The 222,039-nt window shown below is 62.4% G+C and carries 219 protein-coding genes, 6 tRNA genes and 6 pseudogenes (1 of these 231 only partly in view); 121 read left to right on the top strand and 110 right to left on the bottom strand.

The genetic code is table 11. The annotated features are described in order from the left end of the window. The 21 genes from B2U07_RS21625 to B2U07_RS23225 all read right to left on the bottom strand — a co-directional run. A protein-coding gene (locus B2U07_RS21625) for a hypothetical protein (protein ID WP_296277844.1) crosses the window boundary here: on the bottom strand, window positions 1-1,681 show its 5' portion. It extends 602 nt beyond the left edge of the window; only the first 1,681 of its 2,283 coding nucleotides appear in the window; it begins with the start codon at window positions 1,679-1,681; its stop codon lies beyond the left edge, outside the window. Window positions 1,682-1,692: 11 nt separating this feature from the next. Beyond that, window positions 1,693-3,309: a terminase gene (locus B2U07_RS21620; protein WP_296277841.1), complete on the bottom strand. Its 1,617-nt coding sequence runs from the start codon at window positions 3,307-3,309 to the stop codon at window positions 1,693-1,695. 3 nt (window positions 3,310-3,312) lie between these two features. Next, on the bottom strand, window positions 3,313-4,161 hold the full coding sequence (locus tag B2U07_RS21615) for a terminase small subunit (protein WP_296277840.1): 849 nt from the start codon (window positions 4,159-4,161) through the stop codon (window positions 3,313-3,315). 65 nt (window positions 4,162-4,226) lie between these two features. Next, window positions 4,227-4,907, bottom strand: a complete 681-nt coding sequence (locus tag B2U07_RS21610) for an SOS response-associated peptidase family protein (protein WP_296277839.1) — start codon at window positions 4,905-4,907, stop codon at window positions 4,227-4,229. Between the two features lie 102 nt (window positions 4,908-5,009). Next, window positions 5,010-5,288 carry a hypothetical protein gene (locus tag B2U07_RS21605; protein ID WP_296277838.1) on the bottom strand — a complete coding sequence of 93 codons (279 nt, stop codon included), beginning with the start codon at window positions 5,286-5,288 and terminating at the stop codon, window positions 5,010-5,012. A gap of 81 nt (window positions 5,289-5,369) precedes the next feature. After that, entirely contained in the window at window positions 5,370-5,537 is a 168-nt protein-coding gene (locus B2U07_RS21600) for a hypothetical protein (protein WP_296277835.1), read from the bottom strand. 46 nt (window positions 5,538-5,583) lie between these two features. Further along, entirely contained in the window at window positions 5,584-6,081 is a 498-nt protein-coding gene (locus B2U07_RS21595) for a hypothetical protein (RefSeq protein WP_296277834.1), read from the bottom strand. A gap of 87 nt (window positions 6,082-6,168) precedes the next feature. Further along, the gene (locus B2U07_RS21590) at window positions 6,169-7,014 is read right to left on the bottom strand and encodes a hypothetical protein (protein WP_296277832.1); all 846 of its coding nucleotides are present in this window, start codon (window positions 7,012-7,014) and stop codon (window positions 6,169-6,171) included. Next, the gene (locus tag B2U07_RS21585; RefSeq protein ID WP_296277830.1) at window positions 7,011-7,229 is read right to left on the bottom strand and encodes a hypothetical protein; all 219 of its coding nucleotides are present in this window, start codon (window positions 7,227-7,229) and stop codon (window positions 7,011-7,013) included. The genes B2U07_RS21590 and B2U07_RS21585 overlap by 4 nt, the downstream gene beginning before the upstream one ends. Continuing rightward, a complete protein-coding gene (locus B2U07_RS21580) occupies window positions 7,226-7,630 on the bottom strand; it encodes a hypothetical protein (RefSeq protein WP_296277829.1) in 405 nt (134 codons plus the stop codon). The genes B2U07_RS21585 and B2U07_RS21580 overlap by 4 nt, the downstream gene beginning before the upstream one ends. Window positions 7,631-7,835: 205 nt before the next feature. After that, window positions 7,836-8,474: a recombination protein NinG gene (locus tag B2U07_RS21575; RefSeq protein ID WP_296277828.1), complete on the bottom strand. Its 639-nt coding sequence runs from the start codon at window positions 8,472-8,474 to the stop codon at window positions 7,836-7,838. After that, on the bottom strand, window positions 8,471-8,740 hold the full coding sequence (locus B2U07_RS21570) for a hypothetical protein (RefSeq protein ID WP_296277826.1): 270 nt from the start codon (window positions 8,738-8,740) through the stop codon (window positions 8,471-8,473). Before B2U07_RS21570 ends, B2U07_RS21575 begins: the two co-directional genes overlap by 4 nt. Continuing rightward, complete coding sequence (locus B2U07_RS21565) at window positions 8,737-9,303, bottom strand: hypothetical protein (RefSeq protein ID WP_296277824.1); 567 nt, start codon at window positions 9,301-9,303, stop codon at window positions 8,737-8,739. Before B2U07_RS21565 ends, B2U07_RS21570 begins: the two co-directional genes overlap by 4 nt. Beyond that, entirely contained in the window at window positions 9,296-9,634 is a 339-nt protein-coding gene (locus B2U07_RS21560) for a hypothetical protein (protein WP_296277823.1), read from the bottom strand. Before B2U07_RS21560 ends, B2U07_RS21565 begins: the two co-directional genes overlap by 8 nt. Beyond that, on the bottom strand, window positions 9,631-9,972 hold the full coding sequence (locus tag B2U07_RS21555) for a hypothetical protein (RefSeq protein ID WP_296277822.1): 342 nt from the start codon (window positions 9,970-9,972) through the stop codon (window positions 9,631-9,633). The genes B2U07_RS21560 and B2U07_RS21555 overlap by 4 nt, the downstream gene beginning before the upstream one ends. Beyond that, window positions 9,969-10,142 (bottom strand): hypothetical protein, encoded by a 174-nt coding sequence (locus tag B2U07_RS21550; protein WP_296277820.1) that lies wholly within the window; start codon window positions 10,140-10,142, stop codon window positions 9,969-9,971. The genes B2U07_RS21555 and B2U07_RS21550 overlap by 4 nt, the downstream gene beginning before the upstream one ends. Continuing rightward, entirely contained in the window at window positions 10,132-10,881 is a 750-nt protein-coding gene (locus B2U07_RS21545; protein WP_296277818.1) for a replication protein P, read from the bottom strand. Before B2U07_RS21545 ends, B2U07_RS21550 begins: the two co-directional genes overlap by 11 nt. Then, window positions 10,878-11,861, bottom strand: coding sequence for a DUF1376 domain-containing protein (locus B2U07_RS21540; RefSeq protein ID WP_296277817.1), 984 nt, complete (start codon window positions 11,859-11,861; stop codon window positions 10,878-10,880). The genes B2U07_RS21545 and B2U07_RS21540 overlap by 4 nt, the downstream gene beginning before the upstream one ends. Further along, window positions 11,848-12,030: a hypothetical protein gene (locus B2U07_RS21535; RefSeq protein ID WP_296277815.1), complete on the bottom strand. Its 183-nt coding sequence runs from the start codon at window positions 12,028-12,030 to the stop codon at window positions 11,848-11,850. The genes B2U07_RS21540 and B2U07_RS21535 overlap by 14 nt, the downstream gene beginning before the upstream one ends. Window positions 12,031-12,055: 25 nt before the next feature. After that, window positions 12,056-12,229 (bottom strand): hypothetical protein, encoded by a 174-nt coding sequence (locus tag B2U07_RS21530; protein WP_158234269.1) that lies wholly within the window; start codon window positions 12,227-12,229, stop codon window positions 12,056-12,058. A 10-nt stretch (window positions 12,230-12,239) separates the two neighbouring features. After that, window positions 12,240-12,485, bottom strand: a complete 246-nt coding sequence (locus B2U07_RS23225) for a helix-turn-helix domain-containing protein (RefSeq protein WP_296277810.1) — start codon at window positions 12,483-12,485, stop codon at window positions 12,240-12,242. Window positions 12,486-12,602: 117 nt separating this feature from the next. Here B2U07_RS23225 and B2U07_RS21520 point away from each other — a divergent pair, with 117 nt between their 5' ends. The 27 genes and pseudogenes from B2U07_RS21520 to B2U07_RS21390 all read left to right on the top strand — a co-directional run bounded on the left by B2U07_RS21520 (window position 12,603) and on the right by B2U07_RS21390 (window position 28,598). Beyond that, on the top strand, window positions 12,603-13,235 hold the full coding sequence (locus B2U07_RS21520; protein ID WP_179592111.1) for a LexA family protein: 633 nt from the start codon (window positions 12,603-12,605) through the stop codon (window positions 13,233-13,235). Window positions 13,236-13,378: 143 nt separating this feature from the next. Beyond that, window positions 13,379-13,738 carry a hypothetical protein gene (locus B2U07_RS21515; protein WP_296277807.1) on the top strand — a complete coding sequence of 120 codons (360 nt, stop codon included), beginning with the start codon at window positions 13,379-13,381 and terminating at the stop codon, window positions 13,736-13,738. Continuing rightward, window positions 13,735-13,887 (top strand): hypothetical protein, encoded by a 153-nt coding sequence (locus B2U07_RS21510; RefSeq protein ID WP_296277805.1) that lies wholly within the window; start codon window positions 13,735-13,737, stop codon window positions 13,885-13,887. The genes B2U07_RS21515 and B2U07_RS21510 overlap by 4 nt, the downstream gene beginning before the upstream one ends. Beyond that, window positions 13,880-14,107, top strand: coding sequence for a hypothetical protein (locus tag B2U07_RS21505; protein WP_296277804.1), 228 nt, complete (start codon window positions 13,880-13,882; stop codon window positions 14,105-14,107). Before B2U07_RS21510 ends, B2U07_RS21505 begins: the two co-directional genes overlap by 8 nt. Next, a complete protein-coding gene (locus tag B2U07_RS21500) occupies window positions 14,100-14,492 on the top strand; it encodes a hypothetical protein (protein WP_296277802.1) in 393 nt (130 codons plus the stop codon). Before B2U07_RS21505 ends, B2U07_RS21500 begins: the two co-directional genes overlap by 8 nt. Then, window positions 14,485-14,625, top strand: coding sequence for a hypothetical protein (locus B2U07_RS21495; RefSeq protein WP_296277801.1), 141 nt, complete (start codon window positions 14,485-14,487; stop codon window positions 14,623-14,625). The genes B2U07_RS21500 and B2U07_RS21495 overlap by 8 nt, the downstream gene beginning before the upstream one ends. A 99-nt stretch (window positions 14,626-14,724) precedes the next feature. Then, window positions 14,725-14,955 (top strand): helix-turn-helix transcriptional regulator, encoded by a 231-nt coding sequence (locus tag B2U07_RS21490; protein WP_125878804.1) that lies wholly within the window; start codon window positions 14,725-14,727, stop codon window positions 14,953-14,955. 10 nt (window positions 14,956-14,965) lie between these two features. After that, window positions 14,966-15,757, top strand: coding sequence for a hypothetical protein (locus tag B2U07_RS21485; RefSeq protein WP_296277799.1), 792 nt, complete (start codon window positions 14,966-14,968; stop codon window positions 15,755-15,757). Between the two features lie 6 nt (window positions 15,758-15,763). After that, window positions 15,764-16,789, top strand: a complete 1,026-nt coding sequence (locus tag B2U07_RS21480) for a hypothetical protein (RefSeq protein ID WP_296277797.1) — start codon at window positions 15,764-15,766, stop codon at window positions 16,787-16,789. A gap of 75 nt (window positions 16,790-16,864) precedes the next feature. After that, window positions 16,865-17,434 carry a 3'-5' exonuclease gene (locus B2U07_RS21475; RefSeq protein WP_296277795.1) on the top strand — a complete coding sequence of 190 codons (570 nt, stop codon included), beginning with the start codon at window positions 16,865-16,867 and terminating at the stop codon, window positions 17,432-17,434. 10 nt (window positions 17,435-17,444) lie between these two features. Further along, window positions 17,445-17,939 carry a zinc-finger-containing protein gene (locus B2U07_RS21470; RefSeq protein ID WP_296277794.1) on the top strand — a complete coding sequence of 165 codons (495 nt, stop codon included), beginning with the start codon at window positions 17,445-17,447 and terminating at the stop codon, window positions 17,937-17,939. A gap of 15 nt (window positions 17,940-17,954) precedes the next feature. Continuing rightward, complete coding sequence (locus B2U07_RS21465) at window positions 17,955-18,368, top strand: hypothetical protein (RefSeq protein ID WP_279533557.1); 414 nt, start codon at window positions 17,955-17,957, stop codon at window positions 18,366-18,368. Window positions 18,369-18,378: 10 nt separating this feature from the next. Then, a pseudogene (gene rdgC, locus B2U07_RS21460) lies at window positions 18,379-19,296 on the top strand (recombination-associated protein RdgC); the annotation flags it as partial. A gap of 120 nt (window positions 19,297-19,416) precedes the next feature. Beyond that, window positions 19,417-19,617, top strand: a pseudogene (locus tag B2U07_RS21455) (DNA translocase FtsK); the annotation flags it as partial. Between the two features lie 85 nt (window positions 19,618-19,702). Further along, window positions 19,703-20,308 (top strand): hypothetical protein, encoded by a 606-nt coding sequence (locus B2U07_RS21450; RefSeq protein ID WP_296277789.1) that lies wholly within the window; start codon window positions 19,703-19,705, stop codon window positions 20,306-20,308. Beyond that, on the top strand, window positions 20,305-20,556 hold the full coding sequence (locus B2U07_RS21445) for a hypothetical protein (RefSeq protein WP_296277788.1): 252 nt from the start codon (window positions 20,305-20,307) through the stop codon (window positions 20,554-20,556). Before B2U07_RS21450 ends, B2U07_RS21445 begins: the two co-directional genes overlap by 4 nt. After that, window positions 20,553-22,268 carry a class I SAM-dependent methyltransferase gene (locus tag B2U07_RS21440; protein WP_296277786.1) on the top strand — a complete coding sequence of 572 codons (1,716 nt, stop codon included), beginning with the start codon at window positions 20,553-20,555 and terminating at the stop codon, window positions 22,266-22,268. Before B2U07_RS21445 ends, B2U07_RS21440 begins: the two co-directional genes overlap by 4 nt. Continuing rightward, window positions 22,265-22,519: a hypothetical protein gene (locus B2U07_RS21435; RefSeq protein WP_296277785.1), complete on the top strand. Its 255-nt coding sequence runs from the start codon at window positions 22,265-22,267 to the stop codon at window positions 22,517-22,519. Before B2U07_RS21440 ends, B2U07_RS21435 begins: the two co-directional genes overlap by 4 nt. After that, window positions 22,519-23,244 carry a hypothetical protein gene (locus tag B2U07_RS21430; RefSeq protein ID WP_296277784.1) on the top strand — a complete coding sequence of 242 codons (726 nt, stop codon included), beginning with the start codon at window positions 22,519-22,521 and terminating at the stop codon, window positions 23,242-23,244. Before B2U07_RS21435 ends, B2U07_RS21430 begins: the two co-directional genes overlap by 1 nt. A gap of 11 nt (window positions 23,245-23,255) precedes the next feature. After that, window positions 23,256-24,938: a DNA cytosine methyltransferase gene (locus tag B2U07_RS21425; RefSeq protein ID WP_296277782.1), complete on the top strand. Its 1,683-nt coding sequence runs from the start codon at window positions 23,256-23,258 to the stop codon at window positions 24,936-24,938. Continuing rightward, the gene (locus tag B2U07_RS21420; RefSeq protein ID WP_296277780.1) at window positions 24,935-25,402 is read left to right on the top strand and encodes a hypothetical protein; all 468 of its coding nucleotides are present in this window, start codon (window positions 24,935-24,937) and stop codon (window positions 25,400-25,402) included. The genes B2U07_RS21425 and B2U07_RS21420 overlap by 4 nt, the downstream gene beginning before the upstream one ends. Window positions 25,403-25,560: 158 nt before the next feature. After that, window positions 25,561-26,469, top strand: a complete 909-nt coding sequence (locus tag B2U07_RS21415; RefSeq protein ID WP_296277778.1) for a hypothetical protein — start codon at window positions 25,561-25,563, stop codon at window positions 26,467-26,469. Then, a complete protein-coding gene (locus B2U07_RS21410; protein WP_296277777.1) occupies window positions 26,466-26,690 on the top strand; it encodes a hypothetical protein in 225 nt (74 codons plus the stop codon). The genes B2U07_RS21415 and B2U07_RS21410 overlap by 4 nt, the downstream gene beginning before the upstream one ends. Then, window positions 26,687-27,493, top strand: coding sequence for a hypothetical protein (locus B2U07_RS21405; protein WP_296277775.1), 807 nt, complete (start codon window positions 26,687-26,689; stop codon window positions 27,491-27,493). The genes B2U07_RS21410 and B2U07_RS21405 overlap by 4 nt, the downstream gene beginning before the upstream one ends. Further along, window positions 27,490-27,711 (top strand): hypothetical protein, encoded by a 222-nt coding sequence (locus tag B2U07_RS21400; protein ID WP_296277773.1) that lies wholly within the window; start codon window positions 27,490-27,492, stop codon window positions 27,709-27,711. Before B2U07_RS21405 ends, B2U07_RS21400 begins: the two co-directional genes overlap by 4 nt. Beyond that, on the top strand, window positions 27,708-28,229 hold the full coding sequence (locus B2U07_RS21395) for a DUF4406 domain-containing protein (RefSeq protein WP_296277771.1): 522 nt from the start codon (window positions 27,708-27,710) through the stop codon (window positions 28,227-28,229). The genes B2U07_RS21400 and B2U07_RS21395 overlap by 4 nt, the downstream gene beginning before the upstream one ends. Window positions 28,230-28,382: 153 nt before the next feature. Next, a complete protein-coding gene (locus tag B2U07_RS21390) occupies window positions 28,383-28,598 on the top strand; it encodes a hypothetical protein (protein ID WP_125878787.1) in 216 nt (71 codons plus the stop codon). Window positions 28,599-28,807: 209 nt separating this feature from the next. Here the strand turns inward: B2U07_RS21390 and B2U07_RS21385 are convergent, their stop codons facing one another. Both B2U07_RS21385 and B2U07_RS21380 read right to left on the bottom strand, forming a co-directional pair. Then, complete coding sequence (locus B2U07_RS21385) at window positions 28,808-29,044, bottom strand: glutaredoxin family protein (RefSeq protein WP_197856692.1); 237 nt, start codon at window positions 29,042-29,044, stop codon at window positions 28,808-28,810. A gap of 48 nt (window positions 29,045-29,092) precedes the next feature. Continuing rightward, a complete protein-coding gene (locus B2U07_RS21380; RefSeq protein WP_275546186.1) occupies window positions 29,093-30,232 on the bottom strand; it encodes a DUF5610 domain-containing protein in 1,140 nt (379 codons plus the stop codon). A 318-nt stretch (window positions 30,233-30,550) separates the two neighbouring features. Here B2U07_RS21380 and B2U07_RS21375 point away from each other — a divergent pair, with 318 nt between their 5' ends. Both B2U07_RS21375 and B2U07_RS21370 read left to right on the top strand, forming a co-directional pair. Next, window positions 30,551-31,795: an OprD family porin gene (locus B2U07_RS21375; protein WP_275546187.1), complete on the top strand. Its 1,245-nt coding sequence runs from the start codon at window positions 30,551-30,553 to the stop codon at window positions 31,793-31,795. 107 nt (window positions 31,796-31,902) lie between these two features. Continuing rightward, window positions 31,903-32,175, top strand: coding sequence for a Rho-binding antiterminator (locus tag B2U07_RS21370; protein ID WP_197856695.1), 273 nt, complete (start codon window positions 31,903-31,905; stop codon window positions 32,173-32,175). Window positions 32,176-32,232: 57 nt separating this feature from the next. On the opposite strand, the gene B2U07_RS21365 is transcribed toward B2U07_RS21370, so the two are convergent. The 9 genes from B2U07_RS21365 to B2U07_RS21325 all read right to left on the bottom strand — a co-directional run bounded on the left by B2U07_RS21365 (window position 32,233) and on the right by B2U07_RS21325 (window position 44,177). Then, on the bottom strand, window positions 32,233-32,772 hold the full coding sequence (locus B2U07_RS21365; protein ID WP_275546188.1) for a DUF2058 domain-containing protein: 540 nt from the start codon (window positions 32,770-32,772) through the stop codon (window positions 32,233-32,235). A 183-nt stretch (window positions 32,773-32,955) separates the two neighbouring features. Next, a complete protein-coding gene (gene mazG, locus B2U07_RS21360; RefSeq protein ID WP_275546189.1) occupies window positions 32,956-33,774 on the bottom strand; it encodes a nucleoside triphosphate pyrophosphohydrolase in 819 nt (272 codons plus the stop codon). Window positions 33,775-33,847: 73 nt separating this feature from the next. Further along, window positions 33,848-36,091 (bottom strand): GTP diphosphokinase, encoded by a 2,244-nt coding sequence (gene relA / locus B2U07_RS21355; protein ID WP_197856698.1) that lies wholly within the window; start codon window positions 36,089-36,091, stop codon window positions 33,848-33,850. A gap of 132 nt (window positions 36,092-36,223) precedes the next feature. After that, window positions 36,224-37,582, bottom strand: coding sequence for a 23S rRNA (uracil(1939)-C(5))-methyltransferase RlmD (gene rlmD, locus B2U07_RS21350; RefSeq protein ID WP_275546190.1), 1,359 nt, complete (start codon window positions 37,580-37,582; stop codon window positions 36,224-36,226). After that, complete coding sequence (gene cysM / locus B2U07_RS21345; RefSeq protein ID WP_197856700.1) at window positions 37,582-38,487, bottom strand: cysteine synthase CysM; 906 nt, start codon at window positions 38,485-38,487, stop codon at window positions 37,582-37,584. Before cysM ends, rlmD begins: the two co-directional genes overlap by 1 nt. A gap of 159 nt (window positions 38,488-38,646) precedes the next feature. Beyond that, the gene (locus B2U07_RS21340) at window positions 38,647-39,609 is read right to left on the bottom strand and encodes a siderophore ABC transporter substrate-binding protein (RefSeq protein ID WP_275546191.1); all 963 of its coding nucleotides are present in this window, start codon (window positions 39,607-39,609) and stop codon (window positions 38,647-38,649) included. 108 nt (window positions 39,610-39,717) lie between these two features. After that, entirely contained in the window at window positions 39,718-41,802 is a 2,085-nt protein-coding gene (locus tag B2U07_RS21335; RefSeq protein WP_275546192.1) for a TonB-dependent receptor domain-containing protein, read from the bottom strand. Window positions 41,803-42,132: 330 nt separating this feature from the next. Continuing rightward, window positions 42,133-43,470, bottom strand: coding sequence for a sensor histidine kinase (locus tag B2U07_RS21330; protein WP_275546193.1), 1,338 nt, complete (start codon window positions 43,468-43,470; stop codon window positions 42,133-42,135). Further along, window positions 43,467-44,177, bottom strand: coding sequence for a response regulator transcription factor (locus tag B2U07_RS21325; RefSeq protein WP_275546194.1), 711 nt, complete (start codon window positions 44,175-44,177; stop codon window positions 43,467-43,469). Before B2U07_RS21325 ends, B2U07_RS21330 begins: the two co-directional genes overlap by 4 nt. 119 nt (window positions 44,178-44,296) lie before the next feature. Between B2U07_RS21325 and B2U07_RS21320 the strand changes: the two genes are divergently transcribed. From B2U07_RS21320 to B2U07_RS21310, 3 genes are all read left to right on the top strand, one after another. Beyond that, entirely contained in the window at window positions 44,297-47,047 is a 2,751-nt protein-coding gene (locus B2U07_RS21320; protein ID WP_296277766.1) for a response regulator, read from the top strand. Window positions 47,048-47,196: 149 nt separating this feature from the next. Next, complete coding sequence (locus tag B2U07_RS21315; RefSeq protein WP_197856706.1) at window positions 47,197-47,628, top strand: hypothetical protein; 432 nt, start codon at window positions 47,197-47,199, stop codon at window positions 47,626-47,628. 4 nt (window positions 47,629-47,632) lie between these two features. Beyond that, the gene (locus B2U07_RS21310; RefSeq protein ID WP_275546196.1) at window positions 47,633-48,031 is read left to right on the top strand and encodes an META domain-containing protein; all 399 of its coding nucleotides are present in this window, start codon (window positions 47,633-47,635) and stop codon (window positions 48,029-48,031) included. 227 nt (window positions 48,032-48,258) lie between these two features. Here the strand turns inward: B2U07_RS21310 and dinB are convergent, their stop codons facing one another. Next, on the bottom strand, window positions 48,259-49,311 hold the full coding sequence (gene dinB, locus B2U07_RS21305; RefSeq protein WP_197856708.1) for a DNA polymerase IV: 1,053 nt from the start codon (window positions 49,309-49,311) through the stop codon (window positions 48,259-48,261). Window positions 49,312-49,455: 144 nt separating this feature from the next. On the opposite strand from dinB, the gene B2U07_RS21300 reads away from it, so the two are divergent. The 7 genes from B2U07_RS21300 (at window position 49,456) to B2U07_RS21270 (ending at window position 54,250) form a co-directional block, all read left to right on the top strand. Further along, window positions 49,456-49,532 (top strand) — tRNA-Met (locus tag B2U07_RS21300). Between the two features lie 115 nt (window positions 49,533-49,647). Beyond that, window positions 49,648-49,724: transfer RNA gene (locus B2U07_RS21295), tRNA-Met, on the top strand. Window positions 49,725-49,866: 142 nt separating this feature from the next. Then, complete coding sequence (gene rimO, locus B2U07_RS21290) at window positions 49,867-51,189, top strand: 30S ribosomal protein S12 methylthiotransferase RimO (RefSeq protein ID WP_296277763.1); 1,323 nt, start codon at window positions 49,867-49,869, stop codon at window positions 51,187-51,189. A 522-nt stretch (window positions 51,190-51,711) separates the two neighbouring features. Further along, window positions 51,712-52,422, top strand: coding sequence for an rRNA pseudouridine synthase (locus B2U07_RS21285; RefSeq protein WP_296277761.1), 711 nt, complete (start codon window positions 51,712-51,714; stop codon window positions 52,420-52,422). 43 nt (window positions 52,423-52,465) lie between these two features. Continuing rightward, on the top strand, window positions 52,466-52,672 hold the full coding sequence (locus tag B2U07_RS21280) for a hypothetical protein (protein ID WP_197856711.1): 207 nt from the start codon (window positions 52,466-52,468) through the stop codon (window positions 52,670-52,672). Window positions 52,673-52,682: 10 nt separating this feature from the next. Then, window positions 52,683-53,384, top strand: a complete 702-nt coding sequence (tsaA, locus tag B2U07_RS21275) for a tRNA (N6-threonylcarbamoyladenosine(37)-N6)-methyltransferase TrmO (RefSeq protein WP_296277759.1) — start codon at window positions 52,683-52,685, stop codon at window positions 53,382-53,384. Between the two features lie 92 nt (window positions 53,385-53,476). Continuing rightward, window positions 53,477-54,250 (top strand): SDR family oxidoreductase, encoded by a 774-nt coding sequence (locus tag B2U07_RS21270; RefSeq protein WP_296277758.1) that lies wholly within the window; start codon window positions 53,477-53,479, stop codon window positions 54,248-54,250. 3 nt (window positions 54,251-54,253) lie between these two features. Here B2U07_RS21270 and B2U07_RS23220 read toward each other — a convergent pair whose 3' ends face one another. From B2U07_RS23220 to B2U07_RS21230, 9 genes and pseudogenes are all read right to left on the bottom strand, one after another. Beyond that, entirely contained in the window at window positions 54,254-55,117 is an 864-nt protein-coding gene (locus tag B2U07_RS23220) for a methyl-accepting chemotaxis protein (RefSeq protein WP_419096375.1), read from the bottom strand. Beyond that, window positions 55,112-55,297: pseudogene (locus tag B2U07_RS23215) on the bottom strand (HAMP domain-containing protein); the annotation flags it as partial. The pseudogene B2U07_RS23215 and the gene B2U07_RS23220, both read right to left, overlap by 6 nt. 1,220 nt (window positions 55,298-56,517) lie before the next feature. After that, window positions 56,518-57,978 (bottom strand): sodium-dependent transporter, encoded by a 1,461-nt coding sequence (locus tag B2U07_RS21260; RefSeq protein WP_275546205.1) that lies wholly within the window; start codon window positions 57,976-57,978, stop codon window positions 56,518-56,520. A 91-nt stretch (window positions 57,979-58,069) separates the two neighbouring features. Beyond that, a complete protein-coding gene (gene maiA, locus B2U07_RS21255) occupies window positions 58,070-58,720 on the bottom strand; it encodes a maleylacetoacetate isomerase (RefSeq protein WP_275546206.1) in 651 nt (216 codons plus the stop codon). Window positions 58,721-58,807: 87 nt separating this feature from the next. Continuing rightward, window positions 58,808-59,791, bottom strand: coding sequence for a fumarylacetoacetate hydrolase family protein (locus B2U07_RS21250; RefSeq protein WP_197856717.1), 984 nt, complete (start codon window positions 59,789-59,791; stop codon window positions 58,808-58,810). A gap of 103 nt (window positions 59,792-59,894) precedes the next feature. Continuing rightward, window positions 59,895-61,028 (bottom strand): homogentisate 1,2-dioxygenase, encoded by a 1,134-nt coding sequence (locus B2U07_RS21245; protein ID WP_275546207.1) that lies wholly within the window; start codon window positions 61,026-61,028, stop codon window positions 59,895-59,897. A gap of 4 nt (window positions 61,029-61,032) precedes the next feature. Beyond that, complete coding sequence (gene hppD, locus B2U07_RS21240) at window positions 61,033-62,115, bottom strand: 4-hydroxyphenylpyruvate dioxygenase (RefSeq protein ID WP_275546208.1); 1,083 nt, start codon at window positions 62,113-62,115, stop codon at window positions 61,033-61,035. Between the two features lie 224 nt (window positions 62,116-62,339). Beyond that, on the bottom strand, window positions 62,340-62,666 hold the full coding sequence (locus B2U07_RS21235; RefSeq protein ID WP_296277754.1) for an antibiotic biosynthesis monooxygenase family protein: 327 nt from the start codon (window positions 62,664-62,666) through the stop codon (window positions 62,340-62,342). Continuing rightward, the gene (locus tag B2U07_RS21230) at window positions 62,663-63,400 is read right to left on the bottom strand and encodes a CTP synthase C-terminal region-related (seleno)protein (protein WP_275546210.1); all 738 of its coding nucleotides are present in this window, start codon (window positions 63,398-63,400) and stop codon (window positions 62,663-62,665) included. Before B2U07_RS21230 ends, B2U07_RS21235 begins: the two co-directional genes overlap by 4 nt. Before the next feature lie 96 nt (window positions 63,401-63,496). Between B2U07_RS21230 and B2U07_RS21225 the strand changes: the two genes are divergently transcribed. After that, on the top strand, window positions 63,497-64,360 hold the full coding sequence (locus tag B2U07_RS21225) for a LysR family transcriptional regulator (RefSeq protein WP_275546211.1): 864 nt from the start codon (window positions 63,497-63,499) through the stop codon (window positions 64,358-64,360). A gap of 300 nt (window positions 64,361-64,660) precedes the next feature. Here the strand turns inward: B2U07_RS21225 and B2U07_RS21220 are convergent, their stop codons facing one another. The 5 genes from B2U07_RS21220 to B2U07_RS21200 form a co-directional block, all read right to left on the bottom strand. Then, window positions 64,661-66,442 carry an ABC transporter ATP-binding protein gene (locus B2U07_RS21220; protein WP_275546212.1) on the bottom strand — a complete coding sequence of 594 codons (1,782 nt, stop codon included), beginning with the start codon at window positions 66,440-66,442 and terminating at the stop codon, window positions 64,661-64,663. Continuing rightward, window positions 66,435-67,067 (bottom strand): DsbA family protein, encoded by a 633-nt coding sequence (locus B2U07_RS21215; protein WP_275546213.1) that lies wholly within the window; start codon window positions 67,065-67,067, stop codon window positions 66,435-66,437. Before B2U07_RS21215 ends, B2U07_RS21220 begins: the two co-directional genes overlap by 8 nt. 3 nt (window positions 67,068-67,070) lie before the next feature. Continuing rightward, entirely contained in the window at window positions 67,071-68,009 is a 939-nt protein-coding gene (locus B2U07_RS21210) for a rhodanese-related sulfurtransferase (protein ID WP_197856725.1), read from the bottom strand. A gap of 199 nt (window positions 68,010-68,208) precedes the next feature. After that, entirely contained in the window at window positions 68,209-68,502 is a 294-nt protein-coding gene (locus B2U07_RS21205) for a BolA family protein (protein WP_275546214.1), read from the bottom strand. A gap of 11 nt (window positions 68,503-68,513) precedes the next feature. Next, window positions 68,514-69,011 (bottom strand): DUF2059 domain-containing protein, encoded by a 498-nt coding sequence (locus tag B2U07_RS21200; RefSeq protein ID WP_275546215.1) that lies wholly within the window; start codon window positions 69,009-69,011, stop codon window positions 68,514-68,516. Window positions 69,012-69,286: 275 nt separating this feature from the next. Here B2U07_RS21200 and B2U07_RS21195 point away from each other — a divergent pair, with 275 nt between their 5' ends. From B2U07_RS21195 to B2U07_RS21185, 3 genes are all read left to right on the top strand, one after another. Then, window positions 69,287-70,297 carry a DUF2804 domain-containing protein gene (locus B2U07_RS21195; RefSeq protein WP_197856728.1) on the top strand — a complete coding sequence of 337 codons (1,011 nt, stop codon included), beginning with the start codon at window positions 69,287-69,289 and terminating at the stop codon, window positions 70,295-70,297. Between the two features lie 84 nt (window positions 70,298-70,381). Next, window positions 70,382-71,776, top strand: a complete 1,395-nt coding sequence (locus B2U07_RS21190) for a class II fumarate hydratase (protein WP_197856729.1) — start codon at window positions 70,382-70,384, stop codon at window positions 71,774-71,776. Then, a complete protein-coding gene (locus B2U07_RS21185; protein WP_275546216.1) occupies window positions 71,769-72,386 on the top strand; it encodes an NAD(P)H-dependent oxidoreductase in 618 nt (205 codons plus the stop codon). The genes B2U07_RS21190 and B2U07_RS21185 overlap by 8 nt, the downstream gene beginning before the upstream one ends. Before the next feature lie 6 nt (window positions 72,387-72,392). Here the strand turns inward: B2U07_RS21185 and B2U07_RS21180 are convergent, their stop codons facing one another. Then, entirely contained in the window at window positions 72,393-73,343 is a 951-nt protein-coding gene (locus B2U07_RS21180) for a DMT family transporter (protein WP_197856731.1), read from the bottom strand. A gap of 278 nt (window positions 73,344-73,621) precedes the next feature. Here B2U07_RS21180 and B2U07_RS21175 point away from each other — a divergent pair, with 278 nt between their 5' ends. Next, window positions 73,622-73,882: a DUF6316 family protein gene (locus tag B2U07_RS21175; RefSeq protein WP_275546217.1), complete on the top strand. Its 261-nt coding sequence runs from the start codon at window positions 73,622-73,624 to the stop codon at window positions 73,880-73,882. Window positions 73,883-73,893: 11 nt separating this feature from the next. On the opposite strand, the gene B2U07_RS21170 is transcribed toward B2U07_RS21175, so the two are convergent. After that, entirely contained in the window at window positions 73,894-74,883 is a 990-nt protein-coding gene (locus B2U07_RS21170) for an alpha/beta fold hydrolase (protein WP_275546218.1), read from the bottom strand. Window positions 74,884-75,081: 198 nt separating this feature from the next. Beyond that, window positions 75,082-77,370 carry a 5-methyltetrahydropteroyltriglutamate--homocysteine S-methyltransferase gene (metE, locus tag B2U07_RS21165; protein WP_275546219.1) on the bottom strand — a complete coding sequence of 763 codons (2,289 nt, stop codon included), beginning with the start codon at window positions 77,368-77,370 and terminating at the stop codon, window positions 75,082-75,084. A gap of 167 nt (window positions 77,371-77,537) precedes the next feature. On the opposite strand from metE, the gene metR reads away from it, so the two are divergent. The 7 genes from metR to B2U07_RS21135 all read left to right on the top strand — a co-directional run bounded on the left by metR (window position 77,538) and on the right by B2U07_RS21135 (window position 86,231). After that, complete coding sequence (gene metR / locus B2U07_RS21160) at window positions 77,538-78,455, top strand: transcriptional regulator MetR (RefSeq protein WP_197856742.1); 918 nt, start codon at window positions 77,538-77,540, stop codon at window positions 78,453-78,455. Between the two features lie 284 nt (window positions 78,456-78,739). Then, window positions 78,740-79,396, top strand: a complete 657-nt coding sequence (locus B2U07_RS21155) for a TetR/AcrR family transcriptional regulator (protein WP_275546220.1) — start codon at window positions 78,740-78,742, stop codon at window positions 79,394-79,396. A 9-nt stretch (window positions 79,397-79,405) separates the two neighbouring features. Further along, window positions 79,406-80,494 (top strand): efflux RND transporter periplasmic adaptor subunit, encoded by a 1,089-nt coding sequence (locus B2U07_RS21150; protein WP_275546221.1) that lies wholly within the window; start codon window positions 79,406-79,408, stop codon window positions 80,492-80,494. 1 nt (window position 80,495) lies between these two features. Continuing rightward, window positions 80,496-83,651, top strand: coding sequence for an efflux RND transporter permease subunit (locus B2U07_RS21145; protein WP_275546222.1), 3,156 nt, complete (start codon window positions 80,496-80,498; stop codon window positions 83,649-83,651). Between the two features lie 567 nt (window positions 83,652-84,218). Beyond that, the gene (gene yghU / locus B2U07_RS21140) at window positions 84,219-85,058 is read left to right on the top strand and encodes a glutathione-dependent disulfide-bond oxidoreductase (RefSeq protein WP_275546223.1); all 840 of its coding nucleotides are present in this window, start codon (window positions 84,219-84,221) and stop codon (window positions 85,056-85,058) included. A 541-nt stretch (window positions 85,059-85,599) separates the two neighbouring features. After that, a complete protein-coding gene (locus tag B2U07_RS23210) occupies window positions 85,600-86,016 on the top strand; it encodes a ribbon-helix-helix protein, CopG family (protein WP_419096372.1) in 417 nt (138 codons plus the stop codon). Then, window positions 86,013-86,231 (top strand): hypothetical protein, encoded by a 219-nt coding sequence (locus B2U07_RS21135; RefSeq protein WP_296277746.1) that lies wholly within the window; start codon window positions 86,013-86,015, stop codon window positions 86,229-86,231. The genes B2U07_RS23210 and B2U07_RS21135 overlap by 4 nt, the downstream gene beginning before the upstream one ends. Before the next feature lie 183 nt (window positions 86,232-86,414). Here B2U07_RS21135 and B2U07_RS21130 read toward each other — a convergent pair. The 4 genes from B2U07_RS21130 to dapA form a co-directional block, all read right to left on the bottom strand. Further along, window positions 86,415-86,504: transfer RNA gene (locus B2U07_RS21130), tRNA-Ser, on the bottom strand. 126 nt (window positions 86,505-86,630) lie between these two features. Beyond that, window positions 86,631-87,500, bottom strand: a complete 870-nt coding sequence (locus B2U07_RS21125; RefSeq protein WP_275546224.1) for a phosphoribosylaminoimidazolesuccinocarboxamide synthase — start codon at window positions 87,498-87,500, stop codon at window positions 86,631-86,633. 89 nt (window positions 87,501-87,589) lie between these two features. Next, the gene (gene bamC / locus B2U07_RS21120; protein ID WP_275546225.1) at window positions 87,590-88,711 is read right to left on the bottom strand and encodes an outer membrane protein assembly factor BamC; all 1,122 of its coding nucleotides are present in this window, start codon (window positions 88,709-88,711) and stop codon (window positions 87,590-87,592) included. A gap of 16 nt (window positions 88,712-88,727) precedes the next feature. Next, window positions 88,728-89,606, bottom strand: a complete 879-nt coding sequence (dapA, locus tag B2U07_RS21115; RefSeq protein ID WP_275546226.1) for a 4-hydroxy-tetrahydrodipicolinate synthase — start codon at window positions 89,604-89,606, stop codon at window positions 88,728-88,730. Between the two features lie 203 nt (window positions 89,607-89,809). On the opposite strand from dapA, the gene B2U07_RS21110 reads away from it, so the two are divergent. Both B2U07_RS21110 and B2U07_RS21105 read left to right on the top strand, forming a co-directional pair. Continuing rightward, window positions 89,810-90,367 (top strand): glycine cleavage system protein R, encoded by a 558-nt coding sequence (locus B2U07_RS21110; protein ID WP_275546227.1) that lies wholly within the window; start codon window positions 89,810-89,812, stop codon window positions 90,365-90,367. Window positions 90,368-90,538: 171 nt separating this feature from the next. Next, window positions 90,539-91,012 (top strand): peroxiredoxin, encoded by a 474-nt coding sequence (locus B2U07_RS21105; RefSeq protein WP_197857956.1) that lies wholly within the window; start codon window positions 90,539-90,541, stop codon window positions 91,010-91,012. Window positions 91,013-91,074: 62 nt separating this feature from the next. Here the strand turns inward: B2U07_RS21105 and B2U07_RS21100 are convergent, their stop codons facing one another. Together B2U07_RS21100 and B2U07_RS21095 are read right to left on the bottom strand one after the other, a co-directional pair. After that, window positions 91,075-92,139, bottom strand: coding sequence for an AI-2E family transporter (locus tag B2U07_RS21100; protein ID WP_197857955.1), 1,065 nt, complete (start codon window positions 92,137-92,139; stop codon window positions 91,075-91,077). A gap of 63 nt (window positions 92,140-92,202) precedes the next feature. Further along, window positions 92,203-92,442 carry a sulfurtransferase TusA family protein gene (locus B2U07_RS21095; RefSeq protein WP_074681423.1) on the bottom strand — a complete coding sequence of 80 codons (240 nt, stop codon included), beginning with the start codon at window positions 92,440-92,442 and terminating at the stop codon, window positions 92,203-92,205. A 106-nt stretch (window positions 92,443-92,548) separates the two neighbouring features. Between B2U07_RS21095 and B2U07_RS21090 the strand changes: the two genes are divergently transcribed. After that, window positions 92,549-93,982 carry a M48 family metalloprotease gene (locus tag B2U07_RS21090; protein WP_197857954.1) on the top strand — a complete coding sequence of 478 codons (1,434 nt, stop codon included), beginning with the start codon at window positions 92,549-92,551 and terminating at the stop codon, window positions 93,980-93,982. A 712-nt stretch (window positions 93,983-94,694) separates the two neighbouring features. On the opposite strand, the gene B2U07_RS21085 is transcribed toward B2U07_RS21090, so the two are convergent. From B2U07_RS21085 to B2U07_RS21065, 5 genes are all read right to left on the bottom strand, one after another. Further along, window positions 94,695-99,536, bottom strand: a complete 4,842-nt coding sequence (locus tag B2U07_RS21085; RefSeq protein ID WP_275546228.1) for an NAD-glutamate dehydrogenase — start codon at window positions 99,534-99,536, stop codon at window positions 94,695-94,697. Window positions 99,537-99,815: 279 nt separating this feature from the next. After that, window positions 99,816-101,120, bottom strand: a complete 1,305-nt coding sequence (locus B2U07_RS21080) for a TRAP transporter large permease (RefSeq protein ID WP_275546229.1) — start codon at window positions 101,118-101,120, stop codon at window positions 99,816-99,818. Window positions 101,121-101,178: 58 nt separating this feature from the next. Beyond that, the gene (locus B2U07_RS21075; protein ID WP_197857951.1) at window positions 101,179-101,685 is read right to left on the bottom strand and encodes a TRAP transporter small permease; all 507 of its coding nucleotides are present in this window, start codon (window positions 101,683-101,685) and stop codon (window positions 101,179-101,181) included. A gap of 66 nt (window positions 101,686-101,751) precedes the next feature. Next, window positions 101,752-102,729, bottom strand: coding sequence for a TRAP transporter substrate-binding protein (locus B2U07_RS21070; RefSeq protein WP_275546230.1), 978 nt, complete (start codon window positions 102,727-102,729; stop codon window positions 101,752-101,754). Between the two features lie 208 nt (window positions 102,730-102,937). Next, entirely contained in the window at window positions 102,938-103,882 is a 945-nt protein-coding gene (locus tag B2U07_RS21065; RefSeq protein WP_197857949.1) for a LysR family transcriptional regulator, read from the bottom strand. Between the two features lie 271 nt (window positions 103,883-104,153). Between B2U07_RS21065 and B2U07_RS21060 the strand changes: the two genes are divergently transcribed. Continuing rightward, window positions 104,154-105,377, top strand: a complete 1,224-nt coding sequence (locus tag B2U07_RS21060; RefSeq protein ID WP_275546231.1) for an OprD family porin — start codon at window positions 104,154-104,156, stop codon at window positions 105,375-105,377. A gap of 138 nt (window positions 105,378-105,515) precedes the next feature. After that, entirely contained in the window at window positions 105,516-107,399 is a 1,884-nt protein-coding gene (locus B2U07_RS21055) for a methyl-accepting chemotaxis protein (protein ID WP_275546232.1), read from the top strand. Window positions 107,400-107,453: 54 nt separating this feature from the next. On the opposite strand, the gene B2U07_RS21050 is transcribed toward B2U07_RS21055, so the two are convergent. Beyond that, the gene (locus B2U07_RS21050) at window positions 107,454-108,395 is read right to left on the bottom strand and encodes a TRAP transporter substrate-binding protein (protein WP_275546233.1); all 942 of its coding nucleotides are present in this window, start codon (window positions 108,393-108,395) and stop codon (window positions 107,454-107,456) included. A 389-nt stretch (window positions 108,396-108,784) separates the two neighbouring features. On the opposite strand from B2U07_RS21050, the gene B2U07_RS21045 reads away from it, so the two are divergent. From B2U07_RS21045 to B2U07_RS21005, 9 genes are all read left to right on the top strand, one after another. Beyond that, on the top strand, window positions 108,785-109,537 hold the full coding sequence (locus B2U07_RS21045; protein ID WP_275546234.1) for a 5-oxoprolinase subunit PxpA: 753 nt from the start codon (window positions 108,785-108,787) through the stop codon (window positions 109,535-109,537). Continuing rightward, complete coding sequence (locus B2U07_RS21040) at window positions 109,534-110,247, top strand: 5-oxoprolinase subunit B family protein (protein WP_275546235.1); 714 nt, start codon at window positions 109,534-109,536, stop codon at window positions 110,245-110,247. The genes B2U07_RS21045 and B2U07_RS21040 overlap by 4 nt, the downstream gene beginning before the upstream one ends. Continuing rightward, on the top strand, window positions 110,244-111,173 hold the full coding sequence (locus B2U07_RS21035) for a biotin-dependent carboxyltransferase family protein (RefSeq protein WP_275546236.1): 930 nt from the start codon (window positions 110,244-110,246) through the stop codon (window positions 111,171-111,173). The genes B2U07_RS21040 and B2U07_RS21035 overlap by 4 nt, the downstream gene beginning before the upstream one ends. A gap of 185 nt (window positions 111,174-111,358) precedes the next feature. Continuing rightward, complete coding sequence (locus B2U07_RS21030) at window positions 111,359-112,318, top strand: AAA family ATPase (RefSeq protein ID WP_275546237.1); 960 nt, start codon at window positions 111,359-111,361, stop codon at window positions 112,316-112,318. A gap of 98 nt (window positions 112,319-112,416) precedes the next feature. Next, window positions 112,417-113,364 (top strand): DUF58 domain-containing protein, encoded by a 948-nt coding sequence (locus B2U07_RS21025; protein WP_275546238.1) that lies wholly within the window; start codon window positions 112,417-112,419, stop codon window positions 113,362-113,364. Further along, on the top strand, window positions 113,361-113,855 hold the full coding sequence (locus B2U07_RS21020; RefSeq protein ID WP_275546239.1) for a DUF4381 domain-containing protein: 495 nt from the start codon (window positions 113,361-113,363) through the stop codon (window positions 113,853-113,855). The genes B2U07_RS21025 and B2U07_RS21020 overlap by 4 nt, the downstream gene beginning before the upstream one ends. Continuing rightward, entirely contained in the window at window positions 113,848-114,852 is a 1,005-nt protein-coding gene (locus B2U07_RS21015; RefSeq protein WP_275546240.1) for a vWA domain-containing protein, read from the top strand. Before B2U07_RS21020 ends, B2U07_RS21015 begins: the two co-directional genes overlap by 8 nt. Further along, window positions 114,849-116,609, top strand: a complete 1,761-nt coding sequence (locus B2U07_RS21010; protein WP_275546241.1) for a VWA domain-containing protein — start codon at window positions 114,849-114,851, stop codon at window positions 116,607-116,609. The genes B2U07_RS21015 and B2U07_RS21010 overlap by 4 nt, the downstream gene beginning before the upstream one ends. Next, the gene (locus tag B2U07_RS21005) at window positions 116,606-118,246 is read left to right on the top strand and encodes a BatD family protein (protein WP_296277740.1); all 1,641 of its coding nucleotides are present in this window, start codon (window positions 116,606-116,608) and stop codon (window positions 118,244-118,246) included. The genes B2U07_RS21010 and B2U07_RS21005 overlap by 4 nt, the downstream gene beginning before the upstream one ends. A 522-nt stretch (window positions 118,247-118,768) precedes the next feature. On the opposite strand, the gene B2U07_RS21000 is transcribed toward B2U07_RS21005, so the two are convergent. The 10 genes from B2U07_RS21000 to B2U07_RS20955 form a co-directional block, all read right to left on the bottom strand. After that, on the bottom strand, window positions 118,769-121,123 hold the full coding sequence (locus B2U07_RS21000; RefSeq protein WP_296277737.1) for an efflux RND transporter permease subunit: 2,355 nt from the start codon (window positions 121,121-121,123) through the stop codon (window positions 118,769-118,771). Between the two features lie 18 nt (window positions 121,124-121,141). Further along, the gene (locus B2U07_RS20995) at window positions 121,142-122,236 is read right to left on the bottom strand and encodes a WD40/YVTN/BNR-like repeat-containing protein (RefSeq protein WP_419096371.1); all 1,095 of its coding nucleotides are present in this window, start codon (window positions 122,234-122,236) and stop codon (window positions 121,142-121,144) included. Window positions 122,237-122,428: 192 nt separating this feature from the next. Further along, window positions 122,429-123,799 (bottom strand): DUF1329 domain-containing protein, encoded by a 1,371-nt coding sequence (locus B2U07_RS20990; protein WP_296277735.1) that lies wholly within the window; start codon window positions 123,797-123,799, stop codon window positions 122,429-122,431. Between the two features lie 68 nt (window positions 123,800-123,867). Continuing rightward, a complete protein-coding gene (locus tag B2U07_RS20985; RefSeq protein ID WP_296277734.1) occupies window positions 123,868-125,838 on the bottom strand; it encodes a DUF1302 domain-containing protein in 1,971 nt (656 codons plus the stop codon). Window positions 125,839-126,454: 616 nt separating this feature from the next. After that, window positions 126,455-129,112: an aminopeptidase N gene (gene pepN / locus B2U07_RS20980; RefSeq protein WP_296277732.1), complete on the bottom strand. Its 2,658-nt coding sequence runs from the start codon at window positions 129,110-129,112 to the stop codon at window positions 126,455-126,457. Window positions 129,113-129,168: 56 nt separating this feature from the next. Next, window positions 129,169-130,005: a DUF2797 domain-containing protein gene (locus B2U07_RS20975; protein ID WP_296277731.1), complete on the bottom strand. Its 837-nt coding sequence runs from the start codon at window positions 130,003-130,005 to the stop codon at window positions 129,169-129,171. Then, window positions 130,005-130,268, bottom strand: a complete 264-nt coding sequence (locus B2U07_RS20970; RefSeq protein WP_296277729.1) for a YeaC family protein — start codon at window positions 130,266-130,268, stop codon at window positions 130,005-130,007. The genes B2U07_RS20975 and B2U07_RS20970 overlap by 1 nt, the downstream gene beginning before the upstream one ends. 90 nt (window positions 130,269-130,358) lie before the next feature. After that, window positions 130,359-131,213 carry a rhomboid family intramembrane serine protease gene (locus B2U07_RS20965; protein ID WP_296277727.1) on the bottom strand — a complete coding sequence of 285 codons (855 nt, stop codon included), beginning with the start codon at window positions 131,211-131,213 and terminating at the stop codon, window positions 130,359-130,361. Then, entirely contained in the window at window positions 131,210-132,184 is a 975-nt protein-coding gene (locus B2U07_RS20960) for a metallophosphoesterase (RefSeq protein WP_296277725.1), read from the bottom strand. The genes B2U07_RS20965 and B2U07_RS20960 overlap by 4 nt, the downstream gene beginning before the upstream one ends. Further along, a complete protein-coding gene (locus B2U07_RS20955) occupies window positions 132,185-133,072 on the bottom strand; it encodes an NAD(+) kinase (RefSeq protein ID WP_090432834.1) in 888 nt (295 codons plus the stop codon). A 93-nt stretch (window positions 133,073-133,165) separates the two neighbouring features. Here B2U07_RS20955 and B2U07_RS20950 point away from each other — a divergent pair, with 93 nt between their 5' ends. Further along, entirely contained in the window at window positions 133,166-134,098 is a 933-nt protein-coding gene (locus B2U07_RS20950) for a DUF1853 family protein (protein WP_275546252.1), read from the top strand. A 79-nt stretch (window positions 134,099-134,177) separates the two neighbouring features. On the opposite strand, the gene B2U07_RS20945 is transcribed toward B2U07_RS20950, so the two are convergent. From B2U07_RS20945 to B2U07_RS20935, 3 genes are read right to left on the bottom strand one after another with little or no spacing between them, the layout of a single operon-like run. After that, the gene (locus tag B2U07_RS20945) at window positions 134,178-135,287 is read right to left on the bottom strand and encodes a cyclic nucleotide-binding domain-containing protein (RefSeq protein ID WP_296277720.1); all 1,110 of its coding nucleotides are present in this window, start codon (window positions 135,285-135,287) and stop codon (window positions 134,178-134,180) included. Between the two features lie 22 nt (window positions 135,288-135,309). Further along, window positions 135,310-136,251, bottom strand: a complete 942-nt coding sequence (locus B2U07_RS20940; protein WP_419096370.1) for a 1-aminocyclopropane-1-carboxylate deaminase/D-cysteine desulfhydrase — start codon at window positions 136,249-136,251, stop codon at window positions 135,310-135,312. A gap of 2 nt (window positions 136,252-136,253) precedes the next feature. Continuing rightward, a complete protein-coding gene (locus B2U07_RS20935) occupies window positions 136,254-137,621 on the bottom strand; it encodes a chromosome partitioning protein ParA (protein ID WP_296277719.1) in 1,368 nt (455 codons plus the stop codon). A 502-nt stretch (window positions 137,622-138,123) separates the two neighbouring features. Here B2U07_RS20935 and B2U07_RS20930 point away from each other — a divergent pair. Next, the gene (locus B2U07_RS20930; RefSeq protein WP_275546256.1) at window positions 138,124-139,080 is read left to right on the top strand and encodes a TAXI family TRAP transporter solute-binding subunit; all 957 of its coding nucleotides are present in this window, start codon (window positions 138,124-138,126) and stop codon (window positions 139,078-139,080) included. A 37-nt stretch (window positions 139,081-139,117) separates the two neighbouring features. On the opposite strand, the gene B2U07_RS20925 is transcribed toward B2U07_RS20930, so the two are convergent. Continuing rightward, on the bottom strand, window positions 139,118-139,549 hold the full coding sequence (locus B2U07_RS20925; protein ID WP_275546257.1) for a nuclear transport factor 2 family protein: 432 nt from the start codon (window positions 139,547-139,549) through the stop codon (window positions 139,118-139,120). A gap of 269 nt (window positions 139,550-139,818) precedes the next feature. Then, window positions 139,819-141,852, bottom strand: coding sequence for an NADPH-dependent 2,4-dienoyl-CoA reductase (locus tag B2U07_RS20920; RefSeq protein WP_296277718.1), 2,034 nt, complete (start codon window positions 141,850-141,852; stop codon window positions 139,819-139,821). A gap of 202 nt (window positions 141,853-142,054) precedes the next feature. On the opposite strand from B2U07_RS20920, the gene B2U07_RS20915 reads away from it, so the two are divergent. Next, entirely contained in the window at window positions 142,055-143,080 is a 1,026-nt protein-coding gene (locus B2U07_RS20915; protein WP_296278054.1) for a carbon-nitrogen hydrolase family protein, read from the top strand. Continuing rightward, complete coding sequence (locus tag B2U07_RS20910) at window positions 143,077-144,123, top strand: AraC family transcriptional regulator (protein WP_296277717.1); 1,047 nt, start codon at window positions 143,077-143,079, stop codon at window positions 144,121-144,123. The genes B2U07_RS20915 and B2U07_RS20910 overlap by 4 nt, the downstream gene beginning before the upstream one ends. Before the next feature lie 225 nt (window positions 144,124-144,348). On the opposite strand, the gene B2U07_RS20905 is transcribed toward B2U07_RS20910, so the two are convergent. From B2U07_RS20905 to B2U07_RS20890, 4 genes are all read right to left on the bottom strand, one after another. Then, window positions 144,349-144,425, bottom strand: a tRNA-Asp gene (locus B2U07_RS20905). A gap of 107 nt (window positions 144,426-144,532) precedes the next feature. Beyond that, a tRNA-Asp gene (locus B2U07_RS20900) sits at window positions 144,533-144,609 on the bottom strand. 31 nt (window positions 144,610-144,640) lie between these two features. Then, window positions 144,641-144,716 (bottom strand) — tRNA-Val (locus B2U07_RS20895). 89 nt (window positions 144,717-144,805) lie between these two features. Continuing rightward, window positions 144,806-145,279 (bottom strand): MarR family winged helix-turn-helix transcriptional regulator, encoded by a 474-nt coding sequence (locus tag B2U07_RS20890; protein ID WP_296277715.1) that lies wholly within the window; start codon window positions 145,277-145,279, stop codon window positions 144,806-144,808. 108 nt (window positions 145,280-145,387) lie between these two features. Between B2U07_RS20890 and B2U07_RS20885 the strand changes: the two genes are divergently transcribed. From B2U07_RS20885 to B2U07_RS20865, 5 genes are all read left to right on the top strand, one after another. Further along, window positions 145,388-147,157 carry an N-acetylglutaminylglutamine amidotransferase gene (locus B2U07_RS20885; protein ID WP_296277713.1) on the top strand — a complete coding sequence of 590 codons (1,770 nt, stop codon included), beginning with the start codon at window positions 145,388-145,390 and terminating at the stop codon, window positions 147,155-147,157. 131 nt (window positions 147,158-147,288) lie between these two features. After that, window positions 147,289-149,028, top strand: a complete 1,740-nt coding sequence (gene ngg / locus B2U07_RS20880) for an N-acetylglutaminylglutamine synthetase (protein WP_275546261.1) — start codon at window positions 147,289-147,291, stop codon at window positions 149,026-149,028. 63 nt (window positions 149,029-149,091) lie between these two features. After that, complete coding sequence (locus tag B2U07_RS20875) at window positions 149,092-150,291, top strand: osmoprotectant NAGGN system M42 family peptidase (protein ID WP_197857918.1); 1,200 nt, start codon at window positions 149,092-149,094, stop codon at window positions 150,289-150,291. 203 nt (window positions 150,292-150,494) lie between these two features. Further along, complete coding sequence (locus B2U07_RS20870) at window positions 150,495-153,242, top strand: hybrid sensor histidine kinase/response regulator (RefSeq protein ID WP_296277712.1); 2,748 nt, start codon at window positions 150,495-150,497, stop codon at window positions 153,240-153,242. A gap of 64 nt (window positions 153,243-153,306) precedes the next feature. Then, entirely contained in the window at window positions 153,307-153,543 is a 237-nt protein-coding gene (locus B2U07_RS20865; RefSeq protein WP_197857970.1) for a YheU family protein, read from the top strand. Between the two features lie 114 nt (window positions 153,544-153,657). On the opposite strand, the gene B2U07_RS20860 is transcribed toward B2U07_RS20865, so the two are convergent. From B2U07_RS20860 to ttcA, 3 genes are all read right to left on the bottom strand, one after another. Continuing rightward, window positions 153,658-154,329 (bottom strand): DNA-3-methyladenine glycosylase I, encoded by a 672-nt coding sequence (locus tag B2U07_RS20860; RefSeq protein WP_296277710.1) that lies wholly within the window; start codon window positions 154,327-154,329, stop codon window positions 153,658-153,660. Between the two features lie 122 nt (window positions 154,330-154,451). Beyond that, complete coding sequence (locus B2U07_RS20855) at window positions 154,452-155,516, bottom strand: 3-deoxy-7-phosphoheptulonate synthase (RefSeq protein ID WP_296277708.1); 1,065 nt, start codon at window positions 155,514-155,516, stop codon at window positions 154,452-154,454. Window positions 155,517-156,029: 513 nt separating this feature from the next. After that, window positions 156,030-156,854: a tRNA 2-thiocytidine(32) synthetase TtcA gene (ttcA, locus tag B2U07_RS20850; protein ID WP_197857914.1), complete on the bottom strand. Its 825-nt coding sequence runs from the start codon at window positions 156,852-156,854 to the stop codon at window positions 156,030-156,032. 100 nt (window positions 156,855-156,954) lie between these two features. Here ttcA and B2U07_RS20845 point away from each other — a divergent pair, with 100 nt between their 5' ends. The 4 genes from B2U07_RS20845 to B2U07_RS20830 all read left to right on the top strand — a co-directional run bounded on the left by B2U07_RS20845 (window position 156,955) and on the right by B2U07_RS20830 (window position 159,856). After that, window positions 156,955-157,548, top strand: a complete 594-nt coding sequence (locus B2U07_RS20845; protein WP_296277705.1) for a DNA-J related domain-containing protein — start codon at window positions 156,955-156,957, stop codon at window positions 157,546-157,548. A gap of 166 nt (window positions 157,549-157,714) precedes the next feature. Next, the gene (locus tag B2U07_RS20840; protein ID WP_197857912.1) at window positions 157,715-158,314 is read left to right on the top strand and encodes a Yip1 family protein; all 600 of its coding nucleotides are present in this window, start codon (window positions 157,715-157,717) and stop codon (window positions 158,312-158,314) included. 324 nt (window positions 158,315-158,638) lie between these two features. Next, window positions 158,639-159,301, top strand: coding sequence for a Yip1 family protein (locus B2U07_RS20835; protein ID WP_296277704.1), 663 nt, complete (start codon window positions 158,639-158,641; stop codon window positions 159,299-159,301). 60 nt (window positions 159,302-159,361) lie between these two features. After that, on the top strand, window positions 159,362-159,856 hold the full coding sequence (locus B2U07_RS20830) for a SprT family zinc-dependent metalloprotease (protein WP_296277702.1): 495 nt from the start codon (window positions 159,362-159,364) through the stop codon (window positions 159,854-159,856). A 27-nt stretch (window positions 159,857-159,883) separates the two neighbouring features. Here the strand turns inward: B2U07_RS20830 and B2U07_RS20825 are convergent, their stop codons facing one another. The 4 genes from B2U07_RS20825 to B2U07_RS20810 all read right to left on the bottom strand — a co-directional run bounded on the left by B2U07_RS20825 (window position 159,884) and on the right by B2U07_RS20810 (window position 164,467). Continuing rightward, window positions 159,884-160,285, bottom strand: coding sequence for a lysozyme inhibitor LprI family protein (locus tag B2U07_RS20825; RefSeq protein ID WP_296277701.1), 402 nt, complete (start codon window positions 160,283-160,285; stop codon window positions 159,884-159,886). 56 nt (window positions 160,286-160,341) lie between these two features. Beyond that, window positions 160,342-161,523 carry a CaiB/BaiF CoA transferase family protein gene (locus B2U07_RS20820; RefSeq protein WP_296277699.1) on the bottom strand — a complete coding sequence of 394 codons (1,182 nt, stop codon included), beginning with the start codon at window positions 161,521-161,523 and terminating at the stop codon, window positions 160,342-160,344. An 80-nt stretch (window positions 161,524-161,603) separates the two neighbouring features. Beyond that, window positions 161,604-163,244: an AMP-binding protein gene (locus B2U07_RS20815; RefSeq protein ID WP_296277697.1), complete on the bottom strand. Its 1,641-nt coding sequence runs from the start codon at window positions 163,242-163,244 to the stop codon at window positions 161,604-161,606. Between the two features lie 83 nt (window positions 163,245-163,327). Beyond that, the gene (locus B2U07_RS20810; protein WP_275547285.1) at window positions 163,328-164,467 is read right to left on the bottom strand and encodes an acyl-CoA dehydrogenase family protein; all 1,140 of its coding nucleotides are present in this window, start codon (window positions 164,465-164,467) and stop codon (window positions 163,328-163,330) included. Window positions 164,468-164,629: 162 nt separating this feature from the next. On the opposite strand from B2U07_RS20810, the gene B2U07_RS20805 reads away from it, so the two are divergent. Then, window positions 164,630-165,628, top strand: a complete 999-nt coding sequence (locus tag B2U07_RS20805; RefSeq protein WP_275547286.1) for an AraC family transcriptional regulator — start codon at window positions 164,630-164,632, stop codon at window positions 165,626-165,628. A 41-nt stretch (window positions 165,629-165,669) separates the two neighbouring features. Beyond that, window positions 165,670-166,086 (top strand): VOC family protein, encoded by a 417-nt coding sequence (locus B2U07_RS20800; RefSeq protein ID WP_275547287.1) that lies wholly within the window; start codon window positions 165,670-165,672, stop codon window positions 166,084-166,086. A 12-nt stretch (window positions 166,087-166,098) separates the two neighbouring features. Here the strand turns inward: B2U07_RS20800 and B2U07_RS20795 are convergent, their stop codons facing one another. From B2U07_RS20795 to B2U07_RS20780, 4 genes are all read right to left on the bottom strand, one after another. After that, a complete protein-coding gene (locus B2U07_RS20795) occupies window positions 166,099-167,481 on the bottom strand; it encodes an ATP-binding protein (RefSeq protein WP_275547288.1) in 1,383 nt (460 codons plus the stop codon). Then, a complete protein-coding gene (locus tag B2U07_RS20790; protein ID WP_197857902.1) occupies window positions 167,478-168,155 on the bottom strand; it encodes a response regulator transcription factor in 678 nt (225 codons plus the stop codon). The genes B2U07_RS20795 and B2U07_RS20790 overlap by 4 nt, the downstream gene beginning before the upstream one ends. 68 nt (window positions 168,156-168,223) lie before the next feature. Continuing rightward, a complete protein-coding gene (locus tag B2U07_RS20785) occupies window positions 168,224-168,829 on the bottom strand; it encodes an outer membrane beta-barrel protein (protein WP_161866968.1) in 606 nt (201 codons plus the stop codon). 112 nt (window positions 168,830-168,941) lie between these two features. Next, window positions 168,942-170,114, bottom strand: coding sequence for an MFS transporter (locus B2U07_RS20780; protein ID WP_275547289.1), 1,173 nt, complete (start codon window positions 170,112-170,114; stop codon window positions 168,942-168,944). Window positions 170,115-170,352: 238 nt separating this feature from the next. Between B2U07_RS20780 and napE the strand changes: the two genes are divergently transcribed. From napE to B2U07_RS20755, 5 genes are read left to right on the top strand one after another with little or no spacing between them, the layout of a single operon-like run. Then, window positions 170,353-170,520, top strand: a complete 168-nt coding sequence (napE, locus tag B2U07_RS20775; protein WP_197857899.1) for a periplasmic nitrate reductase, NapE protein — start codon at window positions 170,353-170,355, stop codon at window positions 170,518-170,520. Window positions 170,521-170,549: 29 nt separating this feature from the next. After that, window positions 170,550-170,810 (top strand): chaperone NapD, encoded by a 261-nt coding sequence (locus B2U07_RS20770; RefSeq protein ID WP_197857898.1) that lies wholly within the window; start codon window positions 170,550-170,552, stop codon window positions 170,808-170,810. Further along, a complete protein-coding gene (gene napA, locus B2U07_RS20765; RefSeq protein WP_296277692.1) occupies window positions 170,807-173,311 on the top strand; it encodes a nitrate reductase catalytic subunit NapA in 2,505 nt (834 codons plus the stop codon). Before B2U07_RS20770 ends, napA begins: the two co-directional genes overlap by 4 nt. A gap of 11 nt (window positions 173,312-173,322) precedes the next feature. Further along, on the top strand, window positions 173,323-173,808 hold the full coding sequence (locus B2U07_RS20760) for a nitrate reductase cytochrome c-type subunit (protein WP_296277691.1): 486 nt from the start codon (window positions 173,323-173,325) through the stop codon (window positions 173,806-173,808). A 9-nt stretch (window positions 173,809-173,817) separates the two neighbouring features. After that, complete coding sequence (locus B2U07_RS20755; protein ID WP_197857895.1) at window positions 173,818-174,414, top strand: cytochrome c3 family protein; 597 nt, start codon at window positions 173,818-173,820, stop codon at window positions 174,412-174,414. Window positions 174,415-174,730: 316 nt separating this feature from the next. Here the strand turns inward: B2U07_RS20755 and B2U07_RS20750 are convergent, their stop codons facing one another. Then, window positions 174,731-175,189, bottom strand: coding sequence for a TlpA disulfide reductase family protein (locus B2U07_RS20750; RefSeq protein WP_197857969.1), 459 nt, complete (start codon window positions 175,187-175,189; stop codon window positions 174,731-174,733). Window positions 175,190-175,237: 48 nt separating this feature from the next. On the opposite strand from B2U07_RS20750, the gene B2U07_RS20745 reads away from it, so the two are divergent. After that, a complete protein-coding gene (locus B2U07_RS20745) occupies window positions 175,238-176,644 on the top strand; it encodes a PilZ domain-containing protein (RefSeq protein ID WP_197857894.1) in 1,407 nt (468 codons plus the stop codon). A gap of 114 nt (window positions 176,645-176,758) precedes the next feature. Next, entirely contained in the window at window positions 176,759-177,151 is a 393-nt protein-coding gene (locus B2U07_RS20740) for a hypothetical protein (RefSeq protein ID WP_197857893.1), read from the top strand. Window positions 177,152-177,199: 48 nt separating this feature from the next. On the opposite strand, the gene B2U07_RS20735 is transcribed toward B2U07_RS20740, so the two are convergent. Together B2U07_RS20735 and B2U07_RS20730 are read right to left on the bottom strand one after the other, a co-directional pair. Further along, window positions 177,200-177,400: a hypothetical protein gene (locus B2U07_RS20735; protein ID WP_197857892.1), complete on the bottom strand. Its 201-nt coding sequence runs from the start codon at window positions 177,398-177,400 to the stop codon at window positions 177,200-177,202. A 215-nt stretch (window positions 177,401-177,615) separates the two neighbouring features. After that, a complete protein-coding gene (locus B2U07_RS20730) occupies window positions 177,616-178,833 on the bottom strand; it encodes a YihY family inner membrane protein (RefSeq protein ID WP_275547292.1) in 1,218 nt (405 codons plus the stop codon). 137 nt (window positions 178,834-178,970) lie between these two features. On the opposite strand from B2U07_RS20730, the gene arsC reads away from it, so the two are divergent. From arsC to B2U07_RS20710, 4 genes are read left to right on the top strand one after another with little or no spacing between them, the layout of a single operon-like run. Beyond that, window positions 178,971-179,324 carry an arsenate reductase (glutaredoxin) gene (gene arsC, locus B2U07_RS20725; RefSeq protein WP_275547293.1) on the top strand — a complete coding sequence of 118 codons (354 nt, stop codon included), beginning with the start codon at window positions 178,971-178,973 and terminating at the stop codon, window positions 179,322-179,324. Further along, window positions 179,321-179,917, top strand: a complete 597-nt coding sequence (wrbA, locus tag B2U07_RS20720) for an NAD(P)H:quinone oxidoreductase (protein WP_275547294.1) — start codon at window positions 179,321-179,323, stop codon at window positions 179,915-179,917. Before arsC ends, wrbA begins: the two co-directional genes overlap by 4 nt. A 2-nt stretch (window positions 179,918-179,919) precedes the next feature. Further along, window positions 179,920-180,330 carry a DUF2069 domain-containing protein gene (locus tag B2U07_RS20715; protein ID WP_013716364.1) on the top strand — a complete coding sequence of 137 codons (411 nt, stop codon included), beginning with the start codon at window positions 179,920-179,922 and terminating at the stop codon, window positions 180,328-180,330. Further along, window positions 180,330-181,007, top strand: coding sequence for an alpha/beta fold hydrolase (locus B2U07_RS20710; protein ID WP_275547295.1), 678 nt, complete (start codon window positions 180,330-180,332; stop codon window positions 181,005-181,007). Before B2U07_RS20715 ends, B2U07_RS20710 begins: the two co-directional genes overlap by 1 nt. A 78-nt stretch (window positions 181,008-181,085) precedes the next feature. Here the strand turns inward: B2U07_RS20710 and hda are convergent, their stop codons facing one another. The 4 genes from hda to B2U07_RS20690 all read right to left on the bottom strand — a co-directional run bounded on the left by hda (window position 181,086) and on the right by B2U07_RS20690 (window position 185,211). Then, window positions 181,086-181,790: a DnaA regulatory inactivator Hda gene (gene hda, locus B2U07_RS20705; protein ID WP_275547296.1), complete on the bottom strand. Its 705-nt coding sequence runs from the start codon at window positions 181,788-181,790 to the stop codon at window positions 181,086-181,088. A 183-nt stretch (window positions 181,791-181,973) separates the two neighbouring features. Next, complete coding sequence (locus B2U07_RS20700; protein WP_275547297.1) at window positions 181,974-182,915, bottom strand: hypothetical protein; 942 nt, start codon at window positions 182,913-182,915, stop codon at window positions 181,974-181,976. Between the two features lie 110 nt (window positions 182,916-183,025). Next, a complete protein-coding gene (locus tag B2U07_RS20695; RefSeq protein WP_275547298.1) occupies window positions 183,026-184,096 on the bottom strand; it encodes an AI-2E family transporter in 1,071 nt (356 codons plus the stop codon). A 71-nt stretch (window positions 184,097-184,167) separates the two neighbouring features. After that, window positions 184,168-185,211 (bottom strand): DUF2066 domain-containing protein, encoded by a 1,044-nt coding sequence (locus B2U07_RS20690; protein WP_275547299.1) that lies wholly within the window; start codon window positions 185,209-185,211, stop codon window positions 184,168-184,170. A gap of 234 nt (window positions 185,212-185,445) precedes the next feature. On the opposite strand from B2U07_RS20690, the gene purM reads away from it, so the two are divergent. The 3 genes from purM to B2U07_RS20675 are packed head-to-tail and all read left to right on the top strand — an operon-like array spanning window position 185,446 to window position 187,873. Next, window positions 185,446-186,504 (top strand): phosphoribosylformylglycinamidine cyclo-ligase, encoded by a 1,059-nt coding sequence (gene purM, locus B2U07_RS20685; RefSeq protein WP_275547300.1) that lies wholly within the window; start codon window positions 185,446-185,448, stop codon window positions 186,502-186,504. Next, window positions 186,504-187,148, top strand: a complete 645-nt coding sequence (gene purN, locus B2U07_RS20680) for a phosphoribosylglycinamide formyltransferase (protein WP_275547301.1) — start codon at window positions 186,504-186,506, stop codon at window positions 187,146-187,148. Before purM ends, purN begins: the two co-directional genes overlap by 1 nt. 8 nt (window positions 187,149-187,156) lie before the next feature. After that, window positions 187,157-187,873 carry a DUF3108 domain-containing protein gene (locus B2U07_RS20675; RefSeq protein WP_197857881.1) on the top strand — a complete coding sequence of 239 codons (717 nt, stop codon included), beginning with the start codon at window positions 187,157-187,159 and terminating at the stop codon, window positions 187,871-187,873. An 82-nt stretch (window positions 187,874-187,955) separates the two neighbouring features. Here the strand turns inward: B2U07_RS20675 and B2U07_RS20670 are convergent, their stop codons facing one another. Beyond that, window positions 187,956-189,164, bottom strand: a complete 1,209-nt coding sequence (locus tag B2U07_RS20670) for an ammonium transporter (RefSeq protein ID WP_275547302.1) — start codon at window positions 189,162-189,164, stop codon at window positions 187,956-187,958. A 370-nt stretch (window positions 189,165-189,534) separates the two neighbouring features. On the opposite strand from B2U07_RS20670, the gene B2U07_RS20665 reads away from it, so the two are divergent. From B2U07_RS20665 to B2U07_RS20635, 7 genes are all read left to right on the top strand, one after another. Then, window positions 189,535-189,852, top strand: coding sequence for a DUF883 family protein (locus B2U07_RS20665; protein WP_197857879.1), 318 nt, complete (start codon window positions 189,535-189,537; stop codon window positions 189,850-189,852). Window positions 189,853-189,860: 8 nt separating this feature from the next. After that, window positions 189,861-190,220: a phage holin family protein gene (locus B2U07_RS20660; protein ID WP_275547304.1), complete on the top strand. Its 360-nt coding sequence runs from the start codon at window positions 189,861-189,863 to the stop codon at window positions 190,218-190,220. Beyond that, entirely contained in the window at window positions 190,217-190,513 is a 297-nt protein-coding gene (locus B2U07_RS20655) for a hypothetical protein (protein ID WP_197857877.1), read from the top strand. The genes B2U07_RS20660 and B2U07_RS20655 overlap by 4 nt, the downstream gene beginning before the upstream one ends. Before the next feature lie 96 nt (window positions 190,514-190,609). Beyond that, complete coding sequence (locus B2U07_RS20650) at window positions 190,610-191,773, top strand: EAL domain-containing protein (protein WP_275547305.1); 1,164 nt, start codon at window positions 190,610-190,612, stop codon at window positions 191,771-191,773. 72 nt (window positions 191,774-191,845) lie between these two features. Then, window positions 191,846-193,177, top strand: coding sequence for a deoxyguanosinetriphosphate triphosphohydrolase (locus B2U07_RS20645; protein WP_275547306.1), 1,332 nt, complete (start codon window positions 191,846-191,848; stop codon window positions 193,175-193,177). Between the two features lie 12 nt (window positions 193,178-193,189). Further along, window positions 193,190-194,254 carry an FUSC family protein gene (locus B2U07_RS20640; RefSeq protein ID WP_296277685.1) on the top strand — a complete coding sequence of 355 codons (1,065 nt, stop codon included), beginning with the start codon at window positions 193,190-193,192 and terminating at the stop codon, window positions 194,252-194,254. A 70-nt stretch (window positions 194,255-194,324) separates the two neighbouring features. Next, on the top strand, window positions 194,325-197,276 hold the full coding sequence (locus B2U07_RS20635; RefSeq protein ID WP_275547308.1) for an HD domain-containing phosphohydrolase: 2,952 nt from the start codon (window positions 194,325-194,327) through the stop codon (window positions 197,274-197,276). An 80-nt stretch (window positions 197,277-197,356) separates the two neighbouring features. Here B2U07_RS20635 and B2U07_RS20630 read toward each other — a convergent pair whose 3' ends face one another. Beyond that, window positions 197,357-197,698, bottom strand: a complete 342-nt coding sequence (locus tag B2U07_RS20630; RefSeq protein WP_197857872.1) for a YggL family protein — start codon at window positions 197,696-197,698, stop codon at window positions 197,357-197,359. Window positions 197,699-197,944: 246 nt separating this feature from the next. Between B2U07_RS20630 and dacB the strand changes: the two genes are divergently transcribed. Next, window positions 197,945-199,381, top strand: coding sequence for a D-alanyl-D-alanine carboxypeptidase/D-alanyl-D-alanine endopeptidase (dacB, locus tag B2U07_RS20625; protein WP_275547309.1), 1,437 nt, complete (start codon window positions 197,945-197,947; stop codon window positions 199,379-199,381). 71 nt (window positions 199,382-199,452) lie between these two features. On the opposite strand, the gene rlmKL is transcribed toward dacB, so the two are convergent. Further along, window positions 199,453-201,699 (bottom strand): bifunctional 23S rRNA (guanine(2069)-N(7))-methyltransferase RlmK/23S rRNA (guanine(2445)-N(2))-methyltransferase RlmL, encoded by a 2,247-nt coding sequence (gene rlmKL / locus B2U07_RS20620; protein WP_275547310.1) that lies wholly within the window; start codon window positions 201,697-201,699, stop codon window positions 199,453-199,455. Between the two features lie 417 nt (window positions 201,700-202,116). Here rlmKL and rmf point away from each other — a divergent pair, with 417 nt between their 5' ends. Continuing rightward, complete coding sequence (gene rmf / locus B2U07_RS20615; RefSeq protein ID WP_003244273.1) at window positions 202,117-202,332, top strand: ribosome modulation factor; 216 nt, start codon at window positions 202,117-202,119, stop codon at window positions 202,330-202,332. Window positions 202,333-202,413: 81 nt separating this feature from the next. On the opposite strand, the gene B2U07_RS20610 is transcribed toward rmf, so the two are convergent. Beyond that, window positions 202,414-203,436, bottom strand: a complete 1,023-nt coding sequence (locus B2U07_RS20610) for a quinone-dependent dihydroorotate dehydrogenase (protein ID WP_275547311.1) — start codon at window positions 203,434-203,436, stop codon at window positions 202,414-202,416. A gap of 87 nt (window positions 203,437-203,523) precedes the next feature. Then, window positions 203,524-203,745 carry a DUF2835 domain-containing protein gene (locus B2U07_RS20605; RefSeq protein ID WP_197857868.1) on the bottom strand — a complete coding sequence of 74 codons (222 nt, stop codon included), beginning with the start codon at window positions 203,743-203,745 and terminating at the stop codon, window positions 203,524-203,526. 144 nt (window positions 203,746-203,889) lie between these two features. Here B2U07_RS20605 and B2U07_RS20600 point away from each other — a divergent pair, with 144 nt between their 5' ends. Further along, a complete protein-coding gene (locus B2U07_RS20600) occupies window positions 203,890-204,780 on the top strand; it encodes a DUF6685 family protein (protein WP_275547313.1) in 891 nt (296 codons plus the stop codon). Between the two features lie 4 nt (window positions 204,781-204,784). On the opposite strand, the gene recX is transcribed toward B2U07_RS20600, so the two are convergent. Next, complete coding sequence (recX, locus tag B2U07_RS20595; protein ID WP_275547314.1) at window positions 204,785-205,246, bottom strand: recombination regulator RecX; 462 nt, start codon at window positions 205,244-205,246, stop codon at window positions 204,785-204,787. 11 nt (window positions 205,247-205,257) lie between these two features. After that, window positions 205,258-205,809: pseudogene (locus B2U07_RS20590) on the bottom strand (DNA recombination/repair protein RecA); the annotation flags it as partial. Between the two features lie 266 nt (window positions 205,810-206,075). Between B2U07_RS20590 and B2U07_RS20585 the strand changes: the two are divergent. From B2U07_RS20585 to B2U07_RS23195, 7 genes and pseudogenes are all read left to right on the top strand, one after another. After that, window positions 206,076-207,704 carry a hypothetical protein gene (locus tag B2U07_RS20585; RefSeq protein ID WP_196477048.1) on the top strand — a complete coding sequence of 543 codons (1,629 nt, stop codon included), beginning with the start codon at window positions 206,076-206,078 and terminating at the stop codon, window positions 207,702-207,704. Continuing rightward, complete coding sequence (locus B2U07_RS20580; protein WP_296277681.1) at window positions 207,697-209,559, top strand: hypothetical protein; 1,863 nt, start codon at window positions 207,697-207,699, stop codon at window positions 209,557-209,559. The genes B2U07_RS20585 and B2U07_RS20580 overlap by 8 nt, the downstream gene beginning before the upstream one ends. Window position 209,560: 1 nt before the next feature. After that, a complete protein-coding gene (locus tag B2U07_RS20575; protein ID WP_153896436.1) occupies window positions 209,561-210,100 on the top strand; it encodes a hypothetical protein in 540 nt (179 codons plus the stop codon). Next, the gene (locus tag B2U07_RS20570) at window positions 210,097-211,383 is read left to right on the top strand and encodes a tyrosine-type recombinase/integrase (protein WP_196477051.1); all 1,287 of its coding nucleotides are present in this window, start codon (window positions 210,097-210,099) and stop codon (window positions 211,381-211,383) included. Before B2U07_RS20575 ends, B2U07_RS20570 begins: the two co-directional genes overlap by 4 nt. A gap of 232 nt (window positions 211,384-211,615) precedes the next feature. After that, a pseudogene (locus B2U07_RS23205) lies at window positions 211,616-212,137 on the top strand (type I restriction endonuclease); the annotation flags it as partial. A 4-nt stretch (window positions 212,138-212,141) separates the two neighbouring features. Continuing rightward, on the top strand, window positions 212,142-212,486 hold the full coding sequence (locus B2U07_RS23200) for a hypothetical protein (RefSeq protein ID WP_228757740.1): 345 nt from the start codon (window positions 212,142-212,144) through the stop codon (window positions 212,484-212,486). A 12-nt stretch (window positions 212,487-212,498) separates the two neighbouring features. Beyond that, complete coding sequence (locus tag B2U07_RS23195) at window positions 212,499-212,639, top strand: hypothetical protein (protein WP_228757739.1); 141 nt, start codon at window positions 212,499-212,501, stop codon at window positions 212,637-212,639. Window positions 212,640-212,656: 17 nt separating this feature from the next. Here the strand turns inward: B2U07_RS23195 and B2U07_RS20550 are convergent, their stop codons facing one another. Further along, window positions 212,657-212,878 (bottom strand): helix-turn-helix domain-containing protein, encoded by a 222-nt coding sequence (locus B2U07_RS20550; protein ID WP_057386994.1) that lies wholly within the window; start codon window positions 212,876-212,878, stop codon window positions 212,657-212,659. A 101-nt stretch (window positions 212,879-212,979) separates the two neighbouring features. Between B2U07_RS20550 and B2U07_RS20545 the strand changes: the two genes are divergently transcribed. The 6 genes and pseudogenes from B2U07_RS20545 to B2U07_RS20520 form a co-directional block, all read left to right on the top strand. Then, window positions 212,980-213,570, top strand: coding sequence for a hypothetical protein (locus tag B2U07_RS20545; protein WP_087920917.1), 591 nt, complete (start codon window positions 212,980-212,982; stop codon window positions 213,568-213,570). After that, a complete protein-coding gene (locus B2U07_RS20540; RefSeq protein ID WP_087920916.1) occupies window positions 213,567-214,967 on the top strand; it encodes a DEAD/DEAH box helicase in 1,401 nt (466 codons plus the stop codon). Before B2U07_RS20545 ends, B2U07_RS20540 begins: the two co-directional genes overlap by 4 nt. 90 nt (window positions 214,968-215,057) lie before the next feature. Then, on the top strand, window positions 215,058-215,360 hold the full coding sequence (locus B2U07_RS20535; protein WP_064495864.1) for a hypothetical protein: 303 nt from the start codon (window positions 215,058-215,060) through the stop codon (window positions 215,358-215,360). A gap of 120 nt (window positions 215,361-215,480) precedes the next feature. Then, the gene (locus B2U07_RS20530; RefSeq protein WP_082919345.1) at window positions 215,481-215,744 is read left to right on the top strand and encodes a BPSL0761 family protein; all 264 of its coding nucleotides are present in this window, start codon (window positions 215,481-215,483) and stop codon (window positions 215,742-215,744) included. Window positions 215,745-215,758: 14 nt separating this feature from the next. Further along, window positions 215,759-216,370, top strand: coding sequence for a DUF6088 family protein (locus B2U07_RS20525; RefSeq protein WP_087920915.1), 612 nt, complete (start codon window positions 215,759-215,761; stop codon window positions 216,368-216,370). A gap of 409 nt (window positions 216,371-216,779) precedes the next feature. Beyond that, window positions 216,780-217,289, top strand: a pseudogene (locus B2U07_RS20520) (IS3 family transposase); the annotation flags it as partial. A gap of 106 nt (window positions 217,290-217,395) precedes the next feature. Here B2U07_RS20520 and B2U07_RS20515 read toward each other — a convergent pair. Genes B2U07_RS20515 through B2U07_RS20505 form a run of 3 tightly spaced genes read right to left on the bottom strand, consistent with a single transcriptional unit; the run spans window position 217,396 to window position 219,215 of the window. Further along, window positions 217,396-218,058: a hypothetical protein gene (locus tag B2U07_RS20515; protein WP_017675694.1), complete on the bottom strand. Its 663-nt coding sequence runs from the start codon at window positions 218,056-218,058 to the stop codon at window positions 217,396-217,398. Window positions 218,059-218,070: 12 nt separating this feature from the next. Next, window positions 218,071-218,808 carry a HupE/UreJ family protein gene (locus B2U07_RS20510; protein ID WP_026088460.1) on the bottom strand — a complete coding sequence of 246 codons (738 nt, stop codon included), beginning with the start codon at window positions 218,806-218,808 and terminating at the stop codon, window positions 218,071-218,073. Window positions 218,809-218,855: 47 nt separating this feature from the next. Beyond that, window positions 218,856-219,215 (bottom strand): hypothetical protein, encoded by a 360-nt coding sequence (locus B2U07_RS20505; protein ID WP_296277668.1) that lies wholly within the window; start codon window positions 219,213-219,215, stop codon window positions 218,856-218,858. 118 nt (window positions 219,216-219,333) lie between these two features. On the opposite strand from B2U07_RS20505, the gene mreA reads away from it, so the two are divergent. From mreA to B2U07_RS20485, 4 genes are read left to right on the top strand one after another with little or no spacing between them, the layout of a single operon-like run. Further along, a complete protein-coding gene (gene mreA / locus B2U07_RS20500; RefSeq protein WP_017675697.1) occupies window positions 219,334-219,621 on the top strand; it encodes a metal-sensing transcriptional repressor MreA in 288 nt (95 codons plus the stop codon). 9 nt (window positions 219,622-219,630) lie between these two features. Beyond that, window positions 219,631-220,755 (top strand): nickel/cobalt efflux transporter, encoded by a 1,125-nt coding sequence (locus B2U07_RS20495; protein ID WP_017675698.1) that lies wholly within the window; start codon window positions 219,631-219,633, stop codon window positions 220,753-220,755. A gap of 3 nt (window positions 220,756-220,758) precedes the next feature. Continuing rightward, window positions 220,759-221,199 (top strand): YqaA family protein, encoded by a 441-nt coding sequence (locus B2U07_RS20490; protein ID WP_017675699.1) that lies wholly within the window; start codon window positions 220,759-220,761, stop codon window positions 221,197-221,199. Beyond that, a complete protein-coding gene (locus B2U07_RS20485) occupies window positions 221,187-221,912 on the top strand; it encodes a TraX family protein (RefSeq protein WP_112211765.1) in 726 nt (241 codons plus the stop codon). The genes B2U07_RS20490 and B2U07_RS20485 overlap by 13 nt, the downstream gene beginning before the upstream one ends. Window positions 221,913-222,039: the final 127 nt, after the last annotated feature.

Raw genomic sequence — 222,039 nt, 5'->3', positions numbered from 1 at the left:
GCTGCGCACGATAGCTGTTGGTGCTCGGCACGTCCTCCAAGGCAACCTTCAGGCGGGTACGCTGCAGGTCGTTGGACAGGTAGGTATATCCCAGCTCGTCCTGCTCTGGCTTGTTGATCACCACGCTTCGGTCTTCGCGCACCGCATCGCCCTCGATGATTATCGTCTGCTGCTTCGCGCCCAGATCCTTGATGATCATCGACAGCAGCAGCTCGCCAACCATAGTCCGGCCGGCGCGGAAGTTGTCCATCATCACGCCCAGCGCCTGGTTGCTCTGCTCGATCTGCATGGCCTCCTGACGGCCGCTGGTGGCGGTACCTTCCTTGCCCATAAAGCCGGTGGTCACCGCCGACACGCGCTGAATCGCTGAGCGGTTGTCCTGCAGCATCTGAAACTGCTGGGCGTTCAGCTGAAAGTCTCGCTCGACCTTGAAGACAGCGCCCTGCTTGGCCATATGCTCGGCGTTTAGCACGATATCCGCGTCTACCCTTGCGACCTGATTGCGCACCTGGGCATCGGTCATTGGGGTAGCGCCCTTGGTGCGGATGGTGCGAACCGAGGACAAGCCCCAACGCAGCTTGCTAATGCCGCTGTTCAGGCTGTCCTGCGGGTAGATCATGTCTCGCACGTAGCCAAACGGAACCCTGGTACCGTCTTCACGGAATCCCCAGAACGGCACGTAGGGGAAATGCCGGTGGGTGTACGGGCTGGGGCCATCATGCAGGCAGTGCGGGCCGAGCCAGTAGCTCCGGCGCACCCTGGCGACCACAGCGCGACTGTACGTCGACATGCCACTGGCCAGCGCCACCTGATGCGCCATATTGCTTTCGTCGTATTCGACCACGCGGCCATCGGGCGCGGTGATCACGCCAACCTCAACCCAGCGGCGGTACCAGACCTCGGCCAGGCAGATCTCTTTCGAGGTCGGGTTGTACCAGCGCTCCTCTTGGACGGTCCACGCCCGAGCTTCTGCCCAGGCATTGTGCAATCCGGTTGAATCGCCGCCGTCATTCGCAGCACTTGGCGTGTCCATCCACCATTCGGCACCATGCTTGCCGATCGCCAGGATCAGTTCCTTGTGCTCTGGGAATACGCGAGCGATACGGTCAGGCAGCAACCAGCGCTGGCGACGCAGCCAGCGCGCATCACTCAGATCTTTCTCTGTCGACGCGAAGTCCCAGTGGATTTCGTTGCGGTTCACCACACTGCAGCGGTATGGGTACTTGAATGGGTCGCTCTCGCGCTTCACTTCCACCCAGCCGAGACCAATGGCGATCTGTGACTGGAATGCATCGCTGCACGCATCGTCCGCCTTGGAGTGGCGTTCCGCCTGGTTCAGCTTGTAATTCAGTGCGTCCGCCACGTCCTGGCCGCCAATGTCTCCATCCGGCGTGACGCGCCAGTCAGTGCGGGTGGCGCTCTCGTAGCCGCGGATTGAAAGCAACGCCGGCCCGATCAGGTTCTCAACCGCCGGCGGAATACCCAATGCACGCTGGCGGGCCAGCAGCTCGCTGTCCAGTTGGTTGCCGTCGGCATAGTCCATTTCCTTGTCAGCAGTGCTGCGCCACTTCGGCTGCTCCTCGATCTCGTGCATGATCTCGGCGTACTCGTCCAGTACAAGCGCAAGCTCGTCTTTCGCCTCTTCGGTCTGGTCGGGGTGCTTGAGTGCGGTAGCGTCCATCTGATGGTTCCTCACGTGCGCCAGTCGGGCGCTGGGGCTTCGGTGTACGACTGCCGGCCCTGGTGACCGAGCATGTCCAGTTCTTTGGCCTGCGCCCACTGACGGAAGGCGTCGGCGCCCTCGCTGCAGCCGTTGGCCTTGTTGGGGGCGTTGTCGAGAAAGCGGTTTTCTGAGCGGCTGAACTTCTTGCGGTAGTTGTCCAGGCGGTTGATGCCGTCGGCACACGCCACTTCGTCGATAAAGCAGCCCTTCATGTGCTTGCGGGTCTGCTGAATACCGGTGATCAGCTCGGTGATACGCGGCACGATGACGAATGTGTGCCCGGGCAGCAGATCCTCGAGCATTTCCAGCACGCTGCGGTTGTAGTCGCCCAGGCGCTTGTGCGCGGCGTCATGCGGCAGGTAGTGGGTGCCGTACAGATAGCCACGGTCTTTCAGTTCCTGCGCGTAGTGGCGTAGATCCTTGCCGTGCTCTTCGTAGTAGTCGACGAATCGATCCTCGCCGCGCAGTTCCTGCTGAAACCACACAGCGCAGCCGTCGCTGTTGCCGATATCCCAGAAGGTATTCACCGGCACGTCGAGTACAGGCACGCGGGTAATGCCGCCGCGCTTGCGCATGGCCTGCATGTCCTCTGCGTAGTAGTTGCCCTCGGTGCTGATCTGGAAGGCTTCATCGGGCGTGCCAGGGTATTCCTGCCACATCCGTTCTTCCTTGCCGGCGAAGTCGGCCTGCTTGGTGGCCACGTACCAGGCGCGCTGGTCCGGGTCGATCTTGCAGTCCATCAGCGCTTCGAGCTTGTCGAAGTAGGCGTGCTGGCCGCGATCGACAGGCACCGTGACACTCGGCAGCCGGTAATTCGGCTCCTGCCACCAGGCGTAGAAGTGGAACCGGTAGTCTTTCGGCGTGAGCGGCTTCTTGTCTCGGTAGTTCTTCTGGGCAATCTGCACCATGTTGAAGAACTCGCCTTCGCGCCCTTCGGCCGTGCTCTCGATCACCAGCACGCCATTGGTAGGCACGGCCGGGATGGAGCCGGTGACCACTTCCTGCGCCTTGTCCGGGCACTTGGCGCAGATCTTCCCAAACTCGGAGACGTGCAGGCGGTGGATAGTGCCCGAGCGCATCGAGGTCGCCACGCGCACCGAACTGTTGTTGTGCGCGAAAAGCAGCTCGACGGCGCTATCCCTGGCCAGCGGGAAGCGCTCACGGATTTCGTCAGGCAGGTTCTCGTAGGCGAATTTCACCTTATCGCGAAAGATCGTCTCGGCCGCCTCGCGATCCTGGGCGATGATGCCGCAGCGCTGGTTGGCGTTGAACAGCGCGTGATCCAGCCACAGGATGGCGATCAGCGTCGTGAAGCCGAGTTGGCGCGCCTTCAGGATCAGGTTGCGGTGCCACAGCCGCTTCAGAAATCGCTTCTGCGCCCTGTTCGGCTTGAACGGCATCACGAACGACTCGCCTTCCTCGACGATGTTGCCGAGCTCGTCGAGCTTGTCGTCGCCCTTCACCATGATCTTGTACAGGCAGCCAGAGAACAGGCGCCATTCAGGGTCAGCCAGGCAGCGAGCCAGTTCCTCTGCGTTGGTCGGCAGAGGCTGCAGCGGCTCGTCGTGGATCACCCGCATGGCCATGGATCAGTCCTCGCCATGCTCAGGATCGTGCGCCACTGGCTTGAACCCGTTCGAGTTGCCGCTGGCGATCGAGTGCAGGAGGCTTGCCAACGGGTCGACGCGCTGCTGGTTGTCCTTCTCGTACAGGCCAAGGTGCTTGAACAGCTTCTCCATGGCTGCATCTTTCGAGTGCGTCATCACCTCGATGCCGAACTTCGTCTGCTTCACGCCGGCATACAGCGACGCAGCACCAGGCGACAGTTTGCGGGTGTCTTTCAGCACCACGCGCGGGTATCCGTGGCCACCGCATTCAGGGCAGCCAGAGAACGGCTCACGGTTCGGATCGAAGCCTATGCCGCCTTCCTCTGGGAAATCTTCCGGGTCATCGCCACCGACCACCCACTGATCGAAGGCGAAATCACGTTCTATCTGCGTGCGCTGACGCAGGTGGCCTTCGCCGTAGCAGTGCCGACAGCACACGACCACCAGCTCGGTCAGCTCGCGAGCATCGGCCGTGACCTGATTCCACGCCTCGCGCAGCACTCGGTCAGCAGTAATCTCGGTGCGCTGTTGCTGTTTCTGCCGCGCTTCAGCAATTGCCGCCTGGACATTAGGTTTTGTTAGGTTCTCGCATCCAACGACTGCAGCCGTCTTCTCGCTGTATCCAGCGCGTATTGCAGCCTGCTTGGCGTTCAGGTCGACCAGATACTCTTCGACGAATCGAACCTGCAGCGCAGTCAACGCCACTTCAGCGTTATGCACCTTCACCGTATTGCGAGCACGCGCAGTCGAGCCGGTCGCCTTCTTCTTGGCTACCGGCTTCTTCACTGGCTTCTTGGGTGCGGGCTTGGCGCCCTTCTCTTTCGTGGTCATGCCCGGAGTCTTTCCGGGTGGGGGACAGGGTGTCGAACCCTACAGGGGGTGCTGTCTGCTGCGCTCTACAGCGGTTTGATCAGATGCTCACCCTGGTTGCGGACGTTGCCGACAGCGGGGTCTACACGATACCACTCGAAATCCTCAGCTGGATCACCAGAGTGCAGGACAATCTGCTCTGCATCCTCGGATGCGGTACCAGTATCCAGCCAGGCCTTGGCCAGATCACCGGACAACGCCACAGGGCGACGATCATGCACATCGACCATACCGCCTTGCGCGTCGGCCGTGATAATCACGAATCCATCATGCTCGCCGGCATCAGCACCTGGCGTCGGAAAACTCCCGATGGCCGCACACAGGGTCGGCCTGCCATCCCGCCGGCGTATGAAGTATGGCTGCTTGCGCTTGCCGCCTTCGTCTACCCACTCAAACCAGCCGTCGATAGGGCATATCGCACGGTGCTTCCAGATTGCGCGGAAGAACGCTCCGTGGGCCACTTTCTCGACCCTGGCATTGATAGGCGCAGCCCTATCCTTCGCCCAGTGCGGTCGCCATCCCCAGCGCAAACGCTCGACGACCAGTTCATCATCCAGTACGTGCAACAGGGATACCTGGGTTGATGGCGCTACGTTGTACCGCGGCGGGACGCCCTCGGCAGCCTGCAGACGCTCACGCTCAGGCCAGCCACTCAAGGCGTCGACGAACTCGCGAATACCGCTGTACTGGGCGATTCGACCACACATGAATCGAGCTCCAGGCTAAAGGCAGAGTCTGTAATGGTAGTTCACATAGGGGCATGAGACGAGAAAGCCCGCACTCGGCGGGCTTTCTCTGCATCAGCGGGGTCAGGCGCTCGATCGCGCCCAGTGCAGTACTTGATCATTCGTGCGGTTGAACACCATGCCGGCACTGGCGATACGCATGTCACTGCGCAATGCGGGGCTTCGCTTGCTCTCCAGGCTACGCGGCTGCATCACCTCGGCCAGGTTGCGCTTGGCCTCGGCCGCAATGTGCTGGTCAGCATACGCTTTGTAAGCCAGGTGATCGGCCGGCGCCGGCGCAGCGAACACCAGGCCGCTGGACAGATACAGGATGGCGATAACGCACAGCAGGACTTTCTTCATCTTCGGACGCCTCGACAGATCGGGGTTTGGGAAGCCCGAGTGTTCTGCCTGCGTCCATGTTGTCTCAAACCCTACAGGGGGTCAGCGACGACTTCCCTTCGGAGGTAGCTTCTCTGCCGCCTCTACAGCCTCAGTCAACAGATCAAATGGCTCGCCCAGAGGGCCATCGTCGTTCCAGATACGCCACTTGAAATCTGACCCCTTGATCACGTCGTAACCATTCACCTCGTACATTTCAGGCTTCTGCATTCCACACCTCAATTAATGATCATCAACGATCAGTGTCATCGTGCGGCTACTGCAGTTCAAGCTGATTTTGGCCTGCACCAACGGCCACCTCTTTTCCCTCGGCAATTCCGTCACCTACTCGGCACAACATACGCTCCAGGCGGTTCAGGCGGGAGTTCAGCGTGCCGGACATAAGCGCGGCCTGGTGGCCGATCTCGATCGATGCCGAATGCAGCGCCACGCCCGCCTGCAGATTGGCCAGCATGCGGTCCTCCCGCGGCGTCAGCGTGAGAACCTGATCGCCGATATCGATCTTCACTGTGCCATCCGGCAGGATCGTCTTGCTGATGTGGCGCGCTGGAGGGTGCTGCTCAACCGGCACATATACGCCGCGCTGCACGCGCGCAGCCTGGCCCTCACTGACCAGATGCTTGAGGCGATCGTCGACCACGCCCTCTTTTAGGCCGGTAAGCGCTGCTATAGCCTCTCGCGTAGCGATCTGCTCCTGTGCATGCAGATCCTGCAGAGCCTCAAGCACGATATTTGTCGAAGACACACGCTTCATGTTCTTCTCCCCATGATCAACGAATCAGCCCTGCATCACGCAGGATCTTGTACTGCTCGGCCAGCCAGGCCTGGAATACTGGGTCTTTCACTGCTCGCCGCCCTTGGCCAGTTCCTTCTCGCGCTCGGCTGCCAGGATCTTCTCGACGGCATCACGCCAGCCTGGCCCGTGCTCGAAGTAGGCTTTCAAAAGCCAGTGGATCACCGCTGCCTGCTCTTCCTCTGCCTTGCGCGCGATCTCCTGCCCCATCGCCCGCATGGCGTTGGCCAGGCTGTAGCACCAGAAGTTCGGGCGACCGAGGATGTAGCGCAGATCATCGTCGAGCACTGGCATCGGGTCGTGCGCATGTGCCAACGCGATTTGCTCGCGCTCAAGCGACGACTCAGACTGCTGGTACAGGGCGTTATAGCGCTCGCGCATATCGTCATGCGTGATCATCTTGCTGTCTGGCTGGCCGTCAGCATTGATGAAGTCGAAACGGATTAGATCAGGTCGCACTTTCGGCGCCGTGGTGGCGGTGAGCGCGGCTTCAGCCTCGGTGCACAATCCCAGTACATACTCCACCCACTCCCTGCGCTGCCAGAAGCACGGTTCGTCATCGCCTTTGATCATGATGGCGTGGCGAGGCGTGCAGTTGATGGATCGAACTGCTCTGATCAGGCCAGACAGCAATCCCCGCACCGCCTCAAGATCTGCAACTACCGCCTTTACACGTGATGGAATGTCGGCATGGGAGTACCGAGTTAGAGCAGGTTCAGGACCGCGCACAGCGATTGCCGTCTGGCTGAGAAGGTCAGACTGGCGATTGCGCAGGGTGTCCAACTCTTCTATTTCTGCGCGCAGCGCCTCGATCCTTTGCTGCATGTAAACCGGGCATGTGTCGGCGTGGCGGTCGGGGTTCCAGGCGCAGTTGCATTCAACTTGATCAGTCATTTCAGTTCTCCATGGGTGATGCGCTCTGCGCTGTTTGCCCACTCGCTGCCGAAGACCTCCATAGGGCCGAAGCACGGCGGTTCGGTTTTGCTCTTGAAGCCGGCCAGCCAGTAGTAACCACTGTGCTGGGTGGCGCCGCAGTGGTCGCACTGCATCCAGGCGCCGAAACCGGTGGCGCTCTGGCGCCGGTAGTTGTGAAGCCTTTGCCCGGTCACTGCGACTCTCCTGCCGGACTTGGAAGCGTCACGCTGGTTGCGTCGCCGCCAGGTGTCGGGAAAGTGGATCCGGTACACCATTTCCAGCCATGAACAGTCTTCAACCAGTGTCCACCCATGACGGCGTGGGCTTTGGTTCCGATCGGGTACTCGCTCCAGGGGCGGTCTATGTTTTGCCGTACTTCGCGCTTCATAAATTCGGCCATGTCGCCCATCTGCTGGACGATGGCGCTCTCTTCGGCCTCATGCGTGGCCATGATCGTGTCCTTCCACTTGAGGCAGCGCTTGCAGTCGACGCGGCTCCAGTCGCTGGACAGGTCGCTTGCATCGCCAATCCAAACTCCGCACGGCGCCTGCTCTGGGCCGTCGTCATCCGGGTACCGGGAAAAGTGCGTGCTCACGGCCGACACCCCGCGCTGTATGCGAACTCTGCGCACGTTTCCGAAAGCGGCTGCAGGCAGCCTCTGCAGCGGAAGATGCTGTATCCGCTTTCCCCGGGATACACGGCCTGCTTTCCATCCTTGCGATAGTTGGGATCTGCATCGGCTCCAGTGCGCACTTCAACGGCCTTGCCGCATGAGCACGCTGTTTGAATTACGGCCATGCCTATGCCTCCTGTTGCTTCTTCAGGTCGCGCAGCAGCGCCCGGTACTTCGCCTTGATCTGCTGCAGGTCTTCGATGGTGTACTTCTTGGGTTCGTGGGGGCCTTCCAGCCAGGCCACTGCGTCGGCGCCGATCTTCTTGACCAGCCGAATGCGGTACTCGACGATGTTTCCGGAGCGCTCCAAGTTGCAGTTCTTGTTGCACTGTCGGTGCACGTTCAGAGGCTCGAAGCGCAGCTCAGGGCAAGCGCCGACGGTGCGGTAATGCCCGGCGCAGTACTGAACATCGGCCGTGGTTCCACACGATATGCAGGGCTGACCAGCATCACGCTGGCGTATCCAGGCATTGAAGGCGTCCTGGGCTTCCTGCATGTATTCCGAGCGGCGCTTTACCTTCTGCTTCCGCACCTTGATCTCGCGCCGCTCCCGCTGATCAATGGCCATGCGCGCCTTCTTCTGGTTGGCAGGCTGATCAGCGATCGCCAGGCCGCACTGCCAGCAGCAGACCTTCTGGCCGATCTTGGGCGTGAACTTCACGTCGCAGGCTGGGTTGGCGCACTTGCGCTGGCGGTGCTTGCGCTCGGCAATGCCGCTGGCCTTGGCCTTCAGCGGCGTCTTGCGCTTCAGTTCGGTGCGCTTCACGCTGGCACCTCGCTGGACTTCTCGCGCTCAGGGGCGAAGTTGCCGCGCAAGGGCATCAGATGCCGCTCTTCCTTGATGCCAGTGGTGGTACCGTTGCGAACGTGCCAGCCGCCACCTGGCGATGCCGGATCGAGTCCGTATGTGACGCCACGAACCACGGCATAGACCTGACCAGGCTGAACCCACTTGATAATCTCCACCTCGCAGCCAAGTAGGACCTTGCCGCCAACGACCAGAGCCATATCGCCCGATTTAAACTGGCTCACTGCTCACGCTCCCCAGGCATCAGCCCGACCATCTGCTCGATCGCTTCTTCGGTGAGGCCTGGCCAGTAGTTGGCGATCAGGTGCTGGCAGATACCCCGCCAAAATTCCTTGAAGCGCTCTTCGGTCATGTAGTCGAAGGCGATCGACTCCGGTACCAGGCGCGTTACCCGGCCCAGGTCGGGAATGTCGAACGCCTCATAGGTGCAGCACACGCCGGCATCGAGCTGCAGCTTCTTTATGGTGGTGTGGGCGTCGAGGCCCTGGAACTTGTCGATCTGCTCGGCCACCACCCGGCCGAGGGCGTGCACCAGCCTATGAAATTTCACATTCCTGGCTTGCTTGATCTCGCAGCGCACCTGATCGTTGATGCGATACTCACGCTCTTTGCACAGGAAGCGGTCGATGCTGCTGTCGGCCACCAAGGCCTTGATCACCTCACCGGTTTCCTGATCGACCACTGCGCGCCAGCGCATGTAGATCGGGCGCTGGGCACGCTGGCGGCGCTTATTCTTGGCCTCTGGTGTCTCGGCCTTCGGTGTTGTCGCTGTCGCTGCCTTAGCCATTGGCGCCACCCTCGGCCATTGCCGTGTCGATGGAGCGGTCCACGTCCGACTGTCGGAAGCGCACGCCAGTCATCCAGATCGGAGTGCTCAGGTAGAACGGATGTGCGTTTTCGCTCTTGTCGCGCAGCCACAGATACCGCGCTGAGTTCGCACGCAGCCGGCCATTCTCTTCCAGCAGCGACAGGATCTCCTGCGGCTCAGTCAGGCGCCGGTACTCTTCGATCTGCGCCGGCAACAATGCGGCCTGTTCGGCAGTGAAATCCTCGCCGTGCGCATCGCGGAGCATGATCAACGCCAGTTCGCGCAGGCGCTGTTGCTTGTCTGCGTTCACTGGGCCACCTCCTGCACCAAGGCGATGATGCTGGCCACGCCTTGAGCGAAGCTTGCCGGTTTGCTTTGCATGCACTGGCGAAGCCGGTCGGCCAGTTGCGACCGACCACCCTGCAGCTCGAGCAGCAGGCGACCATCACGGACGATATCAAGCGCGTGCTTGCGGCCTTCCAACCAGCCGACGCGGTCGAAGTGACCCGCCAAGGCGGCCGGTACCGGCGCAGGTGCTGCAGGTGCTGCAGGTGCTGCAGGTGCGACAGGCAGCACTTCGGCGGTAGGCACCCGCTTCGCACCGCCGGCCATGGCCCGGGCAAGGGCCTGCTGGGCAATCAGGTTCAACGCACACCTCCCCGGCCGATCACGGCCAAACGCCCGTCGACCACCAGCACCCGGCGCTGGCCACGGATCAGAATCAGTTGGTCACCCTCACGCGCCACGCAGTAGTTGCGGGAGAGCAGGAAATCGACGGACTCCCGCAGATCGCTCTGCAGGCGGCGCTCAAGCTTCATGGCTGTCACCTCGGCGGATGCGGAGCTTGGCCAGCAGCTGCTGGCGGGCCTGTTCTCCGGGGAGTTTGTCCAGGCCCTGCACGCGCATGACGCGCTGCACGAACCGCTCGCCGCGGCGCTCGGCCTGTTCCGGCGTCAGCTCGCGGCCTTCGCTCTGGTCTTCGATGCCCTGGCGCGGTTGCTCCAGCGGCAGGCCGAGCGAGGCGCGGCGGCGCAGCTGGTAGTACGCATGGTCAAAACGCTTGCGCAGGGTTTCTTCAGGGATGCTGCTGCAGCGCAGGTTGAACCAGCCGACAGCGCTGCCGGCCAGGCGCACAGCCTCATGGCTCCAGTTGTGCCGGCCAGGGTTCGAGCAGTGGCGCACCACCTCGCGCCAGGCGATATCGTCGGCGGGGAAGCCCAGATCCTCAGCGGTCGGGGTGCACAGCTTCACGAACTTGCCCACGCTGGGCGCGAAGTCGGTTTCGAGCTGGCGGCACGCCTCGATGCCGTACCGCAGTTGTTCGATGGTGCTGATTCCCGAGCGCATAAACCCTTTCACCCAGGAACGCTTAGCGCGGTTTTCTGCGGCATCGTTCGGCCAGGCCTGGCGCCACGCGGGGAAAATGCTTTTCAGCTCGTCGAACAGCTTGTTGACGATCTGGGCAGTCTCCGCAGTCGGCTTACGTGCGCGAATGTCCTGCACCTGCTCAGCAGGCAGGTTGGGCAACGTTTTCAGCACTTCGGTCGCGGGTTTCATACACCGTCGTCCTCGTCGATCCAGCGTGTATCGTTCGTGTCACTCTTCGCCGCGCCACCGCCCTGGCCGCGCCGCTCCAAATCGTCTTGCGCCCTGCGCATCCAGTTGCGCCAGGTCGACGGCCAGTCGGCCATCGCCTTTCCGGTACCGGTCCAGTAGTCACAGAACCGTTCCGTCTCACGGTCAAGGTTCACAGCCGGGGCCTTCTCCTTCGCCCAAGCCAACATCTCGGGCGTCATCAGGAACGGCATCTGCAGCGGCTTCCTCGGCTTGGCGCGCACGCCTTTCGATTCAGCCTTCGCTGCTGGCTTCCTCGCCGGCTGTCCCTGTGACAGGTCACCAAGGGGGGCTAAAGGGGGTTCTATTCCCTGTCCCTCTCCCTCTCTATTCCCTGTCCCTCTCTTAGCCGTGTCCTGTGCGTGACCTGTCACCGTGACAGGTGCGTGACCGGTCACGCCGTTACCGCCCTGTTCAAGCGCCGCGAATGCCTCGCGCAGCGCCTTGGTCGTCGTGTTGTACGGCAGCACCTGACCGGCTTCGCGCAGCGCTTCGAACATCCGCGCCCGGTCTTGCCGCTCCTTTTCCTTGCGCTTGTTCTCGTTCTCCTTCGCCGCCCTGTGCTCGACTCGCTGCGCCCAGGCGTCGATCGCTTTCTCAGCGACAACCGGGTGATACAGGCGCCCGTCTGCGCACTTCACGAACCCTCGCAGCGCGCCATCGCGCACCTTTTTCCAACTCTTCAGGTCACGGCCGAACCCCGCATACGCAGCCAGGGCCTGCTCGGCATCCGGCAGAGAGCCGGCCGGTACCTGATTCCAACTCGCGCACCACAGCAGCACCGCGGCGCGGAACTCGTCACCGCTCGCCTCGATCGCCAGGTCGCTGTCACGCAGCCTGTTCACATCCAGCGGCATGAACGGCAACCCGCGCAGATCAACATCAGCTGGCACCAGCGGCGCCGGCAGATCACTGGCTGTCATCAGTACCCTCGGCAGCCAGGTAGTCGGTGACGATCTGCACTGTCGCCTGCTCGGGCGTCATGCCCTTGCTGCGCGCGTAGTGCTCAAGCCGTGTCCGCTGCGTCGCCGACATTTCGGCGATATAGCGGCTGATCTCGTCATCGACCTGTTCAGGTGTTGGTGTTGTCATGCCCATAAGGGCCTCCCGAGGGCCTTCAGGCCGCTGCACTGGTTGCTTTACGCTCTTCCTCGTCGAGCCAACGCTCGACGATCTCCCGCACCAGCACCGCACGGCGTTTCCGCTGCTTGCGGCACTGGTCCTCGATGCGATCGAGGGTTTCATCGTCGAAACGCGCCTTGATTTCGTTGTGCTTCACCGGGGGAAACATGCAGAACTCCTTACGCCACCTCTCTATCTGGCGGCTGATCCATGAACCGTTCGGGGTACAAGATCTGGAGCTCTGTCAGTTCACCGCCGAAGACCAGGCACAACTTCTCGGCCAGCCCCGGCGAAGCGGTTTGTTTGCCGCGCTCAATGCGGGAGAGATTCCCGGTATCGAGGCTGCAGTTGATTTCGTGCAAACGGTCGACGACGTGCTGCAGACGCCATCCACGCTGCTTGCGTGCTTTCCGCAAAGGGGACATGCAACACCTCCTAAGGTGGTCTCCTGAAAATATTCTGCTCTATAAGCAGATTGCACGGCAAGCAGAATCTGCGCAATGCGCTTTGTCGCAACACCGAATGCCTAGGAAAATTGGCGCATGACTATTGGCGCGACTATCAGAGCTGCACGCAAAGCGAAGAAATGGACGCTGGAGAGGCTTGCCCATGAGGCAGGCACCGACACTGGCAACCTTTCCCGCTTAGAACGGGATCTCCAAGGGGCTAACAAAGACCTGCTGGAGAGAATCCTTCACGTCCTCGGAATCTCCCTGACTGGCAGTGCGCTTCCCGATTCCAATGCCGGAGAAGCCCTTCACATAAAAGGACAGGTGCCGTTGATATCCTGGGTCCAGGCGGGATATTGGAGCGAGGTGACCGATATCTACGCGGCTGGGAACGCCGAGCGATGGCTGCCCTGCCCCGCGGCCCACGGGCCTCGCACCTTCGCCCTACAAGTTCCAGGGTCCTCGATGCACAACCCTTCGGAGCGGCACTCTTTCCACGATGGCGATATCATTTTCGTGGACCCTGGCCGTGAGGCCACCCACAATTCTCTGATCGTAGCCAAGCTGCCAGGATCACCGGAAGCCACCTTCAAGCGACTGCTGATCGAGGGTAGCCAGCGATTCCTCATGGCGTTGAACCCGTCCTGGCCAGAGCGAATTTTCGCTATCGACGGGACTGCCGAGATCTGCGGCGTCGCTATTGCTAAGTACGAAGCACTGATCTAACCACCCGCCCCGCTCCAAACAAGCCCGCCATTGAGCGGGCTTTTTTTTGCGACCTTTCGATTTTCTGCTCTTGACACAGATTTGAGTCTGCTCATAATGCAAACCATAAATCTGCTCCTTAAGCAGAATTTGCGAGGTCGAAAATGTATCTGCATCCCGAAAAGATTAACAGCGCCAACCCGCTGCCGTATCCGGGCCTTCCGGAGCGTGAAGAAATGCGCAAGCGCGGCCTCGAAGTCATGCAGCGCCAGGTTCTGAACGAACTGCAGCAGGGTGAACCGCAGCTGTGCCACGCCTTCGCGCAGTTCTGCGCTGATCGCTTCGACGAAGCCACCAGCTATGCCCTGTGCGTCTCCCGCATCGTTGGCGAGAAGGCCGAGCAAAAGCAGGCCGACAAGCTGATCACCGAGCACGTCGAGAAGTGCCGCCCGCTGTTCGTGGTCGAGGAAGTCGAGCGCCGCATCATCGGCTCGAAGTACGAAGCGCTGGGGCTGCCGCAATGATCCGCGCCAACAACTGGCGCCGGAACCTCGATCCGCGCGATCCCGACTACCTCGACCCGCTCACCGATGAAGAGCAGGCCGAGCAAGAGGATGACGAAGCCTGGCTGGCCGAGTGCCGCGAGCAGGATGCGGAGGTGGCGTATGTCTAAGGCAGCCAACTACCGCGCCCCCGCTACTGGTCAGTTCATTTCTGAAAAGACCGCGAAGCACCTCGACCTGATGTTCATGGCCGAGGACTTCAAGCGCTGGGCTCTCCAAGCATCCGCAGCCGGCCGTAAGGACGAAGCGCGCGATATGGCTCTTCGTCACAACGAACTGAAGCGTGAAGCTCAGGCGGCACTTCGTGATGCAGAGGTGGCTTATGTCTGACTGGCAGAAGACCAAGGCTCAGCTCCTGATATCGCAGGCCATCGGCAAGCTGGTGCTGGCCGCCAACCAGCCAATCCTGATTCAGGCCATGACCAAGGAATACGCCGACGGCATGAACCAGATGGCCTATGCCACCGGCCTGATCACCGATGCCGAGTTCGATGACTACCAGGCGCACATCGTCGCCATCGGCAAGCGTAACGGCCTGCTGCCAACGGCGCCGAGCAGTTCGGATAGCGCCCAAGCAAAAGCACCGGTCGACACCTCAGCCTGGACGCCCTGCAACCCGTCCTGCGACCCAGAGTTGGGCGGGTTCAAGAGTCGCCACTGCATCTGTGAGCCGGCGAAAGCTGCCCTCACCGCTCAGGAGTTGACCCATGGCTAGCCCATTCACAGGCCGCTGCTTTGCCGAGGCATTCGCCCGCGCCACTGCGGCCGGCGTGACCGATATCCGCCAGATCAAGCGAACCATCCGCCGCCGCGGCACTTGGTTCATCACCTGCGAGGTACCGGCATGAGCCGTTTCACGAAAGCAACCCTGCGCGCCGCCGCTGTGTGGCTCGCCATCTGGGCGCAGCCCTGGCAGCGGCCCTGATCAAGTACGGAGTACCGCCCGCATGACAACAACAGCCACAGCACAGGACAGCCTGATCCGCCTGCCCGAAGTGCTGAAGAGAACCGGCCTATCGCGCAGCTCGGTTTACCGACTGCTCGACGCCGGCGACTTCCCTGCCAAGCGGAAGCTGATGGGCACCGGCCGCAGCTCTCCCGTCTGTTTCTCGGCAAACGAGGTGCAGGCCTGGATCGATCAACGCAAGAACCCCGCCAACGACGGCGAAGAACAGTAGGAGGCAGACCATGGCAACCAACCAGAACATGGCCCTGTGGGATTCGGTTCAGGCCACCGACAAGGCCTACACCAAGACCGCCGAGCTCGATGGCCGCCTGGTCACCAGCATCAACGGCACCTATGTCGCACGCCGCCTGACCGAGACCTTCGGCCCCATCGGCAAAGGCTGGGGCTACGACATTCTCGAAGATCGCTTCGATAACGGCGCTCCCATCTGGGCCGGTACTGGCGATGACCGCCGCGTGATCGCCCATGAAGTGATGCACACCACCAAGCTCAAGGCCTGGTACCTGCGCGGCGGCAAGAAACATTACATCACCCACTACGGGCACACCCCGTTCGTGCGCAGCAGCAAATACGGCGCCTACACCGACTTCGACGCCCCGAAAAAGAGTGTCACCGACGCGATCAAGAAAGCGTTCTCCCTGGCCGGCGTCTGCGCCGACGTGCACCTCGGCATGTTCGATGACCCGAACTACCTCTACGCGCTTGAGCTGAAACAGCGCTTTGAAGTGGCTGGCGAGGACAACGCTACCGAGGTCATCAAGGAAGTTCGTGGCGAATTCCGCGAATGGCTCGACCGCCAAATCACTGCAATCGTCCGCTCCCCCAACGAACGCGCCCTGGACCTGCTCGCAAAGAACCTTCTCGAGCAGGCCCGGGAGAAAGCCAAGGTCGTGAAGTACGACCCCGCCGAAGTCGAGCGCCACATCAACGAAGCCGTCGAGCAACGCAAACAGTGGCTGATCGACAACCCCGCCCAACCTGCCCGACCCATCAAGTTAGCCAACGAAGAGTAAGCAGCCATGACCAGCATGAACAATGTGAACCTCGATAAAGGCACCGTCGACGTTGCCGAGTACAGCCAGACCGAAGCCGCCTTGGCGGCGCTGCGTGAGAAGTACAGCACCCTGCCGGATATCAACACCCCGGACGGCTACGAGTTCCACAAAACCGGCATCAAGGAACTCACCACCCTGCGCACCAGCCTCGAGGCTGCGCGCAAACGTGAGAAAGAGCCGCACCTGCTGGCTGGCCGCATCATCGACGACGAAGCCAAGCGCATCACCGCCGAACTGGTGAAACTCGAAGACCCGATGAAAGCCGCCAAGAAAGAATACGACGACCGAGTCGAGCGCGAGCGCCAGGAGCGTATCGCCCGCCTGCAGGTGAAAGTCGACGCCATCAAGGCCATGCCCGGCCAGGTACGTGGCCAGTCCAGCCAGGCCATCGCCGAAATGATCGACCGTGTCGGCGAGATCGACGCCGCGCACGATTTCTACGACCTGACGAAAGAAGCGATGGCCGCCCGTCAGAGTGCACTGGATGAACTGGCACAGATGCTCATTGACCGCCAGGCCTTCGAAGCGGCCGAGGAAGATCGCAAAAAGGCAGAGGCAGAGAAAGCACGCCTGGAGCAGGAACTGGCCCAGCAACGCGCCGAAATGCAGCGCCAGCAGGACGAAATGCGCCGCCAGCAGGAAGATCTGCAGCGCCAACGCGAGGAACTGGAGCGCGCCCAGGCAGCCCTGCAGCCGGCTGCGCCCGCACCCGAATCGGCCAAGGCCGAAGCTACTGCCGAAGTAGTCGCCGCTAAACCAGCAGCCGCACCGGCCCAGGCCGCCAGCAAATCCAAAATCGACAACCGCCAGTGGCACGCAGTTGTTACCGACAAGTCCGCGCTGATCGCCGCCATCGCCGCCGGCTACGGCACCGAGGATCTGCTGATCGTAGATCAGGCCGCTCTCGACAGCCTGGCCAACGACAAGCGCAACGACTTGGAACTGCCAGGCGTTGTCGCCCAGCCGGTACCAACCACCAACGCCGCCTAACCCTAAACCCTGAATAACCGACCGCGCCGGCCCATCCGGCGTGGGTTGGGGTTCCTACACCCTGGAGTCACCTAAATGACCATTTTGACCAACGTCTTCGACTTCGAAACCACTGGCATTCCGGACTGGAAACAGCCCAGCGAAGCCGGCCACCAGCCCCATATTGTCGAAGTCGCCGCCCTACTCTGCGACGCCACCGGCAGCATCATCGACCGCTACCAGGCGATCGTTCGCCCCAACGGCTGGGAAATCTCGCCAGAAATGACCGCCATCCATGGCATCAGCCAAGAGCAGGCCATGGACGAGGGCATTCCGGAGATCGAAGCGCTCGAAGGCTTCCTGGCCATTCATGCCCGCGCAAGCATCCGCGCCGCCCACAACGCCACCTTCGACGACCGCATCGCCCGCTACCACGGTAAAGACCTGGCCGACTCCTTCAAGGAATCCACCACCAAGTTCTGCACCTGCTACGAATCCCGCGGCAAGGTCGACGGCATCGGCAACAAGCTCCCCACCCTGGCCGAGGCCTACAAGCACTTCACTGGCGAGGATCTGGTGGAAGCCCACCGCGCCATGCCCGATGCCCTTGCCTGCGCCCGCGTGTACTTCGCCCTGCAGGGCGTGGTCATGCCTGCTGCTGTTTGAGGCCGACGCCATGATCGATCCTCGCGCCAACAGTCCAGAACGCATTGTGCCGCCGGCTCCGCTGCCAGTTGTGAGCCGTCGCCGACTGCTCAAGATCAAGGATGCCTTTCCCATCCCCACCACCTGCAACTGCTGCAGCGGCGACCGCGTGCGCCTGGTGGAGAACTCCGAGATCTACAACGGCAAGTCGTTCGGTGATTGGCCCTACGCCTATCTGTGCATGGATTGCTTCGCCTACGTCGGCCTGCATCCCGGTACCGATCTGCCGCTGGGCACGCTGGCCAACAAGCCGCTGCGCAACGCCCGCAACAGCAGCAAGGGCGTTTTCAACCGCATCTGGCGCGAGGGCCACATGACCCGCGACGGCGCCTATGCCTGGCTAACCCGCCAGCTCGGCATCCAGGCATCCGAATGCCACTTCGGCCTGTTCGATATCGAGCGCTGCCACCGCGCCAGAACCGTTTGCGAACAGTTCATGGCCACCGCCGGCCGCCGCAAGGCCTGAACCCAGGAGATCGCCATGCACCACGAAACAACACTCAACCTGCCGACCCTGTCATCCAAGGATGCAGCTCGTCAGTGGCTCGCTGACAAGCTGGCTGAGTACCAGGCCGGGGCCGAGCAGGTAACCGAGTCGCCGATCGAGAAGCGCCCACTGGTCAGCGGCCAGTGGCGCTCTCCCGACATGACGATCATCACAGAGTCCCGCCGCCATGAGCAGGCCGCCAAGGCCCATCGCAAGGCAGGCGGTCGCCCCATCGGAACCGTCGTCGAGGACAGCCCCGCGCTGATCCGGCGCGCCCGTGCACTGGCAGGCCTTGGCATCGCCAAGTCCACCGCAGCCAAACGCCTGCAGATCGGCGTCACGCGCCTTGAGCGCATGGCCGAGAAGCACGGTTTCGAGTTCGCCACCAAATCCCCTAAAGCCGACTGAGGACACAGCCATGTGGTTCCGTAGCCTACTGATTTACCGCCTCACACAAGCCATCGACTTGGCCGCCGAAGCGCTGGAAGTCGCGCTGGGCAGCAAGCCCGCCCGCCCCTGCGAGAGCCAGGAACTGTCGACCTACGGCTTTGCCGCACCGCTCGGCAAAGGCCCCAATGCGCCCCTGGTACACGCCGTCGAAGGCATGCTGTTGATCCGCGCACGCAAGGAAGAGCGCATGTTGCCCGGCTCCGTAGTGCGCGACGCACTCAAGGAGAAGGTCGACGAGATCGAAGAGACCCAGATGCGCAAGGTCTTCAAGAAGGAGCGCGACCAGCTGAAGGACGAGATCGTGCAGGCCTTCCTGCCTCGCGCCTTCACCCGTAACGCCAGCACCTACGCAGCGATCGACCCGGTCGCCGGCCTGATCTATGTCGATGCCACGTCGCCGAAGCGCGCCGAGGATCTGCTGTCGACCCTGCGCGAATGCATCGGCTCCCTGCCGATTCGCCCGGTGTCCGTGAAGATCGCCCCCAGCGCCACCCTGACCGACTGGCTCAAGCAGCAGAGCGCGGCCGAAGGCTTCTTCGTGCTCGACGAGTGCGACCTGCGCGACACCCACGAAGACGGCGGCAGCATCGCCGCCAAGCATCAGGACCTGACCAGCGAAGAGATCCAGTTGCACCTGTCCACCGGCAAGCAGGCCACCAAGCTCTCTCTGGCCTGGCAGGACAAGCTGTCGTTTGTCCTCGACGACAAGCTGCAGATCAAGCGCCTGCGCTTCGAAGACCTGCTGACCGACCAGGCCGAGCAGGACGGCGGCGATGACGCCCTCTCCCAGCAGTCCGCCAGCTTCTTCCTGATGATGCGCACCTTCCGCGAGTTCGTGCCCGAACTGCTCACCGCCCTGGGCGGCGAAGAAACCCCGCAAGGCCTGGGCGAAGACCAAGACCCTGGCTTCGAATCTCGCCTTGAGGCACGCGCCACTTCGAACAACCAGGCTCGCCAGGTGGATATCGAAGAAGCGATCGCCCAAAGCCAGGCGAACGATCAAATCGACGGCAGTGAAGACGATCCCCTGTACAGCGATGCAGTGGCATTCGTTCGCGAAAGCCAGCGAGCCAGCATTTCCGCCGTGCAGCGCAAGCTGAAGATCGGCTACAACCGCGCCACCCGCCTTATCGAAGCCATGGAAGTGGCCGGCATCGTCAGCGCCATGAACAGCAACGGTTCGCGCGAGGTTATCCGCCATGGGTAACTACCTCGCTCGCGTGAACCCGCTGTACTTCGCTGCCCTGCATCGCACTGCAGGCGATGGTGACGTTCGCTATTGGCTCAACTCCGTGCACATCGAGCGCCACCAGAGCGAAGGCGTGATTCTGGTTGCCACCAACGGTCACGTAATGGCGGCCATGCATGATCCTGAAGGCTGGCTGCATCCTGACCGCGCCACCCTGACAGTTCAGCGAACCAACAAGCGCGTCCTGTCGGCAATATCCAAGCGGCCAAGCAAGGGCGGACTCAGCCCCAAAAGCCTATGGATTGGTGAAAGCTGCCTGGTGCTGAGCGCCAATGAGGACGCCAGCGAAGAGCCGGAGCCTTTTGGCCCTCTGAGCCTGGTAGCCGAACGAAGCGCATTGTTCGTTGACCATGACCCTTTGAACTGGCGGCGCCCGATCCCGAAAGGCGAAGACACCGCCGCACCCTGGCTGAACCCGCAGTATCTCGCGCTTTTCAGCGATATCGCACAGGTGCTGTTCCCTTCCAAGTACTGCCCTGGCGGCGGTATGCGCCTGATCGCCAGCGGCGAGAAGGGCGCTGTGCTCATTCGCCTGGCCGCTCCAGATCTTGTGGAAAGGTTCCTCGGCGTGATCATGCCCATGCGAAACGACCCAGTGAAATCGCCGCACCCCGAGTTCATGAAACTGGACGAAGGGGTGTCGCCATGAGCCTGACCAGCGAAGCCAAGACCTTTCACGTCTGCGTTGCCGTCAGCTACGTGATCGCCCGGGCGCGCCGACCGCGCGCCCTGGATGACCTGCTGAGCGAGCGCGGTACCGGTCGCCCGATCCCTGGTGAAGAGGCACTGGCCATCGCCCGTGATTGCGCAGAACGCGGCTTCACCATGATCCCGAGCTGCGACCACCACGGCGAGCATGGCCAGTGCCTTGGCCATCCTGTGGAGGCCTCGGTATGACTGCTCAAGCAAACATTACCGACGGCGAGCTCGTCGATACCAGCGCTTTCTTCGCCCCCATGTCCGCCGACCTTGTCGACAGCCTGATCGGCGAGTACGGCCAGATGCGCCAACGGATTGAACGCCTGGCCGGTGCAGTGCGGGCCGAGAATGCCGGCACGGTCTTGCACTACTTCATCGAGGGCAATGTGCAGGATCAGCGCTACAGCATGCCTACCACGGTCGATGCATTGTTCCGTGTTGAGGGCGCCATCGCCCAACTCAACGCCGACTTCTGGAACCGCGCCCTACGCCTGACTGACGTGATGGACTACATGCCCCAAGCACGTCGCGACGAGTGGCACGACCAGATCCGCAACCCAGAGGGTCGCAAGGCGAGCCGTCACACTGGCGAGAAGGACATGCCAGCTCTTCCCGAGTTCGAGGAAGCCACAGTGCGCTCGACCCTCGCTGGCCTGCTGCACAATCGTTCTCAGTTCCTGGCCGAGCGTGTCGACGGCATCTTCCGCGCACTGAGCCGTGCCCATGTGACGAACCAGCCCCAAGGCTTTGGTAAGCGCATGATCATCGCCAACGTGCACGGTTACCAGACTGCCGGTCACATCAACGACCTGCGCTGTGTGATCGCCAAGTTCATGGGCCGCGACGAGCCGAAGCATGGCGCGACCGACCCGGTGATCAAGGCAGGTGGCCGCCAGAATGGTGAGTGGATGCCCGTCGACGGCGGTGCGCTGCGCATCCGCGTCTATGGCGGCGTCGGTACCGCGCACCTTGAGGTGCACCCAGACATGGCCTGGCGCCTGAACGCCATTCTTGCCAGCCTGTACCCGCTCGCCATTCCTGCCGAGTTCCGCACCAAACCGAAGCGCCAGAAGAAGATCAAGGACTTCGACCTGTTCGATAGGCCGTTGCCGTTCGCAGTAGTGCAGTTGCTGGCGGAAATGCGCGAGGTACGCGAGCGTATCGAGCCGGCATGGCCGGAGCGCTACCGCGCCGTTCCGAACGCACGCGAGTTCGGCTATGGCGAGAAGGATAAAGCAGCCTTGGCCGAGGCCGAGAAGGTGCTGATGGCCATCGGCGCCGTGAAGGACGGAAGGCATTGGCAGTTCGACTACGACCCGACCGAGGTGCTGGATCTGGTGGTTTGCTCTGGCTGTATCCCCGACCAGAAGTCGCACCAGTTCTACCCCACCCCGCAAGCAGTAGCCGAGTTCGCCGTCAGCGTCGCCGAGATCGACGACCACCATGGAGTGCTGGAGCCGAGCGCCGGGATCGGCGGCCTGGCCGACTACCTGCCCAAACTGCAGACCACTTGCGTGGAAATCAGCCCGCTGCACTGCCAGGTGCTGGAGGCCAAGGGCTTCAAGGTCGTAGAGGCGGATTTCCTCAAGTGGGCGCCGGGCCAGCCTGCGGCAGACCGCATCGTCATGAACCCACCGTACAGCGAGGGGCGCTGGCAGGCACACCTGCAGGTCGCCGCCGACATGCTCAAGCCGGACGGCCGCCTGGTCGCCATCCTCCCCGCCAGCGCCAAGGGCAAAGACCTGCTGCCGGGCTGGAGCATGGAGTGGGCGCGCACCTTCGACAACGAGTTCGCCGGTACCAGCGTTTCCGTAGTGGTGCTGATCGCCCAACGCGCCAGCGCAAAGGACCAACTCGACATATTCAATGACGCCCTGCTCGATGCCGAGCAGCAGGAAGGTGCGGAATGACGGGGATGAACATCTACCGCCACGCCTTCGTTGCTGAGTGCCCATCCGATAGCGATCAGATCGTTTACAGCCTGGAGATTCGCTCGCAGTCGATGATCCGCGTGGAGCACATCCGCACTGCAACAGCGCTGATCAAGCGCGGCTACCACGAAGCGATTGCCGATCAGTTGTATGAACGGTTCGGCGGCGAACAGCGCATCACCGCCACGCACCAGGGCGTCGAGATCGAGACTCTGAGGGGGCCAGTGTGATGATCCATTATCACGGCACCCCGTGTAGCGGCCCGCGGGCAGAGGCCTATGCGTTCCTGGCCGCGCGCCACGCTCTTGTGTCCTTCGAGACCCCTGATGAGATAGCAAACGTAGCCGACGTTTGTCAGTCGTTCATCCTCGACAACGGCGCGTTCAGCCGCTGGAAGGACGGCCAACCCCTTGATGTTGACGGTTATATCCATTGGGTCGCCGAGTGGTTCAGGCACCCAGGATTCGACTGGGCTCTCATCCCGGACGTAATCGATGGCGACGAGGAAGCAAACGACCTGATGCTTGAGTGCTGGCCCGAGCATCTGCCTGGCGTGCCGGTTTGGCACATGCACGAGTCGCTCGATCGCCTGCAGCGCCTAGCAAAAAACTGGCGTGTGGTCGCGCTCGGCAGTTCAGGGCAGTGGGCAACGCCGGGCACGACGCCCTGGTGGCGACGAATCAGCGACGCCCTGGACGCAATCTGTGACGAGAAGGGACGCCCAATCTGCAAGCTCCACGGGCTACGCATGCTTGATCCGCGGATCTTCTGCGACCTGCCATTGGCAAGCGCTGACTCCACTAATGCCGCAGTGAACGCCGGTTCCGTTGGCCGTTTCGGCATGTATCCAGCACCAACTGCCGCGGCTCGCGCCGCTGTAATCGCAGACCGCATCGAATACCACAACTCAGCGCCAGTCTGGCAGCGCAGCGGCCAGGCCGAGCTCGCCCTTTAAGGAATCGTCGAATGATCCAGCAAACCCTGCACCACTTTCATTTCTGCTGCGGCCTGGGCGGCGGCGCCAAGGGCTTCAACCGCGCCCGCCCGGTAGTCGGCAACGTACAGGCGCGCTGGGAGTGCCTGGGCGGCATCGACGTTGACCCGGCAGGCCTGCGCGACTTCGAGAAGCTGGCCGGCGTGCCTGGCACGCTGATGGATCTGTTCACCCGCGACCAGTACACCCGCTTTCATGGTGCTGAGCCACCTGCAGGTTGGCGCGAGGCCTCGGCCGACGACGTACGCCGCGCTGCGCAGAACAAGCGCCCCGACGCGGTGTTCATCAGCAGCCCGTGCAAGGGCGCCAGCGGCCTGCTCTCCGAGAAAATGAGCCAGACCCCAAAGTACCAGGCGCTGAACGAACTGACCCTGCGCTGCATCTGGCTGATGGGCGAGGCCTGGAAGAATGACCCGGTGCCGCTCATCGTCTTCGAGAACGTGCCGCGCCTGGCCACCCGCGGCCGGCACCTGCTGGACCAGATCAACAGCCTGCTGAGCCACTTCGGCTACGCGGTCGCCGAAACCACCCACGACTGTGGCGAGCTCGGCGGCCTGGCCCAATCGCGTAAGCGCTTCCTGCTGGTAGCGCGCCACGTCGAGAAGGTTCCACCCTTCCTGTACGAGCCGGAGAAGAAGAGCCTGCGCGCCGTCGGCGATATCCTCGGCCGCATGCCGTTGCCAGGTGATATCGAGGCAGCGGGCCCGATGCACCGCGTACCGTCGCTGCAGTGGCAGACCTGGGTACGCCTTGCCCTGGTGCGCGCCGGCAGCGACTGGCGCAGCCTCAATGAACTGGCGATCGAGGATGGTCGCCTTCGTGATCTGATCATCGTGCCGGAATACCGCAGCGGGTACCTGGGTGTGCACGGCTGGGACGATACCAGCGGCACCATCGCCGGTCGCAGCAGCCCCACCAATGGCGCCTTCTCGGTCGCCGATCCCAGGTACCGCCAGGCGGCCAACTGGAATCACGGCCAGCAGTTCGGCGTCATCCGCTGGGACGAGTCGTCGCCGACCATCCCCGGGCAGACCATGCCAGGCCAGGGCACCTTCAGCGTTGCCGATCCGCGCCCTAACTGGAACCGTCACAGCGGCAACTACCGAGTAGTTCCGTTCGACCAGCCGGCCGGCACCATCATCGCCGGCGGCAAGGGCGTGCAAGGCGGCCAGCAGTCCGTGGCCGATCCCCGCATCCTGCACCGCGGTAAGGGCGACAACTACCTCACCGGCGGGCATTACGGCGTTATCCCATTCGACCAGAGCTGCGGCGCGATCGCCGCCAGCTCGCGCTACGACAGCGGCCGCTTCAGCGTCGCAGATCCGCGCATCCCGGCAGCCAATGACCGCCTGACCTGCATCATCCGCAGCATCGACGGCACCTGGCACCGCCCGTTCACCACGCTGGAGAAGGCAGCGCTGCAGAGCCTGGTCGACCCGGAAGAGCAACTGATTCTGGACGGCCTGAGCGACAAGGACTGGAGCGAGCGCATCGGCAACGCCGTGCCGCCGGCAGCAGCCGAGGCCATCGCCAACGTCATGGGCACCACCCTGTTGCTGGCCGCCCAAGGCGAGACCTTCATGCTCAGCAACATGCCTGTATGGGTGCGCCCGGTAGCGGTCGGGCTGAGCGTCGCCGAGGTGCCGCAAGCATGAAACGCCGCAAGCCCAACAACCCGCGCGCCCGGCTCGAGCGATCCTGCCGCGCCATCTTGAGCAGCAACCACGTTGCAGTGGTATGCATCAGCCCGAGCGGCTGGCAGGGCATGGTCAACTGGAAGTTGGCCAAGCGCATACCGCCCGGGCGCCAGGTGGCCAACGCTCTCTGCGATATCCCGCATCGCTGGACGATCTACGTCGCCGGCCTTTGCGTGGATTGGTCTGGCAATCGGTACATGAAGAGCATCGAGGCCATGCCCGATGGCAACTATCTGGCCGCACACCTGACTGACGTGATCGAAACGTGCGTGCTTGACCAGCGCGCCACCTGCAATCCGCGCCACCTGATCGGGTCGGGATGGATCGCCATCCCCGCCCAGGTATCACTCACCGAAGAACAGGCCTACCGGATATTCGATCTGGTCGGCGCCTGGAATCAGGTTCAGCAGGTGAGCGCATGAACGCCCCTATCTACTGCCGCACCACCGGCCTTCGGGTCGTTGTGTGCACCTGCTTGCGCTGCAGCAACCCAAAACCTGAAACCAGCCCGGCCGGACTTCCCTGCCCGATGCCGCCGGCCAGGCCAGACAACGATTATTCCACACCCGCGAGGTGAACCATGAACAAGCAATGCGTTAACTGCCCTGGTGCGACTGATCACACCACTGCTGAATGCCCGGTAATGGTCGAAGCGATGGAGCCCATCGACCCGATCCATTCCGCAATGATGCTCGGCATGACGCCCGAGCCATGCGAGCCGATCATCGAGATCACGCGCCAGGCGCTGACCAAGCTGCTCGACGTGGTCGAGTTCGGCGACCAACTGGAGCGCGTCGAGAAAGATCGCCTGGTCGCCTTCGTGAAAGAGATACTGGCCGAGGCTCAGCCGGAACTGTGGGCCATGCACAGCGTAGGCCCCAACGAAGTGCACCCGATGATTTCCAAGGAAGAAGCCGAGAAGCAAGCGGCCAGCCTGATCGCACTCTGCAAAGAGCGCTTCCCCGAAATCCCCATCACCGTCAACGTCATCCCCTCGCCCTACTCTCCGTTCGAGCATTTCGAAATTCTGGCGGAAGAACTGACCGAGCAAGTTGCCAGCCTGCGCGAGGCGCTGGACAAGAAGAACGCCGAAGCCGCAGCACCTGCAGTTGTAAACCAGCAGGTTACTACTGCCGCCACCTGCGATCATGAATGGACTGACGACGGCCAGCACCTGCTGGTCTGCACCGCTTGCGGCGCCCAGGAAGATCACGACCCACGCTGGCGAGACATGGCCACCGCGCCGCGTGACGGCACGCTGGTTCGCCTACTCGTCGAGTTCACCGAGCACGCAACCGAGGACGCCGACCAGGCGCCAACCATCGGCGCCAACAACTTCGAAAACGACGGTGAGGATCGCTGGCAGTTCGCCGGATGGTGCTGGTCGCATGACCACTTCACCCAAGGCAAGGGCGAGCCTATCGGTTGGCTTCCAATGCTCGACGAGCCGCGCCGCATTGCGCCGGCACAGCAGGAGCAGCAGCCATGAGTTGCCGCACCTTCCTGATCTTCCTGCTGACCATCGCCACCATGGTGACCCTGACCTCTGCAGGCGCGGTTGTGTACACGGACACCATCGCACCGGGGCACCACCAGTTCGTCGGCATCCTGATCCTCCTGGGGATGCTCAGCTCTATCTGGCTCGGCTCGCTCGCCATGGGCTACAGCACGGCCATCCATGTTTTCAGCAAGAAGGAGCAACAGCCATGAGCAAGCGCACCTTTTCCGGCACCGAGGCCGATCTTTGCGCGGCATTCATCGAGCAGTTCAACGCCTTGCCCGGCTGGACATGCTACCCGGAAACAGCAGGGTTTGATGTACTGGTTGTGCACGATGACGGCCGGCAGATCGGTGTCGAGGCGAAGTTGAAACTGAACGCCAAGGTCGCCGACCAGATTCTGCCGGACGCATGGGCGATTCGCTGTGGTGCCCCTGGCCCTGATCACCGCATGGTGATCGTCGGCGATATCACCGAAGCCAGCCTTGGCATCGTGAAGATGCTCGAAGCGCTCGGCGTTGCCGTGCTCAAGCCCTACATGAATCAGCGACTCACGAAACGTGACTTCCCACGCGACTATGAGTACTTCCCTGATTTTCAGCTTGATGGCTGGATGCGCCGTGGTTTCGCCTGGCAGCCACAACTGGACGACTGGAACCCGGTCGAGCGTTGCAAGGTGCCTATTGTCGTGCCTGACGTTCCGGCCGGCGTGCCTGCCCCGCTGCGTTTCACGCCTTGGAAAGAGGCGGCGTTGAAGGTTCTGATCCAACTCCGTCGCCAAGGATTCATCACCGCCAAACAGATCACCGAACACGGTATCAGTTCAACCATCTGGACGCAGGGGCCAACCGCCTGGCTGCAGAAGGGATCAGTACCAGGGCAGTGGGTCGCAAGCGATCGACTGCCGGCGTTCGATAAGCAGCATCCAGAAGCCTACGAAAAGCTGCTGCAACTCGAACAGGAAAGTCCAGCAGTTCAGCAAGGTCTGGAACTGACTGCGGTGGGTGGCAAATGAGCACCGTGCACATCCACGCCCCTCAAGGCTTCTACATCGCCCAGGTTCGCCGCCGCTTCGAGCGCAAGTGGACGCAGGTCGGCGGCGAGTTCAAGCAGAAGCACCGCGCCCAGAGCACGGCTGCCGGCAACATGGTCGGCGACTTCGTTCGCGCCCGCGTGCTGTTCTGCGCTGAGTGGTACGACCCGGTTGTCGTTATGGAGGCCAGCAGATCATGAACCACCAACCCAAAGCCGGCCGCTGCCGCGCCTGCACCAAGCTCTGGGAGGACTGCAGCGCGCTACCCTTCGAGAAGATGCCGATCCATAGCCAGGACGGCACCGACGTGATCGTGATCTGCACCGAGTACGTCAAGGGCGCCAATGTGGTGCCCTCGAAGTCACCCGCAACTGCACCAATGCAGCGCCTGTACCTCAGCGGGCCAATGACTGGGCTCCCGGCATTCAACTATCCCGCGTTTCACGCCGAAGCCGCCCGCCTGCGCGCCCTCGGCTACCACGTCGAGAACCCTGCAGAGAACCCGCCCCAGGATAGCTGGGAGGCGTACATGGCCGTGTGCATCCCGCAGATGGCCACCTGCGACACGATTGCCCAGCTACCGGGCTGGTCGGAGTCGCGCGGCGCCCTGCGCGAACGGCAGGAGGCGGTAAACCTCAGCATGGTCATCACGCCAGCGGCGAAGATCGTCGCGCGCTGCCTGGATACGGTTGATTCCGACGATAGTCCGCAGACATAGCTGCCCGCAATGCCCAATCTAGATAGGGGTTGCATATTTGAAGATGGCTATAGGCTGGTATCTCAACGCGGGAACTGAGCATTTTTTCTGCCGGCCGTTAAAAACGGCGTTCAGCGCGTTATACCAATAGAGAGATAAGCCTAGGGAACAGTTATGGAATCGCGCGAAGGACTTCTAATCAGCATCATCGACACCGCGACCGTTGCCACCGTCGCGTTTGACCAGATCGATATGCTGGTAGCAGATCTGCTCGCTGGCGGGGACATGCGCCAGATCTGCAGCAAAATCCTCTACGCCACGGGCGATGCCCGGGGAGCTGTGCAACACGAACGCCGGCTGGCGGAAGATCAACAGCGCGAGGTTGGCTGAGCCTCTGGCTTTCCTACCGTTCGTCAGAAAAGGAGACAGGGAAAAACAAATTGGTATGCCTATTGGTATGCCGCAAAAATAGAACAACCGAAAAACGCTTATACAACAGCAGGTTGGAAGCGACGTTAGAATCCTGTCTCTCGACCAAATCAAAAACCCGCCTTAACCGGCGGGTTTTTTATTGCCTGCGATTTGTCGGCATCGGCCTTTCAGCTCAGAAAGACCACCACCTGCTCGGCATCGAATGGCCAGTTCAGCTCGCTGCCGGTATCGCAACGGCGCAGTACCGGAATACGCAAACCGTACTGCTCGACCATCCCTTCGTGCTCGGCAATGTCGATCAACTCGACCAGCAGGCCATTCTCGACGAAGGGCATCAACAACGCCTCGGCCACCTCGCAGAGGTGACATCCCAGGGTTCCGAAAAGTTGGCATTCCGGTGTCATAAGCGCACCTCACTGTCAGCAAGGTGCGCAGTTTAGCACCGGCCTGGATCAGCTCGCGTCGACATCCTTGCCGGCCTGATCGGCGAGCAGCGATTGCAAGCCGTCCAGCAGGCTGCGGTTGAGGCTGTCGGCCTTGTCCAGACGCGCCTGGTCGAAGCGATCATCGAGCGAGAAGCCGCCCTTGAGCAGATCCTTGAGCAGGCCACCGGCATCCTTGCTCAGGCCGTCGGCACTGCGCAGCGCATCGAGCAGCCCCTGGGCATATTCCTGCAGCCCACCATTGACCGCGCTGGCGCCCTGCCCGGCCACCGCACCGTAGGCATCGGTGGCCTGACGCACGCTGGTCTGGGTCAGACGCAGGGACATCGACGCCAATTGCTCGCTGTCGATATCCAGCGCCATGGCGCGGTCGAAGGCGCCAGCCAGATCACCCGCATAGAACTTGTCGGAGAGGTCCTGCACCTGACTGAAGAGTTTCTCCAGCGCCTTGACCTCGTCATCATCCAGCTCGCCCTCGACTTCCACTTGCCAGCCGCCGATGCGCATGCTTCCGGACTGGCTGCTACCGGAGACCGTCGTGGAATTGCCATCGCTGGCGGCAGCGAAGCTGCTCTGCGACCAATTGGCCGAAGCCTGCGCCACGGAAATGCGCAGACGATCGCCATCGCGTGTGGTGACGGACAGGTCGAACGTCTCGGCCACTGCGCTGAAGCGCTCGCTGTAACCCGCCAGGGCAACCTTGTCGGAAGCGGAAGAAGCCGCACTGCCGAAGCGCTTGTCGAGATCGCCAAGGCCGTCCTGAATGCGCTTGTAGGTATCGTCGATATCGCTGGCCACCTGGCCCTTGAGCGCGCCCATGCCATCGATGATCTTGCGCGCCTCGGCGAAGCCCTTCTCCACACCGTCGCGCGCCTGGGACAGCAGCTTGTCCAGCTTGGCCGGATCAGCGCCAGCGGCCGCCTCGCTCTGCAGGCGCTGCTCGATGAAGTCGATGATCCGCCCGGCTACTTTCTCCGGGGTGTAGTCATCACGTGATCCGGAGAGCGAACCCGGCGGCACGCCCAGCTTCTCGGCAAGGCGGTTGGCCAGGGTGGCCTGGGCGTCGGCAGCATTGTTGCGCGCCGCCATGGACTGGCCGGATTGCGCAGCGCGGGACGCGGCGGAATTGAGTGAGCTCAGAAGATTCATGGCTAGGTACCCGAATAGGTTATCTGCCGAACTTAACGGCCGAAAGAAGACTAGCTTTAACCTTTATCGACCAACGGCTGCCGTTTTTTCTCAGTCTCATTGGCCGCGAGCGCTTATTTTTCCGATCGATGGCCACCAGCCGATAACCCCCAAAGCCACGTCCTAGAGCGTAGGTCTGCCAGGCCACGGCTTCGCTTGCAAACGCGCCAGACTAAAGTCTTACAGTCGACTCGCAATCCAGATGCTTTATTTCATCGCGCCGTAACTGGCCGGTCACATTGTGGCCAGCCTGCTAATAACAACGAGGAGACAACAATAATGAGCAAGACTCCCCTCGCCCGCGCCGTGGCCCTCGCCACGCTGGGCGCCAGCCTGACCCTGCCAACCCTGGCACAGGCTGATTTCATTGGCGACAGCAAAGCCACTCTGGAACTGCGCAACTTCTATATGAATCGCGATCTGCGCGACCCGGGCGTCGCCCAGTCCAAGCGCGAGGAATGGGCGCAGGGCTTCATTTTCAAGGCCGAGTCCGGCTTTACCGAAGGCACCGTGGGTTTTGGTCTGGATGCCTATGCCGGCCTGGGGTTGAAACTCGACTCCTCGGACGAGCGCGCCGGTACCAACCTGCTGCCCAATGGTTTCGGCAACGAAGGGCCTGACGAGTACTCCGAAGCCACCGGCGCGGTCAAGGTGCGCCTGTCCAAGACCGTGGGCAAAGTCGGCGGCTTGATGCCCAAGCTGCCGGTCGTCTCCTCAGGCGACTCGCGCCTGCTGCCGCAAGTATTCAACGGCGGCATGATCACCTCGCAGGAAATCGACGGCTTGACGCTCAACGGCGGCCAACTGCGCGAAGTGAATTTCCGCAATTCCACCAATAGCCAGGACATCACCGCCACCAACGTCGGCGGCGAGAGCGATCGCTACAATTTCGCCGGCGGCGACTACAAGTTCAACGGCGGCAACACCACCGTCGGCCTGTGGTACGGCGAGCTGGAAGACATCTACGATCAGAAACTGTACAACCTGATCCATGTACAGCCGATCGGCGACTGGAAACTGGGCGCCAACCTGGCTTATTTCGACTCCCAGGACAACGGTCGCAAACTCGGCGGCAATCTCGATAACGATCTCACCTCGGTCAACCTCTGGGCCGGCATTGGCGCGCACACCTTCCGCGTGGGCTATCAGAAGGTCGGTGGCGACAATGCCTTCCCCTTCCTGGCCGAAACCGACCCCTACATCGTCAACTACCTGCAGATTCTCGACTTCACCCGCAAGGACGAGAAATCCTGGCAGGCACGTTATGACGTCAACTTCGCCAGCTATGGCATCCCAGGCCTGACGGCTTTCGTACGCTACGTCACCGGCGACGGCTTCGATGGCGTAGGTGGCGCCAGCGGCAAGGAATGGGAACGCGACGTCGATATCAGCTACATCATCCAGGAAGGCCCACTGAAGAACCTGGGTGTGCGCTGGCGTAACGCAATGGTGCGCTCAAATGCGAGCATCGGCGACCTGGACGAAAACCGTCTGATCGTCAGCTACACCATCCCGCTGATGTAAGCTCCACGCCGAAAATAAAGCGCCGCAACACCGGTACCGGGTTGCGGCGTTTTTTGTCTATCCGAAAAACAGTCGGCTAGGCTCTAACGATCTCGGAGGATAACTCGATGGACGACTACCAACCCCTGGCCTGCGACCTCTACGACTATCTCGAGATCGCCTGCATGCACCGCTATCAACTGGATATCGAACTGGTCGACGGTTCCCACCTGCAGGGCCAGGCCCTGTCCACGGAAACCACGGCGAGCAAGGAGGAGTTTCTTTTGGTGCACACGAGCGATGGCCAACAGCGCCTGCGCATGGATCGCCTGCTGGCGATCACCCCACAGGACGCCGGCGCCAGCTTCGGCCGGGTGCTATTGGGCGGCAAGCGCTGCTGAGCGCGACGCACCACGATCAGTTGCGGTGCATGCAGCGCAGCGCTCAGTAACGCAGCGTCACCACATCAGGTCGTCAGGGATCTGATAGGCCGCGTAAGGATCGTCGGCATCCGGCTCTTCGACATGGGTATTGAGCAGGACGATGCGCGAGGCATCGCGTTCCTGGATCTTCAACGCCGCCTCGCGCGGAATAATTTCATAACCGCCACCATGGCGAACGATGGCCAGCCAGCCGTTGGACAGCTTGTTGCGCACCATGGTGTTGACCGGCAGGCGCTTGACCTTCTTGTCGTCGACGAAGTTGTAGTAGTCCTCGCCATCGAGCTTGGGCAGGCGCGAACGCTCGATCAGTTGCTTGATCTGCGCCATACGGGCTTTCTGCTCGGCCTTTTCCTGCTGCTGGCGGTTCAGTTCCTGGTCGCGTGCAGCCTTCTCGGCCTGGGCCTGCAGCGCCGCCTGGCGCGCGCTGTCGTCCAGTTCGGCCTGCCCCTTGTGCGCCAGACGCTTCTGCTTCTGCTGCTGTTTGCCAACCTGCTTGGCCTGTTTTTCGTTGACCAGGCCGGCTTTGAGCAGCTGGTCGCGCAGGGAAAGACCCATGACTAAAGATCCCGAACATGATGTTGTTGCGGCAGCCACGCAGATTCGCGCTGCCAGTCCAAGGCGCCCAGCATAAGGGCTAAGGCGCAGCGGCTCCAGCCCGAATCGGGGCACGATGCGGCCCTCGTAGCCCGGATGAAATTCGGGAGCGACTAGCCAGCCATTTCCCGGATTTCATCCGGGCTACATCTTCTCCTGCTTCTTCGCCTCGCCCCAGAGGGCGTCAAGCTCCTCCAGCGAGCAGCTGTCCAGGCTGCGCCCGGCCTCACGCACGCCTTGCTCGATGAAGCGAAAACGTCGTTCGAACTTGCCATTGGCTGCGCGCAGCGCGGCTTCCGGGTCGACTTTCAGGTGCCGCGCCAGGTTGGTCACCACGAACAGCAGATCGCCAATTTCCTCGGCCACCGCCTCGGCATCGTTCTCGCTCATGGCTTCGAGCACTTCGTCCAACTCTTCGCGCACCTTGTCCACCACCGGCAGCGCCTCAGGCCAGTCGAAGCCGACCTGGGCTGCGCGCTTTTGCAACTTGGCGGCGCGCGAAAGCGCCGGCAGTGCGCTGGGTACATCGTCTAGCAGGGACAGCTGCTCAGGGACCGCGGCCTTGTCGGCGCGCTCCTGCGCCTTGAGTTCTTCCCAGCGCTGCTTGACCGCGGCCTCCTCCAGCTTTGCCGCATCCGGTGCGCCGTACAGATCACCGTCGGGAAATACGTGCGGGTGGCGGCGGATCAGCTTGGCGGTGATGCCGTCGACCACCTTGGCGAAGTCGAAGCGCCCCTCCTCGCGGGCCAGTTGGCTGTAATAGACCACTTGGAACAGCAGGTCCCCCAGCTCGCCGGGCAGGTGATCGAAATCGCCGCGTTCGATGGCATCGGCGACTTCGTAAGCCTCCTCCAGGGTGTAGGGCACGATGCTCGCGTAGCTCTGCTTGAGGTCCCACGGGCAGCCGTGTTGCGGATCGCGCAGGCGTGCCATCAGGTGCAGCAGGTCATCGAGTTGGTACATGGAACTCCTTGGAGAGGTAGGGAATGCCTCGTCACACGCCCCGGATTGCATCCGGGCTACGATTGCTTGCCGTTCAACTGACGCGGTGGCGACGCGCCTCGATGATATTGGGCAACTGGCCGATACGCGCCAGCAGACGGCCGAGCGCATCGAGGCCGGGAATCTCCACGGTGATCGACATGGAGGCGGTGTTGTCCTCCTTGTCAGAACGCGTATTGACCGCCAGCACGTTGAGCTTCTCATTGAGCAGCACCTGGGTGACGTCACGCAGCAGGCCGGAACGGTCGTAGGCCTTGATGACGATCTCCACCGGGTAGGTCTGCACCGGCACCGGCCCCCAGCTCACCTGGATCATCCGCTCCGGCTCGCGCGCGGTCTGCTGCAGTGCCGTGGGGCAATCCTGACGGTGAATGGTGACGCCCCGACCAAGGGTGATGTAACCGACGATAGGGTCGCCCGGCAGCGGCTGGCAGCAGCCGGCCATCTGCGTCAGCAGGTTGCCGACGCCCTGGATCTGGATATCGCCACGTTTGCCCGGCTTGAAGCCCTGCGCCTTGCGCGGGATCAACTCGAGCTGCTCGTTGCCGCGCTCCGGCTCGACCAGTTGCTGCGCCAGGTTGACCGCATGGGCCAGGCGCACGTCGCCAGCGCCCAGGGCCGCGAACAGGTCTTCGGCAGTCTTCAGGTTGGCCTTCTCGGCCAGCTTGTCGAAGTCAGCACCCACCAGAGCCATGCGCGCCAGCTCGCGCTCGAGCAGCTGTTTGCCGGCGGCGACGTTCTGGTCGCGATCCTGCAGCTTGAACCAGTGGACGATCTTGGCCCGCGCGCGGCTGGTGGTGACGTAGCCCAGGTTGGGGTTGAGCCAGTCGCGGCTTGGCGAGCCCTGCTTGCTGGTGATGATCTCCACCTGCTCGCCGGTCTGCAGGCTGTAGGTCAGCGGTACGATACGCCCGTTGATCTTGGCGCCACGGCAGTTGTGGCCGATCTCGGTGTGCACGCGGTAGGCGAAATCCAGCGGCGTCGCGCCTTTGGGCAAGTCGATGGCGTGGCCGTCGGGGGTGAAGACGTAGACCCGGTCGGGCTCGATATCGACGCGCAGCTGCTCGGCCAGGCCGCCGATATCGCCCAGTTCCTCGTGCCACTCGATGACCTGGCGCAGCCAGGAAATCTTTTCTTCGTAGTGGTTGGAGCCGGATTTGACGTCGGTGCCCTTGTAGCGCCAGTGCGCACAGACGCCCAGCTCGGCCTCTTCGTGCATGGCGTGGGTGCGGATCTGCACTTCCAGCACCTTGCCTTCCGGGCCGAGCACGGCGGTGTGCAGCGAGCGGTAGCCGTTCTCCTTGGGGTTGGCGATGTAGTCGTCGAACTCCTTGGGAATGTGCCGCCACAGGGTGTGCACGATACCCAGGGTGGTGTAGCAGTCGCGCACCTCCGGCACCAGCACACGCACCGCGCGTACGTCGTAGATCTGGCTGAACTGCAGGCCCTTGCGCTGCATCTTGCGCCAGATCGAATAGATGTGTTTCGCCCGGCCGCTGATGTCGGCCTTGATGCCGGTGGCTTCCAGCTCCTGGCGCAAATGGTCCATGGCGTCGTTGATGTACTGCTCGCGGTCCAGGCGACGCTCGTGCAGCAGCTTGGCGATCTGCTTGTACTGCTCCGGCTCCAGGTAGCGGAAGGACAGGTCCTCCAGCTCCCACTTGATATGGCCGATGCCAAGGCGGTGGGCCAGCGGCGCATAAATGTCGAACACCTCGCGCGCGACGCGCTGGCGCTTCTCTTCGTCGGCTTCCTTGACCGCGCGGATGGCACAGGTGCGCTCGGCCAGCTTGATCAGTGCCACACGCACGTCGTCGACCATGGCCACGAGCATCTTGCGCAGGTTCTCCACCTGCGTCTGCGAGCCGACCACTACCGACTCGCGCGGGTTGATACTGGCGCTGATCGCCGCCATGCGCAGCACGCCTTCGATCAGCTTGGCCACCACCGGGCCGAAACGCTGGTGCACCGCGGCCAGGGTGATCTTGCCCTCGCGTACGCCGCGATAAATGATCGCCGCAACCAGCGAATCCTGATCGAGCTTGAGATCGGCGAGAATTTCCGCGATGTCGAGGCCGGCGCGGAATGTCGACGCGCCCTCGCTCCAGTGATGCTCGGTGGTGTTGGCCTGCTGCTCCAGATCGCGGGCGAATTCACAGGCCTCGTGCAGGGCCTGACGATCCAACGCCGGATCGACGCGGGTGACATGATCCAACCAGGCCTCGAGGTTGATGCTGCCGTCATCGTTGATCGGCTGATGCGCTCTCACCTGAACCATCGTCTTACCTTCCCTACGGTGCGTATAGATCACACCGAGCAGTCGCCGGCCTTCTCTGAGCCGGTCGGATTAACTGAAAGGATGCGCATCCTGCACACCCCTGCGGTACCGAACGTACCGCTTTGCCCAGACCTAAGCCTCGGGTTTCTCGAACAGTGCCATCGCCTCGACATGCGCCGTTTGCGCGAACATGTCGAGAATCCCGGCACGGCGCAGGCGATAGCCCTGCTGCGCCAACTCGGCGGCGTCGCGCGCCAGCGTGGTCGGGTTGCAGGATACATAGACCAGACGCCGCGCGCCCAGCTCACCCATCCCACGTACCACCTCCAGCGCCCCGTCGCGCGGCGGGTCGAGCAGCACCGCAGCGAAACCACCACGCGCCCAGGCCTCATTGGCCAGCGGGTTGGACAGGTCGGCACGATAAAAGTGCGCATTGCCCAAACCATTGTTTCGCGCGTTGGCTGCCGCGCGCTGAACCATCGCCTCGACGCCTTCCACGGCCACCACTTCAGCCGCCTGACGGGCCAACGGCAGGGCGAAGTTGCCCAGGCCGCAGAACAGATCCAGCACCCGCTCGCCAGGCTGCACTGCCAACCAGTCTAGCGCCTGAGCGACCATGGCCTCGTTGACCAGACCATTGACCTGTACGAAATCACCCGGACGGTAGGCCAGTTGCAGTTGCCAGCGCTGCAACTCGAAGCCCAACTCGGCGGACGGATCGTCCGGCTCGGGCTGGCCTTCGCCCTGCAGCCACAGCTGCGCGCGGTGCTCAAGGCAGAACATGCGCAGGCGGTTCAGATCAGCCTCTATCAGCGCGATGGTGTGGCGCAGCAGCAACGCTTCGGCCGTGCCGCTGAATAGCTCGACGTGGCCAACTGCCTGTGGTTTTTCCAGGCTGCGCAGCAACGCCGGCAAGGCGTTAAAAATAGGCTGCAAGGGCTGTACCAGCACAGGGCACTCATCGATGGCGACGATGTCCTGGCTGGCTTCAGCACGGAAGCCAACCTGCAGCTGGCGCGCCTTGGCATCCCAGCGCACGGCGACGCGCGCACGGCGGCGGTAACCCAGCTCTGGGCCCGTCAACGGCGCTGCCCACTCGTCTGGTTGGATACCGCCCAGACGGGACAGCTGCTCGGCCAGCGTGCGCTGTTTCAGGGCAAGCTGCTCGGCATGCGGCATGTGCTGGAGGTTGCAACCGCCGCAGCGGTCGGCATGAATGCAAGGCGCCTCTCGGCGCTCGCTACTGGCGGTAATGATGCGTTCGGCGCGCGCTTCGATGGTTTGGCTGCGGGCGCTGAGCACCCGCGCCTCGACCTGCTCACCGGCCAGGGCGCCGCTGACGAACCAGGTGCGCCCGCCTTCGAAGGCGATACCGCGGCCGTCGCCGGCCAGACGCTCAATGGCGAGCTTCTGCTTCTTGCCGACCGGAACCTGCGCCGCGCGACTGCCGCCGCTGGGCTGAAAGCGCAGGTTGGAGCTGCGTCTGGCCATCAGTGCGCCGGTTCTTGGTAAATGCCGGTGGACAGGTAGCGGTCGCCGCGGTCGCAGATGATCGCCACCAGCACCGCGTTTTCCACCTGCTGCGACAGGCGCAGCATGCCGGCCACCGAGCCGCCGGAGGACACGCCGCAGAAGATGCCCTCTTCCCGTGCCAGACGACGCATGACGTGCTCGGCCTCAGCCTGGCCCATGTCCATCACCTGGTCGACCCGTTCGGCCTGATAGATCTTCGGCAGATATTCCTCGGGCCAGCGGCGGATGCCGGGAATGGCCGAGCCTTCCTGCGGCTGCAGGCCGACGATCTGGATCGCCGGGTTCTGCTCCTTGAGATAGCGCGAGGTGCCCATGATGGTACCGGTGGTGCCCATGGAACTAATGAAATGGGTGATGGTGCCGCCGGTCTGGCGCCAGATCTCCGGGCCGGTACCGCTGTAGTGCGCCTCGGGGTTGTCGCCGTTGGCGAACTGGTCGAGCACCTTGCCGCGGCCTTCGGCCTGCAGTTTTTCGGCCAGATCGCGCGCACCTTCCATGCCCTCCTCCTTGCTGACCAGGATCAGCTCGGCGCCATAGGCGGTCATCGCCCACTTGCGCTCGGCGGTGGAGTTGTCCGGCATGATCAGGATCATCTTGTAACCCTTGATCGCCGCGGCCATGGCCAGGGCGATGCCGGTGTTGCCGCTGGTCGCCTCGATCAGGGTATCGCCGGGCACGATGGCACCACGCAGTTCGGCGCGATCGATCATCGACAACGCCGGGCGGTCCTTGACCGAACCGGCCGGGTTGTTGCCTTCCAGCTTGACCAGCAGGGTGTTGCTGGTGTCGCCGCCCAGGCGTTGCAGGCGTACCAGGGGGGTATTGCCAATGCAGTCGGCAATGGTAGGAAATTGCAGGGTCATGGGTCGCTCGAATCCAGACTGACGCGAAGGGGCGTCATGATACGCCGAACCCAGGGCTTCATCACGCCATGATCGGTTTCAGGGCGTGATCGGACCTTAGCCCGGCTGCAGTTGGCAGTGACCGAGCACTGCCAACCGCAGTCGAGTAAAGCCACGTCCTTATTGCACGGCGGCAAAATCCTTCAGGGTGTTCATCAGCCCCTGGTAGCCACCAGTGGCGATGTACCAGGTAGCCGGCTCGAGATAGAACACCTTGTCCTGCTGCCAGGCCGTGCTGGCCGCGACACCTGCATGTTTGCCCAGGGTTTCGGCGCCCTTGCCTTCACCACCGGTGGCCGCACCACGGTCGAGCACCACCAGCCGCTGCGGCTGCTCTTTCAACGCTGCATCCAGACGCACCTTCTGCCGCTCACGCAATTGCCTGGCCTCGGGCGAATCCGGCGCTGGGCGCCCCTGCGCGACGCTCGCCGGGTCGACCGCCTCGACCACCGGACGAGTACCCAGCACTTCGTTGAGCATGCCGAATCGCTCGCCCGGCGCGTGCAGCATCAGCGCATCGTTGATGGTGAACAGGGTCAGAGAGCTCTGGCCGGCAGTCTTGGCATGAACCGCAGCCAGTTCCTTGCCCAGTTGCGCCTCGAGCTGCGCAGCCTGCTCCTGCTTGTCGAATATCTCGCCCAGCACCTTTATATTGCTCCGCACACCCGCCAGGAACTGGTCCGGCGCGATGCTCAGGTCGATGGTCGGCGCCAGCGCCGAGAGCGTCTCGAACTGATTGCTGGAGCGGCCGCCAATGATGATCAGGTCAGGTTTGAGCGCTTCCAGCGCGGCCTGGTTCGGCTCGAACAGGGTGCCGATGTTGACGGTCTCGCGCCCGGCGTATTGCGCTTTCAGGTAAGCCGGCCCGGCCATCTGCGGCACGCCGGCGGCAGCGATGCCCAGGGCGTCGAGCGTGTCGAGCACGCCCAGATCGAATACGGCGACGCGCTTGGGCGCCTCGTCCAGCGTCAGGCTGCCCTGGCCATGTTCAATGGCCAGCGGGTAGGCGGCGTGGGCCGATACGGCGCACATCAGCGCGCCAAGGTGCAGCAGGTTCGTCAGGGTACGCTTGAATAGCGTCATATCGCTTTCCTCGTTTTTCTCGATGGGGGTCATGTCCGACGCCGTGCCAGCGCCGGAAACGAGTTGCAAAAGGCCGCCAGCATCGGCGACCTGGCCAATGCGCAGGGGTCAGAAGCTCTGGGTCACACCGAACACGTAGCGCCTGCCGTCGAGGTTGTAGGCGTAGTCATCGTCGGTGGTGACTTCCTTGTTGGTGACGTTGTAAACGCCGAACTTCAGGCTGAGATCCCGGGTTGGCCGGTACACCAGGCCGACGTCGGCGAAGGTGTAGGACGGGTAGGTCACGCCGTTGCTGGAGGCACCGCTGGTGCCGGTCTGCCAGCGCCCGGACGTCTCGCCCCGGTAGTTGACCTGGGTCCAGAGGTTCAGCTTCTCCGTCGCCTGCCAGTCCAGCGACACGTTGAACATGTGCTTGGCCATGTCGTTGAGCGGCTCGCCCTTGTACTGGCCGGACTTCTGCTCCGTGCTGGTGTAGGTGTAGCTGTGGCGGTACATCAGGTTGTCGAGAAGCTGGTAATCCAGGGTGAACTCGACGCCCCGGAGCTCGGCCTTGTCCACGTTCTCGTAGGCGGTGTAGCCGAACTGGTGTGCCGGGTAGTTGGTGCCGTTGTAGACGCAGGGCACGTTCGGCTCGCAGATTCGGCCAGTGCGGTTGATCTTGTCCTTGTAGTCGGTCTGGTAGACGGTCAACGTGGTGTTGAGGCCCAGATCGAAGTTCTCGTAACCGATGCCGAGCTCGCGGTTGAGGCTGGTTTCCGGCGTGAGATCGGGGTTGCCGATGATCACGCCGCCGCGGGAGGTGGAGCCGAAATCGGTTGCGGCCTGACGCAGGCTCGGCGCCTTGTAGCCGGACGTCACGCCACCCTTGAGGGTGAAGTTGTCGTTGATTCGGTAGACCGCATACGCCTTGGGGCTGAACTCGCTGCCGTAGGCCTGGTTGTCGTCGAAGCGGCCGCTGAGAGTCAGGGTCAGGTCGTCGGTCAGGCTCCAGTTGTCCTCCAGAAACAGGGAGTTCTGGTAGCGGTCCATCTCCACAACGGCGTTGGCATCGGCCACCACGGGCTCGCGCAAACCACTGCTGGCGCCGTCCTCCAGTTTCTCGTACTTGTGGGTCAGGCCGCCGGTCAGAGCGTGCGAGCCAATGAAGTAGGTCGCCTGGGTGTTGGCGGTCAGCACGCCGTATTCGATGCCGTTGCCGGTGGTCGCGTTGAGGCGACTGAGGTTTTCCGAGTGGTCGTAGTTGATGTAGCTGTCGGTGAGCAGGTTGTCGTAGCGGCCTTCATGGGTGAGCGCATAGGTCCGCTGGATGGAGTCGGCGAAGCTCGGCTCATCGGCCTGCGGCAGGCTCCTGCCGGGATTGGCCCAGCGCCGCTGGCGCCCCTCGTTGTAGTACAGGGTGACGAGGTTCTGCTCATTGATGTTCCAGCCCAGCTTGCCGCCGGCGTTGCTTCTTCTGTAGCGCGGGTCGGTGGCGCCGCTGTCGTCCAGGCCGGCAAGGTGGCTTTCGTCCTGATTCAGAAAGGAGCCGTTGAGCTGCAGGGAGAGCACGTCACGGATCAGCGGCGCATTGAGGTACGCGCTGGTCTGGTAGCCGTCCTCGTTGACCTTGTTGGCGCTGTCGGCCAGCGAATATTCGCCGGTGATACTGCCGCTGAACTCGTTGCGGACCTTCTTGGTGATGATGTTGACCACCCCGCCCATGGCGTCGGAGCCATACAGCGAGGACGCCGGGCCGCGGATGACTTCGATGCGCTCGATGGCCTCGATGGGCGGCAGGAAGTTGATCGGCGTACCGTTCTGGGTACCGTTCAGGCCGAAGGCATCGTTGCCCTGCATCGGCCTTCCGTCGATCAGAAACAGCGTGTAGCCGGACGTCATGCCGCGGATCTGGATCGAGCGCTCCACCCCGCCACCGGCAATCTGCACCCCGGCCACATTCTTCAGTGCATCGGTCACATCGGTGTAGGAGCGCTTCTTCAACTCCTCGGCAGAGATGACGGTGATGGCGGCAGGCGCATCCTTGACGCTTTGCTCGAAGCCCGTGGCGGTGACGACTACCGCTCCGAGTTCCAGTTGCTCGGCCTTTTCCTCGGCTACCGCCGAACAGGCCAACGAGGCCAGCGTGACGGCCAGCAAAGTTTTCTCGAATCGAGGTCGAGACGAGGCAACGAGACGTCGCGTGTTGAGTGACATGTAGTGGCTCCCAGTGATCGAGGTGAGTCGAGTTGTCGGCTGGGTCGCCAGCAGCCTTCCGAACAGGAACTCGAATCCCTGCACGCCCCCGGACACAGGCTGGGCTGGCAGACCCGTGCGAACCAGCAACGCAGGCGTCACCACGACAAGCGGCAACAGCCAGCGGCGATGACCGCAACCAAACGAAAGGGGCCTGACAAAGCCACGGACGGCCAGATGCACCATCGGGAGCGAGCGCACCTGAAAAAGGGAACGCCACTATTTGCCGGCCCTTTCGGGTCAGGCGCAAATAGTAAGAATTTACATTTGAGAGTAAATCTAATTTACGAACTATACACTTTGCAGGCAGAGCTTGAGCCGCAGACCGGGCCGGGCATTCTCTGCCCACAGGCGCCCGCCCTGGGTGGCGATCATGCTGCGTGCGATGGCCAACCCAAGGCCGAAGCCATCCCCACCCGGACGGGCAGCACTGAGGCGGGTAAAGGGTCGGAAGATGGTCTCCAGCTCGCCTTCGGCGACACCCGCCCCCTGGTCCTCGATCCATAGCAACCACTGGTCATCTTCGCGCCGCCCAGCCAGGCGCACCACCCCGCCTTCCGGCGAGTGGCGAATGGCATTACGCAGGATGTTTTCCAGCGCCTGCGCCAGGCCATTGAGATTGCCCAGCACCCGGCAATCGGCCGGCAGCTCGCAGGGCATGCGCTCGATCGGCCAGCCCGTCTCGAAGCCGGCGTTCTCCCGCAGCACGTCCCAGAGCCTGACGATGTCCACTTCCTCGAGCGGCAAGCTGGGCCGCTCGGTATCCAGCCAGACCAGCTCCAGCGCATCACCGACCAGCTTTTCCATTTCCGCCACCTCACGCGCCAGGCGTTGGCGTAGGGCCTCGATGTCCTGCTCACTCTCCCCGGCCACGCGCAGGCGGGCCAGCGGCGTGCGCAGTTCGTGGGACAGGTCGCGCAGCAGCTGACGCTGGAACGCCACGGTGCGATCCAGCCGCTCGGCCATATGATCGAAGGTGCGCGCCAGTTCACCCAGCTCATCCTTGCGTCGCGTCACTTGCGGCCCGAGCCGGGCGGACAGGTCGCCTGCGCTGAGTGCAGTAGCCTGACGCCTGAGGATCGCCAGCGGCGCAATCAGCAGGCGGTACAGCAGCAGCGCCACGACCACCGCCAGGATCGCCGGCAGTACGCGCTGCAGTAGCAACTCCCATAGCTCGTTGTACCTTCGCGGGTTCAGGCGCTGCGGCAACTCCATTACCAGGCGGGCATCGCTGTCGGCGAAGGGGATATAGAAGGTCGGCGTACCACCCGGTCGCCCCACGGGAAACTCCAGCCTGCGGACGAAATCCAGGCGCTGCGCCTGCTCGCCGGTCAAGGGCTGCGAGGACAGCGAATCCTTGTGCGCGTCGACCACCACGGCCCAGATCTGTTCGCGCGCCTGCAGCTTCTGGAGAAACTCATCGACGCCAGGCGCACCCTGCTCACGCCAGCTGGTTTCCGCCTCCTGGGCATAGCCCTTGAGCGTCTTGCGGGTCGACTCGGACAGGTAGGACGTCGCATCGATCAGCTCGCGCCCGACATCCACATGCAGGCTGACCAGCAGCAGGCAGAACAGTGCCAGCGCACCAGCCAGGCGCCACAGCAGCGAGTGCTTCCCTGGCAGACTCATGCGCCGGCCTGCGCCAGGATGTATCCCTTGCCCCACACGGTATCGACGCGCGTGGCCTCGTGACCGACAGCCTGCAGCTTGCGGCGGATATGACTGACGTGCATGTCCAGGCTGCGATCGTGCTGGGCGTAGGCGCGGCGTAGCGCCTGCTGATAAAGGAAGGGTTTGCTCAGGGCCTCGTCCTTGTGCCGCCAAAGCAGCTCCAGTACGCGGTATTCGCTGGGCGTCAGGCCAACCCAGTTGCCACGGAAGGCGACGTCGCTACGCCCTTCGTCGAACTGCAAGCCACTGCCCTCGGTGCTCGGCTGCGGCTCGCGACGCTCATAGGCGACACGCCGCAGAATGGCCTCCACCCGCACGCTAAGTTCGCCCAGACTGAAGGGTTTGGGTAGATAGTCGTCGGCGCCCTGACTGAAACCGGCGATGCGATTCTGCTCATCGCCCAGCGCCGACATCAGCAACACCGGCACGCTGCGCTGCCGACGCAGGCGCTGCAACACTTCGAGACCGTTGGTGCCGGGTAGCAGAATATCCATCAGGATCAGGTCGAAATCCTCGTTTTCGGCCAACTGCAGGCCTTCGCTGCCGTCATGGCTGAGCGTCACATCGAAGCCGCAGCCCATGAGGTGGGACTGCAGATGGCTGGCAAGCAGGGGATCGTCCTCGACCGCAAGGATTCGAGCCGAGGCAGGAGTGGAGGTCATCATGGCGAAAAACCGAACAGGCAGAATGAGAACAATTCTACCTACTAAACGACAATCGCTCACCTACAGATTCCGGCGTGCCGAATCGCTACACTGCCCAGATGTTCTGAAGGAGGAAGATCGTGTTCAAGGATCTCAGCATCAAGGGGCGCGTATTGCTGCTCACCCTGCTGCCCACCAGCCTGCTGGCGCTGGTGCTGGGCGGCTATTTCACCTGGGTGCAGTTGTCGGGTCTGCAGACGCAGCTGTTGCAGCGTGGCGAGATGCTGGTCGAACACCTGGCGCCGTTGGCTGCCCCGGCGCTGGAACAGAACGACGTGAAAAAACTCGAACGCATCGCCCGGCAGGCGCTGGAGCATCCGGACGTTCGCGCGGTCGGTTTTCTCGCCCCCGAGCGTGCGTTACTGGCGCATGCCGGGCCGAGCATGCTCAACCCGTCGCCCACCGGCCAACCGGGCGTCAGCCTGCTCAGTGGACAGGACGCCACGCGCTTTCTGCTGCCGGTCTACGACCAGCACCTGGTGCTCAGCGACAGCCTGGATGATGAGCGCACGCTGGAGCTGCTCGGCTGGGTCGAGCTGGAGCTCTCGCACCAGGGCACGCTGCTCAGCGGTTATCGCAGTCTGTTCGCCAGCCTGCTGCTGATCGTCGGCGGCCTTGCCGTCACTGCCCTGCTCGCCTTGCGCATGAGCCGCAGCATCAACGGCCCGCTGCGCGAGATCAAAGCCGGCGTCGCCCTGCTCAAGGACGGCCGCCTTGAAACCCGTCTGCCGCCGCTGGGCAGTCATGAAATGGACGAGTTGGCCGGCGGCATCAACCGCATGGCCGAAGCCCTGCAGAACGCCCACGAAGAACTGCAGCACAGCATCGAACAGGCCACCGAGGACGTGCGCCAGAACCTTGAGACCATCGAGATCCAGAACATCGAGCTGGACTTCGCGCGCAAGGAGGCACTGGAGGCCAGCCGCATCAAGTCCGAATTCCTGGCCAACATGAGCCATGAGATTCGCACCCCGCTCAACGGCATCCTCGGCTTCACCAACCTGCTGCAAAAAAGCGAGCTCAGCCCGCGCCAGCACGATTACCTGTCGACCATCGAAAAATCCGCCGACAGCCTGCTCGGCATCATCAACGAGGTGCTCGACTTCTCCAAGATCGAGGCCGGCAAGCTGGTGCTCGAGTCCATCCCCTTCAACCTGCGCGACCTGTTGCAGGACACCCTGACCATCCTCGCCCCTGCCGCCCATGAAAAGCAGCTGGAGCTGGTCAGCCTGATCTACCGCGACACCCCGCTGGCCCTGCGCGGCGACCCGCAGCGCCTGAAGCAGGTGCTGACCAACCTGGTGAGCAACGCGATCAAGTTCACTCGCGAAGGCACCATCGTCATGCGTGCCATGGTCGAGGATGAAAGTGCCGACACCGCGCAGCTGCGCATCAGCGTGATGGACACCGGCATCGGCCTGTCGGATGAAGACCTGCGCGCGCTGTTCCAGGCCTTCAGCCAGGCCGACAACTCGCTAAGCCGCCAGGCCGGCGGCACCGGCCTTGGTCTGGTGATTTCCAAGCGCCTGATCGAGCAGATGGGCGGCGAGATCGGCGTCGACAGCACCCCGGGCGAAGGGTCCGAATTCTGGATCACCCTGACCCTGCCCAAGGCCCGCGACGACGCCGAAGACCTGCCGCGCACTGCCCTGCAGGGCCGTCGCGTGGCCGTATTGGAAAGCCACGAGCTGGCGCGTCAGGCACTGGCCCACCAGCTCGAGGACTGCGGCCTGGAAGTGCAAAGCTTCGCCGACCCTGGCCAGCTCTTCGAGGCCGTGCACGCCCAGCAGCATGGCCAACCGCCGCTGAGCCTGGCGGTGCTGGGCATCACCGCCAGCCAGATGCCGCCCGATGTCCTCGGCCAGCGTATCCATGAGCTCGACCACCTCGGCTGCAAGGCCCTGGTGCTGTGCCCGACCACCGAGCTGGGGCTGTTCCACGAGTCGCTGCCCGACGCCTACACCCAACTGCAGGCCAAGCCTCCCTGCACGCGCAAACTACACAAGGCGCTGGTGGAAATGGTCAGCCCGCAACGCTCGGCCAGCGAGCCGGTCGCCATCGGCGACACGCGCCGACCGCAGATCCTCTGCGTCGATGACAACCCCGCCAACCTGCTGCTGGTGCAAACCCTGCTCGATGATCTGGGCGCCCAGGTCAAGGCTGTGGATAGCGGGTACGCCGCAATAGAAGCCGTCCAGCAAGGCAGCTTCGACCTGGTATTCATGGACGTGCAGATGCCCGGCATGGATGGCCGTGAAGCCACCGAAGCGATTCGTCTGTGGGAAAGCGAAGAAGCCCGCAGCGCCACGCCGATCATCGCCCTGACCGCCCACGCCCTGGCCAATGAGAAGCGCGCCCTGCTGCAAAGCGGTATGGACGATTATCTGACCAAGCCGATCAATGAGCGCCAACTGGCCCAGGTGGTGCTCAAGTGGACCGGCCTAAACCTGCGCAACCAGCCGAGCCACAAGGTCGCGCCACCTGCGCCGCCCCAGCTGCAACCCAAGGTGCTAGACGCCGAGGAAGGCTTGCGCCTGGCCGCGGGCAAAGCCGACCTTGCGGCGGACATGCTGAGCATGTTGCTGGCCGGCCTGCCGGGCGACCGCCAGGCCATCCGCCAGGCACGTGACGCCGGCGAGCGCACCGCATTGATCGAGCGGGTTCATCGGCTGCACGGCGCCACCCGCTATTGTGGTGTGCCACAGCTGCGCGCCGCCTGCCAGCGCAGCGAGACGCTGCTCAAGCAGGATGACCCCGAGGCTCAACGCGCGCTGGACGAATTGGACGACGCGATTGCACGCCTGACCGACGCAGCCGCCCAGAGCGCATAGGGCCAGAGCTGTGGCCCGGATGCAGTCCAGGGTAACCGGGTTACGCAGCTTTTATAGGCGCGAATTTATTCGCGATTGCAGCGCGACACCTAGCAGACGCCATAGCGCGCAGCCCCGCGTGATAGCATGCCGGCTGAACCGGAGGACCCATGGCCGAACACGATTTCCGTTATTCCCTGCTCAACCCGCAGCACACCCTTACCGAATGCCGCGCTCTTGCACCGGGCCGCTACCAGGTCACCGGCAACGGCGGCTCGATCCAGCCCAGCGACACGCTGCTGGTCACTCTCAAAGGTAGCCGCGACCTGCACATGCGCCTGGACGTGGAAAAGGTTCGCCACCTGATCAACCCGCCCGGCCAGTGGCTGGCGGTGTGCAAAGGGCCGCAGTTCAAGGAGCTGGCCATCCATAACTGGCAGGTGAACTGCGACGGCTGCGGCAAGCAACTGGATTTCGAATTCGCCGTCGATGCCGCCCTCGGCAAAGCCGCGCAAGCACCGGCTGCCGAGGCCCGCATCGCCGAACTGGGCTGGCGCAACGACGCCGGTCGTCATCTGTGCCGTACCTGCCAGGAGGCCTGACCCCATGCACCGCGCCCTGCCCCTAGCCCTGCTCGCCGCCACACTGGCCGGCTGCGCCAGCGACACGCCGCAACTGGAAACCGAACGCAGCTATCGCGTGGAGTGGATCGGCGAGCGCCCGTTGATCGATCGCAGCCACCTGACCATCACCTTCGCCGCCGACGGCCGGGCGCACGGGCATGCCGGCTGCAATCACTGGTTCGCCGGTTATTCGCTCAAGGATGACGCGATCCGTTTCGAGGCACCGGGCAGCACCCGCAAGATGTGCGCACCGGCGCTGATGGAACAGGAGCAGCGCTTCCTCGCAGCGCTCGGCGAGGTGCAGCGCTGGGACTTCAACGGCATCGGCCAGCTGCAGCTGTGGCCGGCTAGCGGCAAGCCGATCCGCCTATGGGCGGAATGAGAAGGTAGTCCGGATGCAATCCGGGGTTACCCAATTGGCGCCCCGCTCTGGCAAAGAAATCGCGGATAAATCCGCTCCTACAAGGGCGTACTGCAGTCAGGCAGGGCTGTTGTAGGAGCGGATTTATCCGCGAAATGAGGCGACTGAAGCGGTGCATCGCCCCTTCTCCTACCAGTTAGATCGGCACATCAACAGATAACGCAGAACGCTTGCGGGTTGCATCCGCGTTACGCAAACAGCTCCAACTGCTCCTGCCGCCCTCGCAGGTCATGCAGCCTGACCCCCACACCGAGCAGGCGCACCGGCTTGTCGCCGCGGGCGAAGGCGTTGCTGAGCAATACTCGATAGCTTTCCAGATCCCGGCTGGCCCCCGCCTGCTCCAGCGTGGTCTGGGTGAAGTCGTGGAACTTGACCTTGACGAAGGGCTTGTCCGGCCGATAGCTGGCGTCCAGGCGCTGCAGACGGCCGTTCATCTCTTCCAGCAGCGCTGGCAATTTTTCCAGGCAGGCGTCCAGATCGGGCAGATCCTGATCATAGGTGTGCTCCACGCTCAGTGACTGGCGGCGGCTGTCCACCTTCACTTCGCGTTCGTCGATGCCCTGGGCCAGGCGCCACAGGCGCTCACCGAAACTGCCGAACTCGCGCACCAGCGCCAGCTTGTTCCAGTCGCGCAGATCCAGGCAGGTGCGAATGCCCATGCGCGTCAGCTTGTCGGCCGTGACCTTGCCGACCCCGTGCAGCTTGTTCACCGGCAACTCGGCAACGAAAGCATCGACCTGATCCGGGGTGATGACGAACAACCCATTGGGTTTGCGCCAGTCGCTGGCGATCTTGGCCAGGAACTTGTTCGGCGCCACGCCGGCCGAAACGGTGATGTGCAGCTCCTGCGCCACGCGGCGGCGAATCTCCTGGGCGATGCGCGTGGCGCTGCCGGAAAAATGCGGCGAGTCGCTGACATCGAGATAGGCCTCATCCAGCGACAGCGGCTCGATCAGATCAGTGAACTGGCGGAAGATGCCGTGGATCTCACGCGAGACGCTGCGGTAGACCTCGAAGCGTGGCTTGACGATCAGCAAGTCCGGACACAGCTTCAGCGCATGCCGGGACGACATCGCCGAACGCACCCCATAGGCACGCGCCTCGTAATTACAGGTGGCGATCACCCCGCGACGCTCCGCCGAACCGCCTACGGCCAGCGGACGATTGGCCAGGCTCGGATCGTCACGCATCTCGATGGCGGCGTAAAAGCAGTCGCAATCCACATGAATTATCTTGCGCACAACATCCTCGGAAGCCTTGCCCGGCCTGGCCTGGAGCACTGCAGTCTAACAGTTGTTTGATGCTAAGCATCTGAGTTGAAAACACTTTTCTCGCAAAAAGCGGTTGACACCGAAGCATCTGACTGTAGAATGCCGCCCCACAGACGCGGGATGGAGCAGTCTGGTAGCTCGTCGGGCTCATAACCCGAAGGTCGTAGGTTCAAATCCTGCTCCCGCAACCAGCTTTACGAAAAGGCCACTCAAATGAGTGGCCTTTTTGCTTGTTCGAAAATTAATATTTTCGATCAAAAGCAATAAATCGATTGACAACGCTTTAATCAGGCGTAGAATGGCCGCCGCGGGATGGAGCAGTCTGGTAGCTCGTCGGGCTCATAACCCGAAGGTCGTAGGTTCAAATCCTGCTCCCGCAACCACCTTCAGAAAAAGGCCACTCAAACGAGTGGCCTTTTTCGTTTGCGCCCGTTGACCAGCACTGGTCAAGCGTATGATCCATCGCTAGAATTGCGCACTTTTTGATCAGAGGCGCCACCCAGGCGCCCTTAGAGGTTAGCCCGCATGTCCACCGCCACCCCGAAAGTCGGATTCGTCAGCCTTGGTTGCCCGAAAGCAACTGTCGACTCCGAACGCATCCTGACCCAGCTGCGCATGGAAGGTTACGAGATCGTACCGACCTACCAGGATGCCGACGTAGTGGTGGTCAATACCTGCGGCTTTATCGACAGCGCCAAGGCCGAGTCGCTGGACGCCATTGGTGAGGCGCTGGCCGAGAACGGCAAGGTGATCGTCACCGGCTGCATGGGCGTGGCCGAGGACAGCATCCGCGGCGTGCACCCGAACGTGCTGGCCGTCACCGGCCCGCAGCAGTACGAGCAAGTGGTCAGCGCTGTGCACGAGGTGATTCCACCGAAGACCGAGCACAACCCGCTGATCGATCTGGTGCCGCCGCAGGGCATCAAGCTCACGCCGCGTCACTACGCCTACCTGAAGATCTCCGAAGGCTGCAACCATACCTGCAGCTTCTGCATCATCCCGTCGATGCGCGGCAAGCTGGTCAGCCGCCCAGTGGGCGACGTGCTCAGCGAAGCCGAGCGCCTGGTCAAGGCCGGCGTGAAAGAGCTGCTGGTGATCAGCCAGGACACCAGCGCCTACGGCGTCGACATGAAATACAAACTGGACTTCTGGAACGGCCAGCCGGTGAAGACGCGCATGCTCGAGCTGTGCGAGGCCTTGTCGTCGATGGGCGTCTGGGTACGTCTGCACTACGTCTACCCCTACCCCAACGTCGACGACGTGATCCCGCTGATGGCCGCCGGCAAGCTGCTGCCGTACCTGGATATCCCCTTCCAGCACGCCAGCCCGAAAGTGCTCAAGTCGATGAAGCGCCCGGCCTTCGAAGACAAGACCCTGGCACGCATCAAGAAGTGGCGCGAGATCTGCCCGGAGCTGACCATCCGCTCCACCTTCATCGTCGGTTTCCCCGGCGAGACCGAAGAAGACTTCCAGTACCTGCTGGACTGGCTGACCGAAGCCCAGCTCGACCGCGTCGGCTGCTTCCAGTACTCGCCTGTAGAAGGCGCGCCGGCCAACGACCTGGGCCTGGAACCAGTGCCGGATGAGGTCAAGCAGGAGCGCTGGGAGCGCTTTATGGCGCACCAGCAGGCGATCAGCTCGGCGCGCCTGCAGGCCAAGATCGGCCTGGAAATGGACGTATTGGTCGACGAAGTAGACGGCGAAGGCACCGTGGCCCGCTCCTGGGCCGATGCCCCGGAAATCGACGGCAGCGTGTTCATCGACTCCACCAGCGTCAAGCCGGGCGACAAGGTGCGCGTGCGCATCGTCGATGCCGACGAGTACGACATGTGGGGCGAGCTGGTCTGATCGACCACGCCTTGCAGGAGCCCCGCTCAGTGCGGTAATGCTGTTCACTTAAGGTTGCACACGCTTCGCTCCCCTCTCCCATTTATAGGAAAGGGTTGGGGAGAAGGCCGAAAACACCGCGAGACTGCCATTTTCCCCTCGCCGAACGCGGCCCGCCCTAACCCTCTCCCCAGAGGGGCGAGGGGACTGATTGCGTCAACCCCTTTTAAGTGAACAGCATTACCGTCAGTACGGGGCTTTTTTGTCCAGCGCAGCATCCTGATAACCGCTGAACCGACTGGCTACGGCACCTGTGGGAGACGCTTCAGCGGCGAGCTTTTTTCAGCGGTAACACCACTGATCGCGTCTAAAGTCCCTCCCACAAAAACCGATGCACCGCACTGGCTTCAGCCGCGAAATTCATGGTGCGCCTGTTCGTGGCTGAAGCCACTCTTCCGGATGTCACACTCCGGACGCAGCTTTCTCACCCCCAGCCTGCACCATCACCGGTACAATGGCCTCCTTTTCCTGCCGAGCCAGCCCATGAGCGAACCCACCCGCCTGTCCAAACGCGTCATCGAACTGTTCGGCTGCTCTCGGCGCGAGGCTGATCTGTACATCACCGGCGGCTGGGTCACGGTGGATGGCCAAGTGGTCGAGGCGCCGCAGTTCAAGGTCGAGGATCAGCGTGTCGAACTGCTGCCCGGCGCCAGCCTCGAGCCGGTAGACCCGGTCACGCTGCTGGTGCATTGCCCGGCCGGCGCCAGCGCCGCGCAACTGCAGCACCTGCTCGTGCGCGAGCGGCACTGGGAGGAAGATCCGCACGCCCAGCGCATTCTGCATGGTCACTTCCTGCGTCAGGAACAAAGCCTGCCATTGCAGAACGGCGCCAGCGGCCTGGTGGTGCTTAGCCAGGACTGGCGCGCCCAGCGCAAGCTGCGTGAAGATGGCGCCAAGTTGGAGCAGGAATACCTGATCGATGTCACCGGCGAACTGCCAGCCAGCACCTTCGAGCGCCTGAAGAAGGGCCTGATCCACAAGGGCACGCAGTTTCCACCGTGCAAGGCCAGTTGGCAGAGCGAACAGCGCCTGCGCTTCGCCCTGAAGAACCCGGCACCCGACCTGCTGCGGCAGATCTGCACGGCACTGGGCCTGAAAGTGCTGGGCATGAAGCGCATCCGTATCGGCGGCGTGCCGATGGCCAAGCTACCGTCCGGGCAATGGCGCTATCTGGGTGAGAAGGAACGATTCTAAGGCCGTGTTAGGCTGTGCCCGTCACGCTCTCGAGACCACCATCATGCGTACCCTGCTCCTTACCGCCCTCCTCGCCATGAGCCTGCCGAGCCTCGCCGCGCCAGCGCCCTTCTTTCTCTGGCAGAGCAAGGTCGACGGCCACCTGACCTGTGCCCAGACCAGCCCTGGCGAAGGCTGGATTCGTTTCACCGGCCCGTTCCGCGACGCCGGTTGCCGGGTGGCACACGACGCGCCCGTCAACCGCCGCTAAGCAGGACGCCATGCAGCATCTGGTCTCCCCGGTCGGTGTCGTCCGTTCCTGTTTCAAGGAAAAGTTCGCCATTCCCCGCCAGCCGCATCTCGCCCCCGCCGCGCGTGGCGTGCTGGAACTGCTGCCGCCCTTCGATCAGGGCGAAGCCGTTCAGGGGCTTGAGCAGGTCAGCCATATCTGGCTGCTGTTTTTGTTCCACCAGGCGCTGGAAGACAAGCCGCGTCTGAAGGTGCGTCCGCCGCGCCTGGGTGGCAATCAGTCGGTCGGCGTGTTCAGCACTCGTGCAACCCATAGGCCCAACGGCATCGGCCAGTCGGTGGTGCGCCTGGAGCGCGTGGAGCCGGGCCGCCTGCACCTGTCCGGTATCGATCTGCTCGACGGCACGCCGGTGCTGGATATCAAGCCCTATGTGCCCTATGCCGATGCCGTGGCCGATGCACGCAATGACATGGCCGAGGCGCCGCCGCCGCTGATTGCGGTGGACTGGCAGGAAGATGCGCTAGCGTTGGCGCGTCAGCATGCGCTGCGTCTGGCCGAGCCCCTGGTGGAGCTGATAGAGCAATGCCTGGCACAGGACCCGCGCCCGGCCTATCAGCAACCGCAACCCGAACGACGCTACGGCGCGCGCTTCTGGGATCTGGACGTGCACTGGCATTACCCGGAGCCAGGGCACATCCGCGTACTGGATATGCAATTGGCCACAGCCAACTGAGCGCATGAAGCGTCATTTCGGCCGGCAATGATGCCTGCTTTCCTCGGAGCCAGGCCCTAGGGTGAAGACCTCACATTCATCGAGGCCTTCTCATGCATCCGTATTTCTCCCTTGTCGGCCGCACCGCCCTGGTCACTGGCGGCACCCGCGGTATCGGCCTGATGATCGCCAAGGCCTTCGTCGAGGCAGGCGCTCATGTCTATGTCTGCGCCCGCGATGGCGAAGCCTGCGCGCAAACCGCCAGCGAGCTGTCGGCGCTGGGCCAATGCACCGGCATAGCAGCCAACCTGGCCAGCGAGGAAGGTGTGCAGGCGCTGGCTGCCGAACTGACCGGGCGCATCGATCAGCTGGATATTCTGGTCAACAACGCCGGCACCACCTGGGGCGCGCCGCTGGAAAGCTATCCGGCCAAGGGCTGGGAAAAGGTCATGCAGCTCAACGTCACCTCGGTGTTCGGCTGCATCCAGCAGTTGCTACCACTGCTGCGCAAGGCAGGCTCTACGCAATGCCCGGCGCGTGTAATCAATATCGGCTCGGTAGCCGGCATTAGCGCCATGGGCGAACAGGCCTACGCATACGGCCCCAGCAAGGCCGCGCTGCATCAGCTGTCGCGCATGCTGGCCAAGGAGCTGGTGAGCGAACACATCAACGTCAATGTGATCGCACCGGGGCGCTTCCCGAGCAAGATGACCCGCTTCATCGCCGAGGACGAAGCCGCGCTGGCCGCCGACACCGCGGTGATTCCGATGAGGCGTTGGGGCCGTGAAGAGGAAATGGCCGCCCTGGCGCTGAGCCTGGCCGGCAGCGCCGGCGCCTACATGACCGGCGCCATCATCCCCATCGACGGCGGTTTTCACCTGGGCTGAGGGTCAGGTGCGGAACTGTCGCACCAACCCCTGCAACTCCACACCCAGGCGCGCCAGCTCGGCGCTGGAAGCGGCAGTCTGCTCGCTGGCGGTAGCGCTCTGTTCGCCGATGTCACGCACACGGGTCACGCTTTCGTTGATCGCCTCGGCTACTGCGCTTTGCTCTTCGGCGGCAGCGGCAATCTGCTGATTCATCTGTTCGATGGTGCTGACCGCCTGGGTGATACGGCCGAGCGCATCGCCTGCCTCACCGGCAAGCTCGACAGTGCGGCGGGTCAGATCGCGGCTGCTGTCCATCTGCTGCACCGCGCCCTTGGCCATGCGCTGCAGGCCGGCAATCAGGCTTTCGATCTCCTCGGTGCTGTCCTGAGCGCGCTTGGCCAGTGCCCGTACCTCATCGGCGACCACGGCAAAACCGCGACCCTGCTCGCCCGCCCGCGCCGCTTCGATGGCCGCATTGAGCGCCAGCAGGTTGGTCTGCTCGGCAACGTTGCGAATCACCTCCAGCACGGTACCGATACACGCGCTCTCCTGATTCAGGTCGGCAATGGCCTTGGCCGACTGCTCCACTTCGCTGGCCAGGCTGTCGATCTGATCCACGGCCTGTTGCACCACGCGGTTGCCCTGCTGTGCCTCGAGGTCGGCATCACGCGCCGCCAGCGAGGCCTGCTCGGCGTTCTGCGCCACTTCCTGCACGGTGGCCGCCATCTGGTGCATGGCCGTGGCGGTTTGTTCGGTCTCCAGTTTCTGCGTCTGCACACCGGCACTGGTCTGCGCGGTGATCGCTGACAACTGCTCGGCAGCCGCGGCGATCTGCCCGACGCCGCCACCAATGCGACTGACCAGATTGCGCAGGCTGACGGTCATGTCCTGCATGGCGGCGAGCAGTTGCCCGACTTCGTCGCGGCGATCCAGCGGTATGTCCTGGCTGAGATCGCCGGCGGCGATACGCTGGGCAAAGGTCACGGTCTGGCGCAGCGGTGCGACGATCAGGCGGGTGATCAACAATGCGGCGCACAAGCCCAGCACCACTGCCGCAGCGCCCATGATGCCGAGCATTACCAGCGCACGCCGCGTGTCGACGAGCATGTGTTCGTCGGCGCTGGCTTCAGCCGACTCGGCCAGGTCGACCACCGAGCGCGCGCGCTCGATCATGGCTTTTTCGGTTGCCTGGTTCTGCTCACGAAGCTGCTGGTAGTAGAGGAAGGAGCGCTGATACAGGGTCAGCGCCTGCAAGGCGGTGTCGATGGCGGCTTTCTGATCATCGTCGAGCCAGACCTTCAGGCTGCCGGCAACGGTTTGCAGGTCTTCGCTGACGTATTCCCACTCTTCCAGCGCTTCAGCGGAGCCGTCGATGATGTACAGGCTCTCGTGGCCTCGCAGGTCGAGCATGCGCTTGCTCAGGCCGGAGGCGGTTTCCGCCAGAGTCAGCGGGTCGCTGCCGCGCAGGTTGTCACCCTGCAGGCGCAGCTCACGCACGGCGTCGTACATGTCCAGCTCGATCACCTCGAACTGGTCACGGGTTTCTGCTGCGGCGGTGCGCATGTCCTGACGGGCTTCGCGCGCCTTGTCCTGCTGCTCGACATAATTGTCGAACTGTTTCAGGTACTCGGCCGTGGCCTGCTGCATGGTCTTTACGCGCGTACCTTCGGCCGCATTCTGACTCAGGCGCTCCAGCATGCCTTGCACCTTGAGCAGGCTTTCGCGCACTTGCGCCGCGCTCTCCTGAGTCTGCTCGATGGCGAAACTGCGCTCGAGGCGACGTGCCTGGAGAATTTCCTGGTTTACCTGGGCCAGTTGTCCGACCTGCTCGTGCCCCTTCAACACCGCCTGCACGGCCAGATAGCCAATGACCGTCATGGCAGCGGTAAGCAACAGGACCAAACCGAAACCGATGAAAAGCTTCTTGCCCACGGCAAGGTTGGCGAAAAAGCGTGTGGCAGACGTGAACATAAGGGGATAGCTCCGAGTTCTTCTTATTGCAGCCGCGCCTCGTGGGCTCGACTTTATTCGACTGACTAGGCAACAGCTGTGCCATTGCGCATACAGCCTATCGGCAGGAAGTGGGAGCCGCTTGAGTGCTGGCAATTCGCCAATAAATTACTGGCCGCATAGCCAATGTCTTACATGGAAAAAGGAATATTCGGCAATTATCCGCTTATCGATGCCCAATTGCTGGCGATTAACCGCCGATGGCTGAGGCAATCCTTAATCCAGAAAAAAGCGCAGCTTCTGACGAAACTGCGCCTTTATCGACTCGCTGTGCATCAACGTCCGGCGAGCACTGGCACCACCCGCGGTCGCAGCATTTCCCCGGCCACAGTCAGCAGGCCGATGGCACCCGCGATCCAGTACCACTGCGCGACCGGGTCGAACAGCAGCCAGCCCAGCGCATGCAGGAACACCACCATGATCAGCACCGGGCTGACGTAGCGCGCCATGAACAGCCACAGGGCGTAGCCAGCCGGCGGCAGGTCCAGTTCCTCGCGCATGATTTCGCTGCGCAGCGCGTAGCCGGCCAGCAGCACGATGAGGATGCCACCCAGCGGCATCATCCAGCGCGAGGTGAGGTAGTCCAGCCAGTCGAAGAGGTTCTTGCCCAAAGGCGTCCAGCCCGACAGCAGGTTGAACGACAGCATCGCCAGCAGGCTGATCACCAGCAGCACAGCGCCGGAAGCCAGGGCGGCACGCAGACGGCTGATGCCGTGTTTCTCATTCAGATAGGCGACCGTGGCTTCGATCATCGAGATGGCCGAGGTCAGCGCGGCGATCGACACCATGGCGAAGAACAGCACGCCGAACGCGGTACCCAATGGCATCTGCTGGAAGGCAAGCGGCAGGCTCATGAAGATCAAACCTGGTCCTGCCCCGGGGCTCATGCCGTTGGCGAAGATGATCGGGAAAATCGCCAGGCCGGCGAGCAAGGCCACGCAGGTGTCGCAGATCGCCACCAGGAAAGTCGTGCGAGCGATGGACTGGCCATCGGGAATGTACGAGCCGTATGTAAGGATGGCACCCGACGCCAGACTCAGGGTGAAGAAGGCATGCCCCAATGCGGCCAGCAGCGCCTCGCCGGTGATCTTCGAGGCATCGAAATGGAACAGGAAATCGAAACCGGCCTTGAAACTGCCGCTGGTGAAGGCGTAGCCGACCAGTACGATGAGCATCAGGGCCAGGCCCGGCATCATCCAGCGCACCGCGTTCTCGATGCCCTTCTGTACACCCTTGGCCACGATCCACAGGGTCAGCAACGCCACCAGCACGCTCCAGCCACCGAGTTGCCAGGGGTTGGCATTGTGCGCCTCGAACACCCCACCGAGGGCCTCGACGCTGGTGGCAGCCAGTGAGCCGTCGAGCATCTTCCAGGTGTAGGCGAATGCCCAGCCGGCGACGACCACGTAGAAGCACAGGATCATGAAGCCGGCGAGCATGGCCATGCCGCCGACGGCCTTCCACAACGGGTTGCCACCGTTCTCGCGGACCACGCGGCCAATGGCGTCGATCGGGCTGCCACGGCCACGACGGCCAATGGCGATCTCGGTCATCATCACCGGAATACCGATGGCCAGGATGCACGCCAGGTACATCAGCACGAAGGCGCCGCCGCCGTACTCACCGGTGATGTAGGGGAATTTCCAGATATTGCCCAGGCCAACGGCCGAGCCGGTTGCTGCGAGAATGAAGCCCCAGCGCGAGAGCCAGAGGTTCTTCGGTTTTTCACGAGTCATGCGTCACCTGCTTGTTTTTATCTGTGACGGAATCGGACCCGCCGCGCTCGTGGCGCAGCGGAATGCAAGGCTTGGGTTGAAGCCGGAGATGTCACTGGGCGTCGGCTTGCACCTCCGGCGCGGCCAGTTGGAAGGCCTCCAGGAGTTCGCAGCGCGCCGCCATGGCGACAATGCGTGGATACGCGGCAAGGTCACAGTTAAAACGCCGCGCATTATACAGCTGCGGAACCAGACAGGCTTCCAGATATCCGGGGCGCTCGCCGAGCGACAGGCGGCCGTCGAATACGGCCAGGCCCTCCTCCACCGCTGTAAGACCGAGCGCGACCCAGTGCTGATACCAGGCGCTCTTCGCCTCGTCGGAGGCGCCCAGTTCACTGGACAAGTACTGCAGCACGCGCAGGTTGTTCAGCGGGTGCACGTCGCAGGCCAGATGCAGCGCCAGCGCCCGTACCTGCGCACGCTCGGCCGGATCGGCCGGCAACAGCGCCGGCACCGGGAAGATTTCCTCAAGGTACTCGATGATCGCCAGGGACTGGGCGATGCGTACGCCACCGTTTTTCTCGTCCAGCAAAAGCGGTAGCAGGCCCTGCGGGTTCAGCGTGCGGTAGTCGGCGCCATGCTGCTGGCCGCCATCCTTTACCAGATGCACCGGCACTTGTTCGAAGGCCAGGCCCTTGAGGTTCAGGGCGATGCGCACACGGTAGGCGGCGCTGGAGCGCCAGTAGCCGTAGAGTTTCAACATGAGGCTGCGCCTCCAGCGGCAAGCTGCAAGCGACAAGCCTCAAGCAAAAGCCTGCGCGCACACCGCTTGCAGCTTGTGGCTTGCAGCTTATGGCTCATAACGTTCCACCACCTGGTCGATGGCGCCGAAAATGCTCTGGCCAGCTGCGTCGAACATCTCGATGCGCACCCGGTCGCCGAACTTGAGGAACGGCGTTTTCGCCTCGCCCTGCTCGACGATTTCCAGCATGCGTTTCTCCGCCAGGCAGCTGGAGCCGGCGCTACGGTCATAGTTGGACACGGTGCCCGAACCGATGATGGTGCCGGCGCCCAGCGGGCGGGTCTTGGCGGCGTGCGCCACGAGGGTCGGGAAGTTGAAGGTCATGTCCACGCCAGCATCCGGCTGGCCGAACAGCGCGCCGTTGATATGCGAGACCAGCGGCCGGTGCACCTTGCCGTCCTTCCAGCTCTCACCCAGCTCGTCCGGGGTGATGGCGACCGGGGAGAAGCTCGACGACGGCTTGCTCTGGTAGAACCCAAAGCCCTTGGCCAGCTCGCCAGGGATCAGGTTGCGCAGCGAAACGTCGTTGACCAGCATCAGCAGACGGATGTGTCCGCCCGCCTCGGCTGGCGTGGCGCCCATCGGCACGTCATCGGTGATCACCGCCAGCTCTGCCTCCAGGTCGATGCCCCAGGCTTCGTCAGCCAGGCAGATCGGGCTATGCGGCGGGATGAAGGCATCGGCGCCGCCCTGATACATCAGCGGGTCGTGCCAGAAGGATTCGGGCATCTCGGCGCCACGGGCCTTGCGCACCAGCTCGACGTGATTGACGTAGGCGCTGCCGTCGGCCCAATGGTAGGCGCGTGGCAGGGGGCTGTGGCAGGCCGCCTGATCGAAAGCGAACGCGCCCTCCTCCAGGCCATCGTTGAGGCGCTGATAGACCGCCTCCAGCCTGGGCCGAGCGACAGCCCAGTCGTCCAGCGCGGCCTGCAGGGTGATGGCGATCTGCGGCGCAAGCACGGCGCGGGTCAGATCGCGGGAAACCACGATCAGCACGCCATCGCGGCCTTGGTTCAGTGATGCGAGTTTCATCGGTAATCCTTCGAATTCTGAGGTAGGAGCGAGCTCTGCTCGCGAACCCGGACCGAATAAAAAGCTTCGCGAGCAGAGCTCGCTACTACAGGTTTGTTTAACCCTACAGCCCCGGCGCGCGCCAGGAATTGACGTACTCGGCGACATCCACCGCACCGGCGGCATCGGCCACCTCCAGGGCGCGGCGGGTGTCGATCATCACCGCCACCTCGTCGATGAAGGTGGCCGGGTCCTCCTGACTCTTCTTCAACGCCTTGGGATGCGGACCGTGTGGGAAGCCACAGGGGTGCAGGGTAACCATGCCCTGCTCGATGTTGTCGCGGCTGAAGAAGTTGCCACGGTGGTAGAACAGCACTTCGTCGTAGTCGTCGTTGTTGTGAAAGAACGGCACCTTGAGCGCGCCGGGGTCGGATTCCACCGGCCGCGGGGTGAAGGTGCAGATCACGAAGCCATTGGCGACGAAGGTGGTGTGCACCGAGGGCGGCAGGTGGTAGCGATGGCTGATCAGCGGACGAATGTCGCGCCAGTTCAGGCGCACCACGGTGTTGTCGCCGTGCCAGCCGACCACGTCCAGTGGATTGTAGGGATAGGTCACGGTACTGATCTGGCCGCGCCGCTTGATGCGAATCTGCCAGGTGTTTTCGTCCTGCTGCGCCTTGAAGGCGTCATCGATATGCGGATGCTCCAGCACCGCCAGGTCGAAGATTGCCTGCGGGCCGAGCAGACCCTTGTCCGGCAACTGGTAGGCGCCGTCGGTGTTCTCGATCAGCAGGAAGTAACTCGGCGTGCTGGCTTCGATACGCCAGGCGGTGCCGCGGGGGATCAGCAGGTAGTCGCCGTCGCGATACTCCAGGTGGCCGAAGTCGCAATAGAAATGCCCACTGCCTTCATGGACGAACAGCAGCTCGTCGCCGTCGGCATTGCGCACCAGATGGCGCATGGCGCCGTGGGTGCGCCAGACGCGCAGCTTGACGTCGGCGTTGTGCAGCGTCAGCGGCGCCGCCAGCGGGCAATCGCGCTCGCTGGGGATGTCGTTGAAGTTGAACGCGTGCGGGCGCAGCGGGCCTTGCCAGTCGATCCAGCCGGTGGGCGGATGCTTGTGGTGCAGGTGCGCGGTGGGGCCGAAGAAGCCCTCGCGGCCCATTTCGCGCTCGTAGGTGCCCTGCGGCAGATCGCAGTGCGCCTGGCGTGAGCACTCGCCTTCACGCAGGGGAAAGCGGATCCATTGACGGCTCATGGCATCACTCCTCGGAGATCACACCGCGACGCAGCTGGTCTTCCTCGATCGACTCGAACAGCGCCTTGAAGTTGCCCTCGCCGAAGCCCTGGTTGCCCTTGCGCTGGATGATCTCGAAGAAGATCGGGCCGATCACCGTGTTGGTGAAGATTTGCAGCAGGATGCCGTCATCGCCAGGCGCGCCATCTATCAGGATGTTCAGCTCGCGCAATACGTCGGTCGGCTCGCCATGCCCGGCGACGCGGGTATCAACCTTCTCGTAGTAAGTGTCCGGGGTGGTCATGAAGTCGACGCCATTGGCACGCAGCTGGCGAACGGTGGCGTAGATGTCGTCGGTGGACAGCGCTATATGCTGGATGCCTTCACCGTGGTATTCACGGATGAATTCCTCGATCTGCGATTTGTCGTCGGCCGACTCGTTGATCGGGATGCGGATCTTGCCGCACGGCGCGGTCATGGCGCGGGAGAACAGGCCGGTGAGCTTGCCTTCGATGTCGAAGTAGCGGATCTCGCGGAAGTTGGCGATACGCTCGTAGAAACCGGACCAGACATCCATCTGCCCACGGCGCACGTTGTGGGTCAGGTGGTCGATGCACTGCAGGCCGACGGCGTTGTCGTTGGGGCTGCGGCCTTCGACGTACTCGAAGTCGACGTCGTAGATGGTCTTGTCGCCATAGCGATCGACGAGATACAGCAGCGAGCCGCCGATGCCTTCGACGCAGGGAATGTTCAGCTCGCCGAAGTTGGCGTGGCTGCCCACCAGTTTGGCGCCCTGCTGCTCGACGTAAGCAGCGGCCTGCGCGGCGTTCTTGACCCGGAAGGCCATGGCGCAGGCGCTGGGGCCGTGCTTCTCGCCAAAGGCACGCACATGCCCGGTGGGGCTGCCATTAAGCACGATGTTGATGTCGTTCTGCTGGAACAGCCACACCTCTTTGGAGCGGTGCTTGGCAGTTTCGGTAAAGCCCATGGCGGTGAACAACCCGCGCAGTTGCTCGATGCCTTCGGCAGTCGGTGCGGTGAATTCAACGAACTCGAAGCCGTCGGTGCCGATGGGATTGTGCTGCTCGATCTTGTTCACGGCGTTCATCTTGCCTCCTGATTGTCATTGTTATGGCGAACGCACGAATGCGCTGCGGACAACCTCATGACAACCGAGCGCAGACCCGCTCTCAAGATGGCTTGCGACACTTCGACACAGTAGCCAAGCGCAGCACCGGCAAATTTTCGTTACGCCAGGCCATTCATGCAGACATCGCCCCGCTTGGCGTAAAGGAAACCTTACACACCGGTCTGCCGGCTTGCCGCTGGCACTCAGCCAGAACGTGAGAAGGTGTAGGCGCGTTCGACCTTGGCCACGCGTGTGGCGAAAGCGGCGTACCAATCGGCTCGCCCCTGTTCACGCACAATGCTGTGCTCGGCATGCTCACGCCAGGCGCGGATTGCCTCCTCGCTCTGCCAATAGGACAGGTTGATACCCAGGCCATCGCTGCGCGCCGACTCCACGCCGAGAAAACCGGGTTGTTGCGCGGCCAGTTCCAGCATGCGTTGCGCGGCCTCGGCGTAGCCGGTGTCCATCTCCGTGCGCTGGGAGGTGAAGATCACCACGTAATAGGATGGCTCCGGCGTAGCGGCGATCACGAGGCCACGGCCAGATGGGCTTCGTGCACCGACTGCACCGCACAGGCGCCGACCAAACCGGCCACAACCGGCGGCAGACGGCCTTCCAACGCCGCACGCTCGGGCTGGAACAGGGTCGCGATGAAGAAAGGATGATCCTCAAGCTCGATGGCGCGTACTGCGCCCGCTTCGTCATGCCCGGAGGCCTTCAGCGCCTGCGCCATCAGCGGCTCGACGAAAGCGTCACTCAAGCCGTAGCGGCACAGATACTGCTCACTGATCTCGCGCACGCCGTACAACTCGGCGATGCGAGAACCAGAAACCAGGTGCACATGCTCGCTGACGTCCAGCAGTGCACAAGTCAGCGGCGCGATCAGCTGAGTCTGCGCCTGCGGCGACAGTTCGGCGTGCTCGGCATCGACCCAACCCAGGCGGTTACGCGCGTATTCGAGCAGCGCGTGCTGGAAGCCGCCACAGGTGCCGAGGAATGGCACCCCCTGCTCGCGGGCAAAATTAATGGCGCGTAGCGCGCCCTCGGTCGCGACATAGGGGCTGCCAGGCACGCACCAGATGCCGTCATAGGCCATCAGGGCGGCATCCTCGAGAATGCCGTCAGTGGCCAGCCAATCATGCTCGACCGCCACTCCCAGGGCTTCACTGGCCAGGCGCAACGCCTCGGGGATGGCCCGGTGCGCGGTGATCGCCGGATCGTAATCACCGACCAGCGCAACCCTGACTCGACACTTGCTGTACATACGCTTTCCCTCCAACTTGCATGGCAGCCTCCTTGCCACTATAAGATGGCGCTCGCGCAATAATAATTGGCGAATAGACAAGCAGAGATTGCAGCCATGCAATATCAAATTGACCACACCGACCTCTCGCTGGTACTCGCTCTGGTGCGCGGCCGCTCCCTGGCGCGGGCCGCAGAACTGCTGCAGGTGGACGTCTCCACCGTATTTCGCGCCGTACGCCGGCTGGAAGCCGCATTGGGTGTGGCGCTGTTTGAAAAGAGTCGGCGCGGCTACGAACCCAGCGAAACCGCACGCGCCCTGGCGGAACAGGCCGAACGCGCCGAACAGGCGCTGGATGCCGCGCGAGTGGCGCTGGAGCTGGGCAAGCAGGTGGTCAGTGGCACGGTGCGCCTGACCTGCACCGACGCCGTACTGAGCAGCCTGCTGCTACCGGCCATGGCGCGTTTCATGCCCAATTACCCGGCCCTGGCGCTGGAGTTGGTAACGTCTAATGACTTCGCCAACCTCAGCCGGCGCGACGCCGACCTTGCCCTACGCCTGACCAACGAGCCACCGGAGCACCTGGTGGGCCGGCGTCTGGCCAAGGTGTCCTATCTGGTTTGTGCGCGCGATGATGGTCAGGATCGCAGCGACCTGGCCCGTCAGATCTGGATCGCCCCGGACGAGGCGATGCCGGATCACGCCACGGTACTGTGGCGCCTGCGCGAATTGCCAGGCGTCACGCCCAATTACCGCTGCAGCAGCATGTACGCCGTAGCACAACTGGCGCGCGCCGGCTTGGGCGTTGCTGCCCTGCCCGACTTCGTGCTGCGTGCCCATCCGGAGCTCAAGGCACTCGGCCCGCCCCTGGCCGGCTGCGACACCGAACTTTGGCTGCTGACCCGCCCCGACTGCCGGGCGTTGCGCTCGGTGCAGACGCTGTTCGAGGAGTTGAGCGAAGCGTTGATGAGCGATAGCTGAGGCGGAACGTCGCCGCTAAAGCGCCTCCCACAGAGCAGGAGAGGCAGTCGTTGTAGCGGTGGAATCTTGTGGGAGGGGCTTTAGCCGCGACTGTCCAGGAAGCTGCGTAGCCCGGATGCAATCCGGGGACATTGGTTGCGCAAAAGAGCATCGCGGCTGAAGCCGCCCCTACCTATCCCGTAGAAGGCCCGTAGGGCGGGTGCAACCCGCCAGGCCGCTGATGGCGGGTTGCACCCGCCCTACAACTGTCATTCCTTGGAACGGCCGAGCGTCATTCCGATTCAACCGCGAAGTAGCAACTCACCCCTGCTGCAAATGCCCATACAGCTTGGCGTACAGCCCGCCTTCGGCGATCAGTTGCTGATGGTCGCCATCCTCGGCAACGCTGCCGCCATCGAACACCAATACCCGATCGGCCTGCTTCACCGCACTCAGGCGGTGGGCGATGATCAGCGTGGTGCGGCCTTCGAGAAATTGCGCCAGCGCTTCGTGCAGGGCGTACTCGGTCGCCGCATCCAGCGCCGAAGTGGCTTCGTCGAGGATCACCACCTTGGGTTCTGCGAGCACCATGCGGGCGATGGCCAGGCGCTGGCGCTGGCCGCCGGACAAGCGCACGCCACTGCGTCCGACAACGCTGTCCAGCCCCTGCGGCAGTTGCGCAATGGTGTCGTGCAACTGGGCGATGCGCAGCGCCTGCCAGCAGGCCTCGTCGCTGCGCTCGCGGCCCATGGTGAGGTTGGCGCGCACCGTGTCGTTGAACAGCGCCGGGTGCTGCAGCACCACCGCAACGTTGTCACGCACACCGTCCAGGCCGATCTCCTCCAGCCTGCTGCCGCCGAAGCGGATGCTGCCGGCCTGCGGCGTATACAGCCCCAACAGCAGTTGCACCAACGTGCTCTTGCCGCCGCCCGATGCGCCAACGATGGCGACCTTCTCGCCTGGGCCAATGGACAGGTCGAGACGATCCAGCACCGGCTCGTCGCCATAGCCGAAGGTCAGCCCGCGCACCTCGATGCCCACCGTGTCACGGCCCTTGAAGGGATCGACGCGCCCTTCGTACTGCGGCTCATCCTTGCGCGCCAGCAGCTCGTTGATCCGCGTCAGCGCACCACCGGCTGCATAGAAGGCGTACTGCAGGCTGAGCAGTTGCTCCACCGGGCCGATCATGAACCACAGGTAGCTGAACACCGCGAGCATCTGGCCGATGGACAGGTCAGAGAACAGCACGGTGAGCATCGCCGCGGCGCGGAACACATCGATGCCGAACTGGAACAGCAGGCCGCTGGCACGGTTCGACGCGTCGCTCTTCCATTGCGAGGCTACGGCGTAATCGCGCACCTCACGCGCCCGACCGCCAAGGCGACCGAGGAAATAGCCCTGGCGGTTGCCGGCACGCACTTCCTGGATCGCTTCTAGGGTCTCAGTCAGCGCCTGGGTGAAGCGCGAGGTGCTGTCATTCTCCAGCTTCTTCAGGTGCTTGACCTTCTTGCCCAGCAGCACGGTGGCGTAGATCACCAGCGGGTTGAACAGCAGGATCAGCAGGGCCAGTTGCCAGTGCATCCAGATCAGGATGGCCGAGGTGCCGACCAGGGTCAGGATCGCCACCAGAAAGCGGCTCAGGGTCTCGCCGACGAACTTGTCGAGGGTATCCAGATCGGTAACCAAGTGAGTGGTCACCGTGCCGCCGCCCAAACTCTCGTATTCGCCGAGGGAGATGCGCTTGAGCCGTTCGATCAGGCGCATGCGGATGCGGTAGACAATGTCCTTTGACAGCCTGGCGAACAGGCGTGCCTGCAGCACGTTGAAGATCAGCGCCGAGCCGCGCAGCAGCAGGGTCAGCAACAGCATCAGACCGATATAGCCGGCGGCCGTTTCCCAGTCGGCGGGCAGGAAGTTGTCCATCACCTTGAGCGCCGCATCGCCGTCGTGCAGCAGCACTTCGTCCACCAGCAACGGCAACAGCAACGGGATCGGCACGCTGCACAAGGTCGCCAGCACGGCGACCAGGTTGGCCAGAATCAGCGCTTTCTTGTGACGCAGGGCCAGGCGACGGATTTCTGCCCAGCTCAACCGATCAGGCATTGGCGGCGCGCTCCAGCCAGCGGCCCAGCAGCGGAGACAAGGCATCGAGTGGCTGGTAGCCATTGGTCAGCAGCGCCAGCTGACCGTCGCGCTCGGCCAGCAAGGTAGGGAAACCGGCGATGCCCAGATCCTGCACCCAGCTGAAGTCCGCGGCCGTGGCCTCATGCATGGCCTGGCTGTCGAAGGCCTCGGCGAACTCGATGCGCGGAATCCCGGCCTGCTCGGCCAGCTGTACCAGCACGCTGGCCTGGGTGACGTCGGCGCCCTCGGTGTAAAAGGCACGCTGGATCAGCTTGAGCAGGGTCCAGGCGCTGGGCGTATCGAGGTTGCGTGCAGTGACCAGCGCGCGGCAGGCCGGCTCGGTGTCATACACCAGCCCCTCGGGCAGGCCTCGGTCGAAATCGAACAGCTGCCCGGTGCTGGCATTCACCGCCTGCCAATAACCCAGGTAACGCACGCGCGCGGCGGCATCGATCGCCACCTGATCGCGGCGCAGGCCGCCCACCACGATCTGCAACGGCACGCCGGCTGCCGCCGCCTGCTCCGCCAGTTCCTCGACCACAGGTGCGAAGCCCCAGCACCAGGAGCACATCGGGTCCATTACGTAGAGCAGGCGGCTCGCCATGGGTCAGGCCTCGTTCAGTTGGCGGGGATCACGGCCGATGGGATGCGGCTGGTTTCGCTGGCGCGCCAGTTCGATCTGCTTCTGCCGCTCGCGGGCGCTCTCGCGGGTCTTTTCCGGCAGCGAATCCCAGCAGTGCGGGCAACTGACGCCGGGGCTGTAGAACTCGGACTGGCGGTCCTCAACGGAGATCGGGGTGCGACAGGCATGACACTGATCGTAGTCGCCTTCGGACAGGTCGTGGCGCACGGTCACACGGTTGTCGAAGACGAAGCAGTCGCCTTGCCACTTGGTCTGATCCTGCGGCACTTCCTCGAGGTACTTGAGGATGCCGCCCTTGAGGTGATAGACCTCCTCGAAGCCTTCGCCGAGCATGTAGCTGGAGGCTTTCTCGCAGCGGATACCGCCGGTGCAGAACATCGCCACCTTCTTGTGTTTGCTCGGGTCGAAGTGGGCCTTGATGTACTCGGGGAACTCGCGGAACGACTTGGTCCTGGGGTCGATGGCACCCTCGAAGGTACCGATGGCTACCTCGTAGTCGTTACGCGTATCGATCAGCAATACTTCCGGGTCGCTGATCAGAGCGTTCCAGTCCTGTGGTTCGACGTAGGTGCCGACGCGCTGGTTGGGGTCAACGCCCGGCACGCCGAGGGTGACGATTTCCTTCTTCAGCTTGACCTTGGTGCGATAGAACGGCTGTTCATCGCAATAGGATTCCTTGTGGTCGATATCGGCCAGGCGAGCATCCAGGTGGAACCAGGCGAGCAGCGCATCGATGCCGGCGCGGCTGCCGGACACGGTGCCGTTGATGCCTTCTTCGGCGAGCAACAGCGTGCCCTTGATGCCATTGTCGATGAGGGTTTGCAGCAAAGGCTCGCGCAGCGCCTGGTAATCCGGCAGGGAGACGAATTTATACAGCGCCGCGACGACGATCTTGTCGGTCATGAATATTCTCTCAGTAGTCGCCCACGTAAAGGGCGGACTGGCGTGACATGAAAAACGCCGGCATGGCCGGCGCGGAGGGATTGTAACAAAGCAGAGAATCGCCGGGGCGGGTTGGCGACAAGGCGCGACAGCCTGTCACGTAGCCCGGATGCGATCCGGGAACTGCCGATGGGTTTCCCCGGATTTCATCCGGGCTACCTCAATGACCACCACGGCAGGTCGGCGAGGCCGGTGCCACGCCTTGCGCTGCCCACTCCTGCGGCGTGTAGGTGTGCAGCGCCAGCGCGTGGATCTGCTCCATAAGCTCGCCGACGGTGGCATAGACCTTCTGATGTCGCTTGACCGCATTGAGCCCGGCAAACGCCGGGCTGACGATCACCGCCTTGTAGTGGGTTTCCAGGCCGCGGCTGTGCATATGGCTCTCGTCCAGCACCTCGAGATGCTCGGGCTCCAGCGCAGCGAGGGCAGCGGTGATCAGGTCTTGCTTGGACATCTTGAGCTCCATCAGGGTTGTTTCGGCAGTCCGAGCTCGCCGCTCATGTCGGCCAGCAGCTTGTTCACCTCAGGCACCGCGGCTTCCAGCTTGCTCTGGGTGATCTGCGCGGATTGCGCGGTCAAAGTCGGCATCTTCTGCAGCACCTTCTGCCCCAGCGGCGACTCGTAAAAGGCAATCAGATCCTTGAGCTCCTGCTCGTTGAAGTTGCTGGTGTAGAGCTTGACCATGTCCGGCTTCAGCTTGTCCCAGCCTACCGCCTTGTCCAGCGCGGCATTGGCCTTGGCCTGATAGCTCTCCAGCACCGCCTTCTTGCCGTCCGGCGCCTCGGCGAAACGCTGGGCGAACATCTGCTGCACCTGGCCGTACACGGGCACGGTCAGCTTGTCGGCATGGGCCAGCTTGAGAAAACGCTCGGCATCGGCGGCGTGGCTGGCGGCATCGGCCATGGCCAGGGATGCGCTCGCGCTGAGCAGTATGGCGGTGCAGAGTGTGGAGAAACGGAGCATGGGAGGCGTCCAGGGTTATGAATGAGTCTGGGTAGACTGCGGTGGCGGCATTTTGTGCCCTGCGCCCAAAACCCTCAAGCGATGCGAGTTGTGCACTGGCTCACAGCAGCCATGCAGACCGGCGCACCCGCTGGTCAGTTGCCAAAATGCCAGTACTTGCTCATGCTTGGGCGAGCTCGGCATCCTGCGTGATATTCACCATTCTTATCAAGGTGTGCGCACTCCCCGGACTCGGCAATTGATAGCCAGCCTGCGCACAAACATGGACGTGCCCGATGACCAGTCTCACCTCACATGAGCCGCTTCCGCGCCAGCCACTCTGCGACAGCAAGGGCCGCTTGCTGGACGAGGCCATCGGCTGGTCCAGCCGCCCGCAAGTGGACTGCGCCCTACGCGGCCATCTGGGACGGCGCAAACGCTGGAACCACTGGTGCATCACCACTCCGCAATGGATGCTCGCGCTGACCCTGGCCGACCTTGACTACCTTGGTTACGGCGCCGCCTATTTTCTCGATCTGGAGTCCGGCCAGTCGGTCGCCCACGCTCGGTTCCGCCTTTTCGCCCTGGGCTGCCAACTGCCCGACCTGCCGCAGGAGAGTCACGCCTTCAACCACTCTCGTCTGCAGCTGCGTGCCGACGAACATCCCGGGCGTTTGCGTCTTACCGCATCAGCGCCCGATATCGGCGGCCAACCGCTGCAGATCGCCCTGGACATTCAGCGACCTGCGCACCTGCAATCGGTCAATCTGGTGGCGCCACTGAAAAATGGTGGTTTCCATGCCACCAGTCGCCACCTTGGGCTGCCCACCGCCGGCAGCCTGCAACTGGGAAACAAGCATTACAGCTGCGTGCCTGGCCAGAGCTTCGCCGCGCTGGATTTCGGTCGTGGCGTCTGGCCGCTGCACAGTCACTGGCAGCGAGCCGCTTTCGCCGCCGCGGGCGGTATCGCCGGCAATTTCGGTACGGGCTGGCTGGATCACAGCGGCCTGTCGGAAAACGCCCTGTGGTTCGGCGGTGAAGTACAGCTGCTCGACAGCCCGCTGCATATCGTCCGCAGCTCGCAGGCGCCGCTGGCCCCCTGGCGCCTGGACAGCGAAGACGACCGCGTGTCCCTGCGCTTCACCCCTCGCCAGTTACATAGAGCCTGTCCCAAGTTTGGCCCCTTCCGCGCCAACACCGCACAGCGCTTCGGCCACTATGATGGTGTGCTGCGCGGCCCGAAGGGCGAGCGTGTTCCGGTAGATGGCGCGCTGGGCTGGCTGGGCGAAACCCACGCCCGCTGGTAATCGGCGCGATAGATAAGTTGCGGAACCAGTCTCCGGCGGCGCGACCTAAACTGCCAGCAACCTCGAACATGCCCGGAGAACGCCATGAGCCGCACCGAAACTGACAGCATCGGCCCCATCGAAGTCCCCAACGACGCCTATTGGGGCGCACAGACCCAACGTTCGCTGATCAACTTCGCCATCGGCCAGGAGCGCATGCCGCTGGCTGTGCTGCACGCGCTGGCGCTGATCAAGAAAGCCGCTGCACGGGTCAACAGCCGCAGCGGAGAGCTGCCGGCCGATATCGCCCGGCTTATCGAGCAGGCCGCCGACGAAGTGCTCGAAGGCCAGCACGACTCGCAGTTCCCCCTGGTGGTCTGGCAGACCGGCAGCGGCACGCAGAGCAACATGAACGTCAACGAGGTGATCGCCGGCCGCGCCAACGAATTGGCTGGTGGCCAGCGCGGCGGCAAGACTCCGGTCCACCCCAACGACCACGTCAACCGCGCGCAGAGCTCCAACGACTGCTTCCCCACGGCCATGCATATTGCCGCCGTCCAGGGCGTTCGCCATTGCCTGCTGCCGGCGCTGGCCGAGCTGCGTGACGGTCTGCAGGAGCAGGCGCAGCGCCACGCCAACCTGGTCAAGACCGGGCGCACCCATATGATGGACGCCACGCCAATCACCTTCGGTCAGGAGCTGTCTGCCTTCGTCGCCCAGCTCGGGCATGCCGAAGCGGCAATTCGCGCCGCCCTGCCCGCCGTCTGTGAACTGGCCCAGGGTGGCACCGCCGTCGGCACGGGTTTGAATGCGCCGGCCGGTTTTGCCGAGGCCATCGCCGCCGAATTGGCGGCCCTCTCCGGCCTGCCGCTGACCAGCGCACCGAACAAGTTCGCCGCACTGTCCGGGCATGAGCCGCTGGTGCAGCTCTCCGGCGCACTGAAAACCCTCGCCGTGGCCTTGATGAAACTGGCCAACGACCTGCGCCTGCTCGGCTCGGGCCCGCGCGCCGGCTTCGCCGAGGTACGCCTGCCGGCCAACGAGCCGGGCAGTTCGATCATGCCCGGCAAGGTCAACCCGACCCAGTGCGAAGCGCTGTCGATGCTCGCCTGCCAGGTGCTGGGCAACGACGCCACCATCAGCTTCGCCGCCAGCCAGGGGCACTTGCAGCTCAACGTGTTCAAGCCAGTGATCATCCATAACCTGCTGCAGTCGATCCGCCTGCTTGCCGACGGCTGCCGTAACTTCCAGCAGCACTGTGTGGCCGACCTGCAGCCGGATGCTGCACAGATGGCCGCGCATCTGGAAAACGGCCTGATGCTGGTGACAGCGCTCAATCCCCACATCGGCTACGACAAAGCCGCTGAGATCGCCAAGAAAGCCTATGCCGAAGGCAGCACGTTGCGCCAGGCAGCACTGCAACTCGGTTATCTGAATGAAGAGGAATTCGACCAATGGGTCAGGCCGCAAGACATGCTCGGAGCCGGGCGGCATGAGTGAGGGCAAGAGCGGCGCCACACCGCTGGAAGGCGATGGCAAACGAATCCTGCTGATTCTCGGCACGCCGAAAAAGAACAGCCTCTGCCATGCCCTGGCTGAGGCCTATACCCACGGCGCACGCAGCAAGGGCCATGTAGTCCGCCAGTTGAGGCTGGGTGAAATGCAGTTCGACCCGATACTGCGCGACGGTTACGAACAGAGCCAGAACCTGGAGCCGGACCTGCTCGAAGCACAGCGCCTGATCCACTGGGCCGAACATCTGGTATTCGTCTACCCGGTGTGGTGGGGCGGCATACCGGCCTTGCTCAAGGGCTTCTTCGACCGGGTATTCCTGCCCGGTTTCGCCTTCAAGTACCGCAACCGCTCGCAGCTCTGGGACAAGCTGCTCAGCGGCCGCAGCGCCGACCTGCTGGTGACCATGGACACGCCACGCTGGTACTTCCGCTGGATCTACGGTGCCCCGGCGCATCGGCAGATGGTGCGCACCATCCTCGGTTTCTGCGGTATCAAGACCCGCCGCCTGAACGAGTTCGCCCCGGTGCGCCCGTCCGGCGAAGAGCAGCGTCAGAGCTGGCTGCGCAAGGCTGAAACGCTGGGAAGCAGCGTTTAAACGTCGTCAGGACCTGGCCTTGCGCGCCCGCAGAGCCGCCATCAGCGACGGGCCAAGCGCGGTGAGTGCCGAGCCGAGCACGACCACCACCGCACCGGCATAGGCGATCCAGTTGACCTGTTCGGGCAGCACATGGTCCGGCCACCAGGTCGAAGCCAGGGCTACGGAAACGAAAGTCACCAGCGGGGTCAGCGCCAGGGTCGCGCTGACTCTTGAAGCCTCCCAGTGCGCCAATGCTTCGGCGAAGGCGCCATAAGCCACCAGAGTATTCAGGCAGCAGGCCAGCAGCAGCCACCCCTGCAGCGGGCTCAGCTCCAGCACTTGCAAGGGATGCGCCCAGGGCGTCAGCAGCAGCGCGCAGGCCAGGTAGATGACCATCATCACCTGCACGGAGCTCCACGAGGTGAGCAGTTGCTTCTGTGCCAGGCCATAGAAGGTCCAGACGAAGGCCGCAGCCAGCACGGTCAGCACGCCGGTGGTGTAGGTCGTGAGCGAGGTCAGCAGCTCACCCAGGCGCTGATTGAAGAACAGACCGAAGCCCAGCAGCATCACCATCAGGCCCAGCGCCTGGCCCAGACTGAAACGCTCGCGAAAGACGAACAGACTGCTGATCAGCAACAGGATCGGCGCCACCTGAATCACCAGCTGCGTGGTTCCTGGACTCAGCAGATTGAGCCCGACCAGATACAGCACGTAGTTGCACGTCAGCCCACCGACGGCCAGCGCCAGCAGCCAGCCGCCCTTGCGCCCGAGCGGGCGAAAACGCGGTAAGCGCCGAGTCGCAGCCAGATAGGCGAACAACAAGGAGCCCGCCACGGCCAGGCGATACCAGGTGACGGTTACCGGGTCCATCACCTGGAGAACTTCTTTGAGCTTGATTGGCAGGATGCCCCAGAGCACGGAAGTGATCAGGGCGAGCAGCAGGCCGTACATCCAACGGCCGGAGGAAATGTGCATGGTGACCTCAGGCAAGCGGTCGACAGAGCACGTCGTCCGCAGCCGACCATTCTAGGAGAGGTGAGGTTATCGACACAGCAACAGTTCGGCCTGGCAGACGAGCCCAACTGTACTGCCCAAGATTCAGACCTGCCGGCAGGTTGGCGCCAAATATCCAAAAAAATCGCTTAAATCTGCAAAAAAATGCGGCCAAAATCGACCATTTGTCGTTTTGCCAAGCGCGCCGTTTCGCTTGTATTAGGCTTGAATCATCCAGCCCCTCAGATGGAGCTTTCATCATGTTCGGCCAACGTATCGCTGACTCGCAACCCGGCACGCATTACCGCAGTTCTCGCGTCAGCGCCGTCAATGGCCAGTATTTCTTTGCCACCCGCGAAGGCACGCTGGAAGGTCCATTTCTCTCCCGACACGATGCAGAGCAGAGCATCACGCGCTATATCGAGCGCATGGCCATGTCCGACAAGCTGCTGCGCCACAGCAGCGAACACATCGACAACCTGCAGCGCCGCGAAGCGATCAAGCACAATCAGGAGCTCTGAACGCTCGATCGCTACAAACGTGCCAGCCCCAGATCTTCCCGATGCGCCGCAAGATGCGGCAGCACCGCGGCCAGCAGTGGCTCCTTGAAGGCATCCTGAAAGCGATGCGCCAAACCCGGAATCAGCTTGAGTTCGGCGCCCTTGATATGCGCCGCCACATGCACGCCATGCATCACCGGCAACAGCGGGTCGGCCGTACCATGCACCACCAGCGTCGGCACTTTCAGACGATTTAGCAACTCGACCCGGCTCGACTCGGCGAGAATCGCCAGCAACTGACGTTGCACGCCTTCGGGATTGAACGACCGGTCATAGGCCACTTCGGCCTGGTGCAGCAGCAAGGCGCGATCATCATGTACCGAAGGACTGCCGAGCGCCGCGAGCAGATCGGCCTGCTGCTGCAGAGCGGCCTCACGACTGCCCGCCTCACGCCGCGCCAGCAGGGCCACCAGGGCATCGCTGGGCGCCGGCAAGCCTTGCGCGCCCGAACTGGTCATCACCAACGTCAGGCTGAGGACGCGCTGCGGCGACAGATCGGCCAGGTGCTGGGCGATCATTCCGCCCATGCTCGCGCCCAGGACGTGAAAGGCATCGACACCGAGACTATCCATCAACGCCAGGGCATCGCCCGCCATGTCACGCAGGTGATAAGGCGCGCCGAGCGACAGCCCCAGACGGTAACGCAGCACTTCGTAAGGCAGGTTGATGCTCGGTGCTGGCTTGCGCCAGCTGCTCAGCCCCACATCGCGGTTGTCGAAACGCACGACGCGAAAGCCCTGCTGACACAGGCGCTCGACCACTTCGTCAGGCCAGTGGATCAGCTGTCCGCCCAGGCCCATGACCAGCAGCAGCGTCGGGTCGCGCTCGCTACCGACACTCTGGTAGGCCAGGCGCACGTCGCCGACGTCGGCATACCGGGTTGGCCCGGAAATATCACAACGGTTGGCCGCAAAAGACGGCAGGCCGCACAGCATCGCGACCAAAAAAATGAATGCACGCATGAAAACACCAGAAACGCAGAACCCCACTGGAACGCGATTCTGGTGAAAGTTGTTCGACTGCGCTGCCACACAAGCATGACAGTTTGATGAAGGAGGACGAACGGTCGGCGGCCAGGTGACGACAGCGGCCGGCCATAGCGTCGCGCCATGAAGCCCCTCGCTACGCGGGAGGAGCTTCAGCCACGGCAACCTGGAACATCAGGCCAGCTCGGCACGCAATTGCCTGGCCGCCGCGACCATATTCACCAGTGCTGCCTCGGTCTCCGGCCAGGCGCGGGTTTTCAGGCCGCAATCGGGGTTGACCCACAACCGCTCCAGTGGAATGCGCTGCGCCGCCTTGCGCAGCAGGCCGAGCATCTCAGTGCTGTCTGGCACACGTGGCGAGTGAATGTCATAGACGCCCGGGCCGATCTCGTTGGGATAATCGAAGCGCTCGAAGGCCTCCAGCAACTCCATGTCCGAACGTGACGTCTCGATGGTGATCACGTCGGCATCCATCGCCGCGATGGACTCGATCACGTCGTTGAACTCGCTGTAGCACATGTGAGTGTGGATCTGGGTTTCGTCACGCACGCCACTGGCGGTCAAGCGAAAGGCTTCGGTGGCCCAGTCCAGGTAATGCTGCCAGGCGGCCTTGCGCAGCGGCAGGCCTTCGCGGAACGCAGCTTCGTCGATCTGGATGATCCTGATGCCCGCGGCCTCCAGATCCACCACCTCGTCGCGAATCGCCAGCGCCAGTTGCCTGGCCTGCACTTCGCGGGATACGTCCTCGCGCGGGAAGGACCACATCAGCATGGTCACCGGGCCGGTCAACATGGCCTTCACCACCTTGTCGGTCAGGCTCTGGGCATAGCGAATCCATTCCACGGTCATCGCCTGCGGACGACTCAGGTCGCCGACGATGACCGCCGGCTTGACGCAACGCGAGCCATAGCTCTGCACCCAGCCGAAGCGGGTGAAGGCGTAGCCGTCGAGCTGCTCGGCGAAGTACTCGACCATGTCATTGCGCTCGGCCTCGCCGTGCACCAGAACATCCAGGCCAAGGCGTTCCTGCACACTCACGGCTTCACGTATTTCGCCGTGCATGGCGTCAAGGTAATCGGCGGCGCCGAGTTTGCCCTGCCTGAACGCCTGGCGTGCCAGGCGGATGGCCGAAGTCTGCGGGAAGGAGCCGATGCTGGTAGTCGGCAGCACCGGCAACTGCAGGCGCTCGCGCTGTTTGCCGATACGCTCGGCGAATGGCGACTGACGCTGGGCATGACGCGGGCGAGTCGCCGCCAAACGCGCCTGAACCTCGGGCTTGTGAATGCGCGTCGATGCAGCGCGAGCAGCCTGTACCGCACGGCTGGCCTCCAGTGCAGCCTGTACAGAGGCATCATCCGGCGCCTCCAGTGCCCTGCCGAGCACGGCAACCTCCGCGCATTTCTGTACGGCGAAGGCGAGCCAGCCCTTCAGTTCGGCGTCGAGTTGATCCTCGCGCGCCAGGTCCACCGGGCTGTGCAGCAGCGAGCAGGACGGCGCCACCCACAACCGCCCGCCCAGACGTTCGTGAGCGTGACGCAACACCTCCAGGGCCTTGTCCAGATCGCAGCGCCAGACATTGCGGCCGTTGACTACGCCCAGCGACAGCACCTTGTAGGCCGGCAGGCGATCGAGAATGGTCGGGTACTGCTCCGGCGCCCGCACCAGGTCGATATGCAGGCCATCCACCGGGAGGTTGGCTGCCAGGCCGAGGTTGTCTTCCAGGCCGCCGAAATAGGTGGCGATCAGCTTCTTGCAGGGTTCGCGCTGGATCAGGTTGTAGGCGCGCTCGAAGGCGTTCTTCCAGTCCTGCGGCAAATCCAGCACCAGAATCGGTTCGTCGATCTGCACCCACTCCACGCCTTGCGCAGCCAGGCGCTGGAGAATCTCGCCATACACCGGCAGCAGACGCTCGAGCAGCTCCAGCTTGTCAAAATCAGCGCCTTTGGCCTTGCCCAGCCATAAATAGGTCAGCGGGCCGATGAGTATCGGTTTGACCCGATGGCCAAGGGCATGCGCCTCCTCCACCTCTTCGAACAACTGCTCCCAGCTCAAGGCGAACTGCTGGTCAGCGCTGAATTCCGGTACCAGGTAGTGGTAGTTGGTGTCGAACCACTTGGTCAGCTCCTGCGCATGAGCGCCGCCGCAGCAGCTGTTTGTGACGCCGCGGGCCATGGCGAACAGCGTCTCCAGTGTCGGCTTGCCGTCCGCCGGACGGAAGCGCTCGGGAATCACGCCGAAAGCCAGCGAATGACCGAGCACCTGGTCGTACCAGGCAAAGTCGCCCACCGGCAACAGGTCGATGCCGGCGTCCTTTTGCAACTGCCAGTGCTCGGCGCGCAGGCGCTGACCGACCGCACGCAGCCCGGCTTCATCCAGCTCGCCTTGCCAGTGCGCTTCGAGAGCTTTTTTCAGTTCACGGTCACGACCGATGCGCGGGAAACCGAGGGAATGAGACAGGGCCATGACTTGACGCTCCACAATGAATCGAGATGGCGCCATTTTCGGCATCGGCCATGAGTGAGACAAACTCAAGATTTTCGCCTTGATCTATAGATTTACTCATGTAGGCTGTATGAAGCATATTCATCCAGTTCCGAAGCTGGATGAGTGAAACCTTCACAGAGACCGCCATGCTCGAGCTACGCCACCTGAAGACCCTGCACGCCCTGCGCGAAACCGACAGCCTGGTAGAGGCAGCCGAGCGCTTGCATCTGACCCAGTCGGCACTGTCACACCAGTTCAAGGAGCTGGAGGAGCGCCTTGGCCTGCAGTTGTTCGTGCGCAAGACCAAGCCGGTGCGCTTCACCAGTGCCGGCCTGCGCCTGCTGCAGCTGGCCGACGCTACCCTGCCCCTGCTGCGCGGCGCCGAACGCGACCTGGCGCGTCTGGCCGGCGGCACTGCCGGCCGCCTGCATATGGCCATCGAATGCCACAGCTGCTTCCAGTGGCTGATGCCGACCATCGATCAGTTTCGCGATGCCTGGCCGGAAGTGGAGCTGGACCTGGCCTCGGGTTTCTCCTTCGCCCCGCTACCGGCATTGGCCCGTGGCGACCTGGATCTGGTGGTGACCTCAGATCCGATCGAGCTGGCCGGCATCACATACGTGCCGCTGTTCACCTACGAAGCCCAGCTGGCGGTCGCCAATCAGCATCGCCTGGCCTCCAGGGCCTTTATCCAGCCCGAGGACCTGGCCAGTGAAACCCTGATCACCTACCCCATCGAGCGCGACCGCCTGGACATCTTCACCCGCTTTCTCGAACCAGCCGACGTCGAGCCGGCGCAGGTTCGTACCTCCGAGCTGACGGTGATGATGATGCAACTGGTGGCCAGCGGCCGTGGCGTCTGCGGCCTACCCAACTGGGCGCTGCACGAATACAGCTCGCGGGGCTACGTCAGCGCCAAGCGTCTGGGCGAAAAAGGCCTGTACTGCACGCTGTACGCGGCGATCCGCAGCGACATGCTCGACGCGCCCTTCATGCGCGACTTCCTGCTGACCGCCAAGGACACCTCCTTCGCCAGCCTTGAGGGTGTCAGCGTGGCGCGCTGAGCCAGCTAGGCAGAACGCTGGTTCACGCCGATGAAAAGCTGCATCCGCCCCTTGGCGGGACTGCCACACAAGAACAGCGCAGGCGCCACTGACGTGTGGAACCGGCGCCCCGCTGCGAAGCGTTCGGCAATACCCCGCAAAACCACAACTTCGCCCCGAGGCGGGTTCCTACACGAAAGCGTTTGATTCGCTAGCCGCAATTTCCTTGTTACAACTCCCACCTTGCCGCATCGTGACCAACAGTCATAGCATGACCACCGGTCACAATCTTTGGTGGAAAGCCCATGCGCTACCAGGATCAACTCTTCCAGCAACGCGAAAGCGCTCTGCTCGAAGCCGCCCGCCAGCTGTTCCAGAATCACTCCTGGGATCGCGTCACTATTGCCGAGGTGGCGCGCCATGCCGGCATCGGCAAGGGCACCGTTTACAAGCACTTCTCCAGCAAGGAAGCGCTCTATGCGCGCCTGGTGCTGGATTGTTCGCGCCAGCATCTGGCCGAGCTGCAGGACATCGCCCGCAACGCGCCCACAGAAACTGCCATGCGCCGGGTCATTCGCCGCGCCTTCGAATTGCTGCAGGCAGACCCGCTGCAGGCGCAGCTTTGCCTGCTGTGTGACCGCCCGGCCTTTCAGGAGCGCCTGGAAGCGCCCTACCGCGCCCAGTTCGTCGAGTTGGAAGGCCTTTACATGAAGCTGTTCAGCGGCCTTCTGCAAGACAGCTTCAGCGACCTGCAGCTCTCCCCCGCGCACTGCCAACACCTTTTGTGGGGCGTGGAGGCCTGCGTTAACGGCGTCATGACGCGCATCGCCTCCGGCGGTTTCGCGCACTGGGCCGAATACATCGAACTGGGCGCGTACTTCGACCGCGTTACCGACTTCATCATCGCCGGCCTGCAGGGCCAGGCTGCCGCGCTGCTGGCAGCGCCCGCCACCAACGAGTAAGCCATCGCCATGTTCGCGCAACTCAGCAAACGTCCCTGGATCATCGCCGTCATTATCGCCATCGTGCTGCTGCTCTGGCTGCTCAGCGGCGACCGCTTCGTCGCGCGCGACGAGGTACAGGCCGACCCCGATAAACCGGCCACGAGCGCCGAACCGGCCCGTGTAGAAGTGACGTGGCTGGCAGCTCAGCCCATGCAGCGCCAGCATGTGGTGCAGGGACAGATCGAGGCTTGGCGCCGCGTGGAACTGCGCGCCCAGGTCAGCGGCAGCGTGCAGAATCTGGATCAGGACAAGGGCAACCGCGTCGCCGCCGACCAGGTGCTGCTCAGCCTCTCGCCTGATGACCGTCCGGCCCAGGTCGCGCGCAGCGAGGCCGATGTTCGTCAGCGGCAAAGCGACGTCACCGCGGCCAAACGCCTGCGTGAGCGCAGCCTGGTTTCGGCCAACGAACTGATGCGCCTGGAGAGCGAGCTGGCCAAGGCCCGCGCCGAACTCGACAGCGCCCGCTTGCAGCAACGCAACACCAAGATCAGGGCACCGTTCGCCGGCATCTACGACCAGCGCATGGTCGAGCTGGGCGACTTCGTTCAACCCGGCCAGAGCCTGCTGACCCTGGTGGACATCGACCGCCTCAAGGTCAGCGCGCAGATCGCCCAGCAGCAGGTGACCCAGCTCGAATTGGGCCAGCCGGTGAAAGTGGAGCTGCTTGATGGCCGCACGCTGCAGGGCGAACTGCACTTCATCGCTGCCGCCGCCGACCCGGGCTCGCGCAGCTTCCGCATCGAGGTCAAGGTGGACAACCCGGACGGCCTGCGGCTGGCCGGGGCCAGCGCCACCCTGCATATCCAGACCGGCGAAGCCATGGCTCATCGTCTTTCCCCCGCCCTGCTCAGCCTGGACGAAAACGGCCGCCACGGCGTCAAGTGGGTCAACGATGCACAGCGCGTGGAGTTCACCCCGGTCGAGCTGATCAGCGTCGACAACCAGGGCGCCTGGGTCAGCGGCCTGCCGTCCAAGGTGGCGTTGATCACCCTTGGCCAGGGCTTCGTCCAGCCCGGCCAGCAGGTGAATGCGCAACTCGCGGCAGAGGGCAGTTGAAATGCACGCACTGATCGCCGCCGCGCTCGACCGCAGCCGCACCACCATCCTGATCCTATTGTTCCTGCTCTGCGGCGGGCTGGTGGCCTACGTCGCCATGCCCAAGGAATCCAATCCCGACGTCACCATCCCGATGATCTACGTCTCGGTGACCCTCGAAGGCATCAGCCCGGAAGATGGCGAGCGCCTGCTGGTGCGCCCGCTGGAGCAGGAGCTGCGCAGCCTGGAAGGGGTCAAGGAAATGCGCTCGATGTCCAGCGAGGGTCACGCCTCGGTGATCCTGGAGTTCGATGCCGGCTTCGACGCCAAGGTGGCGCTGGCCGACGTGCGCGAGAAGGTCGACACCGCGCGCAGCAAGCTGCCCGAGGAGGCCGACGAGCCGACCGTCACCGAGGTCAACGTGGCGCTGTTCCCGGTGCTGTCGGTGGGCTTGTCCGGGCCGATTGCCGAAACCGAACTGGTGTACATCGCCCGGCGCCTGAAGGAGAACATCGAGGGCATCGCCGAGGTGCTGTCGGTGGAAATCGGTGGCGACCGCGAAGACCTGCTGGAAATCGTCGTCGACCCGCAGGTGCTGGACAGCTACGGCATCGACTACAACGAGCTGTTCAATCTGGTCAGCCGCAACAACCGTCTGGTCGCCGCCGGCAGCCTGGATACCGGCGCCGGGCGCATGAGCATGAAGGTACCCGGCGTCATCGAAGACCTCGAAGACGTGATGCGCATGCCCATCAAGGTGGTCGGCACCAGCGTGGTCACCTTTGCCGACGTCGCCACCATCCGCCGCACCTTCAAGGACCCCACCGGCTTCGCCCGCATCAACGGCCAGCCGGCCATCGTGCTGGAAGTGGCCAAGCGCAGCGGCGCCAACATCATCGAGACCATCGACCAGGTCAAGGCGCTGATGGAACAGGCCAAACCCCTGCTGCCGCCGGGCGTGGAAGTCAGCTACATCATGGACCAGTCGCAGGAGGTGCAGAGCATGCTCGGCGACCTCCTCAACAACGTGCTGACCGCCATCGTTCTGGTGCTGATTCTGGTCGTGGCGAGCATGGGTATGCGCTCGGCGCTGCTGGTCGGCCTGACCATTCCCGGCGCCTTCCTCAGCGGCATCCTGCTGATCTGGATGCTCGGCTTCACCCTAAATATCGTCGTGCTGTTCAGCCTGATTCTGGTGGCGGGCATGCTGGTGGATGGCGCCATCGTCGTTTCCGAGCTGGCCGACCGCTATCTGCAACAGGGCCAGACACCGCGCCAGGCCTGGGCCAACGCGGCCACTCGGATGGCCTGGCCGGTAATCGCTTCCACCGCCACCACCCTGGTGGTGTTCCTGCCGCTGCTGTTCTGGCCCGGCGTGGTCGGCCAGTTCATGAAGTACCTGCCGGCGACGGTAATTCTTTGCCTGCTGGCATCGCTGGCCATGGCGCTGGTGTTCCTGCCGGTGCTCGGTGCCGTCACTGGCGGCCAGGCGCGTCCACAAGCCCCCGCCGCCAACCGCGCCGGTAACGCCTACCGTAACCTGCTTGCGACGCTGCTCAAGCGCCCAGGCCTGACCCTACTCGGCATGCTGGCGCTGATCGCCCTGATCTATGTCGGCTACGGGCGTTTCAACCATGGCGTGGAGTTCTTCCCCGACGTCGAGCCGGAAAGCGCGCAGATCTGGCTGCGCGCCCGCGGTGATCTGTCGGTGCAGGAGAAGGACGCCCTGCTCCAGCAGGTGGAAAAACAGGTAATCGGCATGCGTGAGGTCAAGGCGCTGTATGCACGCTCTCTGGCCCAGCCGGAAGGCCAGCAGGGCCAGCTCGGCGCCGACGTGATCGGCACCCTGCAGTTCCAGTTCGTCGACTGGCACCAGCGCCGGCCAGCCAAGGAGATTCTCGCCGAAATGAGCCAGCGCACCGCAGGTATTCCTGGCGTCATTCTGGAATTTCGCAAGCAGGAACAGGGGCCCACGGAGGGCAAGCCGGTGAAGCTGCAGATCAGCTCGCTGGACCCGGCGCTGGGCGAGCAATGGGTCGAACGCATCCGCGGCGAAATGCAGCGTCTCGGCGGTTTCGTCGATATCGAGGACGACCGCGCCCTGCCCGGCATCGAGTGGCGCATCAAGGTCGATCGCGAGGCCGCCGCGCGCTTCGGCGCCGATGTGCTCAGCGTCGGCAACGCGGTGCAGATGATCACCAACGGCCTGAAGCTGGCCACCTACCGGCCTGAAGATGCCACCGATGAGGTCGACATCCGCGTGCGCCTGCCCGGCAACTGGCGTTCGCTCGACCAACTCGGCCGCCTGACGCTCAACACGCCTTCCGGCCAGGTGCCGCTGAGCAACTTCGTCGACCTGCAGCCGGCACCCAAGGTCGGCACTCTGCGCCGCGTCGATGGCGATCGCACCATCACCCTGCAGGCCGATCTGGCTGAAGGCGCCCGCCTCGACGAACGTCTCAGGGCGCTGCGCGAAGCACTTGGCGATGTACCGGCCGAGGTCAAGGTGCAATTTGCCGGCGAAGATGCCGACCAGCGTGAGGCCGCCACCTTCCTGATGACCGCCTTCGTCGTCGCCATCTTCCTCATGGCGATCATCCTGGTGACCCAGTTCAACAGTCTCTACCAGGCGGCGCTGGTACTGTCGGCCATCGTCCTGTCCACCGCCGGCGTGCTGATGGGGCTGCTGGTCAACGGCCAGTCGTTCGGCATCGTCATGGTCGGCATGGGCCTGATCGCCCTGGCCGGCATCGTGGTGAACAACAACATCATCCTGATCGACACTTACAACCAGCTACGCCTTCAGGGCCTGCAGCCGCGCGAAGCGGCGCTGGAAACCGGCTGCCTGCGCCTGCGCCCGGTGCTGCTCACCGCGGTGACCACCATCCTCGGCCTGATGCCGATGGTGCTCAGCATCAACGTCGACCTGGTAACCCCAAGCCTTGGCTTTGGTGCCCCCTCGACTCAGTGGTGGACGCAACTGTCGAGCGCCATCGCCGGCGGCCTGGCCTTCGCCACGGTGCTGACCCTGCTGCTGACACCCTGCCTCTTGGTACTGGGTGCCCGCTTCGAACGCCGCCCGCCACCGCTGGAGAGCTACGACACCGACCTGCTCGACCTGCCCGAACATCTCATTGCCCGTGGCGAGGGAAAGTCGCACCTGCAACGCACCGATTGATGCCGCCATACGATAGACGGCAAAACGCCAGATATCGCCTAAGCTAATCAGCAATGACGGTTAAGGGCGGGAATGGAAAAGCAGCAGGGATGCTTTATCAACACGATGCGCATCGCAGAAACGACAAAGCCCTCTCTCGGAGGGCTTTGTTTTTCCGCTCGCCTCACATCGGCCAGCGCAAGCAATGAACACCGAGCTAACGAAGTGTGTGGGGTCGGCGTCCTGCCTGTAGGCCACTTCGTTAGCCCGGTTGACCAGAGATTAGTCCAGACGGCGGCATTGTGCCAATGTCTTTGGGGCGAAGCCTGTCGAGAGAAGCTTGAAACTGCTCTGCGCAACACAAAACTCCTGCAGCAGCTGCGCATACAGGATCCGAAGCCGATCAGGTCGAACGCGCGGCCATTTTCCTGCCTAGCCGCGATTGCCAACGCCTGCTGATATCTATGCCGACATGCGCTATCACCAAGCCGATGATTCAAATGCACCGACAGCATTCAAATGTCGGGCGCAATCCAGATAGTCTTGGCTGCGGCAGCACCCCTCACACGTCGACAAAGCGAGGCAGCGATGACCCAATCCACCTACGTACCGCCGAAGGTCTGGCAACATCTGGAAGCGTCCGGCGGCCAGTTCTCCAAGATCAACCGCCCTGTCGCAGGCGCCACCCACGAGAAGGAACTGCCGGTCGGCAAGCACTCGCTGCAGCTCTACTCCCTGGCCACCCCTAACGGCGTGAAGGTGACCATCCTGCTGGAAGAGCTGCTCGCGCAGGGACACAGCGGTGCCGAATACGATGCCTGGCTCATCCGCATTGGCGAGGGCGACCAGTTCTCCAGCGGCTTCGTCGGAGTCAATCCAAACTCGAAGATCCCCGCCCTGCTCGACCGCAGCACAGCTACACCGATCCGCGTGTTCGAATCCGGCTCGATCCTGCTCTACCTAGCGGAGAAATTCGGCGCCTTTCTGCCAACAGATCCGGCAGGCCGCACCGAAGCCCTCAACTGGCTGTTCTGGCAAATGGGCTCGGCGCCCTACCTGGGCGGCGGCTTCGGGCACTTTTACGTCTATGCCCCGGAGAAGTTCGAATACGCCATCAACCGCTTCACCATGGAAGCCAAGCGTCAGCTCGACGTGCTTAACCAGCGCCTCGCCAATAACCGCTACCTGGCCGGCGACACCTATACCATCGCCGATATCGCCGTATGGCCCTGGTACGGCGAAGTGGTCAGGAACAATGTCTACTCGGCAGCGGAGTTCCTCGCTGTTCATGAATACCCGCACGTACTGCGCTGGGCCGAAGAGATCGCCAAACGCGAAGCCGTACAACGCGGCCGCCGCGTCAATCGCACATGGGGCGACCAATCAGAGCAAGTGCCCGAACGGCATCAGCCTGCTGATTTGGATTAACAACTGATACGGGAAAGCACCGGAACAAAGGCTGCTGATTCCCAGACACGAAAAAGCCCCGAACCGTATTACGGTTCGGGGCTTTTGATGTGGCGGGAAGATAGGGATTTGAACCCGTTTTTACGGGTGACCATTGCTGCCCATCGTCGCCCAGAACCAGCAAAATCGGGGCTCTCGCCTAATCCCTTCTGCCCACTGTCCGCCTTTTTCGCCTGCTGATTTCGACACCTTTTCGACAGTTGCTGCTAGCTGACCTGCTTCAGTCATGGATTCATCAAGTAGCGAAGTAGCACCTTGTCGCGCGCGCTGGTGCAGTTGCGTGCGAGGTACGAGCACGCGTGTGCGCCAGCGCGCACGCCACAGCTGAACAGGCAAAACAGTGAATTCGTTCTGACGTCCCTGTAGCACGTCAGATAAAAGGATTTACAAGTGGCCATTACAGCCCATTCCCGCCCAATAGCGCAGCAGAAATTATGCAAATGTTGCACATAAAATATGTCGATGTTATATAACTTTTAAATCGAAATTATGAGTACATCACATGCGTATAACAGCTGACCAAAAGCGTCAAATCGTGGCGGCATATCAGCAGCAGGGGCTAGGCAAAGAGCTTGGCAAAATGATCGTTCAAACCTCCCCGCCTGAGGTACTCAACTACGTGCTTTTGCAGATTCGGGAGGGAAGGCGCCTGCCTATTCCAGATCCACATGGCCCGGGTCGTCTCCTGGGTGTTGACCAATTCAACGCGGCGAAGGAATCCAGTAGCTTGGCGCCTCGCCAAGAAAGCTCCCCTGACGTACCCAGGAAGGAAGCAAAGAGCGTTTTGTTTAGCTTCAAGGTTGGTAGCGATGACTTGGATGCTTTAAGGGCGCTGAGCGATCGCGATGGCGAGTCTGTAGCGGTGCTACTTCGGCAGGCAATTCGGGCATATCTGATAAATCGAGGGGTGAAAAGATGAGTGACCCAAAAATGTCGCGGGAAAGCCCGCTGGATGAGCTTGACTTGATTCTGCGAGCCTACCAGTCGCTTGGGGCGTTGTCTGACTCTCCGTCGTATGATGGAGAGGTCGTCGGCTCGTTGATTCGGGAGCTGAATAAACGCTTTGCTGACGAGCTATCGAGGATCGAGACCAGCAATCAAGCTATGTCGTTTCCGCCCCTCAGGGGCGTGTGAGGCGCGTTTTGCTTGTACTGACGGGCTGCCTTTCGGCGGTGGGCTAGCGAAGTCTGCCCACCGCCGAAAGGCAGCGAGCAAGCAAAGCGCGCAAGGTTATCGACACTTTTTCGACGCCTAGCATGCCGCAGATAGCAAAAGCCCCCGAAACTCTATGAATTTCAGGGGCTTAGGCTTGAGATATGGCGGGAAGATAGGGATTTGAACCCTAGGTGCCATTGCTGACACAACGGATTTCGAATCCGTCCCGTTCGACCACTCCGGCATCTTCCCAAGCGGCGCGCATGATAACAGCTGATTACGCTTTGGCGAAGCTTATTTTTAAAATTTTTCTTGTTCTATCAGGCGCTTGTGAAAAAACCGAGCAGTGCTCGGCCTTTTCAGTTGATGGCTTCAGCCTCAGGCCGTCAGGCGAGTCAGCGCTTCGCGGTACTTGTCAGCGGTTTTCTGCGCCACGTCTGCCGGTACGGCCGGGGCCGGGGCCTGCTTGTTCCAGCCGGTGGACTCCAGCCAGTCGCGCACGAACTGCTTGTCGAAGCTCGGCGGGTTGCTGCCTTCGGCATAGCTGTCAGCCGGCCAGAAGCGGCTGGAATCCGGGGTCAGCACTTCGTCCATCAGGGTCAGGGTGCCGTCTTCGTCCAGGCCGAATTCGAACTTGGTATCGGCGATGATGATGCCGCGGGTAGCGGCGTATTCCACTGCCGTGGTGTACAGCTTGATCGCCGTGTCACGCACCTTGGCGGCCAGTTCGGCGCCGATGATGGCTTCGCACTGTTCGAAGCTGATGTTCTCGTCATGGTCGCCCACGGCGGCCTTGGTCGAGGGGGTGAAGATCGGTTGCGGCAGCTTGGCCGCTTCCTTCAGGCCAGCCGGCAGCACGATGCCGCAGACGGTGCCGCTCTTCTGGTATTCCTTCCAACCGGAACCGACGATGTAGCCACGCACGATGGCCTCCACGGCGACGGGTTTAAGGCGCTTGGCGACGACCGCGCGGCCTTCGACCAGTGGCAGCTCGGCAGCTGATACGACGTCTTCGACCTTGTCACCGGTGAAGTGGTTGGGCACCACGTCAGCCAGCTTGTCGAACCAGAAGTTGGAAATCGCGGTGAGGATCTTGCCCTTCTCCGGGATCGGCTGTTCGAGGATGACGTCGAATGCCGACAGACGATCGGTGGCCACCATCAGCATGCGCTTGTCGTCGATTTCGTAGAGGTCGCGGACCTTGCCCGAGTAGATCTTCTTCAGGCTCAGGGTGGTGGGTGTGCTCATGTCGGCATTTCCGTTTCTGGCAAACAAAACAGGCGAAACCTTGTAGGGTTTCGCCCATCGATTAACGGCTGGAGGCGCGTTGCACCCGATCAGCCAAGATTATCCTGAATCAGGCTCAGCACGCGGCGCGATACATCGGCCGGGGCAATGGTGTTGAGATCTTTTTCCACAGTGACCTGGACGCCATCACCTACCGGAGTCAGGCGCACCTGATAGCGCTCGGCGCGGGCTTCGATCTCTTCCTTGCTCGGCGCGCTGCCGAACAGGCGACCGAAGAAGCCGGGCTTCTCCTCGTTGACCTGGGCGCCTTCGGCCATGTTGATGTAGTACAGGCCGAGGCTGCGGTTGAGGTCGTCGACGCGTACGTCGCCAAGCTCCAGCGAGCGACCGACACCGGACCAGGCGCGATCGAAATCGGCGCCCAGGTTGAGAACCGGGTTGCCGTTACCGTCTTCGCTCAGACTGACGCGGCTGGGTGCATCGAAGTCGCGCGCGGCGAGCAGCGATACGGAACCGCCCTGCTCCACGCCACGGGCCATGCTCACCAGCATTTCGTCGAGCAGTGCCGCTTCGAGGCTGGCATTGCCGCTACGCGATGCGAAATCGACATCGGCCGTGCTGCCAGCAGGACGCTCGGCGCTGGTGACGAAGACTTCGCTGGTATTGCGTTGCACGCCCGGCTCGATGCGTACCCGCACGCGGGTTTCCGCATCCGGCGCAACACCGGAAACGCGGCTGCTCAGGCGGCTGGCCATGCCAGTGGCGAGTTCGTCGAAACGCTGCCAGGAGGTGGTGAACTCACCGACCTGCGGGCGCTCGTTGGCGATGCGGAAGCCGTTGTCTTCGAAGAACTGACGCGCCAGCGGCCAGACTTCGGCCGGCACACGCTGGGCCACCACCCAACGCGAGTCGCCGCTGCGCTGCAGGCTGAACTCGCGCTCGTCGGCACGTACCTGCAGGCCTTGCGGGCGTGGTACGTCGAACTTGCCGGAGGTTTCGGTGCTGCTGGCAACCTGGGCAGGCACTGGCAGCAGCGGATCGAGGCGCTTGGCCTGGACGTCGGCCGGCAATTGCATCGGTGCAGTCTGGCGCGCTTCCAGGTAGTCGCTGCCGCGATCACGGAAGTAGCCATTTTCACCCCAGAGCCAGCCGCAACCGCTGGTGCTGGAGACGATCAGAGCAAGGGCGGAGAATCCGGCCAGTCGCTTCATGCGTAGAATCCTTGAGTTAAGCCAATACACCGCACTGGCGCATGGCCTGGCGCAGCGGTTCGTGACAGCGCGGGCTGAGCCAGGTCAGCGGCAGGCGAATACCGTCGCCCATCAAGCCCATTTCGTGCAGCGCCCATTTCACCGGAATCGGGTTGGATTCGAGGAATAGCGCCTTGTGCAGCGGCATCAGACGGTCATTGATGGCGCGGGCGATGGCCGCCTCGCCACGCATGGCAGCCGCGCACAGGTCGCTCATGGCGCGCGGCGCAACGTTGGCGGTAACCGAGATGTTGCCCTTGCCGCCCAGCAGCATCAGCTCGACAGCGGTGGCGTCGTCACCGGAGTAGACGAGGAAATCCTTGCTGACGCGATCCAGTACATCCTGGGCGCGTTGCAGATCGCCGGTGGCTTCCTTGATGCCGATGATGTTGTCGATCTTCGACAGGCGCTCGACGGTCTCCGGCAGCATGTCGCACACGGTGCGACCCGGCACGTTGTAGAGGATCTGCGGGATGGATACGGCTTCGGCGATATGGCGGAAGTGCAGGTACAGGCCTTCCTGAGTCGGCTTGTTGTAGTACGGGGTGACCAGCAGGGCCGCGTCGGCGCCGACTTCCTGGGCGGCACGGGTCAGCTCGACCGACTCGCGGGTGGAATTGCCGCCGGTACCGGCGATCACCGGGACACGACCGGCGACCTGCTTGACCACGCGCTTGATCACGTCGATGTGTTCACCCACGTCCAGCGTGGCGGACTCACCAGTGGTGCCGACCGCGACGATGGCATTGGTGCCCTCCTGAAGGTGGAAATCCACCAATTTGCTCAGGGCCTCCCAATCCAGACCACCCTGCGCATCCATGGGCGTGACCAGTGCCACCATACTGCCCGCAATCATGCAACCGCTCCTGCCGGAAAAATTGAGCCGTAATGGTACTGGGGCCACCAGTCCGGCACAAGCAACGGACAGGCCTTATAGATGCTGGCCGTCGTCCGATGGACATGGCGGTGCCATTCCCCTTGGCGACGCTTTTCGCTAACCTGCTGCCTTTGATCTGCGGCTACTCGTGCGCGGATCGTTCATCGCTTTAGGAAGGCTGCATGTCCACCCCCCCCGTTCGCGAACAATTCCTCGTCATCAGTGCTCTCGGCCGCGATGCCATGGCCCTGACCAATCTGCTCAGCCGCACCAGCCACGAGAACCGTTGCGCGGTGATCGGCACCCGTCTGAGCCGTCACGGTGAATTCAGCGCCCTGGTGCTGCAGGTGTCGGGCAGCTGGGATGCACTGGCGCGCCTGGAGTCGAGCCTGCCGCTACTGGCCAAGAAGCATGACTTCACCGTGGACCTGGTTCGCAGCGCCGCCGCTGAAGTGCGCCCGCAGGCGCTGCCTTATGTGGCCTACGTCAGCGCCGTGTACCGCCCGGACATTCTCAACGAGTTGTGCCAGTTCTTCATCGATCACCGCGTCGAGCTGGAAAGCCTGACCTGCGACACTTACCAGGCGCCACAGACCGGCGGCACCATGCTCAACGCCACCCTGACCGTGACGCTGCCGGCCGGCACGCAGATCAGTTGGCTGCGAGATCAGTTCCTCGACTTCGCCGACGCGCTGAACCTGGATGCACTGATCGAACCCTGGCGCCCGCAGAATCCCTGACGCCCTGCTGCGCGCCGGCCCTGCTGCGTTAGCAACAGGCTCGGCGTGCTCATTACAACTCGCAGAGTCGAGCGTGACGCCGAGTGGCCCTCACCGGCTTCGGGGCCGCCGTCGATATTGCATGGCTCTGGCTCGCGAGATCGCCGTTGACGTATGAATGAAGGAGCTTCCATGTCCGTTGAACTCGACAAACCCGTTGCCGACTTCCAGGCCGAGGCCACCAGCGGCCAGCAGGTCAAGCTGTCCGACCTCAAGGGCCAACAGGTCGTGCTGTATTTCTACCCGAAGGACGCCACCCCAGGCTGCACCACCGAAGGGATGGACTTCAGTGCCCGCTTCGAGCAGTTCAAGGCAGCCAACACGCTGATCTTCGGCGTGTCGATGGATAGCCTGAAGAAGCACGAGAGCTTCAAGTGTAAGCAGGCCTTCCCCTTCGAGCTGATCAGCGACGAGGAGCACCAGCTGTGCGACCTGTTTGGCGTGTATCAGTTGAAGAAGAACTACGGCAAGGAATACATGGGCATCGTGCGCAGCACCTTCCTCATCGACAAGGACGGCGTGCTGCGTCAGGAGTGGCGCAACCTCAAGGTCGCCGGCCATGTCGACAAGGTGCTGGCAGCGGCCGAGGCCCTGAACAAGGCCTGACCCTCGCCGCTATCGAAAAAAGGCCGCTATTGCGGCCTTCTTTCTATCTGCGTATTGCCCCTTTACTCGACAGCCACCAGCTCGGTACGCGGCCAGGCGTTGATCACGGCCTTGAACAGGGTCGCCAGCGGAATGGCGAAGAATACGCCCCAGAAGCCCCACAGCCCGCCGAACAGCAGCACCGCGCAGATGATCGCCACCGGATGCAGGTTGACGGCCTCGGAGAACAGCAGCGGCACCAGTACGTTGCCGTCGAGCGCCTGGATGATGCCGTAGACCACCATCAGGTAGAGAAACTGGTCGCTCCAGCCCCATTGGAACAGGCCGATCAGCGCCACCGGCACCGTCACCACCACAGCGCCGATATAAGGCACCACCACCGACAGCCCGACCAGCAAGGCCAACAGCGCCGCATAGTTGAGCCCCAGGTAGGCGAAAGCGATGTAGGTGACCACGCCACAGATGATGATCTCGATGAACTTGCCGCGGATGTAGTTGGCGATCTGCTGGTTCATCTCCTGCGCCACCTGAGTGATCAGCGCACGCTCGCGCGGCAGGTAGCCGCGGAACCACTGGCCGATCTGCTCGCGGTCCTTGAGGAAGAAGAACACCAGAATCGGCACCAGCACCAGATAGATCATCACGCTGACCAGCACCGGCAGGCTGGACAGGGAGAACGACAGCGCCCACTGGCCAAACTTGCCGGCTTCACCACGCGTGCTGTCGATCAGTTGCACAACTTGCGCATCAGTGATCAGGTTCGGGTAACGCTCCGGCAGCAGCAGGAATACCGCCTGCCATTCGGCGGCCATGCGCGGCAGTTCATTGAACAGCGTGCTCAATTGCTGCCACAGCAGCGGCATCAGCACCAGCAAGAACACCGCCAGACCGCCCATGAACAGGGTGAACACCAGCCAGACCGCCAGCACCTGCGGCACCTTGAGACGTTCCAGGCCGTTGACCAGACCCTGCATGAGGAAAGCCAGCACCAGGCCGGTCAGCACTGGCGCGAGCATGCCGCCCAGCGTCAGCACCACCGCAAAGCCCAACACCAGTAGCACCGCCAGCACCACGGCCTGCTCATCGGAGAAGTAGCGGTACAACCAGTCGCGAATAACCTTGACCATCAACAATCCTTAAATCTGCAAAAGAGCGCTCGCTATCTTCTAGCCTGCTGCACCGAGCGCGGGTCAGGCCTTACGCAACCAGTAACGATAAATACCCGCCTCGACCTCTTCATGCAGCAGCGCATGCCCGGCGAGACTGGCGAAGGCGCGAAAATCACGCTGCGAGCCGGCATCGGTGGCGCTGACCTTGAGTACGGCGCCGCTGGCCAGGCGATTGAGCTCGAGCTTGGCTTTGAGCAAAGGCAGCGGGCAGTTCAGCCCGCAGGCATCGAGTTCGGCATCGAAGGCCGGTACGTCTGTCATCATCTACTCCTGATCGGCCGGCTAGGATAACCAAGGCGCCGCAACCCTGGCCAGCGCGGTAGCTGGCCGGCTACAGTAACGACTTTGTCTCGAGAGCCCTGAGTGCATGACTTTTCTGCGCCCCACCCTGCTGACGCTGGCCTGCCTGTTCGCCGCCCATACGGGCGCCAGTGATCTGCCGTCGCTTGGCGACGCCAGCTCCTCGATCGTCTCGCCGCAGCAAGAACACCAGCTAGGCCGCGCCTGGCTCGGCCTGCTGCGTGGTCAGGTTTCGCAACTGGACGACCCACAACTCAAGGACTTCGTCGAGTCCAGCGTCTATCGCCTGTCGGAAACCAGCCAGTTGCAGGACCGCCGCCTGGAGTTCGTGCTGCTCAACAGCCCCCAGTTGAACGCCTTTGCCGCACCCGGCGGGATCGTCGGGGTCAACGGCGGCCTGTTCCTTTATGCGCAGACCGAAGCCGAGTACGCCTCGGTGATGGCGCACGAACTGGCGCACTTGTCGCAACGCCACTTCGCCCGTGGCGTCGAGGCCCAGCAACGCATGCAGTTGCCGCTGATGGCCGCGATGCTCGCGGGCATCGTCGCCGCGGCGGCAGGTGCGGGTGACGCCGGTATCGCCACCATCATGTCGACCCAGGCCGCGGCCATCCAGGAGCAACGGCGCTTCTCCCGACAGAACGAGCAGGAGGCCGACCGCATCGGCCTGGTCAACCTGGAAAAAGCCGGTTACGACCCGCGTGCCATGCCGATGATGTTCGAACGGCTGATGCGTCAATACCGCTACGACGCCAAGCCGCCGGAATTTCTGCTGACTCACCCGGTGTCGGAGTCGCGCATCGCCGATACCCGCAACCGTGCCGAACAGTACCCGGCCCAGGGGCGTGAAGACAGCCTGCGCTACCAGCTGATGCGCGCCCGCGTACAACTGACCTACGAGGAAACCCCGGGCGTCGCCGCCAAGCGCTTTCGCGCCATGCTCGACGAGAACCCCGGCCTCGATGCCGCTCGCTACGGTCTGGTACTGGCGCAGATGAAAACCGGCCAGCTCGCCGAGGCCGGCGAAACCCTGGCACCGCTGCTGAGCAAGGCCCCGGACGACATCACCTACAACCTGGCGCAGATCGAGCTGGACATGGCGGCCAATCGCCTGGATGCCGCCGAGCGCCGGCAAAAACGCCTGCTCGCCCTCTACCCGAGCAACTACCCGCTGCAGCAGACGCAAATCGACCTGCTGCTCAAGCAACGGCGCATCGCCGACGCCGAACGCGCCCTGGACGATCTGCTCAAGAGCCGCACCAAGGACCCGGACATCTGGTATCAGGTCGCCGAGGTACGCGGCCTGAGCGGCAACACCATCGGCCTGCACCAGGCACGCGCGGAGTTCTTCGCCCTGGTCGGCGATTACAACCAGGCCATCGAGCAACTCGACTTCGCCAAGCGCCGCGCCAGCAACAACTTCCAGCTGGCCTCGCGCATCGATGCGCGGCAACGCGAACTCGCCGAGGAGAAACGCCTGGTCGAGCAGATGCTGCGTTGAGCTTGGGTGCGTAGCCCGGATGAAATCCGGGGGCGGTCTTGAGCCTGACCCCGGATGGATCCGGCTACGAAACTGTGGGAGCGGCCTTGGCCGCGATGTTTTCTTCACCCCCGTTCGCGGACAAGTCCGCTCCCACAGAGCCCGTCCTCGCAACCTGTTCCACAAGGCTGCAGCTACAAACCCGCCCTCACATTCAGCGCACGACAGGCTCATCCCAAAACTGAAAGAAGCGGGTAGCACGGATGCAATCCGGGGCAATGGTCGGAAATCCCCGGATGGATCCGGCTACGAAACTGTGGGAGCGGCCTTGGCCGCGATGTTTCTTCTGCACCCCGTTCGCGGACAAGTCCGCTCCCACAGAGCCCGTCCTCGCAACCTGTTCCACAGGCTGCAGCTACAAACCCGCCCTCACATTCAGCGCACGACAAGCTCATCCCCAAACTGAAGGAAGCGGATAGCACGGATGCAATCCGGGGCAACGGTCGGAAATCCCCGGATTAATCCGGCTACGAAACTGTGGGAGCGGCCTCGGCCGCGATATTTCTTCTGCACCCTGTTCGCGGACAAGTCCGCTCCCACAGAGCCCGCCCTCGCCGCCTGTTCCCACAAGGCTGCGGCTACAAACCCGCCCTTAGCGTCAGCGGACCACAGCTTTCTCCCCCACAAAAAGAAGCCCCGCACTTGGCGGGGCTCTTTCATTTCAGCGGACGCCTCAGGCGCTTTGCGCCAGGTCCATCAACTCACGGTTGGCAACCGCATACATGGCGTAGTCGGTGCCGGTTGCCGAGCGCAGCTCGGCCAGCATCGCCTTCCAGCGGTCGACCAGGCGTTGATGCTGATCGAGCCACAGGGCAACGCGCGCCTCGATCTCCTGCGGCCCCTCGGCCATCTGCAGCACCGACACGGTGATCGCTCGCTGCTGCCAGTCCAGATCGTCACGGAAGGCTTCGCGAGCCAGGGCCTGCCAGTTGTTCTCCACCGGCAGATTGGTGATCTGCTGCAGGTACCAGGACAGCTCCAGCGCACCGCCAACGGCGAAGTACGCCGTCGCCACTTCACTGGTGTCCTTGCCGGTGACATCCGCCGCTTCAATGATCGGCAGCAGCGTATACAGGTGGCTGGTGCCGGCGACCAAGCGCGCCAGCTCATCCGGCGTGCCGGCCTCGACGAAGCTCTGGTAGCGCGCCAGCCACTGCTCACGGGCCGGGCCTTCGAGCAGTTCGTCCAGACGACCGACCAGCGCTTCGATACGCGGTGCGAAGTGCGCCACATCGCGGGCCGCGTCCAGCTCGTTACGGCGGCTGCGCAGGAACCAGCGCGTCGCGCGGCGGCCTAGGCGCATCAGCTCGTCCATCAGTTGCAGCTGCAGCTCGGCCGGCACCTTGTAGTCCAGCGCCTCGATCTGTGCCCACCAGTGCGGCAGGCGGAACAGGTCACGCACGATGACGTAGGCGCCAGCGACGTTGGCCGCGCTCATGCCGGTGGACTCCTTCAGGCGCTGCACGAAGGTGATGCCCATGTGGTTGACCAGATCGTTGGCGATCTGCGTGCTGACGATCTCGCGCTTGAGGCGATGACGGCGCATGGCGTCGCCGAATTTCTCGGTGAGGATTTCCGGGAAGGCGGTCTCCATCTCGCGCGCCAGGTAGTCGTCGTCCGGCACCAGGGACTTGAGCAAGGATTCCTTGAGGTCGATCTTGCTGTAGGAGATCAGCACCGATAGCTCCGGACGGGTCAGGCCCTGGCCATTGGTGGCGCGCTCGTTCAGCTCCTCGTCCGAGGGCAGGAACTCCAGGGCGCGGTCGAGCTTGCCGGCGCTTTCCAGCGCATTCATCAGGCGCTTGTACTCGCCGACGCGCTCGCGGGCGCGACGCTCGGCCAGTGACAGCGCCTGGGTCTGCTTGTAGTTGTTGCCCAGCACCAGCTCGGACACATCATCGGTCATCTCGGCCAGCAGCTTGTTGCGCTGCTTCTCGGTCATGTCGCCGCCCGAAACGATCTCACCCAGCAGGATCTTGATGTTCACTTCATGGTCGGAGCAGTCCACGCCGCCGGCATTGTCGATGAAGTCGGTGTTGCTGGCGCCGCCATGCAGGCCGAACTCGACGCGGCCGAGCTGGGTCATGCCCAGATTGCCGCCCTCGCCCACCACCTTGGCACGCAGTTCGCGACCGTCCACGCGCAGCGCATCGTTGGCCTTGTCGCCGACGTCGGCGTGGCTTTCCTTGCTGGATTTGACGTAGGTGCCGATACCGCCGTTCCACAGCAGGTCGACCGGTGCCTTGAGCAGCGCGTTGAGCAGCTCGGTGGGCGCCAGCTTGTCGGCCGTGATGTCGAAGCGCGCCTTCATCTGCGGGGTGATGGCGATGCTCTTGGCGCTGCGCAGGAAGATGCCGCCGCCTTCGGAGATCAGCTTGCTGTCGTAGTCGGCCCAGCTCGAACGCGGCAGCTCGAACAGGCGCTTGCGCTCGGCGAAGCTTTTAGCTGCGTCCGGGTTCGGGTCGATGAAGATGTGCAGGTGGTTGAACGCCGCCACCAGCTGGAGGCTTTGCGACAGCAACAGGCCGTTACCGAACACGTCGCCGGCCATGTCGCCGATGCCGATCACGGTGACGTTGTCCTTCTGCACGTCGATGCCGCGCTCGCGGAAGTGACGCTGCACCGAAACCCAACCGCCCTTGGCGGTGATGCCCATGCCCTTGTGGTCGTAACCGGCCGAGCCGCCTGAGGCAAACGCGTCGCCCAGCCAGAAGCCGTACTCGGCAGCGATGCCGTTGGCAATGTCGGAGAAGGTCGCGGTGCCCTTGTCCGCCGCCACCACCAGGTAGGGGTCGTCAGCGTCGTGACGCACCACATTCTGCGGCGGCACCACTTCGCCTTCCTTGAGATTGTCGGTGATGTCCAGCAGGCCGCTGATGAAGATGCGGTAGCAGGCGATGCCCTCGGCCATCACCTCGTCACGCGAACCGCCGACCGGCATACGGCGCGGCACGAAGCCGCCCTTGGCGCCCATGGGTACGATCACCGCGTTCTTCACCTGCTGCGCCTTGACCAGGCCGAGTACTTCGGTACGGAAGTCCTCTTCGCGGTCCGACCAGCGCAGGCCGCCGCGAGCAACGTCGCCGAAACGCAGGTGCACACCCTCGACGCGCGGGCTGTAGACGAAAATCTCGAACTTCGGCACCGGCCGCGGGATTTCCGGAATCAGGCGCGGGCTGAGCTTGAAGCTGAAATAGGACTTGGCCGCGCCACTGGCATCGGCCTGGAAGAAGTTGGTGCGCAGGGTCGCCTTGATCAGGTCCAGGTAGCGACGCAGGATGCGGTCTTCGTTGAGCACGGCGACGTTGTCCAGCGCAGCCAGGATGGCCTGCTCGAGCTTCTGCTGTTTGTCTTCCAGGTCCTCGGCGGTGAGCTTGCGCGCGAGGTAGAAACGGGTGCGGAACAGACGCACCAGCTCCTTGGCGATATCGGCGTGGTTGATCAGGGTCGAGGCGATGTAGCTCAGATCGAAGCCCAGGCGAATCTGCTTGAGATAGCGGGCATAGGCGCGCAGCAGCGCCACCTCGCGCCAGGGCATGGCGGCGGTGAGCACCAGGCGGTTGAACGCATCGTTCTCGGCATCGCCGCCGACGATATGGATGAAGGCGTCCTGCAGGGTGTCGTTGAGCTGCTGGATGTCGACGTCGAGGCCTTCGGCGTAGGTGAAGGCGAAGTCATGAATCCAGAACTCGCGTCCATCGGCGCGGCGCAGCTTGTAGGGGAACTCGCCGAGCACACGCAGGCCGAGGTTCTCCAGAATCGGCAGCACGTCGGAGAGCGGCAGCGGCGTGTCGGCGTGATACAGCTTGCAGTGCAGTTGCTGGTCGCCCTGCGCCAGCGGCTGGTAAAAGCTCATCACCAGCGGCTTGTCGTTGCTCAGGCTGAGCAGGTGCTGCATGTCCACCACGGCCGAATGCGGGGCGAAACGCTCGCGATAGCCGGCCGGGAAGCCGCCGGGGAAATCGGCCAATACACTGGTGCCCTGGGCTTCGCCGAGGCTTTCCACCATCAGGCCGGCGTAGTCGTCTTTCCACGAACGGCAGGCCTGAACGACTTCCTTCTCCAGACGCACCGGGTCGATCTGGGTCTTGTTCTTCGGGTCGACGCGCAGGATGAACTGCACCCGCGCCAGCACCGACTCGGAGAAGAAGGTCCAGAACTCGCAATCGGTGGCCTGCAGGCGCTCCATCAGCACCTGCTGGATCTTCATCCGCGTTTCGGTGGAGTACACGTCACGCGGCACGTAGGCCAGGCAGTAGCAGAAACGGCCGTACGGGTCGCGGCGCAGGAACACGCGGATCTTGTTGCGCTCCTGGATCTGCACGATGGCCAGGGCGGTGTTGAACAGGTCGTCCACTGGCGTCTGGAACAGATCGTCGCGCGGCAGCACTTCCAGCACCTGGGCCAGTTCCTTGCCGAGGTGGGCACTGCTGTCGAAGCCCGAGCGCTGCTTGATCACGTCCACCTTACGGCGGATGTAGGGGATGTTCCACACGCTCTCGGCGTAGACCGCCGAGGTGTACAAGCCCATGAAGCGGCATTCCTTGACCACGTTGCCCTTGGCATCGAGTTCGCGAATGGAGACGAAATCCGGGTAGGCCGGGCGATGCACGCGGCTGGGCACCGCAGCCTTGGCGAACGACAGCAGCTGCGGTTCACGCAGGTAGGCCACCGCTTCCGGTTCGATATGCAGTTCCTCGGCGGACAATCCGGTGCGCAGGCGCTTGGACAGGCCGAGCAGGGATTTCTCGTCATAGACCATGGTGCCGCCATCGGCGGTCGGCGCGACGGTGAACTCTTCGTAACCGAGGAAGGTGAAGTGGTTGTCCAGCAGCCAGTTGAGGTAGACCTTGATTTCATCCAGCTCGGTTTTGTCCACATTGAGCTTGGCGCGATCCAGCCAGGCCAGCAGCTCGCGTGCCTTGGCCTTCATCGGCTGGAAGTCGGCGACGCTCATGCGCACGTCGCCGAAGACCTCATGGATGGCTTTCTCCAGGGTTTTCAGCTCGGCAGCGCTGGAGCAGCGGTCGATCTCCAGGAACATCAGCGCTTCCTGCAGCACGCCCTCGCCCTGGGTGCCGCGCGGCAGAATTTCCAGCAACTGACCGTTCTGGTCACGTCGCACGCTGAATACGCTGTTCTGCAGCGTGTGAATGCTGTAGCCGTGGCGGTTGAGCTCCATGCGCACCGAGTCGACCAGGAACGGAATGTCGCCATGCAGGATTTCCACCGCAGTATGGGTGGACTGCCAGCCGTGCTTCTCGTAATCGGGGTTGAAGGCGCGCACCTGCGGCTTGGCGTGATCGAACTGTTCCAGCATGCGCCAGGCCGACAAGGTGGAACCGACCAGATCGGACAGCCGCCGCTGGGTCAGCTCCTCGAGGGCGACGATGCCGAAGAACTGTTCGGCGAAAAGGACGACTTGAGGTAACGCCTGCTCACTCACGTGCTGTGCCAGGGCCGCTTGCAGTTGGTGCTGGAAGTCGGCTTTGCTGGCCGCCGTAAAGAACGCCATGGTTTTGCTCCATTGGGCTGGTGGTTCGACAGGACGTCTGGATCGCTGCCGCTGGGTGTTAGTTCAACGTTAGTCCATGAAGCGACAATGACACTTGCGAGTCGCATGCGGACCGGCGAAGGGAGCGACCGACTGGTCACATATAGCCGACGAGCTTAACGAGGGACACCGGAAGGCCGCTTGCGGCGCTGCGACATTTTCTTTCAAGGCTGCACCGATACGGTGCAAAAAGAAAAGCCATGGCCCGCCACCGGAGAGCGAACGAGCCATGGCGAGCGGTCAGGCGCCGCGCATGGCTTCGGGCAGCGCCAGCACGATCTGCGGGAACAGGGTGATGAGGATTGCCGCCAGCACCAGCAGCAGGAAGAACGGAAAACTGGCGCGCGCAACGGCGCCCAGGTTGCGCCCGGTCAGGTTCTGGATGACGAACAGGTTGAACCCCACTGGCGGGGTGATCTGCGCCATTTCCACCACCAGGATGACGAAGATGCCGAACCACAGCAGGTCGATCCCCGCGGCCTGCACCGCCGGCAGAATCACTGCAGTGGTGAGCAGGATGATGGAGATGCCGTCAAGGAAGCAGCCCAGGGCGATGAAGAACAGCGTCAGCGCCAGCAGCAACAGGTAAGGCGAAAGCTGCTTGGCGATGATCCAGTCAGCCAGCGCCGCCGGCAGGCCGGTGAAACTCATGGCCGAGGTCAGGTACGCCGCACCGAGCAGGATGAAGAAGATCATGCACGACGTGGACACCGCCCCCATCAGGCTGGCCATGAAGGTTTCACGAGTCAGCGCACCTGAGCAAAGCGCGATCAGCAGCGCGCCAACCACGCCGACTGCAGCCGCCTCGGTGGCCGTGGCGATGCCACCGTAGATCGATCCGATCACCGCGACGATCAGGCCCAATACCGGAATCAGCAGTTTGGCCCGACGCAGTTTGTCCATGAACGGCAGGCGTTCGTCCTCTTCCGGCAGCTTGCTGCGATTGCAGGCGGCCCAGAGCATCAGGTAGCCGCTGAAGATGGCCAGCAGCAACAGCCCCGGCAGGATGCCCGCGACGAACAGGCGCGAGATCGAGACCTGCGCCGCCACACCGTAGACGATCATCATGATCGAAGGCGGGATCAGCAGGCCGAGCGTGCCGGCACCGGCCAGCGAGCCCATGGCGATGGACTCGGGGTAGCCGCGCGACTTCAGCTCCGGCAGGGAGATACGGCCGATGGTGGCCGCCGTCGCTGCGGAAGAGCCGCTGACCGCCGCGAACATGCCGCAGCCGAACACGTTGACGTGCAGCAACCGCCCCGGTAGCCCACGCATCCAGGGCGCCAGACCGTTAAACATGTCTTCGGAAAGTCGGGTGCGATAGAGAATCTCGCCCATCCAGATGAACAGCGGCAGTGCCGTCAATGTCCAGCTGGCGCTGGAAGCCCAACTGGTGGAAGCGAGAATCGAGCCGGCCGGCGCACCACCGAACAGCTCCATGCCGATGATGCCGACGCCAAGCAACGACAGGGCAACCCAGACGCCACCGCCAAGCAGCACGAACAGCGCCAGCAGCAGGGTGATTGTAATGATTGTGTAGTCCACGGGTTCACTCACGAATGCAGTGCGGCGATGGCCGCAATTAAAGGTCGAGCGCGCAGGCTCACTCGCTCATCGCCGTGCCGGCTTCGGCAGCTTCGAAGCGCTTGCCCTGGCAGGTCAGCACCAGGCGCTCGGCCATCGCCACCACCAGAATCAGCGTGCCAAGCAACATCGGCAGCTGCGGTAACCACATGGGAATCGGCAACAGACCGGAAGACACCTCCTTGAACTCGTAGGACTCCAGAACGAACAACGCGCAGTACCAGGCCATATAGCCGGCGATACCCAGACCAACCAACGTGGCCAGCACATCGATCACGCGCCGGCCGCCAGCAGGCAACAGCCGCAACATCAGTTCCACACGGATGTGCGCGCCGCGCTGTAGCGCGTAGGGCAAAGCGAGAAAGCCCGACGCAGCCATCGCGTAGGCGGCGAACTCATCGGCAGCGGGCACCATGGTGCCCAGCTGGCGGGCGACGATCTGCGCCACGACGAGCAGGCAGATCAGGACGAGAAACACGCCGGACAACCATCCGGACAGGGTGTAGAGCTTGTGCAGTGGGGTCATGAACTACGGGCTCCCTGGGCAAGCCACAAGAAAAGCCCGCCGCAATCAGCGCAGCGGGCGGCAGGATCAACGCTGGTAGCTATCGAGAATCGCCTTGCCATCGGCTCCGGCGCGCTTGAGCCACTCTTCGGTCATGGTCTGGCCGATCTGCTCGAAGCCGCTCTCCACCGCCGCGGGCGCCTGCTCGGCCACCTGCATGCCATTGTCGGCCAGGGTCTTGACCAGCTCACCGGTCTTCTCCTGGGCAATCGCCCAGCCACGTTCCTCGGCACGCTTGGCCGCCTCCAGCACCGCTGTCTGGGTCGCTTCAGGCAGGCGGGCGAAGGCACGGGCGTTGACGATGACGAAGTTCTTCGGAATGAAGGCCTTGACGTCATAGTAGTAGGAGGAGAAATCCCAGGCCTGGGAGTCCACGCCAGTGGTCGGCGACGTGAGCATGCCGTTGATCATGCCGGTGCTGAAGGCCTGCGGGATTTCGCCGGTCTGGATGACCGTCGGCACGGCTCCCATCAGCTCGGTCATGCGCGAGGTGGCCGGGTTGTAGGCACGGAATTTCATACCCTTGAAGTCATCCATGCTGGTCACCGGTGTTTTGGTGAAGATGCTCTGCGGCGACCAGGGCATGGCGTACAACAGCTTGATGCCCTGCTTGTTCAAGCGCTCTTCCACCGCCGGGCGGCTCGCCGCCCACAGGGCCTGGGCCTGCTCGTAGTTGCGCACCAGGAACGGCACGCTGTCGATCTCGAAGATCGGATCTTCGTTGCCCAGCACCGACATCAGCACGTCACCCACCTGCACCTGGCCGGTCTGCACGGCGCGCTTGACCTCCGGACGCTTGAACAGCACCGAGTTGCCGTGCACACGAATCTGCAGCTCGCCATTGCTGGCCTTCTCCACATCCTGGGCGAACTCCTTGGCCACGGTGGTGATGAAATTGCCGTCGGGGTTCTCGGCGGTCATGTTCCAGCGTTCGGCGGCCTGGGCGCCGAAGCCCAGTGCGCAAGCCAGGGCGGTCATGGCGAAACGCGATGCGATGCTTTTCATGGTGCTCTCCTGTTCATTGTTTTTTGTGCGCCGCATGGCGCGGCTGGAAGACGATTTCGAGTCTCAGCGCATCGCCCTACCCTGTCCAACTAGAAAAACCGGAGGCGCATGATCGGAAATCGTTATGGGATGAAAGGGGGCATTTCTGCTGCGAATGCACCAGCAGCGGGCAACCGTTTCCGGGCCCGCAGCAGTTCGATGAAGGTGTTCAGGCGCTCTGCTGCTCAGGCGCTGGCGCGACTCGCGCCATGCAGGCCTCGCCCATTTCCTCGGCGTAGACATCGAGTGCTTCGCAAGCCAGGGCGATGATGTCTTCACTGAGCTCCAGGCCCACGCCCGTGCGCCAGGTGGCGACTACCGGCAAGGGCGGCGGCTCGGGTACCTCATCGAGAATGGTCAGCAGCCCCTGCTTGAGTTCGTCATGCACCAGCGCCGGCGGCAGCGCGCCGATGCCGAAACCATCACGGATAAGACGGGTCATCGCGGCGATGGAATTGACGCAGTTGATGCGTGGCGCACTGACGCTGCCGGCATGCAGCAGGTTGAGAATGTCCTGATGCGGTCGCGAATTCTTCGAGAAGGTGATGATGCGCTCGCGGGCCAGTTCCTCCATCGAGGCATAGCTGCGGTGGTACAGCGAGCCGGTCGGCACGATCCAGCGCACCGGAAAGGCAGCCAGCTCCAGATTGCGCACGCTGTCGCCGTTGACCATGTCGGTCTGGAACACGATATCCAGATAGCCCTTGAGCAATTGCTCGTTGAGGTTGCGCGCGGTGTCGGCCGTCAGTTCGATCTCCACCGCGGGGTAGCGCTCCATCACCCGTGTTACGAACGGACTCAACCAGGTGTGAATGACGGTATCCATCGCGCCGACACGTATGCGCCCCTGGATGTTGCCGGTGTCGCTGATCGACTGCTTCAGAGCCTGCATGGTGTCGATCATGCGCTCGGCATATTCGAGCACCTTCTGCCCTTCCGGAGTCAGCGATACGCCCTTTGAGTCGCGCAGGAAAAGGCGGGTACCGAGTTCATCCTCGAGCGCAGCGATACGGCTGGAAATGGACGCCTGGGTGCTGAACAGCTTCTCGGCTGTCAGGCGGAAACTCTTGAGCCGTGCCACCCAAACGAAGGTTTCGAGAAATCTCAGGTTCATGCCGCAACGCCTCTTCGCAATGTTCTTCTCAGGGGCTGATTGGCAGCGCCCACGCTGCCTCAGGCGTAGCAGGTTGTATGCCAGAGGTTTTTCGCCCAGCCGATGAATTTTCCTATCGCTGGCCCCCTGTTTTTTCTCGTTGGACGCCGCCGAACAACGCTTTGAAGAATGGCGCCGCGCTCTGCGCAGACCACAACAACATCATTCAAAACGCGCTCTGCCAAGCAGCCGCTCACGTCGGCTGCGCGCTCCCAACAGGAGACACTGCACCATGAAACCCCATTACCCATTGGCATCCGCACTGCTGCTCGGCGGCGGCCTGCCAACCCTCGCGCATGCCGATTTCATCGCTGACAGCAAAGCCAGCGTCGAGCTGCGCAACTTCTATTTCAATCGTGATTTCCGCCAGAGCGGCGCCCGTGACAAGGCCGAGGAATGGGCGCAGGGCTTTCTGCTGCGCATGGAGTCGGGCTACACCGAAGGCACCGTCGGTTTCGGTATCGATGCATTGGGGATGCTCGGCCTGAAACTCGATTCCGGCGACGGCACCGCTGGCAGCGGCCTGCTCCCGGCCGACCGTTCCGGCGGTTCGCAGGACGAGTATTCCAAGCTCGGCCTGACCGCTAAAGTGAAGGTCTCCAACAGCACGCTGAAAGCTGGCGCCCTGCACTTTCGCAGCCCGATCGTCTCGGCCAACGACTCGCGCCTGCTGCCGCAGACTTTCCAGGGCGCGCTGCTCAACGTTCAGGAGATCGACAACCTGACCCTGCAGGGCGGCAAGATCAACCGCATCAAGGCCAACAGCTCCACCGACTACACCGAGATGACCGGCAACCGCATCGGCGGCAGCAGCGACTCCTTCGTGTTCGGCGGCGGCGAGTACAAGATCACTCCGCAGCTTACCGCCGGCCTGCATTACGGCACCCTGGAGGACATCTACCAGCAGTACTACGGCACTCTGGTGCATGTATTGCCGCTGGGCGATGGCCAGTCGTTCAAGAGCGACCTGCGCTATTCGCAAAGCCGCGAGGACGGCAACTTCCGCGACCTCGACAACAAGGCCTTCGGTGCCATGTTCACCTACAGCCTGGGCGGTCATGCCTTCGGCGCGGGTTACCAGCGCATGAGCGGTGACGACCCGTTCCCGTACATCGCCAGCAGCGACCCGTTCCTGGTCAACTTCGTGCAGATCAACGACTTCGCCAACGTCGAGGAACGCTCCTGGCAGGTCCGCTACGACTACAACTTCGCCAGCATCGGCATACCCGGTCTGACCTTCATGACCCGCTATATCTACGGTGACAACGTCGAAGTCGCCGGCCGCAGCAGTGAAGGCAAGGAATGGGAACGCAATACCGATATCGCCTATGTGGTGCAGAACGGCCCGCTGAAGAATCTGGGGCTGAAATGGCGTAACGCCACCGTTCGCTCCAATTTCGCCAACGATCTCGACGAGAATCGCCTGATTCTCAGCTATACCCTGCCGCTTTGGTAAGCACTCAACCGATGACGGGGCCCTCGCGGCCCCGTTCGCATTTCTCGGAAAGCAAGAAGGCCATAGACTTTTAATAAAGTTGTATGACAACTTGCCGATTCCTGAGAATCATCCTGAAGAAGATGGCGAGGCGTTATCGTGAGCTTTTTACTGTCCTGGCAACAAAAATTCCGCGCCCTTATCGCGCTCACCCTGATCAGCCTGATGCTCATGGCCATTGCCTCCCTGTGGGCCAGCCATAGCGTCAGCAGTGCATTACAGGCAAGGGAACAGGCAGCCGCCTACGCCAGCGCCAGTACCGAGCTGATGAACCGCTGGTGGCGGCAGAACGCGTTGCGCCAGCAGATCACCCCAGAGCGGCAGCAAGCCTTCGATGAGGGCCTCGGTGAACTGCAGGAACTCGTCGGACAACTGTTGACACAGGCGCAAGCGCTGGAAGACGACGCCAACTTGCAGCATGCCCAGCAGATTCAGTCCGTGCTGCTGGAAGAGCTGGCCCAGCAGCGCCAATGGCTGAGCCTCAACCAGGCGCTGGGGCTGACGCCTTTTGAAGGCCAGCGCAAAGTGCTGAGCGAGAAAGGCAAGGCTCTGGAGGCAATCAGTTTCGACCTGATCAAACCCTTCATTACCGGCGCCCTGAGCGGCCAGCGCGACTATCTGTCGACCTTCGACCCGGCGTTCGCGCAGATCGCCCTGACGGCCATCGGCAAGCTGCAGGAGCAGATCGCTGACCTGGAATGGCAGGACACGCCGATCGGCAAGAACGTGCAGGGCTACGCGCAGGCCTTCGCCGATGCCAACGGCAGCATCGAGCGCATCAATGCGACCAATCAGCACCTGCGCCAGCTCGGCGAGCAACTGCAGGCGCGTATCGATGAGCAGGCGCAGGCGCTGCAAAGCGGCCTGTTGCTGCGCCGTACGCAGGAGGCCGAACAGGCGCGCCTGTCGGCACTTTGGATGATGGGGCTGAGCTTCCTCGCCGTCGCCGCCCTGCTCTGCTTCACCCTGCTTCAGGCCTCACGCACCCTGGTCTCTCGGCTGCGTAACGTCATTCAGTTGCTCAGCCAGGTCGCCTCCGGCGATCTCACTGGCAAATTGCCGGTGGGCAGCAACCCGCGCGACGAATTCAACCAGTTGGCCGACGCTGCCAATCGCATGATTCAAGGCATCGGCGGCATCGTTGCCGAAGTGGTGCGAGCCAATGGCGAACTGAGCCGCCTGCATAACCACCTGGGCGACGCCATGCGCCAGTTGGGCGACAACAGCACCCAGGTGGAAATGCAGACCGAGCAGGCTGCCTCGGCCTCGCACCAGATCAGCGCCACTCTCAACGACATGGCGCAACGTACGGCCGAAGTCGGTAGCGCCACCACCAGCGCCTACGATGCCGCGCGCAACGGCGGCGAGGTGATCGCCGCCAGCGTCGACAGCATGAGTCGCCTGGCGCAGCTGATTCAGGACACCCATAGCCAGGTCGACGCCCTCGGCCAGAGCAGCGCACGGGTCAATGGCATCGTCGACGTGATCAACAGCCTCGCCGATCAGACCAACCTGCTCGCGCTCAACGCGGCCATCGAGGCTGCCCGTGCCGGCGAGGCCGGTCGAGGCTTCTCGGTGGTCGCCGATGAGGTGCGCTCCCTGGCGCAGAAGACCGTCGCGGCGACCACCGATATCAGCGCCATCGTCGGTGAGTTCCAGCAGCAGACCCGGCACATGCACCAGTTGATGAGCAACGGGCTGAACCTGGCCGCCGACAGCGAACGACATGCCGCTCAGGTGGCCGATGCGATCACCTCCATCACCTCGGCGATGGAGCGACTGACAGGCGAAATGAACCAGGTCGTGGTGGCCATCGAGGAGGTCTCGACCACCACCGAGGACATCGCCGACAAGATGGAAACCATCCACGTGCATACCGGGCAAAGCAAGGATCTTCGCCATACCCTGGGTGATCACACCGAGGGGCTGTCATCGCAGGTCGATGCTTTGGGGCGCAGCGCCAGTCAGTTCCGCCTGGCCTGAGTGAGACGAGCGCCCGGCCGGTATACCGCCGGCCGGGCATTCATGTTTACATGACTAGCGTGGCTGCTCATCGAGATACGCCGCGATGATCTGCGCGTGTTCCTCGCCGGCACGCGCCAACCATTCCTCGGTGATCTGCTGCCCAACCTCAGTCAACTCCCGACGCAGTTGCGGGTCGATGTCCTGCACCACGGTCATGCCGCGCCTGGCGAGCATCCGCGTCTGATAGCCGGTCAATGCCCAGGACAATTCCCACCCTGCCCGCTCGGCACGCTCACCGGCATGCAGCAATGCGCGACGCTGTGCCTCGGGTAGACGCTGGAAGGCACGCTCGTTGACGATGACGATGTTCTTCGGGATGAAGGCGCGCACGTCGTAGAAGTGCGAGACGAAGTCCCAGGCGCGCAGGTCCATGCCCGTGGCGCTGGAGGTCAGCATGATATCCACCAGGCCATCGCGAAACGCCTGCGGCACATCCTCGGTGTTGATGGTCGTCGGCTGGGCATGGAGCAAATGGGCCAGGCGCGAGATGGTCGGGTTGTAGCTGCGAAAGCGCAGGTCGCGAACATCCTCGACGGCCTGCAGCGGGCGATTGCTGAACAGGCTCTGTGCCGGCCACGGCACGGCGTAAACCAGGCGCACGCCATCGGCCAGCAGGCGCCGCTCCACCGCCTCACGGCTTACCGCCCAGAGCTTGCGGGCCTGCTCGTAGTCGCTGGCGAGAAACGGCAGGCTGTCCAGCTCGAAAATCGGATCCTCATTGCCCAGCGCAGACATGAACACGTCGCCAAGCTGAATATCACCACGGGTCACCGCTGCCTTCACCTCAGGGCGGCGGTACAGCGTGGAGTTGGGGTGAACGCGAATGTTCAGCTGGCCGTTGGTCGCCTGGCGAACATTCCTGGCAAACTCCACCGCCACGCGACTGATGAAATTGCCGGCTGGCTGCTCCACCGACATCGACCAGCGTTCGCTGCCGTAAACGGGTAAAGCCATGGGTAAAGCGACAAGCAACGCGCAGAACGCGGACAGACAGGGTGCGGTCTTCACTGGGATTCCCCCGTAGACTGGTGGCCAGGTACTGAGTCGACTCGAAAGGAACGCAAAAGCCCCCGGGTGCGGGACACACCGGGGGTGCGCCAGAACGGCGCCAGGGAGCGTTCACCCAATTCACTGTCGAGCGCGACGGCCGCCACTGTCCAACGGGAAAAACCGGCGCCTGGCGATCGGAAAATCCGATGCCCGACACCATCAGCTTTTCCTATCTCCGGCGGATGTTTTTATTAGTTGGACGCCCCCAGGCGGCGTCGGAAAAATGAAGCCACTGCCAGAACAGCTCAAAGCTGTCGGACCCTATCCATGCACCTCATGATTAGGATGCTCACTTGAACAGCCTGCTTTTGAATTGCGACATCGGTGAAAGCTTCGGCGCCTGGACCATGGGCCTGGACGCCGAGGTCATGCCCTATATCGACTGCGCCAACATCGCCTGCGGCTTCCACGCCTCCGACCCCAGCGTGATGCGCAAGACCGTGGCCCTGGCCGTGGCTCACGACGTACGCATCGGTGCGCACACGGCCTATCAGGACCTGGTCGGTTTCGGCCGCCGTTCGATGGACTGCACACCGCAGGAAGTCGAAGACCTGATGCTCTACCAGATCGGCGCGCTGGAAGGCCTCTGCCGCAGCCAGGGCACCGTTGTCAGCTACGTCAAGCCACACGGCGCGCTGTACCAGGACATGATGCGCAAGCCCGCCACCCTGCGCGCGGTGATGAGTGCAGTCGCGAAATACAACCGCCAGCTGCCGCTGATGCTGATGTGCACCCGCGATAACAGCGCGGCGCAGGCGCTGGGCGACGAATTCGGCCTGACCCTGTGGTTCGAAGCCTTCGCCGACCGCGCTTACGATGCCGCAGGTTTTCTGGTCAGCCGCAGCCTGCCGGGGGCCGTGCATCACGACAGCGAAGTGATCGTCAGCCAGGCGGTCACCCTGGCACGTGGCGAGGCTCTGCAGGCCAGCGACGGCAGCGCACTGCACCTGAACGCGCAGACCTTGTGCGTGCATGGCGACAACGCCAGCTCGGTCGCCGCCGTGCAACGTATCCGGCAGGCCTTCGACGGCCTGGCACAGGCATGAGGTCGCCCAACGCACGGCTGGAGGTCGCCGGCATCGACAGCCTGATCCTGCGCCTGTTCGACCATATCGATGAAGCCAACATGCCGTGGATGCTGGCCGCGCGTGCACGCCTGCAGGAGGCGTTCGGCAACGCGCTGATCGACCTGGTGCCCTCCTACACCACGCTGCTGCTGCAGTACGACCTGTGCCAGCTAGACAGCGAGCAGGCGCGAGCGAAGATCGCCGGGGCGCTATATGACTTGCAGCCTGCCGATCTGCACGGCGGTCGCGAGCACCAGTTGCCCACCTGGTACGACCGCAGCGTCGGCCCGGAGCTGCAACTGCTGGCGCGCCGCAGCGGGCTGAGCGAAGCCGAAGTGATCGCCCGACACAGCGGCCATGCCTATCAGGTATTCGCCCTGGGCTTCGCCCCCGGCTTCGCCTTCATGGGCCTGGTCGAGGACATCCTCGCCGCGCCACGCCTGAGCACGCCGCGCAAGCGCATCGCCGCCGGCAGCGTCGGCATCGCCGAACGGCAGACGGCCGCGTACCCGGTGGTATCGCCCGGCGGCTGGAACCTGATCGGCCGCACGCCCTGCCGCCTGTTCGGCAGCGATATCGAAGGCTACAGCCTGCTGCAACCGGGTGACCGGGTGCGCTTCGTGCCCATCGACCGCGCCGAATTCATCCGCCTCGGCGGCGACGATAGCCCGCTGGAGGCCAGCCAATGAGTGCTATCGATGCCGGCCTGCGCGTATTGCGCAGCAGCCCTTTCATTCAACTGCAGGATGGTGGCCGCTTCGGTGTGCGTCATCTTGGTGTGACCCAGTGCGGCGCCCTGGACTGGATCGCCCATCGCTGGGCCAACTGGCTGCTGGGTAACCCGCTGACTGCCGCTGTGGTGGAGATCACCCTGGGCAATGCCGAGTTCGAATGCAGCCGTGACGCGACCCTGGCGCTGACCGGCGCCGACCTTGGCGCACGGCTGGACGATCAGCCGCTATCTCCCTGGCGCAGCTTCGAGGTGCGCAAGGGCCAGCGCCTGAGCTTCGCCCAGCCGCGCCAGGGCGCGCGTGCCTACCTGGCTGCGCCGGGTGGATTCCAGGCGCCAGTGGTGCTTGGCAGTTGCGCGAGCATGCTGCGTGAAGGCCTGGGGGGTCTGCACGGCGATGGCCGCGCCATTGCTGTCGGCGATGCTCTGGGCTGGGGTGGCAATGCCGATGCAACGCGGCAGATGCCCGCCGAGTTCATTCCCGAGTACCAGACCACGCCCCGCCTGCAGCTGGTGCTGGGCGCACAGATCGGCGATTTTCGCGGGCAGAGCCTGTTCGATGCCTTCAACAGCGAGTGGCTGATCGACCAGCGAGCCGACCGCATGGGTATCCGTCTCAACGGTCCGCAGCTGCAGTGCCAGCGTGGCTCGATGATTTCCGAGGGCATCCCTTTGGGCGCAGTGCAGGTGCCGCCGGATGGCCAGCCCATCATCCTGCTCAACGACCGCCAGACCATTGGCGGCTACCCGCGCCTGGGCGCACTGACGCCGCAGGCCGTGGCGCGGCTGGCTCAATGCCTACCGGGCCAGACGCTGCACCTGACGCCCACCACGCAGGACAATGCACAGCTTGCCCAGCGCCGGTTACTGGCGCAGTGGCAATAAGGTCGGGCCTGCCCCGCCATGGACGACGGCGGGGCATTTCAGCGCTGGCGACCTGCCTCGCATTTCTGTTGCCAGAGCGTTCATGACCCGCGCGGCAGATAGCGGCTGAAGCGGCAAATGCATTAAAGTCGGCGGTCTGCACGCGCGGCTTCGAAAGCCCGCTCATCCGCCAGAAGAGCCCGACGATGGAACACCGTGAAGCGCTGGTCGCGTTACGCCAATTTCTCTCTACCCAGATTCTCGGCCAGGACAAGCTCATCGAGCGCCTGCTGATCGCCCTGCTCGCCGACGGCCACCTGCTGGTCGAAGGCGCCCCCGGCCTGGCCAAGACCAAGGCGATCAAGGAGCTGGCCGAAGGCATCGAAGGCGAGTTCCATCGCATCCAGTTCACCCCGGACCTGCTGCCTGCGGACATCACCGGCACCGAGATCTACCGTCCGGAAACCGGGAGCTTCGTGTTCCAGCAGGGTCCGATCTTCCACAACCTGGTGCTGGCCGACGAGATCAACCGTGCCCCGGCCAAGGTGCAGTCGGCGCTGCTCGAAGCCATGGCCGAGCGCCAGGTTTCGGTCGGCCGCTCGACCTACGACCTGTCGCCGCTGTTTCTGGTCATGGCCACGCAGAACCCCATCGAGCAGGAAGGCACCTACCCGCTGCCCGAGGCCCAGCTCGACCGCTTCCTGATGCACGTGAAGATCGGTTTTCCCGATGCGGCCGTGGAGCGCAAGATTCTCGCCCAGGCCCGTGGCGATGCGCTCAATGGCGAGGCCAAACCCGAGCACCGGGTCAGCCAGCAGGCGGTGTTCGCCGCACGTAAGGAAATTCTCGGCCTGTACATGGCCGATGCGGTGGAGGAGTACCTGGTGCAACTGGTGATGGCCAGCCGCACCCCGGCCAAGTTCGACGCCGAGCTGGCCGACTGGATCGCCTATGGCGCCAGCCCGCGCGGTTCCATCGCCCTCGACCGCTGCGCACGCGCCCATGCCTGGCTGGCCGGACGCGACTTCGTCAGCCCCGAGGACATCCAGGCGGTGCTGTTCGACGTGCTGCGCCACCGCGTCATCCTGTCCTTCGAAGCCGAAGCCTCGGGCGTCGACCAGGATCGCGTGATCCAGCGCATCCTCGACGTGGTGGCGGTGGCTTGATGCAGCCGCGCGCTCCGCGCTTGTCTTGCGTAGCCCGGATGCAATCCGGGACCGCTCGCGTGTCTTCCCCGGTTTGCATCCGGGCTACGGACTGAAGCATGTCCAGCTCAACCCCGACACCCGGCATCCATATCGTCCTCGGCGAGCTCATCGACATGCGCCACAAGGTGCATGAAGTGCCGCTGTTCTCCACTCCGGCGCGGCGCAGCCCGCTGACCGGCCTGCATCACTCCAAGCTGCGTGGGCGCGGCGTGGACTTCGACCAAGTGCGCGTCTACCAACCGGGCGACGACGTGCGCACCATCGACTGGCGCGTCACCGCGCGCACCCAGGAGCCGCACACCAAGCTGTTCCATGAGGAGCGCGAGCGCCCCATCTTCATCATCAGCGAGCAGAGCCAACGCCTGTTCTTCGGCTCCGGCCTGTGCTTCAAGTCGGTGCTGGCCGCACGCGCCGCGGCGCTGATCGGCTGGGCCGCACTGGGCCACAACGACCGCATCGGCGGTCTGGTATTCGCCGACAACGAGCATCACGAGGTCAAACCGCGGCGCAGCAAGCAGAGCCTGCTGCAACTGCTCAACCTGCTGGCCCGCGCCAACCAGGCGCTGGGGCCAGAGAGCCAGGCAAGTACGAGCCGCGACAACTTCGGCCTGGCCCTGCGTCGCGCCCGCGAAGTGCTGCGCCCGGGCAGCCTGGTGATCGTACTGTGCGATGAGCGTGCCTTGAGCGACAACGCCGAACAGCAGCTGACGCTGCTCGCCCGCCACACCGATCTGTTGCTGCTGCCGTTGTCCGACCCGCTCGATCATGCTCTGCCAGCCGCAGGTTTACTGCGCTTCACCCAAAATGGCGCGCAGCTGGAACTCGACAGTCATAACGGCGACCTGCGCCAGGCTTATCGGGCTCAGTCCCAAGCTCGCGAGGCGCGCTGGCAGCGCTTGTCGCAGAAGCTCGGCGTGCCGCTGCTACCGCTGAGCACACAGTTCGAATTGGTCGAGCAGTTGCAGGAACAGCTCAGCAGCCTGCATCCGAGAAGATCCCTATGAACCCCATCGACCAGTTGCAACCGCTGATCGACCCGCCGCCAGTGCCCTGGTGGCCGCCTGCGCCGGGCTGGTGGTTGCTTGCCGTGCTGCTGCCGCTGCTGGTCTGGGGACTCTGGCGCGCGCTGCGCAACTGGCGACGTCGTCCGCCCAAGATGACGACACAGCAGGCGCTAGAGCCACTGCGCCAGGCGGCACTCGACGAGCTGGCCAGCTTGCGCAAACCCTACGACGGAGCACCTGCCGGCCCCTGGCTGCAGCAGCTCAATGCCCTGCTCAAGCGCCTGTGCCGCGAACGCTACCCGGACAGCGCCAGCCACACCCTGAGCAGCCGCGCCTGGCTGGCGTTTCTCGACAACCGCTGCCCGGCTGCCGGCCTCACCCGCTGGATGATCCTCGTCGACGGCAGCTACAGGCCGCAATGCACGCTGAGCGACAAAGCCATCGTAGAACTCGATCAGGCCGTCGCCACCTGGATTCGCAAGCATGTTTGAGTTCGCCTGGCCCTGGGTCTTTCTGCTCGCGCCACTGCCCTGGCTGCTGCGTCTGCTGCTGCCCGCAGCCGACAGTGGTGATGCGGCGCTGCGGGTCGGTTTTTTGGACGAACTGCAGGCACTCAGCGGTCGCCGCGCCCGTGCGGCCTTGCCCAGTTGGCGCCAGCAAGCGCCGCTGGTGCTGCTCTGGTGCCTGCTGTTGTGCGCCGCGGCGCGGCCGCAATGGGTCGGCGAGCCGCTGCCGCTGCCAGCCAGCGGCCGTGATTTGCTGCTCGCGGTCGATGTCTCCGGCTCCATGGATTACGCCGACATGCAGTGGGACGACGAGCCGATCAGCCGCCTGGATCTGGTCAAACGCTTGCTCGGCGACTTTATCGAAGGTCGCCGTGGGGACCGCGTCGGCCTGATCCTGTTTGGCAGCCAGGCCTATCTGCAAGCACCGCTGACCTTCGACCGTCATACGGTGCGCACCTGGCTGGACGAGGCCCTGATCGGCATCGCCGGCAAGAACACCGCCATCGGCGACGCCATCGGCCTGGCAGTCAAGCGCCTGCGCCAACGTCCGGCGCAAAGCCGGGTGCTGGTGCTGATCACCGACGGCGCGAACAACGGCGGCGAAATCGATCCGCTGGTCGCCGCGCAACTCGCCGCCGATGAAGGTGTGCGCATCTACACCATCGGCATCGGCGCCGATCCACAACAAAGCGGCGCGTACGGCAGCTTCGGCTTCAGCGCGCTGGACCTGGATGAGACCAGCCTGCGTGCGATCAGCGACACCACCGGCGGCGAGTATTTCCGCGCACGCAATCAGGCCGAGCTGCAGCAGATCGAGCTGACCCTCGACCGCCTCGAGCCGGTCGCCCAGCAACCCACCCTCGCCCGCCCTGCCCAGGCGCTTTACGCCTGGCCACTGACGCTGGCGCTGCTGGGCTCGCTGCTGCTGGTCGGCCAGGTGCTCTGGCCTGACTTGCTGCTGCGGCTAAGGAGACGGACATGAGCATGCTCTGGCCGGAATGGCTGCGCCCATTGTGGCTGCTGGCCGTACCCGTGCTGGCCTGGTTGCTCTGGCGCCTGTGGCATCGCGAGCGCCAGAGCGGGCGCTGGCAACTGTTGTTGCCGGCGGCGTTCCATCAGGCGCTGCTCAAGGGCGGCAGTGGTCGCTCCAGCAAATTGCCCTGGCTGGCACTCGGCCTGGCCTGGCTGCTGGCGGTGCTGGCGCTGCTCGGCCCCAGCTGGCAGCGCGTCGAGCAAAGCAACCAGAAGCCCGCCGATCCGTTGGTGATTCTGCTCGAACTGACCCCGCAAATGCTCGCCACCGACGGCCGCCCCAATCGCCTGGAACAGACCCGGCGCAAGCTGCTCGATCTGCTCGAGGCGCGCCGCGATGCGCAGACGGCGATCATCGTCTATGCCGGCAGTGCGCACAGCCTGGTGCCGTTGTCCGATGACCTGGCCACCAGCCGCAACCTGCTCGAGGCGCTGAAACCCTCGCTGATGCCCGAGCCGGGCCGTCGCGCCGACCTTGCAGTGGTGCGCGCACTGCAACTGCTCGACCAGGCACAACTGGGTCAGGGTCGCCTGCTGCTGATCACCAGCGCCCTGGATGACGAGGAACGCAGCAGCATTCAGCAAACGCTGGCAAAGCGCTCGGTACCGCTGCTGGTGCTCGGCGTGGGCAGCCGTGAAGGCGCTCCGGTGATGCAGGAGGACGGCAGCTTTCTCAAGGACTCGCGCGGCGCCATCCTGATCCCGCGCCTCGATGCACGTGGCCTGCGGGAAGCCGCCGAGGCTCATGGTGGCCGCTATGCGCCGATCCGCCTGGACGACGAAGACCTACGCCGCCTGGGCCTACTCGACGGCCCGCAGGCCATGCGCGCCGCCGGGGAGCCGACACGGCTCGACAGCCGTATCGACCAGGGCTACTGGCTATTGCTGCCGCTGCTGTTGCTGGCCGCCTGCGCCGGGCGCCGCGGCTGGCTGTTCTGCCTGCCGCTGTTGCTGATGCTGCCACCGCAAAGCAGCCAGGCTTTCGAGTCCGACGACCTCTGGCTGCGTCCCGATCAACAGGGCCAGCGCCTGCTGCAGGCTCAACGTCCGGCCGAGGCCGCGCAACGCTTCGTCGATCCACAGTGGCAAGGCAAGGCGCTCTACGAGGCTGCAGATTACTCAGCCGCTGCAGAGCGTTTCGCCAAGGGCGACAGCGCTGCCGACCATTACAACCGCGGAAACGCCCTGGCCAAGGCCGGCGAGCTGGAGGCAGCGCTGGATGCCTACGAGCAGGCGCTGGAGCGCCAGCCGGAGCTGGCCGCCGCGCAGTACAATAAGGCACTGGTGGAAGAAGCCCTGCGCCAACGCGACAATCAGCAGCAGAGCGGCAATGGCGATGCGGACGAGCAACAGGAGCCTGCCGACGAGCAGCTGCAGGCGAATGAATCTTCGGCCGGCCAGCCCGCCGAGGGCGCTACCGCGCAGCCGGCCCAAGCGGGCAGCATCGGCGAGAACAGTGAAAGCAGCGAAACGCCGGGCAGCGCTAACGGTGCCGGCGAAGACGACGCCCAGCCAGGCAACGACAATGAAACCCTGGACGCCGCCGAGCCCGTTGCGCAACCCCGGGCGGAAATCGACCTGGGCACCGCGGCCGAACGTCGACAAGCGCTGGAACAATGGCTGCGGCAAATCCCGGACGACCCGGCCGAGCTGCTGCGGCGCAAATTCTGGTATGAACAGCAACAGCGTCAGGACTCCAACCGATGAAGCATCTGCTCTCCCTGCTTCTTCTACTGCTCGCCGGGCAGGCTTGTGCCGAAGGCTTTTTCGCCAGCGTCGATCGCGCCCGCCTGAGCGAAGGCGAGACCGTGGTGCTGACGCTGGAGTCCACCGACCCGACCCGCTTCGGTCGCCCCGACCTGAGCCCGCTGGACAAGGATTTCGAGGTACTCGGCAGCCGCCAGGTCAACCGCCTGAGCAGCATTGGCGATACGCCACGTGCCAGCACCCGCTGGATCCTCACCCTGCAACCGCGCCACAGCGGCGAGGTGATCATCCCGGCGATTCGCCTGGAGGATGCCGAAACCCTGCCCATCACGCTGAATGTCGAGGAGGCCGTCAGCGCTGGCGATGGCGACAAGCTGGCGCCGGTGTTCATCGATGCCAGCCTCGATCAGCCAAACGTCTACGTACAGGCTCAGGCGGTGCTGACCCTGCGCATCTATCACTCGGTTTCGATGTATGACGACAGCAACCTGACGCCTCTGCGCATCGAGGACGCACGCGCCGAACAACTGGGCGAGCCGCGCACCTACGAGAAGAGCATCGGTGGCGTGCTGCACGGCGTGATCGAACTGCAGTACGCCATCTATCCACAACGCAGTGGCCAACTGCTGATCCCCGGGCAGACCTTCAGCGCCACGCTGGTCGACCGCTCGCGCAATAATGACTTCCTGCCCTTCGGGCCGCGCTCCGGCAAGGTCACGCGGGTCAAATCGCCGGACATCCCCCTGCAGGTCAAACCCAAGCCCGCCGACTATCCCGCCGACGCGCCCTGGCTACCGGCGCGGGCCCTGGGCCTGGCGGAAACCTGGAACCCGCAGCCAGAGCAGAGCCAGGTCGGCGACTCGCTGACCCGCCGCCTGATCCTCAAGGTCGACGGCCTGTCCAGCGCCCAGCTGCCGCCGCTGCCAGCGACGCAGGTCGACGGCCTGCGGCGTTATCCGGATCAGCCGCAGATGGACGATCAGAAAAGCGAGAACGGCATCATCGGCACCCGCGAAGAACGCGAAGCGCTGGTGCCCAGCCGTGCCGGCAGTTTCGACCTGCCACCGCTGGAAGTGTTGTGGTGGAACACCCAGACCGACACGCTGGAACGCACCACACTTTCTGCCCGTACCCTGCAGGTTGCGGAGAACCCGCAGTTGCAGAACGACGAGCAACCCAACACGCCGATGGTGACGACGCAGGTGATCGAGGGGCCGGAACTCTGGCCCTGGCAACTGGCCTGCGCCCTGCTGGGCCTGACCACCCTGCTCGGCTTCGGCCTGTGGTGGCACGCGCGCCGGCAACCGGCGATCCAGCGCGCAGCGCAGGCCGGCCCGAGCCCGCGCACGCTGCTCGACGACCTCAAGCGTGCCTGTCAGGCTGGCGACGCCCAGGCGACCCGCCATGCCCTCGATGCCTGGGCGCGACAGCAACCGGAGACGCTCGCCGACATGGCGGCGCGCTACGTGCCGCTGTCGGACGCACTGGACGGCCTCAATGGCGCGCTGTACAGCGAAACGGGCCAGCAGTGGCAAGGCGAGGAGCTGTGGAAAGCGATTCGCAACCTGCCTGCCACGCAGGAACCAAGCGCTGCGCCGCAGGACAACAGTGCACTGCCGCCGCTGTACCCGCGCTAGCGGGTAAGCGCGTGCAGTCTTGTCGATTGTTTCAAGCGCTTGCCGGTGCGAGTGACTCGTATGGGCTGGCAAGGATCGCGGATAAATCCGCTCCTACAGGTACGTAGTAGGCCGCATGGATCTATGGAGATAGTAACCACGCTCTGCGTGGGCACCTGTTTTTGGCACGCTGCGCGTCGTGCTTGGCAGCACGGGATGTCATACAGACCGTAGCGGACGCGAAGCGTCCTGGGCTGCACCTCCACGCAGAGCGTGGGAACGATCGATCACGGTGCTGTGCCCCTCAGGGAGGCGCCCTGGCCGGCAATCGAGCATTCGCCTGGTCGATAGCCGTGAACTCACTCACGCAGCCTGACCCTGGCCTTGTCGGCATAATTGCCGGCGAAGGCCCGGGTTTCATCCGGGCTACCAGTTGGCTCGGGCAGGCTATGCAGCCTTTGAGCGAGACCGTCTTGTCACTGCAAAGCCTTAAAACAAAAACCGCGGCCCGAGGGCCGCGGTTTTCGTTCTACGCCACAGGCATCACTCCTTGGCGCGCAGCTTCTCTGGGTTGATCAGGAAGCGGGCCAGTGCCGGCAGCAGCCAGATCGCACCGATCATGTTCCACAGGAACATGAAGGTCAGCATCAGGCCCATATCGGCCTGGAACTTGATCGCCGAGAAGATCCAGGTCGCCACGCCGATCGCCAGGCAAACGCCGGTGAACAGCACCGCCTTGCCGGTGGACTTGAGCGTCTCGTAGTAGGCGTCCTGCAGCGACAGCCCCTGACGCAGATAGGTCTCCAGACGGCTGTAGATGTAGATGCCGTAGTCGACACCGATACCCACACCCAGGGCGATCACCGGCAAGGTGGCGACCTTCACACCAATGCCCATGAAGGCCATCAGCGCGTTACCCAGCACCGAGGTCAGCACCAGCGGCAGGATCACGCACAGGGTCGCAGCCAGCGAACGGAAGGTCAGCAGGCACATGATGCTCACCGCCGCGTAGACCGCGATGAGCATGGTGGTCTCGGAGGCCGCGATCACCTCGTTGGTGGCCGCTTCGATACCGGCGTTACCCGCTGCCAGCACCACCTGCAGCTCGTCGGTGTTGTGCTGCGCGGCGAACTCTTCGGCGGCAGCCACGGCACGCGACAGAGTCTCTGCCTTGTGGTCCTCGAGGAAGATCAATACCGGAGCCACCGAACAGTCTGCGTTGTACAGGCCTTCAGCACGGGCGATGGAGTTGTTCAACACATCCTGGTTACGCGACAAGGTCTCCCATTTCAGGTTGCCCTCGTTCATGCCCTTGATCACCTGCTTGGACACCGTGACCATGGAGATGGCCGACTGCACGCCTTCGGTGTTCTCCATCTTCCACATCAGCTCGTCCATAGCCGACAGCGCTTCGTAGGTGGAGCAGCCTTCGGTGGGGGTTTTGATCATCACTACCAGCACGTCGGAGCTGGTCGAGTAGTTGCGGATGACGAAATCGTTATCCAGGTTATAACGGGAATCCGGGTGCAATTCCGGCGCGCCTTGGTCGAGGTCGCCGATCTTCAGGTTCTGCCCGTACCAAACGCCGCCAGCCAGCGCCACAACGGCGATGACCACAGAAATCGGCGCCACCATCGGATGGGCGAAGTTGGAAATGGCACGCCAGACCGGGTGATCCTTGGTGGCCTCCTCGCGACTCTTCTGCACCGCACGTTTACCAATGCCGATATAGGAAATCAGAACCGGCAGCAGGATCAGGTTGGTCAGGATGATCACCGCCACGCCCATCGAGGCGCCGATGGCCAGTTCGCGGATCACCCCGATATCGATCAGCAGCAGCGTGACGAAACCGACGGCATCGGACAGCAGCGCCACCAACCCCGGAATGAACAGCTGGCGGAAGGCCATGCGCGCGGCGGACAGAGCATCAGTCGCCTCGCCCGAGGCCATGGCGATACCGTTGATCTTCTGCACCCCGTGAGAGATACCGATGGCGAACACCAGGAACGGCACCAGCATCGAGTAGGGATCGAGACCGAAGCCCAGAGTGTGCAGCAGGCCAAGCTGCCAGATCACGGCGATCAGGGTGGTGATCACCACGGCCAGGGTGCTCTTGAAGCAGTGGGTGAACCACAGCAGCAGCACGAAGGTGATGCCGATGGCGACGGCAAAGAACAGCGCCACGCCCACCAGGCCATCGATCAGGTCGCCGACCTTCTTGGCGAAGCCGATGATATGCACCTTGATGTTGGGATTCTGCGCTTCGTACTTCTCGCGAATCTTCTCTTCCAGCTCGTGAGAGAACTGTTGGTAGTCCAGCTTGATCAGCTTGCTCTGATCGTTCGGGTCCGGGTAGGACTCGAGCAGCGGAATATCGACGATGCTGGATTTGAAGTTGTTCGCCACCAGGCGCCCGATCTGACCCGACTTGAGGATGTTGCTGCGCAGCTCCTCGAGGCTGTCGGCTGAACCGTCGTAGGTCTGCGGAATCACCTCACCCCCCGCGAAGCCCTCTTCGGTCACTTCGGTCCAGCGCACGCTCGGACTCCACAGCGACTTGAGTCCGGAACGGTCTACACCAGGAATGTAGAACGCCTCGTCATGGATCTGCCGCAGGGTTTCCATGTATTCCTTGCTGAAGATGTCACCGTCGGTGGCTTCCACCGAGATGCGCACCGTGTTGCCCAGGTTGGCCAGGTCGTTACGGTGTTCGAGCATCTTCTGGATGTACGGATGGCCCAGCGGGATCATCTTCTCGAAGCTGGTCTGCGGGCGTACCTGCGCAGCCTGATAGAACAGGAAGATGCTGATCAGCAGGCAGATCAGGATCACCGCCGGGCGATTGTTGAAAATCAGCCGCTCGAGGAAGGACGCGGGCTGTTGTTGATGCTTGGTCATGCAAAGGCTCCCGGCTTGTTATTGTTGGCCCAGATCGGCGCCGGTCGAAGCGGCGAGGTGAACGCCGCCCTGCCCCACCAGGATCAGGTTGCCGTTATCCAGTGCAGTTACCCCGGCCAGCGAAAGGCGGTCGGGACGATTGATCAGGCTGAACGTCTGGCCGTGATCCGTGCTGCGCAGCACCGTACCGCCATGCCCCACCACCGCGACGCTACCATCGCCGAGCAGCGTGCCATCGGCGAGACCGAATTCCAGCGGACCATTGTTCGGTGTGTTGAGGGAGATCTGCTGCCAGCTGTCACCGAAATCGGTGGAGCGGAACAGGTGGCCGCGCAGGCCGTAAACCAGCAGCGTGCCGGCTTCGTCGGTGCCCAGCGCGCCGAACAGCGAGCCCTCGTAGGGTTTGTCTTCGACGGTCTCCCAGGTTTCGCCCCAGTCGCGCGAACGGAACATGCCACCCAGCTCGCCGACAACGAACAGCCCGGCGCCCTTCACCGCGGTGATGGCATTGAGGTGATAGGCGTCTTCGTTGTCGAGACGATCGCTGATGTCTTCCCAGTTCTGACCACCATCGGTGGTTTCCAGCAGTGCACCGTAGGCGCCCACCGCGTAACCGGTCTGAAGATCCTTGAACCAGATATCCAGCAGCGGCGCTTCACGCTCCAGATCTTCGAACTGCTTGGTCCAGGTCAGGCCGCCGTCGGTGGTGGCGAGAATCTGCGCATCGTGACCGACCACCCAGCCATGCTGGGCATCGACGAAAAACAGGGAGGTCAGCATCTGCCGGGTCGGCACCTTGGCCTGCTCCCAGCTTTGCCCCTGATCGTTGGAATAGAGAATGTGGCCGCGGTCGCCCACGGCGACCAGACGCTCGCCAGTGTTGACCACATCAAGCAGCAGGCTGTGTACGGCCTTGGGTGACTCGATGGCATAGACAGCATCGGCTCCAGCCGTAGTCTCAGCCTGCAAGGGTGCGGCAGCGAAAGCCAGAATGGAAAGCACACTGCACAGCGAGAGCGCTTTAGCCAGCGGCGAATGGACACGGAGCGCCGATTTGCGCGCCTGCTTGGGCGCCAGACCGGACTGGGTGCGCCGCATGACGGGCTCACTCATATACCTTCCCCCTTTCTTGTTATAGGCGGTACTACTGATTCCGCCCATCCTAGCGAGCTTCGGAAAGCCCTGACAATTGGCGCGACGTTATGTTTTGTTAAGGCAAAACCCGCGTTATAGAAGCCTATTCGCCAAGCTGATACGAAAAGGCCGCTACTACTGTAGCGGCCTTCGCCTGAGGCTACACGACTATTATCGAGTGCCGCGGCGGCGCAGGGCAGCCGGTTTGAAATAACCGTCGTCCGGAACCGCCTGGGTGAAGTCGATGGTGTTGCTTTCTTCGTTATCCAGGTTCTGCACGTGGTAACGACGCGCCTGCAGATCGTGGAACACGTCGAGCGCGGACCAGGTGGTCGGCAGATCGTAGTAGTTCTTCAGATAGGCGATGGACACGCGCCACAGCTCACCACGACCGTCGTACTGATCCACTACCGCAGCCTGCCAGCTGTCCTCATCGAGGAACAGAGTACGCTTGGAGTAGATATGGCGGGCGCCGGATTTCAGCGTGCCCTCGACCACCCACACACGGTGCAGCTCGTTACGGGTCAGCGCCGGGTTGAGGTGACCGACCTGCAGCAGATCCTTGTACTTAACCTCGGGGCTGGTGACCTTGTAGTTGTTGTACGGGATGTAGATTTCCTTCTTGCCCACCAGCTTCCAGTCATAGCGATCCGGAGCACCGTTGAACATGTCGGTGTCGTCGGCGGTACGCAGACCGTCAGCCGCGGCGATCGGGATATCGTAGGCCAGGTTCGGCGCACGACGCACGCGGCGCTGGCCAGCGTTGTAACCCCAGGCCTGACGCGGCTCTTTCACCTGATCGAGGGTTTCATGAACCAGGGTCGCGCCACCGGCCAGACGCGCCGGGCTGGTAGTGAACGACAGGTAATAGAACATGATGTTGTTCAAATCGGCGAACGAGCCGTTCTGCAGGTAGTACTTGAACAGCGCTTCCTGCTGCGAGGTCACCAGCGAATAGGCGCCGTTGCGCTGCACGGCCACTTCCGAGGCACGGCGCACGATGTAGGTGCCACGGTAGCGGGCGATGTGGTTCCACAGCGCCTCGACACCATTTTGCGGAATCGGGAACGGAATACCGCCATAAGCGTCGGTGAAGCCGTTACCACCATCGGCCAGCTTGGCGCTGGTGGCGTTCTTGATGGTGTTGTCATAGACCCACTGCGGCGCGGAGCCGGAGCGGCGGGTCTGGTACACCGGCATCTGATAGGTTTCCGGGTAAGCCTTGAACATGGCGATCTGACCCGGCGTCAGATTGGCCTCGTACTGGCTCAGGTTGGCCGCTGTGATGGTGAACAGCGGCTTGTCGTCCGGGAACGGATTGACGTGGTGCTGGCCCGAGCGGGTGTAACCCGCCGGCGGCTGGGTGATGCCACCGGTCCAGGCCGGGATAGTGCCGGCAGCGTTGCCGGCCTTCTCGGCGCCGAAAGGGGTCAGGGTATCGCCAAGTTTTGCGGCTTCCTGCGGGGAAACGGCAGCCAGCGCGGAGCCGGCAGAAAATGCCAGCGCAACGGCTACGGCCATCAGCCTGTGCTTGTTCAGCATGGGTAATTCTCCATGAAGAGTCGTGACGGGCGCCCGCAAGCGCCCGGCGTTCTTTCCGATTTTGGTTATTAGAAGGAGTACTTGACGTTGACGCCGATATTGTCGCGATCACGCGCACCGTTGTTCTGGCCTGCGCCATAGAACTCGGTGTACTGGATCTCGGCTTCCAGGCTGTTCAGATAGCTGGCGCGCATACCGACGGTGTAAGCCTTGCGACCTTCGATAAAGTTACCGGTCTGGTGCGAGTTGCCTTCGAAGTCGTGCTTGAACACGGCGAACGGCGACAGGTTTACGCCGGCGTAGACGTCGTTCCAGGTGCCGGAGAGCACCAGGGTATAGCCGTAGGAGTTCTTGTTGATCTGGTCGTCGCGGTCATAGCCGGAGATATAGGAACCGTTCGCACGTCCGGAGTAGTAGCGCACGTTACCCTGGAAGTCTGTGTACTTCAGATCGCTGCCACGAATATGTTCAGAACCGAGCTCAGCAACACCAAAAAGGGAGTCGAAGCCCAGTGACGGGCCAAAGTTGTAGATACTGCCAATGGACGTGTTAAAAGCCTCAACACGTTCATAGTTGCTCAAGCGACGATTACCCAGACTTACAGTCTGCCCCCCCACTTGCACCTGCTGCCCCAAAGCGATCTGTGGCGCTTGCTGGAGAACTTGCCCCAACAGGTCGTTAGTTGTGGCTATACCAATCGGCAGGTTGGGACGATAGGAAAACTCACCGAATACCGACGCATTGCCCACAGTGGTATTGAAGCTCAGCCCCATCATCCTGATGTCTTCGGCATATTGGCGGCTTGCTTGAATTTGATTGGCCACGTCAACCGAGACCAAACCGCCAGCAATCTGCTGCGCAAGTGCAGGATCACCGCCAGCCGCCCCCTGCACCGGAGCACTGGCGACCAAAGCACCAAACTGCGCAGGAGTTAGCCCAGCATAAGCCCCATCAAGCTGAGCGTAGATCGCAGGCTCTTTGGCATGGTAGTTGACAAAATAAAAACCAAATTCCGTCGAATTCAGCTCTTCCGCTATATAACGAAACGCCACACCAAACTGCCCGTCATTCTTAGCATTCAGATCCTTCTTGATAGAAGCTACTTTAAATGCATTTGCATCGGCAAATGAGCTACCGCTCAAACCGTAAGCGGGGTTCATAACAGAGGCTTGATACAAGGACATACCACCAAAAGCGGCATTAGGCGCCAACGCGGTAGCTAAGTCACCACTCTCGTTGTATGCAGCACTACCGCCATCAGCGAACAGATCCGTCTCCGAAAAATAAGTCCCGACCGGATCGATAGCAGACTCTTTCCAGTTGAACTGGTAGAACGCTTCCATCGACAAGTTATCGGTCAAACCGATGTTGAAGCTCAAAGCCTCGACCGGCACCAATACTTCTTTCACTTCGGACCCTGGAAGGCGGAACTTGGCAGCATCGACCGGGTTGGTGGTGTTCACCCCACCGCGGTAGTACAAACCTTCACCCCAGTTGAATACCTGCTTACCGAAACGACCGGAGACCGGCATGTTGGCCACGTCCCAGTTGCCATAGACGTAGGCGTCAAGAATCTGCGCGTCACGACCAGCCTTGTGGCGGGTTTCACGTGTGAAGGTGTTATCGCGCGGATAGCTTTGGCTCGGCTGAGCCGGAGTGTTGGCGTCATAGTAATCGTTGCGCTTGTCCATGATCTGGGTGTCATAGAACGCAGTACCACGGATAAAGACACCGTAATTCTGATAGGACGCTTCCAGGTCACTGGTGATCTTGAACACTTCGGAAACCAGGCCGGTATCGAAGTTGCGGTTGCCATCGTTGGTGTTGATGTCGTTGTTGGTCTTGTCCTGGCCTTGTACGCGCCATAGTTGACCGTAGGAGATGGTGGTATCGAGGGAGCCGGTGATTTCGTTATCGGCGAAGCTGAACTCCACCGCATGAGCCTGGGCGGCGACCAGCAACGGCAGAACACCAGCGAACGCAAAGCCGGCCTTGGCCGGGGCAAAACGTAGAACGGGCTTGCGGGACTTAATTTCCATCGAGACTCACTCCGTGGACAGATCATTCTTTTGAGCGATCCCGAATCCGGGTCGCGATATGCCGTACTGGCGACGGCTTGTGTTTTTATTTTGTAGCGACGTGTTCCAACGACCAGCGAGAGCTTGCACGCGGTCAAGTCCTGCTCGGCACTGCAACCATAGTGCCAATTCAAACACTTGTATCAGCGCAAAAGCGCCTTGCAGAGCGATTGCCGGATTTCTTTTCGTGACTGATCAGCCACTGACCAAAAGACCAGAAAAAGTGGCGCACTTTGTCCTACGATCCGACGCTTTATGCCAATCACCACGCGCCTCGCAGCGCAGTTGGGTGATGAATATCACCTCGCTGTCAAGCGACGAAGCCCGAACTTAAGCGTGCAAAGGCATAACGGACTGCATGCATATTTCATTGGGTAACAAAAAAGTGTTACCAACCAGAGGTCGGTAACACTTTTTTTGTGGAGCAAAACCCGTTTCAGGCTTAAAGCCAACCAGTCAAGCGTCGACGTACCGAGTGTGTAGGAGCGGCGCCTCGCCGCGAACCTGAAAAGCTTCGCCCCGGGGCGGGGCTCCTACGAAACACAGCTTCCGCAGCCTTACCTAAGCGGCATCAGCCTTAGGCCAGGCTCTTGCTCACCACTTCATAGACATCGCTGGACAGCTCACCGGAGGCGAGGATGCGCTCCAGCTCGGCCTTCATCAGTGCCTGACGCGCCGCACCGTATTTGCGCCAGCGGGTCAGCGGCGCCAGCAGGCGCGAAGCGATCTGCGGGTTAAGCGCATTGAGGGTGATCACCTGGTCGGCAAGAAAGCGGTAGCCCGCCCCGTCGGCGCGGTGAAAGTTGATCAGGTTCTGGTTGGCGAAAGCGCCGATCAGCGCACGCACCTTGTTCGGATTCTTCAGGGTGAAGGTTTCGTGCTGCATCAGTGCATGCACACGCTCTAGGCCTCCCGGCAGCGGGCAACCGGCCTGCACGCTGAACCACTGATCCATCACTAGCGGATTGTCCTTGAAGAAGTCGGCGAACATCGCCAGGGCCTTGCTCTGCTCCTCCTGGAACGGCGAATTGACCAGCACGGCCAGCGCGGCAAGGCGCTCGGTCATGTTGTCGGCGTTCTCGAACTGGTCGACGCAGGCCGCCAGCACCTCCGTTTTCTCGCTGAGCATCAGGTAGGACAACGCGATGTTCTGCAGGCTGCGCCGCGCAAAGTGCGCCGCCTCGGCCACGTACGGCGTGGTTTTGGATGCTTCGCGATTGGTCTGGTAACGCGCCCACAGCGGCGCGAACAGTGCGTCGGCCAACGCCTTGCGGACGAACTCGCGCGCGGCGTGGATGGCCTCGACATCCGCCACTTCACTGATCTCGGTGAGATACGCCTCACCCGGCAGCGATAGCATTTCCGCGACCATGGCCTGATCCAGCGAATCGTCCTCGAGCAGAGTGCGCAGCGCGGCGACCAGGCGCTGATCCAGCACCAGGGCCTCTCCGCGCTGGTGTTGGCCAATCAATTCCTGCAGTACCTGCACCGACAACTGCTGCCCGGCTTCCCAGCGGTTGAAACCGTCGGAATCGTGCTGCATGAGGAACATCAGCTGGTCGCGGTCATAGGGGAAGCTGAGCTTGATCGGCGCGCTGAAGCCGCGCAGCAGAGACGGCAGTGGTTTTTCGGCAATGCCTTCGAAGGTGAAGGTCTGCTCGGCCTCGGTCACCGACAGTACGCGACTGGTGCCCTGCGCGCCGCTCTCGCCCTGCAGGCGTAGCGGCAGTTCATTGCCCTGCGCATCGAGCAGGCCAAGCGCAACCGGAATCACGAACGGCAGCTTCTCGCTCTGCCCCGGTGTGGCCGGGCAGCTCTGACGGAAGGTCAGGCTGTAGGTCTGCGCGGCGGCGTCATAGGCTTCGCTGACGTCGAGGCGCGGCGTGCCGGCCTGGGTGTACCAGCGCTTGAACTGGGTCAGATCGATACCGCTGGCATCTTCCATGGCCTTGACGAAGTCGTCGCAGGTCACGGCCTGGCCGTCATGGCGCTCGAAGTACAGATCAGAACCTTTGCGGAACAGCTCCGGCCCGAGCAGGGTGTGGATCATGCGCAGCACTTCTGAACCCTTCTCGTAGATGGTCAGGGTGTAGAAGTTGGAAATTTCCATGTACGCGTCCGGACGCACCGGGTGGGCCATGGGGCCGGCGTCCTCGGCGAACTGATGAGTGCGCAGGTAGGCCACGTCCTCGATGCGTTTGACCGTGCGCGAGTGGGTATCGGCAGAGAACTCGCTGTCGCGGAACACGGTGAAGCCTTCCTTGAGCGACAGCTGGAACCAGTCGCGGCAGGTCACGCGGTTGCCCGACCAGTTGTGGAAGTACTCGTGCGCCACCACCGCTTCGACGCGCTGGTGCGCAGCATCGGTTGCGGTCTCGGCCTTGGCCAGCACGCAGCTGGAGTTGAAGATGTTGAGGCCCTTGTTCTCCATGGCGCCCATGTTGAAGTCGTTGACCGCGACGATCATGAAGATATCCAGGTCGTACTCGCGGCCGTAGACCTCCTCGTCCCACTTCATCGAGCGCTTGAGGCTGTCCATGGCGTGCTGCACCTTGTCGATGTTCTCCGGCTCGACGTAGATGCGCAGCGCCACTTCACGGTTGCTCATGGTGGTGAAGCTATCTTCCACGCACCAGAGATCACCGGCGACCAGCGCGAACAGGTAGGCCGGTTTCTTGAACGGATCTTCCCAAGTGGCCCAATGGCGACCGCCCTCTTCCGAGCCGCTGGCAATCGGATTGCCGTTGGACAGCAGCACCGGGTAGGCATGCTGCTCGGCGCTGAGCGTGGTGGTGAACTTGCTCATCACATCCGGGCGGTCGAGGTAGAAGGTGATCTTGCGAAAGCCCTCGGCCTCGCACTGGGTGCAGAACATCTTGCCGGACTTGTACAGGCCTTCCAGCGCGGTGTTGCTCTCGGGGTGGATGCGCACGCTGCTGTCGACCACGAAGCGTTCCTGAGTCGGTTGCAGAGTCAGGTGGCTGTCGGTCAGCGTGTAATCGGCCGCGCCCAGCTCACGGTCGTCGAGATTGAGCTCCAGCAGTTCCAGTTGCTGGCCATCGAGCACAAGCTTGGGCAGGCCGGCGCCGGCTTCCGGGTTGCGACGCATGACCAGCTGCGCATGCACCAGGCTGTGATCCTCGAACAGTTCGAAGGTCAGGTGGGTCTCGTCGATCAGGTAATCGGGAACCTGATAGTCCTTCAGATAGATGGTCTTGGATTGTTCGGTGCGCATGGCGAAGGCCTCTTCGAGGCAGCTTCAAGCGGCAAGCTTCAAGCTGCAAGTTAGGGTCAGGCGGCGATCTCGTGGACGGCCAGCTGATAGGCGGTGTACTTGCGGATATTGATCACGCCGGTGTCGAACATCAGGTACTGGCCCTTGATACCGAGCAGAGTACCCTCGGCCAGGGGCAGCTTGTCCAGATTGAAACTGCTGATCTTGGCCGGATAGGCCTCGATGGGGTAACGAATCGCCTGCACCTCGGCCGCGCTCAGCGGCTGGATGGCCTGCAGGCCGAAACGCTGCTGCAATTCGGCGATACCCGCGCCACAGCTGTCGAACAGCTGCTCGCGGATCGCGATCAGGTCGACCGGCGCCGCATCGCCCTTGAGCAAGGCACGCCAGTTGGTCTTGTCAGCCACCTGGCTACGCAGCAGATCCTCGACGAAGCCGGATTGCTGCCGGGTGGCCACGCGCAGGATGGGCAGCGCCTGGGTCGCGCCCTGATCGATCCATCGCGTCGGAATTTGACTGGCGCGAGTGATGCCGACCTTCACGCCACTGGAGTTGGCCAGGTAGACGATGTGATCGGTCATGCAGAACTGCTCGCCCCAGCTCGGCTCGCGGCAAGTGCCCTGGTCGAAGTGACACCTCTCCGGGCTCATGATGCAGATATCGCATTGCGCCAGTTTCTGCATGCAGGGGTAGCAATAGCCCTGGCTGAAGCTGGTTTTGGTCTTGCGCCCGCAGTGCGAGCAGTGAATGGCGCCGAGATACTCCAGGCGCAGGCTCTTGCCCACCAACGGGTTGACCGGCACCTCTTCTTCGCCGAGGCGAAACGCATATTGCACCGGCGCGTCCAGGCGCGCCTTCATCTTGCTCAGCGAGCCACGTCCCAACTCGCTCATCAGTGCAGGGTATCCGTGGACTTGAACAGCAGGTTCGGTACCGGCTCGGACTTGGATTGGCACTCCTGCGGGCCCATGTAGCCGGTGCGCTGATCTTCCGGCAGGTTCTGCATTTCCCAGGCAATCATTGCCTGCAGGCTCAGTTCCTTCTGCTCCTGGGTCAGCTTGCGGCCATCAGGCCACTTGCCGATTTCCACGGCCAGCTTGAGGCTCTCGTAGATTTCCGGGGTGATGTTTTCAATCGCATCGAGAAAGGACGACATAAGGGTCTCCAGGTCAATCGTAGGGCGGGTAAAACCCGCAAAAACACTGCTGCGGCGGACTACCCGCCTACAGCGAAACAGGCGTTCATATCAGCGTCTGGCCAGCATACCGCCAAGCAGCCCGGTCAGGCAGCCGGTGAGAAGACCGCCGACATGCGCGGCATTGGCGATGGCGCCGAATTGCAGCAGTTCGAAGATGCCGGTCATGCAGATCGCCAGCCAGGCCAGCATCATCACCAGCACGCCGGGTGGCAGGCGATAGGCCGGATTCGGCGCCAGGCGCTGGTAGATCCAGCAATGCCCGAGCAGGCCGTAGAGCACGCCCGACAAGCCACCGAACAAGGACGGCCCGGCCCACCAGTACTGGGCGAAATTCGAGGCGAGGCCGAACAGCAGGGTCAGGCCAAGCAGGCCGATCGCGCCCTGGCGAAATTCGATGCGCCGGCCCAGCTCCCAGTACCACAGGCTGTTCATCGCCAGGTGCAGCCAGCCGAAGTGGATCAGCATCGGTGAGATCAATCGCCACCACTGGCCGCTGTCGAGCGTGGCGTCCAGATAGGTGAGATAGATGTGCTCGCCGTCGATACGAAAGTCGACGAAGCTCAGCCAGCGAATGGTGGAAATATTCTCGCCCGCCAGCGTCACGGCGAACACGATAAAGGTGCTCAGCAGCACCAGGGCCGTCACCGGGCTACGCCGCAACTGGGCAACGAACCCCTCGCGCGCCGGTAGCGGGCTGGGCGGCAATTGCGCCCCCGCATCGCCCTGCGGGTGACGTGCGTAAAGTTCGCGCACCTGTTCGGCGAGCTCCTGCCCCGGCACCCAGAGCACCTGCTGTCCGCCCTCTTCCGCCACCCGGTGCGGCACGCGCAGGCGCTGCAGCAACGCGACGAAACCGCTTAAATCAGCGTCCAGCGGCAAACGCAGTACGACCACGGCCGTCATCGCGGCGCCTCTTGCGGGTCGACATCGACCCAGACGAATTTACCCGCATCCAGACGCGTTTCCTGATCCAGGCGGTAAGCCACCAGACGACCTCCGACCACTGCGCTGTAGTCCAGGCAGGCCAGGTTCGCTCGAATCGGTGCCGGCTTGCCACGTCGCCAGTAATGGCCGACGAACAGCAGCGGCTCGTGCGCGCCATACCTGAGCAGCGCATCCTTCTGCAGTTCGGTCAGGGGTGTTTGCGCCGCCAGTTCCGGCAAGGCATCGGGCTGGAAGACGATATCGCCGTAGGTCTGTGGGTCTTCTTCCCAGAACTTGGTGCGGAAATAGGAGCGGGTGAAACCATCACCGCTGGTCAGCGTCAGGCCATGCGGCAGGCGCATGTCGGTGCCACGCAGCAGGCGATCGAGCGCCATGTTGGCGAAACTGCCGGGCACGGCCGAGGCCTGCAGGAAGTGCTCGTCGATACAGCCATCGGGGAACTGCGCCTGGAACGGCGCGATCAGCTCGGCGTCCCAGCAGGCATGCACGACGCGAAAATGCCCGGCATCAAGGAACAGCGGCATCTCGTAGAACCACTGGAGAAATTCGCGCCATTCCTGCGGATGATCCTCGAACTGGGCCAATGTCTCGCGCATCAGGCGCTGGTGGCGCGGGCTGTGTTCACGCACGTACTGGCGGCCACTGCCCGGTGGCGCCGGCGTGCTCCAGCCCAGGGCATTGAACTCGTGATTGCCCATGATGCACAGCGCCTGGCCGGCACGCACCATGTCGTGCACCAGGTGCAGGGCTTGGCGAATACCAGGGCCGCGGTCGACCAGATCACCGAGGAAGATCGCCATGCGCGTTGGGTGGCGCCACACGCCACTCTGCCGGCTGTAACCCAGGCGTTCGAGTAGGCGTTCGAGTGTGCGCGCACAACCGTGGATATCACCGATCAGGTCATAACCACGATGGGGGTCGAGGGACATTCAGTCCTGTCCTCCCAGGCGGCTGCCCCAACCGAGCTTGGTGCGGCAGACCTCGTAGTAGTTGTGATCCAGCGGATGGATCAGGCGCAGCTTCTGCGCCTTCTTGGCCACATGCAGGGTGTCGCCCGGCGCGCAGGTGAAATGGTTCTGGCCGTCGCAGGACACCTGCGGATAGATGGTCATGTCCGGGGACACCACTACCTTCAGCTCGCTGTTGCCGTCGACCACGATGGGCCGGCTGGACAGGGTGTGCGGGTACATCGGCACCACCACGATGGCATCGAGCTTGGGATGCATGATCGGCCCGCCAGCGGACAACGCATAAGCGGTCGAGCCGGTGGGGGTGGCGACGATCAGGCCGTCGGCCTTCTGGCTGCAGACGAACTGGCCATCGATATACAGCTCGAACTCGATCATCCGCGTCGATTTGCCGGGATGCAGCACCACATCGTTGAGCGCATCGCCCTGGCCGATGGCTTCGCCCTGGCGGCGCACCTCGGCTTCGAGCAGGAAGCGGTTCTCGGTCAGGTACTGGCCTTCGAGCACCTGGGCTACCTTCAATTCCAGCTCGTCGGGGCGGATGTCGGTGAGAAAGCCCAGGCTGCCGCGGTTGATCCCCAGCACCGGGACCTTGTGCCGCGCCAAGGCACGCGCCGCACCGAGCATGCTGCCGTCGCCACCGACGACGATCACCAGGTCGCAAACCTCGCCGAGCATCTTGCGCGAAGACGTCTGCAGGCCATGCCCCGGCAGCAAATCGGCGATGGTGTCCTCGAGAATCACATGCAGGTGGCGGTCGATCAGAAAGCGCTTGAGGCGGCGCACGGTTTCCAGAACCCGCGTGCTCCCCAGGCGCCCGATGATGCCGACATTGCGAAATTGCTCCATGGGACTCCCGCCAGACAGATAAACGATGGGTGATTATCGGCCAAAGGCCCGCACCGCAGCAAACCAGCCCTGCGACTGCGCTATGCTCGGGCCATGAATGTTTCCGTCACGCTGCATGACCTGCTGCCCGGCCTGCGCACCCCAGCGGTACGCGACCTGGCCTGGGCACTGCTCTCACCGCCTCTGCTGGGTGAGACCACGAAAGTCCAGCGTCATCCCCTGCAAGCCAGTGTCTGGAGTCGGCAGCCGCAGCGCCTGGCAGACTGGCTTGTGCAACAGGACCGCGATGCCGGCGCCCTGCACGCCTGGCTGGCGGTAAAACCGCTACGGCGTTTGGGCCTTTATTACGAGCGCCTATGGCAGTTCACCCTGCATGCCGCAACGGACGTCGAAGTGATTGCCGCCAATGTGCCGATCCGCCACGGCGGTCGCACCCTCGGCGAGCTGGATCTGCTGTTGCGCGACGAGGAAGGCGAACATCATCTGGAGCTGGCGGTGAAGTTCTATCTGGGTACCGCCAGCAGTGATGCCGCCGATTGGCTCGGGCCTGGCAGCCATGATCGACTCGACCTGAAACTGAGCCATCTGGCGCATCACCAATTGCCCCTGTCGTCGCGGCGCGAAGCCAGGGGACCGCTGAACGAGCTGCAAGTGAGCGAGGCCCGCCCGGCCTTCTGGCTTGGCGGCTATCTGTTCTATCCCTGGCCCGGCAGTTGCCCAGCGCCTCGCGGCGCGATGCCTGGACATTGTCGGGGCGGCTGGCTGCATCGGCGCGACTGGGACGCCTTCGCCGCGGCGAGGCCGGATGCCCGCTGGCAACCGCTGCCAAGGCTGACCTGGCTGGCCCCGGCGCTGCTGAAGACTGACGAGGTCTGGTCCGTAGCAATGTTCCAGCAATGGCTGAGCCTGTTACGGCACGAGGCCCAGGCGCAATTATTGGTACGCCTGGAAGAGGATCGGGCGGGAGACTGGCGAGAAGTCGAGCGGATCTTTCTGGTCAGCGATCAATGGCCGACGCCCTCGTAGCCCGGATGCGATCCGGGACGCATGCGCCTGCAATCCCCGGCTTTCATCCGGGCTACGCTTGCCCCAGAGCCAGCGCTGCTCAACGACTGCGCTCGGTACGCCCACCGGACCGCGCCAGATACCCGGCACCGCTTTCGCATAGCAGCGCATCGCGCTGCACCGCCGGCAGGCCATTCAGCCCTTCACGCAAGGCGTAGACGCTGTAACCCAGCTGCGAGAGGAGAAACACCGCACTGCTGCTGCGCTTGCCGCTGTCGCAATAGCAAAGATAGGTGCGTGATCGATCCAGCAGACGCGCCTTCAGGCGCAGCAGCTGCAACGGCATGTGCAGGGCCTGGGGCGCATGCGCCTTCTCGTATTCTTCCAACAGGCGCACGTCGAGCCACTGCGCGCCCTGCGCCAGCAACCTGGCCGCCTCACCCAGCGATACCTCGGCCACCACGGGCGCCTTGAGCAGGGCGAAGAAATCCTGGCGATCCAGACGCAGCACACTGCCGGCCTCGACCATGGTCACCGTGGCATTGCGTGGCCGGTCGGCCAGCAGCGCCTCTTCACCGAAACAGGCGCCCACTTCCAGTTCAGCCAGCACCTGATGATCGCTGCCGGCACTGCGAATCACCTCGGCGCGACCGCTTTCCAGGAAATAACAGCAATCACCGCTGGCGCCCTCTTCAAGAACCTGGCTGCCGGCCGCAAGCTCGATTCTTTGCAGGCGAGCCAGCATGTTCTGCACGTTGGTCGGCGGCACCTTGGCGAACAGCGGGTTTTCCAACAGCCGCTCCAGCCATTCGATGTCGGCGCCGCTCTGCTGCAGCGCCAGCAGCAGGTCCTGATGCGCCAGACGCCAGGTCAACAGGCGATCCAGAGTAGCGCTGTCGATCATCAGCACGCTGAGGTCGGTGAGGGCGCGCGCCTCATGCAAACGCGGCAAGCCCGGCGACAATGGATGACAGCTGATCTCGCTGCCGGCCTGAACCGTCTGCGTACGCCCCTCGGCGTCCTGCAACTGCAGCTCGCCGGCCAGCAGATAGCAGGTCAGGCGCGCCTGGTCCCCCTGGCGAAACAGCAACTGCCCGGCCAGCAGGGGTTGCGGCACCAACTGGCTACGCAACTCGCGCCATTGCTGCTCGGAGAGCACATTGAGCGGCGTCAGGCTGCGCAGCTGTTCGGGGGTAAGGGGTTCGCTCATGTGGGTTTCCAGGCTCCGCTGGTCAGACCTGAGTGTAGTCGGCGTCTGCGCCCATCAGCGCTCGACGCCCCTGCAAGCCGCCAGTATGAATGAAGATCAGCCGACTGCCGCGCGCAAGTTGACCACGCTCGCAAAAATCGCGCAGCGCCATCAGCGCCTTGCCGGTATACACCGGCTCCAGCGGCAGATCACCGGCACCTTCGGTGTGCAGGATGAACTGGCGCAGCGGCTCGTCGAGCCGGGCAAAACCGCCGCGCGCGGCATCGACCAACTGGTAGCGCCGCTGCGCCTCACCGGCCGCCTCCAGCAGCGTGGCGACCTGGGCAGCGACGCCATGGTCCCCCGGCACGGCCAGTGCACCGAACGCGGTGCGTCGCCTCTCCCCCAGCACCACTCCGGCCAGCGTGGTGCCGGTCCCGGCGGCCAGCCACCAGGCATCGAAATCGTCCCAGCCGATTGTGCTCAGCTGTATTTCGGCCATCTCCACCAGCGTGCTGCAACCTCGGGCACCGGGCAAACCCAGGCCACCTTCGCCTATCGTCTGAAAACCGCTGTAGCGTTCCAGCCAGGGCGCCCAGAAATCCGGCTGATGGCGCGCGCGATAACCGCCATAACCCAGCCAGTACAGCTCCATACCCATGCGTTGCAGGTCATCGACGGTCGGCGTCCGCTGCGCTTCACCACGCAGCAAACCAACGGTGGCGAAACTAAAACGCTGCCCCGCAGCGGCCAGCGCATGCAGATGATTGGAGTGTGCACCACCGAGGCTGATCACCCCCTGCGCGCCTGCGCCCGCCGCTTGCTCGAGATAAGGCGCGAGTTTGAACCATTTGTTGCCTGACACCAGCGGGTCGACCAGATCGAGGCGCAGGCAGGCCAACTCGACGCCGGCCGCCTCGAGCCAGGGCAGCTTCACGGGGTGCAACGGCGCCTCTGGGCGCCAGTGGGGAATGTGTATCGGCAAAATCAGCTGACGGTACGCAGACGGCTGCTCGCCTTGTGCCGCGTACAGCAGTTCGAATCACCCAAGGTGAAACGACTGGGCGTGTCGATGCGGTCGATGGGGATGGCGCAGCGCTCACCACTGGGCAAGGTCGCATCGCAGCTGGGCTGCTGATAATGCGCCAACCAGTGACGATACTGTTCTTCGGAGACGAAGCATTTGCCGGCGGCGTACGCCATGGGATTGTCCTGATAGCGGGCGACGTCCTGCAGCGCAATGGTCAGGTGCCCGGCACCGGGATGGTACACCACGAACACCACGCCGAGTTTGGCCAAGCGCTCCAGCACCTGATCACCGCCCTGGCTGGCGAAGGCATCGCGCTCACGCTTGAGGCGCTCGATCTCTGCCTGCAGTTGCGCATCCAGCTCGTTGCGATAGGCCAGCTCAACATCGCGCACGGCGATCTGCTCCTTGTATTCGGCCACCGCCGCGGCGACCTTGGCGCGCACCTCGCCGTCGAACTGCGCGCGCAGAATATCGCCCTCGGTACGCCCGTGGCGCTCCAGGGCACGCAGCTGCTGCGTCATTTCCTCACGGCTGCTCTGGTAGCTTTCAGCCTGAGCCGCCAGTTGCGCCTTGAGATTGGCGTTGAGCGCCTCCTGCTGGCGCAGCGCCTGGTGCAGGCCATGCAGCTGTGCCTGCAGTTGCTTGCTCTGCTCCTCGCTGGCCAACTTGAGTTTGGCCAGCTCTTCCTCATGCTGCTGGGTCAGGCTGGTGATGCGCAGACGTTGCTGCTGAATCAGCTGCGCGGTCTTGGCACGGTGCTCCTGATCCATCTTTTGCGCCAACTGGTCAGCGACTTCCTTGGCCGGATCTGGCGCATACCATTTGTCTTCGGAGGCCACTTGCAGACGTTCGGCAACCACCGCCTGGGTACTGTCGTCCTCGACCAGAAGCCCGAGCTGATTGCGCTTGACCGCATCACGCAGCAACACCAGATCGTTCTGTCCCGGCGCCAGGCTGGGGTCCCAGAGGTGCATCTGGTGCCAGGACACCGGGCACTGGCTGCGACAGGCCAGGCGAATCGGCCCGGCACCGAGATCCGGGCCACGGCCGGCGCGCTCGGCCAGATGCTGCAGAGGAATGTTCCAGCCCTTGTCGGGGCGGCCGTCCTCGTCGAAATCCAGCAGGAAGAATACCGCCGACCGCACCAGCAGACGCGGGTTGATCGCCACGAACACCGCGCGCATCTCTTCGTCGGCGAACTCGGGCATGTTCACCACGCCGTCGAGCAAGGCTTCGAATTCAGGGAACATCATCTGTTTGCAGATACCGCGTTCACTGAAGAACATCACGGCTTCCACCATCTGCGGCTTGTTCTGCATGCTCATCGAAGACCCTCTGAACCCACGGGGAATATACCGTCCTGATCGGTCAGGCAAGTCTAGGGGAAAACCTACCCGGAGCAATGTGACTGGGTTGGCACTCACTCTGCGAGCCAGGCGGGATAGCCGCCACTGACACCAAAATGTGACAGGAGCGCACAGCCGAAAGCGGCTAGACCACACCGGCCGACCAGCGGATTATTGCCAACCAAGCCTATCCAACGAGCAAATATCCGCCTATCGAGACGTGCACCAGCGGCCTCACCCGCCCTGCAACAGCGTTGCGGCAACCTGGCACGTGATCTGCTCGGCACCCTCCGAGCCCGCGCCCCTGACGCGCGGCCGGACTGATAAAAAAGACAAGAGGTCAGCCATGTTCCGCCATCCTTTCCCTGCCACTCCTTGCTCCTCGCCCCGCTGGGTGATGGCCCTTCCCGCCGTGGCACACGCCCCACGGCACTGACGCGCCCCTTGCTCAGAAAACAACAATAACTAACGGAGATTTCCCATGCGCTTAACCAAGCGTGTTGGCCTGTTCGTCGCTGCCGCGATCCTGGCCAACAGCCCCAACGCTCACGCCAATCCAGCCTCGATCAACATCCTCACCGGCGGCACCAGCGGCGTGTATTACCCGCTGGGCATGAGCCTGTCCGAGCTGTACAGCGAGAACATAGAAGGCTCGACCACCAGTGTGCGCGCCACCAAAGCCTCGGTGGAGAACCTCAACCTGTTGCAGATCGCCCGTGGCCAGTTGGCCTTCGCCCTTGGCGACTCGGTAGCCGATGCGTGGAAAGGCGACGAGGAAGCCGGCTTCAGGGCGCCGCGTGACCGCCTACGCGCCATCGCCGGGGTCTACCCGAACTACATCCAGATCGTCGCCAGCCAGGCATCGGGCATTACCAGCCTGGAAGATCTGCGCGGCAAGCGTATTTCCGTCGGGGCGCCACGTTCGGGCACAGAGCTCAACGCCCGGGCGATCTTCAAGGCCGCCGGCCTGAGCTACGCGGACATGGGGCAGGTGCAGTTCAAGCCCTACGCCGAGTCGGTCGAGCTGATCGAAAAAGGCCAGCTGGATGCCACCCTGCAGTCGGCCGGCCTGGGCATGGCGGCGATTCACGAATTGGCCGAGCGCGTGCCGATCACCTTCGTCGCCATTCCGGAACAGGTGGTGTCGCGCATCGGCAGCGGCGCCTATCAGTCAGGCATCATTCCCGCCGGCACCTATCAGGGCCAGGCCAACGACGTGACGACGGCGACCATCACCAACGTTCTGGTGAGCCAGACCAGCGTTTCCGATGACATGGCCTATCAGATGACCCGGCTACTGTTCGAAAACCTCGACCGCCTGGCCGACGCCCACCCGGCCGCCAAGGCCATCAGGCTTGAGCGGGCGATCAATGGCCTGCCGATTCCGCTGCATCCCGGCGCGGAGCGCTACTATCGCGAAGTCGGCGTACTCAAATAGCGAGAACGCGCCCGCCCCTGCGGCGGGCTGCGTGATCTCAGCCCTTGGCGGCAGCGAGAAACGGCGCCAGACGCTGCGCCATTTCCGCGCCGAGCGCCTGCAGCCCGCTCATCGGACGCACCATGACTTCGAATTCGACGATCCGTCCCGACTCGTCGAAACGGATCATGTCGATGCCTTTCAACTCGCGCTCGCCTACCCGAGCGGAAAATTCCAGCACCACATTGAGGCCGTCGGCCGTCGCCAGCTCACGGTGATAGGCAAAGTCCTCGAACACCGTGAGCACCGTATTGAGGATCAGATTCACCGCCTGCGCACCTGGATAAGGGGTATGCGCCATGGGCGAGCGGAACACCGCCTGTGGGTGCAGCAGTTCGGGCAAGGCGCTGAGGTCCTTGGCGGCAATGAACTGATGCCAGCGTGCGAGGCCGGCTGCGACGGCAGGTTGTAGCTGGGCATTGAGAGACATCGGCTTCTCCTTGTTGTTGTCGGCCAGATAGCCAGCGCCCCGCACTGGGCGTAATGCTTTCACTTAGGGCTGCACGCGTTTGGCTCCCGTCTCCCATTTATTCGGGGCACGCCTAGTGGAGAGGGGCCGGGGGAGAGGGCTGAAAACACCGCAAAACTGCCAGTTTCCCCTTTCCCTAGCCCTCTCCCCCAAAGGGGCGAGGGGACTGATCGCGCTCGACCGTTTATTAAGTGAACAGTATTACCCGCACTAAGGGGGCGCTGCGTCGATCAGAGTTCGACCGCCAGGCGCGAACCCTGGTTGATCGCCCGCTTGGCATCGAGCTCGGCAGCGACATCAGCCCCGCCGACCAGATGTACGCTCTGACCGGCGCTCTGCAACCCTTCCTGCAGCTCACGCAGCGGGTCCTGGCCGGCGCAGACGATCACGGTGTCGACCGGCAGCACCTGCTCATCGCCACCAGCGATGCGGATATGCAGGCCGGCGTCATCGACCTTGAGGTACTCGACCGAGTTGAGCATTTGCACGTTCTTGTTCTTCAGGCCGGTGCGGTGAATCCAGCCGGTGGTCTTGCCCAGGCCATCGCCGACCTTGGTCTTCTTGCGCTGCAGCAGGAACACCTCACGCGCCGCCGGGTGCGGATGCGCCTGAATGCCTGCCACGCCACCACGTGCTTCGAGCGCGGTATCGATACCCCATTCCCTCCAGAACTCGTTACGGTCGAGGCTGGTGGCCTTGCCCTGGTGAGTGATGAACTCGGACACGTCGAAGCCGATACCGCCAGCGCCGATCACCGCGACCTTCTGGCCGACCGGCTTGCGCTCGAGAATTGCGTCCAGGTATCCAATCACCTTGGCATGCTCGATCCCCGGAATCTCCGGGGTGCGCGGGGCGATACCGGTGGCCAGGATGATCTCGTCGAAGCCGCCCTTGACCAGATCCTCCACCGACACGCGGGTGTTCAGGCGCACATCGACGCCGGTGGTCTCCAGCTTGCGCTTGAAGTAGCGCAGGGTCTCGAAGAACTCCTCCTTGCCTGGCACGCGCTTGGCCACGTTGAACTGGCCGCCGATTTCGCTGGCCGAATCGAACAGGGTCACGTCGTGACCGCGCTCGGCTGCCACGGTGGAAGCAGCGAGGCCGGCCGGGCCGGCGCCGACCACGGCGATCCTCTTCACCGCGGCAGTGGGAATGTAGTTCAACTCGGTCTCATGGCAGGCGCGCGGGTTGACCAGGCAGCTGGTCAGTTTGCCGCCGAAGGTGTGATCCAGGCAGGCCTGGTTGCAACCGATGCAGGTATTGATCTCGTCCGCGCGGCCTTCGGCAGCCTTGTTGACGAAGTCCGGGTCGGCGAGGAACGGCCGGGCCATCGACACCATGTCGGCGTCGCCCTCGGCCAGCACCTGCTCGGCCACTTCCGGGGTGTTGATGCGGTTGGTGGTGATCAGCGGGATGCCGACTTCGCCCCTGAGCTTGGCAGTGACCTTGGTGAAGGCCGCGCGCGGCACCTTGGTGGCGATGGTCGGGATACGCGCCTCGTGCCAGCCGATACCGGTGTTGATGAGGGTGGCGCCAGCCTGCTCGATGGCCTTGGCCAGCAGCACGATCTCATCCCAAGTGCTGCCGCCCTCGACCAGGTCGAGCATCGACAGGCGATAGATGATGATGAAGTTCGGCCCGACCGCCTCACGCACGCGGCGGACGATCTCCACCGGCAGGCGCATGCGGTTCTCGTAGCTGCCGCCCCAGCGGTCGCTGCGATGGTTGGTATGAGCCACCAGGAACTGGTTGATGAAGTAGCCTTCCGAGCCCATCACCTCGACACCGTCGTAGCCGGCCTGCTGGGCCAGCGCAGCGCAATTGACGAAGTCGGCGATCTGCTTCTCGATGCCCTCCTCGTCCAGCTCATGCGGCTTGAACGGGTTGATCGGCGCCTGGATGGCGCTCGGCGCCACGGATTTCGGGCTGTAGGCATAACGCCCGGCATGCAGGATCTGCATGCAGATCTTGCCGCCGGCCTCGTGCACGGCCTGGGTGACGATCTTGTGCTTCTCCGCCTCCTCGACCGTGCTCAGCTTGGCCGCGCCGGCGTACACGCCGCCCTCCTCGTTCGGACCGATGCCGCCAGTGACCATCAGGCCGACACCGCCACGGGCGCGCTCGGCGAAATAGGCCGCCATACGCTCGAAGCCACCCGGCTTCTCTTCCAGGCCAGTGTGCATGGAGCCCATCAGCGTGCGGTTCTTCAATGTGGTGAAGCCGAGGTCGAGCGGGGCCAGCAGGTGCGGGTAACGAGCAGTCATGGATATCTCCACATCGCGGTGCAGTTCACGGATTGCCGCGGTCTCATGGGCACGCGGTCGGTTATGCAGCCAGACGATAAAGAGGCTGCCAGCCAGGCTCAATGATCGAAACTGACAAGATAATGATCAAAAATAGCAATCCTGCTTGGCAACGTGGCTCGACCGACCTAACCTGCACCGCAACGAAGCCGAACACCTCGAAATGCGCCTACTGATCACCCTATTGCTCTCGCTCGCCCTGCTGGCCGGTCTCGGCAGCTATGCCCACTGGATCGAGCAACGCCCCAGCGGCCATTACCTGTCCGACCTGCGCAGCCAGGCCGTGCTCGATATCGGCCAACCCGGCCCGCGCGGCAACCTGTTGGGCATCCAGCCGGAACTGTTCGCCGCCGACTACCAGAGCCTCGCCCACCTGCGCCTGAAACTGGCTGCCTACCTGGACCACGCCCGCGATCAGGGCCTGCTCAACCAGCGCACCGTCGTCGTGCTGCCCGAACATATCGGTACCTGGCTGCTCGCCGTCGGCGAGAAGCAAGAGCTCCATCGCGCCGCCGAACGCCGTGAGGCCATGCACTGGCTGGCAGCGACCAATCCGCTGGATTACCTCGGTGCGCTACTGGATGCCGGAAGGGACGCGCGCGTCGAAGACGCCCTGCTGCGGACCAAGGCGAAATCGATGGCGCACGACTACCAGCAGTTGTTCGGCGACCTGGCCCGCGACTACCAGATCACCTTGGTGGCCGGCTCCATCGTCCTGCCCGAACCCCGAGTGGAACTGGGTCGCCTCGAAGTCGGGCGCGGGCCGCTCTACAACGTCAGCCTGGTATTCGACCGGGCCGGCAACCCGCTGGGCCAGCCACAACGGCACACCTTCGATGCCGGCGCGCTCCGCACCGGCAAGGCAGATTCCCTGCAAGTGCTGGATACACCCGCCGGGCGTCTCGGCGTGCTACTTGGCGGCGATATCAGCCAGCTTCCGCAGGCGATGACCGCGGACGGCGACGCCATCGAGTTGCTGGCCATGCCCAGCGACCTGAACGGCCAGACGGACGAATCCAAGCTCGGCGAGCGACTGCAGGCCCACGGCATTCGCGCAGGGATGCAAGTCCATCTGCGCGGCAGACTCTGGGAGCGCAGCGGCCAGTCCCAGGCGCTGGCTTTGCGTGACGGCAGCAGCGAGCGGAGTAGCCAAGAACGTGGCGCCCAACTGATCAACCTGTGGTTATGAAGGCCTCACGCGTTCGTCTCGGCGACCTCTCCGTCGGTTTCACCCTGGCGCTGGCCGATGCGCTGCGCGCCCAGGGCCAGGACCCCGAGCCGTTGCTGGCACAGTTCGGCCTGGATGCCGCACGCCTGAGCGAGCCTCGCGCGCGCCTGTCGATCCCGCGCTTCATGCGTCTCGGCCATAGCGCCATCGCCCTGTGTGGCAACCCGGCACTGGGTCTGGACATGGGCCGCCATAGCCGCATGAGCCAGGTCGGCCTGGCTGGCGTCTGCGCCGCACAGGCACCTGATCTGCGTGAAGCGGCGCGCACGCTGACGCGCTTCGAACCGCTGTATGCCGCCAACTACCGCGGCCGCTCGGACTTTCGCGAGGACGCCCGTGGCGCCTGGCTGCAGTTCTATTCCATCAGTCCGTACAACGCCTACAACCGCTTCGTGGTGGATTCGGTGCTGGCCGGTTGGCAAACCAACCTGGGCCAGGTGGTGGGTCGCCCCGTCATCCCGGAAAAGGTCGAAATCGAATTTCCAGCGCCGGACTATGGCGAGCGTTACGAGGCGCTGTTCGGCTGCCCGGTGGAGTTCAGCGCCGGCGCCAACCGCCTGCGCCTGGGCAATGAAGTCCTGGCGCAGCGCAATCCGCAGCACTGCCCGGGCACCTGGCGGCATTTGGTGGAATTATGTGAACGTGAACTGGATCAGCTGACCCGCACACGCAGCCTGCGCGAACGGGTGATCCAGCTGCTGGGGCCATTGCTGCACGGCCACGAACCGGACCTGGATGAAGTCGCACGCAGTCTGCACCTGCCGAGCTGGACGCTGCGGCGCAAGCTGGCCGAGGAAGGCACACAATTTCGCACCATCCTCAACGACACGCGACGTGACCTGGCCACCGCCTATATCCGTGACACCGAGCTGGCTTTCGGCGAGATCGCCTACCTGCTCGGCTTCGCCTCGGCCGAGGCGTTCCAGCGCGCCTTCAAACGCTGGCTTGGGCAAACACCGGGCGACTATCGCCGCGCACAACGCCGCGCCAGTGGCGACGCCTAGAGTTCGGTGGCGTCGTCTACGTCCGTCACGTCCTGATCGAAGGCATCGCGCTCGAGCAACTCTTCCTGATAATCGTCCATCTGTCGTTCTCCCGACTCGTGTCATCTGTCCGATAGCAAGCTACGTTGCCCGCATGAAGACAAGATGACGAAAAGCCGCAGGGCCATCGCACGAATGACAGGCAATAAAAAACCCGTCGATCTTGCGATCGACGGGTTTCGTATATGGCGCAGCGGACGGGACTCGAACCCGCGACCCCCGGCGTGACAGGCCGGTATTCTAACCGACTGAACTACCGCTGCGTGTCGGTTGGACTTGCGTCCAAAGAACTCTTGAAACTCTGTAGCATCCGATGGCGCCCTTGGCGGGCTTTCCATCTCAAACCGACAAATGTCGATCTGGCAAATAATGGCGCAGCGGACGGGACTCGAACCCGCGACCCCCGGCGTGACAGGCCGGTATTCTAACCGACTGAACTACCGCTGCGCGTCGGCCGGACTTACGTCCGAATTCGCTATGGTGGGTGGTGACGGGATCGAACCGCCGACCCTCTGCTTGTAAGGCAGATGCTCTCCCGGCTGAGCTAACCACCCATGTGCCTTAGCGAGGCGCGCACTTTATGCAGGTGGCGAAGCTAAGTCAACACCCTGCTTGAATTTTTTCTGAAAAAAGCGCGTCGGACTCAGTCCATTTCGCCGCACAGCTCGGCGGCCCTCAACAACGCCGCCGTCAGACTGTGGCGCTCCCAGTCGGAGAGCACGGCGAAACGCTGATTGAACTCCGGCGGCATCAGCGTCGGCGCCTGCTGGATCAGCTCGCGGCCAGCGTCACTGATCAGCAGCCATTGCCGTCGACGATCCTGATCGTCGCGCTGGCGCTGCAACAAACCGTGCTCTTCGAGGCGATCGAGCAGACCGGAAAGCGTCGCGGCCGTCAGGCTGACGCGACTGCTGAGCACGCTGGCGGTCATGCGCGTCTCGCTGGCCAGTACCTGCAGGATCATCAACTGCATGGGCGTCAGCCCACCAAAACGGGCCAGACGCTTGGCATGCACTTCCCCTGCCTGTTGCAGGCGCCGCAGCGCTTGGAACAGTGGCATTTCAAAGGCCATGACAGATGACAGATCTATTTCAGCAGGAACTTTTTTAACACTCATAAACACCAATCCTTAACCACCAACACTTTGACATGAAAGCATTTTCTTGTTTTGGTGTAAAAGGCTCGGCCACGAGCCACTCCCCAACGGCAACACCGGTAAGGAATTATGTGCGGAATAGCTGGAGAACTACGTTTTGATCGACGCCCCGCGGACCTGGCGGCAGTCGAGCGCATCACCCACCACCTCGCCCCTCGCGGCCCTGACGCCCACGGCTTTCATAGCCAGGGCCCCATCGCCCTAGGTCACCGCCGCCTGAAGATCATGGATCTGGCCGAAGCCTCGGGCCAGCCGATGATCGACAGCGATCTCGGCCTGTCGATGGTGTTCAACGGCGCCATCTACAACTACCCCGAGCTGCGCAGCGAACTGGAAGCGCTGGGTTATCGTTTCTTCTCCGGCGGTGACACCGAGGTACTGCTCAAGGGCTATCACGCCTGGGGCGAAGCCTTGCTACCCAAGCTCAACGGCATGTTCGCCTTCGCCGTCTGGGAGCGCGACAAGCAGAGCCTGTTCATCGCCCGCGACCGTCTCGGCGTCAAACCGCTGTACCTGTCGCGCACTGGTGAGCGCCTGCGTTTCGCCTCGTCGCTGCCGGCCCTGCTGCAGGGTGGCGACATCGCTAGAACGCTCGATCCGATCGCGCTCAACCACTATCTGAATTTCCATGCCGTGGTGCCCGCACCGCGCACCATCCTCGCGGGCGTGGAGAAGCTGCCGCCGGCCACCTGGATGCGTATCGATGCCGATAACAAGATCGAGCAGAAGACCTGGTGGACGCTGCAGTTCGGCCCGCAAGGCGATGAAGCGGCGTACGGCCTGGAAGAATGGCGCGACCTGACCCTGCAAACCATGCGCGAAGCCGTGGCCATTCGTCAGCGTGCCGCCGTGGACGTCGGCGTGCTGCTCTCCGGTGGCGTCGACTCGAGCATGCTGGTCGGCCTGCTGCGCGAAGCCGGCGTGGAGAATCTGCTGACCTTCTCCATCGGTTTTCAGGATGCCGGCGGCGAGCGTGGCGACGAGTTCCAGTATTCGGACCTGATCGCCCAGCGCTTCGCCACTCGTCACCATCAGTTGCGCATCGGCGAGCACGAGATTCTCGATCAACTGCCGCAGGCCTTCCGCGCCATGAGCGAGCCGATGGTCAGCCACGACTGCATCGCCTTCTACCTGCTCTCGCGTGAAGTCGCCAAGCACTGCAAGGTGGTCCAGAGCGGCCAGGGCGCCGACGAGCTGTTCGCCGGTTACCACTGGTACCCGCAGGTCGATGGCGCCAAGGATGCCTTCGCCGCCTACCGCGCAGCCTTCTTCGACCGCGAGCACGACGAGTATGCGGCCTGCGTGCAACCAGCCTGGCTGACCGGCGACATGGCCGGCGAGTTCGTGCGCGAGCACTTCGCCATGCCGGGCGCCGAGGCCGCAGTGGACAAGGCGCTGCGCCTGGACAGCACGGTGATGCTGGTCGACGACCCGGTCAAGCGCGTGGACAACATGACCATGGCCTGGGGCCTGGAGGCGCGCACGCCGTTCCTCGATTACCGCGTGGCCGAGCTGTCGGCGCGCATTCCGGCGCAATTCAAGCTGCCTGAAGGCGGCAAGTACGTGCTCAAGGAAGCGGCGCGCAAGGTCATCCCCAGCGAGGTGATCGACCGGCCCAAGGGTTACTTTCCGGTACCGGGTCTCAAGCACCTGGAAGGCGCCACCCTCGGCTGGGTGCGTGACCTGCTGCTCGACCCCAGCCAGGATCGCGGCCTGTTCAACCCGAACATGCTCGACCAGTTGTTGACTAACCCAGAGAGCCAGCTCACCCCCCTGCGCGGCTCCAAGCTGTGGCAGTTGGCGGCGCTCAACCTGTGGCTGAGCGAGCAGGGTCTGTAACTGAGACGGAGCGGCCTTTTTGGCCGCTCTTGCAGGATCAATGGTCGTAGCCCGGTAAAGCCGGGATTTGTCGCGACTCAATGACGATCCGGCTCAGACCGGACGTAGTGAACACGGACAGGGACTATTCCATGCGCTCCACTGCCTTCAACCAACGCCTGCTGCGCGGCCAGACGCCCTCCTACGAACGTCTGCAAGCGCGCCTGGCCGAAGATCACGCCAGCCAGCCAAGCCAGCCGCAGGCCATCCATTGCGGCTGGGGTCGCCTGCTGATCGGCCACACTTACCCGGACCCCACCGTGCTGGCCGAGGCGCTGCTCGCCGAGCAACCCGGCGAGCGCGATATCGCCCTGTATGTCGCCGCACCGCACCAGGTGCTGGCCCATGCGCCGCAGCAACTGTTTCTCGACCCTTCCGACACGCTGCGCCTGTGGTTCACCGACTACCGTCCGGCGCGCCGCAGCTTCCGCGGCTTTCGCATTCGCCGGGCGCAGAACGAAGCGGACTGGCAGGCGATCAACTGCCTGTACCAGACCCGCGGCATGCTGCCGATCGATCCGGCCAAACTCACGCCCTACAACGACGGTGGCCCGACCTACTGGCTGGCGGAGGACGAAGACAGCGGCGCGGTGATCGGCAGCGTCATGGGCCTCAACCATCAGCGCGCCTTCCATGACCCGGAAAACGGCAGTAGCCTCTGGTGCCTGGCGGTCGATCCGCAGTGCAGCCGCCCGGGCGTCGGCGAAGTGCTGGTGCGCCACCTGATCGAACACGGCATGAGCCGTGGCCTGAGCTACCTTGACCTGTCGGTGCTGCACGACAACAAGCAGGCCAAGAAGCTCTACGCCAAGCTGGGCTTTCGCGAGCTGCAGACCTTCAGCCTCAAGCGCAAGAACGGCATCAACCAGCCGCTGTTTCTCGGCCCCGGCCCGCAAGCCGAACTCAACCCCTACGCACGCATCATCGTCGACGAAGCGCTGCGTCGCGGTATCGAGGTGCAGGTGGACGACGCCGAAGCCGGGCTGTTCACCCTCAGCCATGGTGGCCGACGCATCCGTTGCCGGGAGTCGCTGTGCGACCTCACCAGCGCCGTGAGCATGACGCTGTGCCAGGACAAGCGCCTGACCCACCGCGCCCTGTCGCGTGCCGGCCTCAGCGTTCCGGCGCAACGCCTGGCCGCAAACGCCGAGGACAACGCCACCTTCCTCGCCGAACATGGCTCGGTGGTGGTCAAACCGGTGGACGGCGAACAGGGCCAGGGCGTGGCAGTCGACCTGCGCACGCCGGCTGAAGTGCAGGAAGCCATCGAACGCGCCCGCGTGTTCGATCAGCGCGTGCTGCTGGAAAGCTATCACCAGGGCCACGATCTGCGCATCCTGGTGATCGGCTACGAGGTGGTGGCTGCCGCTATTCGCCGTCCGGCGGAGATTATCGGCGATAGCCGCCACAGCATCGGCGAGCTGATCGATGCCCAGAGCCGCCGCCGCCAGGCCGCCACCGGCGGCGAAAGCCGCATTCCCAAGGACGCCGAAACCCTGCGTACCCTGCACGGTGCCGGCCTCGACTACGACAGCGTGCTGCCGGCCGGCCAGCGCCTGGCGGTGCGCAAGACCGCCAACCTGCATACCGGCGGCACCCTGGAAGACGTCACCGCGATTCTTCATCCGGCACTGCGCGACGCGGCGATCAAGGCTGCCCGCGCCCTGGAAATCCCTGTGGTCGGCCTCGACCTGCTGGTGCCTGCGGCCGATCAGCCCGACTACGTGTTCATCGAGGCCAACGAACGGGCCGGCCTGGCCAACCACGAACCGCAGCCGACGGCCGAGCGCTTCGTCGACCTGCTGTTCCCGCTCAGCCAGGCAACGAGCTGAACACTCTCCCCCCGGCCCTCTCCCGCACACGGGAGAGGGGCAATCCGAACGCGAGGAGCTTGCATGCAACAACTACCCGAACCCGACCTGGACTACCTGCAGAAGGTGCTGCTGGAAATGCTCGCCATTCCCAGCCCCACCGGTTTCACCGACACCATCGTGCGCTACGTCGCTGAACACCTCGAAGAGCTGGAGATCCCCTTCGAGCTGACCCGCCGCGGCACCATCCGTGCCACCCTGCGCGGGCGCCAGAGCGAGTACGAACGCTTCGACCGCGCGGTCTCCGCGCACCTCGACACCATTGGCGCCATCGTCCGCGAGATCAAGGACAACGGCCGTCTCGGCCTGGCCCCGGTGGGCTGCTGGTCGAGCCGCTTCGCCGAGGGCAGTCGCGTCAGCCTGTTCACCGACAACGGCGTGATCCGCGGCAGCGTACTACCGCTGATGGCCTCCGGGCACGCCTTCAACACCGCCGTCGACACCATGCCGATAAGCTGGGATCACATCGAGCTGCGTCTGGATGCCTACTGCGCCACCCGCGCCGATTGCGACTCACTGGGCATCTCGGTGGGCGATTTCGTCGCCTTCGACCCGCTACCGGAGTTTTCCGAAAGCGGCCATATCAGCGCCCGCCACCTGGACGACAAGGCCGGCGTCGCCGCGCTGCTGACGTCGCTCAAGGCGATTCGCGACCACGGCCTGCAACCGATGATCGATTGCCATCCGCTGTTCACCATCACCGAGGAAGTCGGCTCCGGCGCCGCTGCCGCGCTGCCCTGGGACGTCAGCGAATTCGTCGGTATCGACATCGCTCCGGTCGCGCCGGGCCAGCAATCCAGCGAGCACGCGGTCAGCGTGGCCATGCAGGATTCCGGCGGCCCCTACGACTATCACCTGTCGCGCCAACTGCTGCGCCTGGCCGCCGAACAGGATGTGCCGGTACGTCGCGATCTGTTCCGCTACTACCACAGCGATGCGCAGTCGGCCGTCGCCGCCGGTCATGACATTCGCACCGCTCTGCTGGCCTTCGGCTGCGACGCCACCCACGGCTACGAGCGCACCCATATCGACAGCCTCAAGGCCCTCAGCCGCCTGCTCACCGCCTATATGATGAGCCCGCCGGTATTTGCCAGCGACGCCCAGCCGGCGCAAGGTTCGCTGGAACGTTTCAGCCATCAGCTGGAGCACGATGCGCAGATGGAAAGCGATACCCGTGTTCCTCCCGTGGACACCCTGGTTGGACAACATGATCGCGACGCTTGAAGCCTTACGCGCATAAAGGCAAAGTGACATAAAAGGACGACAGGGGAGCATCAGCTCCCCTTTTTATCGCCAGCTTATCGGTCAGCTACCCTTACAAACGTCGTCACGTGACGTTTAAAAATGACTCCCGGCCATGCTGCATGGCCTATTGAGAAGGCGTTTGGCAAGCAGCGCGATTTGCAAACACCTTCAGAGGTTCACGGATGCCTCGCCTTTACCTGGCTTTGCTGCTGTTGTGGCTTGCCTGCCCAGCCTGGGCCCTCACGCCTGCGCCGCTGGATAGCGACCTGCGCCTGTCTCTGGGCCCTTACAGCGGTTATTACGAAGACGTGGATGGCACGCTCGACGTCGAGCAGGTGCTGGCCCTGGATGATGACGACTTTCGTAAAGTCAGCGGCGAACATGCCAATCTCGGCAAGAATGCCTCGGTCTGGTGGTTCAAGATTCGCCTGGTCAATGCCTTGCAACATGACGTGGGCGGCTACCTGGAAGTCAATTATCCGCTGCTCGATCACCTGCAGGTTCACCTGGTCACCCCGGACGGCAAACAGCAACAACAGGAAAGCGGCGACACCTTCGCCTTCTCCCAGCGGCCGGTGCAGGTCCGTAACTTCTGGTTCCCGCTGCAGCTCGAACCTGGCGTCAACACGCTGCTGGTTCGCGTGGAAACCACCAGCACGGTGTTCGTGCCACTGTTCTTCGCCACCTACGGTGCCAGCGCCGCGGCGCAGGAAAATCTGATGGGCTTCAACGGCGCGTTCTACGGCGTGCTGTTCGCCATGTTCTGCTACAACCTGTTCCTCTATCTTTCGCTGCGCGAATCGGCCTATCTCTGGTATCTGGCGTACAACCTCAACGTCGGCCTGCTCGCCGCCTGCTTCGACGGCATGCTGTTCAAGCTGCTGCCCGAGCACGTGGCCTTGCAGTCGGTGAGCATCTATATCCTGATGTACGTGCATTGCCTCACGGCGGTGCAGTTCAGCCGCCATTTCCTTCACGCCCGGCAGTACTTCCCCCGCCTGGACACCTGCCTGCGCCTGCTGATGCTGATCTGCGCCGGCTGCCTGCTGTCGGTGCCGCTGATTGGCTTCGCGGCGTGGAACATCCTGGCCAGCGTCACCGTTTCCCTGGTCTCGCTGATCCTCCTGCTGACCGGCATCTACGTCTGGCGCCGCGGCGTGCGCTACGGCTCATACTACACACTGGCCTGGGCCATCCTGCTGTTCGCCTTCATCCAGGCCACCACCGGCTCGCTGGGGCTGGAAGTACTCGGCGTGTTCGGCGCCACGGTGGTGAAGATCGGCGTAACCATCGAGCTGATTACCCTGTCGATCGGCCTGGCCGACCGCATCAACCTGCTCAAGGAAGAAGGCTTCCAATCTCGCCGTGCGGCCGAGCAGGCAGCCTTCGAAAGCCAGGCCAAGAGCCGCTTCCTGGCCAAGATGAGCCACGAGATCCGCACTCCGCTCAATGGCGTGCTGGGCATGCTGCAGCTGCTGCGCGAAACACCGATGGATCGCAGCCAGCGTTTTTATGTCGACACCATTTCCAGCTCCGGCAGTTCGCTGATGGCGGTGATCAACGACATTCTCGACTACGCCCGCATCGAATCGGGCAAGCTCAGCCTGGAGCAGATCGAGTTCGACCTGGAAGATATGATTTCCGAGACGCTCAGCCTGTTCACAGGCCAGGCGTTGGACAAGCGCCTGCGCCTCTATGTCAGCCTGGAGAATGGCGTACCGCGGCGCATCCAGGGTGACCCGACGCGACTCAAGCAGGTGCTGATGAATCTGCTCAGCAACGCCCTGAAGTTCACCGCAGAAGGACATGTGGCAGTCAGCGTCAGCCGCCGCAGCGACAGCCATGGCAACCCGCATCTGGTATTCGCCGTCAGCGACAGTGGCATCGGCATCAGCGAGCAGGCCCTGGCGCAGTTGTTCGAGTCCTTCGCCCAGGGCGACTCCAGCACCACGCGCCGCTATGGCGGCAGCGGCCTGGGGCTGGCCATCAGCAAGGAACTGGTGGAGATGATGGGCGGGCGCATCGAGGTGCAGAGCACGCTCGGCCAGGGCACCCGCTTTGCTTTCGACATCCCCTTGCTGAGTGAGCAGGACGCCCCCGACGAGCTCAACCGCCTGCTGGCGGGCCGTACCGCCCTGCTCGCCTCGCTCGATGGCCTGGGCCTGGATGCCATGAGCCGCCTGCTCGGCCGCTGGGGTATGCGCACCGAGCGTTGTCAGACGCCGGAACGGCTGCAGGACTACCTGGAGGATTTCACCGCGCCGCCGCTGCTGGTGCTGATGGCGCCCTGGCCGGGCGGCATCAATCACTGGCTCGATTCGATCAGGCCAAAACTGCAGGCGCAGCAGCGCGTGATGCTGATCTGCCCACCGGAGGCCTGTCCGCAGTTGCCGGCGAGCCAGGGTCTGCGTCTGCAACACCTGGCCCAGCCGGTGGCGATCAACGCGCTGCGTCAAGCCCTCACCGGGCTGTATGAAGAACCCAAAGCACAGGTACATCAGTTGGTCAGAGACATACGTAGCGACAGCAGTAACGCCCCCTGCATCCTGGTGGCAGAAGACAACCCGGTGAACCAGTTGGTGGTTCAGGGCTTCCTGAAGAAACGCGGCTACAGCGTGCGCCTGGTCACCAACGGTCAGGCTGCAGTCGATGAATACGAGCGTGACCCGGCTGCCGTGCACTTGATCCTGATGGACTGCGAGATGCCGGTCATGGACGGCTTCGAAGCCACCCGGCAGATCCGTCGTCTGGAGCGCAGCCGGCAGCTCGCTGCGGTGCCGGTCATCGCCCTGACTGCACACATCCTCGAAGAACACCGTCAGCACGGCCTGGATGCCGGTATGGACGATTTCCTCGGTAAGCCGCTGGATAGCGGGCTGCTCTACAGTACGCTGGAGCGCTTTCTGCAACGCCCCGGCAACCGCGCCTGAACCTACTCGCAGCGCGGCGCCCTCTGGCTCTATCATGGGCGCCAACAACTGGAGTCGATTCGCTGTGCTGATCCCCGCTCACCTGCTGCAAGCCGATACCCTTACCGCCCTGATCGAAGATTTCGTCACCCGCGACGGCACCGACAACGGCGACGAAACACCGCTGGAGACCCGCGTACAGCGCGTACGCCGCGCCCTGGACAAGGGCGAGGCGGTGATCGTGTTCGACCCGGACAGCCAGCAGTGCCAGTTGGCGATGAAGCGGGACGTGCCCAGGGAATGGCTGGATGCCGAGCCCTGAACCACTGCGTAGGAGCCAATTTATTCGCGATCAGCAATCTCTATTGAACGCGATAAAACGGAGCACCACCCGCTCGCGCCTGCAGACTGCTCCGAGCTCTGCCTGGCCTGGACATCAGTGATTGACGGTGTGCGCCAGCATCACCGATAGCTGGCACAGCGGTCGGCCACTCTCGGCCTGCCACTGGTTGAAGGCGGCCTGTACCGCAGCCAAGTCCTTCTGGCTGGTGGGCGCCTTGTCGATCACGCCCTGAGCCTTGAGCGCGGCCACCATGTCATCGGTGGGCACGAAGGTGTCCTTGCCTGCCATGCGCAGCAAACGCGGCGCCGACAGTCCACCGAGCTGATTACCCTGCTTGGCGAGGTACTTCCACAGACCGACGATATTGCTCACCGGCCAGTCGGCGATCAGGGCGCCGAAGCTACCTTTCTCGCGGCGTACATCGAGGATGAACTGGGCGTTGCGCGGCACGCTCTTGAGCTTGCCCAGGTGGCGGATCAGCCGCGCATCCTGCATCAGGTTCTCCAGGCGCTCGGCGCCCATCAGCACCACCTTCTCCGGGTCGAAGCTGAAGAACACTTCCTCGAACGCCGGCCACTTGGCATCCACCAGGCTGTGCTTGAGCCCGGCGCGGAAGATGCGCAGGCTGATCAGCGACAGGTAGCGGTCGTCGGCGAGCGCACGCAGCTCGGCATCGCTGCGCGGCTGCGGCAGCATGGCCTCCAGCACACTCGCGGAGCCGAAGCGGTTGAGGCAGAACTCGTGCAGCCACTTGTAATCACGCATGAATCGAATCCTTCATGAAACGGATGACGAAGCCTGCATGCACAACACCGAGCACCGCAAGTCCTGTAAAAACCCAGGCCGAGTGAAACCCGCCAATCCCGGACTGGCGGGTTGCAACCGTCCTACCCGCGCAAACGCGCGGCGGCTTGGCGCAATGCGGCTTCGGTGCCGCTCCAGCCCAGGCAGCCATCGGTGATCGATACGCCATAGCGCAGCTCGCCGGAAAGCGCCTGACAACCATCGAACAGATGACTCTCCAGCATTACCCCGCGCAGGCTGGCATCGCCGGCCAGGCGCTGGTCGATCACGCTGTCCAGCACCGCCGGCTGGCGCAACGGGTCCTTGCCACTGTTGGCGTGGCTGCAGTCGACCATGATCCGCGGCGCGATGCCCTGGCGCTGCAGGGCATCGCGCGCAGCGGCGACGCTGGCAGCATCATGATTCGGCGCGCCGTGGCCACCGCGCAGCACCAGATGGGTGTCCGGGTTGCCCGCGGTGTGCAGCAGCGCCGGATGGCCGAGGTCGTCGATACCGAAGTGCTGGTGCGGGTGCGCCGCCGAGCGCATGGCGTCGCAGGCGATGCCGACGCTGCCATCGGTGCCATTCTTGAAGCCAACCGGCAGATCCAGGCCACTGACCATCTCGCGGTGCACCTGCGACTCGCTGGTACGTGCACCGATGGCCGCCCAACCGAGCAAATCATCGAAGTAACCGGCAGCCATCGGCTGCAGCAGCTCGCTGGCCAGCGGCAGGCCGCGCTCGAGGATGTCCAGCATCAACTGTCGTGACTGGCGCAGGCCTTCAGCCATGTCACCGCTGCCATCCAGGTGCGGGTCGTACAGCAGTCCCTTCCAACCTACGGTGGTGCGCGGTTTTTCCACGTAGGCGCGCATCACCAGCAGCAGTTGGTCATCGACCTGCGGCGCCAGTGCGGCCAGGCGTTCGGCGTATTCGAGCGCCGAGGCGCGGTCATGCAGGGAACAGGGGCCGACGACTACCAACAGGCGTGCATCGGTGCCATCGAGCACGGCGCGGATGGCATCGCGGTCATTGGCAATACGTTCGGCAAGTGCGGCGGATAGCGGCAGGCGCTGGCGCATTACGGCGGGGCTGGGCAGCGGCTGGGCGCTGCGGCGGGCGATGGTGGTGACGGGGCAAGCGAGTTGAGCGGAGACGGATGCGTTCATGATCTGGCGGTTCCTTGGCCGGCGCGGCCTGCGCCGCGCGGCGCTAACTGAGTGTTCGTGGTAAAGGTGTCAGGGCGGTGGTGACGCTGCTAAATCGCCAGTCGTAGCGGTAGTTGCGGTAATAACGGTTCATCTGTGAATCCTCGATCTGTGGCCGTTTTCGGCCGAAAAAAACAAAACCCCCGGTCGGGTTGCCGACCGGGGGTTTTCTGGAAAACGTCTCTGGTGGCGACCCTGGTGTCTCAGGCCGCCTGTGGGGTATCAGGCGCGCCTGTGGCTAAACCAATACCCAAAGAAGTAATACGCCGCAGCCGCGACCGACTGCACACGCGCCAACGCGACGCACGAGGCACCGGCTTGCAGCATGGACAGGGAGTTGAGGCTGGCGGACATGAAATTCTCCAAAGCGATGGCCGAACCATACTCCAGGCCTTTGCGGCCTGGCAAGCGTCGCGGCTAAAGCCCCTCCCACAGGTTCGAGTCACTTGTAGGAGCGGCTTCAGCCGCGATGGCTTACAGGCTCATCACATCGAGGAAGCGCGGCGTGGCGCTGTCGTCGATCTTCAGGCTCTTGAAGTCGAACAGGTCGCGGTCGGCCAGCTGCGAGGGGTGCACGTTCTGCAAGGCGCGGAACATGATCTCGACGCGGCCCGGGCTCTTGCGCTCCCACTCCTGCAACATCTCCTTGACCACCTGGCGCTGCAGGTTCTCCTGCGAGCCGCAGAGGTTGCACGGAATGATGGGGAATTCCTTTAGCTGGCTGTAGGCCTCGATATCGGCCTCGGCGCAGTAGGCCAGCGGGCGAATCACCACGTTGCGGCCGTCGTCGGACAGCAGTTTGGGTGGCATGGCCTTGAGCGTGCCGCCGTAGAACATGTTGAGGAAGAAGGTTTCCAGGATGTCGTCGCGATGGTGCCCCAGCGCCATCTTGGTCGCGCCGATCTCGTCGGCATAGGTGTACAGGGTGCCACGGCGCAGGCGCGAGCACAGCGAGCAGGTGGTCTTGCCCTCGGGAATCTTTTCCTTGACCACCGAGTAGGTGTCCTTCTCGATGATGTGGTACGCGACGCCGACGGACTCCAGATAGGCCGGCAGGACGTGCTCGGGGAAGCCGGGCTGCTTCTGGTCCATGTTCACCGCGACGATCTCGAACTTGATCGGCGCCACCTTCTGCAGGTAAAGCAGCACGTCGAGCATGGTGTAGCTGTCCTTGCCGCCGGACAGGCAGACCATCACCTTGTCGCCATCCTCGATCATGTTGAAGTCGGTGATGGCTTCGCCGGCCAGGCGGCGAATGCGCTTCTGCAGTTTGTTCTGGTTGACCGAGAGGGTGCCCATGGTGCGTCGAAATCCGAGGGGTGGGAACGAAAGCGCGACATTTTACGCACAAAGGCGCCGCGCCCCTACCCCGTTGACGGTTAAATGCTAGGCTCGGCCGATGAAAGACGACCTCGACCCCAACCAGGACCTAGCAGAGCAGGTGCTGCAATTGCTCCAGGCAGCCCCCGACGGGCTGGCCGAATATGCCCTTATCCAGCAACTCAAGGCCCGCCACAGCGGCCATCTGCCCAACCTGCCGCTGACGGACAAGCTGGTGCTCTTCCGCACCCATTTTCTGCTGTTCAACGCCCTCTACCGCCTGCGTGATCAGCTCTGGCACGAACAGACGCACCTGCTCGAGATCAGCCCGCTGTGCATCCGCCTGCTGCCCTATCAGCCCGGCACTGCGGGGCTCAGCGAACGCGATGAACTGCGCGACTACTACCTGGACATGAACCATCTGCGCGATACCGACGAACGCGACGTCGAACGCCTGCTGACCAGTTTCTGGACGCGCATGCAGGGCGGCGACGAGAAACAGGCAGCCCTCGAATTGTTCGAGCTCAGCAACGAACGCACGCTCGATCTGCCACGAATCAAGCAGCGCTACCGACAAATGGTCAGCATCCATCATCCGGACCGAGGCGGCAGTACAGAGCGGTTGCAGTCAATCAACCTGGCCATGGAAATACTTGAGCGCTATTACCACTGATCGCTAGAGAGCAATTTGCTCTAAAGCCAGACACCACGCCGGCTCCAGGCCCTGTCTATACTGCAACATAAGGTCGCATAATTTCGGTCTGACACCCGGCGGCGCTGTACACGCGCCCCGGGCGTTCGCTGGGGGGCGACCGTCATAAGAAAAGGAGGTGTCTGGCATGATCCACCACGTTTGGGGGCTCTTCACCCATCCCGATCAAGAATGGCAAGAAATTCGTGGCGAGGAGGAATCCATCAGCCACATGTACCTGACCCACGTGCTGATTCTCGCGGCGATTCCCGCCATTTCAGCTTATATCGGCACCACCCAGGTTGGCTGGGCCATCGGCGACCGAACACCGGTGATGCTGACCGAAGGCAGTGCGATGGTGATGACCATCATGTCCTACCTGGCAATGCTTGCAGGTGTGGCCGTGATGGGCGCCTTCATCCACTGGATGGCACGCACCTATGATGCCAATCCGAGCCTGACCCAGTGCGTGGTCTTCGCCGCCTATACCGCAACCCCGCTGTTCATCGCAGGCCTTGCAGCGCTCTACCCACATCTATGGCTGGGCATGGTCGTGGGCACGGTCGCAATCTGCTACACGGTGTATCTGCTCTACGTCGGTATACCGACCTTTATGAACATTCCCGATGACGAGGGTTTCATGTTCTCCAGCTCCGTATTGGCGGTGGGTCTGGTGGTGTTGGTGGCGATGATCGCCAGCTCGGTCATTCTCTGGGGCATGGGCGTTGGCCCGATCTATATCAGCTGATGGCATTCACGCAAAATCGACAGGCCGCCTTCGGGCGTAATGCTGTTCACTTAAGGTTGTACACGTTTGGCTCCCCTCTCCCATTTATGGGAGAGGGGCTGGGGGAGAGGGTTGAAAACACCGCAAAACTGCCAGTTTTCCCCTCTCCCTAACCCTCTCCCCAAAGGGGCGAGGGGACTGATCGTGTCCGACCATTTCTTATGTAAACAGCGTTACGCCTTCGGGCGGCCTTTTTTGTCCACAAGGTTATTGGGGGAATTTGAATTGAACCCTGCGCCGCAATAGCTGCCCCAGATATAAAGGCAGCCAGCGGATGGACATACCATGTACGCAAATCTCTATACCCTTCTCACCCGTCCGGACCGCGCTTGGACGGCGATTCGTCAGGACGAAGAACACAACAGTGCCAATTACCTGCCCTACCTGTTGCTGTTCGCCCTGTTGCCGGCGGTTTGTCTATTCATCGGCACTCATTGGGTAGGCTGGAGCCTGGTCGAAGATGAGCGCATCCGCCTGGAGGCGATAAGCGCAGTGCAGTTGAGCGTGCTGCTCTATGTCACGACGCTTATCGGCATCTTCATCATGGGCTACTTCCTGCGTTACATGTCGCGTACTTTCGAAGCCCGGCCCACTTTCAACCAGTGCATTGGTTTCATCGCCTACGCCTGCACCCCGTTCTTCCTCGCCGGCATCGCCGCGCTCTACCCCACCCGCTGGTTGGCGATACTGGCTCTGCTGGCGGCCTGCGCGCATACCTCCTACCTGATCTATGTCGGCCTGCCGCGCTTCATGCGCATCGATAACCATCAGGGTTTTCTCTATGCCAGTTCGATGATTGGCGTCGGCCTGCTGGTGGTGGTCACCATCCTCGTCAGCATGATTCTGTTCTGGTCCTACACCCTTGAGCCGGAGTACCAGCGGACGGTGGATCAGGATCAGAGCCGCGGCACGCAGCAGGAGCGCATGCAGCCGCCAGGAGACGAGTGATACCTGCGCCGGCGGGCTGCTTGCGGCATAATCCGCCCTCAGCCCGTACCTGCGCCCGCCATGCCCGAACAGATTCACGCTCGCGTCGAAGCCTGCTACCAGCAAGCCGAAGCCTTCTTCAAGCAGCCCTTCGCACGCCCCGAAATCAGCTTCAAATTGCGCGGGCAGAAGGCCGGTGTCGCTCATTTGACGGAAAACAAGCTGCGCTTCAACCTGCAGCTGTACCGCGACAACCACGAAGACTTCCTGCGCCAGACGGTGCCCCACGAAGTGGCCCACATGATCGCCCACCAACTGTTCGGCCCGCGCATTCAACCCCACGGCGAGGAATGGCAATTGATCATGCGCGGCGTTTACGAACTGCCGCCGCATCGCTGCCACAGCTACGAAGTCGAACGGCGCAAGGTGGCCCGCTTCATCTACCGCTGCAGCTGCGTCGATGGCGAATTTCCCTTCTCCGCTCAGCGTCACGCGCTGGTGGCCAAGGGGCGGCGCTATTACTGCAGGCGCTGCAAGGCGACGCTAAATTTCACCGGCGAACAGCGCAAGGAGTGATCGGGCGCCAGCGCAGCGATAGCGATTCTAACCTTCGAAGGATTTCAGCCACTCGGTGCGCGCCCGCGCCTGCTCAGCGTGGCATTCCGACTCCCAGAAGCCGGTCCAGGGCGAGCCTTGCACCCGGTTGCGGGCGTACAGGCTGCAATCCTGTTCGCGGAGCTTGATCCACAGGCGCTGGGCATCGCGCAGCTCCGTGGCGAGGGCCGGCTCATACTGTTTGAGCGAGGCCATCACGCGATCGTAAGTGCCCTGCAGCTCCTGCTCGGCCGCCTTCCACACCGGCCCCTGGCACATGAACGCGGCCATGGCGCTACCTTGCTGGCAGGGATCGTCTGGGTCTTCAGCGGCCTGTGCTGGCGCGATTGCCACGCCCAACGCAAAAATCCAGCTCACGGCGCTCGACGCCACCCCTGTGATTCCTTTCATGCCTGACGCCCCGGTGCGGTAAAGGCGCCCATCCTAAGCGGGCCCCACGGCTCGCTTCAACCGAACACGCGCGACTCGCGCAGCGCGGCAATCCGCTCGGCGTCATAACCCAGTTCCGCCAGTACCTCTTCGGTATGCGCGCCGAGCGCTGCCCCTACATGCTGCGGCGGCGGCAAGCCGTCGGAAAACTTCAGCGGACAGGCCAGTTGCGCCTGCGCCGGCAGGCCTTCGCGCGGCACCTCGACGACCAGTTGGCGCGCCCTGATCTGCGAGTGCTGCACCGCCTCGGACAGCGGCAGCATGGGCTCGACGCAGGCGTCCAGCTCGGCAAACACACGGCCCCATTCGGCGAAATCGCGCTTCTCGAACTCGATTTCGATCTCACGCTTGAGCGCGCGCTGGTCCTCGGGTTTCTGCGACAAGCCACGCGCCGCCAGCTCGGGCCGGCCGATGGCGGCGCAGAACTGCTGCATGAACTGCGGCTCCAGGCTGCCGACGGAGAACCAGCGGCCGTCGCGCGTGCGGTAATAGTCGTAGAAGCTGCCACCATTGAGCGCCTGGTTCTCCATGCCGGGCTCGACCCCCGCACCAAGATAACCGGCGCCGGCCATGCCATGCAGGCTGAAGGCGCAGTCGGTCATGCTCACGTCGACCTGCTGCCCCACACCGCTGACCTGGCGCTGCACCACGGCTGCGAGCAGGCCGATCACCCCATGCAGCGAGCCGCCTGCCAGATCCGCCAGTTGCACGCCAAGCGGCAACGGGCCGCTGTCCTGGCGCCCGGTGTAGCTGGCGATACCGGCCAGCGCCAGATAGTTGATGTCATGCCCGGCGCGGTCGCGATAAGGGCCGTTCTGGCCATAACCGGTGATCGACACGTAGATCAGTCGCGGGTTGATCGCCTTGAGCGCCTCGTAGCCAACGCCCAGCTTGTCCATCACGCCGGGGCGGAACTGCTCGAGGACGATGTCGTACTCGCTCACCAGTTGCTTGACCACCTCCACGGCCTCCGGCCGCTTGAGGTCCAGGGCGATGCTGCGCTTGTTGCGGTTGAGATAGGCGTGGCTGGTGGACGTTCCGCCATCATGAGGCGGCAGCACGCGTACCAGGTCCATGCGCGTGGGCGACTCCACCCGCAGCACCTCGGCGCCCATGTCGGCCAACAGCAGCGACGCGAACGGCCCCGGCAGCAGCGTGGAAAAGTCGAGAATCTTCAGCGAAGACAAGGGACCGGACATGGTGACTCCAGATTGGCTTGTTCGAAGTAATCCGGATGCAATCCGGGTTGGCGCTTAACGGCTTGCATGCCGGTGAAGGGTCAAGATTCCCAGATGATCACAGCATCACCGGGCATGGCGGCGATGACCTCGGCATAACGCACCTCCAGTACATTGCGGCGAATCTTCATGGTGGGCGTCATGCTGCCGTTATCCACTGTCCAGGGCTCGCTGACCAGATAGAAATGACTGATGCGCTCGTGCGGCTCCAGCCCCCCATTCACTGCATGCAAATGTTCGGTCAGCGACTGCTCGAGCGCCTCGCGTGATTGTTGGCGAGCGCCGGGCGACAGTTCGATCAGCGCCAGGGGTTGATCGAGATTGCTGCCCATCAGGCACACTTGCTCGACCCAATGACTCTTGGCGATCTCGCCTTCGATGGGTGCCGGCGCCACGTACTTGCCCTTGCTGGTTTTAAAGATGTCCTTCACCCGCCCGGTAATGCGCAGGTAGCCGGCCTCATCCAACTGGCCGCGATCACCCGTGTGCAGCCAGCCGTCCTTGAGCGTCTCGCGGGTTTTCTCCGGCTCGCGGTAATAACCCTGCATCAGCGTCTCGCTGCGCAGCAGGATCTCGCCGCTGTCGTCGATGCGCACCTCGAGATGCGGCATTGGCCTGCCAACGGTGCCGAAGCGCACCTGACCGGGGCGATTGAAACAGCCGTAGGCGAAGTGCTCGGTCATGCCGTAGCCCTCGCAAATGGTCATGCCCAACCGCCGATACCATTCCAGCAAACCGGTGGAAATCGCCGCCGCGCCCGATACCAGAATCCGCGCGCGATCCAGCCCCAAGCCAGCGCGCACCTTGTGCGCCACCAGCCGCCCGAGCAGCGGAATGCGCAGCAGGCGCTCGAGCTTGTGCGCCGGCAGTTTCTCCAGCACACCCTGCTGAAAGCGCGTCCACAATCGCGGCACCGAGAAAAACACCGTGGGCCGTACCTGGCCCAGGTCGCTGGCGAAGGTCTCCAGCGATTCGACGAAGGCCACCGGTGCACCGCAATAAAGGCTGTTGAACTCCACCAGAAAACGCTCGGCAGCGTGCGACAGCGGCAGGTAGGAGAAAAACTGATCCTGCGGCGTCATGTTCATCTCCGCCGTGGCGTTGGCCGACGAGAACGCCATGGCGTGGGCAGTGAGCATCACGCCCTTGGGCTGCCCCGTCGTCCCCGAGGTATAGAGGATCGACAGCAGATCATCACCCCGTTGAACACGTGTGCCCAATAGCGGCTCATGCGCGGCCAGCAAGGCCTCCCATCGATGCTCGGCGGGCATGGTCGGATAGGGCATGGCGATGCGGGTGATATGCGGTGCGATACCGCTGGTCAGCTTGTCTGGCTCATCCAGTTTGCCGACCAAGATCACCTTGCAGCCGGCATGCTCCAGCACGTAGGCGATCTGCTCCGGAGCCTGCAGCGGATACAAGGGCACGCTGATCAACCCGGCATGCTGGATGGCCAGGTCGCTGATGAACCATTCGGCGCAATTCTTCGCCAACAGGGCGACGCGCTCGCCCGGCACGCAGCCCAGCGCCAGCAACGCACTGGCCAGGCGCCGCGCCTGTGTGTCGACCTGGCGCCAGCTGTAGTCGTGCCACACGCCGTTGACCGGCTGACGCAACCAGATGGCGTCAGGCTGGCGGTCCAGCCAGTGGTTGAAGCGTTCGAGAGGCAGTTGCAGGGTCATGAGTGATCGCCTTCTTGTTGTTATGGCTCATCACGGTGAGCGCGCTTTGACGATAGACCTCCATGGGCCGTCATGGCGCGGAACTACAGCTTCATCCCACGACTGATGATTTCCTTCATGATTTCCGAGGTACCCGCAAAGATGCGCTGAATGCGCGCGTTCGCGTACATCTTGCAGATCGGGTATTCCCACATGTAGCCCCAGCCGCCATGCAGCTGCACGCCCTCGTCGACCACCTTGCCGAGCAGTTCGGTGGTGAACAGCTTGGCCTCGGCGGCCACCTCGGGGCTGAGCTTCTTCTGGTTGTGATCCATCACGCAGCGGTCGGTGAAGACCTGCGCCACGTCGATCTGCGTGCGCATTTCCGCCAGCTTGAAGCGGGTATTCTGAAAGTGCGCCACCGGGCGGCCGAAGGCCTGGCGCTCCCTGACGTAATCGATGGTGGTCTGCAATGCTGCCTCGGCCCCGGCTACCGCGCCGCAGGCGTTGGTCAAGCGCTCCTGGGCAAGCATGTTCATCAGGTAGAAGAAACCGCCCTTGGCATCGCCGAGCAGGTTCTCCTTCGGCACCTTGACGTCGTTGAAGAACAGTTCGGCGGTGTCCTGGCTGTGCATGCCGAGTTTCTTCAACTTCTTGCCGCGCTCGAAACCCGGCATGCCGCGTTCCACTAGGAACAGGCCCATGGCGTGCTTGTTGGCCGGATCGGTCTTGGCCGCAACGATCACCACATCGGCCAGGTAGCCATTGGAGATGAACACCTTGGAGCCGTTGAGCAGCCAGTGGTCGCCCTTGTCCACCGCCGTGGTGCGCATGCCGGCCAGATCGGAGCCAGCCGAGGGTTCGGTCATCGCCACCGCGAGAATCATCTCGCCGCTGATGATGCCCGGCAGCAAACGCGCCTTTTGTTCGGCATTGCCATACTCGGCGATGTAAGGACCGCACAGCGCCGAGTGCAGCGGCAGCATGAAGCCGGGCTCGTTGATGCGCGCCAGCTCCTCGCACATGATCTGCTCGTAACGAAAATCCTTGAGCCCCGCGCCGCCGTATTCCTCGTCCGCCCAGGGCAGCAGAAAACCCATCTCGCCGGCCTTGCGCCAGACACTGCGATCAACCACGCCGGCCTCTTCCCAGGCCTCCTGATGGGGCACCACTTCCTTGTCGAGAAAGGCCCCGAAGGCATCGCGGAACAGGTTGTGCTCGGTGTCGAAATGGCTGCGCTGCATGGGCGGATCCTCCGCTGTTGTTATGCCCTTGAGGTTAAGGGCCGCCTCGCGCACCCTCAATGACCCATGCGCTCAGCCTCGGTTGACCCAATCGCTCGGCTGGCTTGCCCAAGCCGAGCGCAACTGCCTACCATCGACCATCCTCGCTATCGAGACTCGAGCATGCGCGAACGTACCATCGCCAGCCATTTCGTCCGCGCCGCCCTGCGCGGTGCCGACCGCCGCAGCCTGGCCTGCGAGGCGATTCTGCGCCAGGCCGGCATTCAGCCTGCGGTGCTGGTCGAGCCGCGCGCACGCATCGCCCCCGAGCAGTTTGCCCGGCTGATGCAACTGCTGTGGGAGGCGCTGGACGACGAGTACCTGGGCTTCGGTCGCCAGCCGAGCAAGCGCGGCACGTTCGCCATGATGGGCCACGCCATCATCCACTGCCGCAGCCTGGAAAAGGCCCTGAGCCGGGGCGCGATGTTCTACGGATTGTTTCCCGACGCGCCGAGCATCCACCTGCAACGCGAGGGCGACTGGGCTCGGCTGAGCGTCGACGACAGTACGTTGTGGGACCCTGATCATTTCCTGGTGGAAAGCCTGCTGGTGATCTGGCATCGCCTCGGCAGCTGGCTGATCGGCCAGCGCATTCGTCTGGAAGAGACCACCTTCGCCTACCCCGAACCTGGGCACGCCGCCGAGTACGAACTGCTATTCCCCTGCAACCGGCGCTTCGCTGCCGCGCAAACCAGCCTGTTGTTCCATGCCCGCTACCTGACGATGCCCTTGCTGCAGGACGAGCGCACCCTCAAACAGTTTCTCCAGCATTCCCCGGCCGACCTGCTGGCCCGCCCCGACGGCGGCGACAGCCTGATCAGCCAGATTCGTCGCCTGCTCGGCCGCGACTGCCGTACCTGGCCGGACCTTGAACAGGTCGCCCAGCAGCTGCATAGCAGCCCGCAAACCCTACGCCGCCACCTGCGCGAAGAAGGCACCAGCTTCCAGGAACTCAAGGACCACCTGCGCCGCGATCTCGCCATTTATCACCTGGGCCGCGACGAACTAGCGATTCAGGACATCGCCGAACAGCTCGGTTTCTCCGAGCCCTCGGCCTTTCACAGGGCGTTCAAGAAATGGACCGGGCTGACGCCCGGGGCCTATCGGGCGCAGGGAGGTTAAGCCACGCGAACCCAGACCGAATCAGTAGCAGGAGAGATCGAATGAAAGCTCGTGTAAGCGTTATCACCCTGGGGGTAGAGGATCTTGAGGCGTCACTGCGTTTCTATCGTGATGGTTTGGGCTTCGCGACAGAGGGCATCGTCGGCCAGCAATTCGAACATGGCGCAGTGGTATTCATCGACATGCAGGCGGGCCTGCGTCTGGCGCTGTGGCCGCGCGCCAGCATTGCGCATGACACTGGCCTGGCCGTGCATCCCAGCAGCCCTACCGAAATGACGCTTGGTCACAACGTGGCCAGCGCGGAAGAAGTCGATACGCTCATGACACAGGCCAGGGCCGCGGGCGCGGCGATCATCAAGCCGGCCCACGCAACGTTTTGGGGTGGTTACGCCGGCTACTTTCAGGACCCGGACGGCCACGTCTGGGAAGTGGTGTGGAACCCGCAATGGGCCGCCTGAGTCGTTCACGACTCAGTCGTACAAACGCACCCGGAAACAGGCGCCGCCCAGCTCGGAGTCTTCCAGGCTCAACTCGCCGTCGTAGCTCTCGATGATGTCTTCCACCACCGCCAGGCCGATGCCCTGCCCGGGGTTCTGCGCGTCCAGCCGCTCGCCACGCTGCAGTACCCGCTCACGCTGATGCTGCGGCACGCCAGGGCCGTCATCTTCGATGGTGAGCAGGCAGCCCCCGGCCAGTGGCTGCAACCTGACTCGAACGCGATGCAGGCACAGCCGGTAGGCGTTCTCCAGCAGGTTGCCTAGCAGTTCCATCAGCGCGCCACGCTCCATGGTGATCTGGCTGTGCTCAGGCACTTCCAGCGTCGCCTCCACGCGTTTGTCGCGGTAGACCTTGTCCAGCGAACGGCACAAACTATCGAGCAGTGGCCAGACCTGTTCGCGATGGCGCACCAGGCCGCTGCGACGCAGACTGGCTCGCTGCAACTGGTAGCCGACCTGCTGGCTCATGCGCTCGATCTGCGCCTGCATCAGTTGCGCCTGCTCACGATTCTCAGGCTGAACGGCAAGGGTCTCACCGATGCCTTGGAGCACGCTGAGCGGTGTTTTCAGGCTATGCGCCAGGTCTTCCAGCGAATCGCGGTAACGCTCGCGCTGGCGTCGCTCGCTGTCGAGCAGGCGGTTGAGGGAGTTGGTCAGGCGCAGCAGTTCACGTGGATGTTCGTCACTCAGGCGCTGACGGGTGCCGCCCTCCACGCCATCGAGTTCATCGCTCAAGCCGCGCAGGCTGCGAAAACCCCAGGTCAGGCCGAACCAGAGCAGGCCCAGCAACACCAGCAGCGCGATGCCCAGCCACAGCCGCAACTGCCAGGCAAAGCCGTTGAACAGCCCCTGGTATTCGCGCGTCGGCTGCATGGTGACGATACTCAGGGCGGTCTGGTCGCCACCGAGCAGATCCACTTCGATGTCATATACGAAGTATTCCTGGCCGCTGTCGTCGCGAATCCGCACAAACTCGTGGCCGAGACCGTCGTAGCGCGGCAGGTAACGCACCAGTTCGTCGATGGAGGAGCGTGAGCGCCAGATCAACTGGCCGTCGCGGTCGAAGATGAAGCCCAGCAGGTGTGAGTCGAGGTTGTCGAACTCCTCGTCCGGCATCTTCTCCGGCATATGCAGTTGGCCGTTATGAATGCGTGCGGCGGAGATCAGCGCTGCAGCATCGGAGGCCAGGCGTTTCTCCACGGTCTGCTCAAGGGCCATGAGAAACACGCCTTGCAGCACGGGCATCAGCAGCAGCATGAACACCATCGCCAGCGCCGCGCTGGCCAGCATCAGGCGCAGTCGCAACGAGCCGAAGCGAATGCGCAGCTTGCGTACAAAGCGGCGCGCTCGCCTCACTTGCAGCGCTCGTTGAACATGTAGCCCTGGCCGCGCACGGTTTCTATCAATTTGCCACCCAGCACGGCCTCAAGCTTGCGCCGCAGACGGCCGACCAGAACTTCTATGACATTCGGGTCGCGGTCGTCATCGCCCGGGTAGAGCTGCTCCATCAGGCGCTCCTTGGCCACCACCTGCTGGTGGTGCAGCATGAGGTACTCGAGGATACGGTACTCGTAGGCAGTCAGCTGCAGGGATTGCTCATCCACCGAGGCCTGTTTGCGATTGAGGTCCAGCACCAGGGAACCGGCCTCGATGGTCGATTTGGTGAACCCGGAAGAGCGCCGCAGCAGGGCATTGAGGCGCGCCTCCAGTTCTTCGAACTGGAAGGGTTTGACCAGGTAATCGTCAGCGCCGCAGGAAAGCCCCTCGACCTTGTCCTGCCAGTTGCCACGCGCGGTGAGTATCAGGATCGGAAAGCTCTTATCCTGGCTGCGCAACTGGCGGATCAGATCAATGCCGCTCATGCCCGGCAAACCGAGGTCGACCAGGGCCAGGTCATGATTGAAGGACTCAGCTCGATAAAGCGCCTCTTCGGCAGTGCGCACGGCATCCACCACATGCCCGTTTTCACTGAGGCGAGTGAACAGATGGTGGCGCAGCAGCGCCTCATCCTCCACCACCAGCAATTTCATGGGACGTCCCCCTTTTTCAGTTATACGAAGGCCGGGCAGATGCCCGGCCTGGTAACGCTAAGCCATCGTCAGAAGGCAAAGTTGGCGCCGAGGTACAGCAGCGAACTGCTATGCAGGTCCAGCGAACCGGCCTTGCCTGCCCCGTGCGGGGCCATTTCAGTGCTGGCATTGGTACGCAGATAACGATAGCCGGCTTCGATCGAGGTATTGCTGTTCAGTTCCTGAAGGATACCGGCCTGCAGGCCCGCAGCAAATCCAATATCGCTGTCGCGGGAGAAGCCACGGCTCTCCTGCTCGAGCTTGACCAGGCCACCGGTCACACCGCCGAACAGCTTGGTGTTGTTGTCACCCAGCGGAACGAACATGTCATAGCTGCCGAGCAGATTCTGCTGGCGCAGTTTGTAGCCATTGTGACTGTCGGAGACATTTTCGTAAGTCGCGTAGTAGCGGCTATCAGCAGTCTTCTGACCGGCGCGGATGCCCCAGGTCCCCTCGCCATTGATCACTTTGTCCAGCTTGGGATTGCCCAGGTTGGCATTCAGCGCATTGGACTTCTGAATATTGTTGTCGGTCTGGCCCCAGGTCAGGCCGACGAAATTGTCGTTGGCCTGGGCAGCGGTTGCGCCCAGGGCCAGGCAGGTAGCCAGTGCGATACGGTTCAGGGTGATTTTCATCGAATCGTTCCTCTCGTTGCGGTTTTGATCAACTCGACAACAAGTCTGCGGGAAGACTACTGAATCACCGCTGAACTCTCCTTGAACCTGCACTGAACGAGCGACGAACAGGCTAGATACGCCGCACCAGAGCAGCTGCAGTGATGAACAACGAAGCCAGAACGCCAAGCAATGCCAGCCATCCAGCATGCTCCCAGACGTAACCGCCGACGTACCCCACCAGGCTGGAACCCAGGTAATAAGCACACAGATAGAGTGCCGATGCCTGCGCCTTGGCGCCCTGCGCATGCGCGCCGACCTGCCCACTGGCCACCGCATGAGCGGCGAAGAAGCCCAGGGTGAACAATGCCAGCCCAACCACCGCAGCGCTCAACCAAGGCGTCGCGCAGAGGGCCACCCCCAGCAGCATGAGGCCGATGCCGCCGTGCAGCACCTGGCGTGCGCCGAAACGCGGCACCAGTCGCCCGGCCCAGCCGGCGCTGAAGATCCCCAACAGGTAGACGGTGAACAGCAGGCCAATCACCGTGGCGGACAGATTGAACGGCTCGCCGGCCAGTCGGAAACCCACGTAGTTGAACAACGCGACGAAGCCGCCCATCAACAGGAAGGCCAGGGCGAACAGAACGCGCAGGCGCGGATTGCTCAGGTGCAGGGCGAAGTTGCGCAGCAACCCGCGCAGAGACAACGGCTGGGCCGTGAAATGACGTGAAGGCGGCAGCAGCCAGAGAAACAGCCCCATCGCCAGCAGGCCCAGCCCGGCTATCCCACCCAGCGCCCAGGGCCAGCCACCGATATCGCTGAGCAGGCCGGCCAACAAGCGACCGAGCAAGCCGCCCAGTGCCGTGCCGCCGATATACAGGCCCATGGCGGCGGGTAGCGCCTCGGGGTCGAACTCTTCGCCGACATAGGCCATGGCCAGCGCCGGCAAACCGCTCAGCGCCAGCCCCAGCAGTGCACGCAGAATCAACAGGCTGCCCCACTCCTCCACCAGCGCACTGGCAATTCCCAGCATCGCCGCCAGGCCCAGCGCTGCCGCCATCACCGGCTTGCGGCCCCAGCTTTCCGCCAGCGCACCGGATACCAGCAGGCACAGCGCCAGGCTCAAGGTCGTCAGCGACAGCGCCAGGCTGCTGCTGGCGGCCGAGACACGAAAGTGTGCGGCCAGCAGAGGCAGCAACGGCTGCACGCAATAGAGCATGGCGAAGGTGGCGAAACCGGCACAGAACAGCGCCAGCGTGGCGCGCCGATAACCAGCACTGCCACGGCTGAGATGAGAAGCGGACATAGACTGGATGACTCACGGAGCATGTTGCGGACAAGCGACGCTTCGACAAGCGAATTCGATCGGAGCGATCGCGCGCCTGCGAACGAACGAAGAGCAAATATTAGCACGCTATCGATAATTTCGAACGCGTCCCCCTTATCTCGATCGTTCTGCCTCTACCTTGATCCAGCTCAACTGACTTTGCCCTTACCAATGCTAGGGTCTAGCCTGAGATACGGAACGCAATGGAGCCGAGCGAATGGACACCACGCCCGAACGCAGCGCCACGAAAGGCAAGGAAACCCGCCTGTTCGTCTTTCTTGTCGTCTGCCTATTCCCCCTCCTGTCCGTGGCGCTGGTCGGCGGCTACGGATTCATCATCTGGTTCACGCAGATGCTATTCGGGCCACCAGGCCCACCGACCTGATCCCCTTTTACCCGACGGAGCCACGGAACATGGCCGCCCCCCTGCACATATCCAGCCTGCTGGTCCACGTTAGGCCCGAGCTGCTCGCCGCGGTGAAAGCCAATCTGCGCCAGCTCGATGGTCTCGAACTGCACCAGGAAAGCCCCGAGGGCAAGCTGGTGGTGGTACTGGAGACCGAGCATGAGCGCCACATTCTCGCGCGTATCGAACAGATCAACGCATTGCCGGGCGTGCTCAATGCAGCTCTGGTCTACCACGAACTCCTCGAGCCAGAAGGAGACTCAAAATGAAGCTTTCCCGCCGTGAATTCGCCAAAGCCAACGCCGCTGCCATCGCAGCAGCGGCGGCCGGCCTGCCCATCGTGAGTACCGCCAGCAACCTGATCACCGAGGCGGACATGACCCGCCTGGACTGGAACAAGGCGCCCTGCCGCTTCTGCGGCACCGGCTGTAGCGTGATGGTCGCCACCCGCGACAACCGCGTGGTGGCCACCCACGGCGACGTCAAAGCCGAGGTCAACCGCGGCCTGAACTGCGTCAAGGGCTACTTTCTGTCGAAGATCATGTACGGCGTCGACCGTCTGAATCAGCCGCTGCTACGCATGAAGAATGGCGTGTACGACAAGCAGGGCGAGTTCCAGCCGGTGAGCTGGGAGCAGGCCTTCGACATCATGGAAGAGAAGACCAAGCAAGCGCTGCGCGAGCATGGTCCGGAGGCCGTCGGCATGTTCGGCTCCGGCCAATGGACGGTGTGGGAAGGCTACGCCGCCAATAAGCTGATGAAAGCCGGCTTTCGCAGCAATAATATCGACCCCAACGCGCGCCATTGCATGGCCTCGGCGGTGATGGGCTTCATGCGCACCTTCGGCATGGACGAGCCGATGGGTTGCTACGACGACATCGAGGCCGCCGACGCCTTCGTGCTGTGGGGCTCGAACATGGCCGAGATGCACCCGATCCTCTGGAGCCGGGTCACCGATCGCCGCCTCAGCCACCCGAATACCAAAGTCGCCGTGCTTTCCACCTTCGAGCACCGCAGCTTCGATCTGGCCGACATCCCGCTGGTGTTCAAACCGCAGACCGATCTGTTGATCCTCAACTACATCGCCAACCACATCATCGAAAGCGGCGCGGTGAACGAGGACTTCATCGGCAAGCACACCAAGTTCGTGCGTGGCGCCGACGATATCGGCTACGGCCTGCGCGCCGACAATCCGCTGGAAATGCAGGCGAAGAATGCAGCCAAGGCCAACACCTGGGAGGACATGTCCTTCGAGCAGTTCGCCGCCTTCGTCAAACCCTACACGCTGGAGCGCACCGCCAGGGAAAGCGGCGTGGCGGCCGAACGCCTCAAAGCCCTGGCCGAGCTGTACGCCGATCCCAAGCGCAAGGTCATGTCGTTCTGGACCATGGGTTTCAACCAGCACACTCGTGGCGTCTGGGCCAACAACCTGATCTACAACATCCATCTGCTCACCGGCAAGATCAGCGAACCGGGCAACAGCCCCTTCTCGCTGACCGGCCAGCCCTCGGCCTGCGGCACGGCGCGCGAAGTGGGGACCTTCTCCCACCGCCTGCCCGCCGACATGCTGGTGGCCAATCCCAAGCACCGCGAAACCGCCGAAAAGATCTGGAAGCTGCCGGCCGGCACCATCCAGGAAAAGCCCGGCTTCCATGCCGTGGAGCAGAGCCGCAAGCTCAAGGATGGCGTGCTCAAGGTCTACTGGACCCAGGTCAGCAATAACATGCAGGCCGGCCCCAACGTGATGCAGGAGATCCTACCCGGCTGGCGCAACCCGCAGGCCTTCGTCATCGTCTCCGACGTCTACCCCACCGTCTCGGCTCAGGCCGCCGACCTGATCCTGCCCAGCGCCATGTGGGTGGAGAAGGAAGGCGCCTACGGCAATGCCGAGCGTCGCACGCAGTTCTGGCACCAGTTGGTGAAGGCGCCGGGCGAGGCGAAGTCCGACCTCTGGCAACTGGTGGAGTTTTCCAAGCGTTTCACCACCGATGAGGTCTGGCCCGCCGAGCTGCTGGCCAAGGCCCCGGAGTACAAGGGTAAGACGCTCTATCAGGTGCTGTTCGCCAATGGCCAGGTCGACCAGTTCCCCAGCGAGCAGATCGAGGCCGGCTACGCCAATGACGAGGCCGAGGCCTTTGGCTTTTATCTACAGAAGGGTCTGTTCGAGGAATACGCCCAGTTCGGCCGCGGCCATGCCCATGACCTGGCGCCGTTCGACAGCTATCACACCGCACGCGGCCTGCGCTGGCCGGTGGTCGACGGCCAGGAAACGCGCTGGCGCTATCGCGAGGGCCTCGACCCCTACGTGGAGGAAGGCAGCGGCGTGCAGTTCTACGGTTACCCGGACAAACGCGCGCTGATCTTCGCCCTGCCCTACGAGCCGCCAGCCGAGGCACCGGATGACGAGTTCCCGTTCTGGCTCAGCACAGGCCGCGTGCTGGAGCACTGGCATACCGGCAGCATGACCCAGCGTGTCGAGGAGCTACACGGCGCCGTGCCCGATGCCCTGGTCTACATGCATCCGGACGACGCCAAGGCGCTCAAGGCGCGGCGCGGCAGCGAGGTCAAGGTGATCAGCCGGCGCGGCGAGATCCGCGCCCGCATCGAAACCCGCGGGCGCAACAAGCCACCGCGCGGCCTGGTCTTCGTGCCCTTCTTCGATGCCAACAAACTGATCAACAAGGTCACCCTGGACGCCACCGATCCGATCTCCAAGCAGACCGACTACAAGAAGTGTGCGGTGAAGATCGAACTGGTCAGCCTGGCCTGAGGAGAGCCGTCATGAGCCTGCGTTTTCTGCCTCTGTTACTGCTTGCCGCTTTTGGCCTGGCCATTGCCGGCGAGCTCGATTACCCCCTCGACGCCCCGGCGCCGGACGGCCGCCGCCCTGGCGGCACCCTCACTCAGAGCCTGCCAGCGCCAGTGCTGGGCAACGAGGAGAACAAGGACGTGCGCCGCGAGCGCAACTACCCGGAACAGCCACCCACCATCCCGCACAGCATTCGCGGCTATCAGGTGGACGCCAACGGCAACAAGTGCGTGACCTGCCACAGCCGAGCCGGCAGCGCCCGCAGCCAGGCACCGATGATCAGCATCACCCATTACATGGACCGCGACGGCCAGCCGCTCGCCGCCGTGTCGCCGCGACGCTACTTCTGCACCCAGTGCCATGTCACCCAGCAGGAGGTGAAACCTCTGGTCGGCAATAGCTTCCGCAACATCGACCATCTGCTCGAAGACGAAGCAGCCGGCGCGGCGAAACCCTGAGGAGGCCCCATGAAGTCATTACTGGCCCTGCTCAAGGAGTACTGGGGCATCCTGCGTCGCCCGAGCGTGCACTACAGCCTGGGCTTTCTCAGCCTCGGCGGGTTCATCGCCGGGATCATCTTCTGGGGCGGCTTCAACACCGCTCTGGAGGCGACCAACACCGAGCAATTCTGCATTTCCTGCCACGAAATGCGCGACAACGTGTACGTCGAGTTGCAGGACACCATTCACTACAGCAACCGCTCTGGCGTGCGCGCCACCTGCCCCGACTGCCACGTGCCGCACCAGTGGACGGACAAGATCGCACGCAAGATGCAAGCCTCCAAGGAGGTCTGGGGCAAGATCTTCGGCACCATCAACACCCGCGACAAGTTCCTCGCCCACCGCCGCGAGCTGGCCGAGCACGAATGGGCGCGGCTCAAGGCCAACGACTCACTGGAATGCCGCAACTGCCACAACTTCGATTACATGGACTTCACCAAACAGAGCCCGCGCGCCCGGCAGATGCACTCCAGCGCGCTGGCCAACGGTGAAGCTACCTGTATCGACTGCCACAAGGGCATCGCCCACCAATTGCCGGACATGAGCGGGGTGCCGGGCTGGTAAGCGCTGTGCTATCAGGTTCGCGGGCAACACGGATGGTGCGCCCTGAGCCCAGGGTAGTGCAGTGCGCGTTATGCGCCGCGCGTCACTGACTACCGCATTCGCTCGAGACGGGCCTGAATCCTAGCCCGGATGCAATCCGGGGAAGCGCGGCGCTCATTCCGGCTTGCATCCGGCTAATAGGCTGCCAAGGCAGTGCCCACCACCTGCCCGATATTTGATGGCGAGTTTGGTCAGCGCCGTGGGTGCCTGTCGGGTGCGCTGTGCACACTGCAGGCAGCGCAATGTCCGACATGGGCACGGCGCATCCCAGGCGTTTTCAATCACCGCGCAGTTGTTGCAAATGCGCCAGCAGGCCGGCTGCCGTCTGCTCGCCCACCAGGCGCTCACGCAGCTTGCCATCGGCATCGACGATGTAGGTCACCGGCAGTACATCATTGCGTGGCAGTTCGAAACGTGCGGCCGGGTCCTGCGCCAGCACGGTGAAACGGATGTCGAAGCTGTCCGCCGCACGCTTGAGGTCATCGCCCTGCAACGCATCGAAATTGACGCCGATCACCCGTGCCGACCGGTTTTTCAGCTCATCTTCCAGCGCATTGAGCTCAGGGATTTCCGTGCGGCATGGCGCGCACCATTCGGCCCAATAATTGATAACCAGCCACTGGCCATCAAGGCTGTCAGCCGTTACCTTTCGTCCATGCTGATCAGGGCCGAAATCCTCGGCGCAAGCCGCCAGCAGCAGACCGGCGCAGATTCCCAAAACAGCCTTGCCGACCATCCGGAGCCGTAAGCCCATGTACTCGATCCTCGTCCACTCGGGGTTGATATGACGCTCAATGCACTGCGCCTGGAAGTACCGGATATCCGCGAGGACAACGACGTATCGCCAGCGGAGGTAGTCCAGCGACTCGCGGCGGCCCGTCACCTGGAGCCGGAACATGGCCTGCAACAGGTGCTGGGGCTACTGTTCACGCTCAATCGCAGCGCTCTGACCTTACTGGAAAGGCAGCGTACGCTGCAAAATTTCAGTGACGAATATCGCCATTACGTTGGCCTCGCCAATCGCCAGCAGCCACCCAGCACGCTGTTCGTACGCCTGTGTGGCGAGTTGGCGATCGGTTTCAAGCGCCTGCTGCTACAGATTCTGCAAGGTCGTCAGCCGTCGCTGCCGCACCTGGCCTGGTGCCTGTACATGGCCCAGCATTTCCTCGCCCAGCAGTTGCTGCGCCACTACCAGCTCTATCAGGAGCCACCGGCGGCACTCTGGCGCGACAGCCACCTGCTGTACTGGATCGGCGAGCACCAGCAGTGCCTGGACGAGCCGGTAGCCGCCGCCTTCGAGCCGAAGCCGGCCAGCGACCTGCGCGGGCTGTACCAACAGATGCTGCTACTGGCCCTGAGCAACCCCTTTCACCTCGACGAAGGCGAATGCCTGACCCTGTTCAACGCACTCGCACCGTTGGCGTCGGTGGCCAGGCTGCAAAGCTGGGACGAGGAAGATGATGCCGAGGGTCCGCTCGTCGACCTCAGCCAGTCCAAGGCTTGCCTGGGCTTCGAACAGCCGGTGGAGGGCGAGGCGGCCAACCTGCGCCGTTTCGAACTGGGCGCACTGCTGATCGCGCTGCACGAACCGGCGCCTCTGCAAAGCGCTCAGGAGCGCCAGCTTCTCGAACGGGTACGCCAGCACTGGCTGGGTCGCCAACAACGGCGTCACCAGCGCGCCGAGCTCGAAGGCCAATGCAGCCTGGTGGTCGGCCTGGCGGCTATTCACGCGCAACTGCTGGACAAGCTGCCGCAGCGCACCGAGGCAAATTTGCTCGATGCCAGCCCCGGTGGCGCGCGCCTGCTGTGCAACGCCAATGAAGGTACACCGCTGCAGGTCGGCCAGTTGCTTCTGCTACTTACCGGCGGTACGCCGACCCTGGCATTGGTGCGCTGGCGCCATCAGGGCAGCGAGGGTCTGCACCTCGGCCTGCGCTATCTGAAGGGGTTGCCGCGGCCGGTGTGGCTGCGGCGCGCGCCCAATGCCCAAACCCATCCCGGCGTCCTGCAGAGCACCCCGGCGCCGGGTAACGGCTGGTACCACGGCCTGTGGCTGCCCAATGGCCAGTTCAGCGTCGACGAACATCTGTGGTTGCAACTGGCCAACGTTCACAACCAGGCGATCGTGCAGCTTCCCGAGAGCAACCTGCAGACATCGGCTGTCACCCGCCACCCGCTGCGTCTGGCCTGATACGCGAAACTGCGACCCCAGTCACGCGGCGCGCCTGCCGAGTGCACAGTTTCGCCAACAGGTGGCTGCTTATAATCCCGGGCACCCAAGTCTCACCCAGTCTGGAATGTCGCCATGTCCCACGTGCAAGACAAGCTGATTGGCTCCGTGCCCTCGCGCATCGTTGACGTCGCTCACCTGCTGGTCACGCCCTATGAGGGTCGCGTGGCCGAATACAACATTGCCACCTGGCTGCAATTGCCCGGGCTGGCCAACCTGCCGGTAACGCTGCTGGTGAGCTATCGCGACGGCGACAAACGCCGCGAAGTCAATGTCGACCACGGCAAGGTCAACGCCCACGGCAAGATCCTGCTCTCAGGCATCGCCCGCATGCCGGTGCGGCAGAAGATCGAAGAGATGCAGGTACGCTTGCGTTCGGCAGTACCGGCGCAAAGCCTGGTCGTCGAGGAATTTTTCGTTCAGGCGGTCGAGCTGGCCAGCAGCGCGAGTCGCCAGGCCATGGCCTGAGACAGCACGAAAAAGCAAAACCCCGCGCATCGTCGCGGGGTTTTGCTTTCAGGCGGAGGAAGCCTCCGGGCTGCGCGAGGGCAATGCTTTCGAATCGGCGGCCTCAGGCTGCGGGTCTTCACTGACCGCGTGTTCGAGCAGCGATTCCGGCCAGCGGGCGAAACGCAGCCCGGTAATGCGGTTGAGCCGCGTCAGCGCCTCTTGCGGATCGCGTCGATGAAGGTGAATCACCCTGTCTTTGCCTGTCATTACTGCATGCGTCCTTAGCGCCCCTGCCCTGCTGGCAGTTCGATGGCCATTGCTGTTGCGATTGCCAGAAGCGTGCCAGCCCCCGGCACTGCATTCATTGACGTCCAGTCTGGTGCCAGGGCCACAGCACAGCGGGGCAAGGCCGTTTACTGACGTTTTTTGTCACGTGGTATCGCGACCTCGTCGCCCCGTTCGACATTTCTTAAGAGACTCCGTCAGCCCTTTCCCGGCAGCCACTCAGCGAGACTAGTGCCAAACTGCTGCTCGCGCTGCGCCTGCACGCGCTCTAATCCTTCACGCAATGCCGGATACCAGGGCTCATCGAGCTGCGCCGGGAGTTGCGACAGGCTCGGCAACGGCCAGGGGCTGCACTCAAGCAGCTTGTAGACGGGGAATGTGTGCAAATCCCGGCACAAGACCCAGCCACCGCCACTGGCTCTGCACGCCAGGTGCTCGCGTTCGAGAAAATCCATCACCTGGCTCCACTCGTCCTCCGGCAGGCGCCAGCCGGCACGTTGCATGTCGCCGTAATGCAGGGCCTCGCCCTTCTGTTGGCGTTTCAGCAAAAGACGCAGCACCACCAGCAGGGTCAAACCTCTTGGAATGGGCTCTCGACGCCAGTCCCTGGGCTGAGACAGGCCGTACACCAACTCGGCGCCCAGCAGCACGATCAGCCAGGACAGATAGATCCACACCAGAAACAGCGGCACCGTGGCGAACGCCCCATAGATCAGGTGGTAACCGGGAAACAATCGTACGTAGAGGCCGAATAGTGCCTTGGCGACTTCGAACAGAATGGCTGTGAACAGGCCACCAAGCAGCGCGTGACGCAGCGGCACGCGGGTATTGGGGACTGCCGCGTAAAGCAAGGTGAAGGCGGCGATACTCGAAAACAACGGAGCGAACGCCAACAGCGTCTTGGCGCCAACCACGGCGTCCGGCCCGGAAATCAGCGACAGAGAGGCGATATAGGTGCTGACCGCGAACCCGGCGCCGAGCAGCAAAGGCCCGAGGCTGAGAATTGCCCAGTAAAGCAGGAAGCTGGACATGCCGCGGCGCGGCTGACGCACCCGCCAGATTACGTTGAAGGTCTTCTCGATGGTCACCAGCATGAGAAAAGCGGTAACCGCCAGCAAGCCCACGCCGAACCAGGTCAGTTGCCGCGCCTGCGTGGTGAACTCGCGCAGATATTCCTGCACCGTCTCACCGGTAGACGGTACGAAATTGTGGAAGATGAAGCCCTGGATATCCTCGCCGACGCCCTGGAACGCTGGAATCGCCGAGAGCATGGCGAAGGTCACGGTCATCATCGGCACCACGGCGAACAGCGTGGTATAGGTCAACGCCGCTGCGTTGCCCGCGCCGCGGTTTTCCACGAAGCGCTTGTAAAGACACAGCCAGAATCCCAGCCAGTCCTTGAGACGAACCTGCATGACCTCTCCTTAGCCCTCAAACCTAAAAAGACAGTGCGCCGCGTAAAAAGGTCGCAGCAAAGCGGCTCGCTGGTTTTCGTGCATCCACGCACCAGGCGGTTAGAATAGCCGCCACTTCAAGCCGGATGCGAGCCACCATGACCGACCTGACCCTTTATCACAACCCGCGCTGCTCCAAATCCCGCGGAGCGCTGGAACTGCTCGAAGCCCGCGGCCTGCAACCTGAGGTGGTGCGCTACTTGGAAACCCCACCCAGCGCCAGCGAGCTCAAGAGCCTGCTGGGCAAGCTGGGCATCACCGCCCGTGACCTGCTACGCAGCGGCGAGGACGAGTACAAGGCGCTGGGCCTGAGCGATACCAGCCTGAGCGAAGCGCAACTGATCGAAGCCATGGTCGCGCATCCCAAACTGATCGAACGCCCGATCCTGATCGCCGGCGACAAGGCCGTGATCGGTCGCCCACCGGAGAAGGTGCTGGAGCTGCTGGCATGAGTACGCCTTACATTCTGGTGCTCTACTACAGCCGCCATGGCGCCACTGCGCAGATGGCCAAGCAGGTTGCCCGCGGCGTCGAGATGGCCGGCCTGGAAGCACGTCTGCGCACGGTGCCAGCGGTTTCCAGCGAATGCGAGGCCGTCGCCCCGAGCGTGCCTGAGGACGGCGCCATGTACGCCACCCTGGACGACCTGAAGAGCTGCTCGGGCCTGGCCTTGGGCAGCCCGACCCGTTTCGGCAACATGGCCGCACCGCTCAAGTATTTCCTCGACGGCACCAGCAACCTGTGGCTCACCGGCGAGCTGGTCGGCAAGCCGGCTGGCGTGTTCACCTCTACCGCCAGCCTGCATGGCGGCCAGGAAACCACCCTGCTGTCGATGATGCTGCCACTGCTGCACCACGGCATGTTGCTCTGCGGCCTGCCCTACAGCGAATCGGCTCTACTCGAAACCCGCGGTGGCGGCACGCCCTACGGCCCCAGCCACCATGCCGGTGGCGACGGCAAACGCGCGCTCGACGAACATGAAGTCGCCCTGTGCCGCGCGCTGGGCCAACGCCTGGCGCAGATCGCCGGCAAACTGGAGCACTGATCGTGGCCCGAGCCAAAAAGCCTTTGCCCAGCCTCGAATGGCTGGAGCCACGGGTCAAACTCAGCCGAGCGCTGAGCCTGTTCAGCTTCATCGCGCTGCTGACCCTGCTGCTGGTATGGAACCTGGCCTTCGCCGACCTGCATGGTGCCCGCGTCGGCGTGGTACTGGCCATCCAGCTGCTGCCATTGGCCCTGCTGGCACCTGGCATCGCCATGGGTAATGCACGCGCTCACGCCTGGGCCTGCTTCGTGGTCAATATCTACTTCATTCAGGGTGTACTCGCCGCCATCGACCCGGCGCGCGCGCTGTTCGGCGCTCTGGAGGCGGTAATCAGCTTCGGCCTGTTCTGCTGCGCCCTGCTCTACACCCGCTGGCGCTTTCAGTACGACCGCAAGAAGGCCGGGGAAGCCTGATGCGCCTGGTGCTGCTGCCTGGCCTCAATGGCAGCAGCGCCCTTTTCTCGCCTCTGCTCGCCGAGCTTGGGGATTTCGACTGCCACACCCTCGAACTGCCCGCTCATGGACCGCAGGACTATGACAGCCTGGCGCAGCCTATAACCGAGCGACTGGGCAGCGCGCCCTTCGTGCTGCTGGGCGAATCCTTTTCCGGCCCCCTCGCGTTCAGGCTTGCCTTGCGCAATCCCTCTGGACTGCGCGGCGTGATCTTCGCCGCCTCTTTTCCGACCCGCCCCAACGCTGCCCTGGCGCTGCTCAAGCACCTGCCCATGCCCTTGCGACTCGCGACGCAGCCTTGGCTGCTACGCGCGATGTGCCTTGGCCAGGACGCGAGCGATCAGACCCGGCACCTGATACAGAAAGAAATCCTTGGCTTGGACAAGACGCTGATACGCGCTCGCCTTCACACGCTGGCGACGCTGCAAGCACCGCAACAGCAGCTCGATCTGCCCGCCCTGCATCTATGGCCGCAGCAGGATCGCCTGGTTGCACACAAGGTGGCCAGGCAGCTGGCCCATGCCTGCAGCGACATCCGCCAGATTCGCCTGGATGGTCCGCACTTCATCCTGCAGACACAGCCTAAGGTCTGCGCGAGGGCAATCGCCGAATTCATGCAGGGACTGTGCGCGAGTTGACCCGTAGCCCGAAATCCGGGAATAACGGGATTCCCGGATCGCATCCGGACTACGCGATTTGAGGCTTGCCGCTCTTGCCTACCAGCCCAGCGTTTCCTTGAGGAAGGGAATGGTCAGCTTGCGCTGCGCCTGCAGCGAGGCCTGGTCGAGACGTTCCAGCAGTTGGAACAGCGCACTCATGCTGCGCTCGCCGCGGGTGAGAATGAAACGGCCGACCTCATCGCTCATCTGCAAGCCCCGACGCGAGGCCCGCAGTTGCAGAGCGCGCAGTTTGTCCTCGTCGGACAGCTCGTGCAGCTGGAAAATCAGCGCCAGGGTCAGGCGCGATTTAAGGTCAGGCAACTGGATCGGCAACTCGCGCGGCGACATGGTGCCAGCCAGCAGCAGACGCCGGCCGCTATCGCGCAGACGATTGAACAGGTGGAACAGTCCCTCCTCCCAGTCGCTACGACCCGCCACTGCATCGAGGTCGTCGAGACAGACCAGCTCGCACAACTCCAGATTGTCGAGTAGCTCCGGGCCGTGCTGCACCACCTCACCGAGCGGCAGATAGACTACCGCCTCGCCACGCTGCTCGAAACGCAGGCAGGCCGCCTGCAGCAGATGGCTGCGTCCGACACCTTCGGCGCCCCACAGGTAGATCAGGCTCTCCGTCCAGCCGGCATCGGCCTCGCACAGACGCTCGACATAGCCCAGGGCCGCGGCGTTGGCGCCGGGGTAGTAGTTGGCGAAGGTGGCGTCATCACGCAGACGCACCCCCAGAGGCAGCTGGATAGGTTTCATGCAGGGCTCGGCGGCTCATCGGAACCGCTGTTGGACTCTCCGTAAAGGCGGGGCAGTTTATATCCTTCACCGCAGGGTGTCACTGACGCACTATTCTCGTTAATTCAATGCGTTAGCTCGTCTTGCCGGACAACGGAGCGGGCCTACGTTGCCTGCTCCCACCAATCCGTGGCCTGTCAGCGTTCAGCGGATGGCCGAGTCGACCGCAAAAACCTCTGGCGAACGGTAACGGCGTATCATCTCAGGCAGGGTCTCCCCGTCGCCGGTCTTGCGGATCAGCCAATAGTTGATCGCCGCCATGTCGGTGAGGAACTCCTTGCAACGCTTTCGTGCCTCGGCGATAGCGTCGTAGGAGAACCACAGAACCTGTGCCTCCATGCGCTCGGGGCTGCGGTAGAAGCTGCCGATCACATTGACATGAACACTCTTGAGCAGTTCTTCATGGCCGGCGAAACCACCCTGCTCGATACAGGCCCAATACAGGTCCTCTGAGCCATCGGGGATGAAGGTGTCCACCCAGAGGCGATAATCCGCATCGATGATGATCGACCTCACCATCGAGTGCAGCTGGTCCTGATCCACACTCTCGAGCGGGTTGGACTTGCAGAAAGTGGCGAGTGCGCGAACCTCCCGCAACAATGACTCGGAGCCGCCACCGATGCGGTTGTAGCCCTCCATCAGCTCATTCAGGCTGCTGCGAAACTCGGCAATCTGCGCGCTGCCGCCCTCGATGCTGTCCAGCAAGGGGTAGATCTGATAGTTGTAGGCACAGATAGAGTTGATGAAATCGCCCATGGCGCGCTTGGTGCTCGACATGGACTCGAGCAGTTCGGCGGAATGTTCAGGGTTGATCCTGAGGCTCTTCTCCAGTCGCTCCAGTCCCGCGCCGACCGAATGCTGCAAAGGGGCAGCGCGCTCGACGATCTCCTTCACGTAAATGCCCGACAACTCGCCCAGCGCAGATTGAAACTCATCGACAGTCACCGCACGAACGGATTCGTCCAGTTGACGGCGCTTGGTCTCGCGGGCTTTCAGGCGCTGGTTCACCATAAAGGTGATCGCCGAAGCCAAAATCGCCAGGCTCGTGGCCACATCCACTCCCAGCTGGACAGTCGAAAACTCCATTTTTCCTCCCTGGCAATCCGTTTATTTACATACTCAGCTTGGGTCACATCGATTCAAAGCTGGTACAGCGGTAATTCCGCGAAGCGCTTACACCCAGTGCCGTCAATCACTCAATTGACGGGTGGCGAACCACCGTACAACCCCGAGAGCCGGTACAGATCATGCGCATGGCGCAGCAACACCATGATCACCGCGGCCACCGGCAAAGCCAGCAGCACGCCGGTAAAGCCAAACAGCTGGCCGCCAGCGAGAATGGCGAAGATAACCGCGACCGGGTGCAGACCGATGCGGTCACCCACCAGCATGGGTGTCAGCACCATGCCTTCGAGCAATTGACCGATCATGAACACCACGCCGATGCCGAGCAGCGGATAGGGATCGAGGCCGAACTGGAACAGCGCCGCGCTCAATGCCGCACCGATACCGACGATGAACCCCATATAGGGCACGATACTGGCCAGGCCGGCGAGCACGCCGATCAACAGCCCAAGCTCCAACCCCACCAGCATCAGGCCAACGGAATAAATCACGCTCAGCGCCAGCATCACCAGCAACTGGCCGCGCAGGAAGGCGCCGAGCACCTCATGGCATTCGCCGGCCAGCTTGACTACCAATCCCTCGCGTTGACGCGGCAGTAAACCTCGCACGCGTTCGACCAGCACATCCCAGTCACGCATCAGGTAGAAGCTCACCACCGGGATCAACAGCAGATTGCCCAGCCAGGCCAGCAGCGCCAGCCCCGAAGACGTGGCCTGGGCCAGCACCACCTTGAGCACGTCGGTGGTCTTGCCGATGTTGTCAGCGAATACCTGCTTGAGTTGCTCGAGCTGCAACAGGTCATCCTGCAATCCGAGGTGCGATTGCGACCAGGGCAAGGCGGTGCCCTGCAGCCAGTCGAGCATCTCCGGCGCCAGCTGATACAGGCGCACCAACTGCCGCCCGAGCATGGGCACCAGCACTAGCAGAAGAATCAGCAACAGCAGCGCGAACAGGGTGAACACCACGATCACGCCGCCGGTGCGCGACAGGCGATGCCGCTCGAGACGGTCGACCAGCGGATCACCCAGGTAGGCCAGCAGGATGCCCACCAGAAACGGGGAAAGAATCGGGTGCAGCAGATACAGGAGCCAGCCGAGCAGAAACAGCCCAGCCATCCATAGCCAGCGGGTGGAATCGGTCATGCTCGCGTCCTCGATGCGAAACGGCGCCCGAAAGGCGCCGTGAAACAGGGCTGTGACTAGCGGTGGAAATTCTACCAGCGAAAGCGCAGCTGATCGGTGCGCGGTTTCACCTGAGGGGCCTCTTCTGCGGGGCTCTGCTGCGGCCCCTGGACCGGCTCAGCGGCATCGAGCGGTTCGCTGACTTCCTGCAGTTGCCCCAGTGCCAGCTGCGCGCGCAACTGCTCCGGACTGGCGCTGACCTGATAAACCAGGCGCTGCCCATCGATTTCCTGTAGACGCGCGGCGAACGGCTCGAGGAGGCGCTCCAGCGCAGCAAAACGGCCCAGATCAGCGCCTTCGATCACCAGCGTCAGGCTTTGCGCCGCGCCAGGCTTGACGACAAAACGCGGGGCCAGACGCTCGGCCACCGCCAGCATCACCGCATCGGCCAGCGCGGCCTGATCGGCGGCCTCGGCCTTGCCCTGCTCACGTTCGTCTCCCAGCCACAGGCGCCAGGTCGCCTGCCAGTTGCCGCCGCTTTCGGCCGCCTGTACCGCCAGCAAAGCGTCGGCGCCATAGCGCTCGGACGCTTCGCGCAGCGCCTGCGGATCATTGGCCAGCAAGGCATCGGCACTGCCCAGCGCCTGCTCGCTCAGATCCGCCAGCGGCAAACGCAGTGGCAGGCCACGATGTTGCGCGGCATCGCGCAGCAGTGCTGATGCACCCTGGCTCTCGCCGACCAGTTGACTGCCTTCCGGCGACTCGTTGAGCCACCAGGCGAGAATGGCCGGACGGTTGGCCCCCCACAGGGCCAGCCCCGCCTGGCGTAATTGCCGGTCAGTGCTGGCTGGATCGAACTCAACCAGCAGTGCGTCGCCTTCGTAACCGTACTGGCTGACGATTTGCTGGGGGTCCTTGCGCAGCCCTTCCAGCGCCGAGTTCTGCAGCGCCTTGGCATCGCCGGTCAGGCGCAGCACCAGGGTCTGCAGGGCTTTCTGCATCGCCGCGTCACGGCTTTCCGGTTGCTGGTCCGCTACGGGTTCACGCACCTGATACAGGCCGGCAACCGGCGCGGCCAATGCCGGCAGGCTCAGGAGCGACACAAGGAAGAACATCAGGCGGACAGACAAACGCATGGGGCGGCTCTCGCGAAGGGATAATGGCGTGCGCAAAGGCCTATACCTTAAACAGCCGCCTCTGCCCCGGCAACCAGAGCCATTGCCTGCGACGAAGCGCATCCACGCGAGTGGCCGCTACCGGGCAAGCCTGATAAAATCGCGCGCCTTCGCCAGCCGGTACGCGCACCGGGCTCCTGAGAGCCTGCGCCACGTCGGCGCCTACACGAACTCCCCATCCAAAGGCCCGGATCTATGAGCAAGCAACCCTCCATCAGCTACAAGGACGCAGGCGTCGACATCGATGCCGGTGAAGCCCTGGTCGAGCGCATCAAAGGCGTCGCCAAGCGCACTGCCCGTCCGGAAGTCATGGGTGGCCTGGGCGGCTTCGGCGCCCTGTGCGAGATCCCGGCTGGCTACAAGCAGCCGGTGCTGGTGTCCGGCACCGATGGCGTCGGCACCAAACTGCGCCTGGCGCTGAACCTGAACAAGCACGACAGCATCGGCCAGGACCTGGTCGCCATGTGCGTCAACGACCTGGTGGTCTGCGGCGCCGAGCCGCTGTTCTTCCTTGACTACTACGCCACCGGCAAACTCAACGTCGACGTGGCTGCCACCGTGGTCACCGGCATCGGCGCCGGTTGCGAGCTGGCCGGCTGCTCCCTGGTCGGTGGTGAAACCGCCGAAATGCCGGGCATGTACGAAGGCGAAGACTACGACCTGGCCGGCTTCTGCGTCGGCGTGGTGGAAAAGAGCGAAATCATCGACGGCTCCAAGGTCGTCACCGGCGACGCGCTGATCGCCCTGCCCTCCTCCGGCCCGCACTCCAATGGCTACTCGCTGATTCGCAAGATCATCGAAGTCTCCGGTGCCGACATCGAGCAGGTGCAACTGGGCGGCAAGGCGCTGACCGACCTGCTGATGGCGCCGACCCGCATCTACGTCAAGCCGCTGCTCAAGCTGATCAAGGACACCGGCGCGGTCAAGGCCATGGCCCACATCACCGGCGGCGGCCTGCTGGACAACATCCCGCGCGTACTGCCGCAAGGCGCCCAGGCGGTGATCGACGTAGCCAGCTGGAATCGCCCGGCCGTGTTCGACTGGCTGCAGGAACAAGGCAACGTCGACGAGCACGAAATGCACCGCGTGCTGAACTGCGGCGTCGGCATGGTCATCTGCGTCGCCCAGGATCAGGTCGAGGCAGCCCTGGCCAGCCTGCGCGCCAGCGGCGAGCAGCCCTGGGTCATCGGTCAGATCACCGAAGCGGCCGAAGGCGCGGCTCAGGTTCAGTTGAACAACCTGAAAGCCCACTGATGCCCTGCAATGTCGTCGTCCTGATCTCCGGGTCAGGCAGCAACCTGCAAGCGCTGATCGACAGCCTCGGCCACGACGGCAATCCGGCTCGCATCGCCGCGGTCATCTCCAACCGCGCCGATGCCTATGGTCTGCAACGGGCGCAACGGGCCGGCATCGCTACCGAACTGCTTGACCACAAGCAGTTCGACGGCCGCGAAGCCTTCGATGCGGCCCTGATCCTGGCCATCGATGCCCATCAGCCCGATCTGGTGGTGCTGGCCGGCTTCATGCGCATTCTTACGCCGGGCTTCGTTCAGCACTATGCTGGGCGCCTGCTGAACATCCACCCCTCGCTGCTGCCCAGGCACAAGGGGCTGCATACGCACCAGCGAGCGCTGGAGGCTGGCGACAGCGAGCACGGCTGCAGCGTGCACTTCGTCACCGAGGAACTCGATGGTGGCCCTCTGGTCGTACAAGCTGTGCTGCCAGTGACGGCAGACGACACGGCCGAAAGCCTGGCCAGTCGCGTGCATCAGCAGGAACACCAGATCTATCCCCTGGCCGTACGCTGGTTTGCCGAAGGCCGCTTGCGTCTCGGCGTCCGAGGCGCAATGCTGGATGGCCAGCCGCTACCCGCCAGCGGCCACCTGATTCGAACCTAGGAGACTCTATGCGTCGTGCCCTGCTGTTCGCCATGACACTGTTCGCCCTGCCAGCCCTCGCCGAGGACCTGCAGCCTTTCTCCGCCAGCTATACCGCCGACTGGAAGCAGCTGCCGGTAAGCGGCAGCGCCGAGCGCAGCCTCAAGCACGAGGACGACGGTCGCTGGACACTCAATTTCGAGGCCTCGATGCTGGTCGCCGGCCTGACCGAAGAAAGCACCTTCCGCGTCGACAACGGAGCCCTGCTACCGCTGACCTATCGCCTCAACCGCAGCGGCCTGGGCAAGGGCAAGAAGGTCGAGCAGGACTTCGACTGGGAGCAGAAGCAGGTTATCGGCAACGACCGTGGCGATGCCGTAACCTTTCCCCTCAACCGCGGCCTGCTGGACAAATCGACCTACCAGATCGCCCTGCAGCAGGACGTTGCAGCCGGCAAGAAGAGCGTGAGCTACCAGGTGGTCGATGGTGATGAAATCGAAACCTACGACTTCCGTGTGCTGGGCGAGGAAGTGGTACGCACCAAGGCCGGCCTGATCGATTCGATCAAGGTCGAGCGTGTGCGTGACCCCACGCAGAGCACCCGCAAGACCGTACTGTGGTTCGCCAAGGATTGGGGCCACCTGCTGGTGCGCCTGCATCAGGTGGAAACCGACGGCAAGGAATACCAGATCATGCTCAAGGAAGGCACAGTCGCCGGTAAGGCAGTGGAAGGCCGCCGCGACTGATTGGCGCACGAACAAAAAACCGGGCAAATGCCCGGTTTTTTATTGGCCATCAAGGCGCTGATCGGGCAGCGCCCGATAAGTATCAGTCCTGACTCATCGCACCAATCCTGTGAATCGACAGGTCGGCGCCGTTGTACTCCTCTTCCTGACTCAGGCGAATGCCCAGGGAAGTCTTGAGCAGGCCATACACCGCAAAGCCGCCGACCAACGCGATCACCACACCCAGCGCCGTGCCGATCATCTGGCTGGCCAGGCTCACGCCACCCAGGCCGCCAAAGGCTTCGAGCCCGAAAATGCCGCAGGCGATACCGCCCCAGACGCCGCATAGGCCATGCAATGGCCACACGCCGAGCACGTCGTCGATCTTCCACTTCACCTGAGTCGCGGTAAAGGCCCAGACGAACAGCGCACCGGCGATAGCGCCCGTGGCCAGTGCGCCGATCGGGTGCATCAGATCCGAACCGGCGCAGATCGCCACCAGGCCGGCGAGCGGGCCGTTGTGCAGGAAGCCAGGGTCGTTACGACCGACCGCCAGCGCCGCGACGGTACCGCCGACCATGGCCATCAGCGAGTTGACGGCCACCAGGCCGCTGACGCCTTCGAGCGTCTGCGCGCTCATCACGTTGAAGCCGAACCATCCGATGATCAGGATCCATGATCCCAGCGCCAGAAATGGAATGTTCGACGGTGCCATGGCCACCAGCTTGCCGTCGCGGTAACGACCATTGCGGCGACCGAGCAGCAGCACCGCACCGAACGCCAGCCAGCCGCCCATGGCATGCACCACCACCGACCCGGCGAAGTCATGGAAGCCTGCACCGAAGCGCGTTCCGAGCCAGGCCTGCACACCGTAGTTGGCGTTCCAGATCATGCCCTCGAAGAAGGGATAGACGAAGGCCACGATCAACACCGTGGCGCATAGCTGCGGGCCGAACTTGGCGCGCTCGGCAATGCCACCGGAGATGATCGCCGGAATCGCGGCGGCGAAGGTCAGCAGAAAGAAAAACTTCACCAGGCCATAGCCATGGTGTTCGGTCAGCACAGCGGCCGGCTCAAGGAAGTGGATGCCATAGGCGACCCAGTAACCGATGAAGAAGTACGCCAGCGTGGAAATGGCGAAGTCCGAAAGAATCTTCGACAGCGCATTGACCTGGTTCTTCTGCCGTACCGTACCTACTTCGAGGAAGGCGAAACCGGCATGCATGGCCAGGACCATGATCGCACCCAGCAGGATGAACAGAGTATTGGAGCCGTGAATCAGCGTGGCCACGGCACTATTGATGTTTTCCATCGAAGAATGAAAACTCCGGAGGCAGAGGAAAAGGCACCAAACCAAGGCATCTCTCGAAAATTCGCACCACAATGCAGCCAGACTGCAGGGTACGCCCCCGAAGAGTGCCGACAGGCGGCCCTGAAATGGCGCCACCGAAATCGACTGATCGATGCTTATTTCTTTTTAATCAAGTGGTTATGCGCGAAACAGACCATCCTGAGCCAAACCCGAAAGGCCCCATTGCAGGGCATCGCTGGCTTTCGCGCACCAGCAAAATGCAATCGCCATACCAAACGCCAAACCGGTCACTCTGCGACTATTCTTGTGGAACCCTGGCGCCGCCGAGCACTCGTAAACCATACATACCCAATGCAGAGGACTGCTCGCCATGCCAAACAAAGCCGCTATTTCAAGCACCAAGGACGCCCTGCTGGATGAATTCCAGGCTCTGGTCAGCGACACCGAGAAGCTCCTGCAACATTCCGCCAGCCTCGCCGGTGAACAGGCCGAAGCCCTGCGCGACGATATTCGCAGCAGCCTGGGCCGCGCCCGGGAAACCCTGCATGATGCCGAGGCCAGCCTGCGTCAGCAGGGCAAGGTCGCCGTCGACGCCACCGAAGAGTACGTCCACAAGCATCCGTGGCAGGCCGTCGGCGTAGCAGCCGCTGTCGGCCTGGTGCTCGGCCTTATGATGAGCCGTCGTTGACAGCGCCCATGTCCAAGGACTCTTCAGCCCGTCGTCTAGGGGCAGCGCTGCTCGGCCTGTTGCAAGGCCACATCGCGCTGATCGCCCATGAACTGGAGGACCAGCGCAACCAGGCACTGCGTGCGCTGCTGCTCGGGGGCCTGTGCTTCAGTTTTGCTCTGCTTCTGTTGTTCGGTTTGTCCGTTCTGTTGTTGGTCATCTTCTGGGACAGCCACCGCCTGGCAGTGGCCATCGGGTTGTGTGTGTTCCATGGAGCGGGCCTGCTAGCCTGCGGTACCTGGCTGGTGCAGAGCTTGCGGAACGCTGAAGCGCCTTTCAGCGCGACGCTGGAAGAATTGCAACGAGATAAGGAGCAACTGTTGCCATGACCACTCCAACCATGCCCCCAGGCGCGTCACCGCGCGAGATGCGCAAGGCCGTGCTGCGTATGCGCCTGGAAATGCGCCGCCAGGAGGTTCGCCATGAAGCGTTGCAGCTCACCAGCCCGCTACGCCAGGCTCGTGACTACGGACAACGCTTGCGCCAGGGTACTGCACCATTCTGGCTCGCAGGTGGAGCAGCGACGCTGACCGCGTTGCTGGTTCGCAAGCGGGGCATGCGTAGCTTGTTGCGCCTGGCGCTGCTGGTCATTCCGTTGCTTCGGCACCGTCCCATGAGGTAGCAAATACGGCCACCCTTGCGAGGAGTGGCCGTAATCTTGCTTGGTCGAGCAGTCTGCCGCTTCATGCGGCCAACTGCTCGCAGCTAAGGACATTCAGTGCTCGACGGACAGCCATTCGCCGTCTTCCAACCCTTCATCGACACGGCCACTGGCCGCATAGCTGGCGTTGAAGCGCTGGCCCGGCTGCGCGATGGCAGTGGTCAGGAGCGTTCAGCTGGCCACCTCTTCGCTGATCCGAAAACGCCCACCGCAGCCCTGCGGCGCCTGGACCGCCAAGTCCGTGAAGATGCGCTGCGGCGCTTTGGCGAAGCCCCCAGCGACTGGTTTCTCAGCCTGAACATTTCGCCGCGCTGGATCAGCCTGTTGCGCCCCGCCCAACCCCTTCCCAGTCTGATTCAACTCCAGCGCAGCTGTATCGACCCCGCGCGCATCGTCTTCGAAATAACCGAACTGGGTGGCGCCCGACAGCGGCTGCCCGACGTGGTCGCGCGCTACCGTGAAGCCGGCGCGCGTATCGCCATCGACGACTTCGGTGCCGGCTACTCGCAGCTCGACCGCGTGCTGGCCTTGCAGCCGGACATCCTCAAGCTGGACATGCGCCTGTTTCAGGAAGCGGCGCGTGGCGGCCCCAGCGGCGAGGTGGTCAAGGCCCTGGCGCAGATGGCGGAGAAAACCGGCTGCTGGATCATCGCCGAAGGGGTGGAGACCGAAGCCGAACTGAACTTCGCCCTGGAGTGCGGCGCACGCTATGTGCAGGGTTTTCTCTTCGCCAAGCCCGAGCGGGAGCTGTTCGCCAGCGATGCCTTCGTCGGCCGTTTCGCACGTTTGCGCGACAGCTACGTGCAGCAGAAACTTGCCGAGCGTGCGCGTCTGCTCAACCTGCGCCAGCAGTTGACCGAACTGATGGCCGAGCTGCGGGCCTGGGCCGAAAGCGGTGCTGCGGCGAGCAGCCTGCGCGCACCGAATAACTATCCCTGGCTGCTGCGCACCTATCAGTGCGACCGCCATGGCACCCAGCTGACGCCGAACCTGGAATGGCGCCAGCACGCCTGGCAGGCAGATGACCGCTACCTCGGCCACAACTGGTCGTGGCGCCCCTACTTCTATCAACTGCTGGCCGAAGGCTGGGAGGAACGGCGCCTGACCCTGTCCACCACCTACCGCGACGCCACCACCAACCAGTACTGCCTGACGGCTGGCCAGTTCATCGACAACGGTCGTCGCCTGCTGTTGGTGGACATCGACGCCGCCGGCCTGTAGCCAACCCGGGGTTGCAGGCAGCGGCACGAACAACCAAGCTAGGGGCCCGGATCAACCTGGCGAGGATCGGCCTTGGATTGGCACACCCTGCTCACCCGCGAACGTCTCGGCAAACCCGCGCCCGGCTCGGCAGAGCTCGGACGCAGCCCCTTTCACAAGGATCATGACCGCATCATCTTCTCCGGTGCCTTCCGCCGCCTGGGGCGCAAGACGCAGGTGCATCCGGTTTCCAGCAACGACCATATCCATACCCGCCTGACCCACTCGCTGGAAGTCAGCTGTGTCGGCCGCTCCCTGGCCATGCGCGTCGGCGAGATGCTGCGTGACGAACTGCCCCAGTGGTGCACGCCCAGCGATCTGGGCATGGTCGTGCAGTCGGCCTGTCTGGCTCACGACATCGGCAACCCACCGTTCGGCCATTCCGGCGAAGACGCCATCCGCCACTGGTTTCAGCAGGCCGCCGGGCGTGGCTGGCTGGATGCGATGAGCGATGCCGAGCGCTGCGACTTTCTCAATTTCGAAGGCAACGCCCAGGGCTTTCGCGTGCTCACCCAGCTCGAATACCACCAGTTCGACGGCGGCACACGGCTGACCTACGCGACCCTCGGCACCTACCTCAAGTACCCCTGGACGGCGCGCCATGCCGACGCCCAGGGCTACAAGAAACACAAGTTCGGCTGCTACCAGAGCGAGTTGCCGCTGCTCGAACAGATCGCCGCCAAGCTCGAATTGCCGCAGCTCGAGGCCCAACGCTGGGCGCGCCACCCACTGGTCTATCTGATGGAGGCGGCGGACGACATCTGCTACGGCCTGATCGACCTGGAAGACGGCGTGGAGATGGAGCTGCTCGATTACACCGAAGTCGAGGCGCTGCTGCTGGACCTGGTCGGCGATGATCTGCCGGAAACCTATCGCCAGCTCGGCCCCCGGGACTCGCGCCGGCGCAAACTGGCGATCCTGCGCGGCAAGGCCATCGAGCACCTGACCAACGCCGCCGCCAGCGCCTTCGTCGAGCAGCAGCAGGCAATGCTCAACGGCAGCCTGCAGGGCGATCTGGTCGAACACATGCACGGCGCGGCCAAGCGCTGCGTGCAGAGCGCGAAGTCACTGGCCCGGGAGAAGATTTTCCACGACAAGCGCAAGACGCTGCACGAGATCGGCGCCTACACCACGCTGGAAATCCTCCTCAATGCCTTCTGCGGCGCGGCGCTGGAACAGCACAGCGGACGCGCGCTGTCATTCAAGCATCGGCGCATCCTCGACCTGCTCAGCTATTACGCGCCTGAACCGGGCTGGCCGCTGTATCGCTCGTTCATGCGGGTGATCGACTTCATCGCCGGCATGACAGACAGCTACGCTACGGAAATGGCCAGGGAGATGACCGGCCGTTCGAGCCCGGTCTGACGAAAAGCGCACATGAAGAACCTGATTCGCAACAGCTTCACCTGGCATGCCGGCCCACCGGCCTGGGGCCCGGCCGTGGTGGCCGGGCTGGGCTGTGCACTGCCGCTACTGCTCGGTCTGTTCACTGCTCATAGCGGGTTTCTCTGGGCCTCGGCCGGCGCCTTCCAGGCCGCGCAGGCCAATCCGCTGCACCGCTTCGGCATGTTGCGCATGCTGCTGCTCACCGGGCTTGGTGCCTGCAGCGCGGGCCTGGGTTTCTGGGCCGGTAGTCACCCGCTGGTCAGCGTGGGCATTTTCGCCGCCTTCGGCCTGCTGCTGGCCTGGCTGCAGCGCTTCGGCAGCGAGGCCGGCAAGCTGGGTATCGGCCTGTGCATCTGTGTCTGCCTCGGCCAAGGGCAGTTCGGCATCGGCAATCTGCATAATCCCTACGCGGTGGCCATGCTGTTCACCCTCGGCGGGTTGTGGGTGATGTTGCTGGCCTTCGGCCTGCGCGGCCTCCATGGCCTGCGCATGTGGCCGTACATGCCGCGTTTTCTCGCCGTTCTCAAGGTACTCAAGCGCCACGCGCAGCGCCTGCCACGCCAGCAATGGCGCCTGCATGCGCTGGCCTGCATGCTGGCTTTCGCCGCCTCCGGGCTGATCGTCAACCTGGCCGGCCTGTCGCGTGGTTACTGGCTGACGCTGACCGTCATCAGCACGCTGCAGCTGGAGTTCCAGGGCAGCCTGGTACGCGCGCTGCAGGCCAGCCTGGCCAGTCTCGCCGCCGCCGGCCTGCTGATCCTCTTCGGTCACAGTCTGCAAAGCCCGCCAATGATGGTGATGACGCTGCTGGTACTGGTCATCCTCAGCCGCGCGTTGCAGGCCAATCACTACGGTTTGTTCGTGCTGCAGACCAGCCTGTGCTTCGTGCTCCTGGCGGAAAGCCTGTCGCAGGACTGGCACCTGGCCGAGGTGCGCCTGCTCAACGCGCTGATCGGTGTCGCCCTGACTCTGACCGTGGCCCTTCTGGTGCATGGCCTGCGCCTGCAACTGAACAAAACGGGCAAGAGCGAGGACGCCTCACAACAGCCCTTATAACGTTTAGGCAGATTCGTTCACTCTTCACTATGCTGTGGAAGCCTGCAGCGCCCGCAAGGAGTGAAGTGCGATGCTCAATACCGCCGTTGCGCGGGAACGCCGTTTCCCTCTGCACGTTCATATCAGTGTTCTGTTCACGCTTCTGCTGCTGTTCACCGGTGTCGTGCTGGGGTTGTTCAATTACCAGCAGACCAGCCGGCTGATTTTCTCCAGCAGCTCGACACTCTTCGAGCGCATCCAGCACGACGTGCAGCGCGATCTGGACAACACCTATCGCCCCATCCGCCACCTGCTCAGCCTGCTGGCGCTGCACCCGGCCGCCCAGGCGGAAACACTCGATGAACGTTTGGAAATGCTGCCGCTGTTCGTCCAGGCACTACGCGACAATCCCAAGCTGGCCTCGATCTATCTCGGCTACGAGGACGGCGACTTCTTCATGGTCAGGCCACTGCGCAGCGAGGCGCTCAAGCAGCTCTTCGACGCACCGGAAAACGCCGCCTATCAGGTCTGGACCATCGACCGCAGCAGCGCCGGAACCGAGAGCGACTATCTGTTCTACGACGGCTCGCTGAACCCGCTCAGCCGCCGCCAGAAGCTCAGCGAACCCTACGATCCGCGACAGCGCGATTGGTTCAAGCGCGCCCGCGGCGACGGCGGGCAGATCACCACCGCGCCCTACCTGTTCTTTTCCAGCCAGGAAATCGGCACCACCCTGGCCAGGCGCAGCGGGCTGACCACCGTACTCGGTGCCGACCTCACGCTCGACGATCTCTCCGCCACGCTGGCCACTCACCGTGTCACGCCCAACAGCCAAGTGGTGCTCGCCGACGCCGACGGCAACGCGGTGGCCTACCCGGAGAGCAACCGCCTGCTCAAGGAGGTCGAGGGCAAGGTATCGCTGGTCAAGGTCAGCGAACTCGACCCGGCGCTAGGTGAATTGCTGTCCGGCCACCTCAACGAACAGGACGAGGGCATTGTCGAACTGGCCAGACAACGCTGGGCAATGGCCCACCGGCACATTCAGGAAGGCGGCCCGCAGGGTCTGCATCTGGCGCTGCTGGTGCCCGAGCAGGAACTGTTGGCCGAGGCCTATCGCATCCGCTGGCAGGGCGCGTTGATCACTTTGACCACGCTGCTGCTGTGCCTGCCGCTGGGCTGGCTGACCTCGCGTCTGGTGGCCAAACCCCTGCGCAGCCTGGTGCAGGAAGCGCAGGCCATCCGCCGCTTCGACTTCAGCCACCCGGCCAGTGGCCGCTCGCCGATTCTCGAAGTCGACCAACTGGCAGTGTCGATGGGCAGCATGAAAGACACCCTGTCGAGCTTCCTCGACATCGCCGCCAGCCTTTCCGCGGAAACCCATTTCGACATGCTGATCAAACGGGTGATGGACGCCACCGTTTCCATCAGCGATGCGCAGGGCGGGCTGCTCTATCTGCTCGACAATGACAACGATAGACTGGAGCCCCAGGGACTGGTGATCGACGGTCAGAGCCGCAGCCTCGCCGAGCTGGGCATCCATGCACTGGCCCACGCAGATCCGACGCTACCCGCCTGGCTGCAACGCCCGGCCAGCGGCGGCGAAAGCGTTGCCACCTCCATCGGCTTCGATCAGGCGGGCGAATTTCAAGGACTGCTCTCGGCCATGGACAGCCCGCGCCTGCACTTGATCGCCGCCGGCCTGCACAACCGCCAGGGTGACACGGTCGGCGTACTGGTGCTGTTGCAACGCGATAGCGGCGAGAACAGCGAAAGCATGCTCAGCCGGGACCGGGTGGCCTTCGTCGACGCAGTCTCCGGCAGCGCCGCCCTGTGCATCGAGAGCCAGCGTCTGCTGGCCCGGCAGAAGCAACTGCTCGATGCCTTCATCCAGCTGATCGCCGGCGCCATCGATGCCAAGAGTCCCTACACCGGCGGCCACTGCCAGCGCGTGCCGGAAATCACCCTGATGCTGGCGCGCGCCGCAGCCGCGAGCGACGCACCCGAATTTCGTGACTACAACCCCAGCGACGAGGAATGGGAAGCACTGCATATCGCCGCCTGGCTGCATGACTGCGGCAAGGTCACCACCCCCGAATACGTGGTCGACAAGGCAACCAAGCTGGAAACCCTGTACGACCGTATTCACGAGGTGCGCATGCGCTTCGAGGTGCTCAAGCGCGATGCCTGGGTCGCCTACTGGCGTGGCCGCGCCGAAGGCGGAGACGACACCGCGCTGGCGGCCCTGCGCGACCAGCTGCTGAGCGATCTGGACGACGAATTCGCCTTCATCGCGCGCATCAACCTGGGTGGCGAGGCCATGGCCGATGCCGACCAGGCACGTCTCGGGCAGATCGCCGAAAGACGCTGGCTGCGCACTTTGGACAACCGCCTGGGCGTTTCCTGGGAAGAGGCCAAACGCCTGGAGCGCACGGCGACCGACGAACTGCCGGTGGAAGAGGCGCTACTGGCCGACCGCCTCGATCATCTGATCGAGCGGCCGGCTCAGGAGCTGATCGCGTCGGACAACCGCTGGGGCTTCAAGCTGGAGGTACCGCCCTACAAGTTCAACCGTGGCGAGTTGCACAACCTGAGCATCGCCCGCGGCACGCTGACGGCCGAGGAACGCTACATCATCAACCATCACATCGTGCAGACCATTCTGATGCTCGACCGCCTGCCTTTTCCCAGGCACCTGCAGAGCGTCACCGAGATCGCCGGCGGGCATCACGAAAAGATGGACGGCAGCGGCTATCCCAAGCGCCTGACGCGCGAGCAGATGAGCCTGCCGGCGAGGATGATGGCGATCGCCGATATCTTCGAAGCGCTAACCGCGGTGGATCGCCCGTACAAGAAGGGCAAGACGCTGTCGGAAGCGCTGAACATCATGGTAGGCATGTGCAAGGGGGCGCACATCGACCCGCAGCTGTTCGCTCTGTTCGTCCGTAGCGGCATCCATCGACGCTACGCCGAACGCTTCATGCGGCCCGAGCAGATCGATGAGGTAGACGAGCAGGCACTGCTGGAAAAGGCAGGCATTGTGTAGGAGCGGTTTTATTCGCGAATAAAGCGGAACGCCGCCCGTCCGCTCCTACAAGACCATGACCTGGATTGGCCGAACGCCGATCAAGCCTGGTTGATCGGGTTCTCCGGATACCAGACGTCCAACAGCGGACTGATTTCGTAGTTCTCCAGCTCGTCGCGGCCCTTGAGCCAGGCCTCGACGGCAGCGCGCTGCTCCTCGTTGACCGAGCCACGCTTGGCCAGGCAGACCAGACCGTAGTCTTCGCCACCGACGTAGTCCAGACCATTGCCGGCGATGGCCTGATCGAGGAACTGATCGACGAAGTCGTCGAGAGTCTGGTCGCTCAGGTCGGCCTTGAAGTTCAGGGTCAGCTCGAAGCCCAGCTCCTGGAATTCATCGACACAGAGCTTCTTGCGCAGACGGCGGGAACGGTTGGTCGCCATGAAACAATCCTCAAAGGTGATAACGCGCGGCACTCTAGCATTTTCGCCGGCCAAGCGCCCGTCTTGTGTTGCCTGGCACACCCGGGCACAGGTTGAACACCAGCTGTTTGCCGCGACGGTTTTAAACGGCTGGGGCCAACTACAGATCGGCTCTTGCGGCATAATGCCGGCAACTTTTCCCCGAGCCGGACGGTCGTTTGTCTGTCTCCCTCGTTGCTCCCGCCTGATTGCGGAAGGTTCCTGTCGATGATTCAGCGGTTTCGCCAACTGGCGCTGAGCGCCGTAATTCTCCCCCTCGCCCTCTCCTGCCATGCCGCCAGCGCCGCACTGCCTGCCAAGGTGGAACAGGCGCTGAAGGCCAACAAGATTTCCAACAACTCGCTGTCGGTGATGACCGTGCCGCTCGGCGGACAGACCGGCGGCCTGCAATTCAACGCCGATGTCTCGGTCAACCCGGCATCGACCATGAAGCTGGTGACCACCTATGCGGCACTTGAACTGCTGGGCCCAAATCATCAGTGGAAGACCGAGTTCTATGCTGACGGCCCACTGAAGGAGGGCGTACTGCATGGCAACCTCTACCTCAAAGGTGGCGGCGACCCAAAACTGAACATGGAAAAACTCTGGCTGCTGCTGCGTGACCTGCGCATCAACGGCGTGCGCCAGGTCCAGGGCGATCTGGTGCTGGATCGCGGTTTCTTCGTCGCACCGCAGTTGCCCGCCTTCAACGACGACGGTGGCGACGCCAACAAACCCTTCCTGGTCAAACCCGACTCGCTGCTGGTCAACCTCAAGGCGCAACGTTTCATCACCCGTGCCGAAGACGGCAAGGTGAGCATCGCCATGGACCCGCCCATCGCCTCGGTGCGTATCGACAATCAGGTCCGCCTGCTCAAGGCAGCCAAGTGCCCATCCTGGCCGGACATTCGTTACAACGCAGTGGAAGAGTTCGACGGCACCACCCTGATCGTCAGCGGCCAGCTCGCCGAAGGCTGCAGCGCGCAGACCTACCTGTCGCTGCTCGATCACCCCAGCTACGCAGCGGGTGCGGTACGCGGCATCTGGCAGGAGCTGGGCGGCAAGATTCTCGGCAAGGACCGCCAGGGCTCCGTTCCGGAAGACGCCCGCATGCTGGTTCGCGCCTTCTCGCCCGATGTGGTGGAGATCGTCCGCGACATCAACAAGTACAGTAACAACACCATGGCCCGGCAGCTGTTTCTCAGCATCGGGGCGCAGTTCCGCACCGAAGCCGACCAGGATGACTCCATGGCCGCGCAGCGGGTGATTCGCAGCTGGCTGGCACGCAAGGGCATCACCGCACCGCATCTAGTGATGGAGAATGGCTCCGGCCTGTCGCGCGCCGAGCGCATCAGCGCACGGGAGATGGCTCTGATTCTCCAGGCTGCCTGGCGCAGCCCGTACGCCGCCGAGTTCCGCAGCTCGATGCCGCTGGTGGCGATGGACGGCACCATGCGCAGGCGTCTGCAACGCACACCGCTGGTGGGCGAGGCGCATATCAAGACCGGTACGCTGAACAACGTGCGCGCCATCGCCGGCTACAGTCGCGACAGCAATGGCCAGGACTGGGCCGTGGTCGCCATCCTCAATGACCCGAAACCCTGGGGCGCCACCTCGATTCTCGATCAGGTGTTGCTGGAAACCTACAAACAGCCCAAGCGCTGACGCTTTTGTAGCCCGGATGCAATCCGGGGCTCTTTTGAACCTGAGCCCCGGATTGCATCCGGGCTACGCAGTCAGCGTGCGGTGAAACGCCAGGCGCGGTGGATCTTCGGGTTACGGGCGAAGTCCGGATCCAGGGTCTGCGCGCTGATCTCCTCGACCTGATAACGCGCCACCAGACTCTCGTCGAGCTGGAACTTGCGGAAGTTATTGGAGAAGTACAGCACGCCGCCACGGGCCAGACGCGCCATGGCCAGGTCGAGTAACTCGACGTGGTCGCGCTGCACATCGAACACGCCTTCCATGCGCTTGGAGTTGGAGAAAGTCGGCGGGTCGATGAAGATCAGATCGTACTCGCCGCGATCCTCGCCCAACCAGGCCATCACATCGCCCTGCTCCAGGCGGTGCTTGTCGGAAAAACCGTTGAGCGACAGATTACGCCGCGCCCAGTCCAGGTAGGTTTTCGACAGATCGACGCTGGTCGTGCTGCGCGCCCCGCCCTTGGCCGCATGTACGGTGGCCGTGGCGGTGTAGCAGAACAGATTGAGGAAACGCTTGCCGGCCGCCTCGCGCTGAATGCGCAGGCGCAACGGACGGTGATCGAGGAACAGCCCGGTGTCCAGATAGTCGGTGAGGTTGACCAGCAGCTTGACGCCGCCTTCGCTCACCTCCATGAACTGTCCCTGGGCAGCCTGGCGCTGATACTGCTTGGTGCCGGCCTGGCGCTCGCGACGTTTGATTGCCACCCGGTTCTGCGCCACACCCAGCGCCTGCGGGATCGCCGCCAGGGCATCGAGCAGGCGCGCCTGCGCCTTGTCCGGATCGACCGAGCGCGGCGCAGCGTATTCCTGCACATGCACCCAGTCAGCATAGAGGTCGACCGCCAGGGCATATTCCGGCATGTCGGCATCGTACAGCCGGTAGCATTCGACGCCTTCGCGGCGCGCCCACTTGCCCAGTTGCTTGAGGTTCTTCTGCAGGCGGTTGGCGAACATCTGCCCGCCCTCGCTCAGGCGTGCCTGCTCGACCGGCGCAGGTGCCGGCTTGATCGGATTGCCGTTGCGATTGAGTTTGGGCGCCTCGGCCTGCAACTCATTCTGCTCACGTTCACGCTCGCGTTGCTCCGCTGTGCGCCGCTCACCGGTGACGAACTGTTCGGTCTGCACCTTGATCAAAAGCAGCTTGCAGGCCAATGCACCGTTCCAGAAGGCATACTGCTTGTGGCTGCGCAGGCCCATGCGCTTGCCCAGTTCCGGCGCCCCGGTGAATACCGCCGCCTCCCAGCCCAGGCAGGCCTGACGCAGGCGCTCGCCGAGGTTCTGATAGAGGTACAGCAGGCTGGCTTCATCGCCCAGACGCTCACCATAGGGCGGGTTGCTGATCACCAGGCCTTTCTGATTCTGGTCCGGACGAGGCTCGAAACTGCCCAGTTCGCCCTGATAGATCTTCACCCAGTCGGAGAGGCCTGCGCGCTCGACGTTGTTGCGCCCAGGCTGGATCAGGCGCGGGTCTGCTTCATAACCGCGAATCCACAGTGGCGGCTTGGCCAAGCCCGCCGCCGCGCGCTGCTCGGCCTCGGCATGCAATTTCTTCCAGATGGCCGGCACGTGGCCGAGCCAGTTGGAGAAGCCCCAGCGTTCGCGTTTGAGGTTGGGCGCGATGTCGGCGGCCATCAATGCGGCCTCCACCAAGAAGGTGCCCACGCCGCACATCGGGTCGGCCAGTGCGCCACCTTCGGCTGCAATGCGCGGCCAGCCGGCGCGGATCAGCACCGCAGCGGCCAGGTTCTCCTTCAGCGGCGCGGCACCCTGCTGCAGGCGATAACCGCGCTGGTGCAGGCTATGCCCGGACAGATCCAGAGAAAGCACCGCCTCACCACGATCCAGGCGCAGATGTACGCGCAAATCAGGGTTGAGCTTGTCGACGCTGGGACGCTCGCCCCCGGCCGTGCGCAGCCGGTCGACGATCGCATCCTTGACCTTGAGTGCACCGAAGTGGGTGTTGTCGATGCCCGAGCCATTGCCGCTGAACTCCACTGCCAGGCTGCCGGCGGGCTCAAGATGGTCGCGCCAGTCCACTGCCTTGACGCCTTCGTACAACTCGTCGGCGTTGTTCATGGCAAAGCGCGACAGCACCAGCAACACACGGTTGGCCAGTCGCGACCAGAGGCACAAGCGGTAGGCGACTTCGATCTCGGCATGACCGCGGACTGCAGCGGTCTGCTCGCGAGCCTCCTCCAGCCCGAGCGCTTTGGCTTCTTCCAACAACAGGCCTTCGAGCCCCTTGGGGCAAGTCAGCACGATTTCGTAACGATCAGACATGGATGTTCCGCTGCCTATGGCAATCAGGGAGGTGCTTCGGCGCACCTCGACTCAAAATAAGTGACAAAAGGTCACAGTGCGACCCTTCGTCGGAATAAGTAAGCACTCTCATTTGCACTAGCAAATTGAGGGCATCGGTGCGCACAGCCAGCTATGGCGCCGCCTGGCCGAGCGACGCCTGACCTATCTCAAGCGTCCTTATGGCCACACCCTCACTTAGGTTACGCCCTTATGACAAATCGATCATTCACAGCCCCCGGTGCATTCGTTAGAACACTACCTAAGGCTTTCGCTGCAATGGCGAAGGCGCAGAAAGTTCGCCACGCCGGCAGCGGACTTTCGTAGGCAGAAAAATTTCTGCCTGGCCTTGCCACAAGGCCAACGGGACATAACAGTCAACAGTGAGGGCAACACCCTATGAGAAGACTTAAGCGTGATCCGTTAGAAAGAGCTTTTTTGCGCGGCTATCAATACGGCATCAATGGTAAATCCCGCGAACTCTGCCCCTTTACCCTACCTTCGGTTCGTCAGGCCTGGCTCAATGGCTGGCGTGAGGGCCGTGGCGACAACTGGGATGGGCTGACCGGCACAGCCGGTATTCATCGACTCAACGAACTTCACGCTGTCGGCTAATACAGGATCACTCCCGACTTCACCATGCCGACCCCCTCCGGGCGGCGGGCGCAAGCCCAAGGGCTCCTTCGGGAGCCCTATTTATTTACGCAGCGCAGCAATCGCATCCACGGCCTCGCGGATCAGCGCCGGCCCCTTGTAGATGAATCCCGAATAGATCTGTACCAGGCTCGCCCCCGCAGCGATCTTCTCCGCTGCGTGCCTGCCCTCGGTGATACCGCCTACCGCGATGATCGGTAAACGGCCGGACAACTCGCCAGCCAGCACCTTGACGATGTGCGTGCTCTTGTCACGCACCGGCGCGCCCGACAGGCCGCCGGCCTCGTCGCCATGAGCCAGCCCTTCGACGCCTTCACGGCTGAGCGTGGTGTTGGTGGCGATCACCGCATCCATGTCGGCGCCCAGCAGGGCCGATGCCACCAGCGCGGTTTCTTCGTCGCTCATGTCCGGGGCAATCTTGATCGCCAGTGGTACGCGCTTGCCGTGCTCCTGTGCCAGATCCTCCTGGCGACGACGCAGCGCCTCGAGCAGCTCCTTGAGCGAGTCACCGAACTGCAGGCTGCGCAGCCCCGGAGTATTCGGCGAGCTGACGTTGACGGTGACATAGCTGGCGTGGGCGTAGACCTTGTCCAGACAGGCCAGGTAATCGTCCACCGCGCGTTCGACCGGGGTGTCGAAATTCTTGCCGATGTTGATACCCAGCACCCCCTTGAACTTGGCTGCCCGGACCCGAGCGAGCAGATGATCGACGCCGTGGTTGTTGAACCCCATGCGATTGATCACCGCCTCGGCCTCCGGCAGACGGAACAGCCGCGGTTTGGGGTTACCCGGCTGCGGACGCGGCGTCACGGTGCCGATCTCGACGAAGCCGAAGCCGAGCTGAGCGAAGCCATCAATGGCATCGCCGTTCTTGTCCAACCCCGCCGCCAGACCGACCGGATTGGCGAACTGCAAGCCCATCACGTTCACCGGCAGACTGGCCGGCGCCTTGGTCAGCAGGCCATTGAGCCCCAGCCGGCCACCGGCACCGATCAGATCGATGGACAGCTCGTGAGAGGTTTCCGGGGACAGTTTGAACAACAGCTCGCGGGCCAGGGAGTACATGGGCAGGCTCAGCTCGACAGGTAGAGGGTTGGCAGGCCGGCGATTATAGCTGCGCAGGCATCGCCTGCGCGAGGCAAGCGCGCCAGATCAGTCCAAAGGGCGTAAGCTCAGCAACTCACCGGTATCGTTGAACTCCAGCACGAAGGAACCATGAATGCCGGTATGAGTCAGATACGGCCGCAGATGGTGGGCCGGCAAACTGACCCGGCGCCCGTCACGGCTTTGCGCCATAATGCGGTTGGCATGGCCACGGTAGATGGCCTGCAATCGTTCGGCCGATAACGCAATATCCAGCACCAAGCTGGGCATGGAGGCACCCTCGCAAATGAATGCGGCTATTTTGCCACAGACCTGCACAGCAGCTGGCGCTCTTACGCCGCGCTACGCTTTATGGGCAACAGTCGTCCGCGTCTGCCACACTGCAGTAGACGCTTCAGGAGCGATCTGCCGGCCATGAGCCTGTCCGAATCTTCAACCCTCAGCAGCCGCCTGGCCGCTCTTGCTCAACGCATGGGCTTGCTCGGCCGTGGCTCACGGCAGATTTTTGCCAGAGCTAGTGCCCTGCGCTTGCCGTTCAAACCGCTACCCGCGATGGTCGAAAGCATCTGCTGGCACCAGGGCCCGCAATTGCAGCTTCTGCTCAATCTGCCGCGCGGTGCGCTCTCCGGCCCGGTACAGGAAGACAAGGCCCAGGCCCACGCAGCCCTGACTCAGGTGGTGGAGGCGCAAACTCAGCACCTGCCAGCCTATGACCTGCGCATGATCGATGGTTTCGCCTGCGCCACTCCCGCACCAGGCTATGCATGCTTCGAAGACTATGCTGCGAGCGAACACTGCAAGCAGGTGCGCATCATCAGCTACAAGGATTTCGTCAGAACCATCAGCCTGGCGTTGCCGCGCTTCCTCGCTGGAGAGCCGATCGAACTGCGCCAGGCCAACTGGCGAGGCTCACGCACCTTCTGGTCAGGTGAAACGCAAGGCGAGTCGTTCGCCGGAGCGATCGCCTACGCACGCCGACGCGGGCTGGACGTGCAACTGCCAGCCAATCTGGTGCGTTATCGATTGAACGAAACAGGCCTGAATGACCTGCAGAGTCGTTATCACGTACTGGCCATGCCCGAGGCCGCCTGGAGCGATCCAAGCTTCATGGGGCTGCTACTGGACAATGCCATCCCCTACGCGCGACTGTCGTTGCTGAAGAAAGTCGGCACACCGGAATTCCTCATGCTGCCCAAGGAGCACCAGGACGCCACTGCTTTGGGCGAAGGTTTGCGCCTGGCCGGCGCTCCCGACGTACCGGAGCATCTACACAAGCTGAGCGTTCAACCTGAAGACGCGGAGTGACGAACTACTCATCACAACCGCGCAGCAAACGCCCGATCATATCCAGCGAATAACCACGGTAAGCTAGAAATCGGCCCTGCTGGGCACGTTCGCGAGCATCGCCGGGAAGCCGACCGGAGAACTTGCGCTGCCAGGTTGCACGCAGTTGCTCGAACCAGTCGATGCCACTTTCGCGCAGCGCCTGATCGATATCGCTGCGCGCCAGCCCACGCTGGCCGAGCTCTTCGCGGATACGCTGCGGACCATAACCGGCACGCGCCCGATAGGCGACGAAGCTCTCCAGATAGCGGGCTTCCGACAGCAGCCCTTCTTCCGACAAGCGCTGCAGGGCAGTCTCGATCATCTCTTCGGGAGCGCCGCGCTTGCGCAACTTGCGCGTCAGCTCGACGCGGCCATGCTCACGTCGCGCCAGCAGATCCATGGCCGCTCGCCTGACGGCGAGCGGGTTATCCAGTACGACGGTCATGCGTTGAGGGCTTAGAAGTCGACTTCTGCGTCAGCCAGATCGTCGGCGGAGGCTTTCGCCGGAGCGCTGCTGACCAGCAACTTCTGGCGAATCTGACCTTCGATCTCGCGGGCCACGGCCTGATTTTCTTCCAGGTACTTGGCGGCATTGGCCTTGCCCTGACCGATCTTGTTGCCCTGATAGCTGTACCAGGCGCCCGATTTCTCGACCAGGCCCTGCTGCACGCCCAGATCGATGATCTCGCCGTTACGGTAGATGCCCTTGCCATACAGGATCTGGAACTCGGCCTGACGGAACGGCGGTGCGACCTTGTTCTTGACGATCTTCACGCGGGTTTCGCTGCCCACTACTTCTTCGCCTTCCTTCACCGCACCCGTGCGGCGGATGTCCAGACGGACCGAGGAGTAGAACTTCAGCGCGTTACCACCGGTGGTGGTTTCCGGGCTGCCGAACATCACGCCGATCTTCATACGGATCTGGTTGATGAAGATCACCAGGCAGTTGGCGTTCTTGATGTTGCCGGTGATCTTGCGCAGCGCCTGGCTCATCAGTCGGGCCTGCAAGGGAAGCAGTACGGGCAGGGGTTCACATAGGCTGGTGCCTGAGAAACCAACGCGCTGCAAAGCCATACTGTTCATACCTTTCACCCTTACGGAAGCACTATCCCTGTCTACACTGTCTATCTGAACCAATTTCAGGTAGGAAAGCGATGAGCAGGATGCGGGAAAATTTTGTCGATAGTATCAGGACCTGCTGCCCTGAGGACATCCTAACCTGGGTAGAGAAGCATCCTCCCAAGCGCAGGGCCCCCCTCATCCGCGTTTTTTTCATGATCGCTCACGAGCTTAATCCAGAGTGGTATCGGAAGCCTGTGGCAATCACCAATGCCTGCCGTCAATTTCTCTCTCATCGACGCAGTGCAATATCCAAAATTACAGGCAAGCCAGTCAAAGAAGTCACCGTCATCTCTGACTACACCGTCGTTCGTTATTACTTGAACAGGCTTCAAAAAGCCAAAAAGCTGCCTAGCAATGCGCTGATCCTACCAGTCCCGAATTCGACAGACGTATTCTCAGAAAAAGAATGCAACATTCTTGGCTATCTGACCTTGGAACATGCCGTTCAAGCGACTTCAATGGAAGACGCTCTAAACGAGATTGCTCAACAAATCAAAAAACATAGGGCTGTCATTCTCTCCAAATGCAAACGCATTGTGGCAGAGGGTTATGCCAGGTTTTTGAAAGCTCCAGACATGATTCACAGAAGCGATGTGGCTGCCATCCGACTCACGAAGGATAACCTAGATCCTAACCTGAGAGGATTTGGCTCTGGCCAGCATATAAGTTTTTTCTCTCCATCACACCCAAATGGCTTCGGTAACTCTGTTGCTTACTTAGCCACAGAACAAGACGGTCTATTTACACGCAAATCTTTCCCTGGCGCGCACCACATTTATTCCTGGTCTACCACGAAAGTAAAATCCTACCTGGGAATTACCGAAGAATTTGCTGTGGCGGCCATGTGCATCATTATTGACGAACTCGGAATAAATGTTTTCGACTTAGCAAATGCCCAAGTCAAGAAAACAAAAGATGGTCAATTTGTCACCATCCGAGAGGATGGCGGCATCACTATCACCACCCTTAAACCTAGGGCTAACAAATTAATTGAGCGCCACGCACCAAAAGCTACGGACGAGATTAAAATCGATGCAGAAAGTATAGACGCCCATACTGCGCTATGGATGCTATTGCAAATGAGAGCCCAGCACTCCAAAGCCTTGAACTCCAACTATCTTTTCGTCATGGATGGTTCTAGCCCCACTCGCCAAGGGGATGAACACCTCTACCGTATCTTAGACACGAAACGTAAAAACACTTTCAAAGCAATCATTGATTCGCTGCCCTCATGGGTAGCTGAAGCTGAACCAACCATGCCTAAAATTAGGGTTTCACGGGGACTGCTGAAATGGATTGAGAGTGGTGGAGACACCTTGGAAACGACCATTTACCTAGGAAATTCCCTGTTAACAGCCCTGAGAAACTACATCCCACCTTCAATTCAAGAATTTGTTTACCGAAAGAGAATACGTGACCATCAAAAAATTCAATTACTAATAGCGGAAGATATCTCAGCCCCCTCCCCCCGCATTAAGAATAATAATTACGAGTGTGCCAAGATGCAGTTGATCGAGGCTGTGAAATTTTTAAGAACCAACAGCCGCCACACGACAACCCACAACCCAGGTCAAGTATTCTGTTTCCTTTGCTCACCAGAAGCAATTGAGTTGATAGTCTCTTACGCGACATATGGGACAGAACAAGAGCTCATCTCGACTTGCAAGAAAATCATCACAAAAATCCAAGACGAAGGCAGTCGAAAGATGATCAAGCTACTGGCGGACGCTACTCCGAAACCAATGAACTTTGAGCTTCTTGAGGTACACGCAAATGAATAATGAAAAGATCAAGAATAGCTCTCCATCTACAGCAACTTCCCAAGCGATCCTTCCTAGTTGGATCCACCCCAACTCCTCAAATATGAAGTGGTATCTTCCTCGCACCGGCACCAAGGTTACAGCTTCGGAAGATCCGAACAGCAGTCGCTATGTAAAGCTTAGCTTTGACTACCAGCTATTTGATGGGTCATCCACATCAGATCTGATATGGAATTTATTTGTCAGAGATTTACAATCATCAGCGATAGCCCTCATCGAAAGCTCAAAGTCAAAACGACCGCGCGCATTAGTCGACTTTGTTAGAACGGCCTTTGAAATTGCCGACCATGTGTATGAAGCCAAACACCGCTTAAATCAGCCCCCTAAAATCGTCACCCTAGCCGATATCACCCTGGAAGACATAAAGACCTTCCTAGAAGCTCACGACCTCACGTTCATGGGCATAAATGTCCTCAATCTCGACACGCAGTTAGGGCCTACTCCAAGAGGCCGCGAAAACATTGCATCCTACATTTCAGGAATGCACATACCACCCATAACACAAAAGATTTTAATCCAAAAACTTAAAAACAACAGGTCTGACATCTGTCGGGAATTCACCTGTACGCATTCAGCAAATGAAGAGAATGAAGAGGACACACTCAGTATCTCCACAATCCAAAACAAATGCACTAACTTAACCTACCTACACTCCACTAAAGAATATCAATTTCACCCCTTTAAGGTTGGAGTGCACGACATCTCGGATGTACTTAACAGTATGACCGGCAGATTTGTCGAGAAAAACCAAACCCCACTGATGCCTACAAATATTGCATTCCACCACATCAGCAATGCGATTGTTTTTCATCGCAATTATGCGCCACATATCCGAGCCTATATAAAGCAACTGGACAACTATTACAACAGAGAAATTATAGAGAAATATGCCGCAAGCACAATCAGATCAAATGTGCACATTTTCAAGAAGCAAACCTTTGAGGCTGTACCAATCCCCAAGACACTACAACACCTAAACATTAAAACATATGGTAAATGCGGCAGCAACAGAGGTGGCATTTATTGCAACTCGATTATGCGCGATCACATCTCCACTGACGAACTAATTGATTTTTACGCTATCACAACACGCATCCTTATTCATACTTTTTCAGCTTGCCGAGTATTGAGTACCGCCTTGCTCGACGCTGACTGCCTTACAGTTTCGAAACTGGATGGCCTGTGGGATCTGAAGCTTAAAATCCCGAAAGCCAGTAACAGCCATGAGCTTGAGATTATAAAGCGCCCAATACCTAAAGTCATTTGGGACTTCATTAACGAGTACATAGCGTTTATGGAGGATCGCCACCCAGGCATGACCTCCATCTGGCCCTCCGGCTCATTCAAAGGAAAAGATCGCAGTGAAATGACTCTACTAAAAAAACTGGATCAATACTCCGATTGGATTCAAGTACCTAAGATAGGCGAAACCAGATGGTATGCACGACCTCATCAGTTCAGGCGTTTCTTCGCCGCCTTTTTCTTCTACCTAAGCGGCGGTACAGAAATTGAACCATTGCGCTGGATGATGGGGCATATTGAACCTAGCGTGACGCTTTACTACGCCAACATCGCGAACCAGCCCGGCTGGGAGCGAGAAACCTTAGAATTCTTAATAGACTACTTGGAGGGGCATGTAGGCAAAAACGTATTAGTCGACGAAGATCTGCAGGAAAATTTTGCCGAGTGTGAGCTTGAAATCAAACTTGGCGACCACGCCTTATTATCTGAACACCTTCAGGAACTGGCAAACCATCGCGAAATAAGACTCCAAATAATCAACAACAAAAAAATCTTTGTGTACGCGAGTAAATAATATGAGCCGTTATTCAAAGGGTGAAACTTCAGCAGCCAAGCTTCAGGAGAAGCAAGCCAAAACACAAAGCCTGATCACCAAAATATTGCTGATTAGAAAAGCAATCGAAGACCGTCAAAGACTTCCTTCCCTGGACGCACTTAAGAGCAAAAGAGGCATACCTTTCAAGTCCGCCCTTAATTGGTCAGACGCCGACCTTGGAGTTATTTCGTGCTCTTATAATACATCGCGAGAACCCTACAACACTGAATACTCAGATCAACTAGCAGCCGCCTTAGAAACATACAACAACCTCACACCCGCCACACAAACCCTTCCACCTCAAAAGCGAATAACCCAGCGCTCACAGCAAGAAGAAATCTCCACTCTAAAAAATCAAGTCGACTACCTCACAAATACATTAGGTGAAGTCTACAGGGCGTATATGCAACTGGTTGCTAGAGTGGACGAACACACTCGCCAGGACCTCAGATATCAGCAAGTCTTGAAAAGCCACACCCTGGCACTTGATAGAGCTCATCTCACCTTGGTGAAACCATGATACATGTAGCAAAAGCTCCGCGTCTTGACTTCCTTTTTAATCACGGCCACACCACACCTCCGCCTCTTCCAATACTTTTTGACTCCCGTGGAAATTTTTGCTGGGAGCTCAATAGCTACCTTACGAGTATCGGCGGTGGTGCCAACAGCTATGGGGTCCGGCCAGCAATTAAAACAGTGTTCAGCCATGCTGATACTCTAAACGTCTTCCAGGAATACATAGAACGCAACAAGTTAACCATTCTTGATGTCACTGACGAAACCCTATACGACTTCGTCAAGCACAAAAAACATTCTAGAACGGCAAACTCGACCACGATCAAGAAAATTGTACGACGCATATTAGCTCTGTTAGAGCACACGCAAAAAGAAAATAAATTCCACAATCTACTTACCACTGACCCTAGCGCACATGACTTTCAAATTAATGCTACAGAGAATTTCTACAGACTTAACAGACGGACGCCACTGCGTTTTTTAACCCACCCCTGCATAGACGAGTTAAGGGATACTCCGACCGAGCCGACAAGCTTCATCCGCAATAATGAACTGAACGCATGGCATGAAGCAATTCATGACTACACACCCAACCAGTATCTAATTGATAGATGGTACGTCCTTGCCACACTACTTGAACACACAGGCAGCCGAATAGAAGAAACTATTAATATCCCAGCAAGCTCCATTATTAATGCCTATAAAAATAACGGCCCTGTAATAAACATCCCCGTTTTAAAAGGCAAATACAAGGGTTGCTTACGCCAGGTACTAATACCGAGGACCGAGCTTCAAGAAATCTACAAATTCGTTCTGCTCACTCGCTCCAACCATCCTCACAGCGAGCTTCATGACAGGATATTCGTTAGCGAAAATACTGGATATCCTCTGGCACGAAGCACCTTTAACTCCTATTACAACGTAGTCATCAAGGCTTCAAGACACGCAGAACTCCTCAAAGGTATCTCCTATCATAATTTCCGCCACCGGTACTTCACCATATTAGTCGCCAAGAACATCAGTACGCTTTCAAAAATATCGAAAGCCAATATTCTAGATGTAGCGATGGCCATCGCTCGCAAGGACTCATACCATGCATCCAAGAGCACACTCTCTACTTATATTCACCTCACACAAGATGCTGAAATACAAGACTTCCTAAAAGCAGAACCAAATGCGTCCACGACCCTCCAAACGATCCAAAGCATTGTCGATGCAACTGACGACAGGTCCTCTGATGAGAAGCTCGCGGCAATAACGGCATTGATAAAAGCCAAGTTTCCTTGAGATGCTATTCTTGCTATTCTCCTGATCAGTCCCCAGATACCTAGCGACCCTAGTTACACTCTTGCAAGTTAAGGCTCAGCTCGACCGCCTACTGCATGCCACAGCGCTATTCGGTCACCTGTGAAGCGGTGGCGTTTTGAGTAGCTGTTCGATAGGTTGTCGTATAGCCCAGCCGACAAGCCTTGTTTTCAATAGCACAGGCCAGCTAGGTCTTACCTACTCCAGTAGCACCAAGGCCAACCCCAACAACCCGGACGCCATGCTGGTGCAGAAACTGGTGCGCGAGCTGAAGCAGGACGGTACCCTGGATGTACTGCGCCATGGCTTCAAGCTGCCGAGGGTGAAGATCGAGGCGTGCAGTTTCAAGCCCGACCACAGTATGAACTCGCCCCCCTCAAGCGCTACCAGTGCAACCGCCTGCGCGTTGTGCAGGAGGTGTCTTACTCGCCGTATTACCGTGAGGGGGAGTTACAACCCGCGCCTCGATCTGGTGCTGTTCGTCAACGGCATCACCGCCGCCACACTGGCGCTGAAAAGCTAGTTCAAGCAAAGCGTAGAAAACGCCAAGCGCCAGTACCGCTACGACCGCCCGGTTAAAGACCCGCTGACGCGCAAGTCGGAGCCGCTACTGACCTTCAAACGTGGCGCGCTGGTGCACTTTGCCGTGAGCCAGGATGAAGTAGCAATGACCATCAAGCTGGCCGGCAAGGAGACCTTCTTCCTTCCGTTCAACCTCGGCAGCCTCGACGGCGGTGTGCGTGTATGCAAAACACCTGTACCCCCTGCTGCGCGTGGATCACCTCGATCAGGAAGACGTGGACGTGGGCGAACTGCAACTAACCCACTACCGCCTGACCAAGCGCGCCGAACATCAGCTGCGCATGCACGAAGAGGGCGGCGAATATGGCCTCAACCCGGCCAGCGCGCTGAGCAGCGGCAAGGCCCATGACCCGGAGAAGAAGCGGCTATCGGAAATCATCGAGGCGCTGAACGATATCTTCGGTACCGAAGTGAGCGATGAGGATCAGCTGCAGTTCTTCACCGGCATCGCCAATCGCATCAGCCGCCAGGAAGATGTCATGGCTCCGGTCAGCAACCACTAGGTCGAGCAAGTGATGCATGGCCTGTTCCCCAAGCGTGTGCTCGACACCGTGCTGGATAACGAGACCAAGAGCCGGGCGTTTGCGTTGGTGATTCTGAAGATGCTGACGGCAGCAGGCGGGCTGGGGCAAGGTAATAGCGGTGCGGCTGTCTGAACGTATACGTGCTCGGGTTAGATTTCAGACGGCTGTGGCAGAAGGCTTGAAGGGTCACAGGCGAGTTCGCCTGCGATACGGTAGAGCTTCTCAACGGTGATGTTGACCTCGCCACGCTCGATGCGACCTACATAACTGCGGTCGAGACTGCACGCCAGCGCCAATGCGTCCTGGGAAATCCGGCAGGTCTTCCTCTGCATTCGGATGCGTTCCCCTAACGCTTTCGCCAACTTATCCATGACCGTCTCAATTCAACTTGAGGCGGCACTATCGTGCGTTTGCGGACGCACGGGCCACGGATTATAATCCGCATTTTCGCGCTAACTCTTCTGGTGTCTCAATGAAATCGGCCTCGTTTATCTTCGACAGGCGTCTGTATGAGCTGCTTCAGGAGCCAGGGCGTACAACGTTTACGACCCGTGAACTGCGCGATGCTTATGCCGCTCGCTTGAGCGGCACACATTTCCGTATCGCCGATGTGCGCCGTTATGTGTATGAGCAGATTCGTCGACTAGTGCGCGCGGGCTGGGTTCTGCCGGACGAGGATCGTCGTGTTCGAGGGCAGGTCTACCACCTGCAGCCGATTCCGGTACATCTGCAACTGGAACTGATCGACAACAGTTTTGAGAACAGCCTTATGGCTGCCGGTGTGCCCGAACCAGACACGGCAGAACGCGACGTGGAAGCTTTGCCGCTTAAGTCGTCAGCCAATACGGATTTGCAGTTGGAGGCGCTCCACAAGGAAATCCGCTTGGACTTTCTCACTTCAATGGGCGAGGCAGAGCGATTCAAACTGCTTCTGGACGAGATGCCGCATTTGCGGGACAAGGTTGAAGGCGATTACCTGGAGGCCAGGGATCGCAGCTCTCGCCTCTTGGGGCATCTGCGCGCCATCGAAAAAACTCTCAAAACACTCGCTGCACCACGATGAGCAGCTCGCTACGGAACTGGCAGAACAGCTGCATCACCAGGGCGTTGGAGCACTTTACCGTCACGTCGCACTTCTTCTGCCAGGCAACGCCGGGAGCCGGAAAGACGCGCATGGCTGCAGAGCTGGCCAGCCGACTGCTTGAACAGGACAGAATCGATTTGGTGCTGTGCTTTGCGCCGTCCTGCCAGGTCGTGGAGGGTTTTCGTTCGACCTTTGCTGCTGTTCTAGGCAGGCGTCTCGACGGCCAGATAGGTGCCGTGGGCGCGGCTTATACCTATCAGGCTATGGAATACCGTGATGAGGGATTCTGGCAGCTTCTTGATGACTACCGGGTGTTCGTGGTCTTCGATGAGATCCACCATTGCGCCGGCCACGATCCGCTGCTCAGCAATGCCTGGGGGCAGCAGATACTGCATCGGATACAGGATCGGGCTGCCTTCACGTTGGCTCTGTCTGGCACGCCCTGGCGTTCGGACGACAAGGCCATCGCATTGGCTCGCTACTCTTCGCCCGAGGGGCATTTGATCTGTGATTACCGTTATGGCTTAAAAGATGCCATTGCCGACGACGTGTGCCGATCACCTCGCATTGTGTTGCTCGACAATCAGAAGGTGAAACTTACGGAAGAGCTTGGCGCGGATAGCTCCGTGAGGCTATTTCCCAGCATCGCCAAGCTTTTAGGGGAGTCACCTGTCACCTATGAGGAACTTCTGCGTCATGACGAGGTGATCAATCCAATCCTCGATCTTGGCTGCAGCAAGCTGAACGAGTTACGTCAGATCAAACCTGATGCCGCTGGTTTGGTGGTGGCCACAGACATCGAACACGCCCAGCAAGTGGCACTGGCTCTAGAAGCAATGGGTGAAGAGTGCCGCATCGTGACCAACAAAACCCCGGATGCGCAGCAGGTGATCAATGCATTCCGGTGCAGCGCCTGCCGCTGGATTGTGGCCGTCGGAATGATCAGCGAAGGCACCGACATTCCCCGCCTGCAAGTGTGCTGCTATCTCAGCCGTATCCGCACCGAACTGCATTACCGGCAAGTGCTGGGGCGAGTGCTGCGGCGCACAGGTGAGTCCGACGACCAGGCATGGCTATTCATGTTGGCGGAACCGACGCTTCAGGGCTTTGCGGAGCGAATTGCGGATGACTTGCCTGATGACCTGGCAGTTTTGAGCGATGTGCAGATGCCTGGTTTTACTCCAGGCTCCAGGTCTGAGCCGATGGGCACTTTGGGTCATGTCGCAGGTTTCGACGGTGCGGGGTTAGGTAGTGCAGAACCGGGTATTGGATCGCAGCCTACGAACATCATTTCGCTGGGTGGCTATGCAATTGAGCCCGCTTACCAGGTCAGCTTTTCCCAGCATTATCGGCAGCAGCTACTGGCTTGTTTTTGATGCTCAGCCAGTCGAGGCTGATCCAATGATGTTGGTGTTCATGAATCCATAACCGGCCGGCGTCGTGTGGAACGTAATCGTGAGGTGTGCATGGAGATTAAGTCGCAGGCATTGGTCGATGTCGTTGAGGGTGTGATCTGCGACGTGTGCCGCTCTGGCACGCGTATTCCCGGCTATGGTCCCCAATACGGCAAGCTTGAAGCCCAATGGGGATATGGCTCCCAGCATGATGGGGAGCACTACCGGGTGCATCTCTGTGAGCCCTGCTTTTTCAGGGTGCTGAGTGGGTTGCGTCGGGAGCGCATGGTCAATGGTATGTTCGGTGATGATCAGCCATTGGCTTCCGAAGATTTTGGTCTGGTCAGCAAAGACAACTACTGGGGAAAGAGCTGATTGTAGGATTGAAAATCCATCAGCCGCACCACGTCGAATCGCGGGCAAATGAGGGGTAAGCGCGCGACTTGCCCGTTCTGGTCTCGTAGGTTGGAATAACTGAATAAGGAGGTAGCCACTTTGACCCTTCCACATGAAAGAACCCGGAGTGTTGTCAAGACCGAAGCTTTTCTCCGCGACCTCTCTCGTAACACCGAACTACCTGATGACATTCGCAGCTATGCGAAAAGCCTGCTCAGGCACTACCCGTCCGCTGACCAAGTTTTCTCGCTGGGGCGCCTCGAAGAATGCCTGGTAAACGGCCCTCAAGATGATGAATATCGGCGAAGGGTAATTGCGTTCCATCAGCCGCTTTTCAGTTCGTCGCTAGACTTCACGCTATAGGCGGGAACGCCACGATGCTCAGCACTGATAAAGCCCAGTCGGTATCTGTCCAGGTTGCGCAACGGGTCAAGCGCCTACCTAAAGGGCAGCCGTTCAGCATCAGCCGTTTCACAGGGTTTGGAACGAAAAACGCCGTATCCAAAGCAATAGCTCGACTGGTCAACCGCGGCGAGCTCGAACGGGTGTATCGCGGGATTTATATGCGCCCGAAACCCGGACGTTACATTGCCAGGGCTCGCCCCAATCCGTGGACATTGCTTAGCCTGATTACCAGGCAGAAGCGTTTGTCTCTGCAGATCCATGGGGCCAATGCAGTCAGGAAATTTGGCCTCAGTACCCAGATGCCGCTCATTCCGATCTATTACACCAGTGGGGCCAGCCGATCAGTATTTATAGGGAAAGCTGAGATCCGGCTGGTACATGCGGCACCAATGGTCATGCAGCATGCCGGGACCGAGGTAGGGGTGGCTATCAGTGCACTGTTTTATCTCGGTAAAGGCGGCTCAACTCCGGAATGCATTACAGCGATCAAGAAAAGGCTCAGACCGGAAGACCTAGCCACATTGATGACCTGCAAACTACCGAAATGGATGAGCACGGTGTTGAAGGTTGAAGGTGTGAAATAGCGGAATCGCTGCCTTACGATCAGTTGCCCGCGCATGGGGGCATTGTCGTCAACGATCCCGGCGATCTCCCTACCGACCAGTCCCCTTGGAGGGTCAAGTGGCACGAGCCCGGTGCACGGCGAACGCCTGGGCACCGGGCTATCGCCATCACACGTAATGCTTGTTCCCTTTGCGCTCAAGCGGACGGCCTTTAAATACGTGCGGGCCGTCCATCGTCAACTCGACCTTGTCCCCTTTGCGGGTTAGCCAAGGCGTGGCTTCCGATCCAGTTTTGGAGGTAACGCCACTGGGACTGATGCGAATTTCGTCGCCATCGATCTCGATCGTCCCCAAGACGTAGGTGTAAACCAGGCTACTGAAAAATCCTCCTTTGCATTCGAAGGCACACTCTACGACCTCGTCCCCGTACCCCGAGCGGCGCTCTCGACGAGCACGACGTGACGATGTGTTGAGCACGCATATCCAGCGGGTCTGGGACGAAAACTTCCACGTCTACGGTGCGCGCAAGGTCTGGCGCCAACTCAGGCGTGAAGGCGTGGTAGCGGCGCGCTGTACGGTGGAGCGACTGATGCGTCGGCTGGGGCTCAAAGGCGTCGTACGCGGCAAACCGGTCAAGACCACCGTCAGCGACAAGGCGACTCCGTGCCCGCTGGACAAGGTCAATCGCCAGTTCCGCGCCGAGCGGCCAAACGCGCTCTGGGTATCGGACTTCACCTACGTCAGTACCTGGCAGGGCTTCGTCTATGTGGCCTTCGTCATCGACGTGTTCGCCCGACGGATCGTTGGCTGGCGGGTCTCCAGTTCGGCCCGTACCGACTTCGTTCTCGATGCGCTGGAGCAGGCCTTGTATGCCCGCCGCCCGGTCGATCAAGGTGGCCTCATCCATCACAGCGACCGCGGCGTGCAGTATGTTTCTATTGGTTGATGCGTCGACGGGGTAAACGAAAGAGTTACTAACCACAGGAGCTATAGCTCTGAATGTTCAGGTGAGCCCCTCCGCCATATGACGAAGGGGCTTATCTGTCTTAAATCACGCGTTTAACGCTCAGGTAATCGCCCTTGGTCTTCAGCGTGATGGTCACGTCGCGGTTGCTGCGGTTGCGCCAGAACCAGCCGTGTGTACCGTCGAAGATGGCGGTGAATTCACCCTTGTCGCCCTTGATCTGCTTACCCTTGCTATAGCTGTGGTAGTAGCCCTTTGGGCCGTTGTAGGGTTCGCCATGGGTGTCGTGGTTGACCGGAACACCATTGGTCGTCCACTCGTAGCTGACCGTGGCCTTGTCCAGCATCTCCAGTTTGATTTCACTGGCCTCGCCCGGCTTCAGCGTGACGGTCACTTCATCTGACTTCAGGGCTGGCTCAGGCTCAGCTACGGGTTCGGCCACAGGTGCTGCTGCAACAGGCTCTTGCACTACCGGCTGAACAGGCGCGGGAGCTTGAGCGACTGGAGCCGCAGCTGGCTGAACCGCTGCATCCGCTGCCGCTTCTTCGGCCAGGGTTATCTTCATTTCGCCCATCTGGGTCAGGCCGAGTACGCGACCAACGCCCGTTGGGTCGATGGCGTACTCCGAAGGCATCACCACGGTGACCAGTAAGGCTGCGGCAACACCCACGGCGATCACAGTGGAGCGCAGCAGTTGGTGGCTGGTAGGCAATTCGCTTTGGGTCGGAAGCTGGGTATTGAACATGCTGAGAATTCCTTACTGAGAGACGATCAGGCCGGTGAGCTGGTAACCCATCAAGAGGAAACCGGCGCTCATCATGGCGACGTTGGCGGTGTAGGCATGACGCCAGAAGCTGGCGGTGCGCCGCCAGTAGCCCATGACAATCAGGATGGCGCTCAAGGCCAGGAGCTGGCCGATTTCGACGCCGACGTTGAAGGCAATCAGGTTGGCGATCAGGCCATCTGCCGAGATCTCGTATTCCTGAATCTTGGTGGCCAGACCAAAGCCGTGCAGTAAGCCAAAAATCAGCGTAGCTGCCTTGGTATTGGGCTGATAACCGAACCAGCGCTGGAATGCCCCGAGATTATCGAGCGCCTTGTACACCACCGAGAAGCCGATGATGGCGTCGATCACGTAAGAGCTGATGCTGATTTCAGTCAGCACACCCAGCAGCAGGGTGACCGAATGACCCACGGCGAACAGGGTGACGTAGAGCCCCACGTCCTTCAGGCGGTAGAGAAAGAAGATCACCCCGAAGAGGAACAGCAGGTGGTCGTACCCGGTCATCATGTGCTTAGCGCCCATGTAGATGAACGGCAGTAACATCACCCCGGAGCTTTCCTGGATAAAGCCCTTGTCGCCCTCGGCAACAGCGTGGGCCAGTGCGTCAGGCATGCCGAGAAACAGCAATGCCGTGAACAACAGCAACAGTAGTAGCGAACGATTCGGACGCACAGCAGCTGCGTCCATTGCGCCCATAGATAGCGAATGCATAGTTGAGTCCTAAATTGCAGTGGTCTTGGGCCGCACAGCGGCCTGTGTCAGATCACGAATGTGGCGCGCGGTGGCCGCTCGATCAGGAAGATCGGGCTTGGAGGAATGGAGTAATGAGGGGCTGGTATCGGCTGCGCACGTTCTGGCAGCGTGCTGGTGCTCAGCCGTGCGGTCAGGTGTGGTGTTTCATGCAGATGGTCGGCGGTCAGCGGCGAGTGGCAGTGATCCCCGTACGCCGCACAGGCCAGCGTCTCGTCACCATGCGCATGCGAATGAGCACCGTCATTGCCACCCAAGGCAGGCTGGCTCGACCCCATAAACAGCGCAGAGGTATGCCCGGCCCAGGCCATCAAGATGGCGAGAGCAAGCGCAAAAATCACCTTGGTGCTGATGGGATTGCTGAGCATGTTGTGGTTCTTTCGATGCCTAAGCGGGTGGCTTTTCTGGAGGGTTGGTCGGTTTGACCATATCCCCCCCTGGGGGATAGCATGCGAGCGTAATTCATCGACGCACGAGACTCAAGGCATGAGCGATCACGAACACGGCCACCAGCACCAAAGTCATGGCGACATCATCAAAAGGTTGAAAAGAGCGGAGGGCCACCTGCGCAGCATCGTCACCATGATCGAAGAAAGCCGGGCCTGCGTCGACATCGCCCAGCAGCTGCATGCCGTGGAAAAAGCCGTCTGCCAGGCCAAGCGTGTGCTTATCCAAGACCATATCGACCACTGCCTGGAACATACGGTCGAAGCACTTGCGATAGGCGAGCGCGCATCACTCGAAGACTTCAAGCAAATCACCAAGTACCTCTAGGCCCCTCCCATGTCGAGTTTCGCCGAACTGCTGCAACAGGGGGCCTCGCAGGCCTGGCTGTACTTCCCTAGTGCCATATTACTGGGTGCCTTGCATGGCCTTGAGCCTGGGCATTCGAAAACCATGATGGCGGCGTTTATCGTGGCCATTCGTGGCACGGTGAAGCAGGCCATTCTGCTAGGCCTTGCCGCAACGCTTTCGCACACCGCTGTAGTCTGGCTGGTGGCCATGGGCGGCATGTACCTAGGGCAGAATTTGGATGCCGAAACTACCGAGCCGTATTTCCAGCTCGCGTCCGCCGCCATCATTATCACTATCGCCCTGTGGATGCTCTGGCGCACCTGGCGTGGCGAGCAGATGTGGCGCTTCGAGGAAGGTGATGAGCATCAACACGAGCACCACCACGATGAAACGCAGCGCATCGACACCGGACATGGGCGTATCGAGCTATCGATCTTCGAGGAAAGTACTCCACCGCGCTGGCGGCTGAAGACCTTGAGTGGCCATGTCTGGCCGGCTGCCGAAGTGAGCCTGCTGACGACTCGCCCCGATGGACTGGCCCAGCAGTTTTGCTTCGTTGACCGCGGTGATTACCTAGAGTCAGTCGACGTGATTCCCGAGCCCCACGAATTCACCGCGCGCCTGAGTCTGGGCCATGCCGGACATTCCCACGACTATGACCTGGAGTTCCGCGAGCACGACCACGGTCATGAGCACTCCGAGCTGGAAGAGCTGGAGCTGTCGCTGGACGGCTATCAGGATGCCCACGAGCGGGCGCATGCCAACGACATCCGCAAGCGCTTCAGCAACCGCAATGTCACCACCGGCCAGATCGTCCTGTTCGGCCTAACAGGCGGGCTGATTCCCTGCCCGGCCGCGATCACCGTGCTGTTGCTCTGCCTACAAGTGAAAGAAGTCGCCCTGGGTGCCGTCCTGGTGCTGTGTTTCAGCATTGGTCTGGCCATCACCCTGGTCACCGTTGGTGCCGCCGCCGCTATTGGCGCTCGGCAAGCCTCCAATCGCTGGCCCTGGCTCGGTGCTGTCGCGCGTCGCGCCCCTTACCTGTCCAGCCTGCTGATCATTGGGGTGGGGATTTACGTTGGCTTCCACGGCTGGATCGGCCTGAACGCCTAGCCGATGTGGGAGTTATCCGGTTATTTCGGCCTGTTCTTCGCCGCCTTCGGTGCCGCCACGCTGCTGCCCATGCAGTCGGAGGCGGTGCTGGTCGGGTTGCTGCTGACCGACCGCTACGCGGCCTGGGCACTGCTGGCAGTGGCCACCACGGGCAATGTGCTGGGTTCGGCACTGAACTGGCTGCTGGGCCGTTCCATCGAGCATTACCGGCACAAGCGCTGGTTTCCCGTCAGCGAAGGCAAACTGAAAAAGGCCCAGCAGGCTTATCACCGCTTCGGTCGCTGGTCACTGCTGCTTAGCTGGGTGCCGATCATTGGTGATCCGCTTACCGTGGTAGCCGGTGTTATGCGCGAACCATTCTGGAGCTTTCTGTTGATCGTGCTGCTGGCTAAGACCACTCGCTATCTGGCACTAGCTGCCATGACGCTTGGGTGGTTTGGGTGAGCCTGCAGAAGCGCGACACCAACCTAGATCTGATCAAGTGGCTGGCGATGCTGACCATGCTGCTGGATCACCTGCGCTACATCTGGCCTGACAACGGATGGTTGTTCATCGTTGGGCGCTTAGCCTTTCCAATGTTCTGCCTGGGGATCGCCGCCAATGTCGCGCGCTCGCAAACAGGTGAGCTGTATTCCGATAACAACGTTCGCTACATGGGCTGGATGACTGCGTTTGCAGTGATCTCGGAGTTGCCCTATCGCCTGCTTTCTAACGACAGCAGCACGCTCAACGTTATGCCTTCGCTGCTGTTGGGCCTGCTTATCACCTGGGGAGCACATCACCGTGGTCGCGACGGTTTGATCCTGGCTTTGGCCGGCGTGACTGTCGCGGTGTTGATGCAAGAGAGCCTGATGTACGGCGTTTTCGGCGCACTGCTGCCGGCAGCGTTGCTGCTGGCCATTCAGCGCCCTGGGCTTGTGTGGCTATTGCCTGCCTCACTTTGCGTACTGGCCAACAGTCGCAACCGCTGGCTCGCCGAGTGGGAGTTGCAGCCCTATACGTTGCTGATCCTGGCCACAGCGTTCGCTGCGCCCTTAATTGGGCTATGGCTACTGCGCCGAACGCGCCATTTCAGGATCTGGCCGGTCAAGCGCTGGGGCTACTGGTTCTACCCTAGTCATCTAGTAGCACTGCACCTGATCCGCACGCTCAGCTAGCGTGGGTTCAGTTCAGAGCGTTTTCACACAGTCTGCTAGGGCGCCAAGGGCTGTCTGCAAACCAAAGGAGCACTACGAGGGGACAGCAGGACCAAGGAGCGAGCGGGGCAATCAACCCGCTCGCTTG

This window comes from Pseudomonas sp. UBA7530 (assembly GCF_002479365.1).
Lineage (GTDB): Bacteria > Pseudomonadota > Gammaproteobacteria > Pseudomonadales > Pseudomonadaceae > Aquipseudomonas.
The sequence above is the reverse complement of the archived record's forward strand: the minus strand, read 5'-3'. Positions and strand labels throughout refer to the sequence as shown.

Excerpts from the sequence above, each read along its gene's own strand:
- B2U07_RS21620 (WP_296277841.1), bottom strand. The coding sequence starts at position 3,309 with ATGGCCATGCGGGTGATCCACGACGAGCCGCTGCAGCCTCTGCCGACC.
- B2U07_RS21615 (WP_296277840.1), bottom strand. The coding sequence starts at position 4,161 with ATGACCACGAAAGAGAAGGGCGCCAAGCCCGCACCCAAGAAGCCAGTG.
- B2U07_RS21610 (WP_296277839.1), bottom strand. The coding sequence starts at position 4,907 with ATGTGTGGTCGAATCGCCCAGTACAGCGGTATTCGCGAGTTCGTCGAC.
- B2U07_RS21605 (WP_296277838.1), bottom strand. The coding sequence starts at position 5,288 with ATGAAGAAAGTCCTGCTGTGCGTTATCGCCATCCTGTATCTGTCCAGC.
- B2U07_RS21600 (WP_296277835.1), bottom strand. The coding sequence starts at position 5,537 with ATGCAGAAGCCTGAAATGTACGAGGTGAATGGTTACGACGTGATCAAG.
- B2U07_RS21595 (WP_296277834.1), bottom strand. The coding sequence starts at position 6,081 with ATGAAGCGTGTGTCTTCGACAAATATCGTGCTTGAGGCTCTGCAGGAT.
- B2U07_RS21590 (WP_296277832.1), bottom strand. The coding sequence starts at position 7,014 with ATGACTGATCAAGTTGAATGCAACTGCGCCTGGAACCCCGACCGCCAC.
- B2U07_RS21565 (WP_296277824.1), bottom strand. The coding sequence starts at position 9,303 with ATGGCTAAGGCAGCGACAGCGACAACACCGAAGGCCGAGACACCAGAG.
- B2U07_RS21550 (WP_296277820.1), bottom strand. The coding sequence starts at position 10,142 with ATGAAGCTTGAGCGCCGCCTGCAGAGCGATCTGCGGGAGTCCGTCGAT.
- B2U07_RS21545 (WP_296277818.1), bottom strand. The coding sequence starts at position 10,881 with ATGAAACCCGCGACCGAAGTGCTGAAAACGTTGCCCAACCTGCCTGCT.
- B2U07_RS21540 (WP_296277817.1), bottom strand. The coding sequence starts at position 11,861 with ATGACAGCCAGTGATCTGCCGGCGCCGCTGGTGCCAGCTGATGTTGAT.
- B2U07_RS21535 (WP_296277815.1), bottom strand. The coding sequence starts at position 12,030 with ATGACAACACCAACACCTGAACAGGTCGATGACGAGATCAGCCGCTAT.
- B2U07_RS21530 (WP_158234269.1), bottom strand. The coding sequence starts at position 12,229 with ATGTTTCCCCCGGTGAAGCACAACGAAATCAAGGCGCGTTTCGACGAT.
- B2U07_RS23225 (WP_296277810.1), bottom strand. The coding sequence starts at position 12,485 with ATGTCCCCTTTGCGGAAAGCACGCAAGCAGCGTGGATGGCGTCTGCAG.
- B2U07_RS21520 (WP_179592111.1), top strand. The coding sequence starts at position 12,603 with ATGACTATTGGCGCGACTATCAGAGCTGCACGCAAAGCGAAGAAATGG.
- B2U07_RS21515 (WP_296277807.1), top strand. The coding sequence starts at position 13,379 with ATGTATCTGCATCCCGAAAAGATTAACAGCGCCAACCCGCTGCCGTAT.
- B2U07_RS21510 (WP_296277805.1), top strand. The coding sequence starts at position 13,735 with ATGATCCGCGCCAACAACTGGCGCCGGAACCTCGATCCGCGCGATCCC.
- B2U07_RS21505 (WP_296277804.1), top strand. The coding sequence starts at position 13,880 with ATGTCTAAGGCAGCCAACTACCGCGCCCCCGCTACTGGTCAGTTCATT.
- B2U07_RS21500 (WP_296277802.1), top strand. The coding sequence starts at position 14,100 with ATGTCTGACTGGCAGAAGACCAAGGCTCAGCTCCTGATATCGCAGGCC.
- B2U07_RS21495 (WP_296277801.1), top strand. The coding sequence starts at position 14,485 with ATGGCTAGCCCATTCACAGGCCGCTGCTTTGCCGAGGCATTCGCCCGC.
- B2U07_RS21490 (WP_125878804.1), top strand. The coding sequence starts at position 14,725 with ATGACAACAACAGCCACAGCACAGGACAGCCTGATCCGCCTGCCCGAA.
- B2U07_RS21485 (WP_296277799.1), top strand. The coding sequence starts at position 14,966 with ATGGCAACCAACCAGAACATGGCCCTGTGGGATTCGGTTCAGGCCACC.
- B2U07_RS21480 (WP_296277797.1), top strand. The coding sequence starts at position 15,764 with ATGACCAGCATGAACAATGTGAACCTCGATAAAGGCACCGTCGACGTT.
- B2U07_RS21475 (WP_296277795.1), top strand. The coding sequence starts at position 16,865 with ATGACCATTTTGACCAACGTCTTCGACTTCGAAACCACTGGCATTCCG.
- B2U07_RS21470 (WP_296277794.1), top strand. The coding sequence starts at position 17,445 with ATGATCGATCCTCGCGCCAACAGTCCAGAACGCATTGTGCCGCCGGCT.
- B2U07_RS21465 (WP_279533557.1), top strand. The coding sequence starts at position 17,955 with ATGCACCACGAAACAACACTCAACCTGCCGACCCTGTCATCCAAGGAT.
- B2U07_RS21445 (WP_296277788.1), top strand. The coding sequence starts at position 20,305 with ATGAGCCTGACCAGCGAAGCCAAGACCTTTCACGTCTGCGTTGCCGTC.
- B2U07_RS21440 (WP_296277786.1), top strand. The coding sequence starts at position 20,553 with ATGACTGCTCAAGCAAACATTACCGACGGCGAGCTCGTCGATACCAGC.
- B2U07_RS21435 (WP_296277785.1), top strand. The coding sequence starts at position 22,265 with ATGACGGGGATGAACATCTACCGCCACGCCTTCGTTGCTGAGTGCCCA.
- B2U07_RS21430 (WP_296277784.1), top strand. The coding sequence starts at position 22,519 with ATGATCCATTATCACGGCACCCCGTGTAGCGGCCCGCGGGCAGAGGCC.
- B2U07_RS21425 (WP_296277782.1), top strand. The coding sequence starts at position 23,256 with ATGATCCAGCAAACCCTGCACCACTTTCATTTCTGCTGCGGCCTGGGC.
- B2U07_RS21420 (WP_296277780.1), top strand. The coding sequence starts at position 24,935 with ATGAAACGCCGCAAGCCCAACAACCCGCGCGCCCGGCTCGAGCGATCC.
- B2U07_RS21415 (WP_296277778.1), top strand. The coding sequence starts at position 25,561 with ATGAACAAGCAATGCGTTAACTGCCCTGGTGCGACTGATCACACCACT.
- B2U07_RS21410 (WP_296277777.1), top strand. The coding sequence starts at position 26,466 with ATGAGTTGCCGCACCTTCCTGATCTTCCTGCTGACCATCGCCACCATG.
- B2U07_RS21405 (WP_296277775.1), top strand. The coding sequence starts at position 26,687 with ATGAGCAAGCGCACCTTTTCCGGCACCGAGGCCGATCTTTGCGCGGCA.
- B2U07_RS21400 (WP_296277773.1), top strand. The coding sequence starts at position 27,490 with ATGAGCACCGTGCACATCCACGCCCCTCAAGGCTTCTACATCGCCCAG.
- B2U07_RS21395 (WP_296277771.1), top strand. The coding sequence starts at position 27,708 with ATGAACCACCAACCCAAAGCCGGCCGCTGCCGCGCCTGCACCAAGCTC.
- B2U07_RS21390 (WP_125878787.1), top strand. The coding sequence starts at position 28,383 with ATGGAATCGCGCGAAGGACTTCTAATCAGCATCATCGACACCGCGACC.
- B2U07_RS21385 (WP_197856692.1), bottom strand. The coding sequence starts at position 29,044 with ATGACACCGGAATGCCAACTTTTCGGAACCCTGGGATGTCACCTCTGC.
- B2U07_RS21380 (WP_275546186.1), bottom strand. The coding sequence starts at position 30,232 with ATGAATCTTCTGAGCTCACTCAATTCCGCCGCGTCCCGCGCTGCGCAA.
- B2U07_RS21375 (WP_275546187.1), top strand. The coding sequence starts at position 30,551 with ATGAGCAAGACTCCCCTCGCCCGCGCCGTGGCCCTCGCCACGCTGGGC.
- B2U07_RS21370 (WP_197856695.1), top strand. The coding sequence starts at position 31,903 with ATGGACGACTACCAACCCCTGGCCTGCGACCTCTACGACTATCTCGAG.
- B2U07_RS21365 (WP_275546188.1), bottom strand. The coding sequence starts at position 32,772 with ATGGGTCTTTCCCTGCGCGACCAGCTGCTCAAAGCCGGCCTGGTCAAC.
- mazG (WP_275546189.1), bottom strand. The coding sequence starts at position 33,774 with ATGTACCAACTCGATGACCTGCTGCACCTGATGGCACGCCTGCGCGAT.
- relA (WP_197856698.1), bottom strand. The coding sequence starts at position 36,091 with ATGGTTCAGGTGAGAGCGCATCAGCCGATCAACGATGACGGCAGCATC.
- rlmD (WP_275546190.1), bottom strand. The coding sequence starts at position 37,582 with ATGGCCAGACGCAGCTCCAACCTGCGCTTTCAGCCCAGCGGCGGCAGT.
- cysM (WP_197856700.1), bottom strand. The coding sequence starts at position 38,487 with ATGACCCTGCAATTTCCTACCATTGCCGACTGCATTGGCAATACCCCC.
- B2U07_RS21340 (WP_275546191.1), bottom strand. The coding sequence starts at position 39,609 with ATGACGCTATTCAAGCGTACCCTGACGAACCTGCTGCACCTTGGCGCG.
- B2U07_RS21335 (WP_275546192.1), bottom strand. The coding sequence starts at position 41,802 with ATGTCACTCAACACGCGACGTCTCGTTGCCTCGTCTCGACCTCGATTC.
- B2U07_RS21330 (WP_275546193.1), bottom strand. The coding sequence starts at position 43,470 with ATGAGTCTGCCAGGGAAGCACTCGCTGCTGTGGCGCCTGGCTGGTGCG.
- B2U07_RS21325 (WP_275546194.1), bottom strand. The coding sequence starts at position 44,177 with ATGATGACCTCCACTCCTGCCTCGGCTCGAATCCTTGCGGTCGAGGAC.
- B2U07_RS21315 (WP_197856706.1), top strand. The coding sequence starts at position 47,197 with ATGGCCGAACACGATTTCCGTTATTCCCTGCTCAACCCGCAGCACACC.
- B2U07_RS21310 (WP_275546196.1), top strand. The coding sequence starts at position 47,633 with ATGCACCGCGCCCTGCCCCTAGCCCTGCTCGCCGCCACACTGGCCGGC.
- rimO (WP_296277763.1), top strand. The coding sequence starts at position 49,867 with ATGTCCACCGCCACCCCGAAAGTCGGATTCGTCAGCCTTGGTTGCCCG.
- B2U07_RS21285 (WP_296277761.1), top strand. The coding sequence starts at position 51,712 with ATGAGCGAACCCACCCGCCTGTCCAAACGCGTCATCGAACTGTTCGGC.
- B2U07_RS21280 (WP_197856711.1), top strand. The coding sequence starts at position 52,466 with ATGCGTACCCTGCTCCTTACCGCCCTCCTCGCCATGAGCCTGCCGAGC.
- tsaA (WP_296277759.1), top strand. The coding sequence starts at position 52,683 with ATGCAGCATCTGGTCTCCCCGGTCGGTGTCGTCCGTTCCTGTTTCAAG.
- B2U07_RS21270 (WP_296277758.1), top strand. The coding sequence starts at position 53,477 with ATGCATCCGTATTTCTCCCTTGTCGGCCGCACCGCCCTGGTCACTGGC.
- B2U07_RS23220 (WP_419096375.1), bottom strand. The coding sequence starts at position 55,117 with ATGACCGTCAGCCTGCGCAATCTGGTCAGTCGCATTGGTGGCGGCGTC.
- B2U07_RS21260 (WP_275546205.1), bottom strand. The coding sequence starts at position 57,978 with ATGACTCGTGAAAAACCGAAGAACCTCTGGCTCTCGCGCTGGGGCTTC.
- maiA (WP_275546206.1), bottom strand. The coding sequence starts at position 58,720 with ATGTTGAAACTCTACGGCTACTGGCGCTCCAGCGCCGCCTACCGTGTG.
- B2U07_RS21250 (WP_197856717.1), bottom strand. The coding sequence starts at position 59,791 with ATGAAACTCGCATCACTGAACCAAGGCCGCGATGGCGTGCTGATCGTG.
- B2U07_RS21245 (WP_275546207.1), bottom strand. The coding sequence starts at position 61,028 with ATGAGCCGTCAATGGATCCGCTTTCCCCTGCGTGAAGGCGAGTGCTCA.
- hppD (WP_275546208.1), bottom strand. The coding sequence starts at position 62,115 with ATGAACGCCGTGAACAAGATCGAGCAGCACAATCCCATCGGCACCGAC.
- B2U07_RS21230 (WP_275546210.1), bottom strand. The coding sequence starts at position 63,400 with ATGTACAGCAAGTGTCGAGTCAGGGTTGCGCTGGTCGGTGATTACGAT.
- B2U07_RS21225 (WP_275546211.1), top strand. The coding sequence starts at position 63,497 with ATGCAATATCAAATTGACCACACCGACCTCTCGCTGGTACTCGCTCTG.
- B2U07_RS21220 (WP_275546212.1), bottom strand. The coding sequence starts at position 66,442 with ATGCCTGATCGGTTGAGCTGGGCAGAAATCCGTCGCCTGGCCCTGCGT.
- B2U07_RS21215 (WP_275546213.1), bottom strand. The coding sequence starts at position 67,067 with ATGGCGAGCCGCCTGCTCTACGTAATGGACCCGATGTGCTCCTGGTGC.
- B2U07_RS21210 (WP_197856725.1), bottom strand. The coding sequence starts at position 68,009 with ATGACCGACAAGATCGTCGTCGCGGCGCTGTATAAATTCGTCTCCCTG.
- B2U07_RS21205 (WP_275546214.1), bottom strand. The coding sequence starts at position 68,502 with ATGTCCAAGCAAGACCTGATCACCGCTGCCCTCGCTGCGCTGGAGCCC.
- B2U07_RS21200 (WP_275546215.1), bottom strand. The coding sequence starts at position 69,011 with ATGCTCCGTTTCTCCACACTCTGCACCGCCATACTGCTCAGCGCGAGC.
- B2U07_RS21195 (WP_197856728.1), top strand. The coding sequence starts at position 69,287 with ATGACCAGTCTCACCTCACATGAGCCGCTTCCGCGCCAGCCACTCTGC.
- B2U07_RS21190 (WP_197856729.1), top strand. The coding sequence starts at position 70,382 with ATGAGCCGCACCGAAACTGACAGCATCGGCCCCATCGAAGTCCCCAAC.
- B2U07_RS21185 (WP_275546216.1), top strand. The coding sequence starts at position 71,769 with ATGAGTGAGGGCAAGAGCGGCGCCACACCGCTGGAAGGCGATGGCAAA.
- B2U07_RS21180 (WP_197856731.1), bottom strand. The coding sequence starts at position 73,343 with ATGCACATTTCCTCCGGCCGTTGGATGTACGGCCTGCTGCTCGCCCTG.
- B2U07_RS21175 (WP_275546217.1), top strand. The coding sequence starts at position 73,622 with ATGTTCGGCCAACGTATCGCTGACTCGCAACCCGGCACGCATTACCGC.
- B2U07_RS21170 (WP_275546218.1), bottom strand. The coding sequence starts at position 74,883 with ATGCGTGCATTCATTTTTTTGGTCGCGATGCTGTGCGGCCTGCCGTCT.
- metE (WP_275546219.1), bottom strand. The coding sequence starts at position 77,370 with ATGGCCCTGTCTCATTCCCTCGGTTTCCCGCGCATCGGTCGTGACCGT.
- metR (WP_197856742.1), top strand. The coding sequence starts at position 77,538 with ATGCTCGAGCTACGCCACCTGAAGACCCTGCACGCCCTGCGCGAAACC.
- B2U07_RS21155 (WP_275546220.1), top strand. The coding sequence starts at position 78,740 with ATGCGCTACCAGGATCAACTCTTCCAGCAACGCGAAAGCGCTCTGCTC.
- B2U07_RS21150 (WP_275546221.1), top strand. The coding sequence starts at position 79,406 with ATGTTCGCGCAACTCAGCAAACGTCCCTGGATCATCGCCGTCATTATC.
- B2U07_RS21145 (WP_275546222.1), top strand. The coding sequence starts at position 80,496 with ATGCACGCACTGATCGCCGCCGCGCTCGACCGCAGCCGCACCACCATC.
- yghU (WP_275546223.1), top strand. The coding sequence starts at position 84,219 with ATGACCCAATCCACCTACGTACCGCCGAAGGTCTGGCAACATCTGGAA.
- B2U07_RS23210 (WP_419096372.1), top strand. The coding sequence starts at position 85,600 with ATGCGTATAACAGCTGACCAAAAGCGTCAAATCGTGGCGGCATATCAG.
- B2U07_RS21135 (WP_296277746.1), top strand. The coding sequence starts at position 86,013 with ATGAGTGACCCAAAAATGTCGCGGGAAAGCCCGCTGGATGAGCTTGAC.
- B2U07_RS21125 (WP_275546224.1), bottom strand. The coding sequence starts at position 87,500 with ATGAGCACACCCACCACCCTGAGCCTGAAGAAGATCTACTCGGGCAAG.
- bamC (WP_275546225.1), bottom strand. The coding sequence starts at position 88,711 with ATGAAGCGACTGGCCGGATTCTCCGCCCTTGCTCTGATCGTCTCCAGC.
- dapA (WP_275546226.1), bottom strand. The coding sequence starts at position 89,606 with ATGATTGCGGGCAGTATGGTGGCACTGGTCACGCCCATGGATGCGCAG.
- B2U07_RS21110 (WP_275546227.1), top strand. The coding sequence starts at position 89,810 with ATGTCCACCCCCCCCGTTCGCGAACAATTCCTCGTCATCAGTGCTCTC.
- B2U07_RS21105 (WP_197857956.1), top strand. The coding sequence starts at position 90,539 with ATGTCCGTTGAACTCGACAAACCCGTTGCCGACTTCCAGGCCGAGGCC.
- B2U07_RS21100 (WP_197857955.1), bottom strand. The coding sequence starts at position 92,139 with ATGGTCAAGGTTATTCGCGACTGGTTGTACCGCTACTTCTCCGATGAG.
- B2U07_RS21095 (WP_074681423.1), bottom strand. The coding sequence starts at position 92,442 with ATGACAGACGTACCGGCCTTCGATGCCGAACTCGATGCCTGCGGGCTG.
- B2U07_RS21090 (WP_197857954.1), top strand. The coding sequence starts at position 92,549 with ATGACTTTTCTGCGCCCCACCCTGCTGACGCTGGCCTGCCTGTTCGCC.
- B2U07_RS21085 (WP_275546228.1), bottom strand. The coding sequence starts at position 99,536 with ATGGCGTTCTTTACGGCGGCCAGCAAAGCCGACTTCCAGCACCAACTG.
- B2U07_RS21075 (WP_197857951.1), bottom strand. The coding sequence starts at position 101,685 with ATGACCCCACTGCACAAGCTCTACACCCTGTCCGGATGGTTGTCCGGC.
- B2U07_RS21070 (WP_275546230.1), bottom strand. The coding sequence starts at position 102,729 with ATGAAAAGCATCGCATCGCGTTTCGCCATGACCGCCCTGGCTTGCGCA.
- B2U07_RS21065 (WP_197857949.1), bottom strand. The coding sequence starts at position 103,882 with ATGAACCTGAGATTTCTCGAAACCTTCGTTTGGGTGGCACGGCTCAAG.
- B2U07_RS21060 (WP_275546231.1), top strand. The coding sequence starts at position 104,154 with ATGAAACCCCATTACCCATTGGCATCCGCACTGCTGCTCGGCGGCGGC.
- B2U07_RS21050 (WP_275546233.1), bottom strand. The coding sequence starts at position 108,395 with ATGGCTTTACCCGTTTACGGCAGCGAACGCTGGTCGATGTCGGTGGAG.
- B2U07_RS21040 (WP_275546235.1), top strand. The coding sequence starts at position 109,534 with ATGAGGTCGCCCAACGCACGGCTGGAGGTCGCCGGCATCGACAGCCTG.
- B2U07_RS21035 (WP_275546236.1), top strand. The coding sequence starts at position 110,244 with ATGAGTGCTATCGATGCCGGCCTGCGCGTATTGCGCAGCAGCCCTTTC.
- B2U07_RS21030 (WP_275546237.1), top strand. The coding sequence starts at position 111,359 with ATGGAACACCGTGAAGCGCTGGTCGCGTTACGCCAATTTCTCTCTACC.
- B2U07_RS21025 (WP_275546238.1), top strand. The coding sequence starts at position 112,417 with ATGTCCAGCTCAACCCCGACACCCGGCATCCATATCGTCCTCGGCGAG.
- B2U07_RS21020 (WP_275546239.1), top strand. The coding sequence starts at position 113,361 with ATGAACCCCATCGACCAGTTGCAACCGCTGATCGACCCGCCGCCAGTG.
- B2U07_RS21015 (WP_275546240.1), top strand. The coding sequence starts at position 113,848 with ATGTTTGAGTTCGCCTGGCCCTGGGTCTTTCTGCTCGCGCCACTGCCC.
- B2U07_RS21010 (WP_275546241.1), top strand. The coding sequence starts at position 114,849 with ATGAGCATGCTCTGGCCGGAATGGCTGCGCCCATTGTGGCTGCTGGCC.
- B2U07_RS21005 (WP_296277740.1), top strand. The coding sequence starts at position 116,606 with ATGAAGCATCTGCTCTCCCTGCTTCTTCTACTGCTCGCCGGGCAGGCT.
- B2U07_RS21000 (WP_296277737.1), bottom strand. The coding sequence starts at position 121,123 with ATGACCAAGCATCAACAACAGCCCGCGTCCTTCCTCGAGCGGCTGATT.
- B2U07_RS20995 (WP_419096371.1), bottom strand. The coding sequence starts at position 122,236 with ATGAGTGAGCCCGTCATGCGGCGCACCCAGTCCGGTCTGGCGCCCAAG.
- B2U07_RS20990 (WP_296277735.1), bottom strand. The coding sequence starts at position 123,799 with ATGCTGAACAAGCACAGGCTGATGGCCGTAGCCGTTGCGCTGGCATTT.
- B2U07_RS20985 (WP_296277734.1), bottom strand. The coding sequence starts at position 125,838 with ATGGAAATTAAGTCCCGCAAGCCCGTTCTACGTTTTGCCCCGGCCAAG.
- pepN (WP_296277732.1), bottom strand. The coding sequence starts at position 129,112 with ATGCGCACCGAACAATCCAAGACCATCTATCTGAAGGACTATCAGGTT.
- B2U07_RS20975 (WP_296277731.1), bottom strand. The coding sequence starts at position 130,005 with ATGAGCGAGTTGGGACGTGGCTCGCTGAGCAAGATGAAGGCGCGCCTG.
- B2U07_RS20970 (WP_296277729.1), bottom strand. The coding sequence starts at position 130,268 with ATGTCGTCCTTTCTCGATGCGATTGAAAACATCACCCCGGAAATCTAC.
- B2U07_RS20965 (WP_296277727.1), bottom strand. The coding sequence starts at position 131,213 with ATGACGGCCGTGGTCGTACTGCGTTTGCCGCTGGACGCTGATTTAAGC.
- B2U07_RS20960 (WP_296277725.1), bottom strand. The coding sequence starts at position 132,184 with ATGTCCCTCGACCCCCATCGTGGTTATGACCTGATCGGTGATATCCAC.
- B2U07_RS20955 (WP_090432834.1), bottom strand. The coding sequence starts at position 133,072 with ATGGAGCAATTTCGCAATGTCGGCATCATCGGGCGCCTGGGGAGCACG.
- B2U07_RS20950 (WP_275546252.1), top strand. The coding sequence starts at position 133,166 with ATGAATGTTTCCGTCACGCTGCATGACCTGCTGCCCGGCCTGCGCACC.
- B2U07_RS20945 (WP_296277720.1), bottom strand. The coding sequence starts at position 135,287 with ATGAGCGAACCCCTTACCCCCGAACAGCTGCGCAGCCTGACGCCGCTC.
- B2U07_RS20935 (WP_296277719.1), bottom strand. The coding sequence starts at position 137,621 with ATGAGCATGCAGAACAAGCCGCAGATGGTGGAAGCCGTGATGTTCTTC.
- B2U07_RS20930 (WP_275546256.1), top strand. The coding sequence starts at position 138,124 with ATGCGCTTAACCAAGCGTGTTGGCCTGTTCGTCGCTGCCGCGATCCTG.
- B2U07_RS20925 (WP_275546257.1), bottom strand. The coding sequence starts at position 139,549 with ATGTCTCTCAATGCCCAGCTACAACCTGCCGTCGCAGCCGGCCTCGCA.
- B2U07_RS20920 (WP_296277718.1), bottom strand. The coding sequence starts at position 141,852 with ATGACTGCTCGTTACCCGCACCTGCTGGCCCCGCTCGACCTCGGCTTC.
- B2U07_RS20915 (WP_296278054.1), top strand. The coding sequence starts at position 142,055 with ATGCGCCTACTGATCACCCTATTGCTCTCGCTCGCCCTGCTGGCCGGT.
- B2U07_RS20910 (WP_296277717.1), top strand. The coding sequence starts at position 143,077 with ATGAAGGCCTCACGCGTTCGTCTCGGCGACCTCTCCGTCGGTTTCACC.
- B2U07_RS20890 (WP_296277715.1), bottom strand. The coding sequence starts at position 145,279 with ATGAGTGTTAAAAAAGTTCCTGCTGAAATAGATCTGTCATCTGTCATG.
- B2U07_RS20885 (WP_296277713.1), top strand. The coding sequence starts at position 145,388 with ATGTGCGGAATAGCTGGAGAACTACGTTTTGATCGACGCCCCGCGGAC.
- ngg (WP_275546261.1), top strand. The coding sequence starts at position 147,289 with ATGCGCTCCACTGCCTTCAACCAACGCCTGCTGCGCGGCCAGACGCCC.
- B2U07_RS20875 (WP_197857918.1), top strand. The coding sequence starts at position 149,092 with ATGCAACAACTACCCGAACCCGACCTGGACTACCTGCAGAAGGTGCTG.
- B2U07_RS20870 (WP_296277712.1), top strand. The coding sequence starts at position 150,495 with ATGCCTCGCCTTTACCTGGCTTTGCTGCTGTTGTGGCTTGCCTGCCCA.
- B2U07_RS20860 (WP_296277710.1), bottom strand. The coding sequence starts at position 154,329 with ATGCGTGATTACAAGTGGCTGCACGAGTTCTGCCTCAACCGCTTCGGC.
- B2U07_RS20855 (WP_296277708.1), bottom strand. The coding sequence starts at position 155,516 with ATGAACGCATCCGTCTCCGCTCAACTCGCTTGCCCCGTCACCACCATC.
- ttcA (WP_197857914.1), bottom strand. The coding sequence starts at position 156,854 with ATGGGCACCCTCTCGGTCAACCAGAACAAACTGCAGAAGCGCATTCGC.
- B2U07_RS20845 (WP_296277705.1), top strand. The coding sequence starts at position 156,955 with ATGAAAGACGACCTCGACCCCAACCAGGACCTAGCAGAGCAGGTGCTG.
- B2U07_RS20840 (WP_197857912.1), top strand. The coding sequence starts at position 157,715 with ATGATCCACCACGTTTGGGGGCTCTTCACCCATCCCGATCAAGAATGG.
- B2U07_RS20835 (WP_296277704.1), top strand. The coding sequence starts at position 158,639 with ATGTACGCAAATCTCTATACCCTTCTCACCCGTCCGGACCGCGCTTGG.
- B2U07_RS20830 (WP_296277702.1), top strand. The coding sequence starts at position 159,362 with ATGCCCGAACAGATTCACGCTCGCGTCGAAGCCTGCTACCAGCAAGCC.
- B2U07_RS20825 (WP_296277701.1), bottom strand. The coding sequence starts at position 160,285 with ATGAAAGGAATCACAGGGGTGGCGTCGAGCGCCGTGAGCTGGATTTTT.
- B2U07_RS20820 (WP_296277699.1), bottom strand. The coding sequence starts at position 161,523 with ATGTCCGGTCCCTTGTCTTCGCTGAAGATTCTCGACTTTTCCACGCTG.
- B2U07_RS20815 (WP_296277697.1), bottom strand. The coding sequence starts at position 163,244 with ATGACCCTGCAACTGCCTCTCGAACGCTTCAACCACTGGCTGGACCGC.
- B2U07_RS20810 (WP_275547285.1), bottom strand. The coding sequence starts at position 164,467 with ATGCAGCGCAGCCATTTCGACACCGAGCACAACCTGTTCCGCGATGCC.
- B2U07_RS20805 (WP_275547286.1), top strand. The coding sequence starts at position 164,630 with ATGCGCGAACGTACCATCGCCAGCCATTTCGTCCGCGCCGCCCTGCGC.
- B2U07_RS20800 (WP_275547287.1), top strand. The coding sequence starts at position 165,670 with ATGAAAGCTCGTGTAAGCGTTATCACCCTGGGGGTAGAGGATCTTGAG.
- B2U07_RS20790 (WP_197857902.1), bottom strand. The coding sequence starts at position 168,155 with ATGAAATTGCTGGTGGTGGAGGATGAGGCGCTGCTGCGCCACCATCTG.
- B2U07_RS20785 (WP_161866968.1), bottom strand. The coding sequence starts at position 168,829 with ATGAAAATCACCCTGAACCGTATCGCACTGGCTACCTGCCTGGCCCTG.
- B2U07_RS20780 (WP_275547289.1), bottom strand. The coding sequence starts at position 170,114 with ATGTCCGCTTCTCATCTCAGCCGTGGCAGTGCTGGTTATCGGCGCGCC.
- napE (WP_197857899.1), top strand. The coding sequence starts at position 170,353 with ATGGACACCACGCCCGAACGCAGCGCCACGAAAGGCAAGGAAACCCGC.
- B2U07_RS20770 (WP_197857898.1), top strand. The coding sequence starts at position 170,550 with ATGGCCGCCCCCCTGCACATATCCAGCCTGCTGGTCCACGTTAGGCCC.
- napA (WP_296277692.1), top strand. The coding sequence starts at position 170,807 with ATGAAGCTTTCCCGCCGTGAATTCGCCAAAGCCAACGCCGCTGCCATC.
- B2U07_RS20760 (WP_296277691.1), top strand. The coding sequence starts at position 173,323 with ATGAGCCTGCGTTTTCTGCCTCTGTTACTGCTTGCCGCTTTTGGCCTG.
- B2U07_RS20755 (WP_197857895.1), top strand. The coding sequence starts at position 173,818 with ATGAAGTCATTACTGGCCCTGCTCAAGGAGTACTGGGGCATCCTGCGT.
- B2U07_RS20750 (WP_197857969.1), bottom strand. The coding sequence starts at position 175,189 with ATGGTCGGCAAGGCTGTTTTGGGAATCTGCGCCGGTCTGCTGCTGGCG.
- B2U07_RS20745 (WP_197857894.1), top strand. The coding sequence starts at position 175,238 with ATGACGCTCAATGCACTGCGCCTGGAAGTACCGGATATCCGCGAGGAC.
- B2U07_RS20740 (WP_197857893.1), top strand. The coding sequence starts at position 176,759 with ATGTCCCACGTGCAAGACAAGCTGATTGGCTCCGTGCCCTCGCGCATC.
- B2U07_RS20735 (WP_197857892.1), bottom strand. The coding sequence starts at position 177,400 with ATGACAGGCAAAGACAGGGTGATTCACCTTCATCGACGCGATCCGCAA.
- B2U07_RS20730 (WP_275547292.1), bottom strand. The coding sequence starts at position 178,833 with ATGCAGGTTCGTCTCAAGGACTGGCTGGGATTCTGGCTGTGTCTTTAC.
- arsC (WP_275547293.1), top strand. The coding sequence starts at position 178,971 with ATGACCGACCTGACCCTTTATCACAACCCGCGCTGCTCCAAATCCCGC.
- wrbA (WP_275547294.1), top strand. The coding sequence starts at position 179,321 with ATGAGTACGCCTTACATTCTGGTGCTCTACTACAGCCGCCATGGCGCC.
- B2U07_RS20710 (WP_275547295.1), top strand. The coding sequence starts at position 180,330 with ATGCGCCTGGTGCTGCTGCCTGGCCTCAATGGCAGCAGCGCCCTTTTC.
- hda (WP_275547296.1), bottom strand. The coding sequence starts at position 181,790 with ATGAAACCTATCCAGCTGCCTCTGGGGGTGCGTCTGCGTGATGACGCC.
- B2U07_RS20700 (WP_275547297.1), bottom strand. The coding sequence starts at position 182,915 with ATGGAGTTTTCGACTGTCCAGCTGGGAGTGGATGTGGCCACGAGCCTG.
- B2U07_RS20695 (WP_275547298.1), bottom strand. The coding sequence starts at position 184,096 with ATGACCGATTCCACCCGCTGGCTATGGATGGCTGGGCTGTTTCTGCTC.
- B2U07_RS20690 (WP_275547299.1), bottom strand. The coding sequence starts at position 185,211 with ATGCGTTTGTCTGTCCGCCTGATGTTCTTCCTTGTGTCGCTCCTGAGC.
- purM (WP_275547300.1), top strand. The coding sequence starts at position 185,446 with ATGAGCAAGCAACCCTCCATCAGCTACAAGGACGCAGGCGTCGACATC.
- purN (WP_275547301.1), top strand. The coding sequence starts at position 186,504 with ATGCCCTGCAATGTCGTCGTCCTGATCTCCGGGTCAGGCAGCAACCTG.
- B2U07_RS20675 (WP_197857881.1), top strand. The coding sequence starts at position 187,157 with ATGCGTCGTGCCCTGCTGTTCGCCATGACACTGTTCGCCCTGCCAGCC.
- B2U07_RS20670 (WP_275547302.1), bottom strand. The coding sequence starts at position 189,164 with ATGGAAAACATCAATAGTGCCGTGGCCACGCTGATTCACGGCTCCAAT.
- B2U07_RS20665 (WP_197857879.1), top strand. The coding sequence starts at position 189,535 with ATGCCAAACAAAGCCGCTATTTCAAGCACCAAGGACGCCCTGCTGGAT.
- B2U07_RS20660 (WP_275547304.1), top strand. The coding sequence starts at position 189,861 with ATGTCCAAGGACTCTTCAGCCCGTCGTCTAGGGGCAGCGCTGCTCGGC.
- B2U07_RS20655 (WP_197857877.1), top strand. The coding sequence starts at position 190,217 with ATGACCACTCCAACCATGCCCCCAGGCGCGTCACCGCGCGAGATGCGC.
- B2U07_RS20640 (WP_296277685.1), top strand. The coding sequence starts at position 193,190 with ATGAAGAACCTGATTCGCAACAGCTTCACCTGGCATGCCGGCCCACCG.
- B2U07_RS20635 (WP_275547308.1), top strand. The coding sequence starts at position 194,325 with ATGCTCAATACCGCCGTTGCGCGGGAACGCCGTTTCCCTCTGCACGTT.
- B2U07_RS20630 (WP_197857872.1), bottom strand. The coding sequence starts at position 197,698 with ATGGCGACCAACCGTTCCCGCCGTCTGCGCAAGAAGCTCTGTGTCGAT.
- dacB (WP_275547309.1), top strand. The coding sequence starts at position 197,945 with ATGATTCAGCGGTTTCGCCAACTGGCGCTGAGCGCCGTAATTCTCCCC.
- rlmKL (WP_275547310.1), bottom strand. The coding sequence starts at position 201,699 with ATGTCTGATCGTTACGAAATCGTGCTGACTTGCCCCAAGGGGCTCGAA.
- rmf (WP_003244273.1), top strand. The coding sequence starts at position 202,117 with ATGAGAAGACTTAAGCGTGATCCGTTAGAAAGAGCTTTTTTGCGCGGC.
- B2U07_RS20610 (WP_275547311.1), bottom strand. The coding sequence starts at position 203,436 with ATGTACTCCCTGGCCCGCGAGCTGTTGTTCAAACTGTCCCCGGAAACC.
- B2U07_RS20605 (WP_197857868.1), bottom strand. The coding sequence starts at position 203,745 with ATGCCCAGCTTGGTGCTGGATATTGCGTTATCGGCCGAACGATTGCAG.
- B2U07_RS20600 (WP_275547313.1), top strand. The coding sequence starts at position 203,890 with ATGAGCCTGTCCGAATCTTCAACCCTCAGCAGCCGCCTGGCCGCTCTT.
- recX (WP_275547314.1), bottom strand. The coding sequence starts at position 205,246 with ATGACCGTCGTACTGGATAACCCGCTCGCCGTCAGGCGAGCGGCCATG.
- B2U07_RS20585 (WP_196477048.1), top strand. The coding sequence starts at position 206,076 with ATGATCGCTCACGAGCTTAATCCAGAGTGGTATCGGAAGCCTGTGGCA.
- B2U07_RS20580 (WP_296277681.1), top strand. The coding sequence starts at position 207,697 with ATGAATAATGAAAAGATCAAGAATAGCTCTCCATCTACAGCAACTTCC.
- B2U07_RS20575 (WP_153896436.1), top strand. The coding sequence starts at position 209,561 with ATGAGCCGTTATTCAAAGGGTGAAACTTCAGCAGCCAAGCTTCAGGAG.
- B2U07_RS20570 (WP_196477051.1), top strand. The coding sequence starts at position 210,097 with ATGATACATGTAGCAAAAGCTCCGCGTCTTGACTTCCTTTTTAATCAC.
- B2U07_RS23195 (WP_228757739.1), top strand. The coding sequence starts at position 212,499 with ATGCATGGCCTGTTCCCCAAGCGTGTGCTCGACACCGTGCTGGATAAC.
- B2U07_RS20550 (WP_057386994.1), bottom strand. The coding sequence starts at position 212,878 with ATGGATAAGTTGGCGAAAGCGTTAGGGGAACGCATCCGAATGCAGAGG.
- B2U07_RS20545 (WP_087920917.1), top strand. The coding sequence starts at position 212,980 with ATGAAATCGGCCTCGTTTATCTTCGACAGGCGTCTGTATGAGCTGCTT.
- B2U07_RS20540 (WP_087920916.1), top strand. The coding sequence starts at position 213,567 with ATGAGCAGCTCGCTACGGAACTGGCAGAACAGCTGCATCACCAGGGCG.
- B2U07_RS20535 (WP_064495864.1), top strand. The coding sequence starts at position 215,058 with ATGGAGATTAAGTCGCAGGCATTGGTCGATGTCGTTGAGGGTGTGATC.
- B2U07_RS20525 (WP_087920915.1), top strand. The coding sequence starts at position 215,759 with ATGCTCAGCACTGATAAAGCCCAGTCGGTATCTGTCCAGGTTGCGCAA.
- B2U07_RS20515 (WP_017675694.1), bottom strand. The coding sequence starts at position 218,058 with ATGTTCAATACCCAGCTTCCGACCCAAAGCGAATTGCCTACCAGCCAC.
- B2U07_RS20510 (WP_026088460.1), bottom strand. The coding sequence starts at position 218,808 with ATGCATTCGCTATCTATGGGCGCAATGGACGCAGCTGCTGTGCGTCCG.
- B2U07_RS20505 (WP_296277668.1), bottom strand. The coding sequence starts at position 219,215 with ATGCTCAGCAATCCCATCAGCACCAAGGTGATTTTTGCGCTTGCTCTC.
- mreA (WP_017675697.1), top strand. The coding sequence starts at position 219,334 with ATGAGCGATCACGAACACGGCCACCAGCACCAAAGTCATGGCGACATC.
- B2U07_RS20495 (WP_017675698.1), top strand. The coding sequence starts at position 219,631 with ATGTCGAGTTTCGCCGAACTGCTGCAACAGGGGGCCTCGCAGGCCTGG.
- B2U07_RS20490 (WP_017675699.1), top strand. The coding sequence starts at position 220,759 with ATGTGGGAGTTATCCGGTTATTTCGGCCTGTTCTTCGCCGCCTTCGGT.